Here is a 230,686-nt window from a genome sequence, read left to right as displayed (position 1 = left end):
TCGGTCGCCGTCTTGACGATGTGGACGGTCGAGTTCGGGTCGTCGACCCAGTCGACCGGCACCTCGTGGATGCGCAGTCCGGCGCGCTCGGCGAGCACCAGCATCTCGGTGTCGAAGAACCAGCCGGTGTCCTCGATGAGCGGCAGCAGGATCTGGGCGACATCACGCCGGATGGCCTTGAATCCGCACTGCGCGTCGGAGAAGCGGGCCTGCAGCGAGCCGCGCAGGATCAGGTTGTACGTCCGGCTGATGAACTCCCGCTTGGCACCGCGCACGACGCGCGAGGAGCGGGCGAGCCGGGAGCCGATCGCGAGGTCCGAGTGACCGGAGATCAGCGGTGCCACCAGCGGCAGCAGGGCGTTGAGGTCGGTGGAAAGGTCGACGTCCATGTAGGCGAGGATCGGCGCGTCGGACGCGGACCACACTGTCCGCAGGGCGCGTCCGCGCCCCTTCTGCTCCAGCCGGAAGGACCTGACCTCCGGAATCTCCGCCTCCAGCCGCGCGGCCACCTGAGGGGTGGTGTCCGTCGACGCGTTGTCCGCCACCGTGATGCGGAACGCGTACGGGAACGTGCGCTTGAGGTGCTCGTGCAGTCTGAGCACGCATGGCTGGAGGTCCTTCTCCTCGTTGTAGACGGGGATCACTACGTCCAGGACAGGCGTACCGGCGTCTCCGGCCGGGAGGTGCTCCCGCGCCGGCAGAGTGCCGGGAGAAGAGTCGGTTCGCATAGGACCGACTTTCGTCAGGCCCCCTGTTCCACCCATGTGGTGGCACTGTGCTGTACCTGTGAGTCCGATTGCCAGCTTGTTTCGGGGGCAAGAGCTGGCAAATGCACCGTAAAGATGGTCTGTCCGGGCACACTGTCGACGGTCACGGCACCGCCGTGCGCGGTCGCGACGGCCTGCACGATGGCCAGCCCGAGGCCGGTCGAACCGGTGGTCCGGGAGCGCGCGGTGTCGCCTCGCGCGAACCTCTCGAACACATGCGGCAGCAGATCGGCGGGGATGCCCTGTCCGTCGTCCTGCACGTCCACGCACAGCCACGGCCCGCGCCGCTGCACGCGCGCGGTGACGGTCGTCCCGGGCGGTGTGTGCGTACGGGCGTTCGCCAGCAGGTTCACCAGGACCTGCTGGAGCCGGGCCGCGTCCGCCGACACCAGTGCGGGTTCGTCGGGCAGGTCGAGCCGCCAGTTGTGGTCGCGCCCTGCGGCACGCGCGTCGCTGATGGTGTCCACGACGAGGGGTACGAGGTCGGTCTGGTCGAACTGGAGCGGGCGGCCAGCGTCCAGGCGGGCGAGGAGCAGGAGGTCCTCGACGAGGAGGGTCATCCGCCCGGCCTCGGACTCGATCCGCCCGAGGGCGTGCCGGGTGTCGGGACCGGTCTCCTCACGTCCACGTCTGGTCAGCTCGGCGTATCCGCGGATCGAGGCCAGCGGCGTACGCAGCTCATGGCTGGCGTCCGCGACGAACTGGCGTACGCGCATCTCGCTCTGCTGGCGTGAGTGCAGGGCTCCGTGCACATGGTCGAGCATGCGGTTGAGGGCGGCGCCGACCTGGCCGACCTCGGTGTGCGGGTCGGTCTCGGACTCGGCGACCCGCTCGTTGAGGGTCACCTCGCCGGTGTGCAGGGGGAGTTCGGAGACGCGGGTGGCGGTCGAGGCGACCTTGCGGAGGGGGCGGAGGGCCACTCCGACGAGTACGGAGCCCGCGATACCGGCGGCCACGAGGCCCGCCGCGGTGACGCTGACCTCGACGAGGATCAGGGTGCTGATGGTCTGGGTGACGGAGTCGGTGGGCAGGGCGACGTAGAAGTTGCCGCGGCTGCCGGTGACGTACGTGACGCGGTACTCGCCGAGGTCGCCCAGGGTGACGGTGTGCAGGCCACCGCTTCGGGAGACGGCGGCCAGCTCGGACCGCTGCGCCGCGCTCAGCGCGACGGCCTCCATCTCGCTGCTGTCGGCCGAGGTCGAGCTCGACGCCGGCATCTCGGCGACGTACGCCTCGGTGACACCGCCGTTCGCGTCGACGGCCGCGGCGACGGTGTACTCCTGCGTCCCGCCCTTCTGCATGAACTCCGTGAGCCGTTCCTTGACGGTCTGGTTCGCGGCGCCCGTGGAGGTGGTGGCGTTGCCGGTGGAGGGCGCGGTGGAGGACGAGCCGTTGCCGCCCGGCTGCTGGCCGGGAGCCTCGGGGTTGCCGAGGTCACCGACCGGTCCCGTCCCGGCCGGCGGCCCGCCGGCCCGCTTGGCGGCCTCTTCGACCTGGGTGTCGAGCTGCGTGTAGAGGTGCTTCTCCAGCGCGATGGTCGTCACCGTACCCATCACGGCGCACACCACGGCGATCAGCGTGACCGCCGAGACCACCAGCCGCGTGCGCAACGTCCGCGGCTTGTTCTGCCGCTTCACCTTCCGCTGCCTGTGCGACTTCCTCTGACTGCTCACCGTGCTGCCCTCCTGCCGGGCTCGACTACGTCTTCCGGAGCGGCACCACCATTGACGCGCCCTACATTCTGACCGCGCGCCGTCCCGTACGCCGGGGATTCGACCGACCCGCGACTATGAGAGCGAACACATGCCCGCCCCACGCCGAGTACGGATCAGCCGGCGGGCTTGATCAGATACCCGGCACCGCGCCGGGTGTGGATCATCGGCTCGCGCCCGGCGTCTATCTTCCGTCGCAGGTAGGAGATGTACAGCTCGACGACGTTGGCCTGGCCGCCGAAGTCGTACGACCACACGCGGTCGAGGATCTGGGCCTTGCTGAGCACGCGCCGCGGGTTGCGCATCAGGAAGCGGAGCAGTTCGAACTCGGTCGCGGTGAGGTGGATGCCCTCTCCGGCACGGGACACCTCGTGGCTGTCCTCGTCGAGGGTGAGGTCACCGACGACCAGTACGGAGTCGGAGCGGCGGTCGGCGGCACCGGAGCGCCGGATCAGCCCGCGCAGCCGCGCTACCACCTCTTCGAGGCTGAAGGGCTTGGTGACGTAGTCGTCGCCGCCCGCGGTGAGGCCCGCGATCCGGTCCTCGACGGCGTCCTTCGCCGTCAGGAACAGCACGGGTACGTCGGGCAGCTCGCGCCGCAGCCGGCCGAGGACTGTGAGGCCGTCCATGTCGGGCAGCATCATGTCGAGTACGACGGCGTCGGGCCGGAACTCGCGCGCGGTCTGCACCGCACCCGTTCCGTCACCCGCGCTGCGGATCTGCCAGCCTTCGTAGCGGAGGGCCATGGACAGCAGCTCGGTGATCGACAGCTCGTCGTCCACCACAAGCACTCGGACGGGGCTCCCGTCCGGCCTCAGCAGTTCGGTGCGCCCCTGGGGCGAGGTCGTGGTCATAGCGGACACCTTGTCGGTGTCCTCTGAGAGCAAGCTTTCTGGAACCTGTGATTTTCCTGAGAAACTCACAGGCACCTCTCAGGGAACCTCTGGGAATCCGCCGCCCAAATGTCGCTTACGGCCCCGCCCGGCCAACCGCGACGGCCTCGACAATACCCGCCCTGACCTGCTCTTTCCCCGGCCACACAGACCACCGCCCCCATTGACGACAAGCCCCCGAGCCCACCAGAGGGCATCCTGTGCGTCTCCTGGGCGAACCTGATCCGACGTTGCGCATCCCACTTCCGTACGCCCGATTCGTCCCCTCCGACCTCCCCTTCTCACCTCATCCTCATACCGATGTCAGACCTTCCTCAGCTCGGTCCCCCCTTGAATCGGGCTCAGAACAACCCGTCCTGCACCCCAGCCGCCTCCCCCGCCCCCTTCGTCCCCTTGAACTCCCGTACAGGCACGGTGAGTCCGCCGCTCGCGACCGGCACCAGCTCCCACCCCGTCATCAGCCTCGTGTCCAGCACCACCACGCCCCGCCCGTCCTCAGCCGCGTCCCCGAGGTCGAGGTGCAGATCGGGCCCGGCCGCCGCCACCAGCTCGCCCCCGACGACACCCCCGGCCGCCAGCTCGCTCACCGCACCCACGGCCGGCGCCAACCCGGTCAGCCCGAACACCCCGACGTGGTCGACGACTTGGCAGGGCGCCCGCTCCAGGGACTCGGGCCAGGCCCCCAGCGCCACCGCACGGGCGTGCAGTTCCTCGACCTCGGCGGCCCGCTCCGCCACCGTCTCCGGCAGCGCGGCCCGCACCGCCCGCTTGTCGGCGTACGGAATCCGGTCCGGGACCCCCAGCGCGGCGCGCAGCAGCTCCTCCGTACGCCGGGCGGCCATCAACGGGCCGGACCCCAGCCAGCTGAAGGCGACCGCCCCCTGCTCAAGCAGCCGCGCCGAGCCCCGCTCCAGCGCCGTGATGCCGACCTTGGTCATGCCGGGCCCGAACCACGCCAGATATACGTGATAGGGGCGTGGATCGTCCGCGATCGTGTCGGCGGCGACCGAGTGCGCCCGGTCCAGCCGCGCGCACTCCTCGCACCGCGCCCCCGTACTCCGCCCCGACACCACCGCCCGTATCGGACAGGCGTTGCCCCGCGCTCCCACACATGTCCGTACGCCCCCTTCCGTGACCCCGAAGGCCACCCTCTTTCCCCACGTCAGCGCACTGTCGCGCCCACCGCCCCACCGCAGCACGGGACCGTCCGCCGACCATCGCAGCCCCGTGCATCTCCACGCCTGTGCCATCCCTTGCGAGAGTACGGGCTGCCACTGACAACGCCCCCTCGGCCAGCAAAAAGACCAGGTCAGACGGCCAGAGGCTCAGGGAGCCAGAGATTCAGGGATTCAGACGCGTTCCGGAACAGCCTCGGCTCCGGCGGTGACGGCCGTACCGCCCACCCGTCGCCCCCGCCCCGCCAGCCGGCACCCCACGCACCCCGGATGCCCGTCCCGCGCCGAGCGGTCCCGCTCCCGCATCCGCCACTCGCCCACCGACCGCACGCCCGGCGCCTTCCCCCACCCGGCGAGATGCAGCGCCCAGGTGACCAGCACGGCGACCACGCGTACCGCGATCCCGCCCGTCACCGCGAGGGCGTCCTGACGCGCAGGGCCCCCGACCCGTCCCGCCCGCCCGCCCGTCGCCTGCCCAGCTGCTCACGGCGATGGACCACACGATCGCGACGCATCTGCTCAGCCAGCAGGAGATGGCCCGGCGTCTCGGCCTGAACGTCACCGACCTCACCTGCTTCGCCTTCGTCCTGGAAGCGGGCGAGGACCTGCTCACCGCCGGTGACCTGGCCGAACGCGCACACGTCACCACGGGCGCGGTCACCGGCATCCTCAACCGCCTGGAACGCGCGGGCTACCTCACCCGCCTCGCCGGCCTCATCGCCGACTCCCCCCGCCGAAGTCGCCGTACTGGCCGACTGGTTCACGCGCCAGGGCGAACTGGCCCGCGCGTACATGGACGAGATCCGCGAGACGGACACATAGAAGGACGAACTGGACAGAAGGACGTATTGGAGGGACGGCTCACTCACTCCGCACCGGCAGCACGACCGCCGAAGCACGCCCACCTCCGTGATGAACCTCCTGGTCGGCGGCGAGCAGAACCGTGGCCGTGCCGTGCGGCTCGCCGGTCCCCGTGTTGCGCGCGAACCTCGGGAACGCCCCGCTGGACACCTGCACCCGGATGCGGTGTCCGCGCCGGAAGCGGTAGGCGGTGGGCCACAACGAGACGCGGACGAGGCGGAGTTCATCGGCGCCGGTGACACTGACCAGCCCGTCGCACACGTTGTACGACCGGCCGCGCGCGTCGACATCGCACACCCGAACGAACACATCGGCGTGCGCCAGGCTGGACCTGAACCAGATCTCCGCCCCGACCTCCCCGACGACCTCGACGTCCTCCTCCAACTCGGGTGTCGTGTACGTCAGTACATCGGCCCGCGCCTCCAACTCCCCGTTGGCGACCCGCCCGGCGCCCCGGCCCATCCGGACGCCGCCGACGGCGGGGGTGGGGTCGGCGGGGTCGTACCGATAGATGTCGTGCGCCGCCCGCTCACCCGGTTCGCCGCCGAGCACACCACCGGCTCCCAGGTGGAACCGCCGGGGCGCGTACCCGACCGGCGGCCAGGCACCGAAGTCCCGCCACTCACCGGCCTTTTCCCCTGCGCCGCCCATCACGAACAGCCGTACGGGTCCCCGCTCCGGAGGCGTCTCCCCGCGCGCGTGGGCGAGCCCGAACTCGACCGCCTCGCGGATCGGCGTGCCGTGCGGGGACAGATGGCCCCACGGCCCGACGGTGAGCCGGGCCGACCGCCCCGCCTCCTGCAGCGCCCGGAAGTCCCGCAACTGGCCCGGCAGAAAGATGTCGTACCAGCCCCCGATCGAACTGACCGGCACACTCACGCCCGTCACCCGATGCCGATGGTCGAGCTGGTCGTCCCAGTCGTCGGCGTCAGGACCATGACCGTTGGTGTCATGGGCGAAGATGCTCTGGAGGTAGTCGGAGCGGTGGCCGAGGGCTGCCAGGTCGGCGCCGCTCAGCGGAAGCGTGGCCAGGGCACGACGGTTGCGGGAGGCCTGGGCGATCTGGCGCAGCACGGCGAAGGGACGTTCCTGCCCGGCGACCATCACGCCCCACTCGAACGGCGTCTCCAGCGAGAACCCGTCCGTCCGCAGGAACTCCAGGGTCAGCGCCGACTCGGTCACCATCGGGATCATCGCCTTGACCTCGGGCGGCAGCGAATCGGCCACGGCCCACTGGGCGAACCCCATGTAACTGGCGCCGACCAGCACCACGGACCCCGCGCACCAGGGCTGCTTGACCACCCACTCCAGCGTCGAGAGCCCGTCCGCCCGCTCGTTCCGGAACGGCTCGAAGACCCCGCCCGAGCCGAAGGTCCCGCGTGCGCTCTGCACGACCACCTGGAACCCGCGTTCGGCCAACAGCCGTACGGAACCGCCCCCTTGGACCCCGCGCCGCCCGTACGGCGTCCGGATCAGCGCGACGGGCAGCCCGTCGTCCTCACGCCCCCGGGCCACCCATCGGTCCGCCAGCAGCTCGATGTCGTCGGCCATCGGGACGCGCAGATCCCGCTGGACGACGAGATCCCGGGTGAGGGGAGGTTCGAGCCCCAGCAGCCGCTGGAGAAGATGACTACGCAGGTTCATGGACGGCAGCCCCAGTCTCGGTCATGGGCCAACGGTGACACAGGAAGAGGGCGAAAACGGAGCAGAAGAAGGAGATGAAGGAGAAGGGAACGCCAGAAGGGAACGCCAGAAGGAAACCGCCATGAGAACGAGAAGCTGCGAGAAGGGATCAACTCCCCGTCGGCTTCCGCCACACCAACGTGTACCGCCAGAAGAGCCGCCGCCGCACCCGGCACCCGGGCAGCACCCGCCGCGCCTCCCGCACCACCTCGCCGAACCCCGTCTCCGCGACCCGCGTCCGCGCGGTCATGGCCACCGGCCGCGCCGCCCGCCGCCCCCGGTTCCTCACCCACGCCATGACGAGGTTCGCCAACACGGCGACAGCCCCCAGCAGATGATCGACGGGACTCTCGGCCCGCGCCAGCCCGACGACGACCAGCGTCCCGCCGGGCGCCAGTCGCCGCCGGAAGAGGGCGAGCGCGTCGGCGTACGGAAGGTGGTGGACGACGGCGACGCAGGTGATGACGTCGTACGGACCCTCCGGAAGCCCGGTCATCGCGTCCACGGCGGCGAAGGTGACCGGGGCGGCCGGCAAGGTGAGTTCGCGGGCCCGGTCGACGATCGCGGCGTCCGAGTCGACGCCGAGCACCGACGACGTACTCCGCGCGGCCAGCAGCCGCACCAGGTCGCCGCTGCCGCAGCCGACGTCCAGGGCGCGGCCGTACCGCCGGGGCAACTGCCGCAGGATCCACGGGTGGTAGTGGGCGTTGTGGTCCCATGGCCGGGCGGCGTGGAACCGCTCCAGTGCGCGCAGGACGGACGGCGGCAAGATCGGCACGCCGTCATCCTGCCGCGGACCGGCGATCCGGACAACGGCGCAGGGCCCCACCGCGAACGACGGAGCCCTGCGCCTGGATACCTGTATGGGATGGATCAACTGCCCTGCGGAGCCCACCCGTCCGTGCCGGTCAGGTAGGCGGAGACCGTGTAGGTGCCCTCGGTCTCGGCGGTCAGCTGGGGCCGGTCGGCGTTGGTCCCGCTGTTGTCGGCGCCCGCGCCGGTGTTCCCGTACTCGTTGAAGCGGGCGGCGGCCCAGGTCTGGCTGTCGCTCCAGTTCTTGTACGGGGCGCTGCCGACCTGCGCGGGCAGCGAGGTGTTCCGGATGACCTGCTGCCCGCTCGCGCTCCAGGGCCGGCCGAGGCTGAACTTGGCGGCGGTGTTGACCCCGTCGGTCACGATCTGGCTGTTGGCGATCAGGAACCCGTACGCCACCGCGGAGTTGGTCTGCGGCGCGGAGAGGATCGGGGTGCTGGTCCGGGAGGTCAGCGCCTTGATGACGGAGTTGTCGATCACCGTCGTACCGTGACCGCAGATGAAGTCGACGTCACCCTCGATGTAGGAGTCGGTGAAGTACTGCCGGCTCAGGGCGCCGCCGTAGCTGAGCTGCTTGGTGTAGAGGGTGTCCTGGTTGGCGAGCAGCCGGACGTTGTCGTAGACCTGCCGGTCGCCCTGGGCGAGCAGCGCGACGGCCTGGCCCTTGTAGGCGGTCATGAGGTCGGGGTTGGCGGCCTCGTCGAAGTCGTTGGAGATCGTCAGGTTCTCGAAGCGCGTGTTGCTGCTCTGGTTGGCGAAGGTGGCGCTGCCGTCGGTGCCGTACGCGGAACCGGTGCTCGGGTTGGTGAGGCCCGCCGCGTTGTTGTAGACGATCGTCGTGTCGGACGCGTCGCCGCTCGTACCGATGAGCTGCACGTACGGCTTGTTCTTCAGCGTGACCGTCTCCCGGTAGGTGCCGGGCCGGACCGCGATGACGAACGGGTTGGCCGCCGTACCGCCGGAGGTAGTCGCCGCGACGGCCGCCGAGACGGTGGTGTGGTTCCCGGTGCCGTCGGCCGCGACCACCACGTCGGTACCGACGGGCAGTTCGGAGCCGCTGACCTCGCCGGAGACCCCGGAGACCTGCCCGGCGGCGTCCACGGCGACGACCGCGTAGTGGTACGTCGTCCCGAAGTCCGCCGAGGTGTCGCTGTACGAGGTCGAGGTGACGCCCGTGGCGACCAGGTTGTCCTCGGTCGCGGTGACCCCCGCGGAGGTCGACCGGTAGACCCGGTAACCGGCCAGGTCGCCGTCGGCGGGCGCGGTCCAGGCCAGGTCGATCCGCCCGGCGGCGCCGGTCGCGGTGAGCCCGGTCGGGACGCCCGGAGCCTCGTCCACGACGGGCACCGGAACGGTCGCGGTGGCCGAGACCGAGTCGCCGGAGAGGTTGCCGGAGGTGTCCATGGCGACGACCCAGTAGGTGTACGCGCTGCCCTGGACGGCCGTGGAGTCGGTGTACGAGGTGCCGCTGAGGGGAGCCTGACCGCTGATCACCCGGGTGTCGCCGTCGGGCGCCCGCCGGTACACCTGGTACCCGGCGACATCGCTGTCCGTCGCGGCGGTCCACGCGAGGTCGATCCCGGTGGCGGTGGCCGCGGCCGTCAGGCCGGTCGGCGCGTCCGGGACGACGAAGTCCTCGGCGGCCAGCGTGCCCGTCGGGTCCCAGTTGTCCGTGCCCCGCAGGAAACGCGCGGCCGTGTTCTTCCGGGCCTCGATGTCGCTCAGCTGCGGCCGGTCGGCGTTCGTCCCGCTGTTGTCGGCGCCGACGCCGGTGTTCTGGTACTCCGCATAACGCGCGGTCTTCCAACTGTGGCTGGCGTCCCAGTCCTTCCACGCCGAGGTGGGAGTCCTCGGGATGGAGGTGTCGCGGACGATCACCTGGGGCTGGTAGTCGCTGGAGTACTGCGGCCAGGGACGGCCCAGGTAGTACGAGGTGACACCGGCGTCGAGCGTGATGTCGCTGTCGGTGATCAGGAAGCCGTGGTTCGAACTCGCCTTGGTGCTGGCGGCGGTGATCGAGCCGCCGTTCTTGCCCCGGCTGCTGGTGTAGTGGATCTCGTCGTTCTGGAAGACGGCGGTACCGGCGCCGTAGAGCCAGTCGGTGTCGCCCTCCAGGTAGCTGTTGCGGATCAGCACCCGGCTGTCGGGCTCGCGGATGTAGACGGTGTCCTGGTTGCCCAGCAGCCGCACGTTGTCGTAGACCTGCCGGTCACCGGTGGTCCGCAGCGCGACGGCCTGGTTGTTGCTGCTGGTCGCGTCCTCGACGTACTCGTTGGCGATGGTGAGGTTCTTGACCGTCAGATCGGAGGCGTCGGCGTAGACGGTCGCCGACGACTCCATCGTGACTGCGGTGCTGCCGTCGCTCACACCTCGCGCCTGAGTGATGACGGTGTCGGCCGCATCGCCCGTCCCGCCCACGATGACGAGATGCGTCTTGCCTTCGGCGACGACCACGGACCCGGTGTACGTCCCCGGCTTGACCAGGATGGTCACATCCGCCGTCGCCCCCGAGGGAGCCGCGTTGAGCGCCGCCTGGATGGTGGAGTACCCACCCTTTCCGACGACGAGATCGGCGGCGAAGTACAGGGTCGTGGCCCCGGCCGACCCGCTGCTCACGGACTCGTTGCCGGCGGCGTCGTACGCCGTGACCGCGTAGTAGTAGGTCACCGCGTCGGCGTCGAAGTCCGTGTCGGTGTACGAGGTGGTGGTCTGCCCGGCGGCGACGAGGTTCGCGCCGGTGAGCGCCACGTCCGGGCTGGTGGACCGGTAGATCCGGTACCTGAGGCCCGCCTCGGTGACCGGCGCGGTCCAGCTCAGCTTGATCTCACGGTCCCCGCCGACGGCGGTGAGACCGCTGGGCGCGTCCGGGGCGGTGGTGTCGGGCGGGGTGAGCGCGGTACCGGAGACGGTCGCGGCGACCGAGCGGTTCCCGGCGGCATCGAGGGCGTACACCTTGTAGTGGGTCGCGGAGTCATAGGGCGCCGAGATGTCCAGGTACCAGCCCTCGTCGGTCGACACGCGCTTCTGGTACGTCCCGTCGGCGAAGTCCGACGACCACACCTCGTAGGCCACCGTGTCGGGGTAGTCGCCGGCGGTCCAGGTCAGCTCGACGCTGCCGAGCATGCCGGTCGCGGTGAGGTTGGCGGGGGCGGCGGGCGCGGTGGTGTCGGGCCGGGTACCGGAGACGTAGGCGCTGCGGGCGCCCTCGTTCCCGGCGGCGTCGAGCGCGGCGACGGCGTAGTAGTAGGTGGCCTTCTCGGCGGCGGAGGCGTCGTTGTAACTGGCCGCCGTGGTGTCGGCGAGCTTGGTGACACCGGCGCCGGTGGCCGAGGTGGCGCGGTACACGCGGTACTTGACGGTGTCGGCGGTGGGCTTGCCCCAGGCGACGGTGTTGCCGGTGCCGCTCCCGGTCACGGTGACGTTCGTGGGCGCGGTGGGTGCGGTGACGTCCTTGGACGTCACATTGACAACGGACGAACCGCCCGACACGTTCCCCGACTTGTCGACGGCGACGAGACGGTAGTAGTAACGGGCGCCAGTGGCGGCGGGCTTGTCGTTGTACGAGGTGGCGGTGACGAGCTTGCTGCCACTGATGAGGTTGGCGGGAACGACCGGCACGTTCGAACTGGTGGACCGGTAGACCCGGTACCCGGCGAGATCGGCCTCGGGGCTCTTGGTCCAGGTCAGCTTGGCGGTCGGATACGCGTACGAGGCTTTCACGCCCACCGGAGCGTTGGGCTTGACCTTGTCCTTGGCGGCGGGCGTCACCTTGACCGAGACGTTGGCGGAACCCCGGCCTGCGAAGTAGTCGACGCGCAGGGTGTGGCGCCCCTTGGAGAAGGTGTGCGCGACGGTCTTCGTCTGGGTCCGCGTGACGTCCTTCCAGGTGTCGAGGATCTTCTTGCCGTCGACGTATATCCGTACGCCGTCCTGGCTGGCGGCGGTCACGCTGAACGGCCCGCCGCCGCCGAAGTCCCGTACCTGGGTCCAGCGAACGGAGAAGTTGTCCTTGGCGAGCCCGGAGACGGCGGGACGCCCGGCCCCCCAGTTCTCGCTGATGGCGGCATCACAGACGGTCTTCTTCGCCGCACCGGCCAACCGGGCATTGGCGAAGAACTGCTCGGTCCACGTACCGGTGGCACAGGAGACGGCCGCCTGCGCGGTGACGGCCGGAATCACGACGAGTCCACCGACGGTGACCGCGGTGGCGAGAGAGACGGCGATGGCCTGAACTCGCTTGCGGGACACGGGTGCGGCGCGGTCTGGCAACTGCGGCAACTGCATGGAGGGCTCTCGACCCTTTCTGGATTACCCGGTCGCGGCGCGTCCCGTGGGGGAGGCCGAGCGCGCTACCTGGGAGAACGTAAGTGGGCGGGAACGCACATACGAAGAAGCGCAGACACGTTCGACCGCTTCAGGGATCTTCACACCCTCCCGCCCCAAAGTTCACATCTCAACCATCAGGTGTTATAGAAGTGATACATCGCCAGTACCGGTACTTGAGCGGCCAGTTCGGTGGATGTCGCCCAACGGAATCCTTGATGGCGCATTCGAGTGGTCCGTACGCCTCGATCGCCTGCCGAGGGACTGAGCCGCCAGGACGGACTCGTAACGTCGACGGAAAGGAGCGGAAAAGAACCGTGCGGACAAGGTACGGCAGGAGTTCCGTCGCGCCGCCGCGACCGGCCCCTCGCCGCATTCTCAACTGCCGGGCATTCTCAACTGCCGGCCGAATTCCGGGATTCCATAAGCCCCGATCGACATCGAGCCAAACAGGGAGCATTAGATGACGTCGACCGCCACCCCGAGATTCTCCGTCTTCACCCCGAGCCATCGGGCCCGTTTTCTCGATGACTGCCTGGCGACCCTCCAAGCACAGACCTGTACGGACTGGGAGTGGATCGTCCTGCTCAACAACGGCACCCGGTGGCGACCCGAACGCCCCGACGAGAGGGTCCGGGTGGAGATCGCGGACGACGTCGTCGGCGTCGGAGCGGCCAAGCGCAGGGCGTGCGAACTGGCGCGCGGCGAGATCCTCGTGGAACTCGACCACGACGACCTGCTGGCGAAGGCGTGCCTGGCGGAGCTCGGCAAGGCGTTCGACTCACACCCCGAGGTCGTCTTCGTCTACAGCAACACCGCGCAGATCACCGAGGACGGCAAGCGGGACGACAGCCGCTTCAACGAGGAACACGGCTGGCACTACGAGGAGGTGCGCGTCGACGGCCGCAAACTGCTTCAGGTCAGGTCGATGGCCCCGACCCCGCACAACGTCTCCTACATCTGGTACGCGCCCAACCACGTGCGGGCGTTCCGCAAGGAGGCCTACGTGAAGGCGGGAGGCTACGACGCCGCCCGTACGGTCCTGGACGACCAGGACCTGATGTGCCGCCTGTTCCACCTCGGCGACTTCCATCACATCCCGCGCTGTCTGTACCTCCAGCGGATGCATCCCGCGAACACGCAGAGCGACCCGGAGATCAACGCGCACATCCAGCGCGAGACGGTCGCCCTGTACGACAAGTACATCGAGGCCAACGCCCTTGCCTGGACGTACCGGAGGGGACTGATCGCGCTGGACCTCGGCGCGGCCCGTCGCAAGCCGCCCGGATACGTGGGCGTGGACAAGCATCCGGGCGAAGGTGTCGACATCGTCGCGACCCTGCCTGGCACCCTGGACCTGGCCGACGACTCCGTCGGCCTGGTGCGGGCCGTGAACTTCCTCGAGCACGTGCCCGCGAAGGTGCCGCTGATCAACGAGCTGTACCGGCTGCTGGCACCAGGTGGCATGCTCCTCACCACGACACCCAGCTCCGACGGCCGCGGCGCGTACCAGGACCCGAGTCACGTGGCGTACTACAACGAGAACTCGTTCTGGTACTACACCGACGACCAGTACCGCGCCGTCGTCCCCGAGATCGAGGCCCGGTTCCAGAGTTCGCGGCTGGCCACCTACTTCCCGTCGGAGTGGCACTCCGAGAAGAACATCTCGTACGTGGTCGCCAACCTCATCGCGATGAAGGAGGGCGCCGCACGGTGCGGCGGACCACTGCTGGTGTAGCCCCGAACACCCGGGCGTACTCATGCGGATGGTGCCCACGAGGCCGAAGCCTCAAGGGCACCCTCCACGAGTTACGGCGTCAGATCAGCGCAGATCACGTAGGCGGTGATGTTGTTCGCGTTGTTGGCCGTAGTGGTGGCCTGCCACCCTGTGGGAGGCGTGGTGGCGGTACCACCGGTCGGAAAGTTCTCCCTGAGGTTGCCGTTCGAGAGCGTGACTCCGCCGCCGGTGGCGACATCGCCGGTAGCGCAGGAGACGGACACCGTTCGCGTACCGGTGGCGGTTACGACGTACGAGCTACCGCCCGTGCCCGGCGCGCCTTGGGCTCCCTGTGCGCCCTGTGCACCTTGCGCGCCTTGGGGCCCCTGCGGCCCCGGCCTGCCGGGCCTGCCGTGCTTGCCCGGCTTCCCCGGCTTGCCCTGCTTGCCCTCAGGGCCACGGGGTCCCTGCGGGCCACGCGGGCCGTGGGGGCGGTCCTTCCGGTCAGCGACGGACTTCGTGGCGCTGTCCGGATGCACCGTCGCCCGGCCCTCGGCGCCGGCCCTGCGGATCGCGTCGGCGATGGCCGCCGAGCGCACGTCGTTCGCGCCCGGCCGGGTCACAGAGCTGTCGGCACCAGGCCTCTGCATCGCGTCGGCGACGGCTGCCGTGCTCGGCACCACACCAAGGGCCACGGCGACCGCCCCCGCCGACACCAAGGTGGCGGACTTCAGACGCGAGACTCGGATCGTTCTTCGGTTCACGAGAATCTTCCTTACGGTTGGGAGGGATCCGGAAACAAGCACGCTCTGAGCACGCCTAGTTCCTCTGTCACCTCACCTCGGCCACAGACGACGCCATTCTTCATTCTTTATAAAGAACCACTAATAACCGACTCACCTAATAGCAAAGGATCACCCGAGCGGCGCCAAGACTGGACCTGCAATCCGTGAGGGAAAGGAGGAAGTCGCGCAGTCGCTCGCCGTGGAACGGGACGCGGCGCTGCTCGTCGGACAGGATCCGTCCCGCCACGTCCGAAGTGAGCGGGTCGGGGGTGCCGTCACGCAGGGCGCGGTCCTCAAAAGCCAGAGGCCCCGTGGAGTGATCCACGGGGCCTCTGGCTTGCTGTGCACTCGGCAGGATTCGAACCTGCAACCTTCTGATCCGTAGTCAGATGCTCTATCCGTTAAGCTACGAGTGCTTGTGTGTTCTGTTGTGTTCGCTCTTCCTTGCGGGCTTTTCGGCCCGGTCGGCGTTGCGGGAACAACATTACATGACTGGCGGCGTGAGGTGAAATCCATTGGCCGCACCCTGCCTGACCTGCGGAAACAGCCCGGAACGGCCCGGGAACCGCCGAAGCCCCGGTCGGTCGCGACCAGGGCTTCGGGATCAGGTGCGGAGGCGGAGGGATTTGAACCCTCGATGGGATGTAAGTCCCAAACCGCATTAGCAGTGCGGCGCCATAGACCGGACTAGGCGACGCCTCCAGCACAACCTCCCGCGCGAGCGCGAGTGGTGCGTGCAGATGATGACACAGACGAGCGCGGTGTCACCAATCGCCTCCCACGGTACTAGGCAGGCCGGGCGCAGGGCAAAGCCGTTGTGCGTGCCGCACCCGCTGCCCAGCGGCGTACCGACTACGGCCCGCGCAACGTCCTCCGGCGTCACGCGTTAGTCAGGTCATGTTCAAGGTCATCCCGCTCCACCGCGTCCTCTTCGCCACCACCGCCGGCATCTCCCTCGCCGCCGCCTCCTTCTCCGCCTCGCCCACCGCCGCACACGCCGACGCCGTACCCCAGACCCGCCCGCTCTCCCCCTTCGCACCCCACGTCCCCACGGCGGCGCGTGCCGCCGACCACCTCACCGTCACCGTCCGCGGCACCGGCGGACGCGATGACGGGCGGTTCGAGCTGGAGTGTCATCCCGGGAGCGGGAGTCACCCCGACGTCGAGGGGGCCTGCGGGTCGCTCGACCGGGGAGCGAGGTGGGGGAAGGACCCGTTCGCCCCCGTACCCCCCGACAGCATCTGCACGATGATGTACGGGGGGCCGGCGACCGCCCATGTGACCGGGACCTGGGCCGGGCGTCCCGTCGACGCCACGTTCGACCGCAGCAACGGATGCCAGACCGCCCGCTGGGACCGGCTCGTACCGCTGCTCCCCGATCTTCGATAGGGCGTTCGGCAGACCGCCCGGGGTTCGGCGGAGTCCACCGCACGTCCTCACACCACAGTCACAGGCGTCCCGTACCGCATTAGTGGTGTGAAGTGCACCGTCACCGGGTCTCTGTCACTTCGTCGTGCGACCTCCCTCTCATCCGGCGTCGCGAGCGCAACCACTGCCCTTAGACTCCCTCGCGTGACACGTTGCGGGCCGGTTGGCAAGATGGCGCCCGCGGTCGGCAAGGTGCGGTAACAGGGAGGAAGCGTCTCGTGAGCAGCAGGCCATCCCGAGGCGCTGCTCGCCTCGCAGCCATACTCGACGCGCTGCCCGATGCGTTGGTACTGGTCAACGCCAATGGGACCGTCGTCAACGCCAATACGATCGCCCTCGCGGCCTTCGAGGCACCGGGCACCGCTCTCGTCGGGCGCGGGCTGCTCGATCTGCTGCCGCAGTTCGACTCGCGGCTGATCCCCGGCACCATGCGACGCCCCGATTCCATGGACCCGCACGGCCAGACCAAGCCGACCCGGATGATCGCCCGGCGGACGGACGGGAGCGAGTTCCCCGTCGAGGTCACCAGTGCGAATCTTGAGAACGGCCAGCAGGCGTACGACAGCTACGGCTACGCCAATGACGAGCTGCTCATGCTCGTCGTACGCGATCTGTCCGGCACCGTCGACACCGAGGCCGAACTCGCGCGTTCGCAACGTCAGACCGAGATGATCCTGCGCGCGGCGGCGGAGGGCGTTGTCGGGACCGACACCGAGGGGCGAGTCGTCCTCGTCAATCCGGCCGCCGCTCAGATACTCGGTTACCGGGCCAGCGACCTCGGCGGGCGCGAGCTGCACACCCTGATCCTGCACTCGCGCGCCGACGGCGAGCCCTTCCCGTACGGCGAGTCGCCGCTCGCCGACACCCTGCGGTCCGGGCGCAAGCACCGGGTGCGCGGACAGGTGCTGTGGTCCAAGAGCGGGGACAAGGTCGCCGTCGACCTCACGACCGCGCCCGTCCGGGACGGCGACCAGCTCGTCGGCGCCGTGATGACCTTCACCGACCGGCGTCCGTACGACTCCCTCGCCGAGGAGAAGGACGCCGCCGACAAGCTGCACGCGGAGGAACTGGAGCGGGTCGCCGAGGAGCACGCCTCCGAACTCACCGCCCTGCGCCAGCAGCACGTCACCGAGATCGAGCAGCTGCGCGAGGAGCACGAGGAGGAACTCGCCGCAGGCGAGGACCGGTACGCGGCACTCGCGGAGCGCGAGAAGGACCGGTACGAGGCGCTGGCCGGCCGCCAGGAGCAGCTGCTCGTGCTGCTCGGGCGTTCGCTGCGCGGGCCCCTCGACGAGCTGCGCCGCGAACTGGCCGCCCTCGCCGCCGACGACGCCGGTCAGCTGTGGCCCGAGGCCAACCAGGTGCTGCACCATCTGTCGGCCGGTTACTCGCGCATCACGACATTGGTCGACAACGTCCTCTCCTACCAGCGCCTCGACACGGGCACCGACTCCGTCACCCGTACGAAGGTGATGCTCGACGCGGTCGTCGCCGCCGGTGTCGACGGTGCCGTCGAACTGATCGGTCCGGGGCGCGTCCAGTTCGCCGTGCACGCGCCGCCCATCGAGGCCGAGGTCGACCCGCAGCGCCTCGCCACGGCCCTCGCGCATCTCGTCGCGGACGTCGCCGGCGTCGACGCGACCGGCAACTCGCCCGCCTCGGCGGGGGGTTACATGGACAACACCGTTGTTGTCGCTGCCGCGCAGCGCGGTGAGGTCGTACGGATCGAGGTGCGCGGGCCGTACGCCGGGGGAGACCCGGTGCACGAGCCGATCGTGCGCGGGATCGTGCGCGCCCACGGCGGAGTGCTCCAGACGCACGAGGTGCCGGGTATGAGCGGCAGCGCGTACGTCCTCGAAGTGCCCCTCGGGGGTGGGGCGGGCGCGGTGGTGGCCGAGGTCGCGGACCCGGCCGTCGGCGCCGAACTCGCCGTGCACGGGCAGGCCGAGGGCGACAACGGCAACACCAGCAGTGGTGTCAGCGGGCGGCGGCGGGCCCGGCGGTCCTCCGTGGACGCCTTCCTTGAGGGTGACGGCCCGGAGAGCGCGCCCGAAGGCGAGGCCGACGCCGAGTCTGGTGACTCAGGTGTCTCCGGTGACTCAGGTGTCTCCGGGAACGAGGTGGTCGCGCCCACCGGGCGGCGCCGGAGGCGTGCGGCCGAGGAGGCCGCCGTCGCGTCCTCGGCCGCACGCCAGGCCCCGCCCTCGGGCGACGGGGACGGCGGTACCGGGCGTCGGCGTGGCCGGCCCAGCCCTGTCGAGGGCGCGGGCGTGAGTGAGCAGGACAGCGTCTCCGAAGGCGCCGTCGGGGCCGTCGTCATGGCGGGCGAGCACGGCGCGGGCACCGCTGCCGTGGGCACCGGCCTGGGCGGGACGGTACCGCCGCAGGGCGTACCGGGCGCTCCGGCTCGGCGGGCCGGGGGCGAGCAGCACGCGTTGCCGCCCGCCCTGCCCGCCGCTCCTGCGCAGGGCGCCGACGAGAGTGCGGGCGGGCAGCCCACCGGGCGTCGGCGCCGGGCCCTGGCGGCGGCCGCCGAGCGCGGTGCCGCCCAGGAGGCGGGCCCCCGTCCGGTGTTCGCCCTGCCCCCGGCCGAGGCCGACCGGACGGACCAGGCCGCGCCCGAGGCGCCCGCCGGGCCGGTCGGCGACCGCTTCGACGACGGTGGCCGTCATGACGGGCTCACCCACGACCCCGACGACGACCACACCCCGCCCCAGCCGCACCCGACGTCCACCCCGACCGGCCGCCGCCGGGCCCGACCGACCCCGGACCAGCCGGGGGCGGTACCGCCGGGCGGGATTCCCGGGCAGGGGACGCCCGTACCGGCTCCCGGGCGGGCGGCTCCCGTACCGGCAACGGCCGCCCAGGCCGCCGCCGTCGGCCCGGAGCAGGGCGGCGTACCGGGCCAGGGGCAGTCCATGCCCGGCCAGCCGCCCTTCCCTGGACAGCAGATGCCCGGGCAGCCCGTGCCGGGGCAGCCCGTGCCGGGGCAGCCCGTCCCCGCCGCACAGGTCGCACAGGTCGCGCAGGCCATGTCAGGACAGGCGGTGCCCGCACAGGGGCTTCCCGCGCAAGGACTCCCCGCGCAGGCGCTCCCCGGCCAGCCTGCCCTCGGCCAGCAGCCGGTCGCACAAGCCGCCCCGGGCCAGCCCCTCCCCAACCAACCCCTTCCCGGTCAGCCCGTCCCCGCACAGGGCGTCCAGGGCCAGCAGGTTCCCCAACAGGCCCCGCAGCAGGCCGCGCAGGCCGTTGCCCAGCAGGTCCCGGCGCAGGGTACGGCGCCCCAGCCCGCCCTCGCCCAGGGGCAGGCCCCCGGTCAGGCGATCCCGGCCCAGGCCGCCGCGCCCGCCAGCCAGCCGCAGCCCCAGCCCTGGCCCTCGGCCGACGACGAAACCCCGGACGCCGGCACCGCCGTACCGCCGAACACGGCCGCCGCTCCTGCTCCCGCCCCTCAGGCGGCAGCCGCCCCGCTCCCTCCGGAGCGTGCCGTGCAGCCCCGGCCGCCCGGGCAGGCGCTGCCCGCCGAGGCCGCCGCCGCGCCGGTCGACCCGAACTCGACGCAGGGGCGGGCGTTCAGTGTGCGGACGCTCGGGCAGGGGGTCGCGTTCAGTCGGGCGGCGGCGCAGATGCAGACGTCCGGCCAGCCTCAGCCCGCCACGCCCCCGCACGGCACCAACGGCTCGAACGGCTCCGGTCGCCGCCGCAAGCTCGGTACCCGCCCCGAGCCCGCCGCCGGCCAGCCGGAGACGACGGCCAGGCAGCACCCGCAGAGCAACCAGGCCACCCCCGCCACACCTCCGGCCGCTCAGGCCGCCCCCGCCGCACCGGCTCCGGCCCAGCCCTCCCTGGCCGGCCAGGCGTCCCTGCCGGGTCAGCCGTCCCTCGCCGGGCAAGTACCGGCCGCCCAGGCGCCGTCGCCCACACAGCCCTCGCTCGCCGGGCAGACACAGCTCGCCCCGGGCAATCCACGGCTGCCCGGGTTCACCGACGGGGCCGGGCGCTCGTACGCCATAGGGGCACCGGACGAGAACGCCGCCGAGGGGCCCGAGCCGCTCGACGGGCCCGGCGGAGCAGTCGAGGTCTCCGACCAGCCGCAGCCCCGCCCGATGGACGACGAGCTGCCGCCGGAGCCGCTGGACAACCCGCGCCGGCTGCTGGTGTGGCCCGCGCCTGACGTCACCACGCAGCAGGCGCTCAGCGACCGTGGGTACCGGCCCGTCATCGTGCACTCGCGCGAGGAGGTCAACGCGCAGATCGCGGCCTTCCCGGCGGCACTGTTCGTCGATCCGCTGACCGGGCCGATCACCCGGACCGCCCTCCAGTCGCTGCGCCAGGCCGCCGTCGCAGCCGAGGTTCCGGTGCTGGTCACGGCGGGACTCGGGCAGGCGACGCGCGAGGCGGCGTACGGCGCCGACCCGGCCGTACTCCTGAAGGCGCTCGCCCCGCGTGACAGTGAGCAGCATCCGCCTCGGGTGCTGCTGATCGAGGAGCACGCGGAGATCGCGCTGGCGCTGACGGCGACGCTGGAGCGGCGCGGGATGCAGGTCGCGCGGGCCGCGAGCGACGCGGACGCGGTCACGCTGGCCTCGCAGCTGCGGCCGAACCTGGTGGTCATGGACCTGCTTCAGGTACGGCGGCGCAGGTCCGGGATCGTGGACTGGCTGCGCGCGAACGGGCAGTTGAACCGCACCCCGCTGGTCGTCTACACGGCCGCCGTCGACCAGGCCGACCTGCCGAGGCTCGCCTCGGGCGAGACGGTGCTGTTCCTCGCCGAACGGTCCACCAGCACCGAGGTGCAGGGCCGGATCGTCGATCTGCTCGCCCGTATCGGCACCAACTAGCACATACCACTCATGGACTTGGGGCGATGTTTCACGTGAAACATCGCCCCAAGTCGACCCAAGTCGGTCGTCAGAGCTTGGTGACGTCCAACTCACCCTGCGCGTACTGCTTGCGCAGGACCTTCTTGTCGAACTTGCCGACGCTCGTCTTCGGGACCGACTCGATGATCGTCCAGCGCTCCGGGAGCTGCCACTTGGCGATCTTGCCCTCGTCGGCGAGGAAGGCGCGCAGGGACTCGAAGTCGGCGTTGGAGCCCTCCGACAGGACGACCGTGGCCAGCGGGCGTTCGCCCCACTTGTCGTCGGGGACGGCCACGACGGCCGCCTCCATGACGTCCGGGTGGGCCATGAGGGCGTTCTCCAGGTCGACGGACGAGATCCACTCGCCGCCGGACTTGATGACGTCCTTGGCGCGGTCGGTGAGCGTCAGGAAGCCGTCGGGGCTGATGGTGCCCACGTCACCCGTCTTGAGCCAGCCGTCCTCGCTGAACTTGTCGGCGGGACGCAGAGGTTCGGCGGAGCCGTTGTAGTACGAGCCCGCGATCCACGGGCCGCGCACCTCCAGCTCACCGGCCGATTCACCGTCCCAGGGGAGCCGTTCGCCGCCGGGGCCGGAGAGCCGGGCCTCGACGCTCGCCGGGAAACGGCCCTGCGTGAGGCGGTAGGCGAACTCCGCGTCCGTGCCCACCGCGTGGGCCGGCGGCCGGGCGATCGTGCCGAGCGGGGAGGTCTCCGTCATGCCCCAGGCGTGACAGACGCGCATGCCCAGCTTGTCGAAGGCGGCCATGAGGGCGGGCGGGCAGGCGGAGCCGCCGATGGTGACCTGGGTGAGGGACGAGACGTCCCGGGGGTTCGCGGTCAGCTCCCCGAGCAGGCCCTGCCAGATGGTGGGGACGGCGGCGGCGTGCGTCGGCCGTACCTTCTCGATCATCTCGGCGAGCGGGGCGGGCTGCAGGAACCGGTCCGGCATCAGCATGTTGACGCCGGTCATGAAGGTCGCGTGGGGCAGACCCCAGGCGTTTACGTGAAATTGGGGCACTACCACCAGGGACGTGTCCTGGTCGGTCAGACCCATGGACTGGGCCATGTTGACCTGGAGGGAGTGCAGATAGATGGAGCGGTGCGAGAACACCACGCCCTTGGGGTCGCCCGTCGTCCCGGAGGTGTAACACATGGCGGCGCCCGTGCGTTCGTCCAGCTCGGGCCAGTCGTAGCTGGTCGGCTTGCCGGCGATGAGGTCCTCGTACTCGTGCACCTGGGCGTGCGATCCGGCGAGGGCGGAACGGTCGCCGGGGCCGGAGATCACGACGTGCTCGACCGTCTTGAGGTGCGGGAGCAGCGGGGCGAGCAGCGGCAGCAGCGAGCCGTTGGCGATGACCACCTTGTCGGCGGCGTGGTTGACGATCCAGGCCAACTGCTCGGGGGGCAGGCGCAGGTTGAGGGTGTGCAGGACCGCGCCCATGGAGGGGATCGCGAAGTAGGCCTCGACGTGCTCGGGGTTGTTCCACATCAGGGTGGCGACACGCTCGTCGCCGGTGATTCCGAGGTCGTCGCGCAGGGCGTGTGCGAGCTGTGCCGACCGGGCCCCGATCTCGGCGTAGGAACGGCGCTGCGGTTCCGCCTCGCCCGTCCAGGTGATGACCTGTGACTCGCCGTGGATCGTCGACCCATGGGTCAGGATCCTAGAGATCAGCAGCGGTACGTCCTGCATGGTGCTCAGCACGGCGTCCTCCCGGGGCTTCATTGCCTACTCGGTGGTAAAGGTTGTGCTGATTCTGCGCACATACCGAGCGGTACGTCACTAGGGGAGAGTGATCGATCAGATCACGTCGTGCCTCGGGAACTGTCGAGGGAACTATCGGGGCTCACAAGAGGTTCCCGTGAGGGAACCAACAGGCAGGGAAACTGCAGCGACTATCGGGCGAGCACCAGCTCAGGGTCCTCGCGCAGCTTGCCCAGCGCCCGCGAGACGGCCGACTTGACCGTGCCCACCGACACCCCGAGCACCTCGGCCGTCTGGACCTCGCTCAGGTCCTCGTAGTACCGCAGCACCACCATCGCCCGCTGCCGAGCCGGCAGCTTCATGATCGCGCGCCACATCGCGTCGTGCAGCACCTGGTGCTCCGCCGGATCGCCGACCGGCGTCCCCTCGGGCTCCGGCAGCTCGTCGCAGACGAACTCGTCGACCTTGCGCTTGCGCCACTGCGACGTCCGCGTGTTGAGGAGCGCGCGGCGGACATAGCCGTCGAGCGCACGGTGGTCCTCGATCCGCTCCCACGCGACGTAGGTCTTGGTGAGCGCGGTCTGCAGGAGGTCCTCCGCGTCGCTCGGGTTCGCGGTGAGCGACCGGGCGGTGCGCAACAGCACCGGGCGGCGGGCTTTCACGTACGACGAGAACGACGGGTACGAGGTGTACGACGATGTGTACGACGCGAACGCCAGGGTCTGCGTCGCGAGCGTAGCCGCGTTCGAAGCGCTGGTGCAGACGGGTGTGGTCATGGCTCTACGCTAGGTTCGCCCCCTACTCGGGCGGATCGGCCGCAGGTCCCGAAGCCGCGTCCGCCTCAGGTTGTAGGAGGGGGGCTGCCTCCACCTCCTGAAGGTGGAGGCAGGGTACGGGCCTATGAGGGTCCGACCCTGAGGTGTCGTACGGCGGTAGTACGGAGGCTGCTCCTCCGGTAGTAGTGACAGCCGCGGGCGGGACAGTCGCCCGGACGGGCACGCTCATCCGGCGGCCTCCAGGACCAACCCCGATGTCGGCACCCCCGTACCCGCCGTGACCAGCGCTCTCTCAGCGCCCGGCACTTGGTTGACAGAGGTCCCGCGCAGCTGCCGTACCGCCTCCGCGATGCCGTTCATGCCGTGCAGGTACGCCTCCCCGAGCTGTCCCCCATGCGTGTTCAGGGGCAGCCCCTCGGCCGCGACGAAATCGGCCGCCTCGCCCGGACCGCAGAAGCCGAACTCCTCCAGCTGCATCAGCACGAACGGAGTGAAGTGGTCGTAGATGATGCCGACGTCGATGTCGCCCGGGCCCATCCCGGCCGTCCGCCACAACTGCCGAGCCACCACGCCCATCTCGGGGAGCCCGGTGAGGTCGTCGCGATAGAAGCTGGTCATCTGCTCCTGAGCGCGCCCGGCGCCCTGGGCAGCGGCAGCGACAACAACCGACGGGTGCCGCAGATCGCGCGCCCGTTCGACGGAGGTGACGACGACCGCCTGGCCGCCGTCCGTCTCCTGGCAGCAGTCCAGCAGCCGCAGCGGCTCGGCGATCCAGCGCGAGGCCGCGTGGTCGGCGAGGGTGATGGGCCGACCGTGGAACCAGGCGGCCGGATTGGTCGCCGCGTACTTCCGGCCACTCACGGCGACCTGCCCGAAGACATCCGCCGACAGCCCGTACGCGTACAGGTACCGCTGCGCCGCCATCGCCACCCAGGAGGCGGGCGTGAGCAGCCCGAACGGCAGCGACCAGCCGAGCGCCACGCCCTCGGCCGACGGCTCCCGCCGCTGCACCCCCGACCCGAACCGCCGCCCCGACCGCTCGTTGAAGGCGCGGTAGCAGACGACGACCTCGGCCACCCCGGCCGCCACGGCCAGCGCGGCCTGCTGCACGGTCGCGCAGGCGGCGCCTCCGCCGTAGTGGACGCGGGAGAAGAAGGACAGCTCCCCGATCCCGGCGGCCTGCGCGACGGTGATCTCCGGACTGGTGTCCATCGTGAACGTGACCATGCCGTCCACGTCGGCGGGCGTCAGCCCAGCGTCGTCGAGAGCGGCCCGCACCGCCTCCACGGCCAGCCGCAGCTCGCTGCGCCCCGAGTCCTTGGAGAACTCGGTGGCCCCGATGCCGACGACGGCCGTACGTCCGCCGAGGTCGTCGCGCGCGTGCAGGCTCACGGGGTGCCTCCAGCAGGGGGTACGGAGACGGTCACCGTCCCGGAGACGTGCCGACCGATGGCGTTGGCCCCGAGCACGCGTACGACGGCGATCTCACCGTCGTACGGGTCCTCGACGACCTCCTCGATCCGGCCGGTCAACACCATGGTGTCGCCGGGGTGGTTGGGGGCGCCGAGGCAGATGGCGACCTTGCGCAGAACGGCGGCGGGCCCGAAGCAGTCGGTGATGTACCGCCCCACCAGCCCGTTCGTGGTGAGGATGTTCATGAAGATGTCCGGGGACCCCTTCGCCCGCGCCAACTCGGCGTCGTGGTGCACGTCCTGGAAGTCCCGGGACGCGATGGCCCCGGCGACGATCAGCGTGCGCGTGATCTCGATCTCCAACGGCGGCAGCTCGTCCCCGGCCTTCATCCGCCCACCTCGCCGGGAAGATCGCCCCGGAACACCGGAAGCTCCGGCTGCCCGTCCTCGTACCGCACGAACTCCAGCCGCACCGGCATCCCGATCCGCACCTTGTCGTACGGCATCCCGATCACGTTGCTGATGATCCGCACCCCCTCCGCCAGCTCGATCAGCCCGACGGCATAGGGCGGGTCGAAGGCAGGAAAGGGCGGGTGATGCATGACGACGTACGAGAAGACGGTCCCGTCGCCGCACGCCTCGACGGTGTCCCAGTCACCGCTGCCGCAGGCGTTGCAGCCCGGCAGCCAGGGGAACCGGAGGGCACGGCACGTCACGCACCGCTGGATGAGGAGTTGCCGGCGGCCGACACCGTCCCAGAACCCGGCGTTGTCGCGGTTGACGACGGGCCGGGGGCGGGTGGCCGGGGTTGCGCGCCCCGCAGGCGTCTCAGGGGCGCGCGAGGCGCCTGGGGCACGGGAGGGGGCGTACTTGAGGATCCGGAACCGATGGGTGCCCACCGGCTCACCGTCCACTCGTACATCCATCCGGGTCGTGACGAAGTACCCGGTGCCGACCTTGGTGGCCTTGGGTCCCGAGACGGACTCGACGACCGAATCGAACGCGACCCGGTCCCCCGGGCGCAGGGGCCGCAGATACTCCTGCTCGCAGTCGGTGGCGACGACGGAGGTGCAGCCCGCGTCGTCGAGCAGGGCGAGCAGCTCCTCGTACGCCTCCGAGCGGCTCGCATGCCCGGACAGGCCGCCCATGGTCCACACCTGGAGCATGGTGGCCGGCGCGACGGCGTCCGGCCCGACATACGCCGAACTGCTGTCGCCCAGCGCCTCACACCAGTGCCGGATCATCGGCTCGTTGACGGGATCCTTGCCGACACCACCGACGACGGCGGGCCGCCCTTCGAACGCGGCGAGCTGCGCGGCGAGTTGGGGACTGGACGAGTGGCTAGGTGGCTGACTCACGGTTTCTGACTGTCCGTCAGATGCGAAAGGGTGTCAAGGGACGGACCCTGCACCCGGCATGGAAAACGTCTGCGCGGCGGCACGAAGTTCGTGCCGCCGCGCAGACGTATTACCACCCCATGAAGCGCTCCCCACAAGGGAGTTCAGGACCGTCGGGGACCCACACCCCCGCCGGCCCGAAGGCCTACCAGAGGTTGGTGAAGTTGACGACGGCGTTGGACTGGTCGATGGCCGTGAACCCGGAGCCGTTCACCTGCGCGGTGTTGTTCTGGTTCGAGGCGCCGGAGCCGACCGCCTGCTGCTGCGAGGTGGACGAGTTGCCGTTGTTGTCGCCGCCCACGCCGCTGCCGATGATGCTGGCGACGGCCGAGTTCGATCCGTCGTCCGCGAAGGCGCCGTTGTCCGCCGTCGCGACGCCGCTGAAGAGCGCGGCGGCGAGGGGCAGAGCCGAGACGGCGGCGATGACGCGGGCGGTACGGATGCTTGCCATGTCTGTTCCTCCAGAACATGTACGCCCCGGCTCCTGTGCCGGACCGTACGAAGTACGTGTGATGCGTGAACTTCCACTACTTCCAAGGCAGTTGGCCACCCGCCCCGGTGTTGTCTCGCCGCTGTGCACTGCGTCGCGAGATCAGGATTGCCCACCGAATCCCCGGCGAACCACCCCGGAACCGTTTATTCCCCCTGAAGCGTGATGACAAGTCGATAAACCCTCCTCGCATCACCAAAGTCGCAGGTCAGCCCATTAGCTCTGATTCACGCCAGGCGGCAGCGGTGACACCCAAGGGACACAAGGGACGAAGCGTTCCCGCACATTTCCAGCCATTCGCCTGATCCGACCCCTGCGGGCCCACACGCCCTTCCCTTTTTCGAACAGGTGTACGAACATGGGGGCATGGCCACCACAGACCGGCAGGCCACGACGCTGGCCCTCGCCCACGCCCTGTCAGCCGCCGAACGCGGCCTGGCCGTCATCCCGCTGTCCCGGACAAAACTCCCGGCCCTGCGCTCCCCCCACCGGGACGACCCGATCCCACCCCCCTGCCACGGCGAGTGCGGCGCTATGGGTCACGGCGTGTACGACGCCACGACCGACCCCTCCCGCATCCGTGAACTCTTCGCCGCCGCCCCCTGGGCCACCGGCTACGGCATCGCCTGCGGCCTGCCCCCGCACCACCTCATCGGCATCGACCTCGACACCAAGTCGGGCACGGACTCCTCGGCCGCCCTGCGCGAACTGGCCCTGCGCCACCTGTTCACGATCCCCGAGACAGTGGTCGTCCTGACCCCGTCCGGCGGCCGCCACCTGTGGCTGACCGGCCCCCCGGACGCGGTGATCCCCAACTCGGCGAGCAGACTGGCCCCCGGCATCGACATCAGAGGAGCCGGCGGCTACCTGGTGGGCCCCGGCTCCCGAACCGAACACGGCGTCTACGGCACGGCCCCCGGCACGTCCCACCTGACCCCGGCCCCTTGCCCTCCCTCTCTCCTCCGCCTCCTTCTGCCCCCACCGCGCACGCACCGCTCGACATCCCCCGCCCCACCCGAACACGGCCAGGGCCTGGTCCAGTTCGTCCTGGCGGCCCACGAGGGCCAACGCAACACCCGCCTGTTCTGGGCGGCTTGCCGGGCGTACGAGAACGGGCTGGGGGATGTTCTGTTGGGGCCGCTGGTGGAGGCAGCCGTCCAGACGGGGCTCACGGAGCGGGAGGCTCGGGCGACTGTGGCTTCGGCGGGGCGGATGACGGGGTGGCGGGGGTGAAACCCGGGCCACCTGCGGGGCCGAACACACAGGAGGGGCGTCCCCGGTACCGGGGACGCCCCTCCTGATCAGCTCACACGCTGAACGGCTGCTACTGCGGAAGCGGTGAGATTCGAACTCACGGTGACATCGCTGCCACGATGGTTTTCAAGACCATTCCCTTAGGCCGCTCGGGCACGCTTCCCCGCGCCGGGCCTGATCAGCTCGGCGCGGGACAAGAGTAACGGGTCACCACGCGCGCGTGGTCGTCAGCTGTCGCCCTCGCGGGAGCCCAGGGTCAGTTCGACCGTCTTTGACTTGCCGTCCCGTTCGTACGTGATCTGGACCTTGTCGCCGGGCTGGTGGGTCCAGATCTCGCCGATCAGGGTCGGGCCGCTGTCGATCACGTGGTCGTCGAGCTTGGTGATGACGTCGCCGGGCTGCAGGCCCGCCGCGGCCGCCGGGCCGCCCGACTCCACCGGGTTGGGGGTGTCGTCGGTCTTCTGGCTGATCTGCGCGCCGCCCGTGCCCTCGGTCAGGGCGACCGAGGCACCGATCTTCGCGTAGACCGGCTTGCCGGTCTTGATCAGCTGCTGGGCGACGTACTTGGCCTGGTTGATCGGGATGGCGAAGCCCAGGCCGATCGAGCCGGACTGGCCGGTGCTCAGGCCGCCGCTGCTGGAGGACTGGATCGCCGAGTTGATGCCGATGACGTTGCCCGAGGCGTCCAGGAGTGGGCCGCCGGAGTTGCCGGGGTTGATCGACGCGTCAGTCTGCAGGGCGCTCATGTACGAGGCCTTGCTGCTGGCGCTGCCGTCGCTGGAGGCCACCGGGCGGTTCTTGGCGCTGATGATGCCCGTGGTCACCGTGTTGGACAGGCCGAAGGGCGCGCCGATCGCGATCGTCGAGTCGCCGACGGCCACCTTGTCGGAGTCGCCGAGGGTGAGCGGCTGAAGGTCGGAGGGGGCGTTCTTGAGCTTGATGACCGCCACGTCGTAACCCTGGGCGTGGCCGACGACCTCGGCGTCGTACTTCTTGCCGTCGGGGAAGGTGGCCGTCACCTTGCCGCCGTCGACCGCGTCCGCGACGACGTGGTTGTTGGTGACGATGTGCCCCTGGGTGTCGAAGACGAAGCCCGTGCCGGTGCCGCCCTCGCCGCTGGAGCTCTCGGCCTCGATGGTGACCGTGCTCGGCAGCGCCTTGGCGGCCACGCCCGCGACCGTGCCGGCGTCGCGCTTGAGGTCGCCGCCGGTCTGCTGCGCGGCGGAGACCGTCGTCGACGTGGTGGAGTCGTCGTTGTCCTTGGCCAGCGTGTAGCCGATGCCGCCGCCCGCGCCGCCCGCGACCAGCGCGGCCACCAGCACCGCGGCGATCAGCCCGCCGCGCCCGGACTTGGGCTTCGGCGGCTGCTGGTCGTACGTGGCACCCCAGGGGGCACCCGGGTCGCCGCCACTGCCGCTTCCGCCGTCCATGTACGACGGCACCGTCGGCGGCGGGGGAGGCGGCGGCCAGGCGGCTGCCTCGGGGCCCAGACCGGCGCCCTGGGGTGCGTCCGGCGCGCCCGCCGACGCGTACGCCGGTACCTGGTCCGCGTGCGCCGGCTCCGGGGCGCTCGGGGGCACCGGCGGAAGCTGGGTTGTCGGGGCCTCGGGCGCGGTGGCCTGCGGGGAGGCAGCAGGAGATTCCACCGGCACGGGAGGTGCGGACGGGGCCGGGGGTACCGCAGTGCCCTCGTTCTCGGTGCTCACAGCTCTTTCTCCTCGATCCACGGCTGTCCTTCTCGGTCGCACTCGGTCACGCCCGATCCACTCGATCCACCCGATCCATACGTGCGGGTGCCCGTTTCACACGGGTACGCGGTCGGTACGTGATTCAGCTGTGCGTGTCCTTTTGTATGCCGTCAGCTTTTCCCACGGGGCGTCAGGGCACCATAAGCGGTGCCTGTGGGTCCGGGGCCACTCTTTATATCTGACAAATCACACCGGCGTGAGCTTCTGTTGGGCGGACTGGGTGCCCAGCACGTCACACCCGCCCTTCGACGGTGACACCATGACGCGGTGACCCACGCACGACAGCACCCGATCCAGGTCGTCGCCCACCGCGGAGCCTCCGAAGAGGCACCCGAGCACACACTGGCCGCCTACAAGAAGGCCATCGAGGCCGGCGCCGACGCCCTGGAGTGCGATGTACGGCTGACCGCGGACGGCCATCTCGTCTGTGTCCACGACCGTCGCGTCAACCGTACGTCCAATGGCCGCGGCGCGGTCTCCGCGCTGGAACTCGCCGACCTCGCCGCCCTGGACTTCGGTTCCTGGAGGAACCGCGACGAGGCCCCCGACTGGGAGCACCGCCCGGAGGACCGCGAGGACACCTCCGTACTCACCCTGGAGCGGCTGCTCTCGCTCGTCGCGGACGCCGGGCGGCGGGTGGAGCTGGCCATCGAGACCAAGCACCCCACGCGCTGGGCGGGCCAGGTCGAGGAGCGGCTGCTGTTCCTGCTCAAACGGTTCGGTCTGGACAGCCCGGAGTCGCCGGCCGATTCACAGGTACGGGTCATGAGTTTCTCGGCGCGCTCGCTGCACCGCGTCCGGGCCGCGTCGCCGACGCTGCCGACGGTCTATCTGAACCAGTTCCTCTCGCCCCGGCTGCGCGACGGACGGCTGCCGGCCGGTGTCCGGATCGCGGGCCCCTCGATCCGGATCGTGCGCGGTCACCCGGCGTACGTGGAGCGGCTGAAACGCGCCGGTCACCAGGTGCACGTCTGGACCGTGAACGAGCCCGAGGACGTCAGCCTCTGTGTCGATCTCGGCATCGACGCCATCATCACCAACCGCCCGGGCGCGGTTCTGCGGCAACTGGGCCGCTGACCAGGAGCGCTCCCACGACTCCTGAACCTCTCCGGCCGCGCGCCGGCTCTTACCCAACTCCGACCCCGGTTCCTGCCAGAGGTCTTGACCTGTGGTCCCGAGTGAGGAAACCTCCACCTTTGGCCATACCGTCGAAATCCGGCCACTCGGTTACAGGGAGTGCACCGGCGCGTTCGATCCGTATTCGATCATTGCGAGTGCGTCACCGAAGGCGGAAGGGGCGGTTTCCGGTACAGGCCAAAGGGGCATTCACACCGTGGCGTGGGGCAAAGGAGGTCTCGGGGGTGGCGTTGGTGGTGGCACAGGAGGTGCCCACGTCGTCGAGCATGGCCGTTCCCCATGGCCCTGCGGGCGTGGGGACAGCAAGACACCGGATGCGTGATCAGTTGCGTACGGGCGGTGTGGCGGAATCGGTCATCGACGACGCTGTGTTGATCCTGTCCGAACTCTTGAGCAATGCGTGCAAACACGGTCGGCCACTGGGCGAGGCCCTGGCCGGGGACGGCGACGTCCGGGCCGCGTGGCGGGTGGATTCCGGCGGCAGACTCATCGTCGAGGTGACGGACGGCGGCGGCCCGACCCGCCCGGTTCCGGCGACTCCTTCGGTCACGGCGCACGGCGGTCGCGGGCTGAACATCATCACGGCGCTGGCCGACGACTGGGGTGTCCGGGACGACACGCGGGGCGAGGTCACGGTGTGGGTCGTCGTCAACGACGACGTCCACGACCCGGACGCGGGCCATCGGCGTACGGACTTCGCCACCCGCATCACGGCCCGCTCGATGTCCGCGATACCCGACCTGGACTTCGCGGACGCGTTCGACGACATGGACTGACCGGGTCTGGCACATCCCCTTGCACAACCTGGCGGATCCGCTGACAGAACCTGGCAGATCCGGTGACGGCCGTTGTCCACAGGGTCCCGTCGGCCGTCGTACGAGCGGCTAGGCTCGCGCCAGTACGAGACGAGCCGTAACCGGGAGACACCCACGATGGCCAAGAAGCGACCCCAGACGAAGGCCTCGCGGCCCCAGCTGTCCGACCAGGAGATCCCGGTTGTCGGCGCCCGCGAGCCCTGCCCCTGCAACAGCGGCCGGCGCTACAAGGCCTGCCACGGCCGGGCCGCCGCGCACGCGGTGACCGAGCTGGTGCACCGGCCCTTCGAGGGCCTGCCCGGCGAGGGCGACTGGGTTGCCCTGCGCGAGCTGGTCCCCGCCGCGACGGTCGAGCTGACCCTGAAGTCCGGCCTGCCCGAGGGCGTTCCCTCGGTCACGCTCGCCACGGTCCTGCCGATGGCCTGGCCCGCCCTGCGCCGCGACGACGGCTCGGTCCTGCTCGGCCTGCAGAACGACACGTCGTCCGGCGACATCAGCCGCGACCTCGCCGACACCCTCCAGCGCGCGCTCACCGCCGCGCCCGGTACGCCCGTACAGGGCCGCCGGGCCCCGGCCGACGGTCCGCGGCTGCAGGATCTGCTCGACCCCGAAGGCGCGTTCGAGCCAGTTGTGCACACGGGCTTCGAGTTCTGGGTGCCGGACGCCGAGAACGCGACGGCGGACGTCACCGCCTCCCTGGAGCGGGCCAACGACGCCGCGATCCCGACCGTGAAGCTGACGGGCGTCGACGCCGCGTACTGGTGCGAGACCCCCGACAAGAACCACCTGCGCTGGGTGATGCCGCACGGCGAGGAGCAACTGCTCGACGCCCTCGCGCGGCTGCACGCGGCCGGGCAGTCCAGCCTGGGCGAGGGCACCCGCCTCGTGGGCTCCTTCCGCGCGCACGGCCTCACCGTCCCGGTCTGGGACCTGCCGACCGGCGTCACCGCGGAGGACATCGAGAAGCCGGCCGCCGAGTTCGCCGACCGCCTTGCCACCGCGCTGGCCTCGGACGCCCCGCTCACCCCGGAGGAGCGCCGCGCGCGCGGCGGTCTGACCAACCGACAGGTGACGCTCAGCTGACGCACAGCCGGATTCACAGACTCCGGTTGAGGTGACTCCTGTCACAACTCCCGCCAAGAACAGGAGAATCGGTGTCCGAATAGCCGAGATCGAATTTGCGAACAGCCGATCTCTTGTTAGCGTTGTAGTAGCCCGGTTGCTGGTGCATCCCCCGTCGCCAGCAACCGGGTCTTTCTGTGCCCGTTCTCTGTACGGAACTCGGGCGTCCGTCAACTCCCGTTCGGCGCCCCGGAGTTGCTCCCCGCGCGCAGCAGCAGCGGCCCCGCACTCCCCGCGTCCGACGCGAACTCCGCAACGGCTGTGTACGCCCCCGGCTCGCCCTGCGTGCGCTCCCTGGGCGTCTCGCACACCCCCGGCTCGTCCTCCGCGCCCACCGCACACCGCACCTGCACGGTGCGGGCAGCGGGCCCCATGAGGCTCAGTACGGACGTCAGTTCATGGCCGGTCGCGTTGCGGTAGTAGGTACGCGCCCAGGTCTCCTCCCCCTGCGACAGCACACAGGTCTGCGCCTCGATGCCGTCGGGGGAGGTGAGTTCGGGACCGCAGCGGGCGGCCGTGGCGAGCCCCAGGCCCAGCAGGGGGGAACCCGTGGGATCGGCGGCGTCCCGCGCCTTGGCGTCACCGGGGTCGTCCTGCGGACCCGCCTCGGGCATCAGGGAGAGCAGGGCGTCGCGGTCCGCGTCGCCCACGGGCCCCGCGGAGGCCACGGCCAGCGGAAGCGCGACCGTGAGCGCCACGACGCCCGAGAGCGCGAGCAGACGGAGGTTCATGAGGCTGAAGATAACGACAGGGAACGGGCGCGCGGTTGCCCGCGCGCCCGACACCCTTACAACTCGGGGGCGCTCACACCCGTACGAGTGAGAGCCTCGACCACGGCGTCCACCACGGCCTCGACATCGGGTACCCAGGGCGAGGCCGAGCCGGGCAGCGGTGCGCGCTCCCAGCGGACCTGGCCCAGGCCGGTCTCGGACGGGGGCAGCGCGATGTAGCCGCCCTCGCTGTGGAAACGGAGGGAACCGGGCACGAAGTCCTTCGCGTACAGCAGTTCGCCCAGCTGTTCCATCGTGTACGGCTTCACGAGCAGCGACCAGCGGGTGGGCGCCGCGACGACCGGACCCAGGCGCATGCCCATGCGGTCCAGGGCATGGAGCGCGCGAGCCGCGGCCGGGGCCGGCAGGCTCACCGCGCACGGGGCCGTGCCGCCGGTGGCGAGGATGACGGGAGCCGTCGGCCGGTTCGTCCACCACCAGCGCACCATGCGCTCGTCGGTGGTGGCCGCGAGCAGGCCGGGGTCGAACGGGTGAGCACCGGGAACCGTGCACTCCGGATCGGGGCAGCCGCAGCGCGCGCGCCCCTGTGGGTCCGGTGCCACGCCCGGGAGTACGGGCCACTGCCATTCGGTCGCGAACGTCAGAGCCGCGCCGAGTACTTCAGGCTTCCCGCCGTCACGCCGGGACAGGAGCCTGCGTCGCCTTCCGAGCCTTCCGAGGATCTCGCGCATGAGCGCTCGTTCCTTTCCGTTGCACGCCTGGCAACACCGTGGGCCACATCACACCATGTGTCGATCACTTCACTGTGCGTACCTTTTGGCGCATCACGCCCCAGGGAGAGGCAAGGGGAATCCCCTTGTGCGCCGAGCGCCGATCGTTGGCTACGTCCGCGTCCATACTGCGTTCAGCAAAAGCATGGGCATGGCGCGGGGTGGCGGAGTCTGGCGTTTTGCCGTCCCGCGTATTTCTCTCCGCCTCCACCAAGGGAGGATGGGGCACGGCCGTCGGTGGTTAAGACGCCCGGGTCCGTCGCCAGGTTCCGGGCGGTTCCACAACCACCCCTGGCCTTCTCCGAGTACGTACCCACCAAGACCGCTGTGACGCTCCGTCGAACCAGGCCAGTCGACCGCAATAACCCGCTACCCGAGTCAGTTTTCAGCCAACTTTGCTTTTTCGCAAGGGGACCCGGGAAACCCATGGACACCAGGAATCCCGGCAGGACAATGCTGGACATCCCCTCACGAGTGCGTGTACATGTGGAGACACTGCTAGCGGCGCAGAATCACATGGGGGTTTGCGATGCTAATGAGCAATACGCGCCGGTCGGAAGGCCGGACGCCATGAACGCCCCTCACCTCCCGAAAGTGGCTGGAATCGATTCAACGGTTCCCTCGCCCGCACACACTGTCGCGCCCGCGCCCGTAGCCCCGGAGACCCCTGCGGACACACCCGCGCTGACCTGCCAGAACGGCCCCGGAATCCTCCTCCAGGACCGCCTCGCCGGATGGGTGTCGGACCTCACAACCCTGCATGAACTCACCGAGCGGCTGGCGCGCACGGCAGCACTCGCCGACGCACTCCAGGAAGTGCTGCGCGCCGGAGCCGCCCTCGTGGGCGCCCGGCGCGGTCTCGTCGTCCTGGAACCCGGTGACGGACTCGGCCCCGACACCACCATCGGCCTGGGTCTTGCCCGCGCCGACCTCGGGCACATCGAGACGATCCCGCGCGGCGCGATGCCGTACGGACAGCTCCTCGACACGGCCGCCGGGCTGCCCGGCGGCGAGAGCGAAATCACACACCCCGACCTCCTCGCCGAGGACGGTCTCGACCCCCGCCACCGCGAGGTGGCCGCCCGTCTCGGCTACGCGGCGAGCTACGCGCTCCCCCTGTCCACCGAGTCCGCGGGCCGCCTCGGCGCGGCCGTCTGGCTGTACGACGAACCCGCGGAGCCGGTCGAACGCCAGCGCCATCTCGTCGGCCTGTACGCACGGTACGCGACCGAGCACCTGGCGCGACTGGTCGAGGTGGAGCGCACGCGCGCGTGCGTGACGACGATCTCCGAGGAACTGCTGCCCGCCCGGCTGCCCCGCATGGCCGGCGTCCAGCTCGCCGCCCGGCACCGCACCGGCCCGCGCGGCGGCGGCGACTGGTACGACGCGCTGCCGCTCCCGGACGCGGCCCTCGGTCTGGCCGTGGGCGCGGTGACCGGCTCGGGGCCCAGCGCGATCGCCGCGATGGGGCGGCTGCGGGCCTCCCTGCGCGCGTACGCCGTGATGGAGGGCGAGGACCCGGTTGCGGTCCTCTCCGACCTCGAACTGCTCCTGCGGCTCACCGAGCCCGCCCGTTGCGCCACCGCCCTGTTCGCGTACTGCGAGCCCGCACTGCGCAAGATCACGCTGGCCGGTGCCGGGCACTGTCCGCCGCTGGTGATCGGCGAGCGGCGCACGGAGTTCGTGGAGACCACCGTGTCGGCGCCGCTCGGGATGCTCGCCTGCTGGGAGGCACCCAGCGTGGAGTTCCGGACGGAGCCCGGCGAGACGGTGCTGCTCTACACCGACGGGCTGCTGCACCGTACGGGCGAACCCGTGGACCGGGCCTTCTCGCGGCTGCACGCGGCGGCGGCGAGCGTCCCCAAGGGGCTGCGCGACGATCCGGGATCGGTCGCCGACCACGTCCTGCGGAGCATGCTGCCGGACGAGGTGGACGCGTCGGACGGGCAGGAGGACGTCGTACTGCTGGCGGCACGGTTCGAGTGAGCGGCCGGTCGCTTCTCGTACCTCTGGGCCCTGTCCCGTACGACCGTACGATGGACGGGGTCCAGTGCCGTATCTAGGAGGATGACCGTGGCCGACGAACTCGTTCCGGAGACCCCGGAAAGTGAGTCTGAGGAGCCCATCAAGCAGCGGAAGAACGGCCTGTACCCGGGCGTCTCCGACGAGCTGGCCGAGAACATGAAGTCCGGCTGGGCCGACACCGAGCTGACGGGCCTCACGCCCATTGCGCAGGCCGCCGAGACCGCCGCGCGCCGCGCCGCACTCTCCGCGCGTTTCCCGGGCGAGCGTCTGGTGATCCCCGCAGGCAATCTGAAGACGCGTTCGAACGACACGGAGTACCCGTTCCGGGCGTCGGTCGAGTACGCGTATCTGACCGGCAATCAGACGGAGGACGGCGTCCTCGTCCTGGAGCCGGTCGACGGCGGTCACAAGGCGACGATCTATCTGCTGCCGCGTTCCGACCGCGAGAACGGCGAGTTCTGGCTCTCGGGGCAGGGCGAGCTGTGGGTCGGCCGTCGGCACTCACTCACCGAAGCCGAACAGGTGTACGGCATTCCGGCCTCGGACGTGCGCGAGCTGGCGGACGCGCTGCGCGAGGCGACAGGCCCGGTGCGAGTCGTACGCGGCTTCGACGCCGGTATCGAGGCCGCGCTGACCGACAAGGTCACCGCCGAGCGCGACGAGGAGCTGCGGGTCTTCCTGTCCGAGGCGCGGCTCGTCAAGGACGCGTTCGAGATCGGTGAGCTGCAGAAGGCCGTCGACTCGACCGTGCGTGGGTTCGAGGACGTGGTCCGCGTTCTGGACAAGGCCGAGGCCACCAGCGAGCGGTATATCGAGGGCACCTTCTTCCTGCGCGCGCGGGTCGAGGGCAACGACGTCGGCTACGGCTCCATCTGCGCGGCCGGGCCGCACGCCTGCACGCTGCACTGGGTGCGCAACGACGGGGCCGTGCGCTCCGGTGAGCTGCTGCTGCTGGACGCGGGCGTCGAGACGCACACGTACTACACGGCCGATGTCACGCGGACGCTGCCGGTCAACGGCACGTACACCGAGATCCAGAAGAAGATCTATGACGCGGTGTACGACGCGCAGGAGGCCGGGATTGCCGCGGTGAAGCCGGGGGGCAAGTACCGGGACTTCCACGATGCGGCTCAGCGGGTGCTGGCCGAGCGGATCGTGGAGTGGGGGCTTGTCGAGGGCCCTGTGGAGCGGGTGCTGGAGTTGGGGTTGCAGCGGAGGTGGACGCTGCACGGCACTGGGCACATGCTCGGGATGGACGTTCACGACTGTGCGGCGGCGCGGGTCGAGTCGTATGTGGACGGGGTTCTTGAGCCGGGGATGGTGTTGACCGTTGAGCCTGGGTTGTATTTCCAGGCTGATGATCTGACTGTGCCTGTGGAGTATCGGGGGATCGGGGTGCGGATTGAGGACGACATCCTGGTGACGGAGTCCGGGAATCGGAATCTGTCGGATGGGCTGCCTCGGCGTTCTGATGATGTTGAGGCTTGGATGGCTCGGCTCAAGGGTTGAGTTTTGACTGCGCGTCAGCTGTGGCTGGTCGCGCAGTTCCCCGCGCCCCTACGGGGTTACCGGGAGGGAGTCCAGGAAGAGAACGCCTGCGAACAGGCCTGCGCTGCCTCTTGGGCTCCATCCTCGTGTGTGGAGGTCGGTGTCGAAGGCAGTCAAGGCCTTGGCGCCTGCCTCCGTCGACGTGCCGCCCGCTTCCAGGATTTCGCGGGCGCCTGCCTGGACGTGGCGTAGGCCGTGGGGGCCTGCTGTGTACAGGAGTTCGGTGTCCTGGAGGGTCGACATGACCGTCAGGAGGGCGTCCAGGCGGGCCTCCGGCTCCGTCGCGCCGTTCGAGCGGGCGGTGGCGAGGGCGTCCAACGCCCGGCGTACGTGCGGGAATCCGGCCCTCGCCTCGCCTCGGGCGCCGGCCGCGCCGTACTTCGCCGACACCGAGGAACCCCGGGAGGGTCTGCGCGGGGCGCGCTTGTCGGGGTGGGAGGCGATCCGCTTGGCCGCCGCGGCGACATCGCGTGCCTTGGCCCTGGGGTCCATGGCCGCCGCCGCGACCAGCAGGCCGAGCGCCCACAGGGCGCCCCGGTGCCCGCCGCCCGCCAGCGCCACCGAGTGCTCGGTGGACCGGCCGATCGCGCCCAGCTCCGTACGGAGCGCGGGTGTCGGTTCGCCGGTACGGCGGGCCGCGGCGGCCATGGCCGTGAGGCCGGGTGCGAGCGCCTTGGCCGACCAGCGCAGGGCAAGTTGGTCCTTGCGCGTCACGCGGGCGTCAAGATCGCGCGGGTCGGGCAGGCCCGGCTTGGGAGCCAGGGCCAGCTGCCCGGTCAGCGCGTCCACGGCGGCCAGCGCCAGCGCCTCGTCCTCACGGCTGCTCATGGCCGTACCTTACGAGGAGGCCGTGGCGGACGGTGAGGCACTTTCGGTCGGGGCGTCGCTGGGCGGCGTACCCGTCGGAGCGTCGCCGCTCGGGGGCTCGCCGCCACCGCCGCCGCTGCCCGCGCCGGTGTTCTCGGCGTCCGGGTCGATGCCCAGGGTGATAAAGCCCTTGTAGCCCTTGGAGACGTCCGCCTTGTGGACCGGCTTCAGGGTGAGCAGACCGCTGGAGGTGCCGCCGCCGTCGTACACCATGTCGTTGTCGAGGGTGGTGTAGCTGCCGGTGTGCTGGGAGTAGGGCTCCAGGGCGAAGATCGCCTCGGCCGCGTCGTCGGGGAAGAAGAACTGGCCGGTGTAGTTGACCTTGCCGCCCTCGTAGGTGCCGTCCTCCTTCGCGCCGCCGGTGTGCACCTTGACGTGGATGTGGCAGGTGCGCGGGGTGTACCAGCCGGGGAAGATCGTCTCGAACTTGACGACCCCGTTGGCGTTGGCGACCTGGTAGCCGCGCAGATAGGTGTTGTCGTTGGCGGTGGAGCCGTCCTCGCTCTCGGCGGGGGCCGAGCCGCCGGGGTTGGCGGTGGTGTAGCCGGAGTAGTAGCCCCAGGCGTCGCAGTGCCAGATCTCCACGGCCGCGCCGGCCACCGGGGCGCAGGACTCGGTGGTGTCCTGGACGGTGATGCGCAGCGTCAGCGGGACGCCGGATTTGCCTTCGGTGATGTCTTTTCTGACCAGGGCGTTGTCGAGGTAGTACGGCCCCTCCGTCACGCTGGACATGAGGACGCAGGTGCCGGTGCTCTCGCTCGCCGTGGCGGACGCGGTGGCGTCGGCCGTCGTCGTGGTCGTCGTCTCGTCCGCGAAGGCCGACTGGTAGCCCGCGACCGCGAGCCCGCCTGCGGCGACCGTGCCTCCGGTCACCGCGAGAGCGCGGCGCCGGCTGATCGTTGAGTCCTTGTGATTTCCCGTCATGAACAGGAAATTAGGGACGGTGCCCGTCAAGATCGTGGGCGCGAGCTGAGAGCTGCCTGTGAAGCGTGAGAAACCTGAAGTGACCGGGTGTCACACCGCCATCAGCGGTGCGTCCTTCCGCCACTTGAGGATCTTGTCGAAGCTGACCACCGCACCGCCCCGGCCCGGCTTGTTGCCGATGGTGACGTGGTCGGCGAGTTCCTCGATCAGCGACAGGCCCCGGCCGTGCTCCGCGTCGTACGGGACGGCGGCGACGGGTACCGGGCGGCGCGGGGCCTCCGTGACCGCCGGGCCGACCGTGCTCGCCGTGTTCACCGGGCTCGCCGGGAAGCCGGGTCCCGAGTCGGCGACCTCGATACGGCACTTCTCGCCGTCGAGGTACGCGGTGACGCGATAGGCCCCGCGGGAGTCGCCGTGCGCGGTGTCACCGGCGTGCTCGACGGCGTTCGCACAGGCCTCGCTCAACGCGAGGGAGAGGTCGTAGGAGATGTCGGGGTCGACGCCCGCCGTCTCCATCGTGCCCAGCAGCAGGCGTCTGGCGAGCGGAACGCTCGCAGCCTCGCGCCGCAGATGGAGTGACCACCAGATGCTCATGCTCCAGCCTCCAGGCCGCGGCTCGACATACCAGTACGTATTGCCGCGAGTGCCGGTGTGTAAGCACGCAGTTGACGTGATGCCGCCCATACGGGGGATGCACTGCGGGCTCCAATCGGTGTATGTGGGGCTTCGATTCGCAGAAGTCGTCTTCCGCTTGTACCCGCTTGTACGGGGTGTTACCCGGCCGTACGCCACCTTGTGGACCTGCCTTATGGGCACCGTGGGGCCAGTGCGATGATGAGCCCGCCATGACTGCCCGCCGCCGGCGCACAGCGCCCTCCGGAAGCGCACTCCGGATGCTGAGGGCCGCGGTGTTCGCCGCGGTCTGTGTCGTGCTGGCCGGTGCCGGGCACACCCTCGCCTCCTGCGCCTCCGTCCCACTGTGGACCCTGGGCGCCGGTTTCCTCGGGGTCCTGGCGTGCGCGGCACCGCTCGCCGGACGGACCCGCTCGCTGCCGGGCATCGTCGCCCTGCTGGCCGTCGGGCAAACGGTCCTGCACACCCTCTTCGGGCTCGGGCAGCACACCGCCACGTCGGCGGCCGCCTCGGCTTCCACGGCCGCTGCCACGGACACGGCCCTGATCGCCCGGGCCGCCCGGCTGCTGTGCGGTGCGCCGCTCGCGGCGATCAGCCCGGCCCAGGCCCAGCGGATCCTCTCCGACGCGCGGATCAGCACGACCACCGGTACGGGGACGGGCGGTACCGGGATGGGCGCCGGCTCCGACATGGGGTCCATGAGCCACTCCGCGGACTCCCTCGCCTCCTCCGCCGGGTCCCTCACCTCCGTACTGCCGTCGCTGCCCATGCTGCTCGGCCATCTGCTCGCGGCCGTCGCCACCGGCTGGGTGCTGCGGCACGGAGATCTGGCGCTGCTGCGGCTGATGCGGCTGTCGGCGCACGGCGTGGCCGAGGGGGCGCTCGTACGTTCCCTGCGCGGGGCGCTCGCGCTGGCGCGCGCACTCCGTGCGGGCCTTCCGGGTACGCCCGGTGCGGCGCCGCGGGTCCCGCGCGCGTGCACCCTCGTACCCCTGAGGCCGCCCGCGACCGCGCTCCAGCACTCGGTGATCCGGCGCGGTCCGCCGGCCGCCGCTCTCGTGCTCGCCGCCTGACACGACGCGACCGCTCCCCGTCGGGTCCCCAGGGTCTTCGGATCCGAGGGTCCGGGGGTTCGAGGAGGCCGCCGTCGTGCGGCACGCGCGCGTGTGCACCGTTCCGCACGCGCGTCCCTCTTCCTCCGCGAACCCACTCCGAGGCCTCCCGGATCTCCCCGGGCCCTCGGACCTCACCGAAGTGGAGCGCCTTCCGACATGAAGGTTTCCCGTATCGCCGCCGCCAGTGCCCTCGCCGGCGCCACCGTCCTCGTCCTCTCCGGCCCTGCCTTCGCGCACGTCAGCGTGTCCGCCGAGGGCACCGCCGCCAAGGGCGGCTACGCGACCGTCAACTTCAAGGTGCCGAACGAGCGCGACAACGCCTCGACCACCAAGCTCGAGGTCAGCTTCCCGACCGACCACCCGCTCGCCTCGGTGATGCCGGAGCCGGTCCCCGGCTGGACCGCCAAGGTCACCACGTCCAAGCTGTCCACCCCCGTCGAGCTGCACGGCGAGAAGATCTCCGAGGCCGTCTCCAAGGTCACCTGGACCGCCTCGGGCAAGGGCATCGAGCCCGGCTTCTTCCAGAAGTTCCCGCTCTCCATCGGCCAGCTGCCCGAGGACACCGACGAACTCGTCTTCAAGGCGCTCCAGACGTACTCCAACAAGGAGGTCGTCCGCTGGATCGAGGTCCAGGAGGACGGCGCCGAGGAGCCCGACAACCCCGCTCCTGTGCTGGCCCTGTCCGCCGCCACCGAGAGCCACCACGGCGGCTCCTCGTCCACGGAGGAGACCGAGGCGGCGGCCTCCGCGGAGCCCGCCGCGAACACCACGACCACCGCCGCCGAGCCCACCGACAGCAGCGACACCACCGCGCGCGTGATGGCCGTCGTGGGCATCGTCGTCGGTGTCGCGGGCGTGGCGTTCGGCGTGCTGGCCGGCCGTCGCCGCACCACCGTCTGACACCCGCTCACCCTCCGGTGCGCGCCGGGGGCGTGCGGTTGTCCCGCACGCCCCCACCCGCCCTATCTGTCGGCGCACCGAACCTCCCACGAACCACACCTCCGGGACCTCTCCTTATGCGCAAGAAGCTGTTCGCCGCCTCCGCCCTGCTGGTCGCGGCCACCCTGACCCTCTCCGCCTGCGGCAGCGGCGACGACTCCAACCAGTCCGTCGCCGACGTCTCCGTCGAGTCCGGCTCGGACAAGGCGGCCACCATCCTCGACCAGCCGTTCGAGAAGCCCGACCTCGTCCTCACCGACACTCAGGGCAAGTCGTACGACTTCCGCGCGGAGACCAAGGGCCGGCCCACCCTCGTCTACTTCGGCTACACCAACTGCCCCGACGTCTGCCCGCTGACGATGAGCAACATCGCCGTCGCCAAGAAGCAGCTGTCCAAGGCCGACCAGGACAAGCTCCGCATCGTCTTCGTCACCACCGACCCGAAGCGGGACACCCCGGCCGCGCTCGGCAAGTGGCTCAAGGGCATCGACCCCCAGGTGGTCGGTCTGACCGGCGACTTCGCCACCATCCAGGCGGGCGCCCGCACCCTCGGCATCTCCATCGAGCCGACGTCGAAGGACAAGAACGGCAAGACGATCTCGATGCACGGCACCCAGGTCATCGCGTTCTCCCCGAAGACCGACGGCGGCTATGTCCTGTACGGCGAGGACGCCACCGTCGACGACTACACCAAGGACCTCCCGAAGATCATCAAGGGGCAGAACCCGTGAGGCGCCTCCCCCTGGTGACGGCCGCGGTCCTCGCCGGGGCGCTCGCCCTCACCGCGTGCGGGAGTTCGGACTCCGGGTCCGACGACGGCGCCGGACTGTCCGTAGGCTCCGCCTACATGCCCCAGCCCGTCTCGGACACCATGGCCGCCGGATTCCTCGTCATCACCAACAAGGGCGCCGCCGGTGACGTACTCACCCGCGTCACCAGCGAGGTCGCCGGCGAGGTCACCGTGCACAGGACCGTCGGGCAGACCATGGAGGAGGCCAAGAGCCTCGACATCCCGGCCCACGGCGAACTCGTCCTCCAGAGCGGCGGCGACCATCTGATGTTCGAGCAGCTCAAGCGCAAGCCGCTGGAGGGCGAGAAGGTCGCCGTCCAGCTGCACTTTGCCAAAACCTCGCCGATCACCGTCGAGATGCCGGTGAAGTCCGCGACGTACAACCCGAAGACCGGACACTGAGACCGAGGGAGGGATCACCGTGACACAGACCATCGCCCCCCGCGTACGGCCCCTGGTGCTGCTGTTCCTCGCGATCGCGGGCGCGCTGCTCGCCGGGCTGGCCGGCGCCGCGCCTGCCTCCGCACACGCCGCGCTGACCGGCAGCTCACCGTCGCAGGGAATCGTGGTCGACAAGGCCCCGGACCAGGTGACGCTGACCTTCTCCGAGAAGGTCGCGCTGTCCGACGGCTCGATCCGCGTGCTCGATCCCAAGGGCAAGCGCGTCGACACCGGCAAGGCGGCCGAGATCAGCGGCACGACGTACGGCGTCCCGCTCCACTCCGGGCTGCCCGACGGCACGTTCACCGTCGCCTACCAGGTCGTCTCGGCGGACAGCCACCCCGTCGCCGGCGCCTACACCTTCTCCATCGGCGCCCCCTCCGTCACCTCCGTCAAGGTCTCCGACGAGTCGGCGGGCAGCGGAGTCGTCGGCGTCCTCTACGGCCTCGGCCGGTACGTCTCGTACGCGGGCTTCATCGTCATGGTCGGCGGCGCCGCCTTCGTCCTCGCCTGCTGGCAGCGCGGCGCCGGCGTACGGGCGCTCCAGCGGCTCGTCGCCGCCGGGTGGCTCGCGATGACCGCGGCCACGCTCGCGCTGCTGCTGATGCGCGGCTCGTACACCGGCTCCGGCAAGGTCGGCGACATCTTCGACCTGGGCCTCCTCGGCGACGTCCTCCAGACCAAGACGGGCGCCGCGCTCGTCTCCCGGCTGCTGCTGCTCGCGGCCGGCGCGCTCTTCATCGCGGTCCTCTTCGGGGCGTACGCCCGGCCCGAGGAGGAGGACTCCGACGAGGACGCGGAGGACGAGGACGCGGCGTACGACGCCACCGCGAAGCGGGATCTCACCTTCGGGCTCGCCATCGGCGGCGGTGTCGTGGCGATCGGCCTCGCCGCCACCTGGGCGCTCGCCGAACACGCCTCGACCGGCATCCAGGCCGGCATCGCGATGCCCGTCGACGTGGTCCACCTGGTGGCCGTCGCCCTCTGGCTCGGCGGGCTCTCCGCACTCCTGGTCGCCCTGTTCCGGGCACCCGCCGACGCCCCGATCGAGGGCTCGGCCGTACGCCGCTTCTCCCGCCTCGCCTTCGGCAGCGTGATCGCGCTGGTCGCGACCGGCATCTACCAGTCCTGGCGCCAGGTCGGCTCCTGGTCGGCGCTCACCGGCACCTCGTACGGCCAGCTGCTGCTCGTCAAGATCGGCCTGGTGATCGTCCTCGTCGGCATCGCCTACATCTCGCGCCGCTGGACCGCCCAACTGCCGGAGACCGCCGACGCCGTGACGGCGGAGCGTACGGAGGACGAGACCGCCGACGCCGAGAAGGAACCGGTCGCCGCCGGAGCCGTCAAGGGCGGGGACGCCAAGCGCGCCGCCCAGCTCGCCCGGCAGCAGGCCGCCGTCGACACCGCGCGCGTGAAGCGGCTGCGCGACGCCGACCCCCTGCGCACCGGGCTGCGCCGCTCGGTGCTCGCCGAGGCGGGCATCGCCGTCGTCCTGCTCGCCGTCACCACCGTGCTGACGTCCACCGAACCGGGCCGTACGGAGGAGGAGGCCAAGTCCGCCGCAGCGGCGTCCTCGTCGTCGTCCTCTTCGTCGGACTCCTCGGTCGGGACCGGCGCGCTGACCCTCGACATGACCTTCGACACCGGCGGCCAGGACGGCAAGGGCCTCGTCCGGCTCGACATCAACCCCGCCCGCGTCGGCGGCAACGTCATGCACGTGTACGTGGAGCGGCCCAACGGCCGGGCGTTCGACGTGCCCGAGGTCAAGGTCGCCTTCACCCTCACCGCCCAGGACATCGGGCCGCTGCCCGTGAACCCGGACCGCGTCGCCACCGGCCACTGGACGGCGAACGAGGTCCAGATCCCCATGGCCGGCACCTGGAAGATCGCCGTGACGGTGCGGACCTCCGACATCGACCAAGTGACCGTCACCAAGAACGCGCAGATCGGCTGACCCGCACCATGTCTGACCAGTCCACCAAGGAAAACGACCAGGAAAGCGTTCCCGGAAGCACCGACGAGAACCGGGAGCCCGGTATCTCGCGCCGGCGACTGCTCGGTACCGCCGGTGCCACCGGGCTCGTGCTCGGGGCGGCTGGCGGGGCCACTGGCTATACCGTCGGCTCCGGATCCGATTCCGCCGGCTCCTCCGGCCAGTCACTCCCGCTCACTTCGGTGGGCACGGACAGGGCGATGTTTCACGTGAAACATCAGCCGGGCATCACCGACGGCCTCCAGGCACGCGGCCATCTCGTCGCCTTCGACCTGGTGGCGGGCGCGGGCCGCACCGAGGCCACCGCACTGCTGCGCCGCTGGTCCGACACCGCCCAACGGCTCATGGCGGGCGAGGCCGCCGCGCACGACGACACGGATGTCGCCCGCGACGCCGGCCCGTCGTTCCTGACGGTCACCTTCGGCTTCGGGTACGGCTTCTTCGCCCGCACCGGCCTGGAGAAGCAGCGCCCGGTCGCGCTCGACCCGCTGCCCGAGTTCTCCTCCGACCACCTCGACAAGGCCCGCAGCAACGGCGACCTGTGGGTGCAGATCGGCGCCAACGACGCCCTGGTCGCCTTCCACGCCCTGCGCGCGATCCAGAAGGACGCGGGCAGCGCGGCCCGCGTCCGCTGGCAGATGAACGGCTTCAACCGGTCGCCGGGCGCCACCGCGCAGCCCATGACCGCCCGCAACCTGATGGGCCAGATCGACGGCACCCGCAACCCCAAGCCGTCCGAGGCCGACTTCGACAAGCGCATCTTCGTCCCCGCCACCGGCGAACCGTCCTGGATGGCCAACGGCTCCTATGCCGTCGTACGCCGGATCCGCATGCTGCTCGACGACTGGGAGCAGCTGTCCGTCAAGGAGCAGGAGGACGTCGTCGGGCGGAAGAAGTCGAACGGGGCGCCGCTCAGCGGCGGTACCGAGACGACCGCGATGGACCTGGAGAAGGTCGACGCCCAGGGCAATCTCGTCGTCCCCATCAACGCCCACGCCCGGATCACCCGCCCCGACGAGAACGGGGGCGCGGCCATGCTGCGGCGCCCGTGGTCCTTCCACGACGGGATCGGCGCGGACGGTACGCCCGACGCGGGGCTCCTCTTCGTCTGCTGGCAGGCCGACCCGCTGCGCGGCTTCGTCACCGTCCAGCGCAAGCTCGACCGTGGCGACGCGCTCTCCAAGTACATCCGGCACGAGTCGAGCGCACTGTTCGCGGTGCCGGGCGGGGCGAGCGAGGGGGAGTATGTGGGGCAGCGGCTGCTGGAGGGGTGACAGGGAAGGGAAGCGTGCGTCGGTTTCTGCAAGGGCCATTAGGGTGAGGTCATGCCAGCCAGCTACGCGTATCTCGGCCCCGAGGGCACCTTCACCGAGGTTGCCCTGCGCACACTTCCCGAGGCGGCCACCCGGGAGCTGATCCCGATGGTGTCCGTGCCGGCCACGCTCGACGCGGTGCGCAGCGGCGAGGTCGAGGCCGCGTTCGTGCCCATCGAGAACTCCGTCGAGGGCGGTATCACCACCACGCTCGACGAGCTGGTCGCGGGCTCCCCGCTGATGATCTACCGCGAGGTGCTGCTGTCGATCACCTTCGCACTGCTGGTCAGGCCGGGCACCAAGCTGTCGGAGATCAAGACGGTCACCGCCCATCCGGCGGCGCAGTCGCAGATCCGCAACTGGATGAAGGTCAACCTCCCGGACGTCGTCTGGGAGTCGTCCGCCTCGAACGCGGACGGTGCCCGGCTGGTGCAGGAGGGCCGGTACGACGCCGCCTTCGCGGGCGAGTTCGCCGCCGCCCGGTACGGTCTGGAGGCCCTGGAGACCGGCATCCACGACGCGGAGAACGCGCAGACCCGGTTCGTCCTGGTCGGCAGGCCCGCCCGGCCCGCGGCGCCGACGGGCGCGGACAAGACGTCCGTCGTCATCTGGCAGCGCGACGACCATCCCGGTGGACTGCGCGATCTGCTGGACGAGTTCGCCGTACGGGGCGTCAACCTGATGCTGCTCCAGTCCCGGCCGACCGGGCAGGGCATCGGCAACTACTGCTTCGCGATTGACGCCGAGGGCCATATTTCCGACCGGAAGGTCGCCGAGGCCCTGATGGGGCTCCGGCGGATCTGTCTCAAGGTGCGGTACCTGGGTTCGTACCCGCGTGCGGACATCGGCGTGGAGGACGTCCGTGCTCCGCTGCCGGGGACGTCCGACGAGGAGTTCGTGACGGCCTCCGACTGGGTGGCCCGTTGCCAGGACGGCCGCTTCTAACCGGCCCTCCCGGTGCTGGGGCCAGTCCTACCAGCCGATTTCCGTTATCCACAGAAGTTATCCACAGGCCAGCTTCTCGACCTGGGGACAAGTCGACAACAGAGTGCCAGTCTGTCGACAAATCGGCCTACAGGCCGTCGACTCGTCCACAGCCCGGCATGCCACCCTTCGTCCACTCGTTTCCCTAGCGTAACTCCCCGGGGTTACGCATTTCCACCCGAAAGTGGGCGTGAGGGTGGTTTGCTTCGGGAATTGGTCATCTGGTGGACACCTTCGGAAACGATCACTTCCGTCATCCACAGATCTTTCGCACAGCCTGTGGATAACTTTTCGGGGGTGTGGATTACCGTGCCCCACCACACCCCAAGTTCCGTTCTCCACAAGGGTTTCGAGTCAACCGGCGGGACCTTCCCGAACCCTTCCGGGGTCAGTCCCCATTCCTCTTGACGTGATCGACATTTCGGGCAAATGGCAATACAAGGGGTGTATGGAAATACCGAGTCGTGAGCGCCAACCCGGCACCGGTAGCCTTGGACCGTGATTGACCTTCGCCTGCTTCGTGAGGACCCCGACCGTGTGCGCGCTTCGCAGCGCGCCCGTGGAGAGGACGTCGCGCTCGTCGACGCTCTCCTGTCCGCCGACGAGCGGCGCAGGGCGTCCGGCGTCCGCTTCGACGAGCTGCGTTCCGAGCAGAAGGCGCTCGGCAAGCTGATCCCCAGGGCCTCCGGCGACGAGAAGGCCGAGCTGCTGGCGAAGGCCGGACAGCTCGCCGCCGGCGTCAAGGCGGCCGACGCCGAGCAGCACGAGGCCGACGAGGAGACCAAGCAGCTCCTCGTCCAGCTCGGCAACCTCGTCCACCCGGACGTCCCGGTCGGCGGCGAGGAGGACTTCGTCGTCCTGGAGACGCACGGCACGATCCGCGACTTCGGCGCCGAGGGCTTCGAGCCCAAGGACCACCTGGAGCTGGGCGAGGCGCTGGGCGCCATCGACGTCGAGCGCGGCGCCAAGGTGTCCGGCTCGCGCTTCTACTACCTGACCGGTGTCGGCGCCCTCCTGGAGCTGGCCCTGGTCAACGCGGCGATCGCCCAGGCCACCGAGGCCGGCTTCGTCCCGATGCTGACCCCGGCGCTGGTCCGCCCGCGCGCGATGGAGGGCACCGGCTTCCTCGGCCAGGCCGCGGAGAACGTGTACCACCTGGAGAAGGACGACTACTACCTGGTCGGCACCTCCGAGGTCCCCCTCGCCGCGTACCACATGGACGAGATCCTCGACGCCGACAAGCTCCCGCTGCGCTACGCCGGCTTCTCGCCGTGCTTCCGCCGCGAGGCCGGTACGTACGGCAAGGACACGCGAGGCATCTTCCGCGTGCACCAGTTCGACAAGGTCGAGATGTTCTCGTACGTCGACCCGGCGGACGCGGAGAACGAGCACCGGCGTCTCCTCGACTGGGAGAAGCAGTGGCTGACCGGCCTCGAACTGCCCTTCCAGGTCATCGACGTGGCCTCGGGCGACCTGGGCGCGTCCGCCTCGCGCAAGTTCGACTGCGAGGCGTGGATCCCGACCCAGGGCAAGTACCGCGAGCTGACCTCGGCCTCCAACTGCGACGGCTTCCAGGCCCGGCGCCTGTCCGTGCGGATGCGTGACGGCAAGAAGGTCCAGCCGCTCGCGACGCTCAACGGCACGCTGTGCGCCGTACCGCGCACGATCGTGGCGATCCTGGAGAACCACCAGCTGGCCGACGGCTCGGTGCGGGTGCCCGAGGTGCTGCGGCCGTATCTGGGTGGTCGGGAGCTGCTGGAGCCGGTCGCCAAGTGACCTCCGCCGCCGAGTCGTTCCCCTATCTGCTCGTCGCGACCGACCTCGACGGAACGCTCCTGCGCTCCGACGACTCGGTCTCGGCGCGCACCCGTGAGGCACTCGCCGCGGCCACCGCGCGGGGCGCCGCGCACATCGTCGTCACCGGCCGCGGGGTGCGCTGGACGCGGCACATCCTCGACGAACTGGGCTACGAGGGACTCGCGGTCTGCGGCCAGGGTTCACAGGTGTACGACGCCGGGGCGCACCGGCTGCTGACATCGATCACCCTGGACCGGCAGCTGGCCTCGCTCGCGCTGGCGAAGATCGAGGCGGAGACCGGGCCGTTGTTCCTGGCGGCGAGCAGGGCGGGCCTCGACGGCGACGTGCTGGTCGGGGCGGGCTACTCGGGCGTGGGCGCGCTGCCCTTCGTTCCGCTCACGGACCCGTCGGAGCTGTGGGCCGAGCCGCTGAGCAAGATCTACATCCAGCATCCGACCCTGTCCGCCGACCAGTTGACCGAGGTCGCGACCCGGACGGCGGGCGGTTTCGTCACGGTGACCATGGCGGGCGAGGGGATAGTCGAACTCCTCCCCCTGGGCCTGTCCAAGGCGAAGGGGCTGTCCCTGGCGGCCCGTCGGCTCGGTCTGAAGTCCGCGGACACGATCGCCTTCGGTGACATGCCCAACGACATCCCGATGTTCGCCTGGGCGGCACACGGGGTGGCGATGGCGAACGCCCATGCCCAGCTGCGGGCGGTGGCGGACGAGGTGACGTCGTCGAACGACGAGGACGGCATCGCGGTGGTGCTGGAGCGGTTGCTGGCGTAGGGCCTGTCCAGGAGGGGGCTGGGGAGGGCGGCCCGCGCGATCGACTCGCGCGCTCGAAGTGGCCGCCCCGGGCAGCTCCCCAGCTGAGCGGCCCCCCGGAGTCAGTGACTGCTCCGGAGCCCGCCGCGGGCTGCCCTGAAGGAAGCCGCGCGGTCGGCCGTGCATCGGCGTCGCGCGGCTCCGCTCCCAGTACCCGACACCAGCACACCGGACACATCCGGCGTACTGGACAGAACTACTGTGCCCGTACGCCGAGTCGGACGCCACCGAATAAAACTGGTGAGCTACTTGCGGCGCCACCTGCGGCGCCGGGACTTGCTGAAGAACCAGCCGGCCGGGGGTTCGTCCGACCGCCAGGGCTGGGGTTCGGGCGCCTCTTTCCGCCACCGGGCGGCCAGCATCCGGGCGCGGGCGGACGGTTCGGCGGTGTCGGCGGAGCGTATGAAGTCCTCGTCGAGAACCAGCGCGTCCCAGTCGTCCCCGGACCCACCCCGTGCTGTCTTCCCTGCCATCCCCGTCCTCCTCGCCCCGCGTCCCCGTTTGTCCAGTGTGCCCGGACACGCGTGAAGTCTCTGTCAAGACCGACGCGTGCCCGGGGCCGTCCTACTCGTCGCCGGTCGGCGTCAGGGTGCGCAGCTTCTGGCCGGCGTACCAGGTGGCGAGGACGGTGACCACGATCAGCAGGACCGTCGCCGTGGTCAGGCCGACGTCCGAGGTGACCAGGTCGCCGTCCGTGACCTTGTGGCCGACGGCCAGCGCCCACTGCTGGACGCTCAGTGTGCGTGCCCCGGGCACCAGGGAGCCGAACAGGGCCTCCCAGACGAGGGCGTAGACGAGCCCGAAGACCACCGCGTGCCGGGAGACCGTGCCGAGCAGCAGGAAGAGCGCGGCGTAGGCGATGGAGGCGACGAGCGCGGCGACCGTGTAGGCGACGGCGACCTGCTGGCCGTTGCCGTTGAGGATGAGGCCGGCGATGAACGTCGGCACCGCCGAGAACGCCATGGTGACGCCGATGGCGACGATCAGCTTGGTGTAGATGATCGTGGGCCGCTTGAGCGGCTTGGAGAGGAGGTAGACGACGGAGCCGTCGTCGATCTCCGGGCCGATCGCGCCGGTGCCCGCGATGACGCCGATGATCGGCACCATGGTGGCGAGCGCGAGCCCGCCCAGGACGTCCGCCGCGGTCTGGTCGTCGGCGCCGACGAGACCGCGTACGGCGACGGCGATGATGATCAGCAGCAGGGGCAGCGCGCCGAGGATGAGGGCCCGGCGGCGGCCGAGCAGGGCCCGGTAGGTGAGCCGGGCGACTGTGGGGTCGTACATGAGTCGGCCTCCTACGCGGCGACGAGATACGAGAACACGGATTCGAGGGACTCGTCGGACGGCGAGACCGTGAGCAGCCGGATGCCGTGGTCCCGGGCGACGCGGGGCAGCAGGGCGGTGAAGCGGCCGAAGTCGACGGCCTGGATGCGCAGGGCGCCCTCCGCGAGGTCCACCTCGATGCCGGAGGTCGACGGGTCGGCGATCAGCGCGGCGGCGAGGGCGCGGTCGTCGCTGGAGCGTACGAGGTAGCGGTGCGGGCGGTCGGTCATCAGGCGGCGGATGCGGCGGAAGTCGCCGCTGGCCGCGTGCCGTCCGGCGACGACGACCTCGATGTGGGCCGCCAGTTGCTCGACCTCTTCGAGGATGTGCGAGGAGAACAGGACCGTACGGCCCTCGGCGCCCATGCGGCGCAGCAGGTCCATGAGCTGCATGCGCTGGCGCGGGTCCATGCCGTTGAAGGGCTCGTCGAGCAGGAGGAGCGACGGGTCGTGGACGAGCGCGCTGGCCATCTTCACGCGCTGGCGCATGCCCTTGGAGTACGTCGAGATCTTGCGGTCCTGCGCGTACTCCATCTCGACCGTGGCGAGCGCCCTTTGGGCCGCCTTGGCGCCGAGACCGTGCAGTTCGGCGTTGGCGACGACGAACTCGCGGCCGGTGAGGAAGTCGTACATCGCCTCGCGCTCGGGGACGATGCCGATGTGCTTGTAGATCTGCTCGTTGCGCCACACGGGCTGTCCGTCGAGGGTGACGGTGCCAGTGGAGGGGGCCAGGAAGCCGCCCATCATGTTGATGAGGGTGGACTTTCCGGCGCCGTTGGGGCCGAGGAGGCCGGTGACGCCGGGGCCGATCGTCATGGTGATGTCGTTGACCGCCACCACGTTGCCGAACCAGCGCGAGACGTGGTCGATGTTGAGCGTGGTCACAGTCCGACCTTTCGATAGCGGCGCATCAGAAGGCCGTAGCAGCCGGCGATCAGGCCCAGGACGGCGAGGAGGAAGATCACACCTTCGCCGGTGCTGGGGCCTACCCCTCCGGGGTAGGCGGACGTCGCGCCCAGGAAAGCCGTCTGCACGCCGTCGATGAGCGTGATGGGCGAGAAGAGGCCGATCCAGGGCACGGCACCGCTGCTGCCCTGTGCGTCGGCGATGGCCTGGAGCGTGGACACCGCCCCGTAGGAGATGGTCAGTACGGCGATGACGGCCGCGATGCCGAAGCCTCGGCGCGGGGTGACGGCCGAGATGACGAGGCCGATTCCGGCGAAGAGCAGCGAGAGCAGTGCCACGGAGACGAGCCCCTGGAGGAATCCCTTGGTCTGGTCGGTGAAGTCGAGCTTGGCCAGCAGGGCGCCCACGTAGAGCACGACCAGCGGCACCGCGGTGATGAGGAACAGGGCCGAGGCCAGCGCCGCGAACTTCGCGCGGACGTAGTCGGAGGTCTCGATCGGGCGCGAGAAGTACAGCGGCACGGTCTTGAAGCGCAGGTCCCGGGAGACGGCCTGGGGTGCCTGCGAGGCGACGTACAGGCCGATGACCGCCTGCATGACGATCGCGTAGTTCGTGTACTCGACGGGCAGTTCCTTGGCCGTGGTGGCGACCGTGACCGCCACCATGATGGCCGCCGGGGCGCACATCACGGCGAAGAGCACCATGGGCAGCACCTTGGACTTGACCGAGCGGCCGAGGCCGTAGGCGCCGCGCAGGGACTGCGAGTAGAGGGAGCGGCGGGCGTAGGCGCGGCCCAGGCGCTGGCCGTCGTACGAGCGGTAGCCGATGTTGTGGATGCGGGACTGGGCGCCCGCCTGTGCCGGGGTCTGTGCCTGGGTCTGCTCAACCGCCATGGCCGACCGCCTCCTTGCCCAGGTTCTGCGGTACGTTCCCGCTTTGTTCGTCTTGTTCGTCGCTGTCGGTGAAGACCTCGGAGATGTGGTGCCTGCGCTGTTCCATGCGCACCAGGCCGAGGCCGAGGTCGGCGACGATGTCCCGGACGAGGTCGTAGGTGTCCTCGCCCTGGGCGGTGAGCAGCAGGATGTGTCCGGCGCCGGGCAGGCCACTGCCGTCATGGGTGTCCACCCCGCGCGCGTGGAGCGCCTCGCGCACCGCGCGGGTGCCGTCCGGGTGGTCGTCGGTGTCGGTCACCTCGATGGCGAGGACGGCCGTGTTCTGGGTGAAGTCGGTGGTGGAGCTGGAGCGCAGGAGTTTGCCGCCGTCGACGACCACCACGTGGTCGCAGGTCCGCTCCAGCTCGCCGAGGAGGTGGGAGGTGACCAGGACCGAGATGCCGAAGTCGGTGTGGATCCGGCGGATCAGACCGAGCATCTCGTCGCGGCCGACCGGGTCGAGGCCGTTGGTCGGCTCGTCCAGGAAGACCAGTTGCGGGTCGTGGACGAGGGCCTGGGCGAGCTTCACACGCTGCTTCATACCGGTCGAGTAGCCGCCGATGGGGCGGTAGCGCTCCTCGTACAGACCGACATGGCGCAGGGTGTCCGCGGTGCGCTCCCGGGCGGCGGCCGGCGGGAGCCCGGACATGCGTGCCATGTGGACGACGAACTCGGTGGCCGAGACGTCGGGCGGCAGGCAGTCGTGCTCGGGCATGTAGCCGACGCGCTCACGGATGGCGCCGCCTTCGGTGGCGACGTCGAGGCCGAGCACTTTGGCCCGGCCCTCCGTGGCGGGAGACAGACCCAGCAGGATCTTGATCAGGGTGGACTTGCCGGCGCCATTGGCGCCGACGAGTCCGGTCACACCGGGTCCGATGTCCATGGAGAGCCGGTCGAGCGCGGTCACCCGGGGGAACCGCTTGCTCAGGCTTTCGGTCGCGATCACAGTCACGTCGTCGACGGTAGTGGCGTACACCACACCGGTCGTCAACCCGTAGAGCTGTCTCGGCATCCATCTCTGGTCGTACGGGCCCGTAGGGGTCCCCCTGAGGTCGAACAACCGGCCCCTGAGTTTCCACATCACCGGGGAGGTCGTCGGGTTGTCGGCTCGGGCTATCCACAGACAGGTGTTCGACTGTTGACGCGGGCTCTAACAAGTGTCAGATTCGCGAGGTCAGGTTACGGGCGGGTAGCGCGGTCGATGGGGACGGTGGCGGCGGGCGATGGCGACGGCGGAAACAGACGAACTCGCCGCGGAACTGGCCGGGTTCAGGCGGGTGCAGCGGCTGGCGTACGAGTGCGCGGAGGCCGTCGCGGCACGCCTGGAACCGGGGATCACCGAGCGCGAGGCGGCCCGGATGCAGCGGGAGTGGCTGCGCGAGCGGGGTGTGCGGGACTGGTTCCATCTGCCCTTCGCCTGGTTCGGGGACCGCACGGCGTTCGTGAACTTCCGTATCCCGCTGCAGTTCTTCCCGACCGGCCGCCGACTGGAGCCAGGGATGCCGTTCATCCTGGACATGGCCCCGGTGCACAAGGGTTTCGCTGCGGACATCGGCTACTCCGGTTCGCTCGGCGTCAACCCGGTGCAGGACCGGCTGATGGCCGACCTGGAGGCACACCGCGAGCTGATCCTGCGCGAGGTGCGCGAGCGGCGCCCGCTGCGCGAGATCTACGAGGACGTGGACCGCCTCATGGTCCGCCAGGGTTACGCCAACCGGCATCGCGCGTATCCCTTCGGGGTGATCGCGCACAAGGTCGACCGGGTGCGGGAACGGCCCTGGTCACCCCGGCTCTTCGGGTTCGGCACGCAGTCCCTGAAGGGGCTGGCGGGCGACGCGCTGCGCGGCCACCGTGAGGGCTGGTCGCCCCTGTGGTCGCCGTACCGCTTCTCGGATCATCCGCCGCAGCCGGGTCTGTGGGCGGTCGAGCCGCATCTCGGATTCCGGGGTACGGGCGCGAAGTTCGAGGAGATTCTGGTCGTCACGGACTCCGCGGACCCGCGGGAGAGCGCGTTCTGGCTGGACGACGATCTGCCGCATGTGCGGCGCTGGGCGGAGGCGAAGTGACGGTCGTGACCCTTGAGGACGCGCGTGAGCGCCGGACGGAGGACGAGTGACTCTCGACGGGGTGCGTGAGCGCCGAGTGCGGACGGGCGGGATCGAGCTGTGCGTCGCCGAGTTGGGCGACCCGGGGGACCCGACGGTGATCCTCGTGCACGGCTATCCGGACACCAAGGAGGTGTGGTCCGAGGTCGCCGCGCGCCTCGCCGACCGCTTCCATGTCGTGCTGTACGACGTGCGGGGCCACGGCGGTTCGACGGCGCCGCGTCCGCTGCGCGGCGGCTTCACCCTCGAGAAACTGACCGACGACTTCCTGGCGGTCGCGGACGCGGTGAGCCCGGACCGGCCGGTGCATCTGGTGGGGCACGACTGGGGTTCGGTGCAGTCCTGGGAGTTCGTCACCGTCGCGCGCACCGAGGGCCGGATCGCGTCCTTCACGTCGATGTCCGGGCCGTCCCTGGACCACCTGGGCCACTGGACGAAGGGGCGCCTGAAGCGGCCCACCCCGCGCGCGGTCGCCCAACTCCTGAGCCAGGGCGGCAAGTCCTGGTACGTGTACGCGCTGCACACGCCCGTACTGCCCGAACTCGCCTGGCGCGGCCCCCTCGGCAAGCGCTGGCCGAAGATGCTGGCCCGCGTCGAGAAGGTCCCGTCGGACGGCTACCCGACGGCCTCCCTGCCCTCGGACGCGGCCAACGGCGCCTGGCTGTACCGGGACAACGTACGGTCCCGGCTGAGCAGGCCGCGCACGGACGCGTACGCACACGCGCCCGTGCAGCTCATCACGCCCCTGGGCGACGCGTTCCTCTCCGAGCGGCTGTACGACGGGCTGGAGCGGTGGGCTCCCCGGCTGGTGCGCCGCACGCTCGACGCCAAGCACTGGATCCCGCGTACTCGGCCCGACCAAGTGGCCGCCTGGATCGGGGAGTTCGTGACCGCCAACGAGGGCGGACGGCTCCCGGAGACGGCGACGGGCAAGTACGCCCAGCGTTTCGGCGGGCAGCTGGTGCTGGTCACCGGGGCGGGCAGCGGCATCGGGCGGGCCACGGCGTTCGCGTTCGCCGAGTCGGGGGCGCGTGTGGTCGCCGTCGACCGCGATGCCGAAAGCGCGGCCCGCACGGCCGAGTTGGCCCGTCTGATCGGGGCCCCGGAGGCCTGGGCGGAGGTCGTCGACGTCACGGACGAGCAGGCGATGGAGAAGCTCGCCGAGAAGGTCGCCACCGAGTACGGCGTCGTGGACGTGCTGGTGAACAACGCGGGGATCGGGCTCTCCGGGTCCTTCTTCGACACGACCCCGGAGGACTGGAAGAAGGTCCTGGACGTCAACCTGTGGGGTGTGATCCACGGTTGCCGGCTCTTCGGGAAGCAGATGGCCGAGCGCGGGCAGGGCGGCCACATCGTGAACATCGCGTCGGCCGCCGCGTACCAGCCCTCCAAGGCGCTGCCCGCGTACAGCACGTCGAAGGCCGCGGTGCTGATGCTCAGCGAGTGTCTGCGCGCGGAGCTGGCGGGCCAGGGCATCGGTGTCTCGGCGATCTGCCCCGGCTTCGTCAACACGAACATCACGACGACCGCGCGCTTCACGGGAGTCGACGCCGAGGAACAGGCCCGCCGGCAGAAGCGGACGGCACGGCTGTACGGGCTGCGCAACTACCCGCCGGAGAAGGTCGCTTCGGCGATCCTGCGCGCGGTGGTCCGCAACGAGGCGGTCGCCCCGGTGACACCGGAGGCCCGGGGCGCGCATCTCATGTCCCGTTTCCTGCCGGGGGCGTTGAGGGCGGTGGCCCGGGTGGACCCGCCACTGTGACGGCCTGCCCGTTGTCCACAGTTTCTCCAATCCCCCTGTGGATAACTGCACTTGGCTGTGGATCAAACCTCCGGACCAAAATCAAATGCGTGATCACGGTCTCACCGGCACCCTTGCAGGATGAACGAAAACAGGACGACCAAGAACGAGATGGATGAAAGACGCACCGTGAAGGTGTCGAAGTACCTGTCCAAGCATCTGCGGCACCAGCCGGAGCGGATCGGGCTCACGCTCGACGAGGCCGGCTGGGTCGAGATCGACAAGCTGATCGCCGCGTGCGCCGCCCACAACTTCCGGTTCACGCGGGCCGAACTGGACCATGTGGTCGCCGCCAACGACAAGAAGCGCTTCGCGGTCGACGGCACCCGGATCCGCGCCAGCCAGGGCCACAGCGTCGAGGTCAACCTCGGCCTGCCCCCGGCGACCCCGCCCCCGTACCTCTACCACGGCACGGTGGACCGCTTCCTGGACGCGATCCGCACCGAGGGCCTGCGACCCATGAACCGCCACGCCGTGCACCTCTCACCCGACCGCGAGACCGCGACCCGGGTAGGCGCCCGCCGAGGCCGGCCCGTCGTGCTCTCGGTCGACTCGGCCGCCATGCACCGCGACGGCCACACCTTCCACGTCAGCGCGAACGGCGTATGGCTCACGGAGGCCGTGCCGCCGCGCTATCTGCGCTTTCCCGGCCCGCGCTGACCCCGTACGGCACAAGCACCGGCATGATCGAGGCATGGACCACCTGCCCACCACCGAGGCCGCCGTCACCGCCCTGCGCGCCCTCGCCGCCGAGTACGCCCGTGAGATCGAGGTCAGCCACGACATCGGCGCCGACCAGACCTCCCGCCGCACGGCCGCGGGTATCGGCGTCACCACGGACCCGGACGGCTCGCTCCCGCACGAGGCCTTCGCCGAGTTCGGCGGAGTCCCCCGGGTGACCGTCCGCCTCTTCCCCGACGACGACGCGATGATCACGGTCGAGGGCGTCGAGTGCCCCGACATCCCGCGCGACGACGTCCGCGCCTTCCTCCGCTCGGTCTACGACGGCCTGGCGTTCGTCACGGCCCGCCGCTTCCTGCCCGCCCACCACCTGGTGGTACCGCTGCCCGGCGACCGCACCTACAAGGAGTACATCCCGCTGCTCGGCCTCAGCCCGTGGCTCAGCGCTCGCGTCCGGTGACCGCCCGGGGGCGCTCGGCGACTGTTTCACGTGAAACATGAACGGCGCCTAGGCTCTGATCCATGAGTACGAGTCTGCGTCTGAGCACTGTGATCCTGCCCTACCGCCGCTGGCACGAGGGTGGCCGTTCGGCCTGGCAGCGTGCGGAGCAGCTCGGTTTCCACACCGCGTTCACGTACGACCATCTGTCCTGGCGCACCTTCCGGGACGGCCCGTGGTTCGGTGCCGTGCCCACGCTCACGGCCGCCGCCGCTGTCACCGACCGGGTGCGGCTGGGCACCCTGGTAACCTCGCCGAACTTCCGGCACCCGGTGACGCTGGCCAAGGACCTGATCTCCCTCGACGACGTGGCGAACGGCCGGATCACCCTCGGTGTCGGCGCGGGCGGCACCAGCTTCGACGCGACCGCGCTGGGCCAGGACCCGTGGACACCCCGGGAGCGTGCCGACCGGTTCGGTGAGTTCGTCGCGCTGCTCGACAAGCTGCTGACCGAGGACGGCAAGGACGGCGTCTCGTACCAGGGCGACTACTACTCGGCGCACGAGGTGCGCAACATCCCGGGCTGTGTGCAGCGCCCCCGGCTGCCCTTCGCGGTGGCCGCGACCGGGCCGCGCGGGCTGGACCTCGCGGCGCGGCACGGGCAGGCGTGGGTGACCACCGGCGACCCGCGGCTGTTCGAGAGCGGCACGCCCGAGCAGTCGGTCCAGGCGCTGCGCGGCCAGGCCGAGCGGCTGGCCGACGCGTGTGCCGCGATCGGCCGGGACGTGAACGGGCTCGACAGGATCCTGCTCACCGGGTTCACCCCGGACCGGGGCCGCCCGCTGGAGTCCGTGGACGCGTTCGTCGACTTCGCGGGCCGGCACCAGGAGCTGGGTTTCACCGAGATCGTGATCCACTGGCCCATCCCCGACTCCGACTTCGCGGCCGATCAGCAGGTCTTCGAGCGCATCGCCACGGAGGCGCTGGCGCAGCTGGGCTGACCCGGCGCCAGTCCGGGCCCACTCACCTGTGCGGGCTCCCGCACGGCCGTGCGCCCATACGCGAGAATGGCCGGGTGACCTCAGCGACCCGAGAGCCCGAGAGCCCCGCCGCCACCGTCCCGATCCGGCTGATCGCCACCGACCTCGACGGCACTCTGCTGCGCGACGACAAGTCGGTCTCCCCGCGCACGGTCGCCGCTCTGGCCGCCGCCGAGGCAGCGGGCGTCGAGGTCTTCTTCGTCACGGGCCGCCCGGCCCGCTGGATGGACGTCGTCAGCGAGCACGTCCACGGCCACGGTCTGGCGATCTGCGGCAACGGCGCCGCCGTGGTCGACCTGCACGGCGGCCCCGGCGCCCACCGCTTCGTGAAGGTGCGGGAGCTGGCCAGGGACAACGCGCTGGACGCCGTACGCCTGCTGCGCGATGCCGCGCCGGGGACCGTGTACGCCGTGGAGCAGACGTACGGCTTTCACCAGGAACCGGAGTATCCGAAGCTGCACATGGAGCTGCCGGACAATCGGGCGCCCGCCGAGAAGCTGCTGGCCCCGGGCGGGCCGAGCGACGGTGAGCCCGTGCTGAAGATCCTCGCCTACCACCGCACGATCGACCCCGACGCCTTCCTCACCACCGCCCGGCTGGCGATCGGCGACCGGGCCACCGTCACCCGGTCCAGCCCCAGCGCCCTGCTGGAGATCAGCGGCCCCGGTGTCTCCAAGGCGAGCACACTGGCCCTGTCCTGCGCGGAGCGGGGCATCTCGGCCGAGGAGGTCGTCGCCTTCGGGGACATGCCGAACGACGTCGAGATGCTCACCTGGGCGGGCCGCTCGTACGCGATGGGCAACGCGCACCCCGACGTCCTCGCGGCGGCTTCCGGGCATACGGCGCCGAACAACGAGGACGGGGTCGCCATCGTGATCGAGCGGCTGCTCGCGGAACGCGGCTGAGGGACGGCTGTACGGGCGCCGGTAAGGGGCGTCTGTCATAGGGCGCATGCCCCTTACCGGCGCCCCGCCCACCTCCTACAACTGCACCCCGCGCGCCGAGAGCCACGCCGCCGGGTCCACCCCCGACCCCAGTTCCGGGGTGACGCGTACCTCGAAGTGCAGGTGCGGGCCGGTCGAGTTGCCGGTCGTGCCGGTCTGGCCGATCCACTGGCCCGGGGTCACTCGCTGGCCCTGGTCGACGGTGACGGCGGCGAGGTGCGCGTACTGCGTGTAGTAGCCGCCGGGGTGCTCGATCACGATCTCGATGCCGAAGGCGCCCCCGCACGACACCGACACCACCGTGCCCGCGCCGACCGCCCGCACCGGAGTGCCGATCGGTACCGCGAAGTCCTGCCCGGTGTGCCCGTTGGCCCAGCGGTCGCCGCCGCTGCCGAAACTCGCGGACAGCTCGTACGTCTCCACGGGCGTGACGTACTCCGGCATGGTCCCGGGGTCCGGCTGGTCGAGCCGGACGGCGCCCCGGCAGGAGCCCGCCGCGACCGAGGCGTCGGCGCGGCCCTGCAGCGTCCAGCGTGCCTCTTCGAGCTTGTCCTCGATGATCCGCTTCAGCTTGGCGATCTCGCCGTTGCGCCGCTCCAGTTTCTGCCAGTGGGCCGCCGCCTTCGCCTCGTCGGCGGCGAGCCGGGCCTCCGCGCGCCGGCTCTTGTCGATCGCGTTGTTGACGGCGAGATCGGCCTGCCACACGGCCCGCTGACCGCGCATCAGCTCCTCGGGGCTGTCCGCGAGCAGCATCTGCGCGGTGAGCGGCAGACCGCCGCCGCTGCGGTACTGGCCGCGTGCGATCCGGCCCAGGTCCTCGTGCAGGACGGCGATGTCACGCCGTTCACGGACGAGGAGTTCCTCGAACCGCCTGGCTTTTGCTCCCTCCGCCTCGGCCTCGCGCCGTCCGGCCTCGTACTGCTGCGTCACCACGGCGGCATCCGCGTACAGCCGGGTCACCTCGGCGCTGAGACCCGAGTCGGTGGCGGAGTCGGGGTCGGTGCCTTCGCCCGAGGCGTCCGTGGGCCGGGCGGCCAGGACCACGAACGCGCACAGAAGAACCGGAACGAGCAGTGGATGACGGCGACGTGAGCCCATGTCAGCGATCGTGTACCGCAAACCGGGCGGGGTGCCTGTTCAAGTCGTACGCCTGGGGGACCCGTTGCCACGAACGGCTCAGCAACGAGGTCCGCGGCAGCCTCAGTACGGCGCCTGCCACACGACCGTCGTACCGCCGCCGTCCGGACCAGTGCCCGGGCCGTGCCGACTGTCGCCGCCCAGCGACTCGGCACGCCGTCGCAGGTTCCTGAGGCCGCTGCGCCGACCGCCCTCGGGGATGCCGACCCCGTCGTCGGCGACGGTCAGCCGTACGCCGGGCCGGCCGTCTGGCAGGGTGACGTTCGCGTCGACCACGACGTCGATCCGGGACGCCCCGGCATGGCGGAAGGCGTTGGACAGCCCTTCGCGCAGGGCGGCGACGAGGTTCTTGCCGGTCAGCTCGCCGACGGCGGTGTCGACCGGTCCTGCCACCCGGAGCGAGGGCTTGAAGCCGAGCGCCACGGACGCCATGTGGATCTCCCGCTCCACCCGCGTGGACAGCTCGGACGGGACCTCGCCGGGATCGTCCTGGAGGGCGAAGATCGCGGTGCGGATCTCCCGGATGGTGACGTCGAGTTCGTCGACTGCCCTGCCGACGCCGTCCCGTACGCCGGGCGCGACTGATCCGCGCTGGGCGCTCTCCAGCATCATCCCGGTGGCGAACAGCCGCTGGATGACAAGATCGTGCAGGTCACGGGCGATCCGGTCGCGGTCCTCGTACACCGCGAGCCGTTCCCGGTCGCGCTGTGCCTCGGCCATCATCAGCGCGAGCGCGGCCTGCGCGGCGAACTGGACGGCGAGGGCACGCTCCGTCTCCGTGAACGCGCGCTCTCCCCGCGCGCGGGGCATGGCGAGGCTGCCGACGACCCGGCCGTCGCTCTGCAGGGGCAGCAGCATGGTGGGTCCGTAGTCGCGGGTGAGGCCGGTGTCGAGGGCCAGCCGGGGGTCGGTGGCCGCGTCCTCGACGAACACCGGCTCGCCGTCGAGGAGTTCGGCGACGACCTCGCTCTCCGGCGGGACGATCACGCCGAGCGCGTCAAGGGGGCCTTCCGCGTCCACGGCGACGATCTCCAGGCCACCCTCGGCGGCGGGCAGCAGCACGATCCCGGCGGCGGCCCCGGAGAGCCGGCGGGCCTGTTCGGCGACGATCCGCAGGGAGTCGTCGATGTCGCCGCCCGAGAGCAACGCGGTCGTCACGGCCACGGACCCGTCGATCCAGCGCTCGCGCTGCCGGGCGGCCTCGTACAGACGGGCGTTGCCGATGGCGATGCCCGCCTCGGTGGCCAGCACACGGATCAGGGCCAGGTCGTGCTCGGTGAACGGCCCCCCGCCGCGCTTGTCGCCCAGGTACAGGTTGCCGAAGACCTCGCCGTGCACCCGGATCGGCTCGACCCACCGGGCGGTCTCCTCGTCGACGCCGCGATGAACGAAGTCGGCGAAGCCGTCGCCGTCCTCGGCGAGGACCTCGATGTCCGCTCGTTCGGCGGCCACCAGGGCGATCGCCGTCGCGCAGATCCGCTCCAGCGTGGCATGCGGCCCGAGCCCGCTCCCGACGGCCCGCATCGCCTCCAGCAACTGCGGCACGCACGGCTCGGGACGAAGCGGTGGGTCGGCCATCCCCCGAGCCTAATTAGTACCTTTTGTCGCCGAAAGTCGAACAGTGCGCGGCTAGCTTCCCGCCGCCACCAGCGCCAACCGCTCGGACTCCGCCTCCCGCTCCGCCATCGCCCGCAGCGGCCCGTCGACGGCGACCAGCTCCGCGTACGTCCCCCGCTGCGCGACCCGCCCGCCGTCCAGCACGATCACCTCGTCCACGGCGTCGAGACCGGCCAGCCGGTGGGTGATGAGCAGCGTCGTACGGTCCTTGGTCGCGTCCAGCAGATCGGCGGTGAGGGCGTCGGCGGTCGGCAGGTCGAGGTGTTCGGCGGGCTCGTCGAGGACCAGCACCGGGAAGTCCGCGAGCAGCGCCCGGGCGAGCGCCAGCCGCTGCCGCTGCCCGCCGGACAGCCGTGCCCCGTGCTCCCCGACCAGTGTGTCGAGCCCGTCGGGCAGCGACTCGGCCCAGTCCAGCAGCCGTGCCCGCGCGAGGGCGTCCCGCAGGTCGTCCTCGGTGGCGTCCTTCTTCGCGAGCAGCAGGTTCTCCCGCACGGAGCTGTCGAAGAGGTGCGCGTCCTGGGCGCACAGCCCGACCAGCCGCCGTACGTCGTCGCCGTCCAGCGCGTACGCGTCCACACCGCCCAGCGTGTAGGAGCCGGCGTCCGCGTCCAGGAACCGCAGGAGCACCTGCGCGAGGGTCGTCTTGCCGGACCCGGACGGGCCGACCACGGCGATCCGGCGCCCTTCGTCGAGGGTGAGGTCGAGGCGGGCGAGCGCGTCCCGGTCCTGCCCGGCATGGCGGGCGGCCAGCTCCTTGACGACGACCGGGAACGGCGACAGCGGCGCGGGCCTCGGCTGCTCGGGTTCGCGTACGGGCTCGGGCGCGTCCAGCACCTCGTACACGCGCTCCGCGCTCCTGCGCACCCGCTGGCGGTACCGCACGGCGAGCGGCAGCCCGAGGACGGCCTCGAAGGCGGCCAGGGGAGTGAGGACGACGACGGCCATCACGACACCGCCGAGCCGCCCGTCGGCGACCGCCTGGGCGCCCACGAGGGCGGTGGCCGCGACGGTCAGTCCGGACAGCAGCGCGATGAGTCCGTCGCCCAGTGCGGTGGCGGTGGCGGCGCGCGAGGCGATGCGGGTGAGCGCGGAGTCGGCCCGCCGGACTTCCTCGGTACGTGCGTTCAGGGCGCCCGCGACCGTCGACTCGGCGGTTCCGGTGAGCAGGTCGGCCACGTGGGTGGCGAGTGCGCCGCGGGCCGGGGCGAGTCGGCGTTCCGCGCGCCGGGCCACGGCACTGGTCACGAGGGGGACGCCGACACCGGCCGCGAGCAGCCCGGCGGCAAGCACGGCCCCTGCCTCGGGCAGCAGCCAGGCCGTGAACCCGACGGAGGCGGCGGAGACGACGAGGGCGGCCCCGGCGGGCAGCAGCCAGCGCAGCCAGTAATCCTGGAGGGCGTCCACGTCGGCGACGAGCCGCGACAGCAGGTCGCCGCGCCGGGTCGTCCGCAGTCCGGCGGGCGCCAGCCGCTCCAGCCGCCGGTAGACGGCGACCCGTGTGTCGGCCAGCATCCGCAGCACGGCGTCGTGCGACACCAGCCGCTCGGCGTACCGGAAGACGGCCCGCCCGATCCCGAAGGCCCGCGTGGCCGTCACGGCGACCATCAGATACAGCACGGGCGGCTGCTGCGAGGCCCGCGAGATGAGCCACCCGGAGGTCGCCATGAGCCCGACGGCACTGCCGAGCGCCAGACTCCCGAGCAGCAGCGCGAGCCCGAGCCGCCCGCGCCAGGCCCCTGACATGGCCCGCACCCGCGCGAGTGCCCCAAGTCGCCCTGCGGGAGCGGCGGGTACGAGTTCCTCCTCGCCGAGCGCAGGCAGCTGCGGACCACCAGCGAGGAGCCCATCGCCGCCCGAGAGACCGCCGGTCGGCTCAGCACCAGGCAGGTGAGAGGAGGCGACAGCCTCCTCCAGCCGCACCACCCGGTCCGCCACCCCCAGCAGCGCCGGCCGATGGACAACCAGCAGCACCGTCCGCCCGACGGCGAGCCGTCGTACGGCGGCCACGACCTCGGCCTCGGTCTCCCCGTCCAGCGCGGCCGTCGGCTCGTCGAGCAGCAGCACAGGCCGGTCCGCGAGGAACGCCCGGGCCAGCGCGAGCCGTTGCCGCTGTCCGGCGGAGAGCCCGGCGCCGTCCTCACCGAGCGCGGTGTGGACGCCCTCGGGCAGCGCGTCCACGAACTCCAGCGCACCGGCGTCGGCCAGTGCCCCCCGTACAGCAATGTCGTCGGCGTCGGGACGGGCCAGCCGTACGTTCTCGGCGATCGACCCGGGGAACAGGTGCGGGCGCTGCGGCACCCAGGCCACCCGCGAACGCCACTGCTCCAGGTCGAGGCCGGCGAGGTCGGCTTCCCCGACGCACACCCGCCCTTCCGCCGGCCGTACGAACCCGAGCAGGGCGTGCAGCAGCGTCGACTTGCCCGCGCCGCTCGGCCCGACGAGCGCGACCGTCTCCCCGGCCTCCACGGCGAAGGACACGTCGGCCACCGCGTCGACCGACCGCCCGGGATACCGGACGGTGACGCCCTCGAAGGCGACCCCGCCCTCCGGAACCGCGCCGGTCCCGGATTCCGGCACCGGTGTCTCCAGTACGGCGAAGATCTCCTCGGCCGCGGCCAGCCCCTCCGCCGCCGCGTGGAACTGGGCGCCCACCTGCCTCAGCGGCAGATACGCTTCGGGCGCGAGGATGAGAATGACGAGCCCGATGTACAGGTCCATCTCGCCGTGCACGAGCCGCATACCGATGGTCACCGCGACCAGCGCCACGGACAGGGTCGCCAGCAGTTCCAGCGCGAAGGACGAGATGAAGGCGATCCGCAGGGTCCGCATCGTCGCCTGCCGGTACTCACCGGTGATCCGCCGGATCGACTCGGCCTGCGCCTTGGCCCGGCCGAACACCTTCAGCGTCGGCAGCCCGGCCACGACATCAAGGAAATGGCCCGACAGCCGGGACAGCAGCCGCCACTGACGGTCCATGTGGGACTGCGTGGCCCAGCCGATCAGCACCATGAAGACCGGGATGAGCGGCAGGGTACCGACGATGATCGCCGCCGACACCCAGTCCTCGGTGACAATCCGCGCCAGCACGGCCACGGGCACCACGACCGCGAGCCCCAACTGCGGCAGATAGCGCGAGAAGTAGTCGTCGAGCGCGTCGACTCCCCGCGTCGCGAGGGCGACCAGCGACCCCGTCCGCTGCCCGCTCAGCCACCCGGGACCCAGCGCGACGGACCGCTCCAGCAACCGCCCGCGCAACTCCGACTTCACCGCGGCGCTCGTCCGGTGCGCGGCCAACTCGGTAAGCCAGGAGACCACCGCCCGGGCACCGGCGACGGCCACCAACAGCAGCAGAGGCGTACGGAGTTCGGTGACCGACAGTCCGTCCTGGAAGGCTCCGACCACCACCTCGGCGATGAGCATGGCCTGCGCGATGACCAGCCCGGCGCCGACGGCACCCAGGCCGACGACCGCGAGCAGGAAACGGCGGGTGGCACCGGCGTAGCGGAGGAGCCGCGGATCGATTGGTTTCACGTGAAACATGCCCTTCGGTCCAGGGTGGTGGTTTCGCGATGTTTCACGTGAAACATCGCGAAACCACCACCCGCAGACAGAGATAACGCAGACGAAGTCGGCTCAGTGCGCGGCTTCGGCGATGTGGTGCGTGCCGATCCGCTTGCGGAACACCCAGTACGTCCAGCCCTGGTAGAGCAGGACCAGCGGGGTGGCGATCCCCGCACACCACGTCATGATCTTCAGCGTGTACGGGCTCGACGAGGCGTTGGTGACCGTGAGGTTCCAGTCCGGGTTGAGCGAGGACGGCATGACGTTCGGGAAGAGCGTCAGGAACAGCATCGCGACGGCTGCCACGATGGTGACCCCGGAGAACGCGAACGCCCAGCCCTCACGCCCCTTCTGCGCCGCCCCCAGCGCGGCGACGAGCGCGAGCACGGCCACGGTCATCGCGGCCAGGGAGCCACCGTCGCCCTTGTCGGCCTGGGTCCAGGTCAGGAAGGCGAGCGCGACGACGGCGGCCACGAGTCCGACGCGAACCGCCAGCTTCCGTGCCCGTTCCCGGATGTCCCCGACGGTCTTGAGACCGACGAACACCGTGCCGTGGAAGGTGAACAGCGACAGGGTGACCAGGCCGCCGAGCAGGGCGTACGGGTTGAGCAGATCGGCGAGATTCCCGGCGTAGTTGAAGTCCGCGTCGATCTTCACCCCGCGCACGATGTTGGCGAAGGCCACGCCCCACATGAACGCGGGCAGCAGCGAGGTCCAGAAGATCACTGTCTCCCAGTTGCGCTGCCAGTTCTCCTCGGGCCGCTTCACGCGGTACTCGAAAGCGACGCCCCGCAGGATCAGGCAGACCAGGATGAGGAGCAACGGCAGATAGAAGCCGGAGAAGAGGGTGGCGTACCACTCGGGGAAGGCGGCGAAGGTCGCGCCGCCCGCCGAGAGCAGCCACACCTCGTTGCCGTCCCAGACGGGCCCGATGGTGTTGATGAGGACCCGCTTCTCGGCCCGGTCGCGGGCGAGCAGCTTGGTGAGGACACCGACCCCGAAGTCGAAGCCCTCCAGGAAGAAGTAGCCGATCCACAGGACGGCGATGAGGACGAACCAGACGTCGTGAAGTTCCATGGCGATTCCAGCTCCCTGGGCCTAGTAGGAGAAGGCCATCGGCTTGTCGGCGTCCTGTGGGTCGCCGCCGATCTTCGTGGGCGGGTTGAGGTCGGCCTCGGTCAGTTCGGGCGGTCCGGCCTTGACGTACTTCACGAGGAGCTTGACCTCGATGACGGCGAGAATCGCGTAGAGCGAGGTGAAGACGATCATCGAGGTGAGGATCTCGCCTTGCGAGACCCCGGGGGAGACCGCGTCCCGGGTCTGGAAGATGCCGTACACGACCCAGGGCTGACGGCCCATCTCGGTGAAGATCCAGCCCCACGAGCTGGCGATCAGCGGGAAGCCCAGGGTGAGGATGGCAATGCGCCAGTACCACTTGGTGAGCGTCGGGCCGAGGACCTTGCCGGGGAGCAGCGAGAGGTTCGGCACCTCGTCGTCGCCGACCCGCAGATGCTGCGGCAGCATGAACTTCTTGCGGGTCAGCCAGAGTCCGGCCAGCCCGATCGCGAAGGACGTCATGCCGAAGCCGATCATCCAGCGGAAGCCCCAGTAGGCGACCGGGATGTTGGGCCGGTAGTCGCCGGGCCCGAACTTCTCCTGCTCGGCCTTGTTGACGTCGTTGATGCCGGGGACGTACGAGCTGAAGTCGTCGTTGGCGAGGAAGGACAGCAGGCCCGGGATCTCGATGGCTACCTTGTTGTGACCCTTGTCCACGTCCCCGTAGGCGAAGACGGAGAAGGGCGCGGGCGCCTCGCCGTCCCACAGGGCCTCGGCGGCGGCCATCTTCATCGGCTGCTGCTTGAACATGACCTTGCCGAGGGTGTCGCCGCTGATCGCGGTGAGCAGACCGCCGATGACGACGGTGATCAGGCCGAGCCGCAGCGAGGTCTTCATCACGTCGATGTGCTTCTTGCGCGTCAGATGGAAGGCGGCGATGCCGACCATGAAGGCGCCACCCGTGAGGAAGGCCGCGGAGAGGGTGTGGAAGACCTGGGTCAGCGCGGTGTTCTGGGTGAGGACCAGCCAGAAGTCGGTGAGTTCGGCGCGCCCCTTCTGCTCGTTGATCCGGTAGCCGACGGGGTGCTGCATCCAGGAGTTGGCCGCGAGGATGAAGTACGCCGACAGGATCGTGCCGATCGAGACCATCCAGATGCAGGCCAGATGGATCTTCTTCGGCAGCTTGTCCCAGCCGAAGATCCACAGTCCGATGAAGGTGGACTCGAAGAAGAAGGCGATCAGCGCCTCGAAGGCGAGCGGGGCACCGAAGACATCGCCGACGAAGCGCGAGTAGTCGGACCAGTTCATGCCGAACTGAAACTCCTGCACGATGCCGGTGACGACACCCATCGCGATGTTGATCAGGAAGAGCTTGCCCCAGAACTTGGTGGCCTTGAGGTACTTCTCCTTCTCCGTGCGCACCCAGGCGGTCTGCAGGCCGGCGGTGAGCGCGGCCAGGGAGATCGTCAGCGGGACGAACAGGAAGTGGTAGACGGTGGTGATGCCGAACTGCCATCGCGCCAGGGTCTCCGGCGCCAGAGCCAGGTCCACGGTGCCGCTCCTTACCTACGCTTGTGAAAGCGTTCACATTCACAAGCAATTATGCAGCACCGTTTCCTCAGCGGATGAAGGGGGGTCCCCGCCCGCTCGGCAGCGACCCCCTCACCAGCTCTGACCAGCTGAAACGACATCTGAATGTGCCCTAGATCTCCTTGCGGAAGCCCTCCGCCACCTTCAGGAAGATGTCGTTCGCCTCGGTCTCACCGACCGTGACCCGAACCCCCTCGCCCGGGAACGGCCGCACGACCACCCCGGCCCGCTCGCACACCGCCGCGAAGTCCACCGTGTGCTCCCCCAGCCGCAGCCACACGAAGTTCGCCTGGGTGTCGGGCACCGTCCAGCCCTGGCCGCGCAGCCCGTCGACCACCCGGGTGCGCTCGGACACCAGCGAACCGACCCGGCCGAGCAGCGCGTCCTCGGCCCGCAGCGAGGCCACCGCAGCGTCCTGCGCGAGCTGGCTCACCCCGAACGGCACCGCCGTCTTGCGCAGCGCCGCCGCCACCGGCTCGTGCGCGATCGCGAACCCGACCCGGAGCCCGGCGAGGCCGTACGCCTTGGAGAAGGTCCGCAGCACACAGACGTTCGGCCGGTCGCGGTAGAGCACGACCCCGTCCGGCACCTCCCCCCCTTCACCTTCGGCGGCTCGCACGAACTCCTTGTAGGCCTCGTCCAGTACGACCAGCACATCACTGGGCACCCGGTCCAGGAACCGCTCCAGCTCGGTCCGCCGTACGGCCGTTCCCGTCGGGTTGTTGGGGTTGCAGACGAAGATCAGCCGGGTCCGGTCGGTGATCGCGTCCGCCATCGCGTCGAGGTCGTGCACGTCCCCGGGCGTCAACGGAACCTTGACCGACGTGGCGCCGCTGATCTGCGTGATGATCGGATAGGCCTCGAAGGACCGCCAGGCGTAGATCACCTCGTCGCCGGGCCCACTGGTCGACTGGACCAGCTGCTGCGCGACGCCGACCGAACCGGTGCCGGTGGCGATGTGGGAGACCGGCACGGCGAAACGTTCGGCCAGCTCGTTCATGAGCCCCGTACAGGCCATGTCCGGGTAGCGGTTGAAGGCGCCGGCCGCCGCCGTCACGGTCTCCAGCACGCCGGGCAGCGGCGGGTACGGGTTCTCGTTCGAGGACAGTTTGTAGGCCACCGGGCCGTCGGCCGCGGCCGGCCTGCCCGGCTTGTAGGTGGGGATACCCTCCAGCTCGGCACGCAGCTTGGGGCTCGTCTCGCTCACCACAGTCCTCCTCGTGACCACCAGCTACCAATACTCCTCACCCTATGAGGATTCGGCGCCGCTGCGTACGGGCCGGTCGTGTCCGGAACGCAACCCCACCTGTCACACAGGCATCAGGGGTACCACCGTACAAAGTTGTACGAATTAGGGGGCGCATCACACCTTCCGGCACACGCCGGTGGCTCACGCCGTGGCGCGCATCCCTCGTAGAGGTGAGTTGAGACCTCTTCGAAACATCGGTCACTTGGCAGGCCTATGCGCGCGGACAAGTCACGTAGGGCAGTAATATCGTTCAACTGACTTTCTTTCTAAGGCAGTTGATGAGCTTTGACCATGCAGAAACGTGCCTGTCAACGGCTGCATATGCGTCCGCACTACCCCACCGCATGAGCCCTACTATCGGCTCGCCATGACAGCAGCAGGGAAGCACCAGGTGAGCCGCGCGGAGACAACCCGACGAGGCAATCGGCCGGGACGGGCAGGCATCAGAGACGTGGCCGCCGCCGCCGGGGTCTCGATCACGACCGTCTCCGACGCCCTCAACGGAAAGGGCCGGCTCCCGGACGCCACCCGACGCCATGTCCGTGAGGTCGCGGACCGGCTGGGCTATCGCCCGTCGGCCGCGGCCCGAACCCTCCGTACCGGCAAGTCAGGACTGATCGGCCTGACCGTGACGACGTACGGGGATGAACCTTTCACCTTCACCGAGTTCGCGTACTTCGCGGAGATGGCCAGAGCCGCCACCTCGGCCGCGCTCGCCCGGGGCTACGCCCTGGTCATCCTCCCCGCGACCTCGCGCCACGACGTGTGGTCGAACGTCGCCCTGGACGGCACGGTCGTCATCGACCCGTCCGACCACGACCCGGTGGTCAGCGAACTCGTCCGGCAGGGCCTGCCGGTCGTCTCCGACGGCCGCCCGGCCGGCACGCTCCCGGTCACCGCGTGGGTCGACAACGACCACGAGGCTGCCGTCCTGGGCATCCTCGACCACCTGGCCGCCGCCGGCGCCCGCCGCATCGGCCTCCTGACGGGGACCTCCACCGACACCTACACCCACCTCTCCACCACGGCGTACCTGCACTGGTGCGAGCGAGTCGGCCAGGACCCGGTGTACGAGTCCTACCCGGCGCACGACCCGTGCGCGGGAGCCGTGGCCGCCGACCGGCTGCTGGCCCGTCCGGACCGTCCGGACGCCGTCTACGGCCTCTTCGACCCGAACGGCACCGACCTGCTCGCCGCGGCCCGCCGCTACGGCCTGCGCGTCCCGGACGACCTGCTGCTGGTCTGCTGCAGCGAGTCCACGGTGTACGCCAACACCGAGCCGCCGATCACCACGCTCTCCCTGAAGCCGCGCCGGATCGGCACGGCGGTGGTCCAGCTCCTGATCGACGCCATCGAGAACGTCGATTCGGACCTGCCGGTCGAGCAGGTGATACCGACGGAACTGATCGTGCGGACGTCCTCGCAGCGCCGTCCGCCGCGTACGACGGTCAGTCCGCCGCGGTCGCCCGAGGAAGGCTGATCCGGGCGCGGTGACGAGGGGCGGGGAACGTGGGCTTGTCCGGGGCGGGCTCCCGGGGAGCGGGGCCGTACGAGGGGTCGGCCCCGTAGGGGAATCGGGAGCCCGGCCCCGTTCAGGAACGCGGACACCGGCCTCGGGACAGTTCACGGGCGCCGGTGTCATGATCGTACGAAGCGTCGGTGTCCAAGGGGTGGAGCAAAGTACGAAGCAGGGGAGTCCAAGGCGGTCCCGTACGGGAAAGCCCCTCCGAATCGGGGCGAAAGCCGCGGTGAACTGGGCTCCTTCGCCGATTCACCACCCCTGGGTCATCACATGGCGCGATCCGCATTCCTATGATGGGCCCACGACACCGCGGGCCGCTGCGACCAGGCAGTCCGATGCGGTGCAGATGCGGCGCGATGGTGGAGGGGTCGATGACTCAGGGGGCCGGTCAGGGACCCGAGGTGACGCGGACGGCGACGTTGCGCGACTTCCGGGTGCCCGCGTACGTCCATGAGACCGGTCCGTACGCCGACGGCACGGCCCCCGGCGACATCCCAGCCGGGACGGCCGACACCGAGGTCCAGGAGACCGCGGAGGGCGTGCAGACCCTGGCGGATCTGGACGAGTATCCCGACGGGTACACGCCGACCCAGCGCGACCTGCCCGTCATCAACCGCGGTGACACGCTTCAGGTGACCGTCGACCCCGCCGACCTGGCCGCCGACGGCCCGGGACCCCTGTTCGTCGTCGGGGACGTCCACGGCTACCTCGACGAACTGGTGGGCGCACTCCAGGAGCAGGGCCTGATCGACAGCGAGTGCAACTGGTCCGCGGGCACCGCCCGGCTCTGGTTCCTCGGCGACTTCACCGACCGCGGCCCGGACGGCATCGGCGTCATCGACCTGGTGATGCGGCTGTCCGCCGAGGCGGCCGCGGCCGGCGGCTACTGCAAGGCCCTCATGGGCAACCACGAGCTGCTGCTCCTCGGCGCCAAGCGGTTCGGTGACACCCCCGTCAACTCGGGCGCGGGCACGGCCACCTTCCAGGCGGCCTGGCTGCTCAACGGCGGCCAGAAGACCGACATGGACCGGCTGCAGGACCACCATCTCCAGTGGATGGCCCGCCTCGACGCGATCGAGGAGGTCGACGGCCATCTGCTCGTGCACTCGGACACCACCGCCTACCTCGACTACGGTGACTCGATCGAGGCGGTCAACGACACCGTCCGCGAGACGATCACGCGCAACGACGCGGACGAGGTGTGGGATCTGTTCCGCAAGTTCACCAAGCGCTTCTCCTTCCGCGACGAGGGCGGTGCCGAGGCCGTACGCTCCCTTCTCGATACGTACGGCGGCACCCGCATCGTTCACGGCCACAGCCCCATCCCCTATCTGGTGGGCGAAGTCGGCACCGAGGACGACGGTGAGGACAGTTCCGGTCCGAACATCGAACATCCGCATGTCTACGCCGACGGACTCGCCATCGCGATGGACGGCGGCGTGACCATGGCCGGAAAACTGCTGGTCCAGGAACTTCCGCTGGATCTCTGACGGATATCCGGGCGTTCCTGGGGCAGGCGTCCCCCGGCGGTGAACCGCATCGGGCGGGGGACAGTCACACGGCAATTTCTTCAAACCCCCTGTCACCGCGCGCCGTCGCCGCTCTACCATCGGCTTATCCGTAGCAGGCTCCCCTCCGTTTCTGCCCGACGGCTCGTCAGCATGCCGAGCCCCAAGCCCTACGGAGCATCGGGGGATGCACATGAACAGCGTTCCGCAGCACCTGCTGAACGAGGACCGCCAGGAATACGAGCGGATCCTCGATGAGGCGCTGCGCTCCGCCCCACACCGCCCGGAACTGGCCGCCGTCGGTCAGCGGCTGAACCCCGAACAACTGCGCACCATGGCACTGAACGCCACGGCGCTCATCACGGTCGCCGCGGCGGCCGAATACCAGCACTACGTGAAGGTCCGCGACGAACTGCGCCACCCGGCGCCGTCCAACCCGTCCGTCCGCGGCACCGGCTCCACCGAGCCGGGCCCGAGCGCCATGGGGTTCGCCACCGGCATGGGCGAGGTCACCGCCGAGACCGCCGGGGCGGGCGCCGTCGCCGTCGTCGCGGTCCTGGCTCCCGTCCTCGCGGGCACGGCCGCGGCGATCTTCCTGCTCGTGGGCTACATCCTCAAGATGCTCGACCCCGAGCCGGCGTTCGCCCAGACCATGCTCACCACCGGATGGGTGTTCGGTGCGGTGACCGCGGCAGCGATACTCGTCGCGGCGGTCGGCCTGCTGCTCACCGCCCTGCGCAACAGCCCGGACCAGGAGGAGGCCGGGGCGTACGGCGAACTGACCGGGGAGGTGGCCCAGGCCAGGGAAGCCTGGCGCGAGGCCCTGCTGGAGCGCGGCATCCTGCCGTTCCTCCGCGAGGCCCTCGCCGACCCCGGTACGGCGGCCATGAACCGCAAACCGGCCCCGGAACCCACCACCGGCCGAATGCCGAACCTCGGCTACAACCGGCCCGGCTTCAGCAGCCCCGAGGGCGGCCCCACGACGAGCCACCGCCCCCGCTTCTCTAGCCCGGACTTCACCAGCCCGGACTTCGGAGGCCCGGACCACCCGCCGGAGTGACCGACCGGTGGTCCGCACGCAGGACTCAGGTGGAGCGGGCGGCAGCGAAGCCGCCTGACCACCTGGGCTTCCGCACAGCCCCCTTGCCGGTGTCAGTCCGCGATCGGCAGATAGACCCGGTTGCCCGCGGCCGCGAACTCCTTCGACTTCTGCGCCATGCCCTGCTCGATCTCCACCGGTGTACTGCCGTGTTCTCGGCGGATGTCGTGCGAGATCTTCATGCTGCAGAACTTCGGCCCGCACATCGAGCAGAAGTGGGCCGTCTTGGCGGGCTCGGCCGGGAGGGTCTCGTCGTGGAACTCGCGTGCCGTGTCCGGGTCCAGGGCCAGGTTGAACTGGTCCTCCCACCGGAACTCGAAGCGGGCGTCGGAGAGCGCGTCATCCCATTCCTGTGCACCTGGGTGCCCCTTGGCGAGGTCGGCTGCGTGGGCGGCGATCTTGTAGGTGATGACGCCGGTCTTGACGTCGTCACGATTGGGCAGGCCCAAGTGCTCCTTGGGCGTGACATAGCAGAGCATGGCCGTGCCCCACCAGGCGATCATCGCGGCACCGATGCCGGAAGTGATGTGGTCGTACGCAGGCGCGACGTCTGTCGTCAGCGGGCCGAGCGTATAGAACGGAGCTTCATCACAGATCTCCTGCTGTAGGTCGATGTTCTCCTTGATCTTGTGCATCGGGACGTGTCCCGGGCCTTCGATCATCGTCTGTACATGGAAACGCTTCGCGATCGTGTTGAGTTCCCCGAGTGTCCGCAACTCCGCGAATTGTGCCTGGTCGTTGGCGTCCGCGATCGAGCCGGGCCGCAGGCCGTCGCCGAGCGAGTACGTGACGTCGTACGCGGCGAGGATCTCGCACAGTTCTTCGAAGTTCGCGTACAGGAACGACTCCTTGTGGTGCGCCAGGCACCACGCCGCCATGATCGAACCGCCGCGCGAGACGATGCCCGTCTTACGGTTCGCGGTGAGCGGTACGTACGCCAGGCGGACGCCCGCGTGCACCGTCATGTAGTCGACGCCCTGCTCGGCCTGTTCGACGACCGTGTCCTTGTAGATCTCCCAGGTCAGTTCCTCGGCCCTGCCGTCCACCTTCTCCAGCGCCTGGTAGAGCGGCACCGTGCCGATCGGAACGGGGGAGTTGCGCAGCACCCATTCACGGGTGGTGTGGATGTTGCGGCCGGTCGACAGGTCCATGACCGTGTCGGCGCCCCAGCGCGTCGCCCAGGTCATCTTCTCGACCTCCTCCTCGATGGAGGAGGTGACCGCGGAGTTGCCGATGTTGGCGTTGACCTTCACCAGGAACCGCTTGCCGATGATCATCGGCTCGATCTCCGGGTGGTTGACGTTGGCGGGCAGTACGGCACGCCCGGCGGCGATCTCCTCGCGGACCACCTCGGGGTCGACGTGCTCCCGCACGGCCACGAACTCCATCTCGGGCGTGATCTCCCCTCGGCGGGCGTACGCGAGTTGCGTCACCGCCTGTCCGGTCCGGCTCCGGCGCGGCTGCCGGGGCCTTCCCGGGAACACCGCGTCAAGGTTCCTGAGCCCACCGCGCGGCGAGGTGTGCTTGATCCCGTCGTCCTCCGGACGGACAGGACGGCCCGCGTACTCCTCGGTGTCACCACGAGCGATGATCCAGTTGTCGCGCAGCGGCGCCAGCCCCCTGCGAACGTCGGTGTCGACCAGCGGGTCGGTGTACGGGCCCGAGGTGTCGTACAGCGTGACCGACTTCCCATTGGTGAGGTGCACCTGACGGACCGGCACCCGCAGGTCGGGGCGCGAGCCGCCGACATACCCCTTGTGCCAGCCGATGGACTTCCCGGCCTCCTGGGACTGTTCGCCCTGGGTGGGCTGTTCGTCCTGGCTGGAGGCAGGCGTGCGTACGTCCTTGATGGTCATGAGACCTACTCCCTACGCCGGCATTACCCGGTAACAGGTTCAGCGGTCGACGCAGCGGCTTCCGTCTGCCGATGTTTCATGTGAAACATCACTCGTTCCACATGTTCCACGTGAAACATCGCAAAGACGGAGGTCAGCGCCCTCTCAGCCCGGTGCTCCGAGCTCCCGCGTGTGCAAAGGTGCCTCCACGCTAGCGTCAATTTGGGCGAGGTGAACAGAGGGCCCCTGTCGTTCTTGCGATGATCGGGCGGTGACCACGACGCAAGGACCCCCGTACCCGCCCTCCGAGCCACCGCGCGGAAGCGGTGCCGGGCGCGCCTCCGGGCCGGGCAGCGGAAATGGCGACAACACCGGTCCGCAGCGCAGATTCCGGCTGGGCGACGGCCCCGGTGGACCCGGTGGTGCGCCCGGAACCAGAGCAGGAACGGGCAGCGACGCCGGCGGAGCGACCGGACCGAGTGGCGGTCCCGGACACGGGCCCGGTCAGCGGATCGATCGCGGCTACGCGCCCGGATCGGGAGCGGGCCAAGGCCGCCGAACGGGCCCGGGCGGCCAAGGCCCAGGCCCCGGGTACGGAGCCGAGGGGCCCGAGACCGGTCAGTTCAGCCCCCTTCCCATGTCCGGTGGCGGGCGAGGTCCTGCCCCCGGGGCAGGCGGCGGGCACGATCACGACTCCGGCCCGGGACACGGCGCCGGCCATGGGCACGGGCATGGTCCCGGTGACGGTCACGATGGCGGGCCTGGCGGCAACTCCGGCGGTGGCCATAGCCCTGGAGAAGGTGGCGGGCACGGCGCCGGACCGGGTGGCGAGCACGGGGGCGGGCACAGACCCGGGTCCGACGACTCCCACGGACCCGACGACAAGCACGGTTCCTCGCACGGCCACAGTCACAGCCATGGCCCGGCCGCCCCTGTCTCCATCCATCTACGGAAGATCATCGGCGCGATCCTGATCCCCTTCGCCGCGGCGGTCGTGGTCGGGCTCGCGGTGCTGTGGCCCGGAGGCGCCCCCGCGCACGAGCGCACCGGCGTCGGCTTCGACCGGCAGACCCAGGAGGCGACGGTCACCAAGGTCGTCGCGGTGGACTGCAAGTCCGTCAACGCCTCGGGGGACACCCCGACCGGCGACACGTCCACCGCCGAGGGCTCCTCCGCCCAGCAGCAGGCGACCGGCGACTGCAAGAGGGCGACGATCCGGGTCGACACCGGTGACGACAAGGGCCGTACGTTCACGGAGATCGTCCAGCCGGACCAGTCACGGCAGTTGCACCAGGGCGAGAAGGTCGTGGTCGCCTACGAGCCCTCCGCACCGAAGGACCTGCAGTACTCGGTCACCGACGTGAACCGCAGGCTCCCCATGGCCCTGCTGGCCGGCATCTTCGCGCTCGCCGTCGTGGTCGTCGGCCGTATGCGCGGTGTGATGGCGCTGGTCGCACTGGCCGTCAGCTTCATGGTGCTGACCTTCTTCATCCTGCCGGCGATTCTCCAGGGCTCGAATCCGCTGGTCGTGGCGGTCATCGGCGCCAGCGCCATCATGCTGATCGCGCTCTACATGTGCCACGGCCTCTCGGCCCGTACGTCCGTGGCGGTGCTCGGCACCCTGATCTCGCTGGTGCTGATCGGCGTCCTCGGCTCGGGGTTCATCGACTGGGCCGCGCTCACCGGCAACACGGACGACAACACGGGCCTGATCCATGGCCTGTATCCGTCCATCGACATGAGCGGCCTGCTGCTCGCGGGCGTCATCATCGGTTCGCTCGGTGTCCTCGACGATGTGACGGTGACGCAGACATCGGCGGTCTGGGAGCTCCACGCGGCCAATCCGACGATGGGGTGGCGCGGGCTGTATCGCGCAGGCATCCGCATCGGCCGCGACCACATCGCGTCCGTCGTCAACACCCTCGTCCTCGCCTACGCGGGCGCCGCGTTGCCGCTGCTGCTGCTCTTCTCGATCGCGCAGAGCAGCGTCGGGACGGTCGCCAACAGCGAACTCGTCGCGGAGGAGATCGTACGGACCCTGGTGGGCTCGATCGGCCTGGTGGCGTCCGTGCCGGTGACCACGCTCCTGGCGGCCCTGATGGTCTCGGCCGACCGCCCGGGCACGGCGTCTCCGGCTGCGGGAGCGGCAACGGGGGCCGGGCCCGGAACTCCTGCGGCGGCAGGGGCGGGAGCGGGAGCAGAGGCGGCGGCCCAGTCGGCCCCGGCCCGCGCCGGGAAGGGCCGTCGCCGCAAGCACTGACGGAGGCCGGGCACGCTTCTCCTCCCGGCGAGGAGGAGAAGCGTTACGTCACCGCCGGGGGCTCCGTTGCCGATCCGCTCAGCCGGCGCTCTGTTCCTCCGCCAGGATGCGGACCAGCGCCTCGTCGAGGTGGGCGTCGAAGTCGGCGAGGGAACGCTCCTGCCCCAACGGCACAAGCTTGTCCGTACGGTCGAGGAACGCCACCAGCGGCGCCGCACCGGAGCGGAACAGCGCCTGGTCGCCGCCGACCTGAAGCCGGATCAGCACCTCGCCCAGGACATCCGCGTCGGCGGGCGAGATCCGCACATCTCCGTCCCCACACGGCCGCCCCACGCCGTCGATCAGCAGCTCGCGCCCGAAGGCCCAGGTCACAGGGGCGTCGCCAGGCAAATGGAAGGTCAGCCGGACGGCATAGGGATCACAGGTCTCGTAGCGCAGCTCCACCGGAATGCGGAAGGAGAGCTCCTCCGAGACAAGAAAGCTCATCATGACTTCTGCCTGCACCGACTCGCGCATCGCCTACCCCGTCACTTGCCGTGAACTGGCCTGGAATCATCGCTCTGATACTGCTCGCATCTTGCTGAAAGTACACGGTGAATCACAAGGAGTGAGTTTTCAGATGCTGATAGAGATCGCAAGCGACCCGAGCAGTCTTCCGACCTCTGTTTGCAACTGCTGTGCCGCGATTAGCAGTCGATCAGCCTGGCTGGAAGGTAGAGAAATGGCCAAAGTTGCGGCCGTGGATCCGATGGTGATCGGAATCGCCGCGCAGACCGTCCCCAGCGCGTACTCCTGCCGCTCCACGACCACTTCCATCCGCCGCATCCGGTCGAGGCGGCGGAGCAGCGCGTGGCTGTCACGCACCGTGTAGGGGGTGACCGCCTGCACGGGGTGACGTTCGAGATGGTCGCGGCGGTCCTGCTCGTCCAACTGCGAGAGCAGGCACTGCCCGACGGCGTGTGCGTGCCCGGTTTCACGGAAGTCCGCCCACTCCTCGACCGCCGGGTTGGCGGGGGTGTCGGAGACGCACATGACGTCGACCTCGCCGTCGCGGTACACCGCGTAGTACACGGGCACGCCGATCGCGTCCCGCCAGTGCGCGAGTGCGTCCACCACCGTGCTGCGCCGCTTTTGCTGCGCACCGCTGCTGCCCAACTGCTCGGCCGCCTCGCCGAGGAAGAACAGCCCTTTCTCGCGCCGCAGATAGCCTTCGAAGACGAGCGTCCGCAGCAGGTGGTAGGCGGTCGGGAGGGCGAGACCGGTCTCGCGGGCCAGCTGCTTGGCGGGAGCGCCGTGTTCATGTGCGGCGACGGACTCCAGTAGTCGCATCGCCCGCTGCACGGAGCCGATCAGGGTCGCCGTGGGGTGCGGTTCGGCGGGCGGCACGAGCACGGGGACAGGTGCCGGTACGAGCGCGGGCACGGGTGCGGGCGCGGGTCTCTCGGTGGGCCGGACGCGCGTCCCCGGGGAGGGCGCGGCCCGCTGCTCGGGCCGGCGCTGTACGGGTGGAGCCTGTGGTGCCGCGGGTGCGGTGTCGACCATGACGAGGGTCACTCTCGAAGGCGAGGGGGCTGCCCGTGCGGAGAGACACGGAAGGAGGGGATGCGCCGTCCGCGGGGGCCGTCCCCGCGTCGAATTCCGGACTCTAACCGCCTGTCACCGCGCGCAGACGGCCCGTACGGGAAACTTCCCCCGCCCGAGGGAACCGGCGAATCCTGTTACCGACGCCCGCGCCGCCCCGCTCCCGTACGCCCATCACCCCTCGGCGGTCACCAGTCGCTGCGCGACGACGAACTCGACATGAACTTCCGTACGACGTAGATGAGTCCACCGACCAGGGCGACGAAGACCAGCGCCTTGAAGAGCAGGCCGATGACGAAGCCGACGACGGTCGCTATGAGACCGCCGAACACGACGAGGGCGATGACCGGCACCGCGACCCACTTCACCCACCACGGCATTCCCGCGAAGATCTCTCGCATCGCCCTTTTCCTTACTTCTCCGCCCGTCGCATCCGCCGGGGCCTGTGCCCTTCGCTCGTGCCGGGACATTCGATGTTCCGCCTTCGATGCTAGGGGCGGAGGGGGCCGGGCGGGGGCCTCGCATCCCTTGTCCTCCCCTGATCGAACCCCTAGGGAACCCTGAGGCTGCGGGTCACCTCTCGGGCGGAGAGAAGATCACCATGACCCGCAGGTCCTCGCTGATGTGGTGGAACTTGTGGGCCACCCCGGCCGGCACGTACACGACGCTGCCACGCGCCACCTGGGTCGTCTCCATGCCGACCGTGATCGCGGCGCGCCCGCTCACCACGAAGTACACCTCGTCCTGACTGTGGGGCTGCTGCGGGTCGTGCTCGCCCGCGTCCAGTGCGTACAGGCCGACCGACATGTTCCGTTCGTGCAGGAACTGCAGGTAGGCGCCGTCGTTGGCGGCACGTTCCGCCTCCAGTTCATCCAACCGGAATGCCTTCATCGCCCTCGCCCACGCTCGTAACCGATCTCGTCTGCCACGATCAGACACATGAAGAATTTCGTAGTCAAGACGATCGCCAACGCGGGTGCTCTCGGCGTGGCCGTGTGGGTGCTGGACAAGATCACCCTGACCGGTGACAACACGGGCAAGAAGATCGGCACACTGCTTGTCGTCGCGCTCCTGTTCGGCCTGGTGAACTTCCTGGTCAAGCCGATCCTGCAGGTGCTCACCTTCCCGCTGTTCATCCTCACGCTCGGCCTGATCACCCTGGTGGTCAACGCCCTGATGCTGCTGCTCACTTCATGGCTGGCCGACAAGTTCGATCTGAGCTTCCATGTGGATGGCTTCTGGACGGCCGTCCTGGGCGGCCTGATCATCTCGATCGTCTCCTGGGCGCTGCACATCGTCCTGCCCGACGAGGACTGAGGACGCCCGATGACCTACCGCGTCTGCTTCGTCTGCACCGGCAACATATGCCGCTCCCCGATGGCAGAGTCCGTCTTCCGCGCGCGCGTGGAGGAGGCCGGGCTGGCATACCTGATCGAGGCCGACAGCGCCGGTACCGGCGGCTGGCACGAGGGCGACGGCGCGGACCCGCGCACGGTCTCCGTGCTGGCGGCGGCCGGCTACGAAGGCGACCACGCGGCCCGTCAGTTCCAGGCCGCGTGGTTCGCCCGCCTCGACCTCGTCATCGCCCTCGACGCGGGCCACCTGAAGGCGCTGCGCCGCCTCGCACCCACCCCTGAGGACGCGGCGAAGGTACGCCTGCTGCGCTCCTACGATCCGGCGGCGGGCGCCGATCTCGACGTCCCGGACCCGTACTACGGGGGTATGGACGGTTTCGAGGAGTGCCTTGAGATGGTGGAGGCGGCGAGTGCTGGCCTGCTCACCGCGGTACAGGCGCAAGTGGAGGGACGGGCGGCATGAACGATCCTGCTGCGGACGAGGATTCGGGCGTACGCGCGAACCCGGGTACGGGTGACGGCACGCGCGCGGTGCGGGCGGGGCTGCCCGAGCCGGTCAAGTACGAACCGGCCCTCCCCGGTCCGGTGTTCGCGGCCCACTACCACCTGCCGGGTGCCCCCACCGGCCCCTACACCTACGGTCGCGACGAGAACCCGACCTGGACGCTGCTGGAGCGCGCCATCGGCGAGCTGGAGGCTCCGGGGCAGGAGGGCGTCGAGACGCTCGTCTTCGCCTCCGGCATGGCCGCCGTGTCGTCGGTGCTCTTCTCCCAGCTGCGCACCGGGGACACCGTCGTCCTGCCCGACGACGGCTACCAGGCACTGCCCCTGGTGCGAGCCCAACTGGAGGCGTACGGCATCGAGGTGCGCACCGCCGCAACGGGCGGCGACGCTCAGCTCGACGTTCTCGACGGCGCGCGCCTGCTGTGGATCGAGACCCCGTCGAACCCCGGACTCGACGTGTGCGACGTACGACGGCTCGCCGAGGCGGCACACGCGCATGGCTGTCTCGTGGCCGTCGACAACACCCTGGCGACACCGCTCGGCCAGCGCCCGCTGGAACTCGGTGCCGACTTCTCCGTGGCCAGCGGAACCAAGCAGCTCACCGGGCACGGCGACGTGCTCCTCGGCTACGTCACCGGGGCGGACGCCTCCGCGATGGCCGCCGTACGGCGGTGGCGCAAGATCGTCGGGGCGATTCCCGGGCCCATGGAGGCCTGGCTCGCGCACCGGTCGATCGCCACGCTCCCCTTGCGCGTCGACCGGCAGGACGCCACGGCGCTGGTCCTCGCCGAGGCCCTGCGCGAGCGGCCCGAGGTGACCGGGCTGCGCTATCCGGGGCTTCCGGAGGACCCCTCGTACAAGATCGCTTCGCGGCAGATGCGGCGCTATGGGTGTGTGGTTTCCTTCGTGCTGCCCACGCGCGCGCGTGCCGACCGTTTTCTCGGCGCGCTGCGGCTCGTGGACGACGCGACGAGCTTCGGCGGGGTACGGTCCACGGCCGAGCGGCGCGGCCGGTGGGGCGGGGACGCCGTGCCCGAGGGCTTCGTCCGCTTCTCGGTCGGCGCCGAGGACCCGGAGGACCTGGTGGCGGATGTGCTGCGTGCGCTGGAGGAGTCGGCGGACCGACCACTCGGCACGGGGTGAAGAGGCGTTCCGCTCCGCCCGACGGCGGTCCGAGCCTCCCCCCTCGTGGCTCGGACCGCCGCGGTTCCGCGCGCGAAGAACCGCGCAAGCAAGGCTAGTTGACTCTGTGTCAGTGTCCAATCACTGTAGCGACAGAGACCTATCGACTTATTTATAGTTGGGCGCGGCCGGGGGCCGGGACGTGGGCAGAGAAGGGGAGGGCGCGGCATGGACCTGGCCTTGCTGCGCACCTTCGTGACCGTCCACCGCGCCGGCTCCTTCACCCGTGCCGCCGCTCTGCTGGGCCTCTCGCAGCCTGCCGTCACCTCGCAGATCCGCACCCTGGAGCGACAGCTGGGGCGCCCTCTGTTCCTCCGTCAGGCCCGTGGAGTGACCCCCACGACCATCGGCGACGAACTCGCGCACAAGGCTGCCCCGCACCTCGACGCGCTCGTGGAGATCACCGAGACCGGGCTCGACGAGGACTCCTCCGTACGCACACTGCATCTGGCCGGGCCGCCGGAGTTCACCGCGGAGCGCGCGCTTCCCGCCCTCACGGAACTGACCGGGGACGACGGCCAGGGCTTCGCGCTGCGGGTCTCGTTCGGCAATGCCGAGGAAACCCTGGAGGGGCTATCCGCCGGGCATCACGATCTGGCCATCAGTACGGCCCGTCCGCGCGGCTCCCTGCTCACAGCGACTGCGCTCTGCGACGAGGAGCACATCCTGGTCGCAGCGCCGCGCTGGGCCTGCCACTTCGGCCCCGGGAAGCTGCGCCGCAAGGGGGCCTCCGTCCTGGAGAACCTCCCTGTGGTGGAGGTCCACGAGTCGCTGCCCTTCATCTCCCGCTACTGGGCCTCCGTCTTCGACTCCCGCCCGGCGGCCTCGGGCACCGTCATCGTGCCCGACCTGCGCGCGGTGCTCACGTGCGCCGCCGCGGGCGCGGGGCTCGCGGTACTGCCCCGCTATCTGTGCGCGCCCGCGCTGGAGCGCGGCGAGGTGGTCGCTCTGCTCGATCCGGCGGTGCCCCCACTGCGGACGTACTTCCTGGTGGTCCGCACCGGCACACTGGCGATGCCCCATATCGCGCGGGCGCACGAGTGGCTCCAGCGCGCGGCCGCCGACTGGAGCTGAGCCCTCATGAATCCCGGTGATCCTTCTGCGGACCTCTGCGATGTTTCACGTGAAACAGGCATTTCGTTCGTGAGAGTCCAGCACCTTTGCGCAGCCGAGAACGCTCCATGGGGAACCGACATGTTTCACGTGGAACCAGCCGGGCCACATTCCTCCCATGACCGTCCGACCCGTGGTCAAGCGCACCGCACGCGCCATCCTGCTCGATGGCAATGACCTGATCCTCATCAAACGGACCAAGCCGGGGGTCGATCCCTACTGGCTCACTCCGGGCGGCGGGGTCGAACCGGACGACACGACCGTCGTCGACGCCCTGCACCGTGAAGTGCACGAAGAGCTGGGCGCCAAGATCACCGACGTGGTGCCCTGCTTCGTGGACACCGTCGAGCACATCGGCGCGGACGGCGGCGCCACGGGCGTGAAGGTGCAGCACTTCTTCGTCTGCCGGCTGGAGTCCATGAACCCCTCGCTGCGCCACGGCCCCGAAGTCGACGAGCCCTGCGGCGAGTACGAGATCGTCCGTATCCCCTTCACCCGGGTCGGCATCGCCTCCGTCCACCTCGTGCCGCTGTCGCTGCGCCACTATCTGGACGGGAACATCGAGGGCGTACGAGCGATGCACGCGCCCGATCTGGGCTGACAGCACGCACGCGGGTCAGTTCCCGGTGACGACCAGTTCCTCCACCGAGTCGTGGCGGATCCGGTCCGCGGGGAAACCGGCGCGACGCAGGGCCTCCACACCGCTGCGGATCATCCCGGGCGGGCCCGACAGATAGGCGTCGTACTCGTACCAGGGCCCGTACTCCCTTACGGCGTCGGGGAGCTGGAGATGCGCCTGCGCGTCGATGACCGCGCGCACGGCGAGCCACGGGTGGTTCTGCTGGAGGCGCAGCATGGTGTCGATGTCGTACAGGTCGACATCCGTACGGGCGCCGTAGAACACCTCGACCCGCCGCCGGTCACCGTGTTCGGCGACGTCCTCGACCAGTGCCTTGATGGGAGCGATGCCGGTACCCCCGCCCAGACAGAGCAGGCCGCTGTTGGTGGTGTGGTCGACGGTCATCGTGCCGGCGGGCGGGCCGAGCCGGACGATGTCGCCGGGCCGGGCCCGGTGCACCAGCGCGTTGGAGACCCAGCCCGCGGGCACCGCCTTCACGTGGAAGGACAGCAGACCGTCGGAGCGGGGCGCCGAGGCGAAGGAGTAGTGCCGCCAGATGCGGGGCCACCAGGGCGTCTCCAGGCTCGTGTACTGCCCGGCGAGGAACGGGTACGGCTGGTCGGGCCGGACGGTGAGAACAGCTATGTCCGGGGTCCGGAGGTCGTGCGAGACCACCTCCCCGTACCACCAGGCAGGAGCGCGCAGTTCGTCGACGGCCGCCGCGTCGATCATCACCTGCGACATCGTCGTGTAGGCCCGTACCCAGGCCGCCTCGGTCTCCGGGTTCCAGATCTCGGCTGCGTACCGGCTCAACGAGCCTATGAGGCACTCACCGACCGCCGGGTAGTGCTCGGGCCGGGTGCCGTACTTGCGGTGGCCCCGGCCGAGGTTCTGCAGATACGCGACGAGGACCTCGGTGTTGTCGATGTGCTTGGCGGCGGTGAGCAGCGCCTTGAGCAGCCGGTCCCGCTGGGTGTCCATCGCGGCCGGGAACAGCGAGCGCAGTTCGGGATGACGGACGAAGAGGAGCGCGTAGAAGTACGAGGTGGTCTTGTCGGCGACAGGACCGACCACGGCCATGGTCCGCCGGATAAGCACCGCGTCCGAGGACGCCTCCCGGCGGGGCTCGGAAGTGGTGGCCACGGGGACCGGCTCCAGACGGGGACGGGCGGGGGCCGCGGGGGGAGCGGGCTCGGGTGCGGGAGCCGGCGTATCGGAGGCCGGGGGTACTGATGCTGGGGGTACTGATGCCTGGGGCCGTGGGGCGAAGGGCGGGGGCTTCGGGGCTTCGGTGGCCGGGGGCACGGGAGCGAAGGGCGCGGGAAGCGGTGCCGCGGGGGCGAGGGGCAGGGGAGGCAGGGGCGCGGGAGTCAGAGGGCCCGCCGAGGGCTCGGGGGTCGACGGCGCGGGTATTCGTTCCTGCTCCGGCACGGGCTCGGTCACGGCTGGACGGGCGCTGTCGTCCGGTGCGGGGCTCGGGGAGCCGCCTGTACCGGGCCTGCCCACGGGACGCAGCGCGGCCAGCCGACTGCCTTCCGGCGCCTCCTGCTCGCCGCCCGGGGGCGCCTCCGGCTGCTTGCGCGGCTTGAACCAGCCGCCCCCGCCGCTGCCGCCGGAAGTGCCGTTGTCGGCGGACGTGGTGGTCGGAGCGTCCATGGTCTGCCTCGCCTCGAACATCTTTCGGTCGGTCTGCGCACTTCCTCGGTCGGAATGTGCCCGCGTTCCCCCGCTGACGGCTTGCTTTTCCCCGTTCGGCCTCTGTCCAACGCGGCCATATTCAACCCGGATTACCGTCCCGTACAGACAAGTAAGGCCAGAGTGTGACAATCGCCGCAGTGCTCTCACCGCAGCGTCCCACCATGGACGAACGCCTCCACCGTGTAACCGGAAATGCGAGTCTTCGATCTCTCCGTCCCGTTAGGCTGCATTGCCCTGCTCCTGCCGCATGTGCGGGATACGCGCCCCGACGCGGACATGAACCGGAGTCGACCATACCGGGCGTCGCCGCGCGCACAAGTCCCGCCCTTCTTCACCACGAAAGAGCAAGGGGCGAACCATGAATTCCCTCAATTACCGGGCGCCGCACATCAATTCATAGGCATCCCACAAATCCCGCCCCGCGTACGTGTGCGTCGCGAGGCCCGCCAGATGACGGTCCGCGTTCACCGCGACAGAGACCGGCACCGCCCCGAAGAGTTCCGCGTCGGAGAGCGAATCGCCGTACGCGACACAGTCGGCCCGGGTCAGACCGAACCGCTCGCAGAGCCGTGCGCCGCGTGCGCGCCCCGTCAGCCGTTCGACGAAGAACGAGGGCGACAGAGAGACGACCGCGCAGTACTCCCCTCGGTCCCTGATCTCGGCCCAGGTCTCCCTGATCCGCAGGAGCCACGGCGCTCCCACGAAGGCCGCGTCGACACGCGCCTCGGTCAGCTCCGCCCACAGGAGACGTACACGGCGGGCGTACTCCGCGGGCTCGACGCGTCGCATCGCGAAGTCCCGCTCCAACTCGGCTATTTCGCGGTCCAGCCCCAGTTGCCGGGATATCTCTACGGGGGCGGCCGAGCCATGCAGCAGCGTTCCGTCGAGGTCGAAGAGATGCAGTCGCGTCATGTGTGCCGAGGCTAGAGCCTGTCGCCCGATGACCGATGCTCAGCGTTTCACGTGAAACATCTGTCCACGCGCTGTACGGACCGGCACGACATGGCCAAAAGAACGTGCGTCCGACCGCAAACAGGTGGACGTGAGGGGCGCCGGTCGGACAGCCTGACCTGCGTGCCGACTCCTTCCCCCGCTGATCTGCCCATCCGTCGTCTGACGCACCGCGATCTCACCGCCTGCGCCGACCTGTCCGAGAATCGGGGCTGGCCCCGCGAAGAGCACAAGTGGGGCCTCCTCCTCACAGCCGGGAAGGGCTACGGCATCGACGACCCCGGCGGCGGGCTGGTCGCCGCATGTGTCGTCACCGAGTACGGGCCGTACGGAAACCCCGACTTGGGCGCCATCGGCATGGTGCTGGTCGCCGAGCGGCACGCCCGTCAGGGCATCGGACGGCGGCTGATGCAGTACGTCATCGCCGCGATGGGCACCACTCCACTGACGCTGCACGCGACCCCGTACGGCCGTCCGCTCTATGAGGAACTCGGCTTCAAGGTGACCGGGAAGGCCGAGATGGTGTGCGGGCGCTTCGCACCGCACGGGCCGGAGTCAGAGGTCGGCACCCGCGCGGCCACGGCCGAGGATCTCGCCAGGATCATCCGGCTGGACGAGGAGGTGTTCGGTACCGACCGCACCCACATCATCACCCGGCTGCCCGCCTTCGCCGACCAGTTGCGCGTCGCCGAGGAGAACGGCCGGATCATCGGCTACGCGGCGGCCTGGCCCACCACGGACACCCAGGTCGTCGGCCCGCTGATCGCCCGCGACACGGCGACGGCGAAGGCACTCCTCGCCTCACTCGCCGCCCGCACCGACCGCCCGCTGCGAACGGACATCGACGTACGACACGAGGAACTGCTGGCGTGGGTGAAGGAACGCGGGCTGACGCCCCTGAGCTTCAACGCGGTGATGACGTACGGGATCTCTGAACTGCCGGGCGACTGGACGCGACGGTTCGCGCCACTGACGGTGGCGGCGGGCTGAGGACCGCGGCGAGACGGGGACCTGCCCAAGTACATAGGCTGCGGCCATGGGAGATCTTGAGATACGGCCCGTGACGGCGGAGGACATTCCCGCGGTCGTCGGCATGCTCGCCGACGACCCGCTGGGCGCGCGGCGCGAATCGCCGGACGACCTGACCCCGTACTACACCGCGCTGGACCGTCTCGCCGCAGACCCGAACCAGCACCTGGTCGTCGCGGTCCGCGAGGGTCAGGTGGTCGGCACGCTGCAGCTCACGATCATGCCCGGGCTGTCCCGCAAGGGCTCGACCCGGTCGATCATCGAGGGTGTGCGTGTCCACGCCGCCGAACGCGGCAGCGGCCTGGGCACGCAGCTCATCGAGTGGGCGATCGACACATCACGCCGCGAGAACTGCCAGTTGGTCCAGCTGACGTCGGACGTCACTCGTACAGAAGCCCATCGCTTCTACGAGCGGCTCGGCTTCACGCCTTCGCATGTGGGCTTCAAACTCCAGCTCTGACCGGGAAAGCGTCATGTTTCACGTGAAACATGACGCTTTCCCGTGGCCGGCGCCTAACTGATCCCGCGCCACCCCTCCGGATCCACCCCACCCGGCACAGAAGCCCCTTCCTCGTACGGCTGACGCACGAAGACGAACGACCCGAGGTCCAGGTGGTCCACGGTCCCGTTCGGCCGCCGTACGGCCCGCAGAAGCTCTCCGGCGAAGTAGCCGTCGAGGCCCGTCCAGGTGCCGTCGCCGTTCGCCCTGAAGCGCGAGCGGCGGCCGATGCCGGTCAAGGGCCCCAGCGAGACGCCCCCGTCGACCGACAGTCGCAGGGCATACGGGGTGGTCCCCCAGTACCACTGGCCCGTCAACTCCAGTACGGAGCTGTCGACTTCGGGCAACGGTCGCCACGGCTCGGGAATCCGCGGCTCGGCCTCCGCGACGATCTTTACGAGGTCGGCGGCGACTGCGGATGTCAGCAGGCCGGAGGTGCAGTTGGCCAGAACGACAGCCGCGAGGTCGTCCGCCACGCCGATGGTGAGGCTCGCCAGGAAGCCGGGCAGCGATCCGCCGTGCCCCACCAGCATCCGGCCGTCCCGGTACTGGACCTGCATGCCGAGGCCGTACGCCGAACCTGCGGCCACGTCCGCTTCCTCGGGCGGAGCAGCCGGCGTACGCATCTCCGCAACGGACGCGGCACTCAGCACCCGGTCGTCTCCCTCGGCGAGGAAGACGGCGAAGCGCGCCAAGTCCCCTGCGGTGGACCAGAGCTGACCGGCCGGCGCCATCCGCCCGAGGTCCTCGATCGGCTCCGGCAGCAGTACATCGGCCCAGGGATGCACCGCCCACCCGCCTGCGTGAGGTGCCTGCGGCTGCCCGCTGGTCCGCTCCAGCCCCAGGGGTTCGAGCACCTCACGCCGCAGCACGTCCTCCCACGGAGCACCGCGCAACTCCTCGACCAGCGCGCCGAGCAGGCTGTATCCGGGGTTCGAGTAGTGGTGGCGCCGGCCCACGGGATGCAGGAACGGCCGCTCCCCGAGGACGTCGGCCAGCTCTGGGCGCAGCGATCCGGGCGTCCGTTCCCACCAGGGAGCGGGCGACTCGGCCGCCAACCCACCGGTGTGCGCGAGCAGTTCGGCGATGGTGGCCTCCCCCGCACCGGTACCCGGCAGATGCTTCTCAAGCGGGTCGATGAGATCGAGCAGCCCCTCGTCGCGCAGCCTCATCACCAGTACGGCGGTGAAGGTCTTGGTGATCGAACCGATCCGGTACTGCACGTCGGCGTCGGGCACCTGGCCGTCCACCGAGCTGCGCGCCCCCGTCCACACCGTCTCCCCGCCCCGCACCATCGCCGCGACCAACGACGGCGCCCGCCCCTCACTCTGGGCAACAGCGATCCGGTGCAGCAAAGCGCGCCGCGTGCTGGGAAGAAGTTCGTTCTGAGGTGTTGTCATGGGGCAAGTCCATCGGCCGGGCCGCGCTGCGTCGAGCGCATTTGCCCCTTGTCGCGGGCCCCCTGCACCGGCCCTACGTCTGGGCCATGTCCACGAACCGCGAATAGTGGCCCTGGAAGGCGACCGTGATCGTCGCCGTCGGGCCGTTTCGGTGCTTGCCGACGATGATGTCCGCCTCGCCCGCGCGCGGTGACTCCTTCTCGTACGCGTCCTCGCGGTGCAGCAGGATCACCATGTCCGCGTCCTGCTCGATCGAGCCGGACTCACGCAGGTCGGAGACCATGGGCTTCTTGTCCGTGCGCTGCTCGGGGCCACGGTTCAGCTGCGAGAGCGCGATCACCGGGAGCTCCAGCTCCTTGGCCAGGAGCTTCAGGTTTCGCGACATGTCGGAGACCTCCTGCTGGCGGCTCTCGGAACGCTTGCCGCCGGACTGCATCAGCTGGAGGTAGTCGATGACCACGAGCTTCAGGTCGGCGCGCTGCTTGAGGCGGCGGCACTTGGCACGGATCTCCATCATCGACAGGTTCGGGGAGTCGTCGATGTACAGCGGCGCGGCCGAGACGTCCGGCATCCGGCGGGCGAGCCGGGTCCAGTCGTCGTCGGTCAGCGTGCCGGAGCGCATGTGGTGGAGGGCCACGCGCGCCTCGGCGGACAGCAGACGCATGGCGATCTCGTTGCGGCCCATTTCGAGGGAGAAGATCACGCTCGGCATGTTGTGCTTGATCGAACAGGCTCGGGCGAAGTCCAGCGCCAGCGTCGACTTACCCATGGCGGGACGAGCCGCGATGATGATCATCTGTCCGGGGTGCAGACCGTTGGTGAGCTGGTCGAGGTCGGTGAACCCGGTGGGCACACCGGTCATCTCCCCCGAGCGCGAGCCGATCGCCTCGATCTCGTCGAGCGCGCCCTCCATGATGTCGCCGAGCGGCAGATAGTCCTCGGTGGTGCGCTGCTCGGTGACCGCGTAGATCTCCGCCTGGGCGCTGTTGACGATCTCGTCGACATCCCCGTCGGCCGCGTATCCCATCTGGGTGATGCGGGTTCCGGCCTCGACCAGACGCCGTAGGACCGCGCGTTCGTGCACGATCTCCGCGTAGTACTCGGCGTTGGCCGCTGTCGGCACCGTCTGGACCAGAGCGTGCAGATAGGGTGCGCCGCCGACCTTGGTGATCTCGCCGCGTCTGGTGAGTTCGGCCGCGACCGTGATGGGGTCGGCCGGCTCGCCCTTCGCGTAGAGGTCGAGGATCGCCCCGTAGACGATCTCGTGCGCGGGCCGGTAGAAGTCATGGCCCTTGAGGACCTCGACGACGTCGGCGATCGCGTCCTTGGACAGGAGCATGCCGCCGAGGACGGACTGTTCGGCGTCGAGGTCCTGCGGTGGTACCCGCTCGAAGGACGTGCCCTCGCTCTCCCACGCGCCGTTCTCGCGGCCTCGGTCGTGCTGTTCGTCGCGGCCTCGGCCCCCTTCGCGGCGCTGCCGGGAGGCGGGCAGACGATCATTGGGACCGCTGTCGGCCCACGGGTCGTCCAAGGGCTCGGAAATACTCACCGAGCCACCTCCTCCCGTCCGCCGAGCGGACCTCGCCGTGCCTCTCTGTTCTACGGCACGGCACTGACAAATAAGAGGCCCAACTCCGGTTCCGGCGCGTCGGTTTTGTGGCGTTTCCGAGGCCGAGGGAAGGGAGCGGGCGCCGCACCACCGTAGGCCCGTCGGCACCGTCAGCCAATCTGGTTATCCACAGGCCATGTGGACGACGGCCCGGATGCTGTGGAGAACTCGGCAAAACCTGTGCACGACCCGGTGGACAGCCCTGTGAACAAGCTTTCGCGACTTCCAACAAACCGCTCCTGACCAGCACGTTTCCCATCCACCGGCTGTGCAGAAGAAAAAGTTTCCCCATTGGGCCAAGATCTCCGCGAACGGCACGCGGCAGCGCACGCCCCAGGAGGAGAGGTAATAGTCACAACCGCATTGCATCTCTTACCTGTGGAAGATTAGATTGGTGGTCATGACACAGGCTCCAGCTGCACCCAGGGCGACCCGGCGCCGGCACGACCGAGAGATCGTCGCACTGGCCGTCCCCGCCTTCGGCGCACTCGTCGCCGAGCCTCTCTTCGTCATGGCCGACAGCGCGATCATCGGCCATCTCGGCACAGCCCAACTCGCCGGACTCGGCATCGCCTCCGCCCTCCTCACCACAGCCGTCAGCGTCTTCGTCTTCCTCGCGTACGCCACTACGGCCGCCGTCGCCCGACGCATCGGCGCGGGCGATCTCCAAGCCGCCATCCGCCAGGGCGTGGATGGCATCTGGCTCGCTCTACTGCTCGGCGCCACCGTCATCGCTGTCGTCCTGCCCTCGGCACCCGCACTCGTGGACCTCTTCGGCGCCTCGGACACCGCGGCCCCGTACGCGGTCACCTATCTGCGGATCTCAGCGCTCGGCATCCCGGCCATGCTCGTCGTCCTCGCATCCACCGGCGTTCTGCGCGGCCTCCAGGACACCCGAACCCCGCTGTACGTGGCCATCGCAGGCTTCGTCGCCAACGCCGCCCTGAACGCAGGCCTCGTCTACGGCGCGGACCTCGGCATCGCCGGTTCCGCCTGGGGCACCGTCATCGCGCAGTGGGGCATGGCAGCGGCCTATCTCACGGTCGTCGTCCGCGGTGCCCGGCGGCACGGCGCCTCACTGCGCCCCGACACCAAGGGGATACGGGCCTCCGCCCAGGCGGGCGCACCCCTCCTTGTCCGCACGCTGTCCCTGCGGGCGATCCTGATGATCGCCACGGCCGTCGCCGCGCGGCTCGGGGACGCGGACGTCGCCGCACACCAGATCATTCTGTCCTTGTGGAGCCTGCTCGCCTTCGCGCTCGACGCGATCGCCATCGCAGGGCAGGCCATCATCGGGCGATACCTCGGCGCGAACGACACCCAGGGTGCCCGCGAAGCCTCCCGCCGCATGGTCGAGTGGGGCATCGCCACGGGAGTCGTCCTCGGTCTGCTGGTCATCGTCAGCCGTTCGCTGTTCCTGCCGCTGTTCACCAGTGACTCCGTGGTCAAGGACGCCGCATTGCCGGCCCTGCTCGTGGTCGCGCTGGCACAACCGATCTGCGGGATCGTCTACGTCCTCGACGGCGTACTGATGGGCGCGGGCGACGGTCCCTATCTGGCCCGGGCGATGCTGGTCACACTCGCTGCCTTCACACCGGTGGCCCTGCTCGTGCCGACTCTCGGCGGCAGCCTCACCGCCGTCTGGGGAGCGATGACGCTCATGATGGCCGTCCGCATGCTGACCCTGTGGTTGCGAGCCCGCTCGGGCCGCTGGATGGTCACGGGCGCGACCCGCTGACATCACGGAAAGCGCCGAGCGCGTCGAACCGCGCTCTGCCCCGTCTCCACTTGTTTCACGTGAAACATCGACCAGCTTCCTGCCGTTTCACGTGAAACATCGGCGTGCTCGGCTCCCCACAACCAGAGCACCACCGAACCAGAGCACCACCGAACCAAGGCACGCAGAAGGGCCGCACCCCTGAGGATGCGGCCCCACAACTGCTTCAGCGAGCGCAGCCCTTAGGCAGCGACGACCTCGATGTTGACCTTGGCGGCAACCTCGGGGTGCAGGCGCACCGACGTCTCGTGGGCGCCGAGCGTCTTGATCGGGGAGCCCAGCTCGATGCGGCGCTTGTCGACCTCGGGGCCACCGGAAGCCTTGATCGCCGTGGCGATGTCGGCCGGGGTGACGGAACCGAAGAGACGACCGGCGTCGCCGGAGCGGACGGCCAGACGGACCTTGACGCCTTCGAGGCGGGCCTTGATGTCGTTGGCCTGCTCGATGGTCTGGATCTCGTGGATCTTGCGAGCGCGACGAATCTGCTCGACGTCCTTCTCGCCACCCTTGGTCCAGCGGATCGCGAAGTTCCGCGGGATCAGGTAGTTGCGAGCGTAGCCGTCCTTGACGTCGACGACGTCGCCCGCGGCACCGAGGCCAGAGACCTCGTGGGTCAGGATGATCTTCATTAGTCGGTCACCCTTCCCTTATCGCGCGGTGGACGTGTAGGGCAGCAGCGCCATCTCACGGCTGTTCTTGACGGCCGTGGCGACGTCACGCTGGTGCTGCGTGCAGTTGCCGGTCACGCGGCGGGCACGGATCTTGCCGCGGTCGGAAATGAACTTCCGCAGCATGTTCGTGTCCTTGTAGTCCACGTACTGGACCTTGTCCTTGCAGAAAGCGCAGACCTTCTTCTTAGGCTTGCGCACAGGCGGCTTCGCCATGGTGTTTCTCCTGTGTGATCAAGAAGTGTGGGTACGACCCGCCCTCGGCCCGAAGGCCTAGAAGGGGGGCTCGTCCGAGTAGCCGCCGCCACCACCGCCGCCGCTGGCGCCGCCGGAGTTTCCACCCCAGCCGCCACCGCCACTGCCGCCGCCCTGGTTGCCACCGGCGGGAGCGCCGGTCGCCCAGGGGTCGTCGGCCGGAGCGCCGCCGCCCTGCGGAGCGCCGCCGGAGTTTCCACCCCAGCCGCCGCCCTGCTGGCCGCCACCGCCACCGCCGCCGTAACCGCCCTGGCCACCGCGGCCGGCACCGCCGGCGGTCTTGGTGACCTTGGCCGTGGCACTGCGCAGGCTGGCGCCGACTTCCTCGACGTCCAGCTCGTAGACCGTGCGCTTGACGCCCTCACGGTCCTCGTAGGACCGCTGCTTCAGCCGGCCCTGCACGATGACGCGCATGCCTCGCTGGAGCGACTCCGCGACGTTCTCCGCCGCCTGACGCCAGACCGAGCAGGTCAGGAACAGGCTTTCGCCGTCCTTCCACTCGTTCGTCTGACGGTCGAACGTGCGGGGCGTGGACGCGACACGGAACTTCGCGACCGCCGCACCGGAGGGGGTGAAGCGCAGCTCGGGGTCGTCGACAAGATTGCCGACGACCGTGATGACGGTCTCGCCTGCCATAGGGGAACCTCTCGGCGGGTTTGCTGCTGGCTGCTTTTGGTGCTGCTACTCGAATTCCCGGGATCAGCTGAGCGGGAGGCTCAGTGGGTCTCGGGGCGGAGGACCTTGGTCCGGAGGACCGACTCGTTCAGGTTCATCTGGCGGTCGAGCTCCTTGACGATCGCGGGCTCAGCCTGCAGATCGATGACCGAGTAGATGCCCTCGGGCTTCTTCTTGATCTCGTACGAGAGACGACGACGGCCCCAGGTGTCGACCTTCTCCACCTTGCCGTTGCCCTCACGGACGACGGAGAGGAAGTTCTCGATCAGAGGGGCGACAGCGCGCTCCTCCAGCTCGGGGTCGAGGATGACCATCACTTCGTAGTGACGCATGTGGAACCCACCTCCTTTGGACTCAGCGGCCACGGTCGTTCCGTGGCAGGAGGGTTGTTGATGCGTACGCAACGGTATCCGCGGCCACTGACAATCGGAGTTCCCGGAAGGGATTCCTCGTCATGGCCAGGGCAGACACCGGTGCAGACGGTACAGAGTACCCGCACAGCGGCTTCCGGTTGAAATCAGCCCCCTGTGACCGTCAATCTGTACACATCGGGTGTGTATGGCGCTACGATGCGCCGCCTTCCGCAGGAGGTGCCACATGGCACAGGCATTGCGACCCAACACCGCCGGATCCCTCTTCGCCACCGACGGCAAGCCCCATCCGCTCCAGGACAGCCTCCTCGCTGTGACCCTGGTGCTCGGGGTGACGGCCTTCGTCACGGCGATGTTCCACAGTCTGCATCTGCTCAGTTCCTGGGCCGGCCTGGTGGGGATTCTCACCGGCGCGTACGGACAGTTCGTCTCGGAGACGACCCGTGAACGCTTCGGACTGATCCTGGGCCTCGGCGCCGCAGCGGTCGGCTTCTTCCTCGGCATGGCACACGGCGGTCTCTTCGGCGGCGTGATCGGCTGACGCGGACCGTGCACTCGTGCCCCGGCCGACGCAGGGCCGGGGCACAGGTGCCATACGGCCAGACGAGGCGCTCGCAGGGCGCAGTAGGCTTCGGCGCGAGAGCCGGAGCCCCTGTACCCATGGGGACACACCAGCCCGAGGAGCGCCCCGAATGAGCCTGACCCTGAGGACGATCAGCCGAGAGCAGCATCTGGCGTACATCCAGAGCCTGCCGTCGGCGAGCCACATGCAGGTTCCGGCCTGGGCCGACGTCAAGGCGGAGTGGCGCTCCGAGAACCTCGGGTGGTTCGACGACCGGACCGGCGAGATCGTCGGCGCGGGTCTTGTGCTGTACCGCCAGCTGCCCAAGATCAAGCGGTATCTCGCGTATCTGCCCGAGGGCCCGGTCATCAACTGGTTCGCGCCGAATCTCGACGACTGGATCCAGCCGATGCTGGCGCACCTCAAGCAGCAGGGCGCCTTCTCCGTGAAGATGGGCCCGCCGGTGATCATCCGGCGCTGGGACGCCCCGTCCATCAAGGCGGGTATCCAGAGCCCGGACGTGAAGCGGCTGCGCGACATCGAGGCCGACTTCATCGAGCCGCGTGCCTTCGAGGTCGCCGACAAGCTGCGCCGTATGGGCTGGCAGCAGGGCGAGGACGGCGGGGCCGGCTTCGGCGACGTACAGCCTCGCTACGTCTACCAGGTGCCGCTGGCGAACCGTTCGCTGGAAGAGGTCCACCAGAACTTCAACCAGCTGTGGCGCCGCAACATCAAGAAGGCCGAGAAGTCCGGTGTCGAGGTCGTCCAGGGCGGTTACCACGACCTGGAGGAGTGGCAGCGGCTGTACGAGATCACGGCGGTGCGCGACCACTTCAGGCCCCGCCCGCTGTCGTACTTCCAGCGCATGTGGACGGCCCTCAACACCGAGGACCCCAACCGCATGCGGCTCTACTTCGCCCGCCACAACGGAGTGAACCTGTCGGCGGCGACGATGCTGATCGTCGGTGGGCACGTCTGGTACTCGTACGGCGCCTCGGACAACATCGGCCGTGAGGTCCGTCCCTCGAACGCCATGCAGTGGCGGATGCTGCGCGACGCCTACGCCCTGGGCGCCACCGTCTACGACCTGCGCGGCATTTCGGACTCGCTGGACGAGACGGACCACCTCTTCGGTCTGATCCAGTTCAAGGTCGGCACAGGTGGGCAGGCTGCCGAGTATCTCGGCGAGTGGGACTTCCCGCTCAACAAGCTGCTCCACAAGGCGCTCGACATCTACATGTCGCGCCGCTGATGTCCCGGAATTTCCGTTCGTACCCCTGAATAGATCGCAGCCACGAGAAAGGTTCCAGGTCCCGGCCATGGCGCTCACGCTCTACGTCGACACCGCGCGCTGGCGTGCGCACCACAAGCACGTGTCCGAGCAGTTCCCGGGGCTCGTCCCGGTCTGCAAGGGCAACGGCTACGGCTTCGGGCACGAGCGGCTGGCGGAGGAGGCCACGCGGCTTGGCTCGGACGTCCTGGCTGTCGGCACGACGTACGAGGCCGCACGGACCAAGGATTGGTTCAGCGGCGACCTGCTGGTGCTGACACCCTTCAGACGGGGCGAGGAGCCCGTACCGCTGCCCGACCGCGTCATCCGCTCGGTGTCGTCGGTGGACGGCGTGCACGGCCTCGTCGGCGCCCGTGTCGTCATCGAGGTCATGTCCTCCATGAAGCGCCACGGTGTGACCGAGCAGGAACTGCCCCAGTTGCACGCCGCCATAGAGGACGTACGCCTCGAAGGCTTCGCGATCCACCTGCCGCTGGACCGCACCGACGGTTCGGACGCCGTGGAGGAGGTCATCGGCTGGATGGACCGGCTGCGCGCGGCCCGGCTGCCGCTGCACACCATGTTCGTCAGCCATCTCAAGGCCGAGGACCTCGGGCGGCTTCAGCAGCAGTTCCCGCAGACCCGCTTCCGCGCCCGTATCGGCACGCGGCTGTGGCTGGGGGACCACGAGGCCACGGAGTACCGCGGCGCAGTCCTGGACGTCACCCGTGTGGCCAAGGGCGACCGCTTCGGCTACCGGCAGCAGAAGGCGGCCTCGGACGGCTATCTGGTGGTCGTGGCGGGCGGTACGTCGCACGGAGTGGGCCTGGAGGCCCCCAAGGCGCTGCACGGCGTCATGCCGCGCGCCAAGGGCGTCGCCCGGGCCGGTCTCGCCACCGTCAACCGGAACCTCGCCCCGTTCGTCTGGGGCGGCAAGCAGCGCTGGTTCGCCGAGCCGCCGCACATGCAGGTCTCGATCCTCTTCGTGCCCTCGGACGCCCCGGAGCCGAAGGTCGGCGAAGAACTGGTGGCCCATCTGCGGCACACCACCACGCAGTTCGACCGGATCGTCGACCGCTGACCGCACAGCTGCGAGCCATGCGAAAGGCCGTACACGGAGTCCGTGTACGGCCTTTCGCATGACCCTTCCCTGCCGTGTTCGCTCAGAGCGAACGCTCCTCGTTCTCCCGCACCGGCCGGCTGCCCCACTCCACCTGCGGCCCGTCGAAGTGCGCGGCATGCCGCGGCGGACGGGCCGCGGCACCGAGTACGAAGATGTCCTCAGCGCCGTCGAGCACGCCCCCGGAGGGATCGTCGTCGCCTGCCCGGCGCACGACGTCCCGCTCCGGCATGAGGATGTCCCGGACGATCACGGCGCACAGGTACAGCGTGCCCACGAGGTGGGCGGCGATGGCGAACTGGTAGCCCTCGGTGGGCAGGCCCTTGTGGGCGTCGCCGCTGGTCGTGTAGGCGAGGTACATCCAGATCCCCAGGAAGTACGCGACCTCGCACGCCTGCCAGATCAGGAAGTCCCGCCACTTCGGGCGGGCCAGTACGGCGAGGGGGACCAGCCACAGGACGTACTGGGGTGAGTAGACCTTGTTGGTGAGGATGAAGGCCGCGACGATCAGGAAGGCCAGCTGGGCGAAGCGCGGACGGCGCGGGGCGGTCAGCGTGAGTGCCGCGATACCCACGGCCGAGGCCAGCACCAGCAGCGTCGCGAAGGTGTTGACGGTCTCGGTGCTGAACGGATAGTCGAAGCGCTGGGCGATGATCAGCCAGAAGGAACCGAAGTCGACGCCTCGTTCCTGGCTGAACGTGTAGAACTTCGACCAGCCCTCGAAGGCGAAGACCATCACCGGCAGGTTCACGGCGACCCAGGCGACGACGGCGCCCCCCAGTGCCTTGCCGAACGGCCGCCACTTGCCCGCGCGCCAGCACAGCACGAACAACGGCCCCAGCAGCAGGAAGGGATAGAGCTTGGCGGCCGTGGCGAGCCCCAGCAGGACCCCGAAGGCGAGGGGCCGCCCGCGAGACCACATCAGCATCGCCGCGGCCGTCAGAGCGACCGCCAGCAGGTCCCAGTTGATCGTGGCGGTGAGCGCGAAGGCGGGCGCCAGGGCGACCAGCAGACCGTCCCAGGGGCGCCGCGCGTGGGTGCGCGACACGCATACGGCGATGATCGCCGCGCACACCATCAGCATTCCGGCGTTGACGAACCAGTACCACTGCTCCTGGTGCTGGATGGTGCCGCTGCCGGGCGTGAGCCAGGCGGCCACCTCCATGAACACGCCGGTCAGCACCGGGTATTCGAGGTACTCCATGTCGCCGGACAGCTTGTCGAAGTACGGCACGAGTCCGTCGGCGAAGCCACGGCCCTGGTAGAGGTGCGGGATGTCGGAGTAGCAGGCGTGTGTGTACTGCGTACTGGCCCCGAAGAACCAGCCGCCGTTGTAGCACGGCGCCTTCTGGACCAGGCCGAGGGCGAACATACCGATCGCCACGAGGGCTACCACTCGTACCGGAGTCCACCAGGACGTCCCCAACAGGGCACGCCGGCCGATGGGGCCGCCGATCAGCTCACTGCCGGCCACGGCGATCTCGTCGTCCTTGGTCGGCCGTACCGGGTCCGGCTCGCGCACGCTCGCTTGCGTCGTCTCTGCACTGGGCATGGGCCTCATCCTGCCGTACGCACCTAGGAGTACGCCGAGGGCCGCCGCACCTGGTCGGTGCGACGGCCCCATGTTTCACGTGAAACAACGTGAATCGGATCGGTGTTTCACGTGAAACACCCGCGCCGGACGCTGCCTCGGCCAACGGCTCCGTCAGCCGAAGATGCCTCCGCTGCCATTCCCGTTCGCGTTGCCGTTACTTTCTTCTTCGCTTTCCGTTGGCGTTGGACTCGATGTCACTCCGCCGTCGGTAGTGCCTTCGTCCGTGTCGCCCGTCTCAGTTCCTCCGGTGTCATCACAGTTGACGTCGAAGGTGCCGCAGGTCTCGCTGGGTGTGGGCGACGGAGAGATCTCGATCTCGTCGGTGGGCGTCGGGCTCGGTGTCGGGGTGGCTTCCTCGGTTTCGGTGATGGAGGGAGTCGGGCTCGGCAGCGGGTCCTCGTCGACGACCTCGCCATAGGGCTCGGGAGTCGGGAATTTCTTCGCCGGTACGCCCTTGAGCGCCTGTTCCATGTAGTCGTGCCAGATCTCGGCCGGGAACGAGGCACCGTGGATCTTCTCCTGGCCACCCGTGCCGTACATCTCCAGGAACTCGCGGTTCTTCTTGGTTCCGTCGTCGTCCATCCGGTACATGCTGATCGCGGTGGACAGCTGCGGGGTGTAGCCGACGAACCAGGCCGACTTGTTGCCGTCGGTGGTACCGGTCTTGCCTGCCACCTGGCGGCCGGTCAGCTGGGCCGCCGTACCCGTTCCGTCGTCGACCACGGTCTTGAGGACGTCGGTGACGTTGTCGGCGACCTGGGCGGTGAACGCCTGCTTGGCCTTGGCGATCTTCTGGTGATCGAAGACCGTACCGTCCTTGCTGGTCACCTTCTCGACCGAGTACGGGTTGTTCTGCTTGCCGCTCGCCGCGAAGGTCGCGTAACTGCCGGCCACGCGGATCGCACTCGGGTCAGAGGTACCGATCGAGAAGGACGGGAAGTCGGCGCTGGCCAGGCTGCTGTCGAGGAGGCCCGCATCGGTGGCGGACTCCCTGACCTTGTCCAGGCCGACGTCCATACCGAGCTGGACATAGGCGGAGTTGGAGGAGACCCGCATCGCCTCACGCAGGTCGATCCGGAAGCTGGGCGCGTTGTACGACTCGTCGCCGTCGTTGCGCTGCAGCCACTCCTTGTCGTCCTTGTCCTTCCAGATCGTGCCGTCGTAGTTCTCGATCTTGAGCTTGTTCTTGCCGCTGTAGATGCTCTCCGGGGAGACCTGGGTCCGCTCGTCCTGTGCCTGCGTCGCCCCAAGTTCCGGATCCCGTACGCCCCACTTCATCGCGGCGGCGAGTACGTACGTCTTGAACGTCGAACCCACCTGGGCGCCCGTCGTATCGGCGTTGTTGGTGAAGTGCTTGGTCGCGTCCTCACCGCCGTAGATGGCCTTGATCGCACCCGTCGCCGGGTCCACGGAAGCGCCGCCGAACTGGACGTACGTGTCGGTGTCCGGGCGCTCCTTGGGCTTGATGTTCGCCTTCCGGACCTTCGTGACCGCCTTCTCCAACGCCGCGACCTTCTTCTTGTCGAAGGTCGTGTAGATCGAGTAGCCGCCCTGCTGCAGTTGGTCGGCGGTGATCCCGGTCTTGTCGGTGTTGTTGATCAGGTAGCCCTTGGCGAGGTCGACGAGGTAGCCGACCTGGCCGCTCAGCGCGGTGTTAGAACGCGGGTTCTGGGTCTTCGGGAAGGCCGTGATCTTGGCACGGTCGGCCGCGGTCATGCGGCCGTCCTTGACCTCCTCGTCGAGGATCCACCTCCACCGCTCCACAACCCGCTTGGTGTTTTTGGCCTGGGTGGCGTTCACGGGATCGACGGCCACATTGCCGGCCGGGTCGTAGTACGTGGCGCCCTTCAGCACCGCGGCCAGGAACGCGCACTCGCTGTCGGTCAGGTCCTCGGCGTCCTTGTTGAAGTACGCGCGGGCGGCTGCCTGAAGGCCGTAGGAGTCACGGCCGTAGTACGCGGTGTTCAGGTAGCCGGCCATGATCTCCTCCTTCTCGACGTTGGCGCCGACCTTGATGGAGATGAACAGCTCCTTGAACTTCCGCGTGAGCGTCTGCGACTGGTCGTCCAGGCGGGCGTTCTTCACGTACTGCTGGGTGATCGTCGAACCACCCTGCGTCTGACCGCCCTTGGCCATGTTGAACAGGGCCCGGGCGATACCCACCGGGTCGACACCGCTGTCGGTCTCGAACGTCTTGTTCTCGGCCGACATCACGGCGTACCGCATCGACGCCGGGATCTTCTCGTAGCCGATGATCTGGCGGTTCGTCTCACCACCGGTCGCGACCATCTGGCTGCCGTCGGCCCAGTAGTAGACGTTGTTCTGGGCGTTGGCGGCCTTGGCGACGTCCGGCACGCCCACCAGGGCGTAGCCGATGCCGGCCACCGCCACCAGGCTGCCGACGAAGCCGATGAACAGCCCCGTCACCTGCCGCCAGGACGGCATCCAGCGCGCTGCTCCGTACTTGCCCGCGCGCGGATAGTCGATGAAGCGCTTCTCGGGCGGGGGACCGGCCGCACGGCCTCTGCCGCGCCCTGGTCCGTTCGGGCCGCTGGGACCGCCGCGGCGTCCGCCGCCCTCGGTCCCTCTGCGACGTCCACCAGTATTTCTCTGCGCGGCGCGCCGGGATTCGGCACGGCCTCCGGACTGGCGCTCGTCACCTTCGGCTCCGTAGGGACCCAACCCGTAGGAACCCGATCCATAGGAGTCGGAAGGAGACTCGGTTGCGCCTCGCGGTGCCGCACGGCGGCCGGAGGACGAGCCGGACTGGCCGCGTCGGGCCGCGGCACGTCCGCCTCCCTGCGGCTGCGGCGGTTTGCGACGGTGCTCGCTCATCGAACGATTACTCCTTGGGCAGGCGCACCCGCGCGCGCCTGGAAACGGCGGCTGGTTTCCGGTCCCCCCCAAGTACGGATGCGGCCGTGTTCGCATTCACCCGTACCGCACCAAGCACGACGACGTCCCCAAACGTCACTCGGTTCCCGGTGGACTGCATGCCGCACAGACTACGCACCGTCAAAACCCGCCTAGCACCGAAGTTCACCCCAAATCAGGCAACTTGCTTCCTACGAATCGGTGATGTGATCCCGTTCACCATCTCCCCTCTTGTCGCATCCACAGGGCCGTTCTATCGTCTAGATGTATCGAGTCGATACATCAGCTCGGCATAAACAGTGCCGGAGACGTCACGGTCGGACCGTGGGAGAAAGGAGGCGACGATGAGCCGGCGTTCCGGGATCCTCGAGTTCGCCGTCCTCGGCCTGCTCCGCGAGTCACCGATGCACGGCTACGAGCTGCGGAAACGACTCAATACATCACTGGGTGTGTTCCGCGCCTTCAGCTACGGCACGCTGTACCCCTGCCTCAAGACGCTCGTCGCGAGCGGCTGGTTGATCGAGGAGTCCGGACGCGCGTCGGAAGACGCGCTCGCCGCCCCCCTCACAGGGCGCCGCGCCAAGATCGTCTATCGGTTGACGGCGGAAGGTAAGGAGCACTTCGAGGAGCTGCTCTCGCAGACGGGCCCGGACGCGTACGAGGACGAGCACTTCGCCGCTCGTTTCGCCTTCTTCGGGCAGACGTCCCGCGATGTACGCATGCGCGTGCTCGAGGGCCGTCGCAGCCGGCTGGAGGAGCGTCTGGAGAAGATGCGCGCCTCTCTGGCGCGTACACGGGAGCGCCTCGACGACTACACCCTCGAGCTCCAGCGCCACGGGATGGAGTCCGTGGAGCGCGAAGTGCGCTGGCTGAACGAGCTGATCGAGAGCGAGCGGGCCGGACGGGACCTCAAGGGTGCCGCTTCCGGGGAACCCGACTCGCAGGACACCACATCTGGAGCGCCGGGCGGCCTGCCCCGGTCCCGGGAGGACGACTCCCGGACCGGTCCGTCCGACGACACCGCCACGTGAGGCCCCTGCCAGGGCCTCACTCGTACACACAGGGAGCAACCGGAATGGGTTCGGTTCGCGTAGCCGTCGTCGGCGTGGGCAACTGCGCCGCGTCGCTGGTACAGGGAGTCGAGTACTACAAGGACGCCGATCCGGCGTCCAGGGTCCCGGGCCTCATGCATGTGCAGTTCGGGGACTATCACGTCAAGGACATCGAGTTCGTCGCCGCGTTCGACGTGGACGCCAAAAAGGTCGGCCTCGACCTGGCGGATGCCATCGGCGCCTCCGAGAACAACACCATCAAGATCTGCGACGTGCCGAACACCGGTGTGAAGGTCCGGCGTGGCCACACCCTCGACGGTCTCGGCAAGTACTACCGCGAAACCATCGAGGAGTCCGAGGCCGAACCGGTCGACGTCGTCAAGATCCTCAAGAAGAAGCAGGTCGACGTTCTCGTCTGCTACCTGCCCGTCGGTTCCGAGGCGGCGGCGAAGTTCTACGCCCAGTGCGCCATCGACGCCAAGGTCGCCTTCGTGAACGCCCTCCCGGTCTTCATCGCCGGTACGAAGGAGTGGGCGGACAAGTTCACCGAGGCGGGCGTCCCGATCGTCGGCGACGACATCAAGTCGCAGGTCGGCGCCACGATCACGCACCGCGTGATGGCGAAGCTGTTCGAGGACCGGGGTGTGGTCCTGGACCGCACGATGCAGCTGAACGTCGGCGGCAACATGGACTTCAAGAACATGCTCGAACGTGAGCGCCTGGAGTCCAAGAAGATCTCCAAGACGCAGGCCGTCACCTCCCAGATCCGCGACCGCGAGCTGGGCGCCGACAACGTCCACATCGGCCCGTCCGACTACGTGGCCTGGCTCGACGACCGCAAGTGGGCGTACGTCCGCCTGGAGGGCCGTGCCTTCGGTGACGTCCCGCTGAACCTGGAGTACAAGCTGGAGGTCTGGGACTCCCCGAACTCCGCCGGCGTCATCATCGACGCCGTGCGCGCCGCGAAGATCGCCAAGGACCGCGGTATCGGCGGCCCGATCCTCTCCGCGTCGAGCTACTTCATGAAGTCCCCGCCGGTCCAGTACTTCGACGACGAGGCACGGGACAACGTCGAGAAGTTCATCAAGGGCGAAGTCGAGCGCTGAGGTCGTGCGCTGAGAGGAGTCCAGCGCCGGTCTAGCTTCCACAAGCTTGTCGCTCCTGCCCGTCGAGGGTCCCCGGGTCATCCGCCCGGGGACCCTCCTCGTATGTGAGGCTGTGCCCCATGGCTGTCGTACGTGACCTGCGCGTACTCCTGCGCCTGAGGAACTTCCGGCGCCTGCTCGCCGTACGGCTGCTCTCCCAGGGCGCCGACGGCGTCTATCAGGTCGCACTCGCCACGTACGTCGTCTTCTCGCCGGAGAAGCAGACCTCGGCGGCGGCGATCGCCTCCGCGATGGCGGTCCTGTTGCTGCCGTACTCCCTGGTTGGCCCCTTCGCGGGCGTTCTGCTGGACCGCTGGCGACGCCGCCAGGTCTTCCTGTACGGCAATCTGCTGCGCGCCCTGCTGGCATGCGTGACGGCCGTCCTGATGCTGAGCCATGTCCCCGACTGGCTCTTCTATGTCTCCGCCCTCTGCGTCACCGCCGTCAATCGCTTCGTGCTGGCCGGACTCTCGGCGTCCCTGCCTCGTGTGGTCGACGACGACCGCCTGGTGATCGCCAACTCGCTCTCCCCGACGGCCGGCACGCTCGCGGCCACGGCGGGCGGCGGACTCGCCTTCGTCGTACGGCTGGCGGCCTCCGACTCCGACGCCGCGGTGGTCCTCCTGGGCGCGGCCCTGTACCTCTGTTCCTCGCTCGCCTCCCTCCGCCTCGGCCGGGAACTGCTGGGGCCCGACCCCGAGTTGGTGCAGCCCCGACTGGCGGCAGCCCTCACCGGCACCGCGCGCGGCCTGGCGGCAGGCGTACGGCACCTTGCCGAACCGGGGCGCAGAGAGGCGGCCTGGTCGCTGGCCGCGATGACGCTGATGCGGTTCTGCTACGGCGCCCTGACGGTCATGGTGCTGATGCTCTGCCGGTACGCCTGGTCCGACGACTCCGACGACGGGCTGGCCCTGCTGGGCCTCGCCGTGGGGATCTCCGGGGCGGGCTTCTTCGTCGCGGCCGTGATGACCCCGGCGGCGGCCGGACGGCTCGGTCCCGTCGGCTGGATCATGGTGTGCGCCGGAGCAGCGGCGGTCCTGCTGCCCGCGCTCGGCCTGGCGTTCGCCGAAGTGCCCATGCTGATCGCGGCGTTCGTCCTGGGCCTCGTCACCCAGGGCTCGAAGATCGCCACGGACACGATCGTCCAGTCCTCGGTCGACGACGGCTTCCGCGGCCGGATCTTCTCCCTCTACGACGTCCTGTTCAACGTCGCCTTCGTCGGCGCGGCCGGAGTGGCGGCCCTGATGCTGCCCTCCGACGGCCGCTCGGTGTCCCTGTTGGTCACAATCACCGTTATCTACGGGGCAATTGCTGGGGCTATGGCCCGCTTTGAACACCGGTAAGTGTCACATGAAGGCCACAGAGACTCTCTGAGCTACAGAGTTGTCAGTGGGTCCCGGTAACTTACGTGCGTCTTACTTCGCACCAAGCACACCCATAGCCAAGGGGGACCCCGAGTGACCACTCCGCCGCAGGACCAGAACCCGAACACCCCGGCCTCTGTCGAGCCGACGGCGCCCCAGGCGCCGTACCCGCCGCACCAGGGTGCCCCGTTCCAGGGAGTTCCGGTCCCGCCGCCCGCGCCGGCCAAGCGCTTCAGCAAGAAGCTGCTGCGCATAGGCGTGTTCATCGTCGTCGCGATAGCCATCGCCGGCGGCAAGTGGTACTTCAGCCAGAGCGACGCGGAGACGACGTCCGTGGGCTCCTGCATGCACAACGACGGTACGGACACGAACCCGGACCTCAACGAGGTCGACTGCACCTCCAGCGACGCCCAGTACAAGGTTGTCCAGAAGTTCGACAACACCAGCGACGCCAACAAGTGCGAGGCCGTCACCGAGGCGACGATCTCCTACTACCAGCAGGGCAGCAGCCACGACGTCGTGCTCTGCCTCAAGGAGGTCTGAGCAGTCCGGGCTGACGCAGCCCACACGCGCAGAGGGCGATGTTTCACGTGAAACATCGCCCTCTGCGCGTTCCGGCGGTGATGTTTCACGTGAAACATCACCGCCGTTTCACGACCTCAGCCCTGCTCGGCCCACCACTCCTTCAGCGCCGCCACCGCCGCCACCTGCTCCATCGGCCCGTTCTCCAGCCGCAGTTCCAGCAGGAACTTGTACGCCTGCCCGATCGCCGGCCCGGGACCGACGCCCAGGATCTGCATGATCTGGTTGCCGTCGAGGTCGGGACGGATCGCGTCCAGCTCCTCCTGCTCCTGGAGCTGGGCGATGCGCTCCTCCAGGCCGTCGTACGCACGCGAAAGCGCCGTGGCCCTGCGCTTGTTCCGCGTGGTGCAGTCCGAGCGGGTCAGCTTGTGGAGGCGGTCGAGGAGGGGGCCCGCGTCCCGGACGTAACGGCGAACCGCCGAGTCCGTCCACTCCCCGGTGCCGTACCCGTGGAAGCGCAGGTGGAGTTCAACCAGACGTGAGACGTCCTTCACCAGCTCGTTGGAGTACTTGAGCGCCAGCATGCGCTTCTTGGTCATCTTCGCCCCGACCACCTCGTGGTGGTGGAACGAGACCCGCCCGTCCTCCTCGAAGCGGCGCGTGCGCGGCTTGCCGATGTCGTGCAGCAGCGCGGCAAGCCGGAGTACGAGGTCGGGGCCGTCCTGCTCCAGCTCGATCGCCTGCTCCAGAACGATCAGTGTGTGTTCGTAGACGTCCTTGTGCCGGTGGTGCTCGTCGCGCTCCAGGCGCAGGGCCGGCAGCTCGGGCAGCACGTGGTCGGCGAGACCGGTGTCCACCAGCAGCGTCAGGCCCTTGCGGGGGTGCGCGGACAGGACCAGCTTGTTCAGCTCGTCCCGTACCCGCTCGGCCGAGACGATCTCGATGCGCCCGGCCATCTCCGTCATGGCGGTGACGACCTCGGGGGCCACCTCGAAGTCGAGCTGGGCGGCGAACCGCGCGGCCCGCATCATCCGCAGCGGGTCGTCGGAGAAGGACGCCTCGGGCGTGCCGGGAGTACGCAGCACACGCCCCGCGAGGTCCTCCAAACCCCCGTACGGGTCGATGAACACCTTCTCCGGCAGCGCCACGGACATCGCGTTCACCGTGAAGTCCCGCCGGACGAGGTCCTCCTCGATGGAGTCGCCGTACGACACCTCGGGCTTGCGCGAGGTCCGGTCGTACGCCTCCGACCGATAAGTGGTCACTTCGATCTGAAAGTTTCGATCAGCGTCTCCGACGCGGGCGTCCTTCTGTGCCCCGACGGTCCCGAAGGCGATCCCGACGTCCCACACCGAGTCCGCCCAGGGCCGCACGATCTTCAGTACGTCCTCGGGGCGGGCGTCGGTCGTAAAGTCCAGGTCGTTGCCGAGCCGGCCCAGCAGCGCGTCCCGGACGGAGCCGCCGACCAGGGCGAGCGAGAACCCGGCCTCCTGGAAACGGCGGGCAAGGTCGTCGGCGACCGGGGCCACCCGCAGCAGCTCACTCACCGCGCGGTGCTGCACCTGGCTCAGGGCACTGGAATTGTCTTCGTTGGCGTTCGGCACAACAGAAAAGGGTACGTGGCCCGGGCGACGGCCCGCGCCTCCATAAAACGTCCACGCCCGCCACCGGGGACTCCTCCATCAATACACGCACATAGAGGACAGCCGGACCGTGTTCCACGATCTTGTGGAGCAGTCCGCGGCACTTCCCCTCAGCGCGCATCGTTACCATGCGTGGACGCACATTCCGACGACCACTGACGACTAGGGACGGGCGAACGCGTGGCCGAGGCGGCAGACTTCCCGAGGCTGACTACCTCTCCCGCACGCCGGTGGTTCCGGCGGGCCGGAGTGCTGCTCACGGGAGCGCCCCTGCTGGCCGGTCTCCTCCAGCTCCCCGCCGGACAGCCCGCGTACGCCGCCGCGTCGGATCCGGTGGTCGTCTCCGTCGACACGCTCACCCCCAGCGCCCCCACGGACGGCGACACGCTGACCGTGTCCGGCACGGTGACCAACAAGGGCAAGCGGACCGTCACCGACGCCCACGTGGACCTGCGGGTGGGGCAGCTGCTCACCACCCGCTCGGGGATCGACGACGTCGCCGCACGCACCGACTACGTACCGGGAGCCGACGGGACAGAGATCGGCGGCAAGTACGTCGAGAAGTTCTCGAAGCTCACTCCGGGCGTCGCCCAGCCGTTCACCATCTCCGTACCGGTCGACAAGCTGGACCTCGGCCAGGACGGCGTCTACCAGTTCGGCGTCTCCCTGTCCGGCGAGACCGCCGCGGAACCGTACGAGCAGGTGCTCGGAATCCAGCGGACGTTCCTGCCGTGGCAGCCCGAGGAGGCCGACACCCGGACGCGGACGACGGTTCTGTGGCCGCTGATCTCCACGGTCCACATGACGGCGGAGACCGGTCCGGGCGAGCAGCAGACGCCCGTCTTCCTCAACGACGACCTCGCCACGGAGATCTCCCCGGGCGGCCGCCTGGACCAGCTGCTCACCCTGGGCAAGGACCTCGACGTCACCTGGGTGATCGACCCCGACCTGCTGGCCTCCGTCGACGCGATGATCGGCACCTATGGCGTCCAGGGCGCCGACGGCACCGCTACACCCGGCACCGGTCAGACCGTCGCCAAGCAGTGGCTCGCCGAGCTCCAGGACGCGGTCGCGGGCAAGGAGGTCGTCGCCCTTCCCTTCGCGGACCCCGACCTCGCCTCCATCGCGCACAACGGCAAGAACGTCACCGGCACCCTGAGCCACCTCAAGAGCGCCACGGATGTCGCCGCCAGCACGGTGGAGACGATCCTTCATGTCACCCCGAGCACCGACTTCGCCTGGCCGGTGAACGGTGCCATCGACCCGTCGATCGTCAAGATCGCCACCTCGGCGGGCGCCGACAAGGTGATCGCGCGCAGCGACAGTCTGAAGGAGACCGGCGACCTGCCGTACACGCCCTCCGCCGCCCGCCCCATCGGCGGCGGCACCACGGCGGTCGTCGCGGACACCCGGCTGTCCACGGCCTTCCAGGGCGACATGACGAACGCCGACGGCTCCACGCTCGCGGTGCAGAAGTTCCTCGCCCAGAGCCTGACAACCACCCTCCAGACCAACAAGCAGCGCACCGTCGTCGTCGCCCCGCAGCGCATGCCGTCCACGAGCCAGGCCCAGACGATGGCGGAGGCGGTCACCGCCCTGCAGAACGCGAACTGGTCCGAGTCGCAGGAACTCACCGCGACCGCCGACACCAAGCCGGACCCGGGCGCCACCACCAAGGTGCCCTCGGCGTCCTCGTATCCCGCCACCCTGCGCAGGCACCAGCTGCCGCAGTCGGCCTTCGCGCAGATCGCGACCACGCAGGACAAGCTCGACAACTTCAAGATCATCCTCACCGACCGGACCCGCGTGGAGACCCCCTTCGGGCGGGCCATCAACCGTGAGATGGCCACCTCCTGGCGCGGCCGGTCCGGCGCGGCGGACAGCTTCCGCAAGGGCGTGGAGTCGTACCTCGACGACCTCACCGACCAGGTCAAGCTGATCGAGAAGTCCGAGACGAAGCTCTCCGGCGGCAGCGCCACGATCCCGGTGACCGTCCAGAACAACCTCGTCCAGCCCGTCGACAACCTCGTGCTGCGGGTCACGTCGACGAACCCGACCCGGCTCAAGATCGGTGACGAGGACTACCAGGAACAGCCTGTCGAGGTCTCCGGCGGGCACAGCCAGTCGGTGAAGTTCACCACGTCGTCCAACGCCAACGGCCCGGTCACGGTGATCGCCCAGCTGTACACGAAGGACGGCCAGAAGTACGGACCGGCTGTCACCTTCGACGTGAAGGTCACCGAGTTCACGGCCATGGTGATGCTGGTCATCGGCGGCGGCTTCCTGCTGCTCGTACTCGCCGGCCTGCGCATGTACACCCAGCGCAAGCGCGCCGCCGCCCGGACCGAGGAGCCCGGCGACGGACCCGAGGACGAGGTCACGGACGAGACCGACGGCACCGACAGGAACGACGAGAACCACGGCAGCCCCGAGAACCGTCCTCAGGGGGAGTCGGACACGGCGTTGCGGGCAGACGCCCCGGAGCAGCCGAGTGACCCGACGCCGGACACCGCACCGGAAAGCGCAGACCCGTCCGGGACGGGTGAGAGAGTGGACCGTTGAGCGATGTCGTGGCCGGTGGGCCCGGTGAACGATGAGGTGGGGTAACCATGAACGCGCCGTACGACGGTGACCGCGGTCAGGGCGCGGGCGACTCGGGCCACCCCGAGGGCCCGCCGCCCGAGCACGGCCAGGTGCCGGCGCAGCCCCCCGCGGACATGTACCTCCAGGACGCCTACGCCCAGGATCCGTACCGGGCGCAGGACCTCGCCGCCCAGGACCCGGTGGCCGAGGCGCTCTACGACCGCGCCGCGCACCCCCCGCCGCCCCCCGGGACGTACCAGCCGCAGCCCCCGCTCTACGGACAGCCCGCCCAGTCGCCGTACGCCCCCGACCCCCAGGTCTGGGCCCAGCCCCCGGCTCCCGAGCCGGACGGAGCCACGCAGTACCTGCCGTACGGCGACGACCCCCGCACCACCCAATACGTGGGCGTCGACGCGCTGGTCACCCAGGCCGGGGAGGAGCGGCACGAGCCGGACGCCTTCGCTCATCTCTTCCGGGACCAGCAGCAGGGCGGCGGACAGCAGCCCATGGAGCCTCCAGCGGTGCCCGGCCCGTCCCCCTCGCCCGCCCCGGGCCACGGCCCCGCGCCGCAGGCACAGAGCCCGGCGTCCGACGCCACGATGCAGCTCACCCCCAAGGCAGCCCCCGCCGCCGCACCGGCACCTCCCAAGAAGGGCGGTCGTGCCGCGGGGCTGCTGAAGTCGAGCGCCGTCATGGCGGCGGGCACGATGGTCTCCCGCCTCACCGGCTTCATCCGCTCCGCGCTGATCGTGTCGGCGCTGGGCGTCGGCCTGCTGGGCGACACCTTCCAGGTCGCCTACCAGCTGCCGACGATGATCTACATCCTGACCGTCGGCGGCGGTCTCAACTCTGTCTTCGTGCCCCAACTCGTACGCGCGATGAAGGAGGACGAGGACGGAGGCGAGTCCTACGCCAACCGGCTGCTGACCCTGGTCGTGGTGGCGCTCGGCGCGCTGACCGTCCTCGCGGTCGCCGGCGCCCCCGTCCTGATCCGCCTGTTGTCCGACCCGGTCGCCAGCGACCCAGCAGCCAACGAGGTCGGCATCACCTTCGTCCGCTACTTCCTGCCCTCGATCTTCTTCATGGGCATCCATGTGGTGATGGGGCAGATCCTCAACGCGCGCGGGAAGTTCGGCGCGATGATGTGGACCCCGGTCCTGAACAACATCGTCATCATCGTGACGCTGGGCATGTTCATCTGGGTCTACGGCACCGCCGCGGACTCCAGCATGAAGGTCACGACCATCCCGCTGGAGGGTCAACGGCTCCTCGGCATCGGCATCCTGCTCGGCCTCGTCGTGCAGGCTCTGGCGATGATCCCGTACCTGCGGGAAACGGGCTTCCGGCTGCGGCTGCGCTTCGACTGGAGGGGCCACGGTCTGGGCAAGGCCGTGACACTCGCCAAGTGGACCTTCCTCTTCGTACTCGCCAACCAGGCCGGCGCGATCGTCGTCTCCCAGCTGTCCACCGCTGCGGGCAAGGACTCACCGGTCGACGGCACCGGCTTTGCCGCCTACGCCAACGCACAGCTCATCTGGGGTCTGCCCCAGGCCATCATCACGGTCTCCCTGATGGCGGCCCTGCTGCCACGGCTGGCCCGCTCGGCCCACGAGGGCGACGCCGGCGCGGTCCGCGACGACATCTCCCAGGGCCTGCGCACCACCGCTGTCGCGATCGTGCCCATCGCCTTCGGCTTCGTGGCCCTCGGCATCCCGATGTGCACCCTGATCTTCGGCTCCTCGGGCACCACCGAGGCCACCAACATGGGCTTCATGCTGATGGCCTTCGCCCTCGGCCTGATCCCCTACTCCGTGCAGTACGTCGTCCTGCGCGCCTTCTACGCGTACGAGGACACCCGCACGCCCTTCTACAACACGGTGATCGTGGCCGCCGTCAACGCGACGGCCTCCGCCCTCTGCTTTTTCGTCCTCCCGTCCCGCTGGGCCGTGGTCGGCATGGCGGCCTCGTACGGCCTCGCGTACGCGATCGGTGTCGGCGTCGCCTGGAACCGGTTGCGCAAGCGGCTCGGCGGCGACCTCGACGGCACCCGCGTAATGCGGACCTACGCCCGGCTGGGCATCGCCTCGGTACCGGCCGCGCTGCTCAGCGGCGCGGCCTGCTACGGCATCGGCCACACTCTCGGCCAGGGCGTCGGCGGCTCGTTCGCCTCCCTGCTCGGCGGCGGTGCCGTCCTTCTCGTCGTCTTCTATGTGGCCGCCCGCCGGATGCGCATTGAGGAACTCAACTCGTTGGTGGGTATGGTGCGCGGACGGCTGGGACGGTAAGCCGAGGGCAAGAGCACAACCATCGTCCGCCACCGCGTGTCGTGCAGAGCGGCGGACTGTGGGCACAATTGGGTTTGGCGTCGGAAAGCTCGCATTGGATGGGGAGGCAGGAGCGACGGTGGCGGAACGGAGCACGGCTGCCGTCGACGTGGCAGACAACAGCGGCGACGAGCCGCTGACCGCGCAGGCGGACGAGTCCACGGCCGACGGCGTGGCCCAGAACCGGGAGCGGGACACGGAGAACGACGAGGCACAGGGGAGCGGCGGGACCGAGAGTCCCGAAAAGGCCTCACCGCCCGAACTGCACAGCGGCCACAAACTCGCCAGGCGCTACCGCCTGGAGGAGTGCGTCACCCGTCTGGACGGATTCAGCAGCTGGCGCGCGGTCGACGAGAAACTTCGTCGCGCCGTCGGCGTGCACATTCTGCCCGCGGACCACTCACGGGCGCGTTCCGTGCTGGCCGCGGCCCGCTCCTCGGCGCTGCTCGGCGACCCCCGCTTCGTGCAGGTCCTCGACGCCGTCGAGGAGAACGACCTCGTGTACGTCGTCCACGAGTGGCTGCCCGACGCCACGGAGCTGACCGCGCTCCTGGCCGCCGGCCCGCTGGAGGCGCACGACACCTACCAGATGGTCAGCCAGATCGCCTCCGCGATGGCTGCCGCCCACCGTGAGGGCCTCGCGCACCTGCGCCTGACCCCGGGCACCATCCTGCGGAGTTCGTCCGGCCAGTGGCGCGTGCGCGGCCTCGCGGTCAACGCCGCGCTGCGCGGCATCACTTCCGACACCCCGCAGCGCACGGACACGGAGGCGATCGGCGCCCTGCTGTACGCCGCCCTCACCCAGCGCTGGCCCTACGAGAGCGACGCGTACGGCCTGTCGGGGCTGCCCAAGGGCGTCGGTCTCATCGCACCCGACCAGGTGCGGGCCGGAGTCCACCGCGGCCTGTCGGAACTCGCGATGCGCGCGCTCGCCAACGACGGCGCCACCGCCTCGCGGCACGAGTCCGCGTGCACGACGCCCGAGGAACTGGTCAAGGCGATCGGCGAGATGCCCCGCATCCGCCCGCCGGAGCCGGTGTTCACGGCCCCGCCCGAGTACCAGCGCACCACGTACCAACAGGGCTCGTACGGCCGCCAGGCGCCCCGCCCGGGCGTCACACAGCCCCTGCCCACCCCGCCTCCCCCGCTGCAGAGCCGGACGGGCAAGGCACTCAAGTGGGCCGTGTCCGCGCTGCTGATCGCGGCGCTGGGCCTGGGCAGCTGGCAGTTGGCGGACGCGCTCATGGACCAGGGCGGCAAGTCGGACGAGACCAACCAGACCGAGACGACGGACAACGGCGACAAGAGCGGTGACAAGGACAAGGTGGCCAGTGCGCCGGTCGCCATCGCCGGTGCCCGGGACTTCGACCCGTTCGGCGATGGCTCCGAGAAGCCGTCGGACATAGACAAGACGTACGACAGCAGCTCCAGCACGTACTGGCAGACGGACTACTACAAGGGCGCCGACTTCGGGAACCTGAAGCCGGGCCTCGGGGTGATCCTCGACCTCGGCAAGGTCCAGGACGTCGGGAAGGTCACCGTCTCCTTCGTGGGCGACACGTCCGTCGAACTGCGCGCCGCCTCCAGCGACTCCGGTTCGGAGCCCACCTCCTTCGACGCCTACAGCAAGGTCGCGGAGGGTTCCGGCACGAGTGTCGCGCTCTCGCCGGACAAGACCATCAAGTCCCGCTACCTTCTGATCTGGCTGACCAAGCTCCCGCTGACGGACGAAGGCACCTACCGCGGCCGGGTGGCGGACATCAAGGTCACCAGCTGAGGCTGAGAGGGAGGGGGTCCGATGGCAGAAGGTGACGGGTACGACGGGACGAGCGATCAGGACCTCCTCGCCCGCCATGTCGACGGTGACCCCGACGCCTTCGGTGAGATCGTGCGTCGGCACCGTGATCGGCTCTGGGCGGTGGCCCTGCGGACGCTGGGGGACCGCGAGGAGGCCGCTGACGCCGTCCAGGACGCCCTCGTCTCCGCCTACCGGGCCGCCCACACCTTCCGCGGCCAGTCGGCCGTCACGACGTGGCTGCACCGCATCACGGTCAACGCCTGCCTGGACCGCGCCCGCAAGGCCGCCTCCCGCAAGACCTCACCGGTCGACGACACCGAACGGCTGGAGCAACTGCTCGAACCGCACGAGTCGGCGTCGGCCCCCGCCGAACGCAACGATCTGCACCGCCAGCTCATCGAAGCGCTCGGTACCCTCCCGCCCGACCAGCGCGCCGCCCTCGTCCTGGTGGACATGCAGGGCTACCCGGTCGCGGAGGCCGCCCGCGTCCTCGACGTGCCCACCGGGACGGTGAAGAGCCGCTGCGCCCGGGGCAGAGCCAGACTCCTGCCGCTGCTCACCCATCTGCGGCCGGAAAACGCCGGTGACGGCAAGGAATCGGGTGATGGACGGAACCGGGCGTCGGGGACATCCGTCCCACCCGCAGCGGGACCAACGGATGCAGGGCCAAGCGATTCAGCTGCTGTGAAGGGCGGAGGTGGGCGAGCGTGACATCCACGACCGACACGGCCGGGCACCCGGACGTCACGGAGATCTCCGACCTCACCGAAGGCCTGCTCACGCCGTCCCGGACCGAGGACGTGGAACGGCATCTCGACGAGTGCGTTCTCTGCACCGACGTGTACACCTCCCTGGAGGAGATCCGCGGCCTCCTCGGCACCCTGCCGGGCCCTGTGCGCATGCCCGACGACATCGCCGACCGCATCGACGCCGCCCTCGCAGCCGAAGCCGATGTTTCACGTGAAACATCGGCTCCCGCCGACCGGCTCGCAGACCGGCCCGCAGGTCACGCTCACGCGGCCACCGGGCCGGGGCGGAAGGACCGTTCACGACACGGACGGCGCCGGACCATTGTCCTGAGCACGGTCTTCACCGCGGCCGCCCTGGGACTCGGCTCCCTGCTCGTGTCGTCGCTGGGCGATGACTCCAAGGATCCCGTGGCCGCGAGCACGTTCTCCGGGCAGAAGGTCGAGACCCAGGTCGAGGAACTCCTCAAAGGCGGCAACGTCAAGAACAGCCCCCGCAGCGGAGTGCCGTCCGTGGGCATCGAGTCCCATCCCAGTGACTTGGGGTCCAACGAGCACGACGGCGTCACCTTCGACGTTTCGACAGTCCCGGACTGCGTCATGAAGGGCATCGGCCGCACGGGCACAACCCTCCTCGGGGTCAAGGAAGGCACCTACGACGGCACGGACGCGTACCTCGTCGTGCTGCCCGCAGCGGGCGACGACACTCGCGTCACCGCCTACGTCGTCGACTCGGCGTGTGAGAAGAAGCCGTCGGTCTCCGCAGAGGTTCTGCTGACGCAGTCCTACGCGCGTCGCTGAGCACCGACCCTTCTTCTCCCTCTGCTTCCCTCTGCCGCATCCCACACCGAACGGCGCCCTGTGTGCCCGGACACAGCGGGAATGCAGGCCCCGTAGGATCCGTTGGGTGGGGTGAGAGTTCTGAGAGAGGCTCCCACCGGTCGACGAAGCCGTCCAGAAACGAGGAAACACGCCGTGAGCGACGTCCGTAACGTGATCATCATCGGCTCAGGGCCTGCCGGCTACACGGCTGCGCTCTATACCGCACGCGCGTCGCTGAAGCCGTTGGTCTTCGAGGGCGCTGTCACCGCCGGCGGTGCGCTCATGAACACCACCGAGGTCGAGAACTTCCCCGGCTTCCAGGACGGCATCATGGGCCCCGACCTCATGGACAACATGCGGGCCCAGTCCGAGCGCTTCGGTGCCGAACTCGTCGCGGACGACATCGTCTCCGTCGACCTCACGGGTGACATCAAGACCGTCACGGACACCGCGGGCACCGTGCACCGCGCGAAGGCCGTCATCGTCGCGACCGGCTCGCAGCACCGCAAGCTCGGTCTGCCGAACGAGGACGCCCTGTCCGGCCGTGGTGTCTCCTGGTGCGCGACATGTGACGGGTTCTTCTTCAAGGACCAGGACATCGCCGTGATCGGCGGCGGCGACACCGCGATGGAGGAGGCGACCTTCCTCTCCCGCTTCGCCAAGTCGGTGACGATCGTCCACCGCCGGGACACCCTGCGCGCCTCCAAGGCGATGCAGGAGCGCGCCTTCGCCGACCCGAAGATCCGCTTCATCTGGGACAGCGAGGTCGCCGAGATCCAGGGCGACCCGAAGCTCTCCGGCCTGAAGCTGCGCAACCTGAAGACCGGCGAGCTGTCCGACCTGGCCGTGACGGGCCTGTTCATCGCGATCGGCCACGACCCGCGCACCGAGCTTTTCAAGGGCCAGCTGGACCTCGACGAAGAGGGCTACCTGAAGGTCGAGGCTCCCTCGACCCGGACCAACCTGAGTGGTGTCTTCGGCGCCGGCGACGTGGTCGACCACACCTACCGCCAGGCGATCACCGCCTCTGGCACCGGCTGCTCCTCGGCTCTGGACGCCGAGCGTTTCCTCGCCGCTCTGGCGGACAACGAGGAGCAGGCCGAGCCCGAGAAGACCTCTGTCTGACCCCCAACCGCCCCACCGCAGCATCGAGTTAAGGAGCCCCCTGTGGCCGGCACCCTGAAGAACGTGACCGACGACTCCTTCGACGAGGACGTCCTCAAGAACGACAAGCCCGTCCTGGTGGACTTCTGGGCCGCTTGGTGCGGACCGTGCCGCCAGATCGCGCCGTCCCTTGAGGCGATCGCCGCCGAGTACGGCGACAAGATCGAGGTCGTCAAGCTCAACATCGACGAGAACCCGGGTACGGCCGCCAAGTACGGCGTGATGTCCATCCCGACCCTGAACGTCTACCAGGGCGGCGAGGTCGCCAAGACCATCGTCGGAGCCAAGCCGAAGGCCGCGATCGTACGTGACCTTGAGGACTTCATCTCCGAGTAGTCGACGCAGCAGCCGATGTTTCACGTGAAACATCAGTGGGCCGGTCCGCAAGGACCGGCCCACTCGTCTTTTCCCCAACGCCTAGAGCGGCCGAAGCACCGGCTCCTTCTGCACTGCACCCAGCAGCCGGTCGATCGCCAACTCCACGTCTTCCTTCCAGGAGAGCGTCGTCCGCAGCTCCAACCGGAGGCGAGGGTGCACGGGGTGGGGTCGCACCGTCTTGAAGCCCACGGCGAGCAGATGGTCGGCGGGCAGGACGCAGGCCGTCTCCTTCCACCGGGCGTCCCCGAAGGCCTCGATCGCCCTGAAGCCCCGTCGCAGAAGATCCTTGGCGACCGTCTGCACCATCACGCGCCCCAGTCCCTGGCCCTGGTAGCCCGGCATGATGAACGCGGTCATCAGCTGCACCGCGTCCGGTGAGACCGGGCTCGTGGGGAACGCCGTGGCGCGGGGAACGTAAGCCGGAGGGGCGTAGAGCACGAACCCCACCGGGTTGTCGTCGACGTAGACGACACGGCCGCAGGAACCCCAGTCGAGCAGGACCGCCGAGATCCACGCTTCCTTCTCCAGCGCGGGCGTACCTGCCTTTACCGCGGCTTCCCCGCTGACGGGATCCAGTTCCCAGAAGACGCACGCGCGACAGCGCCTGGGAAGGTCCTGAAGGTTGTCCAGCGTGAGCGGTACGAGCCGACGCCCCATGAAGGCTGTTCCTCGCTTCCCTCGCCCGCAGCGTCGCGGGCGGCTGTCAGAGCGCTCCGTTCCCTGAGCAGACTGCCGACGAACCCGCCGACGGCGCCCAGTCCCAGACCCGCGCTCACCAGTCCGGTGCGGCTCACCGTTCGCATGGCCCTCGCCTCCTCAACTCAGAGGTGCTGCCAGGTGGATGCGCCATACCCGAACGCATCGTATCCACGAAGCGATTGCATCGATACCGCCTGAAAGCAAAGAGCGGGCTGTGTTCCGGTGCACACCGGAACACAGCCCGCTCCGACCGCCGAATGAGCGGAAATCCACCCGGCCGGCCGAGGCCTCAGTCCTCCGTGTCCTCGGAGTCGTCGTCCAGAAGGCTCTTCTGAAGGACCGGCCCCTCGCCCGGGGCGAGGGAGCTGAGGATGCGCTCAAGGTCTTCCATCGAGGCGAACTCGACGGTGATCTTGCCCTTCTTCTGCCCCAGGTCGACCTTCACCCGCGTCTCGAAGCGGTCCGAGAGACGGCCCGCCAGCTCGGTCAGCGCGGGAGACACCAGGGCCCCGGCCCGCGGCCCCTTAGAACGCGCAGCCGCCTTCGGCCGCGAGCCCATCAGGGTCACGATCTCCTCGACAGCCCGCACCGAGAGGCCCTCGGCCACGATCCGGTGGGCCAGCCGGTCCTGCTCCTCCGAGTCGTCCACGGAGAGAAGTGCCCGCGCATGCCCGGCGGAGAGGACTCCGGCGGCGACACGGCGCTGGACCGCAGGCGAGAGCTTCAGCAGACGCAGGGTGTTGGAGACCTGCGGCCGCGAACGGCCGATCCGGTCCGCCAGCTGATCGTGCGTGCAGTGGAAGTCCTGCAGCAACTGGTCGTAGGCGGCCGCCTCTTCCAGCGGGTTCAGCTGAGCCCGGTGGAGGTTCTCCAGCAGCGCGTCCAGGAGGAGCTTCTCGTCCTCCGTGGCCCGCACGATCGCGGGGATCGCCTCAAGGCCCGCTTCACGGCAGGCCCGCCAGCGCCGCTCGCCCATGATCAGCTCGTAGCGGGCGGGACCCACCTGCCGTACGACGACGGGCTGGAGAAGACCGACCTCCTTGATGGAGGTGACCAGCTCCGCCAGCGCGTCCTCGTCGAACACATCACGCGGCTGCCGAGGGTTCGGCGTGATGTAGTCGAGGGGCAGCTCGGCGAAGTGAGCACCGATGGGCGGCGCCGGTGCCTCCCCGAACTCGTTCGAGGAGAAGTCCTCTGTTTCACGTGAAACAGGCGGCAGCGTGGCCACCTTCGCCGCGGCCACTCCGCGCTCGGCGGTGAGTACAGGTACCGCAGCCGGTGAGGTGGAGGCGGCACCACCCCCCATCGCCGGTGGCGCCGGCCTGTCTCCGGTCGGTGCAGCAGGGATCAGTGCGCCGAGACCACGGCCCAACCCCCTCCGTCGCTCGCTCACTGGATCCCCTCCACGAGGCTCTGTTCACTCTGTGCGCCGATATGGGCGTGCGGCGCGTCATAGCTGACGCCGACACCCTTCAACGCGATTTCCCGGGCTGCCTCAAGGTAGGACAGGGCACCGCTCGATCCTGGATCGTAGGTCAGCACCGTCTGTCCGTAGCTCGGTGCCTCGGAGATACGGACCGAGCGCGGAATGCTCGTCCGCAGCACCTCGTCGCCGAAGTGGTTGCGCACCTCGTCCGCGACCTGTGACGCGAGGCGCGTCCGGCCGTCGTACATGGTGAGCAGGATCGTCGTCACATGAAGGTCGGGGTTGAGGTGGGCCCGTACCAGATCGACGTTGCGCAGCAGCTGGCCCAAGCCCTCCAGTGCGTAGTACTCGCACTGGATCGGGATGAGAACCTCGGCACCGGCGACCAGCGCATTGACCGTCAACAGACCGAGCGAGGGCGGGCAGTCGATGAGGATGTAGTCCAGAGGCTGCTCATACGCCTGGATCGCCCGCTCAAGCCTGCTCTCTCGTGCCACCAGGGACACCAGCTCGATCTCCGCACCGGCGAGATCGATGGTGGCGGGTGCACAGAAGAGGCCCTCGACATCGGGGACCGGCTGAACGACTTCCGAGAGTGGTCTGCTGTCGATCAACACGTCATAGATGGAAGGAACATCGGCGTGATGGTCGATCCCCAGTGCCGTGGAAGCGTTGCCCTGAGGGTCGAGGTCCACGACCAGAACGCGAGCCCCGTGCAGGGCCAGCGAGGCGGCGAGGTTGACGGTTGTCGTCGTCTTCCCCACCCCGCCCTTCTGGTTGGCGACCACCATGACGCGGGTCTGCTCCGGCCGTGGCAGGCCTTCGCCGGCCCGCCCCAGAGCCTCCACCGCCAATTGGGCAGCACGACCGATGGGAGTGTCGTCCATCGGGGGCGGTGTTTCACGTGAAACATCCTCCCCAATCGACTCGGTTCGGGGACCGGGGACCGGATCGGTCATCGGTCCCGCGATGTTGGCGTTGGACCGCAAGGATTCACTCTCCTCGACTTCAGGCTCGCAATGAACAGAGCCTGCCATGTCTTCGGGGTCGTGAACCAGTGAGGCCTGGTGTTCTGTGGAGAAATCCACCTCTGTGGACAACTCCGTTACCTCTCCGGGTGAACGGAGCGGCTTTCGGTCGCGGGGAGCGGCCGCGGCCCGGCCGCGGCTGATGATGCCGTGCAGCAGTGAGCGACGTTTCACGTGAAACAAGATGCCTAGCTACGAGGGCCACCGTGGCGCGACACTCCGAGATGTATAGGTTTGGCAGCTTGTGTGGAGTAAGGCTCGTCGTCAGGGCGGATCAACGAACGTGACGAAAAACTCCCGACTCGGAGCCGACACCCTCAGCCCCGACACCCTCAACGCCGGCGCCGGGTCCGTCCAGTCCGGGCAGCCTTGGCCCGCTTCGCCGCGAACCGCACTCCGCCGGGGCTCTCCCCGACCACGACCCGTACAACCGTGGACAGCGGGTCCACCACGCCCTCACCCACATGCAGGATGGACGTCTCGACCGCCCCGAGCTTGCTCAGCGCGGTGGCCGAAGCCTTCAGCTCCTCCTCCGCGGTGTCCCCCTTGAGCGCGAGCATCTCCCCGTACGGACGCAGCAGCGGGATGCCCCAGGTGGCCAGACGGTCCAGCGGAGCCACGGCACGCGCCGTCACCACATGGACCGGCTGGAGCGACCCCATGACCTCCTCGGCCCGCCCACGGACGACCGTCACATGGTCCAGGCCCAGCAGCTCGACGACCTCGGAGAGGAAGTTGGTCCGGCGCAGCAGGGGTTCGAGCAGCGTGATCTTCAGGTCCTCCCGGACCAGTGCCAGCGGAATACCGGGCAGACCGGCACCCGAGCCGACATCGCACACCGTCACGTTCTCGGGCACGACCTCCGAGAGCACCGCACAGTTCAACAGGTGCCGCTCCCAGAGGCGGGGCACCTCACGCGGCCCGATCAGACCGCGCTGCACACCCGCCTCGGCGAGCAGCTCCGCGTATCGGACCGCGTCCGCGAAGCGATCGCCGAACACCTCGCGCGCCTCCTCGGGCGCCGGGGGAAGCTCCGCTGCCTCCGTCACGGGGGACCGTCCTTCCGTACCGCATGAGCGCACTGGGCGCTGATCACCAGGACTATCAGGGACCGGTGCTGTCGAGGACCACAAGGGGACGAACAGGGGGCCAACAGCTGCCGGGAACCAAGGCTGACAAAGTTCGGCCCCGTCTGCGCAACAGACGGGGCCGGAGTGACGTACGTATCGATCAGGCGGGAAGGACGACGACGAAGCGCTGGGGCTCCTCGCCCTCGGACTCGCTGCGCAGGCCTGCGGCCTTCACCGCGTCGTGCACGACCTTGCGCTCGAACGGGGTCATCGGCTTCATCTTGACGGGCTCGCCGGAGCTCTTGACCTCGGCCGCCGCCTTGGCGCCCAGTTCCGACAGCTCCTCGCGCTTCTTGGCGCGGTAGCCCGCGATGTCGAGCATCAGACGGCTGCGGTCCCCGGTCTCCCGGTGCACGGCCAGGCGCGTGAGCTCCTGGAGTGCCTCCAGCACCTCGCCGTCCCGGCCGACCAGCTTCTGCAGGTCGCGGCTGCCGGCGTCGCTGATGATCGAGACAGCGGCGCGGTCGGCCTCGACATCCATGTCGATGTCGCCGTCGAGGTCGGCGATGTCCAGCAGACCCTCAAGGTAGTCCGCCGCGATCTCGCCCTCCTGCTCCAGGCGGGACAGGGTGTCGACACCCTCTACTGCGGCGGAGGTGGTGGTGCCTTCCGTCACGGGATGGACTCCTTCTTACTTCTTGGACGGGGACTTGGGGCGCTGCGGACCCTTGCGCTGTCCGGACTGGGCCTTGCTGCGGGCACCGGAGCCGGGCTTGGAGGCGGCCTGCTTGGCGGCTCCTCCGGCGGGCTTGGCGTCCTCGGGCTCGTCGGACTTGCTCAGCGACGTGGTGGGGGTGTCGTGATCGGCACCGCCCGCGGACTTGGGGCCGCCCGACTGACGCTGGGACTTGCTCTGACGCTTGGGCTGCTGGCGCTTGGGCGTGCCGGTGGCGGTCGTACCGTCCTCGGTCTCGGTGACCTCCGGGTTCACGCCCTTCGTCACCGTGCCGTCGGCCTGGGCCGCCAGACCCGCCTTGTTCAGACCGTTGATGAACTTGCGCTCGAACTCGTTGCGGTCGCGGCCCTTGGTGACGATGGCCTTCACGATGGCGCGCTCACCGCGGCCACGGGTCTTGCCGTGGTTCGTGACGTGCTTGTGCAGGCGCTCCAGGTAGGCGGCCTGCGCCTTGCTGCCCGGGGTCGGGTTGTTGCGGATGACGTACATCTGCTGACCCATGGTCCACACGTTGGTGGTCAGCCAGTAGACGAGGACACCGACCGGGAAGTTGATGCCGAAGACGGCGAACATGATCGGGAAGACGTACATCAGCATCTTCTGCTGCTGCATGAACGGCGTCTTCACCGTGGTGTCGACGTTCTTCGTCATCAGCTGGCGCTGCGTGTAGAACTGCGACGCCGACATCAGGACGATCATGACCGCGGTGACGATGCGGACGGTGGTGAGCGAGGCGTCGAGCGCCGCGACGTCGGACGCGCTGTCCGTGAACTTCGCCGCCAGCGGAGCACCGAAGATGTGCGCCTTCTGCGCGCTCTCCAGCAGTCCCTGGTTGATGACACCGATGGTGTCGTTGTTCGCGATGCTGTTGAGCACGTGGTACAGCGCGAAGAAGAACGGCGACTGCGCCAGGATGGGAAGGCACGAGGAGAGCGGGTTGGTGCCCGTCTCCTTGTACAGCTTCATCATCTCTTCGGACTGGCGCTGCTTGTCGTTCTTGTAGCGCTCCTGGATCTTCTTCATCTCGGGCTGCAGCGTCTGCATGGCCCGGGTCGCCTTGATCTGCTTCACGAAGAGCGGGATCAGGCAGATGCGGATCAGGATCACCAGGGACACGATGGACAAGCCCCAGGCCCACCCGGTGTCGTCGCCGAAGATCGCGCCGTACACGCTGTGGAACTGGACGATGACCCAGGAAACGGGTGTCGTGATGAAGCTGAAAATACTGGCAATCGTGTCCACTAATCATGCTCCTTGGACATGGGACGGGGTCTCGGCGGCCGGACTCGAAGGATTCTGCCCCTCGTTGGCCGCGCCGGCGGCGGAGGTCCCGCCCTTGCGTGCATGCCAGGCGTTGCGCAGCATTTCGTGCCACCGCGGACGCTTGCGCGGCGGGACATGGTCCACACCGCCGAGCGACCACGGGTTGCACCGCAGGATGCGCCAAGCCGTGAGTGCCGTTCCCTTGACCGCGCCGTGCCGGTCGATGGCCGTGTGGCCGTAGTGGGAGCACGACGGGTAGTACTTGCAGACCGGCCCGAGCAGCGGACTGATCGTCCACTGGTACAGCTTGATCAGAGCCAGTAGCGGGTACTTCATCGCGCGCCCCCTCCCAGCAGCCGCTGCAGAGCGGCGTCCAGGTCTCGGGCCAGCTGTGCATGGTCGGCATCGCCCGCACCGGGCAACGCTCGTACGACTACCAGGCTACCGGGGGGCAGCTCGGCGACTCTGTCCCGCATCAGGTGGCGAAGCCTGCGCTTCACCTTGTTGCGGACGACCGCGCCGCCCACTGCCTTGCTGACGACGAAACCCGCACGCGTCGGGGGAGCGCTCTCCCCAGGCGCGTGCGGGTCCGTGGTACCGCTACGAAGATGGACGACGAGGAGCGGGCGGCCGGCCCGGCGACCCCGTCGTACCGCGGTCGCGAAGTCCTCGCGCCGCCTCAGCCGATGCTCGGTAGGCAGCACGACGTCATGACCTGATCAGGATCAGGCGGACAGGCTCGAGCGACCCTTGCCACGGCGGTTCGCGAGAATCGCGCGACCGGCACGGGTACGCATCCGCAGGCGGAAGCCATGGGTCTTCGCGCGGCGACGGTTGTTCGGCTGGAAGGTGCGCTTGCTCACTCGGGGGCTCCAGAAAGAATCGGTAGGTACCGGGGTGCCGTCTTGGCTGTCACCGTGCGCCCACGAGTAGCTCGCTTACGCCCGAGTGCACCGCTCCCGATCACTGGAAGGTGCCCTGGTGGGAGCCCTTGTTGGTGATCTATGCCCATCGGAGGCAGGCGGCAGCAGCCATCGACAACTCGACCTGGTTACGGTACGCGGGGCTACGCCATCCGGTCAAACCAGCACCCGGGGCGAGACACTATCCACAGCCTGGGGACAACAACTTGAACCGCACCCGTCGCCCTGACTACCTTGGCCGGACTCCCATTCGCCAGTCCCACCCGATGTACATCCCGATACGTCCCAGAACCACACGTTCGTGGGACCCCGTGAGAGAGCGTGCCCTGTGGCTGACGTACCTGCCGATCTTGCCGCAGTGTGGCCACGAGTGCTGGAACATCTCCTCGGTGAGGGCCGTGGACAGGGCGTCGAGGTGAAGGACGAGCGCTGGATCAGGCGCTGCCAGCCGCTGGCCCTGGTCGCGGACACCGCACTGCTCGCCGTACCGAACGAATTTGCGAAAGGTGTGCTCGAAGGCCGCCTCGCGCCGATCGTCAGCGAGACCCTCAGCCGCGAGTGCGGCCGGCCGATCCGTATCGCGATCACCGTGGACGACTCCGTCGGCGAGCCCTCCCCGCCCGCGCCCGCCGCCCCGCAGCAGTCGCGCTACGACGAGCCCGAGCTGCCGCCGTCCCGCGACCCGTATCAGGGGTACGGCCGCCACCGCGCCGACAACCACTCGCAGACGCGCGACGACCAGCAGCCCTCCCACGGGGATCAGCTCCCCACCGCACGCCCCGCCTACCCCTCCGAGTACCAGCGCCCCGAACCCGGCGCCTGGCCCCGGACCTCCCAGGACGACTACGGCTGGCAGCAGCCGCGGCTCGGCTTCCCGGAGCGCGACCCGTACGCCTCCCCGTCCTCGGACTACCGCCCCCAGCCGCCGCGCGACCGCTCCCCGTACGAACAACAGCGGTCCGAATACGAGCAGCAGCATTCCGAGTACGGCCAGCAGCGCAACGACTATGAACAGCAACGCTCGGAGTACGAGCAGCGCGACAACCGCCGCGACCTCCCCGAGTCCCCGTCGGGCGGCGGCCACCCGCACCGGGGCGGACCCGGAGGGCCCGGCGGCTCCATGCGCCCCGGCGGAGGCGCCCCCGGCCCGTCCGCTTCGAGGCAGAGCCCGGCACCGGGTCCCGGCGAGCCCACCGCACGCCTCAACCCCAAATACCTGTTCGACACCTTCGTCATCGGGGCGTCGAACCGTTTCGCCCACGCGGCCGCGGTCGCCGTCGCCGAGGCGCCCGCGAAGGCGTACAACCCCCTCTTCATCTATGGGGAGTCGGGACTCGGCAAGACCCACCTGCTGCACGCGATCGGGCACTACGCGCGGAGCCTCTACCCCGGCACACGCGTGCGGTACGTCAGCTCGGAGGAGTTCACCAACGAGTTCATCAACTCCATCCGCGACGGCAAGGGCGACAGCTTCCGCAAGCGCTACCGCGAGATGGACATCCTGCTCGTCGACGACATCCAGTTCCTCGCGGACAAGGAGTCGACGCAGGAGGAGTTCTTCCACACCTTCAATACGCTCCACAACGCGAACAAGCAGATCGTGCTCTCGTCCGACCGGCCGCCCAAGCAGCTGGTCACCCTCGAGGACCGGCTGCGGAACCGTTTCGAGTGGGGGCTGATCACCGACGTCCAGCCGCCCGAGCTGGAGACGCGCATCGCGATCCTCCGTAAGAAGGCGGTCCAGGAGCAGCTCAACGCCCCGCCGGAGGTGCTGGAGTTCATCGCCTCCCGCATCTCGCGCAACATCCGCGAGCTGGAGGGGGCGCTGATCCGGGTGACGGCGTTCGCGTCGCTCAACCGGCAGCCGGTGGACCTCGGCCTCACGGAGATCGTCCTCAAGGACCTGATCCCCGGCGGCGAGGACTCGACCCCCGAGATCACCGCGCCGGCCATCATGGCGGCGACCGCCGACTACTTCGGCCTCACGGTCGAGGACCTCTGCGGCAGTTCACGCGGCCGCCAGCTGGTCACGGCCCGCCAGATCGCCATGTACCTCTGCCGCGAACTCACGGACCTCTCCCTGCCGAAGATCGGCGCACAGTTCGGCGGCCGCGACCATACGACCGTCATGCACGCCGACCGCAAGATCCGCGCGCTGATGGCCGAGCGCCGCTCCATCTACAACCAGGTCACCGAGCTGACCAACCGCATCAAGAACGGCTGACAGCAGCACGGTCACACCGCCGAGGGCGCCCCGGGACGAGTTCCCGAGGGCGCCTTCGCCGTTTCCGGCGCCCGTCGGCCGTTGCCGCACCGCAACCCACTGTTCGAATGCGGGCCGGGTTACGGCCACCCTCCACAGATTTGGTGACTTTCTCGCGTCCACACCCTGGGGACCGGGAAGTTGTCCAGACTGTGTCCACAGGCCAGGCTGGTGATAGACCATCAGACCAGGTCAGGTGGTTGTGGATTGGTGGACAAAAGATCTCCACAGGCTGTGGACAAAGAAATGATCCACAGGCTGTGCACGGAGTTGTCCACCGGCGGCCCACAGGCTGTGGCCGGTTGTCCCCAGCGATCACCGGCTTCTCCACACCCCTGTCCACTGTTCGGCAACACGACGCACCTCCTCACCGTGTCGAGTGAAAGGCGTCACACGAAGATGCCGGGTTGGGCTGTGGGAAAGGTGGGTAAAGCTGGGGACGGCGCTGGGGAGAAGTGACCCCCGCCTGTGCATGGGGTGTGCAGAACTTTCTGTTCTCCACAGAGAGGCTTGGTTATCCACCGCCTCCACCCACAGGGTCAGTGGACAAAATCTCCCGCCTGAGCTGCGAAAACGGGGTTATCCACGGTATCCACAGCCCCTACTACTACTAACAACTAGAGAGAGCTGGGAATCCGTTTCGAAGGGGGTCCTGTGCACAACTCGCTGTCGGGAGCCCGGCTGCCCCTCGTCACGACTTGACCCCGACGGGCACCTACTGTCAGTGCCGTGCGTCAGACTGTCCCCCGGTGTCCTTCCCAGCACGGGGACCGACGACACCGAGACAGACGACGAAGCCAGGCAGGCCGAGAAGCGCCGGCAACAGCAGGAGGCGGCAACAGTGAAGATCCGGGTGGAACGCGACGTACTCGCGGAGGCAGTTGCCTGGGCGGCGCGCAGCCTCCCGGCCCGTCCGCCGGCCCCTGTCCTCGCCGGGCTGCTGCTGAAGGCCGAGGAAGGCCAGCTGAGCCTGTCGAGCTTCGACTACGAGGTCTCCGCGCGGGTCTCGGTCGAGGCCGAGGTCGAGGAGGAGGGCACGGTCCTGGTGTCCGGCCGCCTGCTCGCCGACATCTGCCGCGCGCTGCCCAACCGCCCGGTGGAGATCTCCATGGACGGTGTGCGGGCGACGGTGGTGTGCGGCTCCTCCCGCTTCACGCTTCACACACTGCCTGTGGAGGAGTACCCGGCGCTGCCGCAGATGCCCACCGCGACCGGCACGGTGCCCGGTGAGGTCTTCGCGTCCGCCGCCGCCCAGGTGGCCATCGCGGCCGGCCGTGACGACACGCTGCCCGTCCTCACCGGTGTGCGCATCGAGATCGAGGGCGACAGGGTGACGCTGGCGTCCACCGACCGGTACCGCTTCGCGGTCCGTGAGTTCCTGTGGAAGCCGGAGGACCCGGAGGCGTCCGCGGTGGCCCTGGTGCCCGCCAAGACGCTCCTGGACACCGCCAAGGCCCTCACGAGCGGCGACAGCGTGATCCTGGCCCTGTCCGGCTCGGGTGCGGGCGAGGGCCTCATCGGTTTCGAGGGCGCGGGCCGCCGTACGACGACGCGCCTCCTTGAGGGCGACCTCCCGAAGTACCGCTCGCTGTTCCCGACGGAGTTCAACTCCATCGCCGTGATCGAGACGGCTCCCTTCGTGGAGGCCGTCAAGCGTGTGGCCCTGGTGGCCGAGCGGAACACCCCGGTGCGGCTCAGCTTCGAGCAGGGGGTGCTCATCCTGGAGGCGGGTTCCAGCGACGACGCACAGGCTGTGGAAAGGGTTGACGCCCAGCTGGAGGGCGACGACGTCTCGATCGCCTTCAACCCGACGTTCCTGCTGGACGGCCTGAGCGCCATCGACTCCCCGGTCGCCCAGCTCTCCTTCACGACGTCCACGAAGCCCGCGCTGCTCAGCGGCAAGCCGGCCGTGGACGCCGAGGCGGACGAGGCGTACAAGTACCTGATCATGCCGGTGCGCCTCAGCGGCTGAAGTCTTCAGGCAGCTGACCGTCTTCCACAGGCAGGCCGCAGGTGTGGGCATACGTCTGAGCGCGTATGCCCACAGATGTGCGTGAGCGTCCGGGTTTAGGCTCGGACGTGGGTACGAGCAACAGGAGTGCCCTCATGCCACGTCGCAACCTAAGGAACAACTGATGCAGCTCGGTCTCGTCGGCCTCGGCAAGATGGGCGGCAACATGCGCGAGCGGATCCGCCGCGCAGGCCACACCGTCGTCGGATACGACCGCAACCCGGACGTCGCCGATGTCCACAGCCTCAAGGAGCTTGTGGACGGGCTCAGCGCCCCTCGCGTGGTGTGGGTGATGGTCCCGGCCGGCGCCCCGACCCAGTCCACCGTCGACGAGCTGGCCGAGCTCCTTGAGCCCGGTGACGTCGTCGTGGACGGCGGCAACTCCCGCTGGACGGACGACGAGAGGCACGCCGAGGAGCTGGCGGCCAAGGGCATCGGCTTCGTCGACTGCGGTGTCTCCGGGGGCGTCTGGGGCCTGGAGAACGGCTATGCGCTTATGTACGGCGGCGACGCCGAGCACATCGCCAAGGTCGAGCCGGTCTTCGACGCCCTCAAGCCCAAGGGCGACTTCGGGGCGGTCCACGCGGGCAAGGTGGGCGCCGGGCACTTCTCGAAGATGGTCCACAACGGCATCGAGTACGCCATGATGCAGGCCTACGCCGAGGGCTGGGAGCTGCTGGAGAAGGTCGACTCCGTCACGGACGTGCGGGAGGTCTTCCGGTCCTGGCAGGAGGGCACCGTGATCCGGTCCTGGCTGCTCGACCTGGCGGTCAACGCCCTCGACGAGGACGAGCACCTGGAGAGGCTGCGCGGGTTCGCCGCGGACTCCGGGGAGGGCCGCTGGACGGTGGAGGCCGCGATCGACCACGCCGTTCCGCTGCCCGCGATCACCGCGTCGTTGTTCGCGCGGTTCGCGTCCCGGCAGGACGACTCCCCGCAGATGAAGATGATCGCGGCGCTGCGCAACCAGTTCGGCGGCCACGCGGTCGAGGCGAAGTAATCCACAGGGCCGTTCAGCGGTCCACAAGTTCGGGGGAGGTCGGCGAACGACCATGCACGTGACGCATCTTTCGCTGGCCGACTTCCGCTCGTACGCCCGGGTCGAGGTCCCGCTCGATCCGGGCGTCACCGCGTTCGTCGGTCCCAATGGGCAGGGCAAGACCAACCTCGTCGAGGCGGTCGGCTATCTCGCCACGCTGGGCAGCCACCGGGTCTCTTCGGACGCCCCCTTGGTGCGCATGGGCGCCGACCGCGCGGTCATCCGGGCGCAGGTCAAGCAGGGCGAACGGCAGCAGCTGGTCGAGCTGGAGCTGAACCCGGGCCGCGCGAACCGCGCCCGCATCAACAGGTCGTCGCAGGTCAGACCCCGTGACGTCCTGGGGATCGTACGGACTGTGCTGTTCGCGCCGGAGGATCTCGCGCTGGTGAAGGGCGACCCGGGTGAGCGGCGGCGGTTCCTCGACGAGCTGATCACCGCGCGCTCCCCGCGTATGGCGGGTGTGCGCTCCGACTACGACCGCGTCCTCAAGCAGCGCAACACCCTGCTGAAGTCGGCGGCGCTGGCCCGGCGGCACGGCGGTCGCACGATGGATCTGTCGACGCTCGACGTGTGGGACCAGCATCTCGCGCGCGTGGGGGCCGAGTTGCTGGCCCAGCGGCTCGACCTGATCGCCGCGCTCCAGCCGCTGGCCGACAAGGCGTACGAGCAGCTGGCGCCCGGCGGCGGTCCGATCGCCCTGGAGTACAAGCCGTCGGCGCCGGGTGAGGCCCACGCGCGCGAGGAGCTGTACGAGCAGTTGATGGGGGCGCTGGCGGAGGTCCGCAAGCAGGAGATCGAGCGGGGCGTCACTCTCGTGGGGCCGCATCGGGACGATGTGCATCTCAAGCTCGGCTCGCTGCCCGCCAAGGGGTACGCGTCCCATGGTGAGTCGTGGTCGTACGCGCTGGCGCTGCGGCTGGCCTCGTACGACCTGCTGCGGGCCGAGGGGAACGAGCCGGTGCTCGTTCTCGACGACGTGTTCGCGGAGTTGGACACCCGGCGCCGGGAGCGGCTGGCGGAGCTGGTGGCGCCCGGCGAGCAGGTGCTGGTGACGGCCGCGGTCGACGACGACGTACCGCATGTGCTGGCGGGGACGCGGTTCGCGGTGGCGGACGGGGCGGTGGAGCGCGCATGAGCGCCCAGGAGCCGCTGTCCGGGGGAAGCCCCGAGGAAGCCCCCAAGGCGTCCCCTGAGCCCTCCGGGGTGGATCTGGCGCGGGTGGCGCTGCGGGCGGCGAAAGAGGCGGCACGCGCGCGTGGGGACGCGGCCCAGCAGAAGAAGCAGTCGCGGCGCGGGGGCGGCCTGCGCTCCGGCTCGGGGCGGGACAGGCGTGACCCCATGGCGCTCGGTGCGGCGATCAACCGCCTCGTCACGGAGCGGGGGTGGGAGGCGCCGGCCGCGGTGGGCGGGGTGATGGGGCGCTGGCCGGAGATCGTCGGTGCGGACCTGGCGAAGCACTGCGAACCGGAGTCGTACGACGAGGACGAGCGGGTGCTGGTCGTGCGCTGCGACTCGACGGCGTGGGCGACGAATCTGCGGCTGCTCGCTCCGCAGCTGGTCGCACGTCTGAACGAGGACCTCGGGCACGGCCGGGTGCGGTTCCTCAAGGTGCTCGGACCCAATGGTCCGGCCCGTCGTTTCGGCCCGTTGCGGGCGCCCGGGAGCACGGGTCCGGGCGACACCTACGGGTGAGCCCCGCCCACTTCCTGTGGGTGAGGTGTGTCACATGTCGGGCGGGTCAGGGGCGTGCGGACGGTGGTGCGCGCTTTTGCGAATCGCTACCTGACTCCCCGGTAGCCAAGGGTTGACACCCGGAAGCGCTGAGTGCCTCTCCAAGCCTCTTGGAGCCCCGCTCCGCATATGGGGACTCGGGAGAGACCGGTTGAGGGCGGCACATGCGGACTCAGGTACCGGCAAACCCCCATCACTGTCGGCGCTACCGGTAGACTGGAAGCTAATCCCGCCCCATTGGAGGGGATCACCGGGAAATGGTGTCCAACCGTTGACCAAGGCTTACCAACGCAACATGCCGCAGCCGCTCCGGCCACCCCGCCGGGAGTTCGGCTTGTGCTGTGCCAGAAAGGGCGCTTCGTGGCCGATTCCGGCAACCCCAACGAGAACATCCCGTCCACCGAGGCCCCGACGGCCGGAACCGCCGAGGCCTCGCCGACGGCGTACGACGCCAACGCCATCACCGTCCTCGAGGGTCTGGACGCGGTCCGCAAGCGACCCGGCATGTACATCGGTTCGACCGGTGAGCGCGGTCTGCACCACCTGGTGCAGGAGGTCGTCGACAACTCCGTCGACGAGGCGCTGGCAGGTCACGCGGACACCATCGACGTGACGATCCTCGCCGACGGCGGAGTGCGCGTCATCGACAACGGCCGTGGCATCCCGGTGGGCATCGTCCCGTCCGAGGGCAAACCGGCCGTCGAGGTCGTGCTGACCGTGCTGCACGCGGGCGGCAAGTTCGGCGGCGGCGGCTACGCGGTCTCCGGCGGTCTGCACGGCGTCGGTGTCTCCGTCGTGAACGCCCTGTCCAGCAGGGTCGCCGTCGAGGTCAAGACCGACGGCTACCGCTGGACGCAGGACTACAAGCTGGGCGTCCCGACGGCTCCGCTGGCCCAGCACGAGGCGACGGAGGAGCACGGCACGTCGGTCACCTTCTGGGCCGACGGCGACATCTTCGAGACCACCGAGTACTCCTTCGAGACGCTGTCGCGGCGCTTCCAGGAGATGGCGTTCCTCAACAAGGGCCTGACGATCAGGCTCACGGACGAGCGCGAGGTGGCGAAGGCCACGACCGGTGCGGACGAGGCGGGTGCCGACGCGAAGGACGAGGTCAGGACCGTCTCGTACCACTACGAGGGCGGCATCGTCGACTTCGTGAAGCATCTCAACTCCCGCAAGGGAGACGTGGTCCACCAGACCATCATCGACCTGGAGGCGGAGGACAAGGACAAGAGCCTGTCCCTCGAGGTCGCGATGCAGTGGAACACGGGTTACAGCGAGGGTGTGTACTCCTTCGCCAACATCATCCACACGCATGAGGGCGGTACGCACGAGGAGGGTTTCCGGGCGGCGCTGACCTCGCTGATCAACAAGTACGCGCGCGACAAGAAGCTGCTGAGGGAGAAGGACGACAACCTCACGGGCGACGACATCCGCGAGGGTCTGACGGCGATCATCTCGGTCAAGCTGGCCGAGCCGCAGTTCGAGGGCCAGACCAAGACCAAGCTGGGCAACACGGAGGCGAAGACCTTCGTCCAGAAGGCGGTCTACGAGCACCTCAACGACTGGCTGGACCGCAACCCCGTCGAGGCCTCGGACATCATCCGCAAGGGCATCCAGGCGGCCACCGCGCGCGTGGCGGCCCGCAAGGCCCGTGACCTCACGCGTCGCAAGGGTCTGCTGGAGACGGCGTCGCTGCCGGGCAAGCTGTCCGACTGCCAGTCGAACGACCCGATCAAGTGCGAGATCTTCATCGTCGAGGGTGACTCCGCCGGTGGCTCGGCCAAGTCCGGCCGGAACCCCGAGTACCAGGCGATCCTCCCGATCCGCGGCAAGATCCTGAACGTGGAGAAGGCGCGGATCGACAAGATCCTGCAGAACCAGGAGATCCAGGCGCTGATCTCGGCCTTCGGTACCGGGGTCCACGAGGACTTCGACATCGCGCGGCTGCGCTATCACAAGATCATCCTGATGGCGGACGCCGACGTCGACGGCCAGCACATCAACACCCTGCTGCTGACCTTCCTGTTCCGCTTCATGCGGCCGCTGGTCGAGGCCGGACACGTGTTCCTGTCGCGTCCGCCGCTGTACAAGATCAAGTGGGGCCGGGACGACTTCGAGTACGCGTACTCGGACCGTGAGCGCGACGCCCTGATCGAGCTGGGCCGGCAGGCCGGCAAGCGGGTCCGTGAGGACTCGATCCAGCGCTTCAAGGGTCTCGGCGAGATGAACGCCGAGGAGCTGCGCATCACGACGATGGACCAGGAGCACCGGGTCCTCGGCCAGGTCACGCTCGACGACGCCGCGCAGGCCGACGACCTGTTCTCGGTCCTGATGGGCGAGGACGTCGAGGCACGCCGCGCGTTCATCCAGCGCAACGCCAAGGACGTCCGCTTCCTCGACATCTGAGTCGGTCTCAGCTGACCGCACCAGAAAGGATCTTCACCAGCAATGACCGACGAGACTCCTCTTCCCCCCAACGGTCCGAACGCTCCCGAAGAGGGCGAGATCGCCCTGCGCGTCGAGCCTGTCGGGCTCGAGACCGAGATGCAGCGCTCGTATCTCGACTACGCGATGTCCGTCATCGTGTCGCGTGCGCTGCCCGACGTACGGGACGGTCTCAAGCCCGTCCACCGCCGCGTCCTGTACGCGATGTACGACGGCGGCTACCGGCCCGAGAAGGGCTTCTACAAGTGCGCCCGTGTCGTCGGTGACGTCATGGGTACCTACCACCCGCACGGCGACTCCTCGATCTACGACGCGCTGGTCCGTCTCGCGCAGCCGTGGTCGATGCGGATGCCGCTGGTGGACTCCAACGGCAACTTCGGCTCTCCCGGCAACGACCCGGCCGCCGCCATGCGGTACACCGAGTGCAAGCTGAAGCCGCTGTCCATGGAGATGGTCCGTGACATCGACGAGGAGACCGTCGACTTCACGGACAACTACGACGGCCGCAACCAGGAGCCGACGGTTCTGCCGGCGCGCTTCCCGAACCTGCTGATCAACGGTTCGGCGGGCATCGCGGTCGGTATGGCGACGAACATCCCGCCGCACAACCTCCGTGAGGTCGCGGCCGGCGCCCAGTGGTACCTGGAGAACCCCGAGGCATCCCACGAGGAGCTGCTCGATGCCCTGATCGAGCGCATCAAGGGCCCCGATTTCCCCAGCGGTGCCCTCGTGGTGGGCCGAAAGGGCATCGAGGAGGCGTACCGCACGGGCCGTGGCTCGATCACGATGCGCGCGGTCGTCGACGTCGAGGAGATCCAGAACCGCCAGTGCCTGGTGGTCACCGAACTCCCGTACCAGGTCAACCCGGACAACCTCGCGCAGAAGATCGCCGACCTGGTGAAGGACGGCAAGATCGGCGGCATCGCGGACGTCCGCGACGAGACGTCGTCCCGTACGGGCCAGCGCCTGGTGATCGTCCTGAAGCGGGACGCGGTCGCCAAGGTCGTCCTGAACAACCTGTACAAGCACACCGACCTGCAGACGAACTTCGGCGCGAACATGCTGGCGCTGGTGGACGGCGTACCGCGGACCCTGTCCCTGGACGCGTTCATCCGGCACTGGGTGACGCACCAGATCGAGGTCATCGTCCGGCGTACGCGCTTCAGGCTGCGCAAGGCCGAGGAGCGCGCGCACATCCTGCGTGGCCTTCTGAAGGCCCTGGACGCCATCGACGAGGTCATCGCGCTGATCCGGCGCAGTGACACCGTGGAGATCGCGCGTGAGGGCCTGATGGGCCTTCTGGAGATCGACGAGATCCAGGCCAACGCGATCCTGGAGATGCAGCTGCGCCGACTGGCGGCTCTGGAGCGCCAGAAGATCGTCGCCGAGCACGACGAACTGCAGGCGAAGATCCGTGAGTACAACGCGATTCTGGCCTCGCCGGTGCGTCAGCGCGGCATCATCAGCGAGGAACTCGCCGCGATCGTCGAGAAGTTCGGCGACGACCGGCGCTCCAAGCTGGTTCCGTTCGACGGTGACATGTCCATCGAGGACCTGATCGCCGAAGAGGACATCGTCGTCACGATCTCGCGCGGTGGCTATGTCAAGCGCACCAAGACCGAGGACTATCGCTCGCAGAAGCGCGGCGGCAAGGGCGTACGCGGCACGAAGCTCAAGGAAGACGACATCGTCGACCACTTCTTCGTGTCGACGACCCACCATTGGCTGCTGTTCTTCACCAACAAGGGCCGCGTCTACCGCGCGAAGGCGTACGAGCTGCCGGACGCCGGACGTGACGCGCGTGGACAGCACGTCGCCAACCTGCTGGCCTTCCAGCCGGACGAGGCGATCGCGGAGATCCTGGCGATCCGCGACTACGAGGCGGCGCCCTACCTGGTCCTGGCCACCAAGGGCGGTCTGGTCAAGAAGACGCCTCTGAAGGATTACGATTCGCCGCGTTCCGGTGGTGTCATCGCGATCAACCTCCGTGAGACGGAGGACGGTTCCGACGACGAACTGATCGGAGCCGAACTCGTTTCGTCCGAGGACGATCTGCTGCTGATCAGCAGGAAGGCACAGTCGATCAGGTTCACGGCGACGGACGACGCACTGCGTCCGATGGGCCGTGCCACCTCGGGTGTCAAGGGCATGAGCTTCCGTGAGGGAGACCAGCTGCTCTCGATGAATGTTGTTCGACCCGGTACGTTCGTGTTCACTGCCACAGACGGCGGGTACGCGAAGCGGACCAACGTCGACGAGTACCGCGTCCAGGGTCGCGGCGGCCTCGGTATCAAGGCCGCCAAGATCGTCGAGGACCGCGGTTCTCTCGTCGGTGCGCTGGTGGTCGAGGAGACCGACGAGATCCTCGCCATCACGCTGTCGGGCGGTGTGATTCGTACGCGAGTCAATGAGATCAGGGAGACGGGCCGTGACACCATGGGCGTCCAACTGATCAACCTGGGCAAGCGCGATGCCGTAGTCGGCATCGCACGAAACGCCGAGGCGGGACGTGAGGCCGAGGAGGTCGACGGCGAGGACGCCGTCGACGAGTCGGCCGAGGGTGCCGCGACCACCGGCACGGACGAGGGCGATCAGTCCTCGTCGGAGTAGCGCGAGGAGTGAGTCATCGTGAGCGGAGCCACGGGCGCCGGTTCGTCCGGCAGTTCGTCCGGTCCCTCGACCGGTACGGACAAAGACGGCGGCGGTCGTGGCTCCGCCGCACGTGCGACCGATGCGCAGGGTGCGAGGGACGCACAGAGTGCGACAGATCCGCACACGACCAACCTGCAGGCCATCAAGCCGCACAAGACCGGTTCGCGCTCGCCCGACACACATGGATCCAAGGGATCCCAGGGGGGAACTGTGACGGACGCCAGAGGTCCGCAGACCCAGCAGTACGGGGCCGGCGCGGGCCCGGCGGCTCAGGGCGCCCCCGGTGCCCTGCCGGTGGCGGAGCCGGCCGCGCAGCGCGCCACGGCGCCGCCGCAGCAGGCTTCGCCGTTGCCCGGTGAGCGGCAGCCGCAGCAGGCCGCGGGGCCCTACCACCCGCCGCAGGCCTACCCGCCGGCCGCTCCGGCGGTCCCTCCGGTCCAGGTTCAGCCTCCGGGGGCGAATCCGGCAGGAGCCGTACGGCGTCCGCGCACGGGCGCGCGCACCCTGCCCCGTACGCGCAAGGCACGGCTGCGCGTGTCCAAGGCCGACCCGTGGTCGGTGATGAAGGTCAGCTTCCTGCTGTCGATCGCGCTGGGCATCTGCACGATCGTGGCGGCGGTGGTCCTGTGGATGGTCATGGACGCGATGGGCGTCTTCTCGACGGTCGGCGGCACGATCTCGGAGGCCACGGGCTCGAACGAGTCGAACGGCTTCGACCTCCAGTCCTTCCTGTCGCTGCAGAACGTCGTGCTGTTCACGTCGGTCATCGCGGTCATCGACGTCGTCCTCGCGACGGCGCTGGCGACCCTCGGCGCGTTCATCTACAACCTCTCCGCGGGCTTCGTCGGCGGCATCGAGCTGACGCTCGCGGAGGACGAGTGAGCATGTGAAGTCCGGGTGACGTGCGGGTCTCGCGCCGGTGAGGAGCGGCCCCAAACGTCGCCCGACTATCGATTTTGGGACTGGCCACGTCGTGCGCTAATCTTCAGAGGTCAGCGCGCGGGACATACACCGCAGAGCGCGGCGGGGCTATAGCTCAGTTGGTTAGAGCGCATCCCTGATAAGGATGAGGCCACAGGTTCAAATCCTGTTAGCCCCACAGTGAAAAGACCCCCAGCCAGTGATGGTTGGGGGTCTTTCGTTTGTTCTGGTGGTTCTGTCCTGGTGCTTCTCCGTGTGGCTTTGTACGCAAGTTCGCCGCTACATGGGGAGGGGGATCACAACAGGGGGATCACTGGATCGCAGAGGGATCGTCCGGCTCGGCGTCCGGTTCCGCTTCCGTGTCGGAGGGCGCGTGGTGGCGGCAGCTCGGGGAGGAGCCGTGGGCCTCGGCTCCGATGCGCTGTTTCATCGTGGGGGGCAGGGAGCGGGCGTAGGACCAGTCCCAGGCGGCTGTCGTGCAGTTGCGCGCCGGACGGCTGTCGGCTACCGCCGCGGGGGCGGTCGTCGTGATCAGGCCGAGCGTCGTGCACAGCGCCAGGAAGGCGGTGACGACGGCGGTCCACAGCTTCATGACCTTGTTCTGGGCCATGGCCCCTCACTTTCGGGTCGGGCGATTTGCGTACTTTCCTCATGATGTGTATGGCGGGCGGGAAGTGGCGGACCTACGGCCGTGGCGCGTCGATCTTCTGATGAACACCACCCGGATGGGCGTAAGGGGGCAATGGCCGCAAATAGTCACCGTGCGTAGAGGTGTGATCACCTTCCGATCGGAGCGGTGTCGTCCACTTCTACTGCGGTGTGCCGGGCGGGAGTTGGCGGTCGGCGCAGGTCACTGATCGGTCTCGGCCGGAGGGTATAGTCGGGCGCCAGAAGGTCCCCTACGTCAAGGAAAGACGAGGTCGCACGGTGAAGAAGCTTCTCCTGGTCGCACTGGCCGCCATCGGCGGGCTCCTCGTGTACCGCCAGATCCAGGCGGATCGCGCCGAGCAGGATCTGTGGACGGAGGCGACCGACTCCGTGCCCACGGGTTCCTGAGTATCGACAGCAGTCTGTGAGCAGACCCCGGCCGCCGACGCGGTCGGGGTTTTGTGTTGCTGGGGCAAATCACGACGCATAAAGGGCAGTCGTTTCGGGCGGTCGTGCGAATCGTGCGGTGCCGGGGTGGTCGGCGGGGCAGGATGAGCGACGGTCCGGGCAGAAACGGTGCCCGGACGGAGCTGGGCCGGTGGGCGGTTCGGGCGGCGAGCGGGACGAGGGGTGGCGCGTGATGGGGCGGCGCACGGTGCGGGGCGCGGTCGTGGCGGCGGTGCTGTGCGCGCTGGCGGGATTCGGTGCGGGCCCCGGGGCCGGCCCGGAGGCGGTCGCCGCGCCGGACGCGTACGCCTACGACTTCGCCGAGGACGCCCAGGTCGTCGAAGGGGCCGCGAGCACCACGGACGCCGTGCGGCTGGAGCCCGGCGGGACCTACCGGAGCACCCTCCCCGTCAACGGCAGGCTCTACTACCGCCTCGCACTCGACGCCACGTCGAACGCGTACGTCTCCGCCACCGCCGTCCCCCGGCAGGGCACGACGGTGTCCTCCTCCGACGGCGTCAAGGTGTCCGTGCAGGACGCCGACGCCCGTTCCTGCTCGTACGACAGCACCCGCTTCGGGGCCTCCCGCAGCCCGCATCCGGTCGCCGCCTGGGCCTCGCGCACGACCGACGGCGAGACGACAGCCTGTCAGGACGCCGGTACGTACTACGTGGTCGTCGACCGTATCGACTCCGCGGGCTCGTCCTCGGACGACTGGGACCTGGAGCTGACCTACGTGTCGGAGCCGGGCCTCGTCAACGAGGCGGCGACGGTCGCGCCCGAGTCCCCCGGGTCCGGGGACTCCGCCTCACCCGCTCCTCTTACCGGAGACGCCGTCCCGCGCGCGGGCGGTGCCGGATTCGCCACGGCCACCCCGGTGGGGCAGGGCGTCTGGCAGGACGACATCACGCCCGGTCGGACGCTGTTCTACCGGGTCCCGGTCGACTGGGGGCAGCAGCTGCACGCCGTCGCCGAACTGGGCAGTTCCAGCGGCGGAGAAGGGTTCCTCGGCAACGTACTGGTCATGTCGCTCTACAACCCCGCGCGCGGGTACGTCGACGACGAGGGCCTCGGCTACAACGGCAGCCAGACCTCCGCCGCCCTCGATCCGCTGCCACCGGTCGAGTACGCCAACCGCTTCGGCGTCGGCGACCGGATGCAGGGCATGCGGTTCGCCGGCTCGTACTACCTCGTCGTCCATCTCGCCGAGCAGATGACGGAACGATTCGGCGCGGGACCGTACGGGCTGACGCTGCGGGTGCAGGTGACCGGTACGGCGCAGGACGCGCCCGCGTATCTGGGGCAGTCCGTGCCCCGGGACACCTTCGCGGTCACGGAGGAGGAGCGGGAGGCGGCCGGCGGGTGGACGTCCGGTGGGGTGGCGGGCGGCACCAGAGCCGATGAGAGCGACGCGGGAAGCGGCGGCGGCGATGACGCCGTGATGCGGGTGGTCGCGGTGAGCGGCATCGGGGCGGGGAGCCTGCTGATGCTGGGTCTCGGGCTGTGGACGGTGGTCGCCCGGCGGCGCTCCGCGCGCGCGTAGTCGGTGGCCCGAGGAATCGGCGGCCCGCGCGCGTAGTCGCGTGGTTCAGATGCGGAACAGGGCCCAGAAACCGACCGCGTAGCAGGTCAGGGCCAGGAACAGCACCGGTATCGCCACCTTCCCGGGCGGCCCGGGACGACGCTGGCGACGTCGGCCGCGGCGCTGGGGAACAGCCTGCGCGGACGCGGGAACTTGCGGGACCTGAGCGACGTACGAAGAGGTGGGGGCGTACGCGTCCTGGTGGCGCAGCGTCGGAGTGGGGGTCGCCGTCGCGGTCGGAGCCTGGGTCTGCGTGGTGGTTCCGTGCGGGTGCGGATGGGGGGAGGGCGCGTGCGTGGTTTCGAAGGGGGCGGATACGTGATTGGCGGCCGTGGGGGGAGTGGCGGGGGCGGTCAGCTGGGGCGGGGGCAGGTGGAAGCTGCCCGTGTCCGACATGGCGGACGGCTGGGGCGGGGCCGCTGACGGCGGTTGCGGGGGCATCGGAGCTACGGCCTGGGCGGCGTTCGGGTCCGTGGGCGAGGGCCGGGAAGGCGCCGTCGACGGTGGGTGCGTGGGGCGCGGGGGTGTGACGTCCGGGTGGGGCGGGATGCCGTTCCGCTGAGCGGGGTGGGGCTGCTCCGGGCTCGGCGGCTGGGGCGGCCGTCCGGAGTCGGCGCCCGGCCGGCTCGGGGCGGCACCGGAGGACTGCCAGGGCTGCTCGGAGCCGGTGGGTGCGGGGGCCTCGACCGGCCGGGAGGGAATGGCGCCCGCGCCCGGTCCGGAGGGTGGGGAGACGGGTCCTGGCACGGGATCCGGCATCGGGCCGGGCAGCGGACTCCGCGTCGGCCCGAGGCCCGGTCCCGTGTGCGTGCCGCCCGTCGCCGGGCCGGTGCGTGTGCCGTCCGGGTTCGGTTCGCGGTACGGGTCGTACGAGCGGGCCGCTCCCGGGCCGGTGTGCGTGCTGTTCGAGTCCGGGCCGCCGTACTCGCCGTGTCCGGTGCCTGTGGCCGGACCGCCCGTTGCCCCGCCGGTGCGGGCGCCGTTCGTGGTCACCCCGGGGGACGGTTTGAGGGGGCCGGTCGGGGCGAAGCCCCTTGGGAGGGGGCCGAGTTGGTCGAAGATCTCGATCAGCTCGTCGTCGGGGCCGGGCTCGGGCAGGAGTTCGGCGGCCTGGCCGAGGGCCTTGCGGGCGCCTGTGGCGGTGCGGAACCGCGCCTGGGGGTCCGGCTGCAGCAGCGTGGCCACGACCTGCCAGAGCGGCTCCGGTATGCCCTGGGGGGCGCTGGGCGTGCCGTGGTCCGCGAAGTACTCGATGAGGGCCTTGGAGTCCGGCTTGGCGCCCTCCAGGAGATAGAGCGCGACCAGGCCCACGGCGAACAGGTCGGAGGGGAAGTCCGGGTCCGCGCCCAGCATTTGCTCGGGAGCGAAGTAACCCGGCGTGCCCACCACATAGTCGGTCTCCGTCAGACGCGGCTCGCCCAGCCGCATCGCGATGCCGAAGTCGGACAGCCGCAGCCGCGGGCGGCCCGTACCGGTCGCTTCGAGCAGCACGTTGGCGGGCTTGATGTCCCGGTGGACGACGCCCTCCGCGTGCACGGCGGCCAGGCCCGAGAGGAGCTGGTCGAGGAGGGTGCAGACGACCCCGGGCGGCAGGGGGCCGTAGTCCGCGATCAGATGGACGAGCGAGCCGCCTGCGACCAGGTCCATGGTGAACAGGACCTTGTCGTCGTCCGCGGCCCAGCTGGCCGGGGCGAGCACATGCGGGTGGTCGATCCGCAGTGCCTGTTCGCGGACGAAGCGCAGCAGCGAGTGGGCGTCGCTCTGCTGGAGGACCTTGGCGGCCACGTACCGGCGGCGGCGGTGGTCCCAGGCACGCCAGACGGCGCCGACTCCCCCGCGCCCGATCGGGTCGGCCAGTTCGTACCGGCCGGCGAAGACCTCACCCATGGCTCTGCGTCGATCCCCCTTCGGATCCCCGCTCGGTCGGCTCCGGACCGGCGGTTGGTACGGCTCCTCCTACCCCGCTCCGGAGCCCGCTGTCACCCCGCTCGCCCAGAACCTGTCTCCGCACCTGTTTTCCCGCCCGTCTCCCCGACTCTCCCTGCCCATCTCCTCTGCGCGTCTGTCCCGTTGCTGCTCCTGAGCCGGAGCCCGGCCGCCGAACCCCCGGTCGGCGGCCGGGCCGGCGGCTCAGTTCTGGTGGGACTGGTAGTGCGTCACGGCGTCCGACGTGCGGCCCGCGCCGTACACCCGGAGGAACTCTGCCAGTTCCGGGTGGGTCGGGGCGAGAGTGTCCGCCGCCTCGATGATGTCGCCGGCGGCGGCCACCGAGCGCAGCAGCGACTGGATCTCGCGGACCACACGCTTGACCGTGGGCGCCCCCGAACTCGTCGTCGACTGCGTGGTGTTGCTGAGCACCGAGCCCCCCTGCGACTTCTTGATCTCGTCCATCCGCTCGGTCGCCTCGGCCGCACTTACGCTGCCGTCCGCGACCTGACCGGCCAGATCCTGCAGCAACTGCACCCGCTGCACCACTGCCGGATTGCCGATCTTGGCCCGCTGGCCGCTCATCAGCTGTGACAGCATCGGCGCGGACAGCCCCAGTACCCCCGCGAGACGAGCCTGGTTGAGACCAAGATCGTCGATGAGCTTACGGAAGAGCGCCCCCAGCGGCTCTCCGTACCAGTTCCGCTGAAGCTCCCGCGCTCTTGCGGTGGCTTCCTGCTGTGCGGCATCCATTGCGTCTCCCCATCGCTTCCCCAAATACCGCGGTTCGCTGTAGCGAACCACGACGAGCATCTTACGGAGAGTGGTCGTCCACGGGGACCCCCAATCCTTTTGCGGGATACCGGGGATGACCCGGTACTCTTGTCGACGGCACCCACCAGGACTTGGTTGTTCTGGGCGGACGCCTTTCCCTCGGGGCCTTAGCTCAGTTGGTAGAGCGCTGTCTTTGCATGGCAGATGTCAGGGGTTCGACTCCCCTAGGCTCCACAGCCGAAATGCCCTCTGAACTGCGGAAACGCAGTCCAGAGGGCACTTTTGCAGCTGTCGGCCCGATGGGCCGTGCGCGTCGCGTCAGAGATCGAACTCGTGCGGCGGCAGGTCCAGGGCGAAGCAGGCCTCCCGTACGACCGCCTGCTCGGTCTTGTCGAAGTCGCCGTCCGCGCCGCCGATGACGATGCCGATCTGGATCACCGCACGGGCCTCGGCCGGCTTCTTCTTGGCCTTGGCGATCTCCTGGAGCACGGTCACCTTGCCGAAGGCGAAGTCGGCCGTCAGCTTGCCGATGTTCTCGTCGAAGCGGCGGCGCAGATCGTCGGCGGGGAAGTTCTGCAGGACGTCGTTCGTGGCGATGAGCTGGGCCACGCGCTGCCGTTCCGCCGGGTCGATCGTGCCGTCGGCCGCGGCGACCAGGGCACACATCGCCATACTCGCGTCCCGGAACGCGCCGCTCTTCAAGTCGTTCTTCTTCGCCTCCAGTTGGGTCTGCATCGTCGATGCGGACTCCTTGATGCGGTCCCACAGGGCCATGAGAACTCCTCGTTGCTTCTTCGTCTGTTCCTACGCCTGTTTCTACGTTCATGTAGAAGCTATCAGCCGCCCTTTTCCCTGCCCTGGGTAGCGCCTCCCGCACCCCGATGGTGGGGCCAGCTACACCCCCGGTTCGGGAGCACACGTCATCGTTTCCAAGAGCGCGCGACGGCATCGTTGAACCCAGTTGATCCCCGTGATCCACAGAGGTCCACAGTCGCCCCGCCGGAAGGAAACCGCCGTGAAGCCGCAGCTCTCGTCGAAGCCCAGCACGACCGGCGCCGCTGCTGCTCCCGGACCACTCGCCTCCTTCGCCCGGTTCGTTCTGTGCGGCGGTGGCGTCGGCCTCCTCTCCAGCGGCGCCGTCGCGCTGCTCGCGGTGGCGATGCCCTGGGTGCTGGCCAACGCGCTGATCACGGTCGCCTCGACCATCCTGTGCACCGAACTCCACGCCCGCTTCACCTTCGGGGGCGGCAAGCGCGCCGGATGGCGCCAGCACTGGCAGTCGGCGGGCTCGGCCACCGCCGCCTACGCCGTCACCTGCGTCGCGATGTTCGTCCTGCACCTGGTCCAGCCGTCGCCCGGCATGCTGACCGAGCAGATCGTCTACCTCAGCGCCTCCGGCCTCGCCGGCATAGGACGCTTCCTGGTCCTCCGGCTGTACGTCTTCGCCGCCGGCCGGAGCAAGAGCACGGTCTCGGTGGTCCCGGTGACCCTGGCGACGCCGGTGGCTCCGGAGGTCCAGGTGCCCTCGACCGTCCGCCGCACCATCCTCCGAGCCCCGGTCACGAGGGGCATCGGCGGACTGAGGACGAGCCCGCAGCTGGCCGTCTCCTGACGGCGCGGACGACGATGTTTCACGTGAAACGGAGCAGAGCGGTGTTTCACGTGAAACACCGCCGTGGGGTGGGAGACCCTCAGGTCTCCCACCCCACGGCGACACCACACACGAACCGAACCGTCAGCGGCGGTCCTCGTCGCCCTCCGTGGCCTCCGACTCGGCCTCCTTCGCCTCGACCTCGGGGTCAAGATGCGAGGGAGCGGTGCCGTCCACCGACGTCAGGTGCCCCGTCTCCGGGACCTCGGTCGCGGCGGGCGGCTCGACCAGCCAGTCGGGATTGGCCTGCTTGTCCCACCACTTCCACGCGGCGAAGGCGCCGCCCGCCAGGATGCCCAGCACGACCAGCCCCTTGGCGAGCCGGCCCGCCCGGGCCCGACGCTCATGCTGGCGGGCCAGCTTCCGGATCTCCTGCGGAGTGACCTGACCACGCAGCGCGGCCAGCGCCGCGGCACCGCGTGCGGCGGCCTCCTCTCGTACGGGCCCGGCCGCCGCGACCGCCCGCTCCACGCGCGGCGTGGTGTAGTCGGCGGCCTGCCGGGCCGCCTTGGCGGTACGGGCAGCGGCTTCGTGAGCGGCATGGTCGACCTTCGGCGGCACATGCGTACGGGCCTGTTCCAGTCGCGGAGCGAGATGCGCGCCGTACTGGACACGGGCCTGCTCCGTGGCCTGGGACACCCTGGGAGCAAGCCGTACGCGTGTCTCGTGGGCGTACTGGGTGGCCCTGTCCTTGGCCGTGTCGGCGTAGGGCGCCACCACGTCCGCGGCGTGCAGGACGCTGTCCTTCGCCGAGCTGGTTGCGGCGCGCACGCTTTCGATGCGGGTCACGGGATCCTCCTCGTCGGTGGCGTACGGTTATCGACTCTCCACCCTTTTACGGATCATGCCTGGCAATACGCCGCGAGGCATGCGAGGGCGGGCATCCGGGTCATGGACGGCCGATCGCACGGGACTGACGGCACCGGACCGGTCGCATGTGGCAGCGGATGACGATCACATGCAATAGCGATGAATACCGGGCAACAGGAGCTTGTCGTCGACAATGCCACGGATCGCCGTGCCGCGCCCCCGTCCCGTGCCTACTCGACCGGTTTTCTGCGCAGCGCCGGAAGCGCAAGCGAAAACGCCGGATTTTCGCTCGGAGGAGGGTGCCGGGCGACGCACGGCGTGGACCGTGCAAGGATCGGGGAGTCACAAGAAGACAACGGAAGGCAGATCGTGGCTGAGCAGCTTTACGCCACCCTGAAGACCAATCACGGCGACATCGAAGTCCGGCTCCTGCCGAACCACGCGCCCAAGACGGTCCAGAACTTCGTCGAGCTCGCCACCGGCGGGCGTGAGTGGACCAACCCGGAGACTGGTGAGAAGTCCACGGCCAAGCTCTACGACGGCACGGTCTTCCACCGGGTGATCAGCGGATTCATGATCCAGGGCGGTGACCCCCTCGGTAACGGCACCGGCGGTCCCGGCTACCAGTTCGAGGACGAGTTCCACCCGGACCTCCGCTTCGACAAGCCGTACCTCCTGGCCATGGCCAACGCCGGCCCGGGCACCAACGGCTCGCAGTTCTTCATCACCGTCTCCCCGACGGCGTGGCTGACCCGCAAGCACACCATTTTCGGTGAGGTCACCGACGCGGCCAGCCAGAAGATCGTGGACGCCATCGCGACCGCGGCGACCAACCCGCGCACCGACCGCCCGGTCAACGACGTCGTCATCGAGTCGGTCGTCGTCGAGACCCGCTAGGGCTCACCCCAGGGAACCCCTCCCGCCAGCTCTTTTCCGGAGGGGGCCAGCAGGGAACCAAACGCCCCGCTCATCCGTAAGGATGGGCGGGGCGGTGCATTGCGTACGACGACGAACCGTACGACGAGGAACCGCACGACGACGGACTGACGGACTTAGGGGATCCCATGGACCAGGCGCCAGGCAGCCCGCAGGGCCCGCAGGACGCCCAGAGCCTGCCCACCTGCTACCGCCACCCGGACCGCGAGACAGGCATCCGCTGCACCCGCTGCGAACGCCCGATCTGCCCCGAGTGCATGGTCAGCGCCTCCGTCGGCTTCCAGTGCCCGGAATGCGTGCGCAACGGCTCCGGCACGGGACACGCGCCCGGCGCCTCCAGGCCGCGCAACATCGCCGGCGGCACCATCGCAGCTGATCCCCGCCTCCTGACCAAGATCCTCATCGGGATCAACCTCGCGGTCTTCCTCGTCGGCCAGATCCGCCCGTCGTTCCTGGACCACCTGGTCCTCGTCGGCAAGTGGCCGCCGGCGCCGTACGTCGCCACGGAGGGCGTCGCCGAGGGGCAGTGGTATCTGCTGTTCACCTCGATGTTCGCGCACCAGGCCATCTGGCACATCGGCTTCAACATGCTGAGCCTGTGGTGGCTCGGCGGCCCGTTGGAAGCTGCCCTCGGCCGGGTCCGTTACCTGGTGCTCTACATCGTCTCGGGTCTCGCGGGCAGTGCCCTCACTTATCTGCTGGCCTCCCCGAGCAGCGGCTCGCTCGGGGCTTCCGGTGCCATCTTCGGCCTCTTCGGCGCGACCGCTGTCCTGATGCGCCGCCTCAACCAGGACATGCGGCCAATCATCGCTCTCCTGGTGATCAACCTCGTCTTCACCTTCGGAGCGAGCAACATCGCCTGGCAGGCCCACATCGGCGGCCTCGTCGCCGGTGTCGTCATCGGCTACGCCATGGTCCACGCCCCGCGCGAGCGCAGATCCCTGGTCCAGTACGGCGTCTGCGCGGTTGTCCTGGTCGCGGTGGTCGTCATGACCCTGATCCGCACGGGCCAGCTCATCTAGCGCATCCGCTAGCGCGCCCGACCTGCCGTCCAGCCGCCCCGACCGGTCACTCCTGTCACTGAGTGCCTGTTGTCCACAGTCCGTGGCGCTGCCTGTGCACAGTGTGCGGGAACAGCTGTGCCCCCTGTCACCGACCGGAGTTTTCCCAGGTCAGGCAGGGGGCGAACAAGCTTGCGGTTACCGGTGTGTCAGTCGTACCGGCGTCAACACTCGATGAGTTATCCACAGATCGTCGTCTTTTCCCCAGGCGGGGTGTGGAAATTCAACCCTGGCTGTGGATAACTCAGCGAAAAGCCCTGGGCAGAGCCCTGAGGGCCCGCCCTGAAGGCCCTACTTCCACTGCGTGGAGACACCGAAGCCCGCGGCGATGAAGCCGAAGCCCACCACGATGTTCCAGTTGTCCAGTGAGTCGATCGGCAGCGTGCCGTCGGTCACATAGAAGAGGACGATCCAGGCCAGGCCGATGAGGAACATCGCCAGCATGACCGGTGCGACCCAGCCGCGGCTGTTCAGTTTGATGGCCGTCGCCTGCTTGGCGGGCGGCGGCGTGTAGTCGGCCTTCTTGCGGATACGTGACTTCGGCACGAGGGTCTCTCCTGTCGATGCGCTGCGTGGCCGCGCAGGGAACTGGGTCGGGCTCCGGGGCAGCGTACAAGGGGACACTTAGTGCTCCCCCGGGCGTCCGTTAGCGTAGTGCTTCCGCGGCGCCGAAGGAGATAAGGGTACGTTGAGCAATTCTGCCGACTCCCCCGGGACGGATTCCAGTCCTGCCGGTAACCGCCGTTTCCGCCCGGTCCGGGTGCTCACCGTGGGGGTCTTCGCCCTCGCGGGGCTGATTTTCTTCACGAGCTTCGATACAGCCAAGGGTACGAACATCCGCACGGACGCCTCGCTGCTGAGGCTCTCGGACCTCATCCAGGAGCGCAGCCACAAGAACGGCCGGCTCGACGAGTCCAACGCGGCCCTGCGCGATGACGTCGAGGCGCTCGCCGAGCGCGACGACGGCAGCACCGAGGCCGAGGACGCCAAGCTGGCGGCGCTGGAGAAGGCCGCGGGCACCCAGAAGCTCAAGGGCGAGGCCCTCACGGTCACCCTCAACGACGCCCCGCCGAACGCCACCGCGAAGCTCCCCGGCTACCCCGAGCCGCAGCCCGACTACCTGGTCATCCACCAGCAGGACCTCCAGGCCGTAGTGAACGCCCTCTGGCAGGGCGGGGCCAAGGGCATCAAGGTCATGGACCAGCGGCTCATCTCCACCAGCGCCGTCCGCTGCGTGGGCAACACGCTGATCCTCCAGGGACGCGTCTACTCACCCCCGTACAAGATCACGGCGGTAGGCGACCCCGAGAAGCTGCGGAACGCGCTCACGGCGTCCAAGGCGATCCAGAACTACATGGTGTATGTCAACGTCTACGGGCTCGGCTGGCAGGTCGACGAGGACGGGACGGTGACTCTGCCCGGCTACTCGGGCACAGTGGATCTGCAGTACGCGAAACCTGTGAAGTAGCTGGCGTAGCTCACCGCTGGGGGGCCTGTGTCGGGGCGCGTGATCATCAGGACGGCCAGCGAACTGTGCGTCACGGTGGGCACGGTGATCGTGCTCTTCGTCGTGTACGTGCTGTTCTGGACCGGCGTGAAGGCCGACGGCGTCATGGACGACCAGATCGACCAGTTACAGGACCAGTGGTCGAAGGGCACGGTGACACAGGCGCCGGAGCCGGAGCCGTCGGCCACTCCCACGAGTACGGCGGGCCCCAAGCCGCCCGGTCCCTACTCCTCGGGCAAGCCCTTCGCGATCATGTACATCCCGCGGCTTGGTTTCACGTGGAACAAGCCGGTGCTCGAAGGCACGAAGACGAACACCCTGAAGAAGGGCCTCGGCCACTACGCCACCACCGCGCGGCTCGGCCAGCAGGGCAACTTCTCGGTCGCGGGCCACCGGCGTACGTACGGTGATCCGTTCAAGGACTTTCCGGAGCTGCGCCGCGGGGACGCGGTGGTGCTGACGGACGGGACGACGTGGTTCACGTATCGGATCGACAAAGGCCCCTACAAAACCGTGCCCACGGACATTGAGGTGATCGATCCTGTGCCACGTAAGAGCGGGTACACGCGCTCGGGCCGTTATCTCACGCTGACCACGTGCGATCCGGAGTGGGGGCACAGCCATCGACTGATCGTCTGGGCACACCTGGATTCCACACAGCCTGTGGAGGCCGGGAAACCCGAGGCGCTGCGCCGTTAATCTGGTGAGGTACGCGTGAGTCCGGTGCCGCGAGTCGGGTGCCGTGGGCGACGGAAGGGACGGCATGTACGGCTGGATCTGGCGGCATCTGCCGGGGAACGCGTGGGTGAAGGCGTTGTTCTCCCTCGTACTGGCGCTGGCGGTGGTCTATGTGCTCTTCCAGTACGTCTTCCCGTGGGCCGAACCCCTCCTCCCCTTCAACGATGTGACGGTGAACGACCAGTGAGCGCGCGGATTCTCGTCGTCGACAACTACGACAGCTTCGTCTTCAACCTGGTCCAGTACCTGTACCAGCTGGGCGCCGAGTGCGAGGTGCTGCGCAACGACGAGGTGTCGACGGCGCACGCGCAGGACGGCTTTGACGGTGTGCTGCTGTCGCCGGGCCCGGGTACGCCCGAGGAGGCCGGGGTCTGCATCGAGATGGTGCGCCACTGCGCGGCCACCGGGGTGCCGGTGTTCGGGGTCTGCCTGGGCATGCAGTCGATGCAGGTGGCGTACGGCGGTGTGGTGGACCGCGCGCCCGAGCTGCTGCACGGCAAGACGTCCCTCGTGGAACACGAGGGCAAGGGCGTCTTCGCGGGTCTGCCGAGCCCCTTCACGGCGACCCGCTACCACTCCCTGGCGGCGGAGCCGGAGACGGTCCCGGCCGAGCTGGAGGTCACGGCCCGTACGCACGACGGGATCATCATGGGCCTTCGGCACCGTGAACTCGCGGTCGAGGGTGTGCAGTTCCACCCCGAGTCGGTGCTGACGGAACACGGTCACCTGATGCTGGCCAACTGGCTGGTGGAGTGCGGCGACCGGGGTGCCGTGGCGAGGTCGTCAGGGCTCGCCCCGGTGGTGGGCAGGGCCACGGCGTGACCGCCCTGCGCCCCGAGCGCGAGTCCGGCTCCGCGTACGGAGACACCGGCGACCAGGGACCCTCGTACGGGCAGCAGGAGCCGTACGGGGTGCCGGGTGCGTTCGAGGCGCCGGCGGAGCGGCCGGTGGATCCGCTGAGCGACCCGTTGCCGGGGCAGCGGAACGATCCGCCTCAGGGCAGCGGGCGGCGCAGGCGCGGCCATGCGCGCCCGTACGACGCCTCGGCCGAGCAGGGGGCGGCTGAGCACCGCGGCTCCGGGCCGGAGTCGGGGTACGACTCGCGGGGGTACGCGCAGGACTGGCAGGTGGGGGTGTACGAGGAGCAGGTGCCGTACGTGGCTCCTGCCGCGGTCCCTCGTGCGGCACAGCCGTACGTGGCTCCTCCCGTGGTGCTGCCGCCGGTCGACGAGGAGACGGTGGCGCTGCGGCTGGCGGATCTGCCGCGAATACCCGACGAGGACTCGGTGTCGACCGCCTCGGTCGGCGCAGGGGCCACAGGCGCCTCTGAGGGCCCTTCGGCGGCCGGTGGGCGGGCAGCGCGCCGGAAGGCCGCCAAGGCCCGTCACGGGCGCCATGGAGGCCCTCAGGAGGCATCGGAGGGCGCGGCCGCCGAGTCGGCGGAGGGTGCGCCCCTCTCGCGGGTGGCCGCGCGGCAGGCGGCGCGGGCGCAGAAGCCGGGCGTGGCCGTGATGGCGAGCCGGGCGATCGGCGAGGTGTTCATCACCACTGGCGTGGTGATGCTGCTGTTCGTGACCTACCAGCTGTGGTGGACGAACGTACGGGCGCACGCGCAGGCCGGGAACGAGGCGACGAGCCTCCAGGACGACTGGGCGAGCGGGAAGCGGGCGCCGGGGGTGTTCGAGCCGGGGCAGGGGTTCGCCATCCTGGACATCCCCAAGCTGGACGTGGTGGTGCCGATCGCGGAGGGCACCAGCAAGAAGAAGGTGCTGGACCGGGGGATGGTCGGCCACTACGCGGAGGGCAGCCTCAACACGGCGATGCCGTCGGCGGCGACCGGCAACTTCGGGCTCGCGGGGCACCGCAACACGCACGGCGAGCCCTTCCGGTACATCAACCGGCTGAAGAAGGGCGACGCGATCGTCGTGGAGACGCAGGACAAGTACTACGTCTACAAGATGGAGGCGATCCTGCCGGTCACGTCGCCGAGCAACACGAGCGTGCTGGACCCGATCCCCAATGGCTCGGGTTTCACCGAGCCGGGCCGCTACATCACCCTCACGACGTGTACTCCGGAGTTCACGAGCAAATACCGGATGATCGTGTGGGGCAAGATGGTCGAGGAACGGCCGCGCAGCAAGGGCAAGCCGGATGCGCTCGTGCAGTAAGGGCAGATGAAGAGTGGCAGCGACGACGGACCACGACGAGCAGACCGCGGACGCGTCCGTTTCCCCTTCGCAGGATGCCCGTCCCAGGGGCACGACCGGAAAACTGGCCACCGCGGTGAGCGTTTTCGGTGAACTCCTCATCACGGCGGGCCTGGTGCTGGGCCTGTTCGTCGCGTACTCGCTCTGGTGGACGAACGTCGTCGCGGACCGCGAGGCGGACAAGCAGGGCGACGAGGTACGCGACCACTGGGCCGACGCGGACACGGGTCCCGCCGCGTTCGACACCAAGGACGGCATCGGCTTCCTGCACGTCCCGGCCATGAAGAACGGCGAGGTCCTGGTCAAGAAGGGCACGTCGTCGAAGGTCCTGAACGACGGCGTGGCCGGCTACTACACGGACCCGATCAAGTCGGCGCTCCCCCAGGCGAAGTCGGGCAACTTCACGCTGGCGGCCCACCGGGACGGCCACGGCGCCAAGTTCCACAACATCGACAAGCTGAGGAAGGGCGACCCGATCGTCTTCGAGACGAAGAACGAGTGGTACGTCTACAAGGTCTACGACACCCTCCCGGAGACCTCGAAGTACAACGTCGAGGTCCTGTCCCCGATCCCGAAGGAGTCGGGCAAGCGGAAGGCGGGGCGGTACATCACCCTGACGACCTGCACCCCTGTGTTCACGTCGGAGTACCGGTACATCGTGTGGGGGGAGCTGGTGCGGGTGGAGAAGGTGGACTCGGAGCGGACGGTGCCGAAGGAGTTGCGGTGAACCGACAGCCCTCCTGAAAGGAGGGCTGTCCTCTAGCATGACGAAGGCCCGAAGCCGCAACTTTCTCTTGCGGCTTCGGGCCCTTCGCGTCAGCTCGTGACTACTCCAGCACCTTCAGCGGTTCCCCGGCGCTCCACTCCTCCAGCAGCCCACGGTGTACGACGGTGATTCCGGCCTCGGCGGCGATGCTCAGGGCTTCCGGGGTGAAGGGGCAGGTCGCGACGTAGAGGGCCACATCGGCACTGTGGAGGACCTTCGCCGAGCCGACGAACTTCTGGACGTCGGGGCTGGTGATGTTGAGGTAGGGCGCGAACCTCTTGCACTGGACGACGAGGCGTCGCCCGTCGGCTGTGAGCGCGATGATGTCGACGCCCCGGTCTCCGTGACCGCCCTGTACGACGACGTTCGTACAGCCGTCGCGGCGCAGCAGCTTGGCGATGTGGTGCTCGAACGTGCGGCCGTTCATGGCGTCCATAGAGGCCATGACTCCGGGGAGGGGACGGCCCTCGTGCGGGCTTTCGAGCCTCTGCAGCCGGGCGTGGTGTTGCCGGAGCCGCTGCTCGACTCGCTGGACGCCGGCCCGCAGGGCGATGAGTTCCTTGCGGTGTTCGCCTGAGGTTTCGATCAGGGCGTTGAACATGGGGACGACTGTCTTGCCGAGGATGTGGGTGATGCGCTGGTCGATGCGGTCGTCGAGGGACTGTGTAGCTGCCTCGGCCGGGTTGTCCACCGAGTGGGTGGTGCGTGCCAGGTACTCCATGTCGAGGAGATAGGCGCGGACCTGGCGGGCCACCTCGCTGTCGCGGAGGAGCATTGCCGCGTTGAGAACGGCTCGGCGGGACCAAAGGGCCAGGCTGGAGCGGGGTTGTGGATAGCTCTCAGGGTAGAGAGACAACGTGTCTCCCTTAAATCTCGCGAGTTCTTCGCCGCGCAGGATCCGCAGGCCGTTCACCGTCAGCTCGTCCCGGTGCCGTTGTGCCATACGGTTGACAGCGCGCTCCGCGACTTCGAAGTACGCCGCAACCATCGCCGTTGTGACATGCATGCCGTCCGGCAGGAGTGACAGAGCCTTGACCTTGTCGAGCACATCTGTGCGTTCCAGCACGCTGTCGCGCAAGGTCTTCGACTCCAACAGTGCCGTTTCGTTGATCACGTTCCGCTTCTCCTCAACTCGTCGGGTTTTCCTCACCCGTCCAACGAGTCCAGGCATACGAAGTTCTGGTCGGATTTCGCACATGGGTATGAGTGAGCCCCGGCGCCTTCTCAGGTGCCGGGGCTCAGCTGCGTGACAAGAGACGTCAGCCGAAGATGCCGCCGTTGTCGTTGTCGCCGTCGTTTCCGCCGTTGTTGTTGTTTCCGAAGCCGACGCTCTGGAGCGTGATCTGGGTGTTGCCCGGATCCTCGACCTCGTTGCCCTGGCCCGGGTCCTGGGCGGTGACGATCGCGGTGTCGCTCTGGTCGCTGTCGCCGGTGAACTGGATGTTGGTGAAGCCGGCCGCCTGCAGGGTCTGCTTGGCCTGTCCGACCGTCTGTCCGACGACGTTCGGGACCTCGGTCTGCTCCTGCTCGGCCGCCTTGCCGATCTGGATGGTCACCGTAGAGCCCGGGTCGGCCTGGGTGTTGGCCTGGGGCGAGGTCGCGATGACCTTGCCGACCTGGTTGGCGTCCTGGGTCTCGACCTCCGTGCACTCGCCGACGAGGCCGTTGGCAACCATCTGCTGCTTGGCGGTGTCACAGTCCTGGCCGGTGACTTCCGGGACGGTCGACTTCTCTTCCTCCTTGGCGACTTCGAGCGTGACCGTGGAGCCCTTTTCCAGCTCGGTACCGGGGTCCGGGTTCTGGCTGAGGACGGTGCCCGGGTCCTGGGAGGACTCGGTCTCCTTGGTCTTGACGTCGAAGCCTTTGTCCTGAAGCTGGGACGTGGCCGCGTCGACGTCCTTGTCGATGACGTTCGGCACCGCGATCTTCGGCGCCCCGGTCGACACCACCAGCGCGATGGTGTCGCCCTTCTTCACCTCAACACCGGGATCTGGATTCTGATCGCAGATGTTGCCCTTGGGCTCCGCCTCGCAGGCCTTCTCCGTGAACGTCAACTTCAGGTCGACGTTCACCGCCGCCTTCTCCGCATCGGCCTTGGTCTGGCTGACGAAGTTGGGGTTCGTGATGGTGGCGTCGCTGACGTTCTGGCCGTCGAAGATCCACCTGCCGATCAGGACCGCGCCCACCAGCACCAGCAGTCCCGCCACGACCAGCAGGATCGTCGAGGTGTTCGACTTCTTCGGTTGCTGGCGCCGACGGGGACCGCGGTCGTCGTAGCCGTAGCCGCCGTCGTCCGGGTTCATCGGCGGGAGCATGGTGGTCGCGCCGGCGTCGGAGCGCAGGGCGGTGGTGGCCTGGTCGTCGGGGTAGCCGTAGCCGCCGTAGCCGACCGCGCTCATGGCCGCCGCTGCCGCGACCGGCTGGCCGTCGAGGCAGGCCTCGATGTCGGCGCGCATCTCGTCGGCGGACTGGTAGCGGTAGTCCGGGTCCTTGACCAGGGCCTTGAGGACGATGGCGTCCATCTCGGGCGTGATCTCGGGGTCGAACACCGACGGGGGCTGCGGTTCCTCCCGTACGTGCTGGTAGGCCACCGCGACCGGGGAGTCCCCGATGAAGGGCGGACGTACCGTCAACAGCTCGTACAACAGGCAGCCGGTCGAGTACAGGTCGCTTCGTGCGTCGACCTGTTCGCCCTTCGCCTGTTCCGGCGAGAGGTACTGGGCCGTTCCTATGACCGCCGATGTCTGCGTCATCGTCATGCCGGAGTCGCCCATCGCGCGGGCGATGCCGAAGTCCATGACCTTGACCTGGCCGTTGCGCGTGAGCATCACGTTCGCCGGCTTGATGTCGCGGTGGACGATGCCGCTTCTGTGGGAGTACTCCAATGCCTGGAGGATCCCGATCGTCATCTCCAGTGTCCGCTCGGGCAGCAGCTTGCGGCCCGAGTGGAGGAGTTCGCGGAGGGTCGAGCCGTCCACGTACTCCATGACGATGTACGGGATGGACGTCCCGTCGATGTAGTCCTCGCCGGTGTCGTACACGGCGACGATCGCGGGATGGTTGAGCGAGGCGGCCGACTGGGCCTCCCGGCGGAACCGGGCCTGGAAGGAAGGGTCGCGCGCGAGGTCGGCGCGCAACGTCTTCACTGCCACGGTGCGGCCCAGGCGGGTGTCATGTGCGAGGTATACCTCCGCCATGCCACCACGGCCGAGCACCTGGCCCAGCTCGTACCGGCCGCCGAGGCGACGCGGCTCTTCCATAGCTTCCTACCAGCCCTCTCCGTCGGTCCCGACCGCACCTGCTGTGTGGTCCGGCGGTGTGCCGTCCGGGCATACGGTACCCGGGTTCATTTGTGTGACCTGGCCAAGCCCGTCAGCCGATACCGGACCGGTATCGCAACGTGCACCGATGTGAAGGGGACGTGACGGGGGTCTCACTGCTGGCTCTTGATGACCGCCTCCATCACGCTCTTGGCGATGGGCGCGGCGAGGCCGCCGCCCGAGATGTTGTCACGGACCGCGTCCTCGTCCTGGACGACGACGGCCACGGCGACCGGTGAGCTGCCGTCGGCGAGCTTGGCGTACGAGATGAACCAGGCGTACGGCTTCTCGCTGTTGTCGACGCCGTGCTGGGCGGTGCCGGTCTTGCCGCCGACGGTGACGCCGCTGATCTGGGCGTTCTTGCCGGTGCCGTCCTTGACGACCGTCTCCATCATCGACTGGAGGATCTGGGCGTTGTCGGAGGACAGGGGCTGGCTCATCTCCTCGGGCTCGGTCTGTTCGAGCACGTCGAGGTTGGGGGCCTGGAGCTTGTCGACCATGTACGGCTTCATCAGCTTGCCGTCGTTGGCGATCGCGGAGGCGACCATGGCCATCTGCAGCGGGGTCGTCGCGGTCTCGAACTGGCCGATCGAGCTGAGGGCGGTCTGCGGCTTGTCCATCTTCTCGGGGAAGTTGGAGGCGGAGGAGCGGACCGGGACGAACTGCTCGGTGTTGAAGCCGAACTTCTTGGCTTCTTCGAGCATCTTGTCCTTGCCGAGGTCGGCGCCGATCTTGCCGAAGACGGTGTTGCAGGAGTACTGCAGGGCGACGCGCATGGTCGCGTTCTTGCAGGGGATGTTCCCCTCGTTCTTCAGCTCGGTCGTGGTGTCCGGGAGCGTGTAGGGGAGCGGCGAGTCGGTCTTTTCGTCAGCGTCCGTGTAGAGGCCGTTCTCGAGAGCCGCCGCCGCCGTCACGACCTTGAAGGTGGAGCCGGGCGGGTAGATGTCGCGCAGGGCCCGGTTGAGCATGGGCTCGTTCGGGTCCTTGGCCTTCTGGAGCTTCTGCCAGGCCTCCGCGTCCTTCGTCGAGTTCCCGGCGAACACCGAGGGGTCGTACGAGGGGAAGGAGGCCAGGGCGAGGATCGCGCCGGTGGACGGGTCGATGGCGGCCACCGCGCCCTTGCCGCGGCCCTTGAGGCCGTCGTACGCGGCTTTCTGGGCGGCGGCGTTGAGGGTGGTGACGACGTTGCCGCCCTGCTTCTTCTTGCCGGTGATCATGTCGAGGGTGTTGCGGAAGAAGAGCCGGTCGTCGTTGCCGGTGAGGATGCCGTCGTCGATGGACTCCAGCTGCGTCGCGCCGAACGCCTGTGAGGCGTACCCGGTGACGGGTGCCCACATGGGGCCGTCCTTGTAGGTGCGCTTGTACTCGAAGTCGCTGCTGTTGGACGTGGTGGAGCCGGTGATCGACTTGCCGTCGACGATGATGTCGCCGCGGGGCGTGGCGTACCGCTCGATGGCGACGCGGCGGTTGAGGGTGTCGTCCTTGAGGTCGTCGGCCCGGACGTACTGGAGCCAGTTGTCGCGGACGAGCAGGGCGAGCACGAGGAGCCCGCAGAAGATCGCGATCCGGCGCAGGGGCTTGTTCACGGTCGGACCACCTGGGTCATCTCGGCGTCGGGGTTGGGGGCCGGGGCGGGCGCGGGCCGGCGGGCGGTGTCGCTGATTCTGAGCAGGATGCCGATGAGGGCCCAGTTGGCGATGACGGAGGAACCGCCGTACGCCAGGAACGGCATCGTCATACCGGTGAGCGGGATCAGGCCCATGACACCGCCGGCGACGACGAAGACCTGGAGGGCGAAGGCGCCGGAGAGGCCGATGGCGAGGAGCTTGCCGAAGGGGTCGCGGGCGGCGAGGGCGGTGCGGACGCCGCGTTCCACGATCAGGCCGTAGATGAGCAGGATCGCCATGACGCCGGCCAGGCCGAGTTCCTCGCCGAAGGTGGCGAGGATGAAGTCGGAGTTGGCGGCGAAGCCGATGAGGTCGGAGTTGCCCTGGCCGAGGCCGGTGCCGAGGGTGCCGCCGGAGCCGAAGGCCCACAGGGCCTGCATGGACTGCTCGGTGTGGCCGGCGACGCCCTTCTGGCTGAGGAGGTATTCGTTCATCGGGTCGAGCCAGGCCTCGACGCGCTGCTGGACGTGCGTCTCGAAGCTGGCGACGCCGACCGCGCCGGCCGCCGACATCAGCAGACCGAAGACGATCCAGCTGGTCCGCTCGGTGGCGACGTACAGCATGATGATGAACATTCCGAAGAACAGCAGCGACGTACCGAGGTCGGTCTCGAAGACGAGGATCAGGATCGAGATGACCCAGACGACGATGATCGGTCCGAGGTCGCGGCCGCGGGGCAGGTACAGGCCCAGGAAGCGGCGGCTGGCGAGGGCGAGGGCGTCGCGTTTCACCATCAGGTAGCCGGCGAAGAAGATCGCGAGGGCGATCTTGGCGAACTCGCCGGGCTGGACGGTGCCGAGGCCGGGGATCTTGATCCAGATGCGGGCGCCGAAGATGTTGACGCCGAGGCCCGGGACGAGCGGCAGGACCAGCAGGACGATCGCGCCGGCCATGGAGATGTAGGTGTAGCGCTGCAGGATGCGGTGGTCCTTGAGGAAGACCAGTACGGCCACGAACAGGGCGACGCCCAGCGCGGAGTACAGCAGCTGGCGGGGTGCCGCCTCGACGAACGTGTCCCGCAGCTGGAGCCGCTTGGACTGGTCGAGGCGCCAGATGACGACCAGGCCGACGCCGTTGAGCAGCGTGGCCAGGGGCAGCAGCAGTGGGTCGGCGTACGGGGCGAACTTGCGTACGACGAGGTGGCCGACGCCGGCGATCAGGCCGAGGCCGAGGCCGTAGCTGAGCAGCCCGGCCGGGACCTTGTCGTCGATGGCCAGACCCACGTTGACGTAGGCGAACACCGGGATGACCACGGCGAACACCAGCAGCGCCAGTTCGGTGTTGCGTCGGCTCGGGGTGCCGATCGCGCCGATCGTGGACGTGTGGTGTGTCGGACTGTTGGTTGTACTGCTCATCGTATGAAGTGGCCCCTCACGGCTTGCCTACTGCTTACCGCACTGCGAGACCAGCTTCTGCTCTTCCTCGGAGAGGCTGGGGCCGGGTGTGGGAGTGGGTGCGGTTGTGGACGGGGACGCCGATCCGGACGGCGTCGGGCTCGGCGTTGCCTTGGACGCGGCGGCGGTACGGGTGGTTCCCGTGGTGCCTCCGGCCTCGCCTTCGCCGGTCTCGGCGTTGTTCGCGTTGCCGGCCGCGCGCCGGGCTTCCTGCTTCTTGCACGCGGAGGCCTGGGTGGCCAGTTCGGAGATCTTCGACTGGGCGTCCTTGAGGCCGCCCTCGGTGATCGTGGCCTTGACCTGCTTCTGCTGGTACGACGGCAGGTACTTGAGTTCGATCTCGGGGTGGTCCTTCTCGACCTTCGAGAGCGAGACCCAGGCCAGGTCCTGGCTGATGCCCCGGTACAGCGCGACGTGCTCGTCGTTGGCGCCGACGTAGTACTGGGTCTGGGTCCAGCGGTAGCCGCCGTACATGCCCCCGCCGATGACGGCGAGGGCGAGCGTGATGTACAGGGTTCTCTTGAACCACTTGCGGCCGGCGCTGGGCTTGACGAAGTCCTCGTCGGTGTAGCCGCCGAAGCCGCCGGTCTGGATGTAGCCGGTGGTGTCGCCGGAGCCGGGCGGGCCGAACTCGCCGCCCCCGCCGTGCGCGGGCCGCTGCCGGCCGAGCCCGGAGGCGCGTCCGGCGGGCGTCTGCATGGCGCCGCCGTCGTGCAGGTTGTGCTGGTTCTCGGCGACCGCGCCGACCACCACGGGTACGTCGGACAGCTGCCCGGCGAGGGTGTCGCCGGTGTCGAGGTCGAGGACGTCGGCGACGATCACGGTGATGTTGTCGGGGCCGCCGCCGCGCAGGGCCAGCTCGATGAGCTGCTGCACGGTCTCCTGGGGGCCCTGGTAGCTGGCGAGGGTGTCCTCCATGGTCTGGTGGGACACGACGCCGCTCAGGCCGTCGGAGCAGATCAAGTAGCGGTCGCCGGCGCGGACTTCGCGGATGGAGAGGTCGGGCTCGACGTGGTCGCCGCTGCCCAGCGCGCGCATCAGCAGGGAGCGCTGCGGGTGGGTGGTGGCCTCTTCCTCGGTGATGCGTCCCTCGTCGACGAGGCGCTGCACCCAGGTGTGGTCCTGCGTGATCTGCGTGAGGACGCCGTCGCGGAGGAGGTAGGCACGCGAGTCGCCCACGTGTACGAGACCGAGGCGCTGACCGGTCCACAGGAGCGCCGTGAGGGTCGTCCCCATGCCTTCGAGCTGGGGGTCCTCCTCGACCATCATGCGGAGCTGGTCGTTGGCCCGCTGCACGGCGGTGCCGAGCGAGGTGAGGATGTCGGAGCCGGGGACGTCGTCGTCGAGGGCGACGATCGTGGAGATCACCTCGGAGGAGGCGACCTCACCGGCCGCCTGTCCGCCCATGCCGTCGGCGATCGCGAGGAGGCGGGGACCGGCGTAGCCGGAATCCTCGTTGCCCTCGCGGATCATGCCTTTGTGCGATCCGGCGGCGAAGCGCAGTGACAGACTCATGCGCACCTCGCCCGTCGGCTCCGGGTACATCCGCACGGTGCCCACCCTCCGGTCGGGAGCGCGCCGCGGTCCGTCGCGTGGACCGCCGCCGCGTGCTCGCTCCGCTCGCGCCTATTCATGATGTAGCACTACTTCCGCAGCTCGATGACGGTCTTGCCGATGCGGATCGGCGCGCCCAGCGGAATCGGTGTGGGAGTAGTCAGTCGGGTCCGGTCGAGATAGGTGCCGTTCGTGGACCCGAGGTCCTCGACGATCCACTGGCCGTCCCGGTCCGGGTAGATCCTGGCATGCCTGCTGGAGGCGTAGTCGTCGTCCAGCACGATGGTGGAGTCGTGGGCCCGGCCGAGCGTGACGGTCTGCCCCTGGAGCGCGACGGTGGTGCCCGTCAGGGTGCCCTCGGAGACGACCAGTTTGCTGGGTGCGCCCCGGCGCTGCCTGCCGCCGCCGGACGGCTGCTGCTGGCGTTGCTGCGGGGGCGCGGCGGCCTGTCGGGCGGCCGCCTGCTGCTGGCGGCCGCTGTCACGCCTCGACCCGCGCTGGGTGACACGCGTACCGAACAGGTCGCTGCGGATGACCTGCACGGCCACGATCACGAACAGCCACAGTACGGCCAGAAAACCCAGCCGCATGACCGTGAGGGTCAGCTCTGACATTGCCCCCGCTTCACCCTTCGGCTTGCCGGTAAATGATGGTGGTGCTGCCCACGACGATCCGAGAGCCGTCGCGGAGCGTAGCGCGGGTGGTGTGCGTTCCGTCCACCACGATGCCGTTGGTGGACCCGAGATCCTGGATCGTCGGGGGCGTTCCGGGACGGATCTCACAGTGCCGGCGCGAGACGCCGGGGTCGTCGATCCGGACGTCGGCCTCGGTACTGCGGCCCAGCACCAGCGTCGCGCGGGTGATCTGGTGGCGTGCGCCGTTGATCTCGACCCACGCGCGCGTGCGGCCCGCTCCCGCTGTCGGCCGCTGTCCCATGGGCGGACCCGCCGGGGCGGCTCCGGGACGTCCGCCGGGCGGCGGTGCGGCAGGCATCGGGGGCGGTGCGGCGGCCGGCGGATAGCCGTAACCACCTGCGCCTCCGCCCGCGCCGGGCCGGCCCATCGGCGGTGCCGCGGGAGCGGCGGTGCCGGGGCCCGGGCGGCCGGGGGCCTGCTGGTTGGTGGAGGAGGCGAGCGTACGGCTGCGGACCCGGTACAGACCGGTGTCCAGGTCGTCGGCCTTCTCCAGGTGCACCTTGATGTCGCCCATGAAGGTGTAGCGCTGCTGCTTGGCGTAGTCCCGCACCATCCCGGCGAGTTCGTCGCCGAGCTGCCCGGAGTACGGGCTGAGGCGGTCGTAGTCCGGTGTGCTCAGTTCCACGATGAAGTCGTTGGGTACGACGGTCCGGTCGCGGTTCCAGATGGTCGCGTTGTTGTCGCACTCGCGCTGCAGTGCGCCCGCGATCTCCACGGGCTGGACCTCGGACTTGAACACTTTGGCGAAGGTGCCGTTGACCAGACCTTCGAGACGCTGCTCGAACTTCTTCAGGACTCCCATGGGGCACCTCCTCCTAGTTGCTGCTCTGTACTGAGCCGTGCGTGCCGTACTTGGTACTGCTTACTGATCGTATCCACGCGCCGGGATATCGGCTGGTTCCCCCTGTCAGCGCGGTCGACGGGTGTCGACGCCTGACGAAGTTCCCTGAGAAGCTCCCCTTCGAACTCCTCGGCCGTACTCAGATCGTAGAGGCGGCGCCAAACCAGTGTCCCGCACCTGACTGTGCAGCTTGCCCGCCTCCTGAGGAGATGGACTGGACCGGTACGAGGTTGATACGTGAACCGGCACGTGTTGATACGTAGTCGCAGCCGGTCCGGCTCGGTCGGGGTGACCAGGGACGGAGGGAAAGGGATGTGAACCCACCACCTCCAGCGTGCTAATCTTCTCGATGTCGGAAGGCCCCAGCACCGCCAGGAGCAGGGCCCGAGGACACACCCAATGCGCGGGTGGCGGAATAGGCAGACGCGCTGGATTCAGGTTCCAGTGCCCGAAAGGGCGTGGGGGTTCAACTCCCCCCTCGCGCACAAGGGAGCACCGACGTTAGGTGCTCGGTAGCAGTGGCGAAACGGTCTTCATCATGATCATGGTGGGGGCCGTTTCGCTTTTTCGTCGTGGTTCAGAGGGGATTCAGAGGTGTGGGGGCGCCTCTGGGTGGCCCAGGGCCGTGGGGGTGGCTGGGCTGTTGGCGGTGTGATTTTCCTGTCGGTGTGAGGTCTCTCTCACTTGGTGGTGAGGTGGCCTGTGGGGGTCCAGCTGCCGAGTGGTCTGGTTGGTCGGCGGCGGGTGGGGCGTCGGTGGGGTGGGTGCCCGTCGGGAGACAGCGTGTCGAGCCAGCGGTCGATCTTGCGGCGGTTGGCGTGGGCGAGTTGGAAGGCCAGCAGGAGAGCCTGGGCGGCGATACCACGGATCCGTCGTCTCCCGGGCTGCTCGATCGCCTCGTAGATCGGGTCCTTGGCGAAGCCGTTGAAGGACTCCACGCTGTTGCGGAGCCTGAAATACGTGCGTTGCCATTCCGCAGTGCCGTAGGGAAGGGCCTGGTGTTGCTGGGCTCCTGCTTCGGGCGGGATGGTGATCGACTGTTGTGCGCAGATCTTGGCTGGTCCGGCAGGGCTTGGCTGGGGGTCGGCCAGCGGAAGGCGGGGGTCGCGGCCGAGGCTGGTGGGTTTGAGCGGGCACTGGACGTGTCCGGCGGCAGCGGGGCAGGACATCCGCTGGTGGCCCTCGCGGTCGGGGTGCTGTTTGGGGACCAGCTGGAACGGGATCCGGGCGGCGATGCGACGGGTCCGGGTTTCCTGGTCGATGGCTTCGGCATGCAGGTCGGTGGTGGCCGTGACCAGGGCTGACGGGAGCGCGGGGCAGTACCAGGTGCCCTCGATGAGCTGGGCTCCGGCGGTGCCTGCCTGGATGCCGAGCTGGTCTTGGCGGTAGTCGAAGACCAGTTGGTAGCTGAGCGCGCGGGCGGGGAGCTGGAAGTAGTCGGGGACCGTGTTGTTGTAAGCGCGGTCGCCGGCGAGGAATCCGGCCGGGTGGCCGCGGCGGCGGACGTCGGCGAGGACCCGGATGGCGTTGGGGCCGGGGGCGTGGCCGGGCTTGTCCAGGGTGAAGCCGGTGACCACGCCGGGCGGGACACGGGGGTCGGCGGTGCCGTCGGGGCGGGGCGTCCCGTCGCGGTGGGGGTTGCGGGCGATCGCGAGGGTGGCGTCATAGCCGAACATCGCCTTGGCGGCGGTGCGCTGGCGCTTGCCGTTCTTCTTCGTGCTGTGGGCGGGAAGGGCGTCGGGGTCGCGGTGGTCGCCTTCGCGGAAGTACCAGCCGGCGTCGGGATCGGTGGCCAGGTCCGGGCCGGTGGTGCGCAGGCCACGGGAGTAGGTGCGCACGGGGGTGGCGTCGATGGCGTGGATCCGTCCCAGTGCGCGTCGAGGTGCGGCCGGATCCTGGCGAGGGAGGCATCGACGAGGGCGTTGCCGGTGCGCAGCAGGAACGCAGCGTGCTGCTGTAGCGCAGCGGGGTCGGCGGCGGCCTGGAGGCGGCGGGCGGTGGTCTTGTCCAGGCGGTGGTTCTTCGGCAGCGGTGAGGGGTCCATGGCGTCGGTGAGCCGGTGGAACAGGCGTCGGACCACGGCGTATCCGGCCTCGAAACCGCGGGCGTCGTCGGGGCGTTCGGGGATGCCGAACCGCTCACGCATGGCGGGGCTGATCGCCCAGTGCAGGATGGCGGTGGTGCGGTCGAGCAGGACCTGGCCGCGGTGCCGGTCAGCGCAGATCTGCATCCCGGCCAGCAGACCGTCCACGGTCAGCAGGCGTGGCCGCCCGAGGTCCTGGTGCAGGAGGTCGGTCAGTTCGGCGCGTACGGCCGGATCGCAGACGTCGGCCAGGGCCTGTTCGACGTCTGCGTCGGCGATGCGCGGCTCACGCGGGACAGCCCGCTCGGACGGCGGTGGGCGGTTCACGGTGCCTCGCCCCGCAGTTGGGAGCCTGCCTCGGGTGTGGGGACGGGGCGGACGAACGGCATGATCCTCGACAGGGCGTGCAGGGTGTCCACCCCAGCCGCCGCCACGATCACCGGCAGGCGCACGCCCTCATCGATCAGCCCGACCAGCCAGGTCGCCCGGGCCCGGCCCTGCACGAGCGGCGGGCAGGCGGGATCTTTGGCCGTGCGCGCGAGGAAGTTGGTGACGGTGTTCTTCGCCCTGGCCTGCGAGCGAGGACGGAACAAGCAGGACGCAGTGCCTGGCACCGTTGCCTCACGGGCGGCCTTGGCCAGCACGGCCTCCCAGTGACAGCGGCAGAGAATCAGCCTCGCCCGACGGCCTCGCACGTTCACCGCGACCGCGCCGCCCTCAGCGGCCCGGACATCATGCGCTCGCAGGGGAACGACCTCGGGCGAGTCCAGGCCGCAGCCGAAGCCCAGGGCGAGCAGGACCTGGCAGCCGTGCCGCAGTTCGGCCGTGGGCTGGGCGAGCGCCCACGCCCACAGAGCGGCGGTCTCGGCCGACGTGTAGGGGCGGGAGGCAGCCGATGCGGAGAGTTTGACCGGCCGACCGGTGACCAGGTCCGGACCGATCACCGCCTCGCGCAGCCTCAGCAGCCGGGAACGGTAGTTGCCGCGCGTCGCCTCCGACGCGGCCGGGCACCCGACCTGGACGAACCGCTCGATCAGCTCCTTCGACAGCCACACCTCCGTGGCGGCGGACATGCCCTCGGCATCGGCGAACAGGGCCAGCTTCGCCAGGGGCCCCAGTAACTCCCGTGCTGTGTAGGGCAGGAGAGGATCGGCCTGCTTGACGGCCGCCCTGACGAGCGGGGCGACCCGTTCCCAGGCGCGGGGTGCCGGGCGCGGCGTGTAGTTGCCGATGTACCGGGAGATGGCGGACCGCCACGAGCAGACACCAGCCGGAAGATCGCTAATCCATTCGCACGCTAACGGATTAGCACTCTCCGGCGGGGCCGAACCGGCAGAACCCGGTGCGGGACACTGTCCGGCGTGCCCGGAGACTCCTCGCGCGCGCTCGCCCCGCGCGCCTTCGTCCTTGCCGGCCCGTGGCCCGACGCGGCCCTGGCCGAGCATCATGGCGCCCGTGTCGCCCAGGCCCTCGCCCGCCGCCTCGCCGCCGCCATGCGCGAGCGCGATGTCAGCGCCAACCGCCTCGCCGTGGACTCCGGGGTGAACCGGCAGACCATCGCCAACGTCCTGGCCGGTGCCACCTGGCCCGACCTGCTGACCATTGCCAGCCTGGAAGCCGCGCTGGACGCCGACTTGTGGCCTGGCCGCCGCCCTTGAACGCGACGTATCCGGGAAAGATCGCATTCGGTGCCTCCCTCATGCGAGGGCAGGCGGATTCCGCGCATTCACGGCCCCACCCCACAAGGGCGCGGGTAAGGTAGGCCGCGACACAGGAAATCCGGTCCTGACAGGTCTGGGAAATCCCTGGTTACTGGCCTTCACCGGGCCCTAATCCCGGTGGAGGCCGCCCTGTCTCCGGCGGGACTATCGCGCGGAAGCAGGAGTCATGGAACGACTGTCCGCCGATTCGATCATTCGTCTGGATCGGCTTGGTAGGTTTTATCGTCAAGGTTCTTGTGGATCACGCCTGCTCTGGAGAATTCGTCCAGACTGGTCCGCATGCTCTTCAGATTGGATCACTTGACTCTTTCGCGTCAGTCCCGTGCCCTCGCCCGGCCCTTCAGCCAGGTGGTCGTCGGCCTCGCCCTGGCCGGGGGCTCTGCCCTTGGGACGGGGCGCGTTGTGCTGCTTGAGGTACTCGACGTCCGCCTTGACCTCGACGAGGCGCCGCGCGGCCTTGAGTCGTTCACGTAGGAGCTTCATCTGTTCCTGCAGGCCGGTTATGCCGTCCTCTAGCTTGACGACGAGTTTCTCCGGCTCGGCCGCCATCTCGTCCCATTCGGGAAAGTCCATTGTCATGCGGCACCGTAGCCCAGGGGAAACCTTGATCGTGCGGGTCCGTATAACGAATCGGAAAGAATCAAGGAAATCGAGCAGGAAAGTGCGTAATGGGAAAGGTGCGGATCCTGTCGAGTCGGACTTTCCTTTCCGGTTACCCTCCCGGATGCAAGCAGAGGAAACCGAACTGGAAAGAGGCAATTCATGTTTCTCGCGGAGGAAAGGTAACCTGCCAAGGTAACCGCAATCGCCGCAGCCAGGCCGATCACCGTGTGACGCCTGAGCTGTTGCCGCATCGTCGTCGGCACCCTGAGGGTGCAGGACAGCATCACAAGGGCGAAGCCAGGCTTACCCGTTTCAGACCGCCCTGTGCGTCGCGATGCCCAGAGCTTCGAGGGCCTCGAGGGTGGACTGCGGTGTGGCGGCATCGGTCACCAGGACGTCGATGTGGTCGACGGGGGCGACCGCTGCCAGTGCGGTGCGGGTGAACTTGCCGGCGTCGGCGGCCAGCAGGACGCGGCGGGCCTGGGACATGGCCAGGGCTTTCACCGCTGCATCAGCCAGGTTATAAGCGGTGATTCCGTCCGTGACGGAGACACCGCAGCAAGTGAGGATCGCGGTGTCGAAGCGCAGCGCGCGCAGGCTCGCCTCGGCCAGTGGGCCGTTGACGGCCAGTTCGCCGGGGCGCAACTCGCCGCCGGGCAGGATGACCCGGGTCGGTGCCGCGGAGGCCAGCACGTTGGCCGCCTGCAGGGACAGCGGCATGACCGTCACCCCGCGTCCAGCCAGGGCACGAGCGATGTGCAGTGCGGTCGTCCCGCCGTCGAGAAGGACCGCTTCCCCGTCCTGGACCAGGCCGGCCACAGCGGCGCCGATGGCCCGCTTGGCCCCAGTGTTCTCCAACTCACGGAAGACGAAAGGGGGTTCGTCCCCGCGTGCGAGGTCACTGACGGCGCCGCCCCGCACCCGCCGCAGCGCACCCAGCGCGGCAAGCTGCTCCAGGTCCCGGCGGATGGTGACCTCGGAGGCGCCCGTCGCCTCTGCCAGCACGGACACGTCGGCCCGCCCGCTCTCACGAAGGAATTTCATGATTGCCAGATGACGTTCCGAAAGCTCCACATGACTATTCAATCGATATCTGTGTGCGTTATCAAGGAGAGGAAGAGGACAGTCACGCCCCAGCCGGGTCTTCACGGGACGGAGCGTTCATGCCATCGAAGTCACGGCAGACAGGGCAAGCCGGCCGGCACGGCAGCTCCGCCAGCTACCGCGCCGTCCTCACCGCACCCGGTGCGATGCCCCTGGTGATCTGGTCGCTGCTGAGCCGACTGGCGTTCGCCATGACGAACCTGAGCCTGCTGCTGTATGTGAGCGCGGCCAGCGGCTCCTACGCCTTCGCCGGAGGCATGACCGCAGTCAGCCTGATCGGCACGGCCGCCGGAGCGATCGGGCAGGGCCGCCTCATCGACCGGTTCGGGCCCAGCCGCCCCCTGCTCGCTCTGACAGCGGCATACGGCCCGTTGAGCCTCGCCCTGATCGCCATGGTCCCGGCCCAGCACTCACCGAACCTGCTGCTGGCCTGCACGGTGCTCGCCCAGAGCGCCACGCAGCCGCTGCTGGCCGTCGCGTCCCGGGCGATGTGGCCGCGTCTCGTCCCGGCGGACTCGCAACGGCAGACGGCCTACAGCTACGAGACCATCAGCACCGAAACCTGCTACCTCATCGCTCCGGCCATCGCAGCCACCCTGGCCGCAGCACTGTGGCCGGGAACTCCCCTGACCCTGGCCTGCGGAGTCATCACCACGACGGCCATCGGCTTCGCCCTGACACCAGCGGCCTACCAGCACCGCGGCGGGGACGGGACCGTTGCCCTGAGTTCGCGTCATCCACATGCCGTTCTACGGCGCCGGGGAATGCCCATCCTGCTGGTCGCCGCGCTGGGGTTCGGTACCGGAGTCGGCTTTGTCGCGGTCGGCATACCCGCCGCAGCGACCGCGCTCGGCGCGACGGCGGCGGCCGGATTGCTGCTGGCCACCTGGTCCGTCAGTTCCGTGCTGGGCGGACTCACCTACAACCGTCGCCCCTGGCCGTCCGAACCATCCCTGCGGCTACCGATGTTGATGGCCGCCTTCGGTCTCCTGCTGTGCCCCGTCTTCATCGGCGGCTTCTACGGCCTCACGGCAGCGATGATCCTTACCGGGCTCACCCTTGCTCCCCAACTCACCGCCCAAAACGCCCTCTTGGACACGCTCGTACCACCCCACCAGGTTTCCGAGGCCTTCGGATGGATCACCACAGCCATCGCCCTCGGCAATGCCATCGGCCAAGCCGCAAGCGGAGCCCTGATCGAACACAGCGGACACGAGACGGCGTTCTGCATCGCCGTCTTCAGCGTTCTCGGAAGTGCAGCAGCGGTCACCGCCGGCCGACGCAGCCTCCGGCCACACCACAAACTGCCTCGCACCACCACGACCTGACCGACCGTGTTGCCGCGGTCAACTCGGTCATCTCGCGGCCCGGCTCATGAACACGGGCATGGGCGCGGCGCCCCACCCGTTCGGTCCATCCGGTTCGAGGATGCCCTGCCGTACGTGCTCCTTCGGTGACCCGCTACCAGTGGGTCAGGTCGAATACTTCCGAGCAATAGGGGTCCACGGCGTCCGAGGGGTTGTACCGCAACTGGTCGTCGGCGATGAGTGAGGGCAGCGCAGCGGCCAGGCCCGTGATGCCCACGGTGACGGCTCCCTCTTCGTCGCGAAGTGACACGTCAAGGCCGACCGTGTCGGACAGCCCCTCGCCGGTCACGTAGAGACGCGCGCTGTGCTGGTCGAGGAGGAGGAAGCCGAGCAGACACAGCTTCCCGGCGGGTTCGTATCCGCCGGGCGGGGTGATTCCTGCGGCTGCCGCGTGGAGAGCGTCCGTGAGGTCGAACTCCGGACCGTCCTCCAGGAGCAGCCCCATGTTCTCCGCGGCCACGACGGGGATGCCGTGCCCGTCACGGTTGTGATCCGCTGCCGTCCGAGGGATGTCGGATGCCTGACGTACAGCCTGGCGCAGAGCGGCTGCCACTGTGGAGGCGGGGATGTTGTCGCCGTGGCGGTCCAGCAGCGGCAGGTCGTAGGCCACTGAGGTCTCGATGTCTTGGCCGTCCCAGATGGCCACTCTGCCCACGCCTCGTCCGTTGGGGACGGGGAGCACGCCTCGGACGACAGGGCCGCCACCCAGGGGTGCCGCCGTGAAGCGGAGCATGCCCCGGACGAGGGCGGCTTGCAGCCGGGCCAGTCCTTCGTTCTCCCAGCGCTGCACCGGTGCGGACTCCTGACTGGCGCCCGGGAGTGGGGACGTCATGTCTCGTTCACCGCGTCGGGGCACTTGTTGCGAGGAACCCGCTCACAGTACGCGGTGATCGTTCCGATCTTGTGGCTGTGGTCGGCGAGCTCGTAGTCGCCGTCCGCGGTCTTGTAGCTGTACTGGGCGATCACCTTGATCCGGGCGAGGATCGCGCCGAGACGGTTGGTCAGCACGCCGCCGTAGACCCGGCGTGCTCCTTCCTTCTCTTCCGGGCGTTCGCTGGTCACGATCTTGATCACTTTGGGATCGTGAATGTTGTGCGGCCCTGAGAAGTGCCGCCAGCCGAACTTGCTGTTGCCCTCCCGGGTCGGGATGTTCTTCCCCTCGCCGTCCTTGCTGACGAACTTCACCACGCTCCAGTGACTGACCGACAGACCAGTGCCGGCACTTGGCGAAGGCGGACTCACCCGGGGCGGATTCACGACCAGTCCCTCCACTTCGGCGCGAGCCGTGCCGAACACCTGCGCGTACCCTTAGTCGGACATCACCTGCAGGTCCTGTCCACTCGGTGACGTCGTACGCGCTGAGGCGGGTGTGACGACCGCGGATGCCAGAAGCATGCCTGTGACTACGGCCGAGCAGACCGCGGTGCTGGTGAAGGCGCGCAAAGGGTTTCCTTGTGTGTGGTCATGCGGTGTGTGGGGCAGGGTGATTGGCTGTGCTGCCCCTTGTGGGCTGATTCGATCATGGGCCCGTGCCTTGATCAACGAAATAGGAATTATTCACCCGTAATCGGTAATAGGTGACTGGGTGCAGGTCCCGGCGGCGCGGGCAGCGCATCGCGAATCCGCCGACACCCCTGACGAGCCCTCTGGCCTGGGCCGCGGGAAAACCGGCGGCACAGCGTGGGAAACGATCTCTAGTGGCACCCGCGTAGGGGCCTGACCAGTGAGTTCCGTCGGTGCCCCACAAGTGAACGGCCCTCATCGTGATCACGATGAGGGCCGTTCCGTTTTGCTGCCGTGACGGTTCGCTGTGTGATTTTCCTGTCCGTGTGAGCTCTCTCACTGAGGTGCGGTCTCCTCGAAGAGGATGTGCCACAGGACCCGGGTGAGCTGTGCGGCGAGTTGCCCGGGTGGCATCGAGGCGAGGGGCTCGGTTCGTGCGATGCAGCGGCTGAAGGCCACTCCGATCATGTGCGACCCCGCGAGTGCGACGCGGGTGTCCAGGCCGTCGCCGGGTTCTGCCGGGGCGTCGGGGGAGAGCATGGACCGGTGGGCGGCGGCGCTGTTCTCCTGCATGGCGACCAGGAGGTGGGCCGCCGCGTGCTCGTCGGACGCTGCGCTGCGCACGAGGGCGATGGGTGGGTCGTTGGCGGCGGGTTGAGCGAACTCGGCGCGGATCGGGCGGCGTTGGCCGCCGCGGCGGCCATTGTGCGCGACCTGGTCCACCGGCACCTCGATCACGAGGAACCGGCGCTGTTCCCCGCGCTGGCGGCGCACATGGCGGAGGGACAAGGCACGGGCCGAGACCATCTCCGCCCGGATCGGCGCCGGCACCCGGGGACTGCCCTCGACCTTGCTCGGCCCGAGACGATCGGCGCCTCGTTGGCCGACGCATCACCGACGCCGTGACGGCCGTGACCTTGAAGTTCGTCGGCTACGCCGAGACGGTCCGTGTGCTGCGTGACCGGTTGAACCCGGGCGCCTCCGTCGTTCTTTTCGGCGGGCTCGCCAGGGAACGCCCCTATCCGGGCCTGATCGCCGACAGCCCCAAATGGCGTGACGTTCTCGACCCGCCGCACTCGGACCGGGCACCGATCGGACGACTGGTGGCGATGGCCGAGATCGCCGATGCCACCGACTTCCTGCTCCGCAAGACCGGCCTCAACGCCCATGACCTGTACATCGACGGGGGTCTGCCGGCCACCTGACCTGCAACACCGAGGTACGTCCTGCGAGCCGACTTGGCGTCGAAGAGTTATCCACAGGCTCTGACGGGATTTGTCCGGTGGCGGTACGGTCGTCGCGAGTTGATGTTGACAGTGGTGAACGAAGCGGGGGAGGCGGTCGCGATGACCGAGGTCGGTACGGAGTCTGCGGGTACCGGAGCGGCGCCGAGCCGGGCACGGGAGCTTCCCCGGGTGCGTGGCTTCGCCCAGTGGCAGGCGGCGGGCTCCTCCCCCAAGGAGGAGGGGAAGGCGCTGCGGCGGCAGGTCCCCCGGGCCGCGCACGCCTCCTTCGACTCCGGCACGGACGGTTCGCGTCCGGACGCGGAGGCGGCGGTCAAGGAGTCCAACCTCGGCCGTATCCCCGAGCTGACCCCGATAAGGGTGGGCAGGATGGCGGCCACCCCGTTCGCGTTCCTGCGCGGTTCGGCGGGCCTGATGGCGTACGACCTGGCCCGTACGCCGATGACCAGGATCCGGGCCCAGATCTGCGGCGACGCCCACGCGGGCAACTTCGGGCTGTACGGGGACGCGCGCGGCGGTCTGGTCATGGACCTCAACGACTTCGACGAGACGGTCCTGGGTCCCTGGGAGTGGGACCTCAAGCGGCTCGCCGCCTCGCTCGTGCTCGCGGGCCGGGAGGCGGGCGCGGACGAGGCCACCTGCCGGGGAGCGGCGCACGGCGCGGTCGGCGCGTACCGGCGCACGATGCGGCTCCTCGCGAAGCTGTCGGTGCTGGACGCGTGGAACGCCATCGCGGACGAGGAACTCGTCTCCTACACGGACGCCCACGACCTGATCGGCACCCTGGAGCGGGTCTCCGAGAAGGCGCGGGGCAACACCAGCGGGCGCTTCGCGGCCAGGTCGACGGAGGCCACCGAGGACGGCGGGCGGCGCTTCGTGGCCGCCCCGCCGGTGCTGCGTGAGGTGCCGGACGCGGAGGCCGCGGCGGTGGCGGCGTCCCTGGAGGAGTACGTGGGCACTCTGTCCGAGGACCGGCTTCCGCTGCTGGCCCGGCACTCGGTGCACGACGTGGCGTTCCGGATCGTGGGCACGGGGAGCGTGGGCGCGCGGTCGTACGTCGTGCTGCTGCTGGACCACCGCGGTGAGTCCCTCGTGCTCCAGGTGAAGGAGGCCCGGCCCTCGGCGCTGGTTCCGCATCTGGCGACCGCCGGCTTCGACCCGGTGGAGGCCACGGGCGCGATGCACGAGGGGCGCCGGGTGGTGCTCGGGCAGAAGCGCATGCAGGTCGTGAGCGACATCCTCCTCGGTTGGACCACTGTCGACGGACTGCCTTTCCAGGTACGGCAGTTCCGCAACCGCAAGGGCAGCGTCGACCCGGCCGCCCTCTCCGCCGACCAGGTCGACGACTACGGCCGGATGACGGGCGCCCTGCTGGCCCGCGCCCACGCCCACAGCGCCGACCCGCGGCTGATCGCCGGCTACTGCGGCAAGGGCGACGAGCTGGACGAGGCGATGGCGACGTTCGCCATGTCCTATGCCGACCGCACGGAGGCGGACCACGCGGATCTGGTGGAGGCGGTGCGGGCGGGGAGGATCGACGCGGAGATGGGGGTGTGACGGTTGTTACGGGGGACGGGGGCGGGGCGGCGCGGGGTCTGTTCGGTGGCCTTGGCTGTGCGGGTGAGCCGTGGCCTACGCTGGGCGGGTGACGACCCCGGAAGCTGAGCAGTCCTCGTCCGTGCCCGAAGCCGACGGGCCGCGGGAGCCCCTTGACGCGCAGGCGCCGTCCGGCGCGGCCGATCGGACCGGGGGCGCGGCCGAGGGCGCGGCTGAGGCGGATCGGCCCGAGGCAAGGCTGGAGCGGGCCGTGCGGGCCGCCGAGCAGGCGCTCATCGAGTACGAGATCGCCGTCGAGACCTTCCGTATCGAGGTCGAGAACTTCTCCCGGCTGCACCACCAGAAGCTCGGGCCGATGTACGCCCGCCTCGACGAACTGGACGCGAGCATCGCCGAGGCGAAGGCCGCGCGGACCGGCGCACCCGAGGACGTGCGCGCGGCGCAGGAGGCGCGGGCGCGGGTCATGCCGATGCCCGGTGTCGAGGAGCTGTTCCACGGCTGGATGGACTCGGAGGGACTGTTCCCGGAGGCCGTCGCGATGCTCACCGACCAGCCGGTGCGGCCTCCGCAGCGGGTCCGCCCGAGCGACGAGGCCCGCAAGCTCTACCGCGAACTGGTCCGCAAGGCCCACCCTGACCTCGCGCAGGACGAGGACGAGCGGGCGCGGCGCGACGAGTTCATCTCCCGGGTCAACGCCGCCTACGGGCGGGGTGACGAGGGGCTGTTGCGGGAGCTGGCCGAGGAGTGGGCGGCCGGTCCGGCGCCCGCCGAGTGGCAGCCGAGTCACAGCGAGGAGCTGTACGCCCGCCTCGAATGGCTTTCCCAGCGCAAGGAACTGCTCACGCTGGTCGCCAGTGAGCTGGAGGAGGGCGCGATCGGCGCGATGCTGAAGCTCGCCCCGGACGACCCCGACCGCCTCCTGGAGGAGATCGCCGAGCAGCTCCTGGCGCAGGTCGCGGAGCGCGAGAGGGAACTCGCGGAGTTGCTGGAGCAGTGACCTGGGTATCGTCGGGGACATGAGTTTCGGAGCTGGTGTGCCCACGGTCGAGGTCTCGGACCTCAAGGACGGCGACTTCCTGCTGGACGTCCGCGAGGACGACGAGTGGCAGGCGGGGCACGCCGAGGGGGCGTTGCACATCCCGATGAGCGAGTTCGTCGCCCGCTACGGCGAGTTGACCGAGGCGGCACCGCAGGGCGGCCGGGTCAACGTGATCTGCCGCTCCGGCGGCCGCTCGGCCCAGGTCACCAACTACCTGGTCCAGCAGGGCGTCGACGCGGTGAACGTCGGCGGCGGTATGCAGGTGTGGGAGGCGGCGGGCCGTCCGGTCGTGACGGATGAGGGTGCGCCGGGCTTCGTCGCCTGAACCCCCGTCTCCCCGTATCCCGGTACGTGACGGCCCACCGCCGGGTTCAGCCCAGCTGGTGGGCCGCCAGCAGGTCGCCAAGGGCCTCCTCGTGCGCTGCGGCCGGGCCGAGCGACAGCTCCAGGTACTTGGCCCAGGCGTGGAACCGGTGCAGCGGATAGTCGGTGTCGGCGCCGAAACCGCCGTGCAGATGCTGCGCGGTCTGCACGACCCGTCGTACGCCCTCCGAGGCCCAGATCTTGGCGACGGCGACGTCCCCGGATGCGGGCAGCGCGCCCCCGGCCCCGGTGCTGATCCGCCACGCCGCCTGCCACAGCGTGACCTCCATCGCGCGCAGGTCGATGTACCGGTCGGCGGCCTGCACGGCGACGGCCTGGAACGTGGCCAGCGGATGTCCGAACTGCTCCCGCTTGCTGGTGTAGTCGCTGGTCATGCCCAGCACCGCCGTCCCGAGCCCGAGCGCCAGCGTGCACGTTCCGACGGTCAGCAGATCGCGCAGCCACGGCCAGCCGCCGTCGGCGTCGAGGACGTACCGGTCCGGCAACCGCACGGACTCCAGGCGCAGTTCGCCGAGCCGCTCACCGGCGGTGGATATCTGCTCGCCGAGGACGACGCCTTCGTGGCTCCGGGGGACCAGGGCGAGGACGGTCCGGTCGGCGCTGGTGCGCGCGGGTACGAGGACGAAGTCGGCGTTGTGCGCCCAGGGCACCGCCGTCTGCGTGCCGTCGAGGACCCAGAGGTCACCGTCCCGCCCGGCGGTCACGGCGAGTTCGGCGGGGTCGTGGCCGGTACGGCCGTGCGCGGCGACGGTGAGAACGAGTTCGCCGGTCCCGGCCCGGCGCAGCACCTCGCCCCGCAACTCCTCGTCCCCGTACGCCTGTACGGCCGCCATGGCCGCGCAGCTCTCCAGCAGGGGCACCCTGGCCAGCACCTTCGCGGACTCGCGCAGCACGAGGCACAGGGCGATGGCGTCGAGACCGGCCCCGTCGAAGTCCTCGTCGAGCAGCAGACTCAGCAGATCCGCACCGGCGAGCCGCTCCCACAGGGCCCGGTCGAAGTCGTCCGCGACGGCGCCCGCGACGAGCGACGGACTGGGCACCGAGTCCGGCGCGACCCCGCCGAACACCGCCAGGGCCGCCTCGACCGCCGCCTGCTGCTCCTCGCTGAACCTGAAGTCCATGGTGCTGTCCTCTCGGGGCGGGCGGGTATCTGACGGGGCGTCAAGATAGAACAGGTTCTAGAAGAAGGGAACGGGTGGAGGGCGAGGGTGTGAGGCGAGTGAACCAACCGATCGTTCGGTTTGCCTGATTCGATGATCCGGCGGCGGGCCGTAGGGTGTCAACGGCTGTGGATAACTCCCCGAGGCGGCCCTCGCGGGTGCCGTGTGCAGGTCGTGCAGGTGTGCGGAGGGGGCTGCGCAGGGAGGGTGGGCCTGAGTACCGTGCCCGTGCGCACGCCGTGTCGTGGGGTGCGTGGGACCGGGATTCGGGAGACGGGGCGGAATGGACGCGTACGAGGCAGGCTCGGACGCCCGGCACGGGCGTGACGAGCCCGGCGGGGCCGAGGGCTCCCCGCCGGACGGCCCCCCGCCGCCGCCCGGGTCCGGCCCGCCGGACGGCGACAGCGCGCCTCCTCTCGGCGCCCCGGCCCCCGACGGTTCCCAGGAAGCGCCCCGCCCCTCGCTGGCCGCCCTCTCCCTCCCGTACCAGATAGGCGCCGCCCTGGCCCTCGCGGTCGTCGCCGTCGCCGCGTGTGCGCACCTCGGGATGGTCTTTCTGCACGTCGCGCCCTCGAACACGGTCACCAAGGCGCACGCGCGGACGATCGACGACTGGATCTACCCGGAGTTCGAGCAGAACTGGAAGCTGTTCGCCCCCAACCCGCTCCAGCAGAACATCGCTGTCGAGGTCCGCGCCGATGTCCGTACCGCGGACGGCGGGGCCCGTACGACCGCCTGGTACGACCTCTCCGCGCTGGACGGCGAGGCCATCCACGGCAATCCGGTGCCGAGTCACACCCAGCAGAACGAGCTGCGCCGGGCCTGGGACTTCCTCGTCGGCTCGCACGACGCCCAGAACCGCCCCTCGGGCCTGCGCGGGGCCCTCGCCGAGCAGTATCTGCGTCGCATCGTCGTCCTGCGCCTCGACCGTGAGGACGCGGCGGGCCCCGGCGGCACGATCGACCGCGTCCAGGTCCGCTCCCGCACGACCAACGTCCGGCCGCCCGAGTGGAGCCAGGAACAGGTGCAGGTGCCCGAGAAGCCGACGTACCGCGTACTGCCCTGGTGGCCCGTCCCCGACGACGAGGAGGCGGCCCGGGCGGCGGGCGCGGCCGACGCGACGCGGGTGGACGCCTCATGACCCGCCCCGCGCCGACCGCTCCCCGCTCGCTGACCCGTTCCGTCTCCCTCGGCATCGGGCGGGTCACCGAGAACGCCCTGGGTCCCTACCAGGCCGCCGTCGTCCGGATCGGCTTCTCGGTGACCTGGCTGCTGTTCCTGCTGCGCGAGTTCCCGCACCGACGGGAGCTGTACGGGCCCGACGGCCCCTGGAGCTGGGATCTCGCCCAGCAGCTCACCGCGGACAACGGTGCCTTCACGGTCCTGATGTGGTCCGGCAGCCAGATCTGGTTCGAGCTCGTCTACGTGCTCGCCGTGCTCGCCAGTCTTCTGCTGCTGCTCGGCTGGCGGACCCGCACCCTGTCCGTGGTCTTCATGGTCGGTGTGCTCTCGCTCCAGAACCGCAGCATCTTCGTGGGCGACGGCGGCGACAACGTCCTCCACCTGATGTCCCTCTACCTGGTGTTCACGCGCTGCGGCCAGGTGTGGTCCCTGGACGCCCGGCGCGCCCGCGAGGCACGCGCGCGCGTGCTCTTCGACCCCGCCCCCGACCGGGTGGGCCCGGCGCTCTGGACCGTCCTCGGGCTGCTCCTCGTCGCCGGAACCGCCGCCGGCAGGCTCGACGGCGACCCGCTGGTCCCGGTGATCCTCTGGGGCATGTGGCTGGCGCAGGCCGTGTGGTGGGCCGTGTCGCGCCGGGGGCGGGGCGGGGAGCCCCGGATGCTGCTCGACATCGTCGGCAACCTCGTGCACAACGCGGCCCTCTTCGTGATCATGGCCGAGGCCTGTCTGATCTACGCGACGGCCGGCTGGTACAAGATCCAGGGCTCGCGCTGGCAGGACGGAACGGCCGTCTACTACCCGCTCCACCTCGACTACTTCTCGCCGTGGCCCGCGCTCTCCGACCTGATGTCGTCGAGCGGCACGATGGTGATGCTGGTGACGTACGGGACGGTGATCGTGCAGGTCGCCTTCCCCTTCACGCTGTTCAACCGGCGGGTCAAGAACGTCCTGCTGGCCGTGATGATGACCGAGCACGCCGTGATCGCCGTCGTGCTCGGGCTGCCCTTCTTCTCGCTCGCGATGATCGCCGCGGACGCCGTGTTCCTGCCGACCTCCTTCCTGCGCCGACTCGGCGACCGAGCGGCACGCGCGCGCGTGCGCCTTGTCTCCCGGCTGCGGGGCGACGGGCGTGCGGAGCCGGACCCACCCGCCTCCGGGGCGCCCGACGAGCCCGCCGCGGACGAGTCGGCCGAGCCCCCGCACGTAGGCTTCAAGGCATGACGGACGCAGCAACAGGGCCCGTGGTGGCCGAGTGGCACCGCCTTGTGGGCTCCTCCGTCCTGCTCGACGGCTTCCACGCCCTCAAGCACGCCCTCCGCTTCGGCGCGCGGATCCCGGTGGCCGTGACCACCGACCGACGCGCGACGCTCGCTCTCGCCGACGAACTGGCTCCGGACGTACGGGACACCCTGGACGCCCTGCTGACCGAGGTCCCGGAGACGGCGTACACGTCCCTCGTGCCGCGCCCGCATCCCACCGCGGTGGCCGCCCTGGCCGTACGGCCCTCCCGCGCGGCCCATCTGGAGGCGCTCGCGCGCACACCCCGGACCGCGCCCGTCGTCGTTCTCGACAACCCGCGCAATCTCGGCAACGCCGGGGCGGTGATCCGGCTCGCGGCCGGGTTCGGCGCGACCGGCGTCGTCACCACCGGGACGCTCGACCCCTGGCACCCCACCGTCGTACGCGGTGGGGCGGGGCTGCACTTCGCGACCGCCGTGGAGAGGCTGACGGTGGCCGAGCTGCCGGCCGGGCCGGTGTTCGCGCTCGACCCGGAGGGCGACGACATCCGGGGCCTGAAGCTCCCGGACGACGCCGTCCTCGCCTTCGGCTCCGAGCGCAGCGGACTGTCACCCGACCTACGCGCGCGTGCCGACCACCTGGTGTCCCTCCCGATGCGCCCCCAGGTCTCCAGCTACAACCTGGCGACGAGCGTGGCGATGACGCTGTACCACTGGAGCGTCACGGGGAACGGGACCTTCTGAGAGGCGCGGAACCGCGCCCCTAAAGAGGCGCGGGGCTGCATCGATTTGCGGCTGCGCCGCGGGGCGCGACCAGCCCCCACCGGGCCGCAGCGAACGAACCGCGTATCCACCGGAGTGCTCAGGCCTGCCGGCGCACCTCCACCACCCGGAACCGGTTCGCCACGAACGCCCCGTCGCACAGGGCCGCGTTCGCCGCCGGGTTGCCGCCCGAGCCGTGGAAGTCGGAGAAGGCGGCCGTCTGGTTGACGTACACCCCGCCGGTCAGGTTCAGCGACAGCTGGGCGCATTCCTCCAGGCAGGCCTCCTCGACTGCCTGTTCGAACTCCGGGTCGGTCGTGTACGCGCCGACCGTCATCGCGCCCTTCTCGCGGACCGTCCGCCGCAGCAGTCGCACCGCTTCGGCCGCCGAGTCGACCGCGACGGCGAAGGAGACCGGGCCGAAGCACTCGCTCATGTAGGCGGCCTCGGAGTCCGCCCCATCCCAATATTTCTGCGCGCCGTCGAGCTTCACGATGACCGGGGTACGGACCACGGCGTCCGGGAAGTCGGGGTTCGTGATCTCCCGTGAGGTCAGGGCGACTTCGCCGAGCCCGGCCGCGGCCTCCAGGCGTGCCTTCACGTCGGGGTTGACGATCGCGCCCAGCAGACCGTTCGCGCGCGCGTCGTCGCCGAGGAGGCCGCCGACGGCGGCGGCGAGGCCGGTGACCACCTCGTCGTACGACTTGTGGCCCTCCTCCGTACGGATGCCGTCGCGCGGGATCAGGAGGTTCTGCGGGGTCGTGCACATCTGGCCGCTGTACAGGGAGAGCGCGAACGCGAGGTTCGACAGCATGCCCTTGTAGTTGTCGGTCGACTCCACGATCACCGTGTTGACGCCGGCCTTCTCCGTGTAGACCTGCGCCTGGCGGGCGTTGGCCTCCAGCCAGTCGCCGAACGCCGTCGAGCCCGTGTAGTCGATGACGCGGATCTCCGGGCGGGTCGCCAGGGTCTTCGCGATGCCTTCACCGGGACGCTCGGCGGCCAGCGCGACCAGGTTCGGGTCGAAGCCGGTCTCCGCCAGGACCTCGCGCGCCACCTGGACCGTCAGCGCGAGCGGCAGCACCGCGCGCGGGTGGGGCTTCACGAGGACCGCGTTGCCCGTGGCCAGGGACGCGAACAGGCCCGGGTAGCCGTTCCACGTCGGGAAGGTGTTGCAGCCGATGAGGAGGGCGACACCGCGCGGGACCGGCGTGAAGTGCTTGGTGAGGGCCAGGGGGTCGCGCTTGCCCTGGGGCTTGTTCCACTCCGCGGTGCCGGGGGTGCGGACCTGCTCCGCGTACGCGTACGCCACCGCCTCCAGGCCGCGGTCCTGGGCGTGCGGGCCGCCCGCCTGGAACGCCATCATGAAGGCCTGGCCGCTGGTGTGCATGACCGCGTGCGCGAACTCGTGCGTCCGGCCGCTGATCCGCTTGAGGATCTCCAGGCAGACCATCGCGCGCACCTCCGCGCCCGCGTCCCGCCAGGCGCGCTGGCCGGCCTTCATGGCGGGCAGCAGCACGTCGACGTCCGCGTGCGGGTAGGTGACGCCCAGTGCGATGCCGTACGGGGACTCCTCGCCGCCCACCCAGTCGTCCGTGCCGGGCTGGTCGAGGTCGAGGCGGGTGTTAAGGACGGCGTCGAAGGCGGCCTTGCCCGCGGCCAGGTCCAGGCTGCCGTCCTCCCCGTACGCCTTGGGGTGTTCGGGGTGCGGGGACCAGTACGCGCGTGTGCGGATCGCTTCCAGCGCCTGGTCGAGGGTGGGCCGGTGCTGGGCGATCAGCTGGTGCGCGGTGAGTTCGGCGGCCATCGGGGAACAACTCCTCGTCTCAAGAGCACTTCGTTGAGCTCATGGCCCCGGCCGTGACCTGGCGCATGAACCGGGACATGACCTGGGCAGGAAAGGCACGACAGAGTTAGAGTAACCGAACGATCGGTCGGGACAAGGGGGTCCGCCGCATCTGTGGACAACCCGTGCGGGAGGATCGCGCACATGACAGCACTCGACCTCAGCAGCCCCGTGGCCGTCGTCGGCACCGGCACCATGGGCCAGGGCATCGCCCAGGTCGCGCTGGTCGCCGGCCATCACGTACGGCTGTTCGACGCCGTTCCCGGGCGTGCCCAGGAGGCCGCCGGAGCGATCGGCGCGCGGCTCGACCGGCTCGTCGAGAAGGACCGGATGACGGCGGCCGACCGGGACACCGCCCGGGGCCGGCTGCACGCCGCCGGGAGCCTCGGCGAACTCGCCGACTGCTCCCTCGTCGTCGAGGCCGTCCTCGAACAGCTCGACGTCAAGCAGGAGTTGCTGCGCGCGCTGGAGGACGTGGTCGACGACGACTGTCTGCTGGCCACCAACACCTCCTCGCTGTCCGTCACCGCCATCGGAGGCGTCCTGCGCAACCCGGGGCGGTTCGTCGGCCTGCACTTCTTCAACCCGGCGCCGCTGCTGCCCCTCGTGGAGGTCGTCTCCGGGTTCGCCACCGACGTCACGTCGGCCACGCGCGCGTACGAGATGGCCCGCGCCTGGGGCAAGACCCCGGTCGCCTGCGCCGACACCCCCGGCTTCATCGTCAACCGCCTCGCCCGGCCCTTCTACGCCGAGGCCTTCGCGGCGTACGAGGCCCAGTCCGCCGACCCCGCCACCATCGACGCGGTGCTGCGCGAGTGCGGCGGCTTCCGGATGGGCGCCTTCGAGCTGACCGACCTCATCGGGCAGGACGTCAACGAGGCCGTCACCCACTCCGTGTGGCAGGCCTTCTTCCAGGACGTGCGGTTCACGCCCTCGCTCGCCCAGCGGCGGCTCGTCGAGTCGGGCCGGCTCGGCCGCAAGACCGGGCAGGGCTGGTACGACTACGGGGACGACGCCGAGCGCGCCGAACCGCACACCGCGGAGAAGGCCCAGGCGCCCGCCTACGTCGTCGCGGAGGGCGACCTGGGCCCCGCGTCCGACCTCCTCGCGCTGATCCGCGAGGCGGGCATTCCCGTCCGTGAGGACGAGGAGGACCACGGCACCCGGCTGGTGCTGCCCGGCGGCGGCCAGCTGGTCCTCGCCGACGGACAGACCAGCGTCGAGTTCCGTGACGTCGTCTACTTCGACCTCGCGCTCGACTACCGGCGCGCGACCCGCATGGCCCTGTCCGCCTCCCAGGACACCCAGCCGCAGACCCTCAGCGAGGCCATCGGCCTCTTCCAGACGCTCGGCAAGGACGTCAGCGTCCTCGGGGACGCCCCCGGCATGATCGTCGCCCGTACGGTGGCCCGGATCGTCGACCTCGCGCACGACGCCGTCGCCAAGGGCGTCGCCACCGAGGAGGACGTCGACACGGCGATGCGCCTCGGCGTCAACTACCCGCTCGGGCCCTTCGAGTGGAGCCGCAGGCTCGGCCGGAGCTGGGCGCACGAGATCCTCGACGAACTCCACCAGCGCGACCCGAGCGGACGGTACGCGCCGTCCCTCGCGCTCTACCGCCACGCGTACGCCACCGACAAGCGGGAGGGCACCCCATGACCACCGCCAAGCGCGACACGTACACCCCGACGACGCTGCTCCAGGTCGCCGTCCAGGTGTTCAACGAGCGCGGCTACGACGGCACCTCCATGGAGCACCTCTCCAAGGCCGCGGGCATCTCCAAGTCGTCGATATACCACCACGTCACCGGCAAGGAGGAGCTGCTGCGCCTCGCCGTCAGCCGGGCGCTGGACGGGCTCTTCGGGATCCTCGACGAGGAGCACGCGCGCGTGGGGCCCGCCGCAGGACGTCTGGAGTACGTCGTACGGCGCATGGTCGAGGTGCTCATGGCCGAGCTGCCGTACGTGACGCTGCTGCTGCGGGTGCGCGGCAACACCGACACCGAGCGCTGGGCCCTGGAACGGCGCCGGGACTTCGACCACCGGGTCGCCGATCTGCTCAGGGCCGCGGCGGCCGAGGGGGACGTGCGCGGTGACGTGGAGGTGCGGCTCGCGACGCGGCTCGTCTTCGGGATGATCAACTCGGTCGTCGAGTGGTACCGGCCCGACGGGCGCGGCATGGGCGAGCGGGAGGTCTCCGACGCGGTGGTGCGGCTGGTCTTCGGGGGCCTGCGCAGCCCGGAGTGACCTGCCGGGGGCTCAGCCCTCCAGGTCCAGGTCCTCCTCCTCGAACACCAGCAGCGTGCGCGTGCTGAGCACCTCCGGCATCGCCTGCAGGCGCATCAGGACCAGCTCGCGCAGCGCCTTGTTGTCAGGGGTGTGGACCAGCAGGAGGACGTCGAAGTCGCCGCCGACCAGGGCGATGTGGTCCGCCCCGGGGAGCTGCCTGAGCTGTTCGCGGACCGTGCGCCAGGAGTTCTGGACGATCTTCAGGGTGATGTACGCCGAGGTGCCCTGCCCGGCGCGTTCGTGGTCCACGCGGGCGCCGAAGCCGCGGATCACACCGTCCTCCATGAGGCGGTTGATGCGCGCGTAGGCGTTGGCCCGGGAGACGTGCACACGTTCGGCCACGGACCGGATCGAGGCGCGGCCGTCCGCCTGGAGCATCTGCAGGATGTCCTGATCGATGGCGTCCAGCGGGCGTGCGGGCGGCAGGGTGTTGCCGCCCTCCGGGCGTTCGGCCATTTGTTCAGGTGCCATGTCCCCCCGCCTCCCTACCATGGACGTACTGCGTCCATCTCAGGCTGTGGAGAACCGTTTGTCCACAGCCTGGCGGTGCCTGTAGCCAAAATGTGCCGACGACCGAACAATCGGTAGGTGAGGCGCCTCACATCCGTGGTGTGCCCGAAGCCGTCTCCCACGAGGAGGTGCCGTCATGACGGTCATGGAGCAGCGGGGCGCATACCGGCCCACGCCGCCGCCCGCCTGGCAGCCCCGTACCGACCCCGCGCCGCTGCTGCCCGACGCGGCGCCGTACCGCGTCCTCGGCACCGAGGCGGCGGCGCAGGCGGACCCGGGACTGCTGCGCAGGCTGTACGCGCAGCTGGTGCGCGGGCGGCGGTACAACGCGCAGGCCACCGCCCTCACCAAGCAGGGCCGGCTCGCCGTGTACCCCTCCACCGTCGGCCAGGAGGCCTGCGAGGTGGCCGCCGCGCTCGCCCTGGAGGACCGCGACTGGCTCTTCCCCAGCTACCGGGACACGCTCGCCGTCGTCGCCAGGGGCGTGGACCCCGTACAGGCGCTGACCCTGCTGCGCGGCGACTGGCACACCGGGTACGACCCGCGTGAGCACCGGGTGGCGCCCCTGTGCACCCCGCTCGCGACCCAGCTGCCGCACGCCGTGGGGCTCGCGCACGCCGCCCGGCTCAAGGGCGACGACGTGGTCGTGCTGGCCATGGTCGGCGACGGCGGCACCAGCGAGGGCGACTTCCACGAGGCGCTGAACTTCGCCGCCGTGTGGCAGACGCCGGTCGTCTTCCTGGTCCAGAACAACGGCTTCGCGATCTCCGTGCCGCTCGCCAAGCAGACCGCCGCCCCGTCGCTGGCCCACAAGGCCGTCGGCTACGGGATGCCTGGCCGCCTGGTCGACGGCAATGACGCGGTCGCCATGTACGAGGTGCTGAGCGACGCCGTACGGCACGCGCGCGCGGGTGGTGGTCCCACGCTCGTCGAGGCGGTGACCTACCGCCTGGAGGCCCACACCAACGCCGACGACGACAAGCGCTACCGGACCGACTCCGAGGTCGCCGCCTGGCGCGAGCACGACCCGATCGACCTCCTCGAACAGGAACTCACCGCGCGCGGGCTGCTCGACGAGGACGGCATCCGGGCCGCGCGCGACGACGCCGAGGCACTCGCCGCCGACCTGCGGGCCCGGATGAACCAGGACCCGGCGCTCGACCCCATGGACCTGTTCTCCCAGGTCTACGCCGAACCCACCCCCCAACTGCGCGAGCAGCGGGCCCAGTTGCGGGCCGAGCTGGATGCCGGGGCGGAAGGGGCGCACTGATGACCACCGTCGCCCTCAAACCGGCCACCATGGCGCAGGCCCTCACGCGCGCGATGCGCGACGCCATGGCCGCCGACCCGGCCGTGCACGTCATGGGCGAGGACGTCGGCACCCTCGGCGGGGTCTTCCGGGTCACCGACGGGCTCGCGAAGGAGTTCGGCGAGGACCGCTGCACGGACACCCCGCTGGCCGAGGCGGGCATCCTCGGGGCGGCCGTCGGCATGGCCATGTACGGTCTGCGCCCGGTCGTCGAGATGCAGTTCGACGCGTTCGCCTACCCCGCGTTCGAGCAGCTGATCTCGCACGTCTCCCGGATGCGCAACCGCACGCGCGGGGCCATGCCCCTGCCGATCACCGTCCGCGTGCCCTACGGCGGCGGCATCGGCGGTGTCGAACACCACAGCGACTCATCCGAGGCGTACTACATGGCGACCCCGGGCCTCCATGTCGTCACGCCCGCCACGGTCGCCGACGCGTACGGCCTGCTGCGGGCCGCCATCGCCTCCGACGACCCGGTGGTGTTCCTGGAGCCCAAGCGCCTGTACTGGTCGAAGGACTCCTGGAACCCGGACGAGCCGTCGGCCGTTGAACCGATAGGACGCGCGGTGGTGCGGCGCCCGGGCCGCAGCGCCACGCTCATCACGTACGGGCCGTCGCTGCCCGTCTGCCTGGAGGCGGCACAGGCGGCGGAGGCGGAGGGCTGGGACCTGGAGGTCGTCGACCTGCGTTCCCTGGTCCCGTTCGACGACGAGACGGTCTGCGCTTCGGTACGGCGGACCGGGCGGGCCCTCGTCGTGCACGAGTCGGGCGGTTTCGGCGGCCCGGGCGGGGAGATCGCGGCCCGCGTCACGGAGCGCTGCTTCCACCACCTGGAGGCGCCGGTGCTGCGCGTCGCCGGGTTCGACATCCCGTACCCGCCGCCGATGCTGGAACGGCACCACCTGCCCGGCGTCGACCGTGTCCTGGACGCCGTGGGGCGGTTGCAATGGGAGGCGGAACGCTGATGGCACAGGTACTGGAGTTCAGGCTCCCCGATCTCGGCGAGGGGCTCACCGAGGCGCTGATCGTGCGCTGGCTGGTCGAGGTCGGGGAGGTCGTCGCCGTGGACCAGCCGGTCGTCGAGGTCGAGACGGCCAAGGCGATGGTCGACGTGCCGTGTCCTTACGGCGGTGTCGTCACCGCCCGCTTCGGCGAGGAGGGCACCGAACTCCCTGTTGGGGCACCCCTGGTGACGGTGGCCGTCGGGACACCGGCCGACACCGGTGACGCCCAGGGCTCCGGGAACGTGCTCGTCGGCTACGGCACCTCCGAGGCGCCCGCGCGACGGCGCAGGGTACGGCGGGAACAGGCGGCGCCCGCCGCAGCGGTGGCCGCCACGGACGTACAGGCTCCTGCCCCCGCCCGGGGCGACGGGCCCGTGCCGGTCATCTCGCCGCTCGTGCGCAGGCTCGCCCGCGAGAACGGCCTGGATCTGCGGGAGCTGGCGGGCTCCGGGCCCGACGGACTGATCCTGCGCGCCGACGTGGAGCGCGCCCTGCGCGACGGTGTGGCGCGAACCGAATCCCCGGCCCCGACTGCTACTCCCGTACCTGCCGCCGCTTCTGCGGAGGGCACCCGCGTCCCCCTCAAGGGCATCCGCGGTGCCGTCGCCGACAAGCTTTCCCGCAGTCGGCGCGAGATCCCGGACGCGACCTGCTGGGTGGACGCCGACGCGACGGAACTCATGCACGCGCGCGAGCAGATGAACGCGGCCGGGGCGCCGAAGATCTCCCTCCTCGCCCTGCTCGCCCGTATCTGCACCGCCGCTCTCGCCCGGTACCCCGAGCTGAACTCCACGGTCGACCTGGAGGCCAGGGAGATCGTCCGGCTCGACCGTGTCCACCTCGGCTTCGCCGCCCAGACCGACCGGGGGCTCGTCGTCCCCGTCGTCCGGGACGCGCACACCAGGAACGCGGAGTGGCTGAGCGCGGAGATCGCGCGGCTGACCGAGGCCGCCCGCACCGGCACCCTCACCCCTGCCGAACTCACCGGCGGGACCTTCACGTTGAACAACTACGGCGTGTTCGGCGTCGACGGCTCCACACCGATCGTCAACCACCCCGAGGCGGCCATGCTCGGCGTCGGCCGGATCGTCCCCAAGCCATGGGTGCACGAGGGTGAGCTGGCTGTGCGGCAGGTCGTCCAGCTGGGGCTCACCTTCGACCACCGGGTGTGCGACGGCGGTACGGCGGGCGGTTTCCTGCGCTATGTGGCGGACTGCGTCGAACAGCCGGCGGTGCTGCTGCGCACACTGTGATCAGGGTGACGCGCGCCCGTTCCCTGTGATCAGCGGGGGCCCGCATACTCGGAGGGTGACCGCGCATGAGCCCCAGCCCTCAGGGATCCCCGGCGCCGACGGCTACGACGCCGTCGTGCTCGCGGGCGGGGCCGCCCGACGCCTAGGCGGCGCCGACAAGCCCGGCGTCCGGGTGGGCGGGCGCGCGCTCCTCGACCGGGTGCTCGCCGCCTGCGCCGGCGCCGGCACCACCGTGGTCGTGGCCGGCCCCCGGCCCACCGCACGGCCCGTGACCTGGGCCCACGAGGACCCGCCGGGCGGTGGGCCCGTCGCCGCCCTCGACGCGGGCCTGCGACAGACCAAGGCCGCGCAGGTCGTCATCCTCTCCGCCGACCTCCCCTTCCTCGAACCGGCGACGGTACGGCGGCTCCTCGACGCCCTGCGGACGAGCGGCGCCGAGGGCGCGCTGCTCACCGACCCCGACGGCCGGGACCAGCCGCTCGTGGCCGTGTACCGGACGTCCGCGCTGCGCCGGGAGCTGGACGCGCTCGCCCTTGAACACGGCGGCCTCACCGGCCTGCCGCTGCGCCGGCTGACCGGCGCGCTCGCACTTACCCGGGTCTCCGACCCCGTCGCGTCCTTCGACTGCGACACCTGGGACGACATCGCCGCCGCCAGAGCACGCATCAGGGAGCATGGGCACGTGTTGGACGAATGGATTTCCGCAGCCAAGGACGAACTGGGCATCGACCTGGACGTCGACACCGGCCTTCTCCTCGACCTCGCCCGCGACGCCGCGCACGGAGTGGCCAGGCCGGCCGCCCCCCTGACGACGTTCCTCGTCGGATACGCGGCGGGCCGGGCCGGGGGAGGCCCGGAAGAGGTCGCCGAGGCCACCCGCAAGGCCGTCGCCCTCGCCCTGCGCTGGGCCGAGGAGGCCAAGGCGGACACGAAGGCCGCCGACGCCGAACCCGGTGCGGGCCAGGCCCCCGACAGCCGCCCGGACGCCGGATGACCGCCCGCAGCGACCTGGACGACCTCGGCGTCGAGGAGGCGCTCGCCCTCGTGAACGAAGGCAACGGCAGCGGAACCGGCGGCGCCGGCGGTGGGCAGGGTGACCGGCCGCCCCCCGAGGGCGCCGCAGTACCCGCCCCCACCGGGGAAGGCGTCTACGACGTGGAGGCCGACCAACCAGGCCCCGGCGCCAAAGGGGATCTCACCCCCGCCCCCGCCCGCCCCCGGGCCACCCCCTGGCCCCAGGCCCGCGCCATCGCCGAGCGCGCCGCCCGCCAGGTCCCCCGTACCGCTACGGCCCCGGTCTCCGTCCCCCTCGACGCCGCCCTCGGCCTGGTCCTCGCCGCTCCCCTCGCGGCCCTCACCGACCTCCCCTCCTTCGACACCTCCGCCATGGACGGCTGGGCGGTGGCCGGACCCGGCCCCTGGGACGTGCGCGAGGCCGGTGTCCTCGCCGGGCACGCCCAGCCCGAGCCGCTCACCGACGGCAGCGCGGTACGGATCGCGACGGGCGCCCGTATCCCGTACGACACGACCGCCGTCCTGCGCAGCGAGCACGGCCGCACCGACGACAAGGGCCGGCTGCACGCCACCCGGGACATGAGCCACGGCCAGGACATCCGGCCGCGCGGCCAGGAGTGCCGCTCCGGCGACCAGCTGCTGCCCACCGGCACCTTCGTGACCCCGGCCGTGCTCGGCCTCGCCGCTGCCGCCGGGTACGACACCCTCGCCGCGATCCCCCGTCCCCGGGCCGAAGTCCTCGTCCTGGGCGACGAGTTGCTCACCGAGGGACTCCCGCACGACGGTCTGATCCGGGACGCGCTCGGCCCGATGCTCCCGCCCTGGCTGCGCTCGCTCGGCGCCGACGTCATCGCCGTACGCAGGCTCGGCGACGACGCCGAGGCGCTGTACGCAGCCTTGAAGAACTCCCCCGCCGAGATCGTCGTCACGACTGGTGGCACTGCCTCCGGCCCCGTCGACCACGTCCACCCCACCCTGCACCGCCTCGGCGCCGAACTGCTGGTGAACGGTGTGCAGGTACGCCCCGGGCACCCCATGCTGCTGGCCCGGATCAAGGAGAACCAGCACCTCGTCGGGCTGCCCGGCAACCCGCTGGCCGCCGTCTCCGGGCTGCTCACCCTTGCCGAACCCCTGCTGCGGACCCTCGCGGGACGGGCGGCGCCGGAGCCGTACACGCTGCCGCTCAAGGACGAGGTGCACGGGCACCCGCACGACACCCGGCTCATCCCCGTCGTCGTGCGCGGCGACCGGGCCGTGCCGCTGCACTACAACGGGCCGGCGATGCTGCGCGGTATCGCGGCGGCCGAGGGCCTCGCGGTCGTACCGCCCGGCGGTGCCCGCCCCGGTCAGGAACTGGAACTGCTCGATCTGCCCTGGGCGGCAGCCACCGAAGCCGGGGTGTGTTTCACGTGAAACATTCGATAGAGCCGGGCCGCACAGGAGGATGTTTCACGTGAAACTGCCGGGCCACGACGCCATCGCCCGTCAGGCGGACGAGCATCTGGTGACCCATCGGGTGAAACTTCCCCGGACCGTGGTGGAACGGCCGATCCGCCAGGTCGGCAAACGCGTCGCCATGGCGCTGCTGGTGCTGGTCGGGACCGCGCTCATCGTCTACGCCGACCACGACGGCTACAACGACAACTCCGACGGCTCCGTCGATCTCCTCGACGCCTTCTACTACGCCACCGTCACCCTCTCCACCACGGGGTACGGCGACATCACGCCCGTCAGTGACGCCGCCCGGTTCACCAACATCTTCGTCATCACACCGCTGCGCGTGCTCTTCCTGATCATCCTGGTCGGCACGACCCTCGAAGTCCTCACGGAGCGCACACGCGAGGAGTGGCGGCAGAACCGCTGGAGGGCGGCCTTGCGAGAGCACACCGTAGTCATCGGGTTCGGGACCAAGGGGCGGTCGGCCGTGCAGACCGTCTGTGTCACCGGGCTGAAGAAGGAACAGGTCGTGGTCGTCGACCCCAGCGCGAAAGCCGTGGAGGCGGCCACCGCCGAGGGGTACGCCGGAGTGATCGGCGACGCCACGCGCAGTGACGTACTGCTGCGGGCCGAGCTGCAGAAGGCCCGGCAGATCATCATCGCCACCCAGCGCGACGACACGGCCGTCCTCGTCACGCTGACCGCCCGGCAGCTCAACCGCACGGCGAAGATCGTGGCCGCCGTGCGCGAGGAGGAGAACGCGCCGCTGCTCAAGCAGTCCGGCGCCGACGCCGTCATCACCAGCGCGAGCGCGGCCGGGCGGCTGCTCGGGCTGTCCGTGCTCAGCCCCGCCGCCGGCATGGTCATGGAGGACCTCATCCAGCAGGGCAGCGGGCTCGACATCGTCGAACGCCCGGTCATAAAGGCCGAGGTCGGCAAGGGGCCGCGCGAGACGGACGACCTGGTCGTGAGCGTCGTACGCGGGCATCGCGTGCTGGGCTACGACGATCCGTCCATCGGGGAGCTCCAGGTGGCCGACCGGCTCATCACCATCGTGCGGGCGACGCCGGGCGCACATGTGGCGCCCGACGCCCGCAAATTCACTTAGGGCCTGTCCGGCGGATCAGGCCGGCGTCGCGGGGCCTGGCACGCACGTCTGCCGCGTTGTCGTCGGTTGCCGACTCCCCCACGCTCGAACAACCTCGCGCGGGGGGACCCCCATCGCGTCGACGCCCTCCTCCGCCTTGCAGCCGCACGCACCAGGCCCCGCTCGGGTGGGCCAGGACGCACCGTTTCTTGCAGCCGACCTGATCCGCCGGACAGACCCTAGGACCGGGCTACTTGCGGTTGTAGAGCCGCATCGTGATCGGGCCGAAGACCAGCATCAGCAGGCCTGCCCACCCCAGCGACCAGGCGATCTCGGCGGCCGGCCACTCGCCGGCCATCAGCTCCCGTACCGCCGACGACACATGGGTGATCGGGCTGTTGTTGACGAAGGCCTGGAGCCAGCCGGGCATGGTGCTCGGGTCGACGAAGACGTTCGACAGGAAGGTCAGCGGGAAGATCACCATCATGCTGACGCCCATCACCGACTTCTCCGTGCGCAGCAGCAGCCCGAACATGGTCCAGATCCATGAGAAGGCGAAGGAGAAGACCAGGAGGAGGGCGATGCCGGCGGCCACGCCCACCACTCCCTCGGGGCGGTAACCCAGGATGATGCCGACCGTCAGCATCACCACGGACGCCATGGTGTAGCGCAGGGCGTCGCCGAGGAGATAGCCGACCATCACCGCGGGCCGCCAGATCGGCAGCGTACGGAAGCGGTCGAAGACGCCCTTCTCGATGTCCGTGTTGACCGAGACACCCGTGTACATCGTGATCATCACGACCGACATCACCAGGATGCCCGGCAGCAGGAACTGGATGTACTCGCGCGGGGAGCCCGCCAGGGCGCCCCCGAACAGGTACGTGTACATCAGCACCATCATGATCGGGAACGCGGTGACGTCGAAGAGCTGCTCGGGGACGTGCTTGATCTTGAGGATCGCGCGCCAGCCGAAGGTGAGGGACGCCGAGAGCGCGCTGGGGCGCGGCGGCCGGTCCTTGGCGACGAGCAGCGCGGCGAGCGACTCGGCGCTGACCGGGGCGAGTTCCCGGCCTTCGGTGGTGGTGGTCGCGGTACTCATGCCGCCACCTCTCCTTCGGCGGAGTCAGCTGCGGAGTCGGCTGTGGAGCCAACCTCCGTGTCGTGTCCGGTGAGGGCGAGGAACACCTCGTCCAGGCTGGGCTGTCCCAGGGAGAAGTTGTCGACCGTGATGCCGCAGCGGGCCAGCTCGGCGAGCGCGCGGGCCGCCTGCTCGGCCGCGGTGTCGCTGACCGACGTACCGATACGGGCCGTCAGCGCGACCGGGTCGGGCTCGCGCTGCACGGTCGCGTCGAGGGCCAGCCGCAGCACCTCCTCCGCCTCGGGCCGCTGGGCCGGATCGCGCAGCCGCAGATGGACGGAGCCGGCGCCGACGGACGCCTTCAGCTCGCCCTTCGTGCCCTCCGCGATCACCTTGCCCTTGTCGATGACGGCGATCCGGGACGCCAGCTGGTCGGCCTCGTCCAGATACTGCGTGGTCAGCAGCACGGTCGTGCCCTGGGCGACCACCGCGCGCACGATGTCCCACACCTGGTTGCGGCTGCGCGGGTCGAGACCGGTCGTCGGCTCGTCGAGGAAGAGCAGGTCGGGCGTGTTGAGGATGGACGCGGCGATGTCGATCCGGCGCCGCATACCGCCCGAGTAGTGCTTGACCTGCTTCGCCGCCGCCTCCGTCAGCCCGAAGGCCTCCAGGAGCTGGGCGGCGCGCTCGCGCGCGGTCCGCTTGTGGTGGCCGAGGAGCCGGCCGAGCAGCACCAGGTTCTCGGTGCCGGTGAGGTCCTCGTCCACGGACGCGTACTGGCCGGTGAGGCTCACCCTGCCGCGTACCGCGTCGGCCTCGCGCACCACGTCGTGGCCGAAGACGTGCGCCTCGCCGCCGTCCGGCCTGAGCAGGGTGGCCAGCATCTTCACGGTGGTCGTCTTGCCTGCGCCGTTCGGCCCGAGGACTCCGTAGACCGTGCCGGTGGGCACGGTGAGGTCGACGCCGTCGACGGCGCGGGTCTCGCCGAAGGTCTTCACCAGACTCGCGGTCTCGATCGCGAGGTCGGGCGCCTCGGCTGCCCTGCCCGCTCTGGCTGCCTGTGGGCTCATGTCTCGTGGTCCTTCCGGAGTCCTTGCGTACGGGGTGACGCAAAGGGAGACCGTCGGTTGGCCGGAAACTCATCGGTCGCGCGACCGTACGTCTCTCCACGGTCTCTCCGCCAGACGCGGACCGCACCTCAATTCCGCGGGAGCGGGGAGTAGCGTCCCCTCATGCATGCGATCACGATTCCCGAACCCGGAGGGCCCGAGGCGCTGGTGTGGGCCGAGGTCCCCGATCCCGTGCCCGGCGAGGGCGAGGTGCTGGTCGAGGTGGTGGCCGGCGCCGTCAACCGTGCCGACATCCTGCAACGCCAGGGCTTCTACAACCCGCCGCCGGGCGCCTCTCCGTACCCCGGCCTCGAGTGCTCGGGCCGGATCGCCGAGGTCGGTCCTGGAGTGTCCGGCTGGTCCGTCGGCGACGAGGTGTGCGCGCTGCTCGCGGGCGGCGGTTACGCGACGAAGGTGGCCGTGCCGGCCGGGCAGCTGCTGCCCGTGCCCGCGGGCGTCGACCTGAAGCGGGCGGCGGCGCTGCCCGAGGTGGTCTGCACGGTCTGGTCGAACGTCTTCATGATCTCCCACCTCCGCCCGGGCGAGACGCTTCTCGTGCACGGCGGCTCCAGCGGCATCGGCACGATGGCCATCCAGCTCGCCAAGGCGGTCGGCGCGAAGGTCGCCGTGACGGCCGGGACGAAGGAGAAGCTCGACCAGTGCGCCGAACTGGGCGCCGACATCCTCGTCAACTACCGCGAGCAGGACTTCGTCGAGGAGCTGAAGCAGGCCACCGGCGGTGCCGGCGCCGACGTGATCCTCGACAACATGGGCGCCAAGTACCTGGACCGCAACGTCCGCGCCCTCGCCGTCAACGGACGGCTCGCGATCATCGGCATGCAGGGCGGCATCAAGGCCGAGCTGAACATCGGCGCCCTTCTCACCAAGCGGGCCGCGATCAGCGCGACCTCGCTGCGCGCCCGCCCGCTCGCCGAGAAGACGGCGATCGTGTCCGCCGTACGCGAGCACGTCTGGCCGCTGATCGCCGCACGTCAGGTGCGGCCGGTCGTCGACAGCGAGTTCCCGATGAGCGACGCGGCGGCGGCCCACCGGCTGGTGGAGGAGAGCGGCCACGTGGGAAAGGTGCTGCTGGTGGCCCCGTAAGCGCCTGTGACGGGACCTCCTCGGGGTCAAGGCCTCCGTACGCGCAGCCGCAGGGCGAGGAGGGCGAGGCCCAGGCCGAGGCCGATGAGGACGAGCCCGCTGCCCAGCGGCAGTATCCGCAGCACCGGGTGCGTGACCGGGGCGGGCAGCGCGGCCGTGTCCCGCGCCTCGTCCGGGTCGGGGATGTAGGTGGGCACGGGGACAGGGACAGTCTCCTCGTACGCAGCCTCCTCGGGCGGCGCGGACTCCTGCCGCCCGGGGCGCTCGCGTCCCTCGCCCGCCAGGCTGCCGGCCCGGGAGGCGTCGGGGGCGGGCCGGGCGACGTGTGCGGCGTTGTCGTACGAGAGTGTCGCGCCGTGCGGGGCGGCGGCGAGGGTGGGTGCCGCCAGGGCCAGCAGGGTGCCGCAGATGCGCAGTGCCCGGAGCCATGGAGTCATGTCGGGCCCCTCCCGCCGCGGAGTCGCCAGTCACCAGGGTTCGACGGGACCAGCCTCACACGCACCCGCCGGTCCGGCATCCCGGACGGGACACCGCAGGGCCGGACCCACCGGCCGGAACCGCGGCCTGGTGCGACAGAATGGCGGTATGGAGATGCCGAGGAACGAAAGGTCGCCGGAGAACCCCCAGATCCTGGTCGTTGGCCAGGACGGGATGGCTCTTGGGGGCGGTGGTGACGAGGACTCCCGAGAGATCCCGGTGACGGACATGGTGGAGCAACCTGCCAAGGTCATGAGGATCGGCAGCATGATCAAGCAGCTGCTGGAGGAGGTGCGCGCGGCCCCTCTCGACGAGGCGAGCCGGGTGCGGCTGAAGGAGATCCACGCCAGCTCGGTCAAGGAGCTGGAGGACGGTCTGGCGCCGGAGCTGGTCGACGAACTGGAGCGCCTGTCCCTGCCGTTCACGGACGAGGGCGTTCCCAGCGACGCCGAGCTGCGGATCGCGCAGGCACAGCTGGTGGGCTGGCTGGAGGGCCTCTTCCACGGGATCCAGACCACCCTGTTCGCCCAGCAGATGGCCGCGCGGGCCCAGCTGGAGCAGATGCGCCGCGCGCTGCCGCCGGGCGTCGGCGGCCACGAGGGCGACGACGATCCGCGTACGGGCGGACGCACGGGCGGGCCGTACCTGTAACTCCCAGTGCCTGCAACTGCCCTTCCCGGGGAGTTGCAGGCACGTCACCGTCCGCTCAGGACGGGTTGCCCGACGACACGCTCAGCTCGATCACCGGCATGTCCTCGGGGTCGGCGTCCGTGTCGGCGGAGGGGAACTGGTCGGTGACCGTGTCCTTGCCGAAGGTGTTCTCGTCGACCCGGGTCACCTTCATCCGCCACCCGGCCGCCTGGAAACAGGACTTGACCGAGGTCAGGTTCTTGTAGCGGAAGTCGGGCAGCCGGATCTTGTCCGGGTCGGTGTACGACTCCGGCGCCTCCGAGCACTCCTCCGCGTCGATCTTCTTGCTCAGGTCCGGCCCCTTGTACCCCGTGGCCGCCCCCGTCTCCGACGTCTGCGAGGCCGAGGCGCTCGCACCGCTGCCACTGCCGGCCTCGCCGCCGTCGCCGCTGTCGTCCCCGCCCAGGTTCAGGGCCAGGAGCAGCCCGCCGACGGCGACGAGGGAGACGACGATCGAGCCCACGATCACCGGGGTGTTGCTCTTCCGTCCCCCTCCGGGGGCGGGCGTCGGCGCGTACTGCGGTGCGTACGCGCCGGGCGCCTGGTACGCGGGCTGCTGCGGATAGCCGTACGCCGGAGCGGCGCTGTACGGATTCGGGGTCGGGGCCGGCTGGTACGGGGTCTGTACGGGACCCGGCGGGGGCGGGGTCGCCTGGTCGACCGGCGGGAACACCGCCGAGGCGACGCCCGCGCCGCTCTGGGACGGGGTGCCCGGGACGATGTTCGGGGCGGCCGGGTGGAGGGAGGCGGCCACGCGCAGACACTCGTCGCGCATGGCGACGGCGCTCGGAAAACGCTCGTTCGGGTTCTTCTTCAGCGCGCGGGCGACGAGCGCGTCCACCGCCGGGGGCAACGCCCGGTTGACCGAGGAGGGGACGACCGGCTCCTCCTGGACATGCGCGTACGCGATCGCAAGCGCCGAGTCGGCGTTGAACGGCAGCCGCCCGGTGACCAGTTGGAACAGCATGATGCCGACCGAGTAGAGGTCGGAGCGGGCGTCCACGCCCCGGCCCAGCGCCTGCTCAGGGGAGAGGTACTGCGGGGTGCCGACGACCATGCCGGTCTGCGTCATCGACGTGACGCCCGACTGCATGGCGCGGGCGATGCCGAAGTCCATGACCTTCACGACGCCGCGCTTGGTCATCATGACGTTGCCCGGCTTGATGTCCCGGTGGACCAGGCCCATCTCGTGGCTGATCTCCAGCGCCGCCAGCACGTCCGCGGTGACCTGCAGCGCCTTGTCGGCGGGCATCGCCCCGAACTGCCGTACGTCCGCGTCGAGAACGGAACCGAGGGGCTGCCCCTCGACGTACTCCATGACGATGTACGGGGTCATCGTCCCCGCCACCTCGTCCTCACCGGTGTCGAAGACCGAGACGATGTTGGTGTGCGTGAGCTTGGCCACGGCCTGGGCCTCGCGGCGGAAACGCTCGCGGAAGGCCTGTTCCCGGCCCAGTTCGGTGTGCAGTGTCTTGATCGCGACCTGCCGGTCCAGGACCGAGTCGTACGCGAGGTGCACCGAGGCCATGCCGCCCTCGCCGAGCAGATCGCGCAGCTGGTAGCGCCCGCCGGCGAGCGCCTGCCCCGTGTACCGGCCGTGTGCGCCGTCGTGGCTCATGTCTCAGCGTCCCCCGAGCTTTCTCACAGCCGCACGTGATCGATTGGCTCATACCGGGCCAAGTCTGCCGGAGGGCACTGACACGTCAAGCTCGGTGCCCGTTCCGTGACCGTACGAGGAGGAAGCGTCGCGGAAGAGTTACAGGTGCTGGACGGACGGGGCACGGAATTTGCACGACGATACCCGCAACGGGTTTGATGACCGGTCCGCCCGGCACCCGTACCCAGGCTCCTTCCGGAGCCGCTCAGGGAATGGCTCCCGGACCGGAGGCTTGCGTGGAGGCTGTAGCGTGGCCGACGGAGACCGTAACAACACCGCGCGCACCGCGGGCAGAAACGACGGCGAGGACTGATGGCACAGCAGCGCGCTCAGGGCCCGTCCGACCCCGAGGCGGCAGGCGGCGGTATGTCAGACGCGCCTGAGTTGTGGGGCAACGGCGGACTGGTGGGGGACGGCCGGTACCGGCTCACCCACAGACTCGGCCGGGGCGGCATGGCGGAGGTGTTCGCCGCCGAGGACGTACGCCTCGGGCGTACGGTCGCGGTCAAACTGCTGCGCGCCGATCTCGCCGAGGACCCGATCTCCAAGGCCCGCTTCACGCGCGAGGCCCAGTCGGTGGCCGGGCTCAACCATCACTCGATCGTCGCCGTGTACGACTCCGGCGAGGACACGGTGTCCAACGGCGGCTTCGGCGCGGGCGGCCCCAAGTCCGTCCCGTACATCGTGATGGAGATCGTCGAGGGGCGCACCATCCGTGACCTCCTCATCAACGCCGAGGCGCCCGGGCCCGAGCAGGCCCTGATCATCGTCTCCGGGGTGCTGGAAGCGCTTGCCTACTCGCACCAGCACGGCATCGTGCACCGTGACATCAAGCCCGCCAACGTGATCATCACGCACAACGGCGCCGTGAAGGTCATGGACTTCGGCATCGCCCGCGCCCTGCACGGGGCGTCCACGACGATGACGCAGACCGGCATGGTCATGGGCACCCCGCAGTACCTCTCCCCCGAGCAGGCCCTCGGCAAGGCCGTCGACCACCGCTCGGACCTGTACGCGACGGGCTGCCTCCTCTACGAACTCCTCGCGCTGCGGCCCCCGTTCACGGGCGAGACCCCTCTCTCCGTGGTCTACCAGCACGTCCAGGACATTCCGGTGCCCCCGTCCGAGGTCTCGGACGCGGCGCCGCCGGAACTCGACGGGCTCGTCATGCGTTCCTTGGCCAAGGAACCCGACGATCGCTTCCAGACCGCCGAGGAGATGCGCGGGCTGATCCAGTACGGTCTGCAGATGCTGTACGACCAGGGCGGCCACACCGGCACCTGGAACACCGGGCCCGTCGACGTGCACGACGGCCGGCACACCCCCTCGGCGGGCTTCGCCGGCACCACGGTGATGAACCACCACCCGGGCGACTCCTCCGGGACCACCCAGATCCCCCAGCCGATCCTGCCCGCCGGGTACGGCGGCGGGGACGACGGCGGTTTCGAGGGGCACGGCAACCGGGGCGGCGGCCGGGGCAAGCTGTGGATACTGGCCTTCTTCGCGGTGATCGCCATCGCGGCGGGCGTCGCCCTCGCCCTGCAGGGCGGCAACGGCGACAGCGGCAACACCGGGACCACCCCGTCGCCGACCACCTCGCAGACCGCGACGAAAGACGACGCCACGGCGAGTCCGAGCGACGAGGTCTCCGAGGAGACGTCGAGCGTCGAGACGGACGACGGCAGCGGCTCGGACGGAGAGTCCCAGTGGACGCCGTCGCCCACACCGTCGTACACGCAGTCCGAGACCCCCTCCTCCGAGCCGTCGAGTTCACCGTCGGACGTGCAGACGAGCGCGCAGCCGACGAACACGGCGACGCAGCCGACGAACACGGCGACCGCCTCGGAGGAGGAGACCGGCGACACCGGTGAGGAAGACGGTGGTACCGAGGGCGGCACCACCCCGTAAACAGCCCCCACGCGCGCGTGCGGCCCGAAGAGGGCTCCACGCGCGCGTGCCGTTGTCCAGGCCCTCCCGCCCCCGGTGGACGTCAGCCCGTTCAGTCCGTGAACGCCCCGCACACCGCGTCGTACTCGCGCGTCCACCACACCGCGAGCGCCGAGGCGGCCGGAAACTGGGAGTCGGCGCGGGTGTCCCCCCGCTCGTAGTGCCAGCGCAGCATCCAGAAGTCGTTGAGCCGCTCCCACCACACCCGGTGCACGGCGGCGGCCAGCTCGGAGGGCGTCGCCCCGGCCGTACGCCGGTACGCGCGCGCGTACGCCCGTGTCTTGGGCAGGTCGAGCGTGCCGGCGGGCCGCACGAAGAAGATCGCGGCGGCACGTACGGCCTCCTCCGCGCGCGGCTGCACACCGAGCCGGTCCCAGTCGACGATCGCGGCGGGCGCGTCCCCCTTGTAGAGCAGGTTGAACGGGTGAAAGTCCCCGTGCACCCACCCCACCGAACCACCCGGCGGCGGCCGCCGGTCAGCGTGCTGCTCCAACAGCGCCCGCCGCTCCAGCAGCCGATAGCGGGCCAACTCGTCGAAGGCGTCGGTGGGCCGGTGGCGGCGGACCTGGGCCAGGAGATCGTCGATGAGCGCGAAGGTGTCGGCGGGGTCGGCGGAGGGGGCGTGTGGGGGGTCAGCGGGGGTGGGTGAGCTGACGGCGTGCAGGGACTCGGCGGAGCTGTTGGTGAGAGCGGGGGCCGGGGCTGCTGGGGAGGGGTGCTTCGCGGAGACTCCGGTGGCTGCGGAGGGTTCGGCAGCGGCAGCGGCAGCGGCAGCGGCAGCGGCAGCGGCAGTGGCGGTGGTGGCGGTGGTGGTGGTGGCGGTGGCGGCCCGGTACCGGCCGGCCGCCGAGGGTGGGCCTGCGGGGCCGGCCCAGTTTCGGCCGTCGCCGGATTCGCCCGGGTTCAGGTTGGTGAGGGGGCTCTGGATTCGGTCGGTGGTTCTGTCGCAGGGTCGGTTGGCGGGTCCGGTCGAGGGTCGGTGTGCGGGGCTGTCCCAGTGCTGGTCGTCGGATCCGCTCGGGTCGAAGTTGGTGAGGGGGCTCTGGATTCGGTCGGTGGTTCCGTCCCAGGGCCGGTTGCCGGGGCCGGCCCAGTTTCGGCCGACGGGGCCGTCCCAGTACTGGCTGGCCGGGTCGTCCCGGTGCTGGCTCGCGGGGACGGCTTGGTTTCGGTCGGCGGTTGTGTCCCAGTTGCGGGGGACTTGGCTACCCCGGTTCCGGCTGGCGGGGACGCCTTGGTTTCGGCCTGCGGATCCGTCCCAGTGTCGGCCGGCAGGGCTGTCCCGGTGCCGGTTGGCGACGAGGTCTTGGGGCCGACCGGCCGGGCCGCCCCAGTGTCGGCCTGCGGGGCCGTCCCAGTCCTGGTCGGCGGAGGCGCCTTGGTGTCGGTCGACGGTTCCGTCCCTGTGCCGGGCGGCGGGTCCGCTTCGGTCCCGGTCGGCGACGAGGCCTTGGTTCCGGTCGCGGGTTCCGTCCTCGTCCCGGCCGGCAGATCCGTCCCGGTTCCGGTCGCCTGGGCCGCCCTGGGTTCGGTCGCCCGGGCCGCCCTGGGTTCGGTCGGCGGAGTCGTCCTGTCGGGGTGGGATTCCCTGTCGGGTGGGTTCGGAGTGGCCAGCGGGTTCTGTCTGTCGGCCTGCCTTCGTCCGCGGGGAGGGGCTTCTCTGTCCGGGAGTCGGCTCGTGGCCACCGGTGGTCGCTCTCGGTGCCGGGACGCCCTGGTTCCGGCCGGTGCCCTCGGGGCCGACCCGCGTCGGCATCACGTGTTCCAGGCTTGCGTGGACCACGCCCAGGAGCGCGCCCAGGCGGCCGCACTGGACGGTGGTCAGCTGGCCGCCGTGGCGGTGGCGGCCGTCGATCCAGGGGTGCAGGGCGTAGGCGTGGCCGCCTACGACGGCGACCGTGCGGCCGTCGCGGCCGGGCAGCGGTGGGGCCACCGGGACGCCGAGATCCGCGAGGCGCTGGGTCGCCCGGTGCTGGCGGGCGATCGCGGCGGGGTCGGCGGTCTCGGGGTCGAAGTGGTGCTTCAGGAAGTAGTCGCCGCGCGTGGTGGCGAGCCGGTAGCCGCGGTTCAGCAGCCCCTGGTCGACGGGGTCGCAGGTCAGCGCGGACCCGGCGGCGTACTGGCGGAGGAGGGCGCCCAGAGGGGGAGCGTGGGGCACAAGGGGTGGTACAGATGAGCGCGGCACGCGCCAGATGCTAGGGCACGAGCCGGGCGCGTGAGCGGGGCGCTTGTCACAGGCAGTCACAGGTGACCGCGGGCTGTCATGGACAGTCGGTTTCGATCACAGAGTGCACGGTGGCGAACTGGGGTTCGACCCGTAGGTAGACGGGATCGAAGGGCACGCCGTCCACTGAGCGCGGTGCGGGGCCGAACCGGTCGAGTTCGGCGAGGGTCGGCTCCACGGCCGCGCACTCCCCGACGACCTGCACGGACCACGACCGCCGGTTCCGTGCCGACGGCACGTCCGCGCCGTACGCGACGACACCGCCCACGCACGCCCGGTGGTACCCGTGCCCCCTGTGCAGCCGCAGCAGGACCCGGCCGTCCACGACGATGTGCCGGGCGGACGCCAGGAAGGGCAGCGCGCGCATGCTGGTCGCGACCCGGCCGTGCTCGACGCGGCCGAGGAGGTCGGCGGCGCGCTGGTCGTCCTGCTCGTTCTGTTCCTCGGTCGGCATGCACTCACTGTGGGCGACGGGCAAACGGGCACACCAGGGGCGCTCGCCCCGAGAAGAGAGGCCTTAGGTCCCGATTCGGGCGCCCCGGACGGCTTTCCAAGGCCTTAGAAACCCCGGCTCTGGCCCTGCCGCTCCGCCTGCATCCGTGCCACGTACGCCGCCGCCTGCGCGCGCCTCTGCATGCCCAGCTTGGACAGCAGCCCCGACACGTAGTTCTTGATCGTCTTCTCGGCGAGGTTCAGCCGCTCGCCGATCGCCCGGTTGGTGAGCCCCTCGCCGATCAGGTCGAGGATCCTGCGCTCCTGATCGGTCAGGTTCGCGAGCCGCTCGTCCCCCTGTACCCCCGTGGCTGCGCCGCCGCCGCTCCGCAGCCGCTCCAGGACGCGGGCCGTCGCGACCGGGTCCAGCAGGGACTTGCCGGCCGCCACGTCCCGTACCGCCGCCAGTAGTTCATGTCCTCGGATGGCCTTCAGGACGTACCCCGAGGCGCCCGCCATGATCGCGTCGAAGAGGGCCTCGTCGTCGGCGAACGACGTCAGCATCAGGCATTTGACGCCCGCGTCCCGGGAACGGATCTCGCGGCACACCTCGACGCCGCTGCCGTCCGGGAGCCGTACGTCCAGCACCGCCACGTCCGGACGGGTGGCCGGAATCCGTACCAGCGCGTCGGCCGCCGTGCCGGCCTCGCCGACCACCACGATGTCGTCCTCGACCGAGAGCAGCTCACGGACCCCCCGGCGGACGACTTCATGGTCATCGAGGAGAAATACAGTGATTTTTCCGTCTTCGGACACGGGGGCAGTCTCACATACCGACTCTTCCCGTGGCCTGGTTCCGCGGGATAACGTGCCGTTGTTCCGGCCCCCTGCAAGGCTGTGACCAGGGCCCCTTCCCGACTTGTTCAATTTACTTGGATTTCCAAGCAAAATCGCAGGTCAGGGGGGTTTCATAGAAATATGGCGCACTGGGTAACGTGAGGCTTGCGGGACGCTCGCCGGGGCACCTGTCACGCCTGTTCCCGGCCGAGTGGCACCCACCCCGTGCACGGGTATCGGGAACAGGTGACCGCACTGGTTACCCGGTAACCCCGGGGCCGGACCGACGGAGGAGTACACGTGACCGTGGAGAGCACTGCCGCGAGCAAACCGCGACGCAGCGCCGGAAGCAAGACCGGTACCACCCGCACCACCGCGCAGAGCGCCGACGCACCGGCCGCCGACGCATCAGCCACGGCCGCGCAGCCCGCCACTGCCACCGAGTCCAAGGCCACCGCCGCGAAGCGAGCCACCACCAAACGCGCCCCCGCCAAACGAGCCGTCTCCAAGAAGCGGGCCGCCGAGCCAGCCGCGACGGGCGCCGATCCGGACCTCGTCCAGCTGCTCACCCCCGAGGGCCGGCGCGTCAAGAACACCGCCTACGACCCCTACGTCGCCGCCCTCACCCCCGACGACCTGCGCGGTCTGTACCGCGACATGGTGCTGACCCGCCGCTTCGACGCCGAGGCGACCGCCCTCCAGCGCCAGGGCGAGTTGGGCCTGTGGGCCTCGCTGCTCGGCCAGGAGGCCGCCCAGATCGGCTCCGGCCGCGCCACCCGCACCGACGACTACGTCTTCCCGACCTACCGCGAGCACGGCGTCGCCTGGTGCCGGGACATCGACCCGATCAACCTGCTCGGCATGTTCCGCGGGGTGAACCACGGCGGCTGGGACCCCAACAGCAACAACTTCCACCTCTATACGATCGTCATCGGCTCCCAGACCCTGCACGCCACCGGCTACGCCATGGGCGTGGCCAAGGACGGCGCCGACTCCGCGGTCGTCGCCTACTTCGGGGACGGCGCCTCCAGCCAGGGCGACGTCGCCGAGTCCTTCACCTTCGCCTCGGTCTACAACGCCCCCGTGGTGTTCTTCTGCCAGAACAACCAGTGGGCGATCTCCGAGCCGACCGAGCGCCAGACCCGCGTCCCGCTCTACCAGCGCGCGCAGGGCTACGGCTTCCCGGGCGTACGGGTGGACGGCAACGACGTCCTGGCCGTCCTCGCGGTGACGAAGTGGGCTCTGGAGCGGGCCCGCAGCGGCGAGGGCCCGACGCTGGTCGAGGCCTACACGTACCGCATGGGCGCCCACACCACCTCCGACGACCCGACCCGCTACCGGCACGACGACGAGCGGGCGGCCTGGGAGGCGAAGGACCCGATCGCCCGCCTTCGCACATACCTGGAGGCCTCAAACCACGCGGAAGAGGGATTTTTCGCGGAACTGGAGGCCGAGAGCGAGTCGTTGGGCAGGCGAGTGCGTGAAGCGGTTCGTGCCATGCCGGACCCGGACCACTTCGCGATCTTCGAGCACACCTACGCCGACGGGCACGCGCTCGTGGACGAGGAACGGGCCCAGTTCGCCGCCTACCAGGCGTCGTTCGCAGATGTGGAGGGGGCGTGACCATGGCGGCAGAGACAGAGACATCGCAGACGGCGAAGACCGTGACGGCCAAGAGCATGGCCCTCGCCAAGGCGATCAACGAATCGCTGCGCAAGGCACTGGAGTCCGACCCCAAGGTCCTGATCATGGGTGAGGACGTCGGCAAGCTCGGCGGGGTCTTCCGGGTCACCGACGGTCTGCAGAAGGACTTCGGCGAGGAGCGGGTCATCGACACCCCGCTCGCCGAGTCGGGCATCGTCGGCACGGCCATCGGCCTCGCCCTGCGCGGCTACCGGCCGGTCGTGGAGATCCAGTTCGACGGCTTCGTCTTCCCGGCGTACGACCAGATCGTCACCCAGCTCGCGAAGATGCACGCGCGCGCGTTGGGCAAGATCAAGCTCCCCGTCGTCATCCGCATCCCGTACGGCGGCGGCATCGGCGCGGTCGAGCACCACTCGGAGTCCCCGGAGGCGCTCTTCGCGCATGTGGCGGGCCTCAAGGTGGTGTCCCCGTCCAACGCGTCGGACGCCTACTGGATGATGCAGCAGGCCATCCAGAGCGACGACCCGGTGATCTTCTTCGAGCCGAAGCGGCGCTACTGGGACAAGGCCGAGGTCAATGTCGAGGCCATCCCGGGCCCGTTGCACAAGGCCCAGGTGGTCCGCGAGGGCACCGACCTCACTCTCGCCGCCTACGGCCCGATGGTGAAGCTGTGCCTGGAGGTCGCGGGCGTGGCGGCCGAGGAGGGCCGGTCCCTGGAGGTCCTCGACCTGCGGTCGGTCTCCCCGCTCGACTTCGACTCCGTCCAGGCCTCCGTCGAGAAGACCCGCCGTCTGGTCGTGGTGCACGAGGCACCGGTGTTCTTCGGCTCGGGCGCGGAGATCGCCGCCCGGATCACGGAACGCTGCTTCTACCACCTGGAGGCACCGGTGCTCAGGGTCGGCGGCTATCACGCCCCGTATCCGCCGGCGCGCCTGGAGGAGGAGTATCTACCGAGCCTGGACCGGGTGCTCGACGCCGTCGACCGCTCGCTGGCGTACTGAGGAGAGGGACGTGACGACGATGACTGACGCGTCCGTTCGCGAGTTCAAGATGCCCGACGTGGGCGAGGGACTCACCGAGGCCGAGATCCTCAAGTGGTACGTCCAGCCGGGCGACACGGTGACCGACGGCCAGGTGGTGTGCGAGGTCGAGACCGCCAAGGCGGCCGTCGAACTGCCCATCCCGTACGACGGGGTCGTCCGCGCACTCCACTTCCCCGAGGGCACGACGGTCGACGTGGGTACGTCGATCATCGCGGTGGATGTCGGGGGTGGTGGTGGCGGGGCCGCGGCGGAGACCGAGACTCCGGTTGTCGCCGAGGAGACCGAAACTCCGGTTGTCGCCGAAGCACCCGAGGAGGCGAAGCCCCCGGCCCGGCAGCCGGTGCTCGTCGGCTACGGCGTGGCTGTGTCCTCGACCAAGCGCCGCCCCCGCAAGGGCGCCGAGGTCCCGGCCCAGGAGGTCGCTGCGGCGGTCCAGCAGGAGCTGAACGGCCACAGCACCGTCAACGGCCTGGCCGGCCCGGCCGCAGGAGCCGTCCGTCCGCTGGCGAAGCCGCCGGTGCGCAAGCTCGCCAAGGATCTCGGGGTCGACCTGACGACGGTGACCCCGTCGGGCCCCGACGGCATCATCACGCGCGAGGACGTCCACGCGGCGGTGGCCCCGCCGGCCCCCGAGCCGGTGCGCACCACGCCCGCCGCCCCCGTGGCCCCGGCGCCGGTGGCCACGTACGACGGCACGCGGGAGACGCGCGTCCCGGTCAGGGGCGTACGGAAGGCGACGGCGGCGGCGATGGTCGGCTCGGCGTTCACCGCGCCGCATGTCACGGAGTTCGTGACGGTGGACGTGACGCGCACGCTGAAGCTGGTCGAGGAACTGAAGCAGGACAAGGAGATGCAGGGGGTGCGGGTGAATCCGCTGCTCCTCATCGCCAAGGCCCTGCTGGTCGCGATCAGGCGCAATCCGGACGTCAACGCGTCCTGGGACGAGGCGAACCAGGAGATCGTGCTCAAGCACTACGTCAACCTGGGCATCGCGGCGGCCACCCCGCGCGGTCTGATCGTCCCGAACATCAAGGACGCCCACGAGAAGACGCTCCCGCAACTGGCGGCGGCGCTCGCCGAGTTGGTGTCCACGGCACGGGACGGCAAGACCTCTCCCGGGGCGATGCAGAGCGGCACGGTGACGATCACCAACGTCGGCGTCTTCGGCGTCGACACGGGCACGCCGATCCTTCCGCCCGGCGAGTCCGCGATCCTCGCGGTCGGCGCGATCAGGCTCCAGCCGTGGGTTCACAAGGGCAAGGTCAAGCCCCGTCAGGTGACGACTCTGGCCCTCTCCTTCGACCACCGCCTGGTGGACGGGGAGTTGGGGTCCAAGGTGCTGGCGGACGTGGCGGCGATCCTGGAACAGCCGAAGAAGCTCATCACCTGGGCATGAGAAAGGGGGGCGGCCACTTCGCGTGGCCGCCCCCCGTTCCGTCGAACGTCGGCGTCAGCTGATCTTCGCGTAGCCGTAGTTGATGAGCTTCTTGACGTCCGCCGTGCGGTTGGCCGCGTTGGCGGCGGTCATGACGGCGCCCATGACCGACTCGCCGTTCTTCGTGGCGGCGAAGACGAGGCAGTACTTGGAGTCGGTGCCCGAGCCGGTCTTGATGCCGAGCGTGCCGTTCCAGCCGAGCAGGGTGTTGGTGTTCGTCCAGGTCGTGTTGCGGGAGCCGCCGGTCTTCGTGACCGTCTTCGCCGTGTACGACTTGGTCTTCACGACGGCCTTGAAGGCGCCGCTCTTCATCGCGCTGCGGGCGAGCAGCGTGAGGTCCTTCGGTGTCGAGTAGTTGGAGCCGTTGCTTATCCCGTCGAACGAATCGAAGTGCGTGTTCGTCATGCCGAGGCTTCTGGCCGTCGTGTTCATCTTCGCGATGAAGTTCTTGGTGCGTGCGGCCACTGTCGTGCCGCTGCCGAACTTGTCGGCGAGGGCCATCGCGGCGTCGCAGCCGGACGGCAGCATCATCCCGTACAGCAGCTGACGGACCGTGACCTTGTCGCCGACGATCAGCCTGGCCGACGAGGCGCCCTTGGAGACGATGTAGTCGCTGTACGCCTTCTTGATCGTGACCTTGGTGTCAAGGTTCACGTTCGCCTGCGAGAGCACGACCTTCGCGGTCATGATCTTCGTGGTGGAAGCGGTGAGTCGCCTCGTGTTGGGGTTCTTGCTGAACAGGGTCGAGCCATTGGCGCTGTTCATCAGGAATCCGCCTGGGGCGGTGATGGTGGGTGTGGCGACAGCGGCTTGCGCGGGCGCCGCGGTGAGCGCTCCGGTCGCGAGCACGGCGCCGGTGGTGACCACGACGGCTGCGGCTCTGCGGAAACGGATGCCCTGGATGCCGGTTATCAACTTCAATACCCCGATTACGTCTGAATCGTCCGAATGCCCCTGGAGAGCGGCCGAGTTGGCCGTGTCGTCGGCGGATTGCCGCTCTCGTGTGACTCGTAACTAGCACAGTTGGTTGTGCGCGTGCTGAGGCGGGTTCCCCGATTTTCCCTTTCCGAGGGACGCCGTACGGCTCTTCGTGGTTCCCGCGACCCTTCCGGAGACTGAACTGCTCTCCGTGCGGCGACGTCACGCCCCGACCGGCGATCGGCCCACGGGATCGGTCCATATGGCGGACGGCCGCCCTCATGCGTACGTGTTGTATCTATGCTGTCGGCATGAGCAGCCTGGCCGTGCAGCACGTGAAGCAACCTCCCGCCGCCGACCGCGTCTACGCCCACGTCAAAGAGGGTGTCCTGGACCGCCGTTACGAAGGCGGGACCCTGCTCACCGAAGGCGAGCTGGCCGAGGCCGTCGGGGTCTCGCGCACACCGGTGCGCGAGGCGCTGCTGCGCCTTGAGGCCGAGGGGCTGATCAAGCTCTACCCGAAGAAGGGCGCGCTCGTCCTGCCCGTCTCCGCGCAGGAGATCGCGGACGTCGTCGAGACCCGGCAGCTGGTCGAGGAGCACACGATCCGCAAGGCGGTGCCCGCCTCGCCCCGGCTGATCGCCCGCCTCACCGAACTCCTCGAACGGCAGCGCGAACAGGCCGCCGCAGGCGACCTCGCGGGCGCGGCCGTGACCGACCGCTGCTTCCACGCCGAGATCGTCCGCAGCGGGGGCAACGAGATCCTCTCCCGCCTCTACGACCAACTGCGCGACCGGCAGCTGAGGATGGGCGTCGCCGTCATGCACGCTCACCCCGACCGCATCACCAAGACGCTCGTCGAGCACCAGGAGATCCTCGACGCGCTGCGCTCGGGCGACCCGGAGGCGGCGGTCGCGATCGTGCACCGGCACGTCAGCTGGTTCTCCAACCTGGCGCGGGGCGAGGTCCGATGAGCGACGGGGGTGCAGTGAAGAGCAGTTCCGGTTCCGGTTCGCTGCCTGGCGATCCGCCCGGGGGGCGCCGGGCCGTCCTCGTCTGGTCGGTCGGCGTCTCCGTGTACTTCGTCGCCGTCATCTTCCGTACGTCCCTGGGGGTGGCCGGGCTCGACGCCGCCGACCGCTTCCACGTGGGCGCGTCCGCCCTGTCGACCTTCTCGATCCTCCAGCTGCTCGTCTACGCGGGCATGCAGATACCCGTCGGCCTGCTCGTCGACCGGCTCGGCACCAAGAAGGTGCTGACCATCGGGGTGATTCTGTTTACGGCGGGTCAGCTCGGGTTCGCCTTCTCGCCCTCGTACGGCACTGCTCTCGCCTCCCGGGCGCTGCTCGGGTGCGGTGACGCGATGACGTTCATCAGCGTGCTGCGGCTGGGGTCCCGGTGGTTCCCGGCGCGGCGCGGGCCGCTCGTCGCCCAGTTGGCGGGGCTGGCCGGGATGGCGGGCAACCTCGTCTCGACGCTCGTCCTGGCCCGGCTGCTGCACGGCGTCGGGTGGACGGCGGCCTTCGCGGGCAGCGCGCTCGCGGGTGTGGTGGTGCTGGTGCTGATGCTCGTGTTCCTCAAGGACCACCCCGAGGGACACGAGCCGGAGCCGTTCCCGCATCAGGGGGCCGCGTACGTGCGCCGGCAGATCGCCGCCTCGTGGCGTGAACCCGGGACCCGGCTCGGCCTCTGGGTGCACTTCACCACCCAGTTCCCGGCGATGGTGTTCCTGCTGCTGTGGGGCCTGCCGTTCCTCGTCGAGGCACAGGGGCTCACGCGGGCGACGGCCGGCGAACTGCTCACGCTGGTCGTGCTGTCGAACATGGTGATCGGCCTGGTGTACGGCCAGATCGTCGCCCGGCACCACACGGCGCGGCTGCCGCTGGCGCTGGGCACGGTGGGCCTGACGGCGGTGACGTGGGCGGTGACGCTCGCCTACCCAGCGGTGTCCGGCGCCGAGCGCGTTCCGATGTGGCTGCTGGTGGTGCTGTGCACAGTGCTCGGGGCTTGTGGGCCCGCGTCCATGCTCGGGTTCGACTTCGCGCGGCCCGCGAATCCGCCCGAGCGTCAGGGAACGGCGTCCGGGATCACCAACATGGGCGGGTTCGTCGCCTCGATGACGACGCTGTTCGCGGTCGGTGTGCTGCTTGACGCGACCGGGGACGACTACACCGTCGCGTTCTCGTTCGTGTTCCTGTTGCAGGGGGTTGGCGTCAGCCAGATTCTGCGGTTGCGGAAGCGGGCCGCTCTGCGGGAGTCGGAGCGGTTGGTTGCGAGCAGGGTTTCTGCAGTGCACGTTCCTGTGTGAACGCCGGTTCGTAGGTGGGGGCGGTGTTTGTGTGGGCGTCTCTGGGGGCTGCCGCCCCCAGGCCCCCGCTTCGGCCCTCGCCCTGCTGCTACGGCGTCACCGCGAAGTGGCGCAGGATCGCTGCCGTCAGGCCAGGGTCGCCCTCTGCCTTGATGCGGTCGGACACCGACTCCGGGGTCACCCGGCCGCAGGCCAGGCGGAAGAAGGTCTCCCAGTCGAGGGCGAAGGTGGCGGCGGGGCCGAGGGCCGGGGACGTCTCCAAGGTGCCGCGGCCGTTGATGTCGACGCGGATCGTGCGCAGGAACTCGATGGGACCGTGCACGTCGAAGACGATCGCCGAACTGCGCGGCGCCCCCGCGTCCCTGGCGACGACCTTGGGCAGTGCGCTGAGCAGCATGTCCCGTGCGATGTGCGCACCGGGGGAGTCGATGTTGCCGGGCACACCGAGGGCGGTCCGCAGATCCTGCTCGTGCACCCACACGTCGAACGCCCGGGTGCGCATGGCGACTTCGAGGGCGGTCTCGCGGCCGTAGAGGCCGCGGATCTTCGCCCCCGGTTCCCGTGACTCGTTACGCAGCTGGCGGTTGCGGCGGATGATCGTGTACTCCAGCTCCGACGTCATCTCGGGCGCCGTGTGGTGCCGACGTACGTCGACCTGCATCTCCATGTAGCGCTGCTGCTCGTTGGTGACGTGGTACAGGTCGCGCGGGAGCGTGTGGATGGGGCGCGGATCGCCCAGCATCTCGCACTCCAGGCCGATGACATGCGAGACGATGTCACGGACCGACCAGCCCGGGCATGGGGTCCGGCGGTTCCACTCGCCTTCCACGAGCGGCGTCACCAGCTCGGATATCGCTTCGATGGAGTGGGTCCAGGCGTCGGCGTAGGGCTGGAGAGTGGGATGCAGACTCACGGAACGGGACCCCTCGGGCGGTCGGTGCGCGGGCAGTGGGTGTCTTGGAACGCTAAGTTACGCTGCTGTGAGGCACCCCGGCAGTGCTTTCGTGTGACGATCGTAGGCCCGTGTGAACGGCTCGAATGTCAGGACGGTGGTAGTGTGCGCGCCTCGCTCATCCAGATCGGTGTAGAAGAGGGCGAATCGGTCGAATCGCGTCGGCGGCGTATGGCGTCGCTGGTACGGGACGAGGCCGGTGCGGATCTCGTCGTACTGCCCGAGCTGTGGACGACGGGGGCTTTCGCGTACGAGCTGTTCGCGAGCGAGGCCGAGCCGTTGGACGGGCCGACGTATGAGGCCATGGCCAAGGCCGCGAGTGACGCGGGCGTGTGGCTGCACGCCGGCTCGATCCCGGAGCGGGACCCTGAGGGGCCGCTCTACAACACCTCCCTTGTCTTTTCGCCGGATGGCGGGCTGGCTGCCGTCTATCGCAAGATCCATCGGTTCGGTTTCGACAAGGGTGAGGCCGTGCTGATGGGGGCGGGCGCGGAGCTGGTGACCGTCCGGCTGCCTGAGACAACGGTTGGTGTCGCCACCTGTTACGACCTCCGATTTCCTGAGTTGTTCCGTGGGCTTGTCGATGCGGGGGCCGAGACGATCGTGATCTCGGCGGGGTGGCCGGAGCGGAGGCGTTCGCACTGGACGTTGCTGGCTCAGGCTCGGGCGGTCGAGAACCAGGCGTTTGTTCTTGCTTGTGGAACGGCTGGGGAGCATGCGGGGGTTCCGCAGGCGGGTCACTCGATCGTGGTTGATCCGTGGGGTGAGGTGTTGGGGGAGGCGGGGGCCGGCGAGGAGGTTCTGCGGGTCGAGTTCGAGCCCGCGAAGGTGGGGGAGACTCGGGAGGTGTTTCCGGCGCTGAAGGATCGGGTGCTGGGGCTTGCCGTGCCGGCTCGCCCCTGAGTTTCCTCGCCCCCGCCGCCCCTACCCGTCCCATCCCTGAGGGCGCTGCCCCCAGACCCCCCTGTCGCGCTGACGCGCTCGTCCTCAAACGCCGGACGGGCTGAAAGGGTCAGTCTTCTCCCCGTTCCTTCTCCGCCAGGTGGATCACGCAGACCGCCACCGCGATCAGGAGTGCCGGGTCCGCGTCGTCCCGTACTACGTCCACTCCGTAGGTCTCGCGGATGTGTAGCCAGCGGCGGGAGATCTGGGCGAGGAGTTCGCCGTCATAGTCGACTGCGAACTCGCGGTCCAGGATCTTGCCGCTGACGTCCAGTTCTGCGCCGTCCGCGAGGGACACCCGGTAGTGGTTGCGGAGCAGGGACAGGCGTTTGCGTTTGATGGTGGCCAGGCGGTCGCCGTCCCGTTCGATCACCATCGTGTCCCGCAGGGCGAACATCTTCTGGTGGATGTCGATCAGCACCCTGCCCTGCGTGTCCTTCAGCTCGAAGGTGTCCCGCAGGCGCATCGCCTTGCCGTCGACCAGAAAGACCTTGTTGCCGTGCTGGTCCTCGATCCAGTAGTCGTCGCCGATGCCGAGCAGCCGGTCGCGTACGAGGAATCTCATGTACTCACCGGTTCCCCGTCACCGCGTCCGAAACGCCGTCGGTACGCCGTTGGACTGAGCCCGGTCTCACGGCGGAGCCGGGCGCGCAGGTTCGCCGCCGTGCCCAGGCCGCTGCGTGCCGCCACGACGTCGAGGCGTTCCTCGCCGCGTTCGATCAGGCGGCGGGCGAGGGTGACCCGCTCTCCTGTCAGCCAGGTCAGGGGTGTTGTGCCGAGTTGGGTGCGGAAGCGGCGGTGGAGGGTGGCCGGTGAGACCGACGCCCTGGACGCCAGGCCGGCCACTGTCAGGGGGTCGGCCAGGCGTTCCTGGGCCCAGGCCAGCAGGGGGCCGAGGGATTCGTCCGGTGTCGACGGCACCGGACGCTCCACGAACTGGCGCTGCCCGCCGTCCCGGTGGGCGGCGAACACCAGGCGTCGGGAGACCGCGTTGGCGATCTCGGCGCCATGGTCCGTACGCCAGATGTGCAGCCCGAGGTCCAGTGCGGCGGCGCTGCCGGCTGCGGTCAGGATGTCGCCGTCGTCCGTGAACAGGACGTCCGGTTCCAGCAGGACCCCTGGGTGCAGTTGCTTGAACGTGTCCGCCCATAGCCAGTGGGTCGTTGCCCGGCGGCCGTCCAGCAGGCCCGCCTCCGCGAGCGCGAAACTTCCCGTGCAGAGGCTCATGACGCGTGCCCCGCGCGCGTGGGTGCGTCGTACGGCGTCGAGTACGGCCTCACCACGCGGGACGACGTTGTCCGGGCGGCCCGGTACGACGAGGGTGTCGGCCTCGTCCGCCGCCTCCAGGCCCGTCACCCCGGTGAGGGTGAAGAAGCCGTGGTTGAGGCGTACTTCGGGGGTCGGTGCGCACACCGTGACCTCGTACAGCGGGCCCGGCAGCCCGAGTTCGGGGCGCGGCAGTCCGAACAGTTCGGTCGCTACACCTACCTCGAACGGGTTCGTGCCCTCGTCGACGATCACGGCGACGCGGTGCGGGCGGCGGCGCCCTCCGCCGGGTTGAGAGGATCGTTGCGGCATGTGCGATTTCTAGCACTCGTGGGCAGGGGCGGTCACGTCCCACGATGGGGTCATGACATCCAAGCCCGTTTCCCTCCCCATCTCCATTGCCGACGCCCTTGCCTCCTTCAGCGCCCTGTGGAGCCCTCGCATCCTCACCACCGTCAACGACTACGACGTACGCGTCGCCAAGGTCGAGGGCGAGCATGTCTGGCATGTGCACGAGGGGACCGACGAGTTCTTCCTCGTCCTGGACGGGGAACTGCACATCGCCCTCCGGGAGTCGGCCGGCGAGCGTACGGTCGTCCTCCCGAAGGGCTCGGCCTTCACGGTCCCGCGCGGCACGGAGCACAAGCCGTACGCCCCGGTCCGTACCGAGATCCTCGTCCTCGAACCGTCCGGCACCCTGACCGTCGGCGACCACCACGACGACGTACCCGATCATGTGGACGTCACGACGGGGCACGCCCTGTCGTCGTAGGGCCGGACGGCGACGGTTCAGTGGTGGCGGTCCTCGTCGATCACCGTCGTCGAGTTCGGCAGCAGGACCCGCCTGCGCCGGGCGATGCTGCGGAACGCCAGGGCGCCGATCGCTCCGACGATCATCAGGATGACTCCGACCAGGTCGAGGTTGACCCCTTCCATCTCCCAGTCGGTCGCGAAGGTGAGGATGGCTCCCACGGCGATGAGGATGATGCATCCGCCGAGGCTCATGAGTGTTGCCTCCCTGTCCGGTCCGGTTGTTCCGGTCGGTTCCGGGTGCCCGGACCCGGGACAGGTATGCGCGGCCGGGCGGCGCCCCTTCGCTGACTACCCTTCCAGGAACGCCACCAGTGAGTTCGCCAGCAGGTGCGGGTCGTCCGCGCCGCACAACTCCCGTGCGCTGTGCATCGACAGGATCGCCACCCCGATGTCGACCGTCTTGATGCCGTGCCGTGCCGCGGTGATCGGGCCGATCGTCGTGCCGCAGGGCATGGAGTTGTTGGAGACGAAGTTCTGGAACGGGACGCCGGCCTTGTCGCAGGCCGCGACCCAGACCGCGCGGCCCGAACCGTCCGTGGCGTAGCGGTTGTTGACGTTGACCTTGAGGATGGGGCCGCCGTTGACGCGCGGGTGGTGCGTCGGGTCGTGCCGCTCCGCGTAGTTGGGGTGGACGGCGTGGCCCGTGTCGGAGGAGAGGCAGACGGTGCCGGCGAACGCCCGCGCCCGGTCCTCGTACGACCCGCCCCGCGCGAACACCGAACGCTCCAGCACGCTGCCGAGCAGCGGGCCGTCCGCGCCCGTGTCGCTCTGCGAACCGTTCTCCTCGTGGTCGAAGGCCGCGAGCACCGGGATGCACGGCACCTCGTGCGGGCTCGTCGCCACGGACGCCAGCGCGGCCGTGGCGGCGTGCACGGACAGGAGGTTGTCCATGCGCGGGCCCGCGACCAGTTCCCGGTCGCGGCCCAGGTACGCGGGCGGTTCCACGGAGTGGACCATCAGGTCCCAGCCGGTGACCTCGCCCGGCGCGAGCCCGGACTCCTCTTCGAGGAAGGCGATCAGGTCGCCCTCGCGGACGTCGTCCGACATGCCCCAAATCGGTTGCAGGTGGCGCTGCTTGTCGAGCTTCAGGCCGTCCGTGTTCACGGCGCGGTCGAGGTGGATGGCGAGCTGGGGGACTCGCAGGAGGGGGCGGTCGATGTTGACCAGGCGCGTGCTGCCGTCCCGGAGGGAGAGGCGGCCGGCCAGGCCGAGGTCGCGGTCGAGCCAGGAGTTGAGCAGCGGTCCGCCGTAGATCTCCACGGCGACCTGGCGCCAGCCGTGTCCCCCGAGGTCGGGCACCGGCTTGACCCGCAGGTTCGGGGAGTCGGTGTGGGCGCCGACGATCCGGAAGGGGGTGTGCGGCGCGGCGCCCTCGGGGACGTACCAGGCCACGATCGCGCCGCCGCGCACCACGTACTTGCCGCCGCTGCCCGTGGCGGAGGCCGCCGATGTCTCCGCGTCCCAGGCGTCCGTCTCCGCGACCTGGCGGAAGCCGGCCTTCTCCAGCCGCTCGGCGGTGTTCGCCACGGCGTGGTACGGCGAGGGACTCGCCGCCAGGAAGGACATCAAGTCGTCGGTGTGGCCGCGGTCGAAGCGGTGGGGTGCGCTCATGGGGTTCACCTTAACGACGTAATAGGGCCCGCTCCCTGGGATGGTGAGCGGGCTCTCGTAACGGGGATGTGAAGGCCGGACAACTGATGGACATTCGGTTTTCGGACACCAGGTGGACCGTGGGGTTGTGTCCCGGTTCAGCAGTACGGCGGCCCGCCCCGGGAGTGAACCCGGGTGCGGGCCGCCGTACTTGGCCTGTTGTACGTCCGTACGAGAAGGGTGGGTCTAGAAGGCCGCCTCGTCCAGTTCCATCACGTCGAGGTCGACGCCGGCCGCGAGCCTGCGGGCTCCGGTGACGCCCGGGAGGACGTTGGCCGCGAAGAACTTCGCAGCCGCGATCTTGCCGGTGTAGAAGGGGACGTCCTTCGCGGACGCCGTCTGGAGCTTCTCGGCGGCCACGGCGGCGCCCTTGAGGAGCAGGTAGCCGACGACGACGTCGCCCGAGGCCATCAGCAGGCGGGTGGTGTTGAGGCCCACCTTGTAGATGTTCTTGACGTCCTGCTCGGTCGCCGCGAGGTCCGTCAGCATCAGGCCGACGATCGCCTCCAGCTCGACGGCAGCCTTGGCGAGCTGCTCGCGCGCCGCCGCCAGCTCCTCGCCGCCCGTGCCCGGCGCGAGGAACTTCTTGATGTCCTCGGCGAGGGAGTTGAGGGCCGCGCCCTGGTTGCGGACGATCTTCCGGAAGAAGAAGTCCTGGCCCTGGATCGCGGTCGTGCCCTCGTACAGGGTGTCGATCTTGGCGTCGCGGATGTACTGCTCGATCGGGTACTCCTGGAGGAACCCGGAGCCGCCGAAGGTCTGCAGCGACTGGGCGAGCTGCTCGTAGCCCTTCTCGGAGCCGTAGCCCTTCACGATCGGCAGGAGCAGGTCGTTCAGGGCCTCAAGGGCGGCGGTGTCCTCGCCGGCCGCCTCCTTGACCTGGATGTCGTCCTGGACGGAGGCCGTGTAGAGGACCAGCGCGCGCATGCCCTCGGCGTACGCCTTCTGCGTGATCAGCGAGCGGCGGACGTCCGGGTGGTGCGTGATGGTGACCTTGGGCGCCGTCTTGTCCATGAAGTTGGCGAGATCCGGACCCTGGACGCGCTCCTTGGCGTACTCCAGCGCGTTGAGGTAGCCGGTCGACAGCGTCGAGATGGCCTTCGTGCCGACCATCATGCGGGCGAACTCGATGATCCGGAACATCTGGCGGATGCCGTCGTGCTTGTCACCGATCAGCCAGCCCTTGGCCGGGTGCCGGTCGCCGAAGGTCATCTCGCAGGTGTTGGACGCCTTGAGGCCCATCTTGTGCTCGACGTTCGTCGCGTACACGCCGTTGCGCTCGCCCAGCTCGCCGGTCTCGAAGTCGAAGAGGAACTTCGGTACGAGGAAGAGGGACAGCCCCTTGGTGCCGGGGCCGTGGCCCTCGGGACGGGCCAGGACGTAGTGGAGGATGTTCTCCTCCATGTCGTGCTCACCGGAGGTGATGAACCGCTTCACACCCTCGATGTGCCAGGAGCCGTCCTCCTGCTGGACCGCCTTGGTGCGCCCGGCGCCCACGTCCGAGCCGGCGTCCGGCTCGGTGAGCACCATGGTGGAGCCCCAGGTCTTCTCGACCGCGATCTGGGCGATCTTCTTCTGTACGTCGTTGCCCTCCTCGTAGAGGATGCCGGCGAACGCCGGGCCGGAGGAGTACATCCACACGGCCGGGTTCGCGCCGAGCAGCAGCTCCGCGTACGCCCAGATCAGGGAGCGCGGGGAGGTCGTACCGCCGATCTCCTCGGGCAGGCCGAGGCGCCAGTACTCCGAGTCCATGAAGGCTTTGTAGCTCTTCTTGAAGGACGCCGGGACAGGCGCGGTGTTCGTCTCGGGGTCGAAGACCGGCGGGGTGCGGTCGCCGTCCGTGAAGGACTCGGCCAGCTCGTTCTCCGCGAGGCGCGTCAGCTCCTCCAGGATGCTCTTGGCGGTGTCCGTGTCCATCTCCGCGAACGGACCCGTCCCGTACAGCTTGTCGCGCCCGAGGACCTCGAAGAGGTTGAACTCGATGTCGCGGAGATTCGACTTGTAGTGCCCCATGGCGACTGCTCCGTAGAGAGATCGGCGAGGCACTGGCTCCTCGCGCCTAATTCACGTACTGACTAGTAGCTGCTCCTACGATGATGCTACCCGCCAGTAATAAGGCGCAACCCCGATGGGATATTTGTGACAGGTCACACCGGGACGGTGAGGGTGGCCGTGTAGCCCTTGTCCACGCTGCCTTCCATGGTCGCCAGCTGCTGGTCGTAGCCGTCGCTGAAGATGTTGTCGGTCTCCAGGGAGAGCTGGGCGAGGTTCTGCACGCTCCGGTCGTAGCCGTCCGTCGCGTACACCGTGTCGCAGATGTCCTTCGGGAACGCCAGCTGCGAGGTGTTCGTTATCGACGTGGCCGCGGTCGCGTCCTCCAGGTCGCCGTAGACCTCGAAGTGGATGTGCGGCCAGCGGCCCGTGTAGCAGGCCGGGAAGATGCTGGTGAAGGTGACCTGGCCCTTGTCGTCCGTCTCCTGGACGCCCCGCAGGTAGTTCTCCTCGGTGACGCCCTCGGAGTAGAGGGAGTAGTTGCCCTCGCGGTCGCAGTGCCAGAGATAGACGGCGGCGCCGACCTTGGGGGTGGAGCAGCCCGAGGCCGCGTCGACGACGGTGAGCGTGATGGTGAGCGGCACGCCCTCGGCCTTGCCGCCCGCCGAGTTCCCGAAGCTGGACGTGATGTCGCTGCGGACGACTCCGCTCTCCTTGAGCACGTTCACCCCGTTCGAACCGTCGCCCGGGTAGGGGCCGGCGGTCTCGTTCGGGATGGTCGCGCACTCGCCGGAGGAGGCGGTCGTCCCGCTGGAGCTGGAGCTGGACGAGGTGTCGGTGGCGGCCGAGGACGTCGAGTCGTCGTCGGCGGCGCAGCCCACCAGCGGGACCAGGCTCGCGCCGGCCAGCAGCCGGATCATCCGGCGGCGGGCGAGGACGGGGAGGTCGTAGGAGAGGCCTCTGTCGTGCTCGTGGTCGTCGTGGTCGTGGTGCCCGTGTCCGTGTCCGTGTGCCTGTCCGCTCATGGCCGTCTCCCTTTACCTGTACCCGGCCGGTGATTGCCCGGCCTTTGCCGCCGCCTGGTGGTTTCTTTGTCGAGGCCGACGGTATGAGCGCCCACTGTGGGAAACCAGGGTCGAACCTGTGGACTTCCCATGGGACGTACCGGGCGGGACGGGCAGAAGGGCGGGGCGGGCGGAACCAGGGGGCCGGGCCGCTCCGGTTCTCCCGCGCTCTCGGTACTCTTGCGCGCATGTACGGCTATGACCAGAACGCTGGTGCGCAGCAGCAGTACGCCCAGCCGCAGCAGCAGATGCCGGGCGGGTACGGCCAGCAGCCGCCGCTGTACCCCGAGCCGTCCCCGCCGTCCCTCGCGGACGCGGTGCGCGCTTTCACGACGGGCTCGATGTCGGCGGAGGACTTCCAGCAGGTCTTCGCCACGTCGAAGGTGTACTGCCCGCGCGGCGACAACCCCGGGTTTCTGGCGCTGCACAACACCCAGCAGCCGGTGATCCCCATGTTCACCTCCCTGAAGGAACTGCGCCGCTACGCCGGCAAGGAGTCCAAGTACTTCGTGATCACCGGCGCCGAGGTCATCGACCTGCTGCCGACCGGCTACGGCTTCGTCGTGGACATGGAGGGCGAGCACCGCATGGTGTTCGACGCGAAGGCGGTCGAGCAGATGGTGGAGTTCGCGATGCGCAGGATGTACGGCTGAGGGCAGTCCCCCTGTCTTCCCAGGTCCCGGAAATCCCCCTGCCCGTGCCGGAAAACCCCTCTGCTGTTGTCACAGGCATGCCATAAGGTTCCTCCTGGCAGCCGCGCCCCACATGCCACCGCTTTTGGCGGTCGTGTCTGGGTGCCGCGCGGCGCTCAGCTCCCGGTGATCCCGGGTTCCTTGTGGGGGGTTCATTCCTGTGCGTACGCGCAGCACTTCGGCCGCGACGGCACTCGCGGTCATCTTCAGCTCGGCGGCACTCAGCATCGTCGCGGCCGGTTCCGCCTCGGCGCAGACAGTCGTCGTCACCACGCCCGTCGGCCTGGTCGCGGACGGTCCTCTTCAGCGCGTCTTCGTCGCCGACCAGGACAACGGCCGGGTTCTGGCCACGGACTACAGCGGCACTCTCGTCGGCGTCAACGTCGGCTTCGACGGCGTACGCGATCTGGCGGTGTCCGACGACGGCGCCACCGTGTACGCGGTCCTGGCGGACAGCCACGAGATCGTGGCCCTCGACGCGGCCGCGCTCGGCCTCGGCGTCAAGGCCCGCTACGACATCGGCGTCGGCACCGACCCCCGGGACCTCGCCTTCGCGGGCGGCCGGCTCTGGTTCTCCTACAAGGTCACCGGGGAGGACGGCGTCACCCACGGCAACCTGGGTTCCGTGGACCCGACGGTCGACCCGGCGGGCGAGGTGTCCGCGGTGAGCCTTGGTCTGCTCCCGGAGGAGGTCGCCCCGTACTACAACTCGGCACTGCTCGACACGGACCTGTCGACCCCGGGCCTGCTGACCTACACCGACAGCGGCGCCTCGGAGGGCGCGCTGAACGTGCTTGACGTGTCCGGCGCCGCTCCCCGGGTGGTCGCCAAGAGCAGCGCGACGAGTTACGTCGGGGATGTCGACCTGATTCCCGGCGCCTCCGAGGTGCTGGTCAACGGCAACAGGCGGCTCTCCTACGCGAGCGGTGAACTGACCGAGGCCGGCGGCTACCCGGTGTCGTCCGGGTACGGCGATGTCTCCCCGAGCGGTCTGGTCGCCCACGTCTACGGCGGCGAGGTGTCGGTCTTCAGGCCGGGGTCCGACCAGCTGATCCGCAGCGTCGACGCCGACGCCTACGGCGCGGGACGGGTGATCTGGGCGCCCGACGCCCCGCGGCTCTTCGCCATGACGAGCAACGTGTCGGGCACCCGCTACACGCTCAAGGCGTTCACCGACGCCACTCTGAGCGCTCCGAACCTCACCGTCAGCGCCCCCGGCACGGCCCCCCGGGCCAAGAAGCTCACCGTCACCGGCAGGATCACGGCGACGCTGCCGTTCCCGGCGGGCACCAAGCTGGCGGTCACCCGCAAGGACACGGAGAGCCCGAACGGCAAGGCGCTCCCGGCTGTCACGGTGAAGGCGGACGGTACGTACTCCTTCACGGACACCCCGCAGACCGGCGGCGGGACCACCTACAAGGTCACGTACGCGGGCGACGCCGAGCACACGGCGGCCACCGCCTCCGACAGGGTCGAGGTCCCGTTCGCGAGGACCGCCCTGACCCTGAACAACAACGGCAAGCTCTACAACTACGGCGCGGACGTCAAGTTCACCGCCCACCTGGGCCTGACGTACAAGAACCGTACGGTCGAGATCTGGTCGGACCCGCACGGCACCGACAAGCCGAAGAAGCTGATCAAGAGCGGCAAGGTCAACTCCGCCGGGAACCTCACGGTGACCGTCGACATGACCCGCGACACGAACGTCAGCGCGGTCTTCAAGGGCGACACCCGCTTCGAGCCGAAGACGGTCCAGGTCACGGCCAGGGCCCGGGTGAAGATCTCCACGGCCGTCTCGCGGCACTACAGGACCGCCAAGATCGGCTCGGTCTCGTACCACTGGTTCCACAAGAACACGGACCCGCTGCTGACGACCTCGATGCCCTACTACAAGGGCCGCAAGCAGCGCCTCGACCTCCAGGTCTTCTACCAGGGCTCGTGGTACACCACGGCGTCCGAGTACTTCGCGGTCGCCACGAACGGCAAGTCCGCGGTGCGGCTCGGGGCGCCTGGTGAGTCGGGTATCCGGGCCCGGATTCGGTCGGTGTACGTCGACGGCGGGTCCGGGGACAACGTGAACTCGACGACGTTCGGATCCTGGAAGTACCTGTACTTCAGCAACTAGCCGATCAGTGGATCAGCCGCCCTCGGTCGGCTGGGGAGGCCCGGAGGGAATGCCCTCCGGGCCTCCTCTGTTAGGGGTAGCAGGAAGTTCAATAATCAACTAAACTGGCCGCACAAGGAGGTCCCGACATGCCTGCAGTGACCGTCGAGAACCCGCTGACCCTGCCCCGTGTGGCCGCTCCGGCCGACGCCGTGCCGCGTCCCGTGATCGGTGTGACGACCGCGCCGAGCGGTTTCGAGGGCGAGGGCTTCCCGGTGCGCCGGGCGTTCGCCGGGATCAACTACCGTCATCTCGACCCGTTCATCATGATGGACCAGATGGGCGAGGTGGAGTACCAGCCCGGGGAGCCGAAAGGGACCCCTTGGCACCCCCACCGCGGCTTCGAGACCGTCACGTACATCATCGACGGGATCTTCGACCACCAGGACAGCCAGGGTGGCGGCGGCACCATCACCAACGGGGACACCCAGTGGATGACGGCCGGCTCGGGTCTGCTCCACATCGAGGCGCCGCCGGAGCACCTGGTCACGTCCGGCGGGTTGTTCCACGGCCTCCAGCTGTGGGTGAACCTCCCGGCCAAGGACAAGATGATGGCCCCGCGCTACCAGGACATCCGGGGCGGCAACGTCCAGCTGCTCACCTCGCCCGACGGCGGCGCGCTGCTCAGGGTGATCGCGGGCGAGCTGGACGGTCACGAGGGCCCCGGCATCACGCACACGCCGATCACGATGATCCACGCGACGCTGGCGCCCGGTGCCGAACTCACCCTGCCCTGGCGCGAGGACTTCAACGGCCTCGCCTACGTCCTCGCGGGCCGTGGAGCGGTCGGTGCCGAGCGTCGGCCGATCCACCTGGGCCAGACGGCCGTCTTCGGCGCCGGTTCCTCGCTGACCGTCCGCGCGGACGAGCAGCAGGATTCGAACACGCCGGACATGGAGGTCGTCATCCTCGGCGGCCAGCCGATCCGCGAGCCGATGGCGCACTACGGCCCGTTCGTGATGAACACGAGGGCGGAGCTTGAGCAGGCGTTCGAGGATTTCCAGAAGGGCCGGCTGGGAACGGTCCCGGCGGTGCATGGAATGTCCGAGGGTGGTCTGTAGACCCTCGAAAGTTGAGTACGGTACGACTGGGCCCGAAGCCGCAAGTTGGTGTTGCGACTTCGGGCCCGTTCTGTCAGGGCGCTGCTGCTACGGCAGCACGTAGAACGGAGTGTCGTCCGGAGTACGGCCCGCCTCGCGTACGCATCCCTGCTCGGACATGAGCTCCAGGCTGTGGCGGACGCGGTCCGGGGAGAGCCCGGTGTGCACGGAGATCTCCTCCACGCTGTAGTTGGCGCCGCCGTGCAGCAGGGCCGGGGCCAGGTGGGCGGCGACCTTGTGGACGTCCTCGGTGACGACGAGGTTCCTGGACTTCCAGTTGGACAGGAGCTGTTGGGGTGTCAGCTCCGGGGCCTGGACGGGGCGGCTGAGGTTGCCGGTGCGGCGAAGGGTCTGGGTGATGTCCCTCAGCATGTCGACGATCACGTTCTGCTTGGTGTCGATCTGACGCAGGGTTTCGTCCTGGCGGTCGACGCGTTCTTCGAACCGGACGAGGGCGTCGGCGAGTTGCTGGGGGACGGCGTAGGCGGTGACGGTGGTCGGGGTGGGTTGCAGGGCGGCGGGTTCGAGGGAGTAGGAGCCGTGTCGATGGACCGCGACGATGACTTCGGTGACCCAGGCTTTGAAGGGCTGTGCCGACGGTTTGGTACAGCCGTTGACCAACCGGATCAGACCCTGGAGGTCCACGAGATTCATGTCTCGGCGCCACTCCCGACCTGCGGGAATGCTGAGACCGTGCCCTCCAGTTACGGTCTCGAGAGTCTCTCGGTGCTCTGTGGGGACATGGTCCGCCAGAGTCTTCCTGGGGTTCCTGTACCCCAGCTTGTTGAGTACGTCCGCTGCCGGGAACCAGTGCGTCCCGTCCGGCAGCGTCAGCCTCCGTACCCGCGCCCCCGTGGCCGCGTACACGAAGTCGTTGATGTCGATCGCGTCTTTGCGCGTGTTGTTCTGCTCGTTCATCGAGCATCACCTCCGCGTCGGAAGCTAGCTACGCGGAGGTGCAACTCGCCCGCAGAGCAGGGAGGTTCACCCTTTAGTGGATGGACGCGACGAAGGTCGACCACGCGGCCGTGCCGAAGAGGAGGGCCGGGCCGGTGGGGTTCTTGCTGTCGCGGACCGGGGTGTGGGTCGGGTGGGCTTCGGACACCTCCAAGCAGTTGCCGTTGTCGCTGCCGCTGTGGCTGGACTTGCGCCAGGCGGTGAGCGTTGACGCGTCAGTGATGTGCTGGGCGCTCATGGTCGTCGTAGTCCTTAGCCACCGATTCGGCTCGTCGGTCAGTGAACCGGTGTGCAGCGACTCTACGTACGCCATGTCAGGAGCGTCGGCGAAGCGCATCAATTTCAGGTTGCTGTCCATGACCGGGTGGGCTCCCGCGCTGAACGGGACCACCTGGACCATGACCCGGCCCGACCGCCCCAACTCCACCATGTGCCGCAGCTGTTCGGCCATGACGGCGGGGCCGCCGACCATCGTGCGGATCACGTTCTCGGCGAGGATCATCCAGACCGTCGGGGTCTCCGGGATCTCCAGGATGCGGGCACGCTCCAGCCTGTTGACGACCTTCTTGTCAAGCTCGGCCGCCGTGCTGTTGGGCTTGGCCACCTTGAGTACAGCCCGCGCGTACGCCTTCGTCTGCAACAGCCCGGGGACGAAGGCGACCGCGTACTCCTCGATGAACACGGCCAGTTGCTCGGCCTCCGCCGCCTCCTGGAAGTGCGCGGCGAAACGGACCTTGGCCAGGACGCTCCGCCACCGCGTGAAGAATCCGTCCGTGCCCAGGGCCTGGTCGATCCGCTCCGCGTCCACCAGGGACGGGGTCCGGCGGCCCGCCTCGTAGTGGGCGATGAGGGACGGTGAACACACCACACCACGTCGGGAGTCGTCTGCTCACCCTCCATGCTCATGCGGACATCCTAGGGGCGGGTGTCACGTGATCACGTGACGGCGGCATCGCGGGAACCGGCCCGGCGGTCAGGTTCGGCACGGTTCGCGGAGTGCGTTACGCAGTTGGTCGGCACGAAGGCGTACGGCGTCGGCGGGAAGTACGTCACGGGAGGTCTTGGGCGCGGTACCAGCCCCCGCGCCCCTGTTACGGCACGCCCGGCACAGCCCGCCGGGCAGGGCCTCCGGACGGCCGGGGACACGGCAGTCGGTGCACTCCATGAGTACGCGGGGGGCTGGGCGGCCGGTCGGGGCGGGCCGGTCGGGAAGCGCGGGCGGTTCGGGCGGCATCTTGTCGCGCAGTCGGCGCTGTACCAGGGCCCGGGGCGAGTGCACCTGCTCGGGGAGTCCCGAGGCGAGGCTGCGCACCAGGTGGGCCGCGTCGGTCCCCCGCGCGAACCAGTCGGCGGCGAGACCTTCGAGGGCGGCGCAGTCGGCGGCGGAGAGCGCCAACCGGGGTTCGGCAAAGCCGAGTTGGACGAGGGCTGTGTATGCGGGGGACGGCCCCGGACCTGCTTCCGCCTTCGGCCGTACGGCGTCGGGGGCGTCCTGGGTGTCCCGGGGCGCGGGTTCCGGTGACGCTTCGGCAGGTGTGTCGGTACGTGTCTCGGGCGCTGCGGCACCCGGTACGTCACCGTCGACGAGTTGGGCCCACCATTCGTTGTCACGTGCGGTACGCGACCAGTACGTGTGGAACACCCACCTGGTCGGGCCCGTGTCGCCGGGCTCCGCGCGGCGGCGTACCCGGCGCAGGTGGCCCGCTGCGGAGAGGTTGTTGAGCGCGGTCAGGACGGCCGCCTGGCCGTGCAACGGCAGTGCCTTGGCGAGGGTCTTGGCATCCATCGCGGCGCCGTCGGGGAGCCGGTCGACGAATCCGGCGACGTATGCCTCGCGGGCGGGCAGATGCTTGAAGGTGGCCGCGCGGACGGGCAGTTGATCGGGGGCGGACCGTTTGCCGTATCCCGGGTTCGCCATGGGATGTGCGGGGGTGGGCAGGGCAACGCTAAGGTCTTCGCAAGCCATGGGATTTCTTTCGTTAAAGGGTTGATCTTGTGGTCAGACCCCGGTTCGGTGCTGCTAACACCTGCCGGGGTCGTTTAGTTGCTGCGCACGCTAGACGGTCGCGACGATGCGTCGCAAGTCGGTCACGAAACGTCATCTGCGCTGGTATGCCGCGCAGTTGTGGCACGGGGAGGGCGGGAGGGTGGGTGGAAGCTACCGCCCATTCCTTACAAAAGGCGCTCGGATCCCGGAGCCCGAAGCTCAAGCTCCGGCGGCGTACGCGATGAAGGCGTTCCAGGCGTCCGAGGGGACCGTGAACCGGGGGCTCCGAGCGCCGAGCTTCGAGTCACGGACGTGGATCCTTCTCGTACAGCTCGAACCAGATGCTCTTCCCCTCGCCCCGCGGATCCACCCCCCACGCGTCCGCCAGCATCTCGATCAGCATCAACCCCCGGCCCGACGACGCCAGTTCGCCCGGGCGGCGTTTGTGTGGGAGGTCGTCGCTCACGTCTGTGACCTCGACGCGGATGCGGCGGCTGCCGAGGGCGCCCGTGACCTCGGCTACGACCAGGGCGTCGGCGTCCGTGTGGACCAGGACGTTGGTGGCTGTTTCGGAGATGAGGAGGACCGCCGAGTCGACCTGGTCGGGGCTGGGCCAGTCGTGGAGCTGTTCGCGGAGCTGCTGGCGGGCCACGGCGACGCGCTCGGGTTCCGCCTGGGCGATCGTCAGCATCGTGCGGCGGACCGTGGGGCGTGCCCTCGGGGGTGCGGTGCCGTCCGTCACGCACTCCTCGGGGCGGCTCAGGAGCAGCAGCGCGATGTCGTCCTCGCGGCGGTCGGCCAGCGGGCCCGTGGTGTGGTGGGAGGAGGGGCCGTGTACGGCCTGGACCAGGGCGTCTGCCAGGGACTCGAGGTCGTTGTCCTTGTTTCCCTCGCCCTCCCTGGCTCCCTTGTGCCCCTCCAGCGTCCTGCGGATGCGCTGCCAGCCCGTTTCCAGGTCGTGGCCGCCAGTCTCGATCAGGCCGTCCGTGCACAGGAGCATCGTCTCGCCGGGTTCGAGGGCGAGGAGGGTGGTGGGGTAGTCGGCGTCCGGGTCGATGCCCAGGGGCAGGCCGCCGGCGGTCGGGCGGGTCAGTACCGTGCCGTCCGCCATCCGGATCGCCGGGTCCGGGTGGCCCGCGCGGGCGATCTCCAGGACCCCGGTCGACGGGTCGACCTCGACGTACAGGCAGGTCGCGAAGCGCAGGTCGCCGCTTCCCTGGTCGTTGGTGATGCCGTGCAGGAAGCGGGAGGCGCGGGAGAGGACCGCGTCGGGGCGGTGGCCCTCTGAGGCGTAGGCGCGCAGCGCTATCCGGAGCTGGCCCATCAGACCGGCGGCGCGGACGTCGTGGCCCTGGACGTCGCCGATGACCAGGGCGAACCGGCCACGGCCGGGCAGCGGGATCATGTCGTACCAGTCGCCGCCGACCTGGAGGCCGCCGCCGGTGGGTATGTAGCGGGCGGCGACGTCCATGCCGGGTATCTCGGGGCCGAGGGTCGGCAGCATGGAGCGTTGCAGGCCGTCCGTGAGCTCCCGTTCCGATTCCGCCACGCCCGCCCTCGACAGGGCCTGGGCGAGCATGCGGGCGACCGTGGTCAGGACCGAGCGTTCGTCGGGGGTGAAGCTGACCGGGTAGGCGAAGCCCGCCATCCAGGCGCCCATCGTGCGGCCCGCGACGGTCAGCGGCAGGAACGCCCAGGACTGGCGGTCGAAGACCTGGGCGAGGGGCCAGGCGGTGGGGTAGCGGGCCTTGTAGGCCTCGGGGGAGGAGAGATAGACGGCCCGGCCGGTGCGGACCACCTCGGCGGCCGGATAGTCGGTCTCCAGGGGCATGTGGGAGAAGGGGCGCTCGTCGCCGGGGCGCTGACCGTGGTGGCCGATCACGGTGAGGCGGTCGCCCTGGACGCCGAAGACCGCCAGGCCGTCCGGTGAGAAGCCCGGCATGGACAGGCCCGCCGCGACCCGCAGCACCTCCTCCGTGGAGCGTGCCTCGGCCAGGGCCCGGCCCGCGTCCAGCAGGAACGCCTCGCGGGAGCGGCGCCAGTCACCGGTGACGGGGGTGCGCGCGGCGGTGCCCGGCGCGGGCTCGGTGACCTCCTGGATGGTGCCCAGTACGTCGTACGCCTTGCGGTCGGCCTCGAAGTGCGGCTTCGCCCTGCTGCGGACGGTACGGACCACCCGGCCCCGGTCATCCATGACCCTGGCCCGGGTCTCGGCGATGGTGCCCTCGGCGACAGCGAGCTGTGTGACCCCGCTGATCTCGTTCCAGTCGACCGGGTGGAGCCGGGCCCGGGCCGCGGCCTCCGTGAGGGTGGTCGGCTCGGCGGGCAGGCCGAGCAGGCGGGCCGCCTCGGCGTCGAGCGTGACCAGATTTGTTGCTGTGTCCCAATGCCACATGCCGGTTGCGAGGGCGACCAGGACGTCCCCCACGGCGGGCAGGGGCTCACCAGTGCGCATTGACCCACTTTATGGAGAGGTGATCGCAGCGTGCCACCCAAGCTGTACAGGCCAAGCTGTATGGATGCTGTGCGCGCCTGGCCGTACGGGCCGGGGCAAGCTGCGCGGAAGCGGTACAGGGTACGCGTGCGAACAATTGCGGGGAAGCGGTATCGGGGCGGCCGGTACCCTGGGGCTGAGCTTTTCAAGGTTTCGAGGTTCCGGCGTTCCGGTGTTTCACGTGAAACACCGGCCCCGGCCACGACCCCGACCCTGATCCCATCCCCGATCCGCGAAGGCTGGATGAACGACGATGCATCGGTACAGGTCCCACACCTGCGGCGAGCTACGCGCCACTGACGTCGGCAGTGACGTCCGGCTGAGCGGCTGGCTGCACAATCGGCGCGACCTGGGCGGCATCCTCTTCATCGATCTCCGCGATCACCACGGCATCACACAGCTGGTCGCCCGCCCCGGCACGCCCGCCTACGAGGCCCTCGACAAGGTCTCCAAGGAGTCGACGGTCCGGATCGACGGCAAGGTCGTCTCGCGCGGCGCGGAGAACATCAACTCCGAGCTGCCCACCGGTGAGGTCGAGGTCGAGGTCGGCGAGGTGGAGCTGCTCGGCGCCGCCCAGCCGCTGCCCTTCACGATCAACACCGAGGACGGGGTCAACGAGGAGCGGCGCCTGGAGTACCGCTTCCTGGACCTGCGCCGCGAGCGCATGCACCGCAACATCATGCTGCGTACGGCCGTCATCTCCGCGATTCGTCACAAGATGACCGCGCTCGGCTTCAACGAGATGGCCACGCCGATCCTGACGGCGACCTCCCCGGAAGGTGCCCGCGACTTCGTCGTGCCGTCCCGGCTGAACCCGGGCCGGTTCTACGCGCTCCCCCAGGCCCCGCAGCAGTTCAAGCA

At 69.6% G+C, this 230,686-nt stretch carries 199 protein-coding genes, 6 tRNA genes and 3 pseudogenes (2 of these 208 only partly in view); 104 read left to right on the top strand and 104 right to left on the bottom strand.

Annotation, left to right across the window (positions count from 1 at the left end; genetic code table 11):
- From LUX31_RS23320 to LUX31_RS23300, 5 genes are all read right to left on the bottom strand, one after another.
- Positions 1-728 carry the start of a bifunctional glycosyltransferase family 2/GtrA family protein gene (locus LUX31_RS23320; RefSeq protein WP_235476920.1) on the bottom strand. It extends 781 nt beyond the left edge of the window, so the window shows 728 of its 1,509 coding nt (coding positions 1-728); its start codon is at positions 726-728; its stop codon lies beyond the left edge, outside the window.
- A 14-nt stretch (positions 729-742) separates the two neighbouring features.
- Positions 743-2,440, bottom strand: coding sequence for a sensor histidine kinase (locus tag LUX31_RS23315; RefSeq protein WP_235476919.1), 1,698 nt, complete (start codon positions 2,438-2,440; stop codon positions 743-745).
- Positions 2,441-2,595: 155 nt separating this feature from the next.
- On the bottom strand, positions 2,596-3,333 hold the full coding sequence (locus LUX31_RS23310; RefSeq protein WP_235476918.1) for a response regulator transcription factor: 738 nt from the start codon (positions 3,331-3,333) through the stop codon (positions 2,596-2,598).
- 380 nt (positions 3,334-3,713) lie between these two features.
- Entirely contained in the window at positions 3,714-4,622 is a 909-nt protein-coding gene (locus tag LUX31_RS23305) for a DUF2797 domain-containing protein (RefSeq protein ID WP_235476917.1), read from the bottom strand.
- Positions 4,623-4,721: 99 nt separating this feature from the next.
- A complete protein-coding gene (locus LUX31_RS23300; protein ID WP_443045988.1) occupies positions 4,722-4,961 on the bottom strand; it encodes a hypothetical protein in 240 nt (79 codons plus the stop codon).
- A gap of 77 nt (positions 4,962-5,038) precedes the next feature.
- Between LUX31_RS23300 and LUX31_RS23295 the strand changes: the two are divergent.
- Positions 5,039-5,369: pseudogene (locus LUX31_RS23295) on the top strand (MarR family transcriptional regulator).
- 39 nt (positions 5,370-5,408) lie between these two features.
- On the opposite strand, the gene LUX31_RS23290 reads toward LUX31_RS23295, so the two are convergent.
- The 3 genes from LUX31_RS23290 to LUX31_RS23280 all read right to left on the bottom strand — a co-directional run bounded on the left by LUX31_RS23290 (position 5,409) and on the right by LUX31_RS23280 (position 12,188).
- The gene (locus tag LUX31_RS23290; protein WP_235476916.1) at positions 5,409-7,052 is read right to left on the bottom strand and encodes a CocE/NonD family hydrolase; all 1,644 of its coding nucleotides are present in this window, start codon (positions 7,050-7,052) and stop codon (positions 5,409-5,411) included.
- Positions 7,053-7,200: 148 nt separating this feature from the next.
- Entirely contained in the window at positions 7,201-7,869 is a 669-nt protein-coding gene (locus LUX31_RS23285; protein WP_235476915.1) for a class I SAM-dependent methyltransferase, read from the bottom strand.
- Between the two features lie 95 nt (positions 7,870-7,964).
- Positions 7,965-12,188: a pectinesterase family protein gene (locus LUX31_RS23280; protein WP_235476914.1), complete on the bottom strand. Its 4,224-nt coding sequence runs from the start codon at positions 12,186-12,188 to the stop codon at positions 7,965-7,967.
- A 502-nt stretch (positions 12,189-12,690) separates the two neighbouring features.
- On the opposite strand from LUX31_RS23280, the gene LUX31_RS23275 reads away from it, so the two are divergent.
- Positions 12,691-13,965: a glycosyltransferase gene (locus LUX31_RS23275; RefSeq protein WP_235476913.1), complete on the top strand. Its 1,275-nt coding sequence runs from the start codon at positions 12,691-12,693 to the stop codon at positions 13,963-13,965.
- Positions 13,966-14,036: 71 nt separating this feature from the next.
- Here the strand turns inward: LUX31_RS23275 and LUX31_RS23270 are convergent, their stop codons facing one another.
- The 3 genes from LUX31_RS23270 to LUX31_RS23255 all read right to left on the bottom strand — a co-directional run bounded on the left by LUX31_RS23270 (position 14,037) and on the right by LUX31_RS23255 (position 15,431).
- Positions 14,037-14,708 (bottom strand): hypothetical protein, encoded by a 672-nt coding sequence (locus tag LUX31_RS23270; RefSeq protein WP_235476912.1) that lies wholly within the window; start codon positions 14,706-14,708, stop codon positions 14,037-14,039.
- A 364-nt stretch (positions 14,709-15,072) separates the two neighbouring features.
- Positions 15,073-15,145, bottom strand: a tRNA-Arg gene (locus LUX31_RS23260).
- A gap of 195 nt (positions 15,146-15,340) precedes the next feature.
- Positions 15,341-15,431 (bottom strand) — tRNA-Ser (locus LUX31_RS23255).
- A gap of 195 nt (positions 15,432-15,626) precedes the next feature.
- Between LUX31_RS23255 and LUX31_RS23250 the strand changes: the two genes are divergently transcribed.
- A complete protein-coding gene (locus LUX31_RS23250) occupies positions 15,627-16,118 on the top strand; it encodes an SSI family serine proteinase inhibitor (RefSeq protein ID WP_235476911.1) in 492 nt (163 codons plus the stop codon).
- Positions 16,119-16,375: 257 nt separating this feature from the next.
- A complete protein-coding gene (locus LUX31_RS23245) occupies positions 16,376-20,998 on the top strand; it encodes a PAS domain-containing protein (RefSeq protein ID WP_235476910.1) in 4,623 nt (1,540 codons plus the stop codon).
- 70 nt (positions 20,999-21,068) lie between these two features.
- On the opposite strand, the gene LUX31_RS23240 is transcribed toward LUX31_RS23245, so the two are convergent.
- The 6 genes from LUX31_RS23240 to LUX31_RS23215 form a co-directional block, all read right to left on the bottom strand.
- A complete protein-coding gene (locus LUX31_RS23240) occupies positions 21,069-22,742 on the bottom strand; it encodes a long-chain fatty acid--CoA ligase (RefSeq protein WP_235476909.1) in 1,674 nt (557 codons plus the stop codon).
- A 170-nt stretch (positions 22,743-22,912) separates the two neighbouring features.
- Positions 22,913-23,497 carry a SigE family RNA polymerase sigma factor gene (locus tag LUX31_RS23235; RefSeq protein WP_235476908.1) on the bottom strand — a complete coding sequence of 195 codons (585 nt, stop codon included), beginning with the start codon at positions 23,495-23,497 and terminating at the stop codon, positions 22,913-22,915.
- A gap of 225 nt (positions 23,498-23,722) precedes the next feature.
- A complete protein-coding gene (locus LUX31_RS23230) occupies positions 23,723-24,889 on the bottom strand; it encodes a lipid-transfer protein (RefSeq protein WP_235476907.1) in 1,167 nt (388 codons plus the stop codon).
- Entirely contained in the window at positions 24,886-25,299 is a 414-nt protein-coding gene (locus tag LUX31_RS23225) for an acyl dehydratase (RefSeq protein WP_235476906.1), read from the bottom strand. The genes LUX31_RS23230 and LUX31_RS23225 overlap by 4 nt, the downstream gene beginning before the upstream one ends.
- Positions 25,296-26,267, bottom strand: a complete 972-nt coding sequence (locus LUX31_RS23220; RefSeq protein WP_235476905.1) for a bifunctional MaoC family dehydratase N-terminal/OB-fold nucleic acid binding domain-containing protein — start codon at positions 26,265-26,267, stop codon at positions 25,296-25,298. Before LUX31_RS23220 ends, LUX31_RS23225 begins: the two co-directional genes overlap by 4 nt.
- 184 nt (positions 26,268-26,451) lie before the next feature.
- Positions 26,452-26,757, bottom strand: a complete 306-nt coding sequence (locus LUX31_RS23215) for a hypothetical protein (protein WP_235476904.1) — start codon at positions 26,755-26,757, stop codon at positions 26,452-26,454.
- Between the two features lie 405 nt (positions 26,758-27,162).
- Between LUX31_RS23215 and LUX31_RS23210 the strand changes: the two genes are divergently transcribed.
- Positions 27,163-28,029: a bifunctional DNA primase/polymerase gene (locus LUX31_RS23210; protein ID WP_235476903.1), complete on the top strand. Its 867-nt coding sequence runs from the start codon at positions 27,163-27,165 to the stop codon at positions 28,027-28,029.
- Between the two features lie 97 nt (positions 28,030-28,126).
- Here the strand turns inward: LUX31_RS23210 and LUX31_RS23205 are convergent.
- Positions 28,127-28,213 (bottom strand) — tRNA-Ser (locus LUX31_RS23205).
- 64 nt (positions 28,214-28,277) lie between these two features.
- Positions 28,278-29,756: a S1C family serine protease gene (locus tag LUX31_RS23200; RefSeq protein WP_235476902.1), complete on the bottom strand. Its 1,479-nt coding sequence runs from the start codon at positions 29,754-29,756 to the stop codon at positions 28,278-28,280.
- A 309-nt stretch (positions 29,757-30,065) separates the two neighbouring features.
- On the opposite strand from LUX31_RS23200, the gene LUX31_RS23195 reads away from it, so the two are divergent.
- From LUX31_RS23195 to LUX31_RS23185, 3 genes are all read left to right on the top strand, one after another.
- Positions 30,066-30,875 carry a glycerophosphodiester phosphodiesterase gene (locus LUX31_RS23195; protein WP_235476901.1) on the top strand — a complete coding sequence of 270 codons (810 nt, stop codon included), beginning with the start codon at positions 30,066-30,068 and terminating at the stop codon, positions 30,873-30,875.
- A 197-nt stretch (positions 30,876-31,072) separates the two neighbouring features.
- Complete coding sequence (locus LUX31_RS23190; RefSeq protein WP_235476900.1) at positions 31,073-31,711, top strand: ATP-binding protein; 639 nt, start codon at positions 31,073-31,075, stop codon at positions 31,709-31,711.
- 156 nt (positions 31,712-31,867) lie between these two features.
- Entirely contained in the window at positions 31,868-32,833 is a 966-nt protein-coding gene (locus LUX31_RS23185; protein ID WP_235476899.1) for a DUF5926 family protein, read from the top strand.
- A 209-nt stretch (positions 32,834-33,042) separates the two neighbouring features.
- Here the strand turns inward: LUX31_RS23185 and LUX31_RS23180 are convergent, their stop codons facing one another.
- Both LUX31_RS23180 and LUX31_RS23175 read right to left on the bottom strand, forming a co-directional pair.
- Complete coding sequence (locus LUX31_RS23180; RefSeq protein WP_235476898.1) at positions 33,043-33,603, bottom strand: hypothetical protein; 561 nt, start codon at positions 33,601-33,603, stop codon at positions 33,043-33,045.
- Between the two features lie 56 nt (positions 33,604-33,659).
- Positions 33,660-34,334 (bottom strand): bifunctional DNA primase/polymerase, encoded by a 675-nt coding sequence (locus LUX31_RS23175; protein WP_235476897.1) that lies wholly within the window; start codon positions 34,332-34,334, stop codon positions 33,660-33,662.
- Between the two features lie 492 nt (positions 34,335-34,826).
- Between LUX31_RS23175 and LUX31_RS23170 the strand changes: the two genes are divergently transcribed.
- Complete coding sequence (locus LUX31_RS23170; protein ID WP_235480021.1) at positions 34,827-36,359, top strand: PP2C family protein-serine/threonine phosphatase; 1,533 nt, start codon at positions 34,827-34,829, stop codon at positions 36,357-36,359.
- Positions 36,360-36,440: 81 nt separating this feature from the next.
- The gene (locus LUX31_RS23165) at positions 36,441-37,907 is read left to right on the top strand and encodes an aminopeptidase P family protein (protein ID WP_235476896.1); all 1,467 of its coding nucleotides are present in this window, start codon (positions 36,441-36,443) and stop codon (positions 37,905-37,907) included.
- A 48-nt stretch (positions 37,908-37,955) separates the two neighbouring features.
- On the opposite strand, the gene LUX31_RS23160 is transcribed toward LUX31_RS23165, so the two are convergent.
- The 3 genes from LUX31_RS23160 to LUX31_RS23150 all read right to left on the bottom strand — a co-directional run bounded on the left by LUX31_RS23160 (position 37,956) and on the right by LUX31_RS23150 (position 40,331).
- Entirely contained in the window at positions 37,956-38,774 is an 819-nt protein-coding gene (locus tag LUX31_RS23160; RefSeq protein WP_235476895.1) for a triphosphoribosyl-dephospho-CoA synthase, read from the bottom strand.
- A 9-nt stretch (positions 38,775-38,783) separates the two neighbouring features.
- Complete coding sequence (locus tag LUX31_RS23155) at positions 38,784-39,737, bottom strand: intradiol ring-cleavage dioxygenase (RefSeq protein ID WP_235476894.1); 954 nt, start codon at positions 39,735-39,737, stop codon at positions 38,784-38,786.
- 90 nt (positions 39,738-39,827) lie between these two features.
- The gene (locus LUX31_RS23150) at positions 39,828-40,331 is read right to left on the bottom strand and encodes an ATP-binding protein (protein ID WP_235476893.1); all 504 of its coding nucleotides are present in this window, start codon (positions 40,329-40,331) and stop codon (positions 39,828-39,830) included.
- Between the two features lie 251 nt (positions 40,332-40,582).
- Here LUX31_RS23150 and LUX31_RS23145 point away from each other — a divergent pair, with 251 nt between their 5' ends.
- The 9 genes from LUX31_RS23145 (at position 40,583) to LUX31_RS23105 (ending at position 50,530) form a co-directional block, all read left to right on the top strand.
- Entirely contained in the window at positions 40,583-41,443 is an 861-nt protein-coding gene (locus tag LUX31_RS23145) for a hypothetical protein (protein WP_235476892.1), read from the top strand.
- Between the two features lie 198 nt (positions 41,444-41,641).
- On the top strand, positions 41,642-42,385 hold the full coding sequence (locus tag LUX31_RS23140; RefSeq protein ID WP_235476891.1) for a YcnI family copper-binding membrane protein: 744 nt from the start codon (positions 41,642-41,644) through the stop codon (positions 42,383-42,385).
- A 116-nt stretch (positions 42,386-42,501) separates the two neighbouring features.
- Positions 42,502-43,155: an SCO family protein gene (locus LUX31_RS23135; protein WP_235476890.1), complete on the top strand. Its 654-nt coding sequence runs from the start codon at positions 42,502-42,504 to the stop codon at positions 43,153-43,155.
- Entirely contained in the window at positions 43,152-43,616 is a 465-nt protein-coding gene (locus tag LUX31_RS23130; protein WP_235476889.1) for a copper chaperone PCu(A)C, read from the top strand. Before LUX31_RS23135 ends, LUX31_RS23130 begins: the two co-directional genes overlap by 4 nt.
- Positions 43,617-43,635: 19 nt before the next feature.
- Complete coding sequence (locus LUX31_RS23125; protein WP_235476888.1) at positions 43,636-45,609, top strand: copper resistance CopC/CopD family protein; 1,974 nt, start codon at positions 43,636-43,638, stop codon at positions 45,607-45,609.
- An 8-nt stretch (positions 45,610-45,617) separates the two neighbouring features.
- The gene (efeB, locus tag LUX31_RS23120; protein ID WP_235476887.1) at positions 45,618-46,922 is read left to right on the top strand and encodes an iron uptake transporter deferrochelatase/peroxidase subunit; all 1,305 of its coding nucleotides are present in this window, start codon (positions 45,618-45,620) and stop codon (positions 46,920-46,922) included.
- Between the two features lie 51 nt (positions 46,923-46,973).
- Positions 46,974-47,906: a prephenate dehydratase gene (gene pheA / locus LUX31_RS23115; RefSeq protein ID WP_235476886.1), complete on the top strand. Its 933-nt coding sequence runs from the start codon at positions 46,974-46,976 to the stop codon at positions 47,904-47,906.
- Positions 47,907-48,443: 537 nt separating this feature from the next.
- On the top strand, positions 48,444-49,721 hold the full coding sequence (serS, locus tag LUX31_RS23110; protein WP_235476885.1) for a serine--tRNA ligase: 1,278 nt from the start codon (positions 48,444-48,446) through the stop codon (positions 49,719-49,721).
- Complete coding sequence (locus LUX31_RS23105) at positions 49,718-50,530, top strand: HAD family hydrolase (RefSeq protein ID WP_235476884.1); 813 nt, start codon at positions 49,718-49,720, stop codon at positions 50,528-50,530. The genes serS and LUX31_RS23105 overlap by 4 nt, the downstream gene beginning before the upstream one ends.
- 284 nt (positions 50,531-50,814) lie before the next feature.
- Here the strand turns inward: LUX31_RS23105 and LUX31_RS23100 are convergent, their stop codons facing one another.
- From LUX31_RS23100 to LUX31_RS23080, 5 genes are all read right to left on the bottom strand, one after another.
- A complete protein-coding gene (locus LUX31_RS23100; RefSeq protein WP_235476883.1) occupies positions 50,815-51,042 on the bottom strand; it encodes an SGM_3592 family protein in 228 nt (75 codons plus the stop codon).
- Between the two features lie 91 nt (positions 51,043-51,133).
- Positions 51,134-51,853, bottom strand: coding sequence for an ABC transporter permease subunit (locus LUX31_RS23095; protein ID WP_235476882.1), 720 nt, complete (start codon positions 51,851-51,853; stop codon positions 51,134-51,136).
- A gap of 11 nt (positions 51,854-51,864) precedes the next feature.
- Complete coding sequence (locus LUX31_RS23090) at positions 51,865-52,776, bottom strand: ABC transporter ATP-binding protein (protein WP_235476881.1); 912 nt, start codon at positions 52,774-52,776, stop codon at positions 51,865-51,867.
- Positions 52,773-53,690, bottom strand: coding sequence for an ABC transporter permease (locus LUX31_RS23085; protein WP_235476880.1), 918 nt, complete (start codon positions 53,688-53,690; stop codon positions 52,773-52,775). The genes LUX31_RS23090 and LUX31_RS23085 overlap by 4 nt, the downstream gene beginning before the upstream one ends.
- Positions 53,680-54,741, bottom strand: coding sequence for an ABC transporter ATP-binding protein (locus tag LUX31_RS23080; protein ID WP_235476879.1), 1,062 nt, complete (start codon positions 54,739-54,741; stop codon positions 53,680-53,682). The genes LUX31_RS23085 and LUX31_RS23080 overlap by 11 nt, the downstream gene beginning before the upstream one ends.
- A gap of 211 nt (positions 54,742-54,952) precedes the next feature.
- Here LUX31_RS23080 and LUX31_RS23075 point away from each other — a divergent pair, with 211 nt between their 5' ends.
- The 6 genes from LUX31_RS23075 to LUX31_RS23050 all read left to right on the top strand — a co-directional run bounded on the left by LUX31_RS23075 (position 54,953) and on the right by LUX31_RS23050 (position 60,700).
- Entirely contained in the window at positions 54,953-55,795 is an 843-nt protein-coding gene (locus LUX31_RS23075; protein ID WP_235476878.1) for a M24 family metallopeptidase, read from the top strand.
- Between the two features lie 46 nt (positions 55,796-55,841).
- Entirely contained in the window at positions 55,842-57,596 is a 1,755-nt protein-coding gene (locus LUX31_RS23070; protein ID WP_235476877.1) for an SDR family oxidoreductase, read from the top strand.
- 120 nt (positions 57,597-57,716) lie between these two features.
- Entirely contained in the window at positions 57,717-58,295 is a 579-nt protein-coding gene (locus LUX31_RS23065; RefSeq protein WP_235476876.1) for an RNA 2'-phosphotransferase, read from the top strand.
- Positions 58,296-58,329: 34 nt separating this feature from the next.
- Complete coding sequence (locus tag LUX31_RS23060) at positions 58,330-58,776, top strand: hypothetical protein (protein WP_235476875.1); 447 nt, start codon at positions 58,330-58,332, stop codon at positions 58,774-58,776.
- A 62-nt stretch (positions 58,777-58,838) separates the two neighbouring features.
- Positions 58,839-59,756, top strand: a complete 918-nt coding sequence (locus LUX31_RS23055) for an LLM class flavin-dependent oxidoreductase (protein WP_235476874.1) — start codon at positions 58,839-58,841, stop codon at positions 59,754-59,756.
- Positions 59,757-59,830: 74 nt separating this feature from the next.
- Entirely contained in the window at positions 59,831-60,700 is an 870-nt protein-coding gene (locus LUX31_RS23050) for a Cof-type HAD-IIB family hydrolase (protein ID WP_235476873.1), read from the top strand.
- 75 nt (positions 60,701-60,775) lie between these two features.
- Here the strand turns inward: LUX31_RS23050 and LUX31_RS23045 are convergent, their stop codons facing one another.
- The 6 genes from LUX31_RS23045 to hisC form a co-directional block, all read right to left on the bottom strand.
- Positions 60,776-61,837 carry a M23 family metallopeptidase gene (locus LUX31_RS23045; protein ID WP_235476872.1) on the bottom strand — a complete coding sequence of 354 codons (1,062 nt, stop codon included), beginning with the start codon at positions 61,835-61,837 and terminating at the stop codon, positions 60,776-60,778.
- Between the two features lie 102 nt (positions 61,838-61,939).
- Positions 61,940-63,454, bottom strand: a complete 1,515-nt coding sequence (locus LUX31_RS23040; RefSeq protein ID WP_235476871.1) for a sensor histidine kinase — start codon at positions 63,452-63,454, stop codon at positions 61,940-61,942.
- Positions 63,455-63,505: 51 nt separating this feature from the next.
- Complete coding sequence (gene cydD / locus LUX31_RS23035; RefSeq protein ID WP_235476870.1) at positions 63,506-67,033, bottom strand: thiol reductant ABC exporter subunit CydD; 3,528 nt, start codon at positions 67,031-67,033, stop codon at positions 63,506-63,508.
- Positions 67,034-67,126: 93 nt separating this feature from the next.
- Positions 67,127-68,131: a cytochrome d ubiquinol oxidase subunit II gene (gene cydB / locus LUX31_RS23030; protein WP_235476869.1), complete on the bottom strand. Its 1,005-nt coding sequence runs from the start codon at positions 68,129-68,131 to the stop codon at positions 67,127-67,129.
- A gap of 21 nt (positions 68,132-68,152) precedes the next feature.
- Positions 68,153-69,661 (bottom strand): cytochrome ubiquinol oxidase subunit I, encoded by a 1,509-nt coding sequence (locus tag LUX31_RS23025; RefSeq protein ID WP_235476868.1) that lies wholly within the window; start codon positions 69,659-69,661, stop codon positions 68,153-68,155.
- A gap of 151 nt (positions 69,662-69,812) precedes the next feature.
- Positions 69,813-70,907, bottom strand: coding sequence for a histidinol-phosphate transaminase (hisC, locus tag LUX31_RS23020; RefSeq protein ID WP_235476867.1), 1,095 nt, complete (start codon positions 70,905-70,907; stop codon positions 69,813-69,815).
- A 409-nt stretch (positions 70,908-71,316) separates the two neighbouring features.
- Between hisC and LUX31_RS23015 the strand changes: the two genes are divergently transcribed.
- The 3 genes from LUX31_RS23015 to LUX31_RS23005 all read left to right on the top strand — a co-directional run bounded on the left by LUX31_RS23015 (position 71,317) and on the right by LUX31_RS23005 (position 75,039).
- Positions 71,317-72,429, top strand: coding sequence for a LacI family DNA-binding transcriptional regulator (locus tag LUX31_RS23015; protein WP_235476866.1), 1,113 nt, complete (start codon positions 71,317-71,319; stop codon positions 72,427-72,429).
- Positions 72,430-72,827: 398 nt separating this feature from the next.
- Positions 72,828-73,961, top strand: coding sequence for a metallophosphoesterase (locus tag LUX31_RS23010; RefSeq protein WP_268828183.1), 1,134 nt, complete (start codon positions 72,828-72,830; stop codon positions 73,959-73,961).
- Positions 73,962-74,166: 205 nt separating this feature from the next.
- The gene (locus tag LUX31_RS23005) at positions 74,167-75,039 is read left to right on the top strand and encodes a hypothetical protein (protein ID WP_235476864.1); all 873 of its coding nucleotides are present in this window, start codon (positions 74,167-74,169) and stop codon (positions 75,037-75,039) included.
- A 92-nt stretch (positions 75,040-75,131) separates the two neighbouring features.
- On the opposite strand, the gene thiC is transcribed toward LUX31_RS23005, so the two are convergent.
- On the bottom strand, positions 75,132-76,934 hold the full coding sequence (gene thiC, locus LUX31_RS23000) for a phosphomethylpyrimidine synthase ThiC (protein WP_235476863.1): 1,803 nt from the start codon (positions 76,932-76,934) through the stop codon (positions 75,132-75,134).
- Positions 76,935-77,550: 616 nt separating this feature from the next.
- On the opposite strand from thiC, the gene LUX31_RS22995 reads away from it, so the two are divergent.
- Positions 77,551-79,173, top strand: coding sequence for a YibE/F family protein (locus tag LUX31_RS22995; protein WP_235476862.1), 1,623 nt, complete (start codon positions 77,551-77,553; stop codon positions 79,171-79,173).
- 78 nt (positions 79,174-79,251) lie between these two features.
- Here LUX31_RS22995 and LUX31_RS22990 read toward each other — a convergent pair whose 3' ends face one another.
- From LUX31_RS22990 to LUX31_RS22975, 4 genes are all read right to left on the bottom strand, one after another.
- Positions 79,252-79,689, bottom strand: coding sequence for an SsgA family sporulation/cell division regulator (locus LUX31_RS22990; protein ID WP_235476861.1), 438 nt, complete (start codon positions 79,687-79,689; stop codon positions 79,252-79,254).
- Positions 79,690-79,788: 99 nt separating this feature from the next.
- Positions 79,789-80,727 (bottom strand): IclR family transcriptional regulator, encoded by a 939-nt coding sequence (locus tag LUX31_RS22985; protein ID WP_235476860.1) that lies wholly within the window; start codon positions 80,725-80,727, stop codon positions 79,789-79,791.
- Positions 80,728-80,942: 215 nt separating this feature from the next.
- Positions 80,943-81,155, bottom strand: coding sequence for a DUF5326 family protein (locus tag LUX31_RS22980; protein ID WP_006373816.1), 213 nt, complete (start codon positions 81,153-81,155; stop codon positions 80,943-80,945).
- A 172-nt stretch (positions 81,156-81,327) separates the two neighbouring features.
- Positions 81,328-81,645 (bottom strand): cupin domain-containing protein, encoded by a 318-nt coding sequence (locus tag LUX31_RS22975; protein ID WP_235476859.1) that lies wholly within the window; start codon positions 81,643-81,645, stop codon positions 81,328-81,330.
- Between the two features lie 48 nt (positions 81,646-81,693).
- Here LUX31_RS22975 and LUX31_RS22970 point away from each other — a divergent pair, with 48 nt between their 5' ends.
- From LUX31_RS22970 to LUX31_RS22950, 5 genes are all read left to right on the top strand, one after another.
- Positions 81,694-82,071 (top strand): phage holin family protein, encoded by a 378-nt coding sequence (locus tag LUX31_RS22970; protein ID WP_235476858.1) that lies wholly within the window; start codon positions 81,694-81,696, stop codon positions 82,069-82,071.
- Between the two features lie 9 nt (positions 82,072-82,080).
- Positions 82,081-82,572 carry a low molecular weight protein-tyrosine-phosphatase gene (locus LUX31_RS22965; RefSeq protein ID WP_235476857.1) on the top strand — a complete coding sequence of 164 codons (492 nt, stop codon included), beginning with the start codon at positions 82,081-82,083 and terminating at the stop codon, positions 82,570-82,572.
- Positions 82,569-83,756, top strand: coding sequence for a cystathionine gamma-lyase (locus LUX31_RS22960; RefSeq protein ID WP_235476856.1), 1,188 nt, complete (start codon positions 82,569-82,571; stop codon positions 83,754-83,756). Before LUX31_RS22965 ends, LUX31_RS22960 begins: the two co-directional genes overlap by 4 nt.
- 207 nt (positions 83,757-83,963) lie before the next feature.
- Complete coding sequence (locus LUX31_RS22955; protein ID WP_235476855.1) at positions 83,964-84,869, top strand: LysR family transcriptional regulator; 906 nt, start codon at positions 83,964-83,966, stop codon at positions 84,867-84,869.
- A gap of 157 nt (positions 84,870-85,026) precedes the next feature.
- A complete protein-coding gene (locus tag LUX31_RS22950) occupies positions 85,027-85,509 on the top strand; it encodes an NUDIX domain-containing protein (RefSeq protein WP_235476854.1) in 483 nt (160 codons plus the stop codon).
- A 15-nt stretch (positions 85,510-85,524) separates the two neighbouring features.
- Here the strand turns inward: LUX31_RS22950 and LUX31_RS22945 are convergent, their stop codons facing one another.
- Entirely contained in the window at positions 85,525-87,183 is a 1,659-nt protein-coding gene (locus LUX31_RS22945; RefSeq protein ID WP_235476853.1) for a globin domain-containing protein, read from the bottom strand.
- A 414-nt stretch (positions 87,184-87,597) separates the two neighbouring features.
- A complete protein-coding gene (locus LUX31_RS22940) occupies positions 87,598-88,137 on the bottom strand; it encodes an HAD family hydrolase (protein WP_235476852.1) in 540 nt (179 codons plus the stop codon).
- A 162-nt stretch (positions 88,138-88,299) separates the two neighbouring features.
- Here LUX31_RS22940 and LUX31_RS22935 point away from each other — a divergent pair, with 162 nt between their 5' ends.
- Together LUX31_RS22935 and LUX31_RS22930 are read left to right on the top strand one after the other, a co-directional pair.
- The gene (locus LUX31_RS22935; RefSeq protein WP_235476851.1) at positions 88,300-89,166 is read left to right on the top strand and encodes a GNAT family N-acetyltransferase; all 867 of its coding nucleotides are present in this window, start codon (positions 88,300-88,302) and stop codon (positions 89,164-89,166) included.
- 46 nt (positions 89,167-89,212) lie between these two features.
- On the top strand, positions 89,213-89,665 hold the full coding sequence (locus LUX31_RS22930) for a GNAT family N-acetyltransferase (protein WP_235476850.1): 453 nt from the start codon (positions 89,213-89,215) through the stop codon (positions 89,663-89,665).
- 53 nt (positions 89,666-89,718) lie between these two features.
- On the opposite strand, the gene LUX31_RS22925 is transcribed toward LUX31_RS22930, so the two are convergent.
- Both LUX31_RS22925 and dnaB read right to left on the bottom strand, forming a co-directional pair.
- On the bottom strand, positions 89,719-91,104 hold the full coding sequence (locus LUX31_RS22925) for a serine hydrolase domain-containing protein (protein ID WP_235476849.1): 1,386 nt from the start codon (positions 91,102-91,104) through the stop codon (positions 89,719-89,721).
- A gap of 73 nt (positions 91,105-91,177) precedes the next feature.
- Positions 91,178-92,653, bottom strand: coding sequence for a replicative DNA helicase (dnaB, locus tag LUX31_RS22920; protein ID WP_235476848.1), 1,476 nt, complete (start codon positions 92,651-92,653; stop codon positions 91,178-91,180).
- 460 nt (positions 92,654-93,113) lie between these two features.
- On the opposite strand from dnaB, the gene LUX31_RS22915 reads away from it, so the two are divergent.
- A complete protein-coding gene (locus LUX31_RS22915) occupies positions 93,114-94,451 on the top strand; it encodes an MATE family efflux transporter (protein ID WP_235476847.1) in 1,338 nt (445 codons plus the stop codon).
- A gap of 221 nt (positions 94,452-94,672) precedes the next feature.
- Here the strand turns inward: LUX31_RS22915 and rplI are convergent, their stop codons facing one another.
- The 4 genes from rplI to rpsF all read right to left on the bottom strand — a co-directional run bounded on the left by rplI (position 94,673) and on the right by rpsF (position 96,420).
- A complete protein-coding gene (gene rplI, locus LUX31_RS22910; RefSeq protein WP_006381650.1) occupies positions 94,673-95,119 on the bottom strand; it encodes a 50S ribosomal protein L9 in 447 nt (148 codons plus the stop codon).
- A gap of 18 nt (positions 95,120-95,137) precedes the next feature.
- Positions 95,138-95,374, bottom strand: a complete 237-nt coding sequence (rpsR, locus tag LUX31_RS22905; protein WP_006381652.1) for a 30S ribosomal protein S18 — start codon at positions 95,372-95,374, stop codon at positions 95,138-95,140.
- Between the two features lie 57 nt (positions 95,375-95,431).
- Positions 95,432-96,049, bottom strand: a complete 618-nt coding sequence (locus LUX31_RS22900) for a single-stranded DNA-binding protein (RefSeq protein ID WP_235476846.1) — start codon at positions 96,047-96,049, stop codon at positions 95,432-95,434.
- A gap of 80 nt (positions 96,050-96,129) precedes the next feature.
- A complete protein-coding gene (gene rpsF, locus LUX31_RS22895; RefSeq protein ID WP_006381649.1) occupies positions 96,130-96,420 on the bottom strand; it encodes a 30S ribosomal protein S6 in 291 nt (96 codons plus the stop codon).
- 265 nt (positions 96,421-96,685) lie between these two features.
- Between rpsF and LUX31_RS22890 the strand changes: the two genes are divergently transcribed.
- The 3 genes from LUX31_RS22890 to LUX31_RS22880 all read left to right on the top strand — a co-directional run bounded on the left by LUX31_RS22890 (position 96,686) and on the right by LUX31_RS22880 (position 99,372).
- Positions 96,686-97,000: a hypothetical protein gene (locus LUX31_RS22890; protein WP_235476845.1), complete on the top strand. Its 315-nt coding sequence runs from the start codon at positions 96,686-96,688 to the stop codon at positions 96,998-97,000.
- A 151-nt stretch (positions 97,001-97,151) separates the two neighbouring features.
- A complete protein-coding gene (gene femX, locus LUX31_RS22885) occupies positions 97,152-98,273 on the top strand; it encodes a peptidoglycan bridge formation glycyltransferase FemX (protein ID WP_235476844.1) in 1,122 nt (373 codons plus the stop codon).
- Between the two features lie 67 nt (positions 98,274-98,340).
- Positions 98,341-99,372 carry an alanine racemase gene (locus tag LUX31_RS22880; RefSeq protein ID WP_235476843.1) on the top strand — a complete coding sequence of 344 codons (1,032 nt, stop codon included), beginning with the start codon at positions 98,341-98,343 and terminating at the stop codon, positions 99,370-99,372.
- A gap of 82 nt (positions 99,373-99,454) precedes the next feature.
- Here the strand turns inward: LUX31_RS22880 and LUX31_RS22875 are convergent, their stop codons facing one another.
- Positions 99,455-100,963 carry a glycosyltransferase family 87 protein gene (locus LUX31_RS22875; protein ID WP_235476842.1) on the bottom strand — a complete coding sequence of 503 codons (1,509 nt, stop codon included), beginning with the start codon at positions 100,961-100,963 and terminating at the stop codon, positions 99,455-99,457.
- A 153-nt stretch (positions 100,964-101,116) separates the two neighbouring features.
- Complete coding sequence (locus tag LUX31_RS22870) at positions 101,117-103,840, bottom strand: transglycosylase domain-containing protein (protein ID WP_235476841.1); 2,724 nt, start codon at positions 103,838-103,840, stop codon at positions 101,117-101,119.
- Between the two features lie 383 nt (positions 103,841-104,223).
- Between LUX31_RS22870 and LUX31_RS22865 the strand changes: the two genes are divergently transcribed.
- From LUX31_RS22865 to LUX31_RS22850, 4 genes are all read left to right on the top strand, one after another.
- On the top strand, positions 104,224-104,910 hold the full coding sequence (locus LUX31_RS22865) for a PadR family transcriptional regulator (protein ID WP_235476840.1): 687 nt from the start codon (positions 104,224-104,226) through the stop codon (positions 104,908-104,910).
- Between the two features lie 44 nt (positions 104,911-104,954).
- A complete protein-coding gene (locus LUX31_RS22860; RefSeq protein WP_105970254.1) occupies positions 104,955-106,037 on the top strand; it encodes an inositol-3-phosphate synthase in 1,083 nt (360 codons plus the stop codon).
- Between the two features lie 119 nt (positions 106,038-106,156).
- Positions 106,157-107,419: an MFS transporter gene (locus tag LUX31_RS22855; protein ID WP_235476839.1), complete on the top strand. Its 1,263-nt coding sequence runs from the start codon at positions 106,157-106,159 to the stop codon at positions 107,417-107,419.
- Between the two features lie 114 nt (positions 107,420-107,533).
- On the top strand, positions 107,534-107,983 hold the full coding sequence (locus tag LUX31_RS22850) for an LppU/SCO3897 family protein (protein ID WP_235476838.1): 450 nt from the start codon (positions 107,534-107,536) through the stop codon (positions 107,981-107,983).
- Between the two features lie 116 nt (positions 107,984-108,099).
- Here LUX31_RS22850 and LUX31_RS22845 read toward each other — a convergent pair whose 3' ends face one another.
- On the bottom strand, positions 108,100-109,566 hold the full coding sequence (locus LUX31_RS22845) for a CCA tRNA nucleotidyltransferase (protein WP_235476837.1): 1,467 nt from the start codon (positions 109,564-109,566) through the stop codon (positions 108,100-108,102).
- Between the two features lie 219 nt (positions 109,567-109,785).
- Between LUX31_RS22845 and LUX31_RS22840 the strand changes: the two genes are divergently transcribed.
- The 7 genes from LUX31_RS22840 (at position 109,786) to trxA (ending at position 119,378) form a co-directional block, all read left to right on the top strand.
- Positions 109,786-112,167, top strand: a complete 2,382-nt coding sequence (locus tag LUX31_RS22840) for a DUF6049 family protein (protein ID WP_235476836.1) — start codon at positions 109,786-109,788, stop codon at positions 112,165-112,167.
- Between the two features lie 47 nt (positions 112,168-112,214).
- Positions 112,215-114,473: a murein biosynthesis integral membrane protein MurJ gene (murJ, locus tag LUX31_RS22835; protein WP_235476835.1), complete on the top strand. Its 2,259-nt coding sequence runs from the start codon at positions 112,215-112,217 to the stop codon at positions 114,471-114,473.
- Positions 114,474-114,591: 118 nt separating this feature from the next.
- Positions 114,592-116,289, top strand: coding sequence for a protein kinase family protein (locus LUX31_RS22830; RefSeq protein ID WP_235476834.1), 1,698 nt, complete (start codon positions 114,592-114,594; stop codon positions 116,287-116,289).
- 21 nt (positions 116,290-116,310) lie between these two features.
- Entirely contained in the window at positions 116,311-117,021 is a 711-nt protein-coding gene (gene sigM / locus LUX31_RS22825; RefSeq protein ID WP_235476833.1) for an RNA polymerase sigma factor SigM, read from the top strand.
- A complete protein-coding gene (locus LUX31_RS22820) occupies positions 117,018-117,857 on the top strand; it encodes a hypothetical protein (protein ID WP_235476832.1) in 840 nt (279 codons plus the stop codon). The genes sigM and LUX31_RS22820 overlap by 4 nt, the downstream gene beginning before the upstream one ends.
- A gap of 174 nt (positions 117,858-118,031) precedes the next feature.
- A complete protein-coding gene (gene trxB, locus LUX31_RS22815; protein WP_235476831.1) occupies positions 118,032-119,003 on the top strand; it encodes a thioredoxin-disulfide reductase in 972 nt (323 codons plus the stop codon).
- Positions 119,004-119,045: 42 nt separating this feature from the next.
- The gene (gene trxA, locus LUX31_RS22810; RefSeq protein ID WP_235476830.1) at positions 119,046-119,378 is read left to right on the top strand and encodes a thioredoxin; all 333 of its coding nucleotides are present in this window, start codon (positions 119,046-119,048) and stop codon (positions 119,376-119,378) included.
- 81 nt (positions 119,379-119,459) lie between these two features.
- Here trxA and LUX31_RS22805 read toward each other — a convergent pair whose 3' ends face one another.
- The 9 genes from LUX31_RS22805 to rpmH form a co-directional block, all read right to left on the bottom strand.
- Positions 119,460-120,077 carry a GNAT family N-acetyltransferase gene (locus tag LUX31_RS22805; protein ID WP_235476829.1) on the bottom strand — a complete coding sequence of 206 codons (618 nt, stop codon included), beginning with the start codon at positions 120,075-120,077 and terminating at the stop codon, positions 119,460-119,462.
- Positions 120,078-120,408: 331 nt separating this feature from the next.
- Complete coding sequence (locus LUX31_RS22800; protein WP_235476828.1) at positions 120,409-121,512, bottom strand: ParB/RepB/Spo0J family partition protein; 1,104 nt, start codon at positions 121,510-121,512, stop codon at positions 120,409-120,411.
- Complete coding sequence (locus tag LUX31_RS22795; protein ID WP_105970242.1) at positions 121,509-122,582, bottom strand: AAA family ATPase; 1,074 nt, start codon at positions 122,580-122,582, stop codon at positions 121,509-121,511. Before LUX31_RS22795 ends, LUX31_RS22800 begins: the two co-directional genes overlap by 4 nt.
- A 323-nt stretch (positions 122,583-122,905) precedes the next feature.
- Entirely contained in the window at positions 122,906-123,622 is a 717-nt protein-coding gene (rsmG, locus tag LUX31_RS22790) for a 16S rRNA (guanine(527)-N(7))-methyltransferase RsmG (protein WP_235476827.1), read from the bottom strand.
- A gap of 181 nt (positions 123,623-123,803) precedes the next feature.
- Complete coding sequence (locus LUX31_RS22785) at positions 123,804-124,319, bottom strand: Jag family protein (protein ID WP_235476826.1); 516 nt, start codon at positions 124,317-124,319, stop codon at positions 123,804-123,806.
- A 15-nt stretch (positions 124,320-124,334) separates the two neighbouring features.
- A complete protein-coding gene (gene yidC, locus LUX31_RS22780; RefSeq protein WP_235476825.1) occupies positions 124,335-125,621 on the bottom strand; it encodes a membrane protein insertase YidC in 1,287 nt (428 codons plus the stop codon).
- Positions 125,622-125,624: 3 nt separating this feature from the next.
- Positions 125,625-125,978 carry a membrane protein insertion efficiency factor YidD gene (gene yidD / locus LUX31_RS22775; RefSeq protein ID WP_235476824.1) on the bottom strand — a complete coding sequence of 118 codons (354 nt, stop codon included), beginning with the start codon at positions 125,976-125,978 and terminating at the stop codon, positions 125,625-125,627.
- The gene (gene rnpA / locus LUX31_RS22770) at positions 125,975-126,346 is read right to left on the bottom strand and encodes a ribonuclease P protein component (RefSeq protein WP_235476823.1); all 372 of its coding nucleotides are present in this window, start codon (positions 126,344-126,346) and stop codon (positions 125,975-125,977) included. The genes yidD and rnpA overlap by 4 nt, the downstream gene beginning before the upstream one ends.
- 21 nt (positions 126,347-126,367) lie before the next feature.
- Positions 126,368-126,505 (bottom strand): 50S ribosomal protein L34, encoded by a 138-nt coding sequence (gene rpmH, locus LUX31_RS22765; RefSeq protein WP_003967884.1) that lies wholly within the window; start codon positions 126,503-126,505, stop codon positions 126,368-126,370.
- 388 nt (positions 126,506-126,893) lie between these two features.
- Here rpmH and dnaA point away from each other — a divergent pair, with 388 nt between their 5' ends.
- The 9 genes from dnaA to LUX31_RS22720 all read left to right on the top strand — a co-directional run bounded on the left by dnaA (position 126,894) and on the right by LUX31_RS22720 (position 139,808).
- Complete coding sequence (dnaA, locus tag LUX31_RS22760) at positions 126,894-128,789, top strand: chromosomal replication initiator protein DnaA (RefSeq protein ID WP_268828182.1); 1,896 nt, start codon at positions 126,894-126,896, stop codon at positions 128,787-128,789.
- Between the two features lie 880 nt (positions 128,790-129,669).
- The gene (dnaN, locus tag LUX31_RS22755) at positions 129,670-130,800 is read left to right on the top strand and encodes a DNA polymerase III subunit beta (protein ID WP_105970234.1); all 1,131 of its coding nucleotides are present in this window, start codon (positions 129,670-129,672) and stop codon (positions 130,798-130,800) included.
- A 163-nt stretch (positions 130,801-130,963) separates the two neighbouring features.
- Positions 130,964-131,839, top strand: coding sequence for a phosphogluconate dehydrogenase (NAD(+)-dependent, decarboxylating) (gene gnd / locus LUX31_RS22750; RefSeq protein WP_235476822.1), 876 nt, complete (start codon positions 130,964-130,966; stop codon positions 131,837-131,839).
- A gap of 52 nt (positions 131,840-131,891) precedes the next feature.
- Positions 131,892-133,013, top strand: coding sequence for a DNA replication/repair protein RecF (gene recF, locus LUX31_RS22745; protein ID WP_235476821.1), 1,122 nt, complete (start codon positions 131,892-131,894; stop codon positions 133,011-133,013).
- Positions 133,010-133,570, top strand: coding sequence for a DUF721 domain-containing protein (locus tag LUX31_RS22740; protein WP_235476820.1), 561 nt, complete (start codon positions 133,010-133,012; stop codon positions 133,568-133,570). The genes recF and LUX31_RS22740 overlap by 4 nt, the downstream gene beginning before the upstream one ends.
- A 375-nt stretch (positions 133,571-133,945) precedes the next feature.
- A complete protein-coding gene (gene gyrB, locus LUX31_RS22735; RefSeq protein ID WP_328285686.1) occupies positions 133,946-136,018 on the top strand; it encodes a DNA topoisomerase (ATP-hydrolyzing) subunit B in 2,073 nt (690 codons plus the stop codon).
- A gap of 42 nt (positions 136,019-136,060) precedes the next feature.
- Positions 136,061-138,667 carry a DNA gyrase subunit A gene (gene gyrA / locus LUX31_RS22730; RefSeq protein ID WP_235476819.1) on the top strand — a complete coding sequence of 869 codons (2,607 nt, stop codon included), beginning with the start codon at positions 136,061-136,063 and terminating at the stop codon, positions 138,665-138,667.
- 18 nt (positions 138,668-138,685) lie between these two features.
- Positions 138,686-139,591: a DUF3566 domain-containing protein gene (locus LUX31_RS22725; protein WP_235476818.1), complete on the top strand. Its 906-nt coding sequence runs from the start codon at positions 138,686-138,688 to the stop codon at positions 139,589-139,591.
- Between the two features lie 143 nt (positions 139,592-139,734).
- Positions 139,735-139,808: transfer RNA gene (locus LUX31_RS22720), tRNA-Ile, on the top strand.
- Positions 139,809-139,940: 132 nt separating this feature from the next.
- Here LUX31_RS22720 and LUX31_RS22715 read toward each other — a convergent pair.
- Positions 139,941-140,240 (bottom strand): DUF6344 domain-containing protein, encoded by a 300-nt coding sequence (locus LUX31_RS22715; protein ID WP_235476817.1) that lies wholly within the window; start codon positions 140,238-140,240, stop codon positions 139,941-139,943.
- Between the two features lie 317 nt (positions 140,241-140,557).
- Between LUX31_RS22715 and LUX31_RS22710 the strand changes: the two genes are divergently transcribed.
- Together LUX31_RS22710 and LUX31_RS22705 are read left to right on the top strand one after the other, a co-directional pair.
- Positions 140,558-140,686, top strand: a complete 129-nt coding sequence (locus LUX31_RS22710) for a DLW-39 family protein (protein WP_003999697.1) — start codon at positions 140,558-140,560, stop codon at positions 140,684-140,686.
- A gap of 190 nt (positions 140,687-140,876) precedes the next feature.
- A complete protein-coding gene (locus LUX31_RS22705) occupies positions 140,877-142,268 on the top strand; it encodes a hypothetical protein (protein ID WP_235476816.1) in 1,392 nt (463 codons plus the stop codon).
- A gap of 45 nt (positions 142,269-142,313) precedes the next feature.
- Here LUX31_RS22705 and LUX31_RS22700 read toward each other — a convergent pair whose 3' ends face one another.
- Positions 142,314-144,194, bottom strand: coding sequence for a serine/threonine-protein kinase (locus tag LUX31_RS22700; RefSeq protein WP_235476815.1), 1,881 nt, complete (start codon positions 144,192-144,194; stop codon positions 142,314-142,316).
- A gap of 243 nt (positions 144,195-144,437) precedes the next feature.
- Entirely contained in the window at positions 144,438-144,986 is a 549-nt protein-coding gene (locus tag LUX31_RS22695) for a helix-turn-helix domain-containing protein (RefSeq protein ID WP_235476814.1), read from the bottom strand.
- 182 nt (positions 144,987-145,168) lie between these two features.
- On the opposite strand from LUX31_RS22695, the gene LUX31_RS22690 reads away from it, so the two are divergent.
- Positions 145,169-145,241: transfer RNA gene (locus LUX31_RS22690), tRNA-Ala, on the top strand.
- Between the two features lie 84 nt (positions 145,242-145,325).
- On the opposite strand, the gene LUX31_RS22685 is transcribed toward LUX31_RS22690, so the two are convergent.
- Entirely contained in the window at positions 145,326-145,781 is a 456-nt protein-coding gene (locus LUX31_RS22685) for a tellurite resistance TerB family protein (protein WP_235476813.1), read from the bottom strand.
- A 241-nt stretch (positions 145,782-146,022) separates the two neighbouring features.
- Here LUX31_RS22685 and LUX31_RS22680 point away from each other — a divergent pair, with 241 nt between their 5' ends.
- Complete coding sequence (locus LUX31_RS22680; protein WP_235476812.1) at positions 146,023-146,619, top strand: GtrA family protein; 597 nt, start codon at positions 146,023-146,025, stop codon at positions 146,617-146,619.
- Positions 146,620-146,742: 123 nt separating this feature from the next.
- Here LUX31_RS22680 and LUX31_RS22675 read toward each other — a convergent pair whose 3' ends face one another.
- The gene (locus LUX31_RS22675) at positions 146,743-147,447 is read right to left on the bottom strand and encodes a DUF5324 family protein (protein WP_235476811.1); all 705 of its coding nucleotides are present in this window, start codon (positions 147,445-147,447) and stop codon (positions 146,743-146,745) included.
- Positions 147,448-147,837: 390 nt separating this feature from the next.
- On the opposite strand from LUX31_RS22675, the gene LUX31_RS22670 reads away from it, so the two are divergent.
- Together LUX31_RS22670 and LUX31_RS22665 are read left to right on the top strand one after the other, a co-directional pair.
- A complete protein-coding gene (locus LUX31_RS22670; RefSeq protein ID WP_235476810.1) occupies positions 147,838-148,365 on the top strand; it encodes a peptidylprolyl isomerase in 528 nt (175 codons plus the stop codon).
- Positions 148,366-148,532: 167 nt separating this feature from the next.
- On the top strand, positions 148,533-149,426 hold the full coding sequence (locus tag LUX31_RS22665; RefSeq protein ID WP_235476809.1) for a rhomboid family intramembrane serine protease: 894 nt from the start codon (positions 148,533-148,535) through the stop codon (positions 149,424-149,426).
- Positions 149,427-149,756: 330 nt separating this feature from the next.
- Here the strand turns inward: LUX31_RS22665 and crgA are convergent, their stop codons facing one another.
- A complete protein-coding gene (gene crgA / locus LUX31_RS22660) occupies positions 149,757-150,011 on the bottom strand; it encodes a cell division protein CrgA (RefSeq protein ID WP_006383246.1) in 255 nt (84 codons plus the stop codon).
- Positions 150,012-150,153: 142 nt separating this feature from the next.
- Here crgA and LUX31_RS22655 point away from each other — a divergent pair, with 142 nt between their 5' ends.
- From LUX31_RS22655 to LUX31_RS22630, 6 genes are read left to right on the top strand one after another with little or no spacing between them, the layout of a single operon-like run.
- Positions 150,154-150,933, top strand: a complete 780-nt coding sequence (locus LUX31_RS22655; RefSeq protein ID WP_235476808.1) for a DUF881 domain-containing protein — start codon at positions 150,154-150,156, stop codon at positions 150,931-150,933.
- A gap of 27 nt (positions 150,934-150,960) precedes the next feature.
- A complete protein-coding gene (locus LUX31_RS22650; RefSeq protein WP_235476807.1) occupies positions 150,961-151,671 on the top strand; it encodes a class E sortase in 711 nt (236 codons plus the stop codon).
- Positions 151,672-151,714: 43 nt separating this feature from the next.
- Positions 151,715-151,897 (top strand): hypothetical protein, encoded by a 183-nt coding sequence (locus tag LUX31_RS22645; protein ID WP_189149527.1) that lies wholly within the window; start codon positions 151,715-151,717, stop codon positions 151,895-151,897.
- Positions 151,894-152,532 carry an aminodeoxychorismate/anthranilate synthase component II gene (locus LUX31_RS22640; RefSeq protein ID WP_235476806.1) on the top strand — a complete coding sequence of 213 codons (639 nt, stop codon included), beginning with the start codon at positions 151,894-151,896 and terminating at the stop codon, positions 152,530-152,532. Before LUX31_RS22645 ends, LUX31_RS22640 begins: the two co-directional genes overlap by 4 nt.
- Positions 152,529-153,878 carry a class E sortase gene (locus LUX31_RS22635; RefSeq protein ID WP_235476805.1) on the top strand — a complete coding sequence of 450 codons (1,350 nt, stop codon included), beginning with the start codon at positions 152,529-152,531 and terminating at the stop codon, positions 153,876-153,878. The genes LUX31_RS22640 and LUX31_RS22635 overlap by 4 nt, the downstream gene beginning before the upstream one ends.
- Positions 153,879-153,891: 13 nt before the next feature.
- Positions 153,892-154,644, top strand: coding sequence for a class E sortase (locus tag LUX31_RS22630; RefSeq protein ID WP_235476804.1), 753 nt, complete (start codon positions 153,892-153,894; stop codon positions 154,642-154,644).
- A gap of 100 nt (positions 154,645-154,744) precedes the next feature.
- On the opposite strand, the gene LUX31_RS22625 is transcribed toward LUX31_RS22630, so the two are convergent.
- From LUX31_RS22625 to LUX31_RS22595, 7 genes are all read right to left on the bottom strand, one after another.
- On the bottom strand, positions 154,745-155,797 hold the full coding sequence (locus LUX31_RS22625) for a restriction endonuclease (RefSeq protein WP_235476803.1): 1,053 nt from the start codon (positions 155,795-155,797) through the stop codon (positions 154,745-154,747).
- A 145-nt stretch (positions 155,798-155,942) separates the two neighbouring features.
- Positions 155,943-157,943, bottom strand: a complete 2,001-nt coding sequence (pknB, locus tag LUX31_RS22620; protein WP_235476802.1) for a Stk1 family PASTA domain-containing Ser/Thr kinase — start codon at positions 157,941-157,943, stop codon at positions 155,943-155,945.
- Positions 157,944-158,116: 173 nt separating this feature from the next.
- Positions 158,117-159,589 (bottom strand): peptidoglycan D,D-transpeptidase FtsI family protein, encoded by a 1,473-nt coding sequence (locus LUX31_RS22615; protein ID WP_235476801.1) that lies wholly within the window; start codon positions 159,587-159,589, stop codon positions 158,117-158,119.
- Entirely contained in the window at positions 159,586-161,025 is a 1,440-nt protein-coding gene (locus tag LUX31_RS22610) for an FtsW/RodA/SpoVE family cell cycle protein (RefSeq protein ID WP_235476800.1), read from the bottom strand. Before LUX31_RS22610 ends, LUX31_RS22615 begins: the two co-directional genes overlap by 4 nt.
- Before the next feature lie 27 nt (positions 161,026-161,052).
- Positions 161,053-162,579, bottom strand: a complete 1,527-nt coding sequence (locus tag LUX31_RS22605; protein WP_235476799.1) for a Stp1/IreP family PP2C-type Ser/Thr phosphatase — start codon at positions 162,577-162,579, stop codon at positions 161,053-161,055.
- A gap of 128 nt (positions 162,580-162,707) precedes the next feature.
- Positions 162,708-163,232, bottom strand: coding sequence for an FHA domain-containing protein FhaB/FipA (locus LUX31_RS22600; RefSeq protein ID WP_164315837.1), 525 nt, complete (start codon positions 163,230-163,232; stop codon positions 162,708-162,710).
- A 10-nt stretch (positions 163,233-163,242) separates the two neighbouring features.
- Complete coding sequence (locus tag LUX31_RS22595) at positions 163,243-164,115, bottom strand: FhaA domain-containing protein (RefSeq protein ID WP_235476798.1); 873 nt, start codon at positions 164,113-164,115, stop codon at positions 163,243-163,245.
- A 440-nt stretch (positions 164,116-164,555) separates the two neighbouring features.
- Between LUX31_RS22595 and LUX31_RS22590 the strand changes: the two genes are divergently transcribed.
- A tRNA-Leu gene (locus LUX31_RS22590) sits at positions 164,556-164,639 on the top strand.
- A gap of 195 nt (positions 164,640-164,834) precedes the next feature.
- On the opposite strand, the gene LUX31_RS22585 is transcribed toward LUX31_RS22590, so the two are convergent.
- A complete protein-coding gene (locus tag LUX31_RS22585) occupies positions 164,835-165,992 on the bottom strand; it encodes a hypothetical protein (protein WP_235476797.1) in 1,158 nt (385 codons plus the stop codon).
- Between the two features lie 568 nt (positions 165,993-166,560).
- Positions 166,561-167,310 carry a hypothetical protein gene (locus LUX31_RS22580; RefSeq protein ID WP_235476796.1) on the bottom strand — a complete coding sequence of 250 codons (750 nt, stop codon included), beginning with the start codon at positions 167,308-167,310 and terminating at the stop codon, positions 166,561-166,563.
- A 288-nt stretch (positions 167,311-167,598) separates the two neighbouring features.
- Between LUX31_RS22580 and LUX31_RS22575 the strand changes: the two genes are divergently transcribed.
- Entirely contained in the window at positions 167,599-167,895 is a 297-nt protein-coding gene (locus tag LUX31_RS22575) for a helix-turn-helix domain-containing protein (protein ID WP_235476795.1), read from the top strand.
- Positions 167,896-168,183: 288 nt separating this feature from the next.
- On the opposite strand, the gene LUX31_RS22570 is transcribed toward LUX31_RS22575, so the two are convergent.
- Both LUX31_RS22570 and LUX31_RS22565 read right to left on the bottom strand, forming a co-directional pair.
- Positions 168,184-168,531, bottom strand: coding sequence for a hypothetical protein (locus LUX31_RS22570; protein WP_235476794.1), 348 nt, complete (start codon positions 168,529-168,531; stop codon positions 168,184-168,186).
- 342 nt (positions 168,532-168,873) lie between these two features.
- Entirely contained in the window at positions 168,874-169,635 is a 762-nt protein-coding gene (locus LUX31_RS22565) for a DeoR/GlpR family DNA-binding transcription regulator (RefSeq protein WP_268828181.1), read from the bottom strand.
- Between the two features lie 89 nt (positions 169,636-169,724).
- On the opposite strand from LUX31_RS22565, the gene LUX31_RS22560 reads away from it, so the two are divergent.
- The gene (locus LUX31_RS22560; RefSeq protein ID WP_235476792.1) at positions 169,725-170,993 is read left to right on the top strand and encodes an MFS transporter; all 1,269 of its coding nucleotides are present in this window, start codon (positions 169,725-169,727) and stop codon (positions 170,991-170,993) included.
- A 133-nt stretch (positions 170,994-171,126) separates the two neighbouring features.
- Here the strand turns inward: LUX31_RS22560 and LUX31_RS22555 are convergent, their stop codons facing one another.
- The 3 genes from LUX31_RS22555 to LUX31_RS22545 all read right to left on the bottom strand — a co-directional run bounded on the left by LUX31_RS22555 (position 171,127) and on the right by LUX31_RS22545 (position 173,366).
- A complete protein-coding gene (locus LUX31_RS22555) occupies positions 171,127-171,864 on the bottom strand; it encodes a hypothetical protein (protein WP_235476791.1) in 738 nt (245 codons plus the stop codon).
- Positions 171,861-172,328 (bottom strand): hypothetical protein, encoded by a 468-nt coding sequence (locus tag LUX31_RS22550; protein ID WP_235476790.1) that lies wholly within the window; start codon positions 172,326-172,328, stop codon positions 171,861-171,863. Before LUX31_RS22550 ends, LUX31_RS22555 begins: the two co-directional genes overlap by 4 nt.
- Positions 172,329-172,871: 543 nt before the next feature.
- On the bottom strand, positions 172,872-173,366 hold the full coding sequence (locus tag LUX31_RS22545; protein ID WP_235476789.1) for a TetR/AcrR family transcriptional regulator: 495 nt from the start codon (positions 173,364-173,366) through the stop codon (positions 172,872-172,874).
- A 71-nt stretch (positions 173,367-173,437) separates the two neighbouring features.
- On the opposite strand from LUX31_RS22545, the gene LUX31_RS22540 reads away from it, so the two are divergent.
- From LUX31_RS22540 to LUX31_RS22525, 4 genes are all read left to right on the top strand, one after another.
- Positions 173,438-173,740 carry an SDR family NAD(P)-dependent oxidoreductase gene (locus tag LUX31_RS22540; protein ID WP_235476788.1) on the top strand — a complete coding sequence of 101 codons (303 nt, stop codon included), beginning with the start codon at positions 173,438-173,440 and terminating at the stop codon, positions 173,738-173,740.
- Positions 173,741-173,881: 141 nt separating this feature from the next.
- Positions 173,882-175,336: a DUF2252 domain-containing protein gene (locus tag LUX31_RS22535; RefSeq protein ID WP_235480018.1), complete on the top strand. Its 1,455-nt coding sequence runs from the start codon at positions 173,882-173,884 to the stop codon at positions 175,334-175,336.
- An 88-nt stretch (positions 175,337-175,424) separates the two neighbouring features.
- Positions 175,425-176,333 carry a J domain-containing protein gene (locus LUX31_RS22530; RefSeq protein ID WP_235476787.1) on the top strand — a complete coding sequence of 303 codons (909 nt, stop codon included), beginning with the start codon at positions 175,425-175,427 and terminating at the stop codon, positions 176,331-176,333.
- A gap of 37 nt (positions 176,334-176,370) precedes the next feature.
- The gene (locus tag LUX31_RS22525; protein ID WP_235480017.1) at positions 176,371-176,700 is read left to right on the top strand and encodes a rhodanese-like domain-containing protein; all 330 of its coding nucleotides are present in this window, start codon (positions 176,371-176,373) and stop codon (positions 176,698-176,700) included.
- 46 nt (positions 176,701-176,746) lie between these two features.
- Here LUX31_RS22525 and LUX31_RS22520 read toward each other — a convergent pair whose 3' ends face one another.
- The gene (locus LUX31_RS22520) at positions 176,747-177,880 is read right to left on the bottom strand and encodes an acyl-CoA dehydrogenase family protein (protein WP_235476786.1); all 1,134 of its coding nucleotides are present in this window, start codon (positions 177,878-177,880) and stop codon (positions 176,747-176,749) included.
- Between the two features lie 322 nt (positions 177,881-178,202).
- Here LUX31_RS22520 and LUX31_RS22515 point away from each other — a divergent pair, with 322 nt between their 5' ends.
- From LUX31_RS22515 to LUX31_RS22505, 3 genes are read left to right on the top strand one after another with little or no spacing between them, the layout of a single operon-like run.
- On the top strand, positions 178,203-179,060 hold the full coding sequence (locus tag LUX31_RS22515) for a DUF5819 family protein (protein ID WP_235476785.1): 858 nt from the start codon (positions 178,203-178,205) through the stop codon (positions 179,058-179,060).
- A complete protein-coding gene (locus LUX31_RS22510) occupies positions 179,057-180,322 on the top strand; it encodes an HTTM domain-containing protein (RefSeq protein WP_235476784.1) in 1,266 nt (421 codons plus the stop codon). The genes LUX31_RS22515 and LUX31_RS22510 overlap by 4 nt, the downstream gene beginning before the upstream one ends.
- Positions 180,319-181,083, top strand: a complete 765-nt coding sequence (locus LUX31_RS22505) for a TrmH family RNA methyltransferase (RefSeq protein ID WP_235476783.1) — start codon at positions 180,319-180,321, stop codon at positions 181,081-181,083. The genes LUX31_RS22510 and LUX31_RS22505 overlap by 4 nt, the downstream gene beginning before the upstream one ends.
- A gap of 118 nt (positions 181,084-181,201) precedes the next feature.
- Here LUX31_RS22505 and paaN read toward each other — a convergent pair whose 3' ends face one another.
- On the bottom strand, positions 181,202-182,908 hold the full coding sequence (paaN, locus tag LUX31_RS22500; RefSeq protein WP_235476782.1) for a phenylacetic acid degradation protein PaaN: 1,707 nt from the start codon (positions 182,906-182,908) through the stop codon (positions 181,202-181,204).
- A 183-nt stretch (positions 182,909-183,091) separates the two neighbouring features.
- On the opposite strand from paaN, the gene LUX31_RS22495 reads away from it, so the two are divergent.
- On the top strand, positions 183,092-184,606 hold the full coding sequence (locus LUX31_RS22495; RefSeq protein WP_235476781.1) for a 3-hydroxyacyl-CoA dehydrogenase: 1,515 nt from the start codon (positions 183,092-183,094) through the stop codon (positions 184,604-184,606).
- Positions 184,603-185,193: a TetR/AcrR family transcriptional regulator gene (locus tag LUX31_RS22490; protein ID WP_235476780.1), complete on the top strand. Its 591-nt coding sequence runs from the start codon at positions 184,603-184,605 to the stop codon at positions 185,191-185,193. The genes LUX31_RS22495 and LUX31_RS22490 overlap by 4 nt, the downstream gene beginning before the upstream one ends.
- A gap of 12 nt (positions 185,194-185,205) precedes the next feature.
- Here the strand turns inward: LUX31_RS22490 and LUX31_RS22485 are convergent, their stop codons facing one another.
- Complete coding sequence (locus LUX31_RS22485; RefSeq protein WP_235480016.1) at positions 185,206-185,691, bottom strand: Lrp/AsnC family transcriptional regulator; 486 nt, start codon at positions 185,689-185,691, stop codon at positions 185,206-185,208.
- Positions 185,692-185,881: 190 nt separating this feature from the next.
- Here LUX31_RS22485 and pdhA (LUX31_RS22480) point away from each other — a divergent pair, with 190 nt between their 5' ends.
- Genes pdhA (LUX31_RS22480) through LUX31_RS22455 form a run of 6 tightly spaced genes read left to right on the top strand, consistent with a single transcriptional unit; the run spans position 185,882 to position 192,870 of the window.
- The gene (pdhA, locus tag LUX31_RS22480) at positions 185,882-187,015 is read left to right on the top strand and encodes a pyruvate dehydrogenase (acetyl-transferring) E1 component subunit alpha (RefSeq protein WP_235476779.1); all 1,134 of its coding nucleotides are present in this window, start codon (positions 185,882-185,884) and stop codon (positions 187,013-187,015) included.
- Positions 187,015-188,019 carry an alpha-ketoacid dehydrogenase subunit beta gene (locus LUX31_RS22475; protein WP_235476778.1) on the top strand — a complete coding sequence of 335 codons (1,005 nt, stop codon included), beginning with the start codon at positions 187,015-187,017 and terminating at the stop codon, positions 188,017-188,019. Before pdhA (LUX31_RS22480) ends, LUX31_RS22475 begins: the two co-directional genes overlap by 1 nt.
- Positions 188,019-189,311, top strand: a complete 1,293-nt coding sequence (locus LUX31_RS22470) for a dihydrolipoamide acetyltransferase family protein (RefSeq protein ID WP_235476777.1) — start codon at positions 188,019-188,021, stop codon at positions 189,309-189,311. The genes LUX31_RS22475 and LUX31_RS22470 overlap by 1 nt, the downstream gene beginning before the upstream one ends.
- A gap of 55 nt (positions 189,312-189,366) precedes the next feature.
- Positions 189,367-190,305, top strand: a complete 939-nt coding sequence (locus LUX31_RS22465; protein WP_235476776.1) for an NTP transferase domain-containing protein — start codon at positions 189,367-189,369, stop codon at positions 190,303-190,305.
- Positions 190,302-191,738 (top strand): molybdopterin molybdotransferase MoeA, encoded by a 1,437-nt coding sequence (locus LUX31_RS22460; protein ID WP_235476775.1) that lies wholly within the window; start codon positions 190,302-190,304, stop codon positions 191,736-191,738. Before LUX31_RS22465 ends, LUX31_RS22460 begins: the two co-directional genes overlap by 4 nt.
- A gap of 31 nt (positions 191,739-191,769) precedes the next feature.
- Positions 191,770-192,870, top strand: coding sequence for a potassium channel family protein (locus LUX31_RS22455; protein ID WP_235476774.1), 1,101 nt, complete (start codon positions 191,770-191,772; stop codon positions 192,868-192,870).
- 229 nt (positions 192,871-193,099) lie between these two features.
- Here the strand turns inward: LUX31_RS22455 and LUX31_RS22450 are convergent, their stop codons facing one another.
- Both LUX31_RS22450 and LUX31_RS22445 read right to left on the bottom strand, forming a co-directional pair.
- Positions 193,100-193,948, bottom strand: coding sequence for an ABC transporter permease (locus tag LUX31_RS22450; RefSeq protein WP_235476773.1), 849 nt, complete (start codon positions 193,946-193,948; stop codon positions 193,100-193,102).
- Positions 193,945-194,997: an ATP-binding cassette domain-containing protein gene (locus tag LUX31_RS22445; RefSeq protein ID WP_235476772.1), complete on the bottom strand. Its 1,053-nt coding sequence runs from the start codon at positions 194,995-194,997 to the stop codon at positions 193,945-193,947. The genes LUX31_RS22450 and LUX31_RS22445 overlap by 4 nt, the downstream gene beginning before the upstream one ends.
- A gap of 162 nt (positions 194,998-195,159) precedes the next feature.
- Here LUX31_RS22445 and LUX31_RS22440 point away from each other — a divergent pair, with 162 nt between their 5' ends.
- Positions 195,160-196,140, top strand: a complete 981-nt coding sequence (locus tag LUX31_RS22440) for an NAD(P)H-quinone oxidoreductase (RefSeq protein ID WP_235476771.1) — start codon at positions 195,160-195,162, stop codon at positions 196,138-196,140.
- Between the two features lie 26 nt (positions 196,141-196,166).
- Here the strand turns inward: LUX31_RS22440 and LUX31_RS22435 are convergent, their stop codons facing one another.
- Entirely contained in the window at positions 196,167-196,577 is a 411-nt protein-coding gene (locus LUX31_RS22435; protein ID WP_235476770.1) for a hypothetical protein, read from the bottom strand.
- Between the two features lie 148 nt (positions 196,578-196,725).
- Between LUX31_RS22435 and LUX31_RS22430 the strand changes: the two genes are divergently transcribed.
- Positions 196,726-197,268, top strand: coding sequence for a bacterial proteasome activator family protein (locus LUX31_RS22430; protein ID WP_235476769.1), 543 nt, complete (start codon positions 196,726-196,728; stop codon positions 197,266-197,268).
- Positions 197,269-197,323: 55 nt separating this feature from the next.
- On the opposite strand, the gene LUX31_RS22425 is transcribed toward LUX31_RS22430, so the two are convergent.
- The gene (locus LUX31_RS22425; RefSeq protein WP_235476768.1) at positions 197,324-198,925 is read right to left on the bottom strand and encodes a protein kinase domain-containing protein; all 1,602 of its coding nucleotides are present in this window, start codon (positions 198,923-198,925) and stop codon (positions 197,324-197,326) included.
- Between the two features lie 351 nt (positions 198,926-199,276).
- Between LUX31_RS22425 and LUX31_RS22420 the strand changes: the two genes are divergently transcribed.
- Complete coding sequence (locus LUX31_RS22420) at positions 199,277-200,872, top strand: protein kinase domain-containing protein (RefSeq protein ID WP_235476767.1); 1,596 nt, start codon at positions 199,277-199,279, stop codon at positions 200,870-200,872.
- 91 nt (positions 200,873-200,963) lie between these two features.
- Here LUX31_RS22420 and LUX31_RS37930 read toward each other — a convergent pair.
- The 4 genes and pseudogenes from LUX31_RS37930 to LUX31_RS22400 form a co-directional block, all read right to left on the bottom strand.
- Positions 200,964-201,647, bottom strand: a pseudogene (locus LUX31_RS37930) (phosphotransferase); the annotation flags it as partial.
- A 1,008-nt stretch (positions 201,648-202,655) separates the two neighbouring features.
- A pseudogene (locus LUX31_RS22410) lies at positions 202,656-203,069 on the bottom strand (phosphotransferase); the annotation flags it as partial.
- Positions 203,070-203,172: 103 nt separating this feature from the next.
- Positions 203,173-203,589 carry a pyridoxamine 5'-phosphate oxidase family protein gene (locus LUX31_RS22405; RefSeq protein WP_235476766.1) on the bottom strand — a complete coding sequence of 139 codons (417 nt, stop codon included), beginning with the start codon at positions 203,587-203,589 and terminating at the stop codon, positions 203,173-203,175.
- A 104-nt stretch (positions 203,590-203,693) separates the two neighbouring features.
- Entirely contained in the window at positions 203,694-204,383 is a 690-nt protein-coding gene (locus LUX31_RS22400) for a response regulator (RefSeq protein ID WP_235476765.1), read from the bottom strand.
- A 321-nt stretch (positions 204,384-204,704) separates the two neighbouring features.
- On the opposite strand from LUX31_RS22400, the gene pdhA (LUX31_RS22395) reads away from it, so the two are divergent.
- The 3 genes from pdhA (LUX31_RS22395) to LUX31_RS22385 are packed head-to-tail and all read left to right on the top strand — an operon-like array spanning position 204,705 to position 208,487.
- A complete protein-coding gene (gene pdhA / locus LUX31_RS22395; protein ID WP_235476764.1) occupies positions 204,705-206,027 on the top strand; it encodes a pyruvate dehydrogenase (acetyl-transferring) E1 component subunit alpha in 1,323 nt (440 codons plus the stop codon).
- Positions 206,028-206,029: 2 nt separating this feature from the next.
- Positions 206,030-207,049, top strand: a complete 1,020-nt coding sequence (locus LUX31_RS22390; protein ID WP_235476763.1) for an alpha-ketoacid dehydrogenase subunit beta — start codon at positions 206,030-206,032, stop codon at positions 207,047-207,049.
- Positions 207,050-207,059: 10 nt separating this feature from the next.
- Positions 207,060-208,487 (top strand): dihydrolipoamide acetyltransferase family protein, encoded by a 1,428-nt coding sequence (locus tag LUX31_RS22385; protein ID WP_235476762.1) that lies wholly within the window; start codon positions 207,060-207,062, stop codon positions 208,485-208,487.
- A gap of 54 nt (positions 208,488-208,541) precedes the next feature.
- On the opposite strand, the gene LUX31_RS22380 is transcribed toward LUX31_RS22385, so the two are convergent.
- Positions 208,542-209,441 carry a D-alanyl-D-alanine carboxypeptidase family protein gene (locus tag LUX31_RS22380; RefSeq protein ID WP_235480014.1) on the bottom strand — a complete coding sequence of 300 codons (900 nt, stop codon included), beginning with the start codon at positions 209,439-209,441 and terminating at the stop codon, positions 208,542-208,544.
- A gap of 314 nt (positions 209,442-209,755) precedes the next feature.
- On the opposite strand from LUX31_RS22380, the gene LUX31_RS22370 reads away from it, so the two are divergent.
- The gene (locus tag LUX31_RS22370; protein WP_268828180.1) at positions 209,756-210,418 is read left to right on the top strand and encodes a GntR family transcriptional regulator; all 663 of its coding nucleotides are present in this window, start codon (positions 209,756-209,758) and stop codon (positions 210,416-210,418) included.
- Positions 210,415-211,752 carry an MFS transporter gene (locus LUX31_RS22365; RefSeq protein WP_235476760.1) on the top strand — a complete coding sequence of 446 codons (1,338 nt, stop codon included), beginning with the start codon at positions 210,415-210,417 and terminating at the stop codon, positions 211,750-211,752. Before LUX31_RS22370 ends, LUX31_RS22365 begins: the two co-directional genes overlap by 4 nt.
- Positions 211,753-211,840: 88 nt before the next feature.
- Here the strand turns inward: LUX31_RS22365 and LUX31_RS22360 are convergent, their stop codons facing one another.
- Entirely contained in the window at positions 211,841-212,665 is an 825-nt protein-coding gene (locus LUX31_RS22360; RefSeq protein ID WP_235476759.1) for a maleylpyruvate isomerase family mycothiol-dependent enzyme, read from the bottom strand.
- 144 nt (positions 212,666-212,809) lie between these two features.
- Between LUX31_RS22360 and LUX31_RS22355 the strand changes: the two genes are divergently transcribed.
- Entirely contained in the window at positions 212,810-213,607 is a 798-nt protein-coding gene (locus tag LUX31_RS22355; protein ID WP_235476758.1) for a carbon-nitrogen family hydrolase, read from the top strand.
- 109 nt (positions 213,608-213,716) lie between these two features.
- Here LUX31_RS22355 and LUX31_RS22350 read toward each other — a convergent pair whose 3' ends face one another.
- Complete coding sequence (locus LUX31_RS22350) at positions 213,717-214,211, bottom strand: LURP-one-related/scramblase family protein (RefSeq protein ID WP_235476757.1); 495 nt, start codon at positions 214,209-214,211, stop codon at positions 213,717-213,719.
- A complete protein-coding gene (locus LUX31_RS22345; protein ID WP_235476756.1) occupies positions 214,208-215,224 on the bottom strand; it encodes a helix-turn-helix domain-containing protein in 1,017 nt (338 codons plus the stop codon). The genes LUX31_RS22350 and LUX31_RS22345 overlap by 4 nt, the downstream gene beginning before the upstream one ends.
- Positions 215,225-215,276: 52 nt before the next feature.
- On the opposite strand from LUX31_RS22345, the gene LUX31_RS22340 reads away from it, so the two are divergent.
- Positions 215,277-215,684: a cupin domain-containing protein gene (locus LUX31_RS22340; protein WP_235476755.1), complete on the top strand. Its 408-nt coding sequence runs from the start codon at positions 215,277-215,279 to the stop codon at positions 215,682-215,684.
- Positions 215,685-215,701: 17 nt separating this feature from the next.
- Here the strand turns inward: LUX31_RS22340 and LUX31_RS22335 are convergent, their stop codons facing one another.
- From LUX31_RS22335 to LUX31_RS22320, 4 genes are all read right to left on the bottom strand, one after another.
- The gene (locus LUX31_RS22335; protein WP_235476754.1) at positions 215,702-215,917 is read right to left on the bottom strand and encodes a DUF6458 family protein; all 216 of its coding nucleotides are present in this window, start codon (positions 215,915-215,917) and stop codon (positions 215,702-215,704) included.
- 96 nt (positions 215,918-216,013) lie between these two features.
- A complete protein-coding gene (locus LUX31_RS22330) occupies positions 216,014-217,336 on the bottom strand; it encodes a M18 family aminopeptidase (protein ID WP_235476753.1) in 1,323 nt (440 codons plus the stop codon).
- A gap of 225 nt (positions 217,337-217,561) precedes the next feature.
- Entirely contained in the window at positions 217,562-219,388 is a 1,827-nt protein-coding gene (locus tag LUX31_RS22325) for an acyl-CoA dehydrogenase (RefSeq protein ID WP_235476752.1), read from the bottom strand.
- Positions 219,389-219,522: 134 nt separating this feature from the next.
- Positions 219,523-220,392, bottom strand: coding sequence for an intradiol ring-cleavage dioxygenase (locus tag LUX31_RS22320; protein ID WP_235476751.1), 870 nt, complete (start codon positions 220,390-220,392; stop codon positions 219,523-219,525).
- 227 nt (positions 220,393-220,619) lie between these two features.
- Between LUX31_RS22320 and LUX31_RS22315 the strand changes: the two genes are divergently transcribed.
- The 3 genes from LUX31_RS22315 to LUX31_RS22305 all read left to right on the top strand — a co-directional run bounded on the left by LUX31_RS22315 (position 220,620) and on the right by LUX31_RS22305 (position 224,348).
- Complete coding sequence (locus LUX31_RS22315; protein ID WP_235476750.1) at positions 220,620-221,084, top strand: SseB family protein; 465 nt, start codon at positions 220,620-220,622, stop codon at positions 221,082-221,084.
- 199 nt (positions 221,085-221,283) lie between these two features.
- Positions 221,284-223,248, top strand: a complete 1,965-nt coding sequence (locus LUX31_RS22310; protein ID WP_235476749.1) for an Ig-like domain repeat protein — start codon at positions 221,284-221,286, stop codon at positions 223,246-223,248.
- 128 nt (positions 223,249-223,376) lie between these two features.
- The gene (locus tag LUX31_RS22305; RefSeq protein WP_235476748.1) at positions 223,377-224,348 is read left to right on the top strand and encodes a pirin family protein; all 972 of its coding nucleotides are present in this window, start codon (positions 223,377-223,379) and stop codon (positions 224,346-224,348) included.
- An 87-nt stretch (positions 224,349-224,435) separates the two neighbouring features.
- On the opposite strand, the gene LUX31_RS22300 is transcribed toward LUX31_RS22305, so the two are convergent.
- From LUX31_RS22300 to LUX31_RS22280, 5 genes are all read right to left on the bottom strand, one after another.
- Positions 224,436-225,305 carry a BRO-N domain-containing protein gene (locus tag LUX31_RS22300; RefSeq protein WP_235476747.1) on the bottom strand — a complete coding sequence of 290 codons (870 nt, stop codon included), beginning with the start codon at positions 225,303-225,305 and terminating at the stop codon, positions 224,436-224,438.
- A 73-nt stretch (positions 225,306-225,378) separates the two neighbouring features.
- Positions 225,379-226,212: a helix-turn-helix domain-containing protein gene (locus LUX31_RS22295; RefSeq protein WP_235476746.1), complete on the bottom strand. Its 834-nt coding sequence runs from the start codon at positions 226,210-226,212 to the stop codon at positions 225,379-225,381.
- A 105-nt stretch (positions 226,213-226,317) separates the two neighbouring features.
- The gene (locus LUX31_RS22290) at positions 226,318-227,262 is read right to left on the bottom strand and encodes a MarR family transcriptional regulator (protein WP_235476745.1); all 945 of its coding nucleotides are present in this window, start codon (positions 227,260-227,262) and stop codon (positions 226,318-226,320) included.
- 288 nt (positions 227,263-227,550) lie between these two features.
- Positions 227,551-227,649 (bottom strand): DUF397 domain-containing protein, encoded by a 99-nt coding sequence (locus tag LUX31_RS22285; RefSeq protein WP_235480012.1) that lies wholly within the window; start codon positions 227,647-227,649, stop codon positions 227,551-227,553.
- Complete coding sequence (locus tag LUX31_RS22280) at positions 227,636-229,786, bottom strand: ATP-binding SpoIIE family protein phosphatase (RefSeq protein ID WP_235476744.1); 2,151 nt, start codon at positions 229,784-229,786, stop codon at positions 227,636-227,638. Before LUX31_RS22280 ends, LUX31_RS22285 begins: the two co-directional genes overlap by 14 nt.
- A gap of 292 nt (positions 229,787-230,078) precedes the next feature.
- On the opposite strand from LUX31_RS22280, the gene aspS reads away from it, so the two are divergent.
- Positions 230,079-230,686 carry the 5' end (the start) of an aspartate--tRNA ligase gene (gene aspS, locus LUX31_RS22275; protein WP_235476743.1) on the top strand. The gene runs 1,156 nt beyond the window's last position, so the window shows 608 of its 1,764 coding nt (coding positions 1-608); the start codon lies at positions 230,079-230,081; its stop codon lies beyond the right edge, outside the window.

The sequence above is a fragment of the Streptomyces sp. GQFP genome, from assembly GCF_021545335.1.
Taxonomy (GTDB): domain Bacteria; phylum Actinomycetota; class Actinomycetes; order Streptomycetales; family Streptomycetaceae; genus Streptomyces.
The sequence above is the reverse complement of the archived record's forward strand: the minus strand, read 5'-3'. Positions and strand labels throughout refer to the sequence as shown.

What these genes read in the sequence shown, in the direction of transcription:
- LUX31_RS22870 (WP_235476841.1), bottom strand. Translation starts at nt 103,840, where the DNA reads ATGAGCGAGCACCGTCGCAAACCGCCGCAGCCGCAGGGAGGCGGACGT.
- LUX31_RS22495 (WP_235476781.1), top strand. Translation starts at nt 183,092, where the DNA reads ATGACAGCACTCGACCTCAGCAGCCCCGTGGCCGTCGTCGGCACCGGC.
- LUX31_RS22880 (WP_235476843.1), top strand. Translation starts at nt 98,341, where the DNA reads ATGGCGCTCACGCTCTACGTCGACACCGCGCGCTGGCGTGCGCACCAC.
- LUX31_RS22320 (WP_235476751.1), bottom strand. Translation starts at nt 220,392, where the DNA reads ATGAGCGGACAGGCACACGGACACGGACACGGGCACCACGACCACGAC.
- LUX31_RS23250 (WP_235476911.1), top strand. Translation starts at nt 15,627, where the DNA reads ATGTTCAAGGTCATCCCGCTCCACCGCGTCCTCTTCGCCACCACCGCC.
- LUX31_RS22315 (WP_235476750.1), top strand. Translation starts at nt 220,620, where the DNA reads ATGTACGGCTATGACCAGAACGCTGGTGCGCAGCAGCAGTACGCCCAG.
- LUX31_RS22955 (WP_235476855.1), top strand. Translation starts at nt 83,964, where the DNA reads ATGGACCTGGCCTTGCTGCGCACCTTCGTGACCGTCCACCGCGCCGGC.
- LUX31_RS22990 (WP_235476861.1), bottom strand. Translation starts at nt 79,689, where the DNA reads ATGCGCGAGTCGGTGCAGGCAGAAGTCATGATGAGCTTTCTTGTCTCG.
- LUX31_RS22435 (WP_235476770.1), bottom strand. Translation starts at nt 196,577, where the DNA reads ATGACTCCATGGCTCCGGGCACTGCGCATCTGCGGCACCCTGCTGGCC.
- LUX31_RS22445 (WP_235476772.1), bottom strand. Translation starts at nt 194,997, where the DNA reads ATGAGCCCACAGGCAGCCAGAGCGGGCAGGGCAGCCGAGGCGCCCGAC.
- pknB (WP_235476802.1), bottom strand. Translation starts at nt 157,943, where the DNA reads ATGGAAGAGCCGCGTCGCCTCGGCGGCCGGTACGAGCTGGGCCAGGTG.
- cydB (WP_235476869.1), bottom strand. Translation starts at nt 68,131, where the DNA reads ATGGAACTTCACGACGTCTGGTTCGTCCTCATCGCCGTCCTGTGGATC.
- LUX31_RS23180 (WP_235476898.1), bottom strand. Translation starts at nt 33,603, where the DNA reads ATGAACCTCCGTCTGCTCGCGCTCTCGGGCGTCGTGGCGCTCACGGTC.
- LUX31_RS23055 (WP_235476874.1), top strand. Translation starts at nt 58,839, where the DNA reads ATGAGTACGAGTCTGCGTCTGAGCACTGTGATCCTGCCCTACCGCCGC.
- LUX31_RS22805 (WP_235476829.1), bottom strand. Translation starts at nt 120,077, where the DNA reads ATGGGGCGTCGGCTCGTACCGCTCACGCTGGACAACCTTCAGGACCTT.
- LUX31_RS22485 (WP_235480016.1), bottom strand. Translation starts at nt 185,691, where the DNA reads ATGGCCGAACGCCCGGAGGGCGGCAACACCCTGCCGCCCGCACGCCCG.
- LUX31_RS22875 (WP_235476842.1), bottom strand. Translation starts at nt 100,963, where the DNA reads ATGCCCAGTGCAGAGACGACGCAAGCGAGCGTGCGCGAGCCGGACCCG.
- LUX31_RS22605 (WP_235476799.1), bottom strand. Translation starts at nt 162,579, where the DNA reads ATGAGTCTGTCACTGCGCTTCGCCGCCGGATCGCACAAAGGCATGATC.
- LUX31_RS22945 (WP_235476853.1), bottom strand. Translation starts at nt 87,183, where the DNA reads ATGGACGCTCCGACCACCACGTCCGCCGACAACGGCACTTCCGGCGGC.
- LUX31_RS22890 (WP_235476845.1), top strand. Translation starts at nt 96,686, where the DNA reads ATGGCACAGGCATTGCGACCCAACACCGCCGGATCCCTCTTCGCCACC.
- LUX31_RS22950 (WP_235476854.1), top strand. Translation starts at nt 85,027, where the DNA reads ATGACCGTCCGACCCGTGGTCAAGCGCACCGCACGCGCCATCCTGCTC.
- LUX31_RS23080 (WP_235476879.1), bottom strand. Translation starts at nt 54,741, where the DNA reads ATGCCGAGACAGCTCTACGGGTTGACGACCGGTGTGGTGTACGCCACT.
- LUX31_RS22455 (WP_235476774.1), top strand. Translation starts at nt 191,770, where the DNA reads ATGTTTCACGTGAAACTGCCGGGCCACGACGCCATCGCCCGTCAGGCG.
- LUX31_RS23065 (WP_235476876.1), top strand. Translation starts at nt 57,717, where the DNA reads ATGAACGAAAACAGGACGACCAAGAACGAGATGGATGAAAGACGCACC.
- LUX31_RS22345 (WP_235476756.1), bottom strand. Translation starts at nt 215,224, where the DNA reads ATGCCGCAACGATCCTCTCAACCCGGCGGAGGGCGCCGCCGCCCGCAC.
- LUX31_RS23185 (WP_235476899.1), top strand. Translation starts at nt 31,868, where the DNA reads ATGGCCAAGAAGCGACCCCAGACGAAGGCCTCGCGGCCCCAGCTGTCC.
- LUX31_RS23045 (WP_235476872.1), bottom strand. Translation starts at nt 61,837, where the DNA reads ATGGGCTCACGTCGCCGTCATCCACTGCTCGTTCCGGTTCTTCTGTGC.
- LUX31_RS22520 (WP_235476786.1), bottom strand. Translation starts at nt 177,880, where the DNA reads ATGGACTTCAGGTTCAGCGAGGAGCAGCAGGCGGCGGTCGAGGCGGCC.
- LUX31_RS23240 (WP_235476909.1), bottom strand. Translation starts at nt 22,742, where the DNA reads ATGAAGCCCCGGGAGGACGCCGTGCTGAGCACCATGCAGGACGTACCG.
- LUX31_RS22370 (WP_268828180.1), top strand. Translation starts at nt 209,756, where the DNA reads ATGAGCAGCCTGGCCGTGCAGCACGTGAAGCAACCTCCCGCCGCCGAC.
- LUX31_RS23305 (WP_235476917.1), bottom strand. Translation starts at nt 4,622, where the DNA reads ATGGCACAGGCGTGGAGATGCACGGGGCTGCGATGGTCGGCGGACGGT.
- LUX31_RS22580 (WP_235476796.1), bottom strand. Translation starts at nt 167,310, where the DNA reads ATGTCCGCCGCCACGGAGGTGTGGCTGTCGAAGGAGCTGATCGAGCGG.
- LUX31_RS22855 (WP_235476839.1), top strand. Translation starts at nt 106,157, where the DNA reads ATGGCTGTCGTACGTGACCTGCGCGTACTCCTGCGCCTGAGGAACTTC.
- LUX31_RS22535 (WP_235480018.1), top strand. Translation starts at nt 173,882, where the DNA reads ATGACCGAGGTCGGTACGGAGTCTGCGGGTACCGGAGCGGCGCCGAGC.
- femX (WP_235476844.1), top strand. Translation starts at nt 97,152, where the DNA reads ATGAGCCTGACCCTGAGGACGATCAGCCGAGAGCAGCATCTGGCGTAC.
- rpsR (WP_006381652.1), bottom strand. Translation starts at nt 95,374, where the DNA reads ATGGCGAAGCCGCCTGTGCGCAAGCCTAAGAAGAAGGTCTGCGCTTTC.
- LUX31_RS23015 (WP_235476866.1), top strand. Translation starts at nt 71,317, where the DNA reads ATGACAGCAGCAGGGAAGCACCAGGTGAGCCGCGCGGAGACAACCCGA.
- LUX31_RS22970 (WP_235476858.1), top strand. Translation starts at nt 81,694, where the DNA reads ATGAAGAATTTCGTAGTCAAGACGATCGCCAACGCGGGTGCTCTCGGC.
- LUX31_RS22405 (WP_235476766.1), bottom strand. Translation starts at nt 203,589, where the DNA reads ATGCCGACCGAGGAACAGAACGAGCAGGACGACCAGCGCGCCGCCGAC.
- LUX31_RS23210 (WP_235476903.1), top strand. Translation starts at nt 27,163, where the DNA reads ATGGCCACCACAGACCGGCAGGCCACGACGCTGGCCCTCGCCCACGCC.
- LUX31_RS22795 (WP_105970242.1), bottom strand. Translation starts at nt 122,582, where the DNA reads ATGGCAGGCTCTGTTCATTGCGAGCCTGAAGTCGAGGAGAGTGAATCC.
- LUX31_RS22470 (WP_235476777.1), top strand. Translation starts at nt 188,019, where the DNA reads ATGGCACAGGTACTGGAGTTCAGGCTCCCCGATCTCGGCGAGGGGCTC.
- LUX31_RS22510 (WP_235476784.1), top strand. Translation starts at nt 179,057, where the DNA reads ATGACCCGCCCCGCGCCGACCGCTCCCCGCTCGCTGACCCGTTCCGTC.
- LUX31_RS22515 (WP_235476785.1), top strand. Translation starts at nt 178,203, where the DNA reads ATGGACGCGTACGAGGCAGGCTCGGACGCCCGGCACGGGCGTGACGAG.
- LUX31_RS22475 (WP_235476778.1), top strand. Translation starts at nt 187,015, where the DNA reads ATGACCACCGTCGCCCTCAAACCGGCCACCATGGCGCAGGCCCTCACG.
- LUX31_RS22425 (WP_235476768.1), bottom strand. Translation starts at nt 198,925, where the DNA reads ATGAGCCACGACGGCGCACACGGCCGGTACACGGGGCAGGCGCTCGCC.
- thiC (WP_235476863.1), bottom strand. Translation starts at nt 76,934, where the DNA reads ATGACCATCAAGGACGTACGCACGCCTGCCTCCAGCCAGGACGAACAG.
- LUX31_RS22555 (WP_235476791.1), bottom strand. Translation starts at nt 171,864, where the DNA reads ATGACGTCCCCACTCCCGGGCGCCAGTCAGGAGTCCGCACCGGTGCAG.
- LUX31_RS22560 (WP_235476792.1), top strand. Translation starts at nt 169,725, where the DNA reads ATGCCATCGAAGTCACGGCAGACAGGGCAAGCCGGCCGGCACGGCAGC.
- LUX31_RS23215 (WP_235476904.1), bottom strand. Translation starts at nt 26,757, where the DNA reads ATGGCAAGCATCCGTACCGCCCGCGTCATCGCCGCCGTCTCGGCTCTG.
- LUX31_RS23095 (WP_235476882.1), bottom strand. Translation starts at nt 51,853, where the DNA reads ATGTACGACCCCACAGTCGCCCGGCTCACCTACCGGGCCCTGCTCGGC.
- LUX31_RS22365 (WP_235476760.1), top strand. Translation starts at nt 210,415, where the DNA reads ATGAGCGACGGGGGTGCAGTGAAGAGCAGTTCCGGTTCCGGTTCGCTG.
- LUX31_RS23100 (WP_235476883.1), bottom strand. Translation starts at nt 51,042, where the DNA reads ATGGCAGGGAAGACAGCACGGGGTGGGTCCGGGGACGACTGGGACGCG.
- LUX31_RS22450 (WP_235476773.1), bottom strand. Translation starts at nt 193,948, where the DNA reads ATGAGTACCGCGACCACCACCACCGAAGGCCGGGAACTCGCCCCGGTC.
- recF (WP_235476821.1), top strand. Translation starts at nt 131,892, where the DNA reads ATGCACGTGACGCATCTTTCGCTGGCCGACTTCCGCTCGTACGCCCGG.
- LUX31_RS23155 (WP_235476894.1), bottom strand. Translation starts at nt 39,737, where the DNA reads ATGACGGGAAATCACAAGGACTCAACGATCAGCCGGCGCCGCGCTCTC.
- LUX31_RS22685 (WP_235476813.1), bottom strand. Translation starts at nt 145,781, where the DNA reads ATGGCCCTGTGGGACCGCATCAAGGAGTCCGCATCGACGATGCAGACC.
- LUX31_RS22700 (WP_235476815.1), bottom strand. Translation starts at nt 144,194, where the DNA reads ATGGGTGAGGTCTTCGCCGGCCGGTACGAACTGGCCGACCCGATCGGG.
- sigM (WP_235476833.1), top strand. Translation starts at nt 116,311, where the DNA reads ATGGCAGAAGGTGACGGGTACGACGGGACGAGCGATCAGGACCTCCTC.
- LUX31_RS22965 (WP_235476857.1), top strand. Translation starts at nt 82,081, where the DNA reads ATGACCTACCGCGTCTGCTTCGTCTGCACCGGCAACATATGCCGCTCC.
- LUX31_RS23140 (WP_235476891.1), top strand. Translation starts at nt 41,642, where the DNA reads ATGAAGGTTTCCCGTATCGCCGCCGCCAGTGCCCTCGCCGGCGCCACC.
- LUX31_RS22695 (WP_235476814.1), bottom strand. Translation starts at nt 144,986, where the DNA reads ATGGATGCCGCACAGCAGGAAGCCACCGCAAGAGCGCGGGAGCTTCAG.
- gnd (WP_235476822.1), top strand. Translation starts at nt 130,964, where the DNA reads ATGCAGCTCGGTCTCGTCGGCCTCGGCAAGATGGGCGGCAACATGCGC.
- LUX31_RS22610 (WP_235476800.1), bottom strand. Translation starts at nt 161,025, where the DNA reads ATGAGCAGTACAACCAACAGTCCGACACACCACACGTCCACGATCGGC.
- LUX31_RS23005 (WP_235476864.1), top strand. Translation starts at nt 74,167, where the DNA reads ATGCACATGAACAGCGTTCCGCAGCACCTGCTGAACGAGGACCGCCAG.
- LUX31_RS22325 (WP_235476752.1), bottom strand. Translation starts at nt 219,388, where the DNA reads ATGGGGCACTACAAGTCGAATCTCCGCGACATCGAGTTCAACCTCTTC.
- LUX31_RS22865 (WP_235476840.1), top strand. Translation starts at nt 104,224, where the DNA reads ATGAGCCGGCGTTCCGGGATCCTCGAGTTCGCCGTCCTCGGCCTGCTC.
- LUX31_RS22570 (WP_235476794.1), bottom strand. Translation starts at nt 168,531, where the DNA reads ATGGACTTTCCCGAATGGGACGAGATGGCGGCCGAGCCGGAGAAACTC.
- pheA (WP_235476886.1), top strand. Translation starts at nt 46,974, where the DNA reads ATGCCAGCCAGCTACGCGTATCTCGGCCCCGAGGGCACCTTCACCGAG.
- LUX31_RS22505 (WP_235476783.1), top strand. Translation starts at nt 180,319, where the DNA reads ATGACGGACGCAGCAACAGGGCCCGTGGTGGCCGAGTGGCACCGCCTT.
- LUX31_RS23135 (WP_235476890.1), top strand. Translation starts at nt 42,502, where the DNA reads ATGCGCAAGAAGCTGTTCGCCGCCTCCGCCCTGCTGGTCGCGGCCACC.
- LUX31_RS22330 (WP_235476753.1), bottom strand. Translation starts at nt 217,336, where the DNA reads ATGAGCGCACCCCACCGCTTCGACCGCGGCCACACCGACGACTTGATG.
- LUX31_RS22490 (WP_235476780.1), top strand. Translation starts at nt 184,603, where the DNA reads ATGACCACCGCCAAGCGCGACACGTACACCCCGACGACGCTGCTCCAG.
- LUX31_RS22975 (WP_235476859.1), bottom strand. Translation starts at nt 81,645, where the DNA reads ATGAAGGCATTCCGGTTGGATGAACTGGAGGCGGAACGTGCCGCCAAC.
- LUX31_RS22860 (WP_105970254.1), top strand. Translation starts at nt 104,955, where the DNA reads ATGGGTTCGGTTCGCGTAGCCGTCGTCGGCGTGGGCAACTGCGCCGCG.
- LUX31_RS22925 (WP_235476849.1), bottom strand. Translation starts at nt 91,104, where the DNA reads ATGACAACACCTCAGAACGAACTTCTTCCCAGCACGCGGCGCGCTTTG.
- LUX31_RS22900 (WP_235476846.1), bottom strand. Translation starts at nt 96,049, where the DNA reads ATGGCAGGCGAGACCGTCATCACGGTCGTCGGCAATCTTGTCGACGAC.
- LUX31_RS22740 (WP_235476820.1), top strand. Translation starts at nt 133,010, where the DNA reads ATGAGCGCCCAGGAGCCGCTGTCCGGGGGAAGCCCCGAGGAAGCCCCC.
- LUX31_RS22420 (WP_235476767.1), top strand. Translation starts at nt 199,277, where the DNA reads ATGGCACAGCAGCGCGCTCAGGGCCCGTCCGACCCCGAGGCGGCAGGC.
- LUX31_RS22930 (WP_235476850.1), top strand. Translation starts at nt 89,213, where the DNA reads ATGGGAGATCTTGAGATACGGCCCGTGACGGCGGAGGACATTCCCGCG.
- LUX31_RS22600 (WP_164315837.1), bottom strand. Translation starts at nt 163,232, where the DNA reads ATGTCAGAGCTGACCCTCACGGTCATGCGGCTGGGTTTTCTGGCCGTA.
- LUX31_RS22460 (WP_235476775.1), top strand. Translation starts at nt 190,302, where the DNA reads ATGACCGCCCGCAGCGACCTGGACGACCTCGGCGTCGAGGAGGCGCTC.
- LUX31_RS22305 (WP_235476748.1), top strand. Translation starts at nt 223,377, where the DNA reads ATGCCTGCAGTGACCGTCGAGAACCCGCTGACCCTGCCCCGTGTGGCC.
- LUX31_RS22300 (WP_235476747.1), bottom strand. Translation starts at nt 225,305, where the DNA reads ATGAACGAGCAGAACAACACGCGCAAAGACGCGATCGACATCAACGAC.
- LUX31_RS23235 (WP_235476908.1), bottom strand. Translation starts at nt 23,497, where the DNA reads ATGACCACACCCGTCTGCACCAGCGCTTCGAACGCGGCTACGCTCGCG.
- LUX31_RS23145 (WP_235476892.1), top strand. Translation starts at nt 40,583, where the DNA reads ATGACTGCCCGCCGCCGGCGCACAGCGCCCTCCGGAAGCGCACTCCGG.
- LUX31_RS22960 (WP_235476856.1), top strand. Translation starts at nt 82,569, where the DNA reads ATGAACGATCCTGCTGCGGACGAGGATTCGGGCGTACGCGCGAACCCG.
- gyrA (WP_235476819.1), top strand. Translation starts at nt 136,061, where the DNA reads ATGACCGACGAGACTCCTCTTCCCCCCAACGGTCCGAACGCTCCCGAA.
- LUX31_RS22940 (WP_235476852.1), bottom strand. Translation starts at nt 88,137, where the DNA reads ATGACGCGACTGCATCTCTTCGACCTCGACGGAACGCTGCTGCATGGC.
- LUX31_RS22290 (WP_235476745.1), bottom strand. Translation starts at nt 227,262, where the DNA reads ATGGCGAACCCGGGATACGGCAAACGGTCCGCCCCCGATCAACTGCCC.
- LUX31_RS23165 (WP_235476896.1), top strand. Translation starts at nt 36,441, where the DNA reads ATGACCGTGGCCGACGAACTCGTTCCGGAGACCCCGGAAAGTGAGTCT.
- LUX31_RS22440 (WP_235476771.1), top strand. Translation starts at nt 195,160, where the DNA reads ATGCATGCGATCACGATTCCCGAACCCGGAGGGCCCGAGGCGCTGGTG.
- LUX31_RS23175 (WP_235476897.1), bottom strand. Translation starts at nt 34,334, where the DNA reads ATGCGCGAGATCCTCGGAAGGCTCGGAAGGCGACGCAGGCTCCTGTCC.
- pdhA (WP_235476779.1), top strand. Translation starts at nt 185,882, where the DNA reads ATGACGGTCATGGAGCAGCGGGGCGCATACCGGCCCACGCCGCCGCCC.
- LUX31_RS22995 (WP_235476862.1), top strand. Translation starts at nt 77,551, where the DNA reads ATGTCCGGTGGCGGGCGAGGTCCTGCCCCCGGGGCAGGCGGCGGGCAC.
- rpsF (WP_006381649.1), bottom strand. Translation starts at nt 96,420, where the DNA reads ATGCGTCACTACGAAGTGATGGTCATCCTCGACCCCGAGCTGGAGGAG.
- murJ (WP_235476835.1), top strand. Translation starts at nt 112,215, where the DNA reads ATGAACGCGCCGTACGACGGTGACCGCGGTCAGGGCGCGGGCGACTCG.
- cydD (WP_235476870.1), bottom strand. Translation starts at nt 67,033, where the DNA reads ATGTTTCACGTGAAACCAATCGATCCGCGGCTCCTCCGCTACGCCGGT.
- LUX31_RS22430 (WP_235476769.1), top strand. Translation starts at nt 196,726, where the DNA reads ATGGAGATGCCGAGGAACGAAAGGTCGCCGGAGAACCCCCAGATCCTG.
- efeB (WP_235476887.1), top strand. Translation starts at nt 45,618, where the DNA reads ATGTCTGACCAGTCCACCAAGGAAAACGACCAGGAAAGCGTTCCCGGA.
- LUX31_RS23010 (WP_268828183.1), top strand. Translation starts at nt 72,828, where the DNA reads ATGGTGGAGGGGTCGATGACTCAGGGGGCCGGTCAGGGACCCGAGGTG.
- LUX31_RS23170 (WP_235480021.1), top strand. Translation starts at nt 34,827, where the DNA reads ATGCTGGACATCCCCTCACGAGTGCGTGTACATGTGGAGACACTGCTA.
- LUX31_RS23280 (WP_235476914.1), bottom strand. Translation starts at nt 12,188, where the DNA reads ATGCAGTTGCCGCAGTTGCCAGACCGCGCCGCACCCGTGTCCCGCAAG.
- LUX31_RS22340 (WP_235476755.1), top strand. Translation starts at nt 215,277, where the DNA reads ATGACATCCAAGCCCGTTTCCCTCCCCATCTCCATTGCCGACGCCCTT.
- LUX31_RS22350 (WP_235476757.1), bottom strand. Translation starts at nt 214,211, where the DNA reads ATGAGATTCCTCGTACGCGACCGGCTGCTCGGCATCGGCGACGACTAC.
- LUX31_RS23075 (WP_235476878.1), top strand. Translation starts at nt 54,953, where the DNA reads ATGGCGACGGCGGAAACAGACGAACTCGCCGCGGAACTGGCCGGGTTC.
- LUX31_RS22715 (WP_235476817.1), bottom strand. Translation starts at nt 140,240, where the DNA reads ATGGCCCAGAACAAGGTCATGAAGCTGTGGACCGCCGTCGTCACCGCC.
- LUX31_RS23150 (WP_235476893.1), bottom strand. Translation starts at nt 40,331, where the DNA reads ATGAGCATCTGGTGGTCACTCCATCTGCGGCGCGAGGCTGCGAGCGTT.
- LUX31_RS22665 (WP_235476809.1), top strand. Translation starts at nt 148,533, where the DNA reads ATGGACCAGGCGCCAGGCAGCCCGCAGGGCCCGCAGGACGCCCAGAGC.
- LUX31_RS22335 (WP_235476754.1), bottom strand. Translation starts at nt 215,917, where the DNA reads ATGAGCCTCGGCGGATGCATCATCCTCATCGCCGTGGGAGCCATCCTC.
- LUX31_RS23225 (WP_235476906.1), bottom strand. Translation starts at nt 25,299, where the DNA reads ATGAAGGCCGGGGACGAGCTGCCGCCGTTGGAGATCGAGATCACGCGC.
- LUX31_RS23085 (WP_235476880.1), bottom strand. Translation starts at nt 53,690, where the DNA reads ATGGCGGTTGAGCAGACCCAGGCACAGACCCCGGCACAGGCGGGCGCC.
- LUX31_RS22980 (WP_006373816.1), bottom strand. Translation starts at nt 81,155, where the DNA reads ATGCGAGAGATCTTCGCGGGAATGCCGTGGTGGGTGAAGTGGGTCGCG.
- LUX31_RS23275 (WP_235476913.1), top strand. Translation starts at nt 12,691, where the DNA reads ATGACGTCGACCGCCACCCCGAGATTCTCCGTCTTCACCCCGAGCCAT.
- LUX31_RS23290 (WP_235476916.1), bottom strand. Translation starts at nt 7,052, where the DNA reads ATGAACCTGCGTAGTCATCTTCTCCAGCGGCTGCTGGGGCTCGAACCT.
- LUX31_RS23060 (WP_235476875.1), top strand. Translation starts at nt 58,330, where the DNA reads ATGGACCACCTGCCCACCACCGAGGCCGCCGTCACCGCCCTGCGCGCC.
- yidD (WP_235476824.1), bottom strand. Translation starts at nt 125,978, where the DNA reads ATGAAGTACCCGCTACTGGCTCTGATCAAGCTGTACCAGTGGACGATC.
- LUX31_RS22280 (WP_235476744.1), bottom strand. Translation starts at nt 229,786, where the DNA reads ATGCGCACTGGTGAGCCCCTGCCCGCCGTGGGGGACGTCCTGGTCGCC.
- LUX31_RS22595 (WP_235476798.1), bottom strand. Translation starts at nt 164,115, where the DNA reads ATGGGAGTCCTGAAGAAGTTCGAGCAGCGTCTCGAAGGTCTGGTCAAC.
- rplI (WP_006381650.1), bottom strand. Translation starts at nt 95,119, where the DNA reads ATGAAGATCATCCTGACCCACGAGGTCTCTGGCCTCGGTGCCGCGGGC.
- LUX31_RS22390 (WP_235476763.1), top strand. Translation starts at nt 206,030, where the DNA reads ATGGCGGCAGAGACAGAGACATCGCAGACGGCGAAGACCGTGACGGCC.
- LUX31_RS22915 (WP_235476847.1), top strand. Translation starts at nt 93,114, where the DNA reads ATGACACAGGCTCCAGCTGCACCCAGGGCGACCCGGCGCCGGCACGAC.
- LUX31_RS23310 (WP_235476918.1), bottom strand. Translation starts at nt 3,333, where the DNA reads ATGACCACGACCTCGCCCCAGGGGCGCACCGAACTGCTGAGGCCGGAC.
- LUX31_RS23040 (WP_235476871.1), bottom strand. Translation starts at nt 63,454, where the DNA reads ATGGCCGACCCACCGCTTCGTCCCGAGCCGTGCGTGCCGCAGTTGCTG.
- LUX31_RS23160 (WP_235476895.1), bottom strand. Translation starts at nt 38,774, where the DNA reads ATGAGCAGCCGTGAGGACGAGGCGCTGGCGCTGGCCGCCGTGGACGCG.
- paaN (WP_235476782.1), bottom strand. Translation starts at nt 182,908, where the DNA reads ATGGCCGCCGAACTCACCGCGCACCAGCTGATCGCCCAGCACCGGCCC.